The organism is Mesorhizobium sp. C089B (genome assembly GCF_030323125.1).
Taxonomy (GTDB): domain Bacteria; phylum Pseudomonadota; class Alphaproteobacteria; order Rhizobiales; family Rhizobiaceae; genus Mesorhizobium.
The window spans coordinates 4404700-4631039 of the sequence record NZ_CP100469.1 but is presented as its reverse complement, the minus strand read 5'-3'; the positions used below and the strand labels follow the sequence as shown (position 1 = coordinate 4631039).

At 62.5% G+C, this 226340-nt stretch carries 210 protein-coding genes, 2 tRNA genes and 11 pseudogenes (2 of these 223 only partly in view); 125 read left to right on the top strand and 98 right to left on the bottom strand.

Annotated elements, in window-relative coordinates:
• A protein-coding gene (locus NLY44_RS22900; RefSeq protein WP_023805832.1) for a cytochrome ubiquinol oxidase subunit I crosses the window boundary here: on the top strand, positions 1-661 show its 3' portion. The gene continues 701 nt to the left of window position 1, outside the view; only the last 661 of its 1362 coding nucleotides appear in the window; the start codon falls outside the window, past its left edge; its stop codon occupies positions 659-661.
• Between the two features lie 108 nt (positions 662-769).
• The gene (locus NLY44_RS22895) at positions 770-1774 is read left to right on the top strand and encodes a cytochrome d ubiquinol oxidase subunit II (protein ID WP_023701932.1); all 1005 of its coding nucleotides are present in this window, start codon (positions 770-772) and stop codon (positions 1772-1774) included.
• Positions 1775-2019: 245 nt separating this feature from the next.
• On the opposite strand, the gene msrA is transcribed toward NLY44_RS22895, so the two are convergent.
• The 3 genes from msrA to NLY44_RS22880 form a co-directional block, all read right to left on the bottom strand.
• Positions 2020-2745: a peptide-methionine (S)-S-oxide reductase MsrA gene (gene msrA, locus NLY44_RS22890; protein ID WP_023673263.1), complete on the bottom strand. Its 726-nt coding sequence runs from the start codon at positions 2743-2745 to the stop codon at positions 2020-2022.
• A gap of 111 nt (positions 2746-2856) precedes the next feature.
• Positions 2857-3141, bottom strand: coding sequence for a hypothetical protein (locus NLY44_RS22885; protein WP_023805833.1), 285 nt, complete (start codon positions 3139-3141; stop codon positions 2857-2859).
• Positions 3142-3220: 79 nt separating this feature from the next.
• Entirely contained in the window at positions 3221-3922 is a 702-nt protein-coding gene (locus NLY44_RS22880) for a DUF1223 domain-containing protein (RefSeq protein ID WP_023732794.1), read from the bottom strand.
• Between the two features lie 194 nt (positions 3923-4116).
• On the opposite strand from NLY44_RS22880, the gene NLY44_RS22875 reads away from it, so the two are divergent.
• The gene (locus NLY44_RS22875) at positions 4117-4488 is read left to right on the top strand and encodes an endonuclease domain-containing protein (protein ID WP_023681256.1); all 372 of its coding nucleotides are present in this window, start codon (positions 4117-4119) and stop codon (positions 4486-4488) included.
• Between the two features lie 141 nt (positions 4489-4629).
• Positions 4630-6435, top strand: coding sequence for a translation elongation factor 4 (lepA, locus tag NLY44_RS22870; protein WP_023673259.1), 1806 nt, complete (start codon positions 4630-4632; stop codon positions 6433-6435).
• A 452-nt stretch (positions 6436-6887) separates the two neighbouring features.
• On the opposite strand, the gene NLY44_RS22865 is transcribed toward lepA, so the two are convergent.
• The gene (locus tag NLY44_RS22865; protein ID WP_023805835.1) at positions 6888-7799 is read right to left on the bottom strand and encodes a DNA adenine methylase; all 912 of its coding nucleotides are present in this window, start codon (positions 7797-7799) and stop codon (positions 6888-6890) included.
• Positions 7796-9148 (bottom strand): hypothetical protein, encoded by a 1353-nt coding sequence (locus NLY44_RS22860; RefSeq protein ID WP_023805836.1) that lies wholly within the window; start codon positions 9146-9148, stop codon positions 7796-7798. The genes NLY44_RS22865 and NLY44_RS22860 overlap by 4 nt, the downstream gene beginning before the upstream one ends.
• Before the next feature lie 307 nt (positions 9149-9455).
• Between NLY44_RS22860 and NLY44_RS22855 the strand changes: the two genes are divergently transcribed.
• From NLY44_RS22855 to NLY44_RS22845, 3 genes and pseudogenes are all read left to right on the top strand, one after another.
• Entirely contained in the window at positions 9456-9803 is a 348-nt protein-coding gene (locus tag NLY44_RS22855; protein ID WP_031356101.1) for a hypothetical protein, read from the top strand.
• Positions 9804-10120: 317 nt separating this feature from the next.
• A complete protein-coding gene (locus NLY44_RS22850) occupies positions 10121-10492 on the top strand; it encodes a hypothetical protein (protein ID WP_023681251.1) in 372 nt (123 codons plus the stop codon).
• A gap of 95 nt (positions 10493-10587) precedes the next feature.
• Positions 10588-10958 (top strand): annotated as a pseudogene (locus NLY44_RS22845) (endonuclease domain-containing protein).
• A gap of 110 nt (positions 10959-11068) precedes the next feature.
• Here NLY44_RS22845 and NLY44_RS22840 read toward each other — a convergent pair.
• Positions 11069-11389, bottom strand: coding sequence for a hypothetical protein (locus tag NLY44_RS22840; protein WP_023681249.1), 321 nt, complete (start codon positions 11387-11389; stop codon positions 11069-11071).
• A gap of 163 nt (positions 11390-11552) precedes the next feature.
• On the opposite strand from NLY44_RS22840, the gene mbfA reads away from it, so the two are divergent.
• The gene (mbfA, locus tag NLY44_RS22835) at positions 11553-12536 is read left to right on the top strand and encodes an iron exporter MbfA (RefSeq protein WP_023681248.1); all 984 of its coding nucleotides are present in this window, start codon (positions 11553-11555) and stop codon (positions 12534-12536) included.
• A 159-nt stretch (positions 12537-12695) separates the two neighbouring features.
• On the opposite strand, the gene NLY44_RS22830 is transcribed toward mbfA, so the two are convergent.
• The 3 genes from NLY44_RS22830 to NLY44_RS22820 all read right to left on the bottom strand — a co-directional run bounded on the left by NLY44_RS22830 (position 12696) and on the right by NLY44_RS22820 (position 13681).
• Positions 12696-13040 carry an antibiotic biosynthesis monooxygenase family protein gene (locus NLY44_RS22830; RefSeq protein WP_023805839.1) on the bottom strand — a complete coding sequence of 115 codons (345 nt, stop codon included), beginning with the start codon at positions 13038-13040 and terminating at the stop codon, positions 12696-12698.
• Entirely contained in the window at positions 13037-13393 is a 357-nt protein-coding gene (locus NLY44_RS22825; protein ID WP_023805840.1) for an NIPSNAP family protein, read from the bottom strand. The genes NLY44_RS22830 and NLY44_RS22825 overlap by 4 nt, the downstream gene beginning before the upstream one ends.
• An 84-nt stretch (positions 13394-13477) precedes the next feature.
• Positions 13478-13681 carry a DUF1127 domain-containing protein gene (locus tag NLY44_RS22820; protein WP_023752376.1) on the bottom strand — a complete coding sequence of 68 codons (204 nt, stop codon included), beginning with the start codon at positions 13679-13681 and terminating at the stop codon, positions 13478-13480.
• A 69-nt stretch (positions 13682-13750) separates the two neighbouring features.
• Between NLY44_RS22820 and NLY44_RS22815 the strand changes: the two genes are divergently transcribed.
• Entirely contained in the window at positions 13751-14470 is a 720-nt protein-coding gene (locus NLY44_RS22815) for an ArsR/SmtB family transcription factor (RefSeq protein ID WP_023752377.1), read from the top strand.
• 108 nt (positions 14471-14578) lie between these two features.
• On the opposite strand, the pseudogene ligD reads toward NLY44_RS22815, so the two are convergent.
• Both ligD and ku read right to left on the bottom strand, forming a co-directional pair.
• Positions 14579-17088, bottom strand: a pseudogene (gene ligD, locus NLY44_RS22810) (DNA ligase D).
• Positions 17089-17099: 11 nt separating this feature from the next.
• Positions 17100-17965: pseudogene (ku, locus tag NLY44_RS22805) on the bottom strand (non-homologous end joining protein Ku).
• A gap of 345 nt (positions 17966-18310) precedes the next feature.
• On the opposite strand from ku, the gene NLY44_RS22800 reads away from it, so the two are divergent.
• The 3 genes from NLY44_RS22800 (at position 18311) to NLY44_RS22790 (ending at position 19383) form a co-directional block, all read left to right on the top strand.
• On the top strand, positions 18311-18460 hold the full coding sequence (locus NLY44_RS22800; protein ID WP_196813601.1) for a hypothetical protein: 150 nt from the start codon (positions 18311-18313) through the stop codon (positions 18458-18460).
• A 179-nt stretch (positions 18461-18639) separates the two neighbouring features.
• The gene (locus NLY44_RS22795; RefSeq protein ID WP_031199395.1) at positions 18640-19065 is read left to right on the top strand and encodes a thiol-disulfide oxidoreductase DCC family protein; all 426 of its coding nucleotides are present in this window, start codon (positions 18640-18642) and stop codon (positions 19063-19065) included.
• A gap of 63 nt (positions 19066-19128) precedes the next feature.
• A complete protein-coding gene (locus NLY44_RS22790; protein WP_023744857.1) occupies positions 19129-19383 on the top strand; it encodes a hypothetical protein in 255 nt (84 codons plus the stop codon).
• Here NLY44_RS22790 and NLY44_RS22785 read toward each other — a convergent pair.
• Positions 19346-19807: a RidA family protein gene (locus NLY44_RS22785; RefSeq protein WP_023687546.1), complete on the bottom strand. Its 462-nt coding sequence runs from the start codon at positions 19805-19807 to the stop codon at positions 19346-19348. The genes NLY44_RS22790 and NLY44_RS22785 overlap by 38 nt on opposite strands.
• A 221-nt stretch (positions 19808-20028) precedes the next feature.
• On the opposite strand from NLY44_RS22785, the gene NLY44_RS22780 reads away from it, so the two are divergent.
• Positions 20029-20397 (top strand): YciI family protein, encoded by a 369-nt coding sequence (locus NLY44_RS22780; protein WP_023805841.1) that lies wholly within the window; start codon positions 20029-20031, stop codon positions 20395-20397.
• Between the two features lie 7 nt (positions 20398-20404).
• Positions 20405-21649, top strand: a complete 1245-nt coding sequence (locus NLY44_RS22775) for an RNA polymerase sigma factor (protein WP_023805842.1) — start codon at positions 20405-20407, stop codon at positions 21647-21649.
• Positions 21650-21658: 9 nt separating this feature from the next.
• On the opposite strand, the gene NLY44_RS22770 is transcribed toward NLY44_RS22775, so the two are convergent.
• The 3 genes from NLY44_RS22770 to NLY44_RS22760 all read right to left on the bottom strand — a co-directional run bounded on the left by NLY44_RS22770 (position 21659) and on the right by NLY44_RS22760 (position 24254).
• Complete coding sequence (locus tag NLY44_RS22770) at positions 21659-22285, bottom strand: glutathione S-transferase family protein (RefSeq protein ID WP_023805843.1); 627 nt, start codon at positions 22283-22285, stop codon at positions 21659-21661.
• Positions 22286-22484: 199 nt separating this feature from the next.
• Entirely contained in the window at positions 22485-23459 is a 975-nt protein-coding gene (cysK, locus tag NLY44_RS22765) for a cysteine synthase A (RefSeq protein ID WP_023805844.1), read from the bottom strand.
• Positions 23460-23636: 177 nt separating this feature from the next.
• The gene (locus NLY44_RS22760) at positions 23637-24254 is read right to left on the bottom strand and encodes a LysE family translocator (protein ID WP_023698059.1); all 618 of its coding nucleotides are present in this window, start codon (positions 24252-24254) and stop codon (positions 23637-23639) included.
• 178 nt (positions 24255-24432) lie between these two features.
• Between NLY44_RS22760 and NLY44_RS22755 the strand changes: the two genes are divergently transcribed.
• Positions 24433-25338, top strand: coding sequence for a hypothetical protein (locus NLY44_RS22755; RefSeq protein ID WP_023805845.1), 906 nt, complete (start codon positions 24433-24435; stop codon positions 25336-25338).
• 24 nt (positions 25339-25362) lie between these two features.
• Here the strand turns inward: NLY44_RS22755 and NLY44_RS22750 are convergent, their stop codons facing one another.
• The 3 genes from NLY44_RS22750 to hrcA form a co-directional block, all read right to left on the bottom strand.
• On the bottom strand, positions 25363-26712 hold the full coding sequence (locus NLY44_RS22750) for a PQQ-dependent sugar dehydrogenase (protein ID WP_023692949.1): 1350 nt from the start codon (positions 26710-26712) through the stop codon (positions 25363-25365).
• 106 nt (positions 26713-26818) lie between these two features.
• Positions 26819-27019, bottom strand: a complete 201-nt coding sequence (locus NLY44_RS22745) for a hypothetical protein (RefSeq protein WP_023672050.1) — start codon at positions 27017-27019, stop codon at positions 26819-26821.
• Positions 27020-27055: 36 nt separating this feature from the next.
• Entirely contained in the window at positions 27056-28141 is a 1086-nt protein-coding gene (gene hrcA / locus NLY44_RS22740) for a heat-inducible transcriptional repressor HrcA (RefSeq protein ID WP_023805846.1), read from the bottom strand.
• 148 nt (positions 28142-28289) lie between these two features.
• Between hrcA and rph the strand changes: the two genes are divergently transcribed.
• From rph to NLY44_RS22710, 6 genes and pseudogenes are all read left to right on the top strand, one after another.
• Entirely contained in the window at positions 28290-29006 is a 717-nt protein-coding gene (gene rph / locus NLY44_RS22735; protein ID WP_023672052.1) for a ribonuclease PH, read from the top strand.
• Positions 29007-29196: 190 nt separating this feature from the next.
• Positions 29197-29607 carry a VOC family protein gene (locus NLY44_RS22730; RefSeq protein WP_023692947.1) on the top strand — a complete coding sequence of 137 codons (411 nt, stop codon included), beginning with the start codon at positions 29197-29199 and terminating at the stop codon, positions 29605-29607.
• Positions 29607-30254, top strand: a complete 648-nt coding sequence (gene rdgB / locus NLY44_RS22725; RefSeq protein ID WP_023692946.1) for an RdgB/HAM1 family non-canonical purine NTP pyrophosphatase — start codon at positions 29607-29609, stop codon at positions 30252-30254. The genes NLY44_RS22730 and rdgB overlap by 1 nt, the downstream gene beginning before the upstream one ends.
• Entirely contained in the window at positions 30254-31411 is a 1158-nt protein-coding gene (hemW, locus tag NLY44_RS22720; protein ID WP_023681230.1) for a radical SAM family heme chaperone HemW, read from the top strand. Before rdgB ends, hemW begins: the two co-directional genes overlap by 1 nt.
• Positions 31412-31482: 71 nt before the next feature.
• A complete protein-coding gene (locus NLY44_RS22715; RefSeq protein WP_155923877.1) occupies positions 31483-31851 on the top strand; it encodes a hypothetical protein in 369 nt (122 codons plus the stop codon).
• Between the two features lie 3 nt (positions 31852-31854).
• Positions 31855-32177 (top strand): annotated as a pseudogene (locus NLY44_RS22710) (low molecular weight protein tyrosine phosphatase family protein).
• A gap of 113 nt (positions 32178-32290) precedes the next feature.
• Here NLY44_RS22710 and NLY44_RS22705 read toward each other — a convergent pair.
• Together NLY44_RS22705 and NLY44_RS22700 are read right to left on the bottom strand one after the other, a co-directional pair.
• The gene (locus tag NLY44_RS22705) at positions 32291-32479 is read right to left on the bottom strand and encodes a hypothetical protein (protein ID WP_023672058.1); all 189 of its coding nucleotides are present in this window, start codon (positions 32477-32479) and stop codon (positions 32291-32293) included.
• A gap of 7 nt (positions 32480-32486) precedes the next feature.
• Entirely contained in the window at positions 32487-32672 is a 186-nt protein-coding gene (locus NLY44_RS22700; RefSeq protein ID WP_023672059.1) for a hypothetical protein, read from the bottom strand.
• Between the two features lie 172 nt (positions 32673-32844).
• Between NLY44_RS22700 and rsmI the strand changes: the two genes are divergently transcribed.
• Positions 32845-33753 carry a 16S rRNA (cytidine(1402)-2'-O)-methyltransferase gene (rsmI, locus tag NLY44_RS22695; protein WP_023672060.1) on the top strand — a complete coding sequence of 303 codons (909 nt, stop codon included), beginning with the start codon at positions 32845-32847 and terminating at the stop codon, positions 33751-33753.
• Positions 33746-34123, top strand: a complete 378-nt coding sequence (locus NLY44_RS22690; RefSeq protein WP_023692944.1) for a YraN family protein — start codon at positions 33746-33748, stop codon at positions 34121-34123. Before rsmI ends, NLY44_RS22690 begins: the two co-directional genes overlap by 8 nt.
• 143 nt (positions 34124-34266) lie before the next feature.
• Here NLY44_RS22690 and NLY44_RS22685 read toward each other — a convergent pair whose 3' ends face one another.
• Positions 34267-35073, bottom strand: coding sequence for an undecaprenyl-diphosphate phosphatase (locus NLY44_RS22685; RefSeq protein WP_023692943.1), 807 nt, complete (start codon positions 35071-35073; stop codon positions 34267-34269).
• Positions 35074-35242: 169 nt separating this feature from the next.
• Here NLY44_RS22685 and NLY44_RS22680 point away from each other — a divergent pair, with 169 nt between their 5' ends.
• From NLY44_RS22680 to NLY44_RS22640, 9 genes are all read left to right on the top strand, one after another.
• Positions 35243-35935, top strand: a complete 693-nt coding sequence (locus NLY44_RS22680) for a glutathione S-transferase family protein (RefSeq protein ID WP_023681225.1) — start codon at positions 35243-35245, stop codon at positions 35933-35935.
• Positions 35916-37070 carry a tRNA epoxyqueuosine(34) reductase QueG gene (gene queG, locus NLY44_RS22675; RefSeq protein WP_023805847.1) on the top strand — a complete coding sequence of 385 codons (1155 nt, stop codon included), beginning with the start codon at positions 35916-35918 and terminating at the stop codon, positions 37068-37070. Before NLY44_RS22680 ends, queG begins: the two co-directional genes overlap by 20 nt.
• Positions 37067-37996 (top strand): SDR family oxidoreductase, encoded by a 930-nt coding sequence (locus tag NLY44_RS22670; protein ID WP_023687563.1) that lies wholly within the window; start codon positions 37067-37069, stop codon positions 37994-37996. Before queG ends, NLY44_RS22670 begins: the two co-directional genes overlap by 4 nt.
• 46 nt (positions 37997-38042) lie before the next feature.
• Positions 38043-39125 (top strand): penicillin-insensitive murein endopeptidase, encoded by a 1083-nt coding sequence (gene mepA / locus NLY44_RS22665; RefSeq protein ID WP_373420153.1) that lies wholly within the window; start codon positions 38043-38045, stop codon positions 39123-39125.
• A gap of 137 nt (positions 39126-39262) precedes the next feature.
• The gene (locus NLY44_RS22660) at positions 39263-40282 is read left to right on the top strand and encodes a glucokinase (protein WP_023687565.1); all 1020 of its coding nucleotides are present in this window, start codon (positions 39263-39265) and stop codon (positions 40280-40282) included.
• 278 nt (positions 40283-40560) lie between these two features.
• Complete coding sequence (locus NLY44_RS22655; RefSeq protein WP_023687566.1) at positions 40561-42420, top strand: ABC transporter ATP-binding protein; 1860 nt, start codon at positions 40561-40563, stop codon at positions 42418-42420.
• Entirely contained in the window at positions 42417-43238 is an 822-nt protein-coding gene (gene dapB / locus NLY44_RS22650; RefSeq protein WP_023687567.1) for a 4-hydroxy-tetrahydrodipicolinate reductase, read from the top strand. Before NLY44_RS22655 ends, dapB begins: the two co-directional genes overlap by 4 nt.
• Before the next feature lie 27 nt (positions 43239-43265).
• Entirely contained in the window at positions 43266-43886 is a 621-nt protein-coding gene (locus tag NLY44_RS22645) for a 2,3-bisphosphoglycerate-dependent phosphoglycerate mutase (protein WP_023672068.1), read from the top strand.
• A gap of 300 nt (positions 43887-44186) precedes the next feature.
• Positions 44187-44271, top strand: a tRNA-Leu gene (locus NLY44_RS22640).
• 101 nt (positions 44272-44372) lie between these two features.
• On the opposite strand, the gene NLY44_RS22635 is transcribed toward NLY44_RS22640, so the two are convergent.
• The 3 genes from NLY44_RS22635 to NLY44_RS22625 all read right to left on the bottom strand — a co-directional run bounded on the left by NLY44_RS22635 (position 44373) and on the right by NLY44_RS22625 (position 45535).
• Positions 44373-44717, bottom strand: coding sequence for a low affinity iron permease family protein (locus NLY44_RS22635; RefSeq protein WP_023672069.1), 345 nt, complete (start codon positions 44715-44717; stop codon positions 44373-44375).
• Between the two features lie 200 nt (positions 44718-44917).
• Complete coding sequence (locus NLY44_RS22630; protein WP_023672071.1) at positions 44918-45226, bottom strand: DUF1236 domain-containing protein; 309 nt, start codon at positions 45224-45226, stop codon at positions 44918-44920.
• 48 nt (positions 45227-45274) lie between these two features.
• Positions 45275-45535, bottom strand: coding sequence for a hypothetical protein (locus NLY44_RS22625; RefSeq protein ID WP_245262541.1), 261 nt, complete (start codon positions 45533-45535; stop codon positions 45275-45277).
• Positions 45536-45711: 176 nt separating this feature from the next.
• Between NLY44_RS22625 and NLY44_RS22620 the strand changes: the two genes are divergently transcribed.
• From NLY44_RS22620 to NLY44_RS22600, 5 genes are all read left to right on the top strand, one after another.
• A complete protein-coding gene (locus NLY44_RS22620; RefSeq protein ID WP_023687568.1) occupies positions 45712-46011 on the top strand; it encodes a DUF1236 domain-containing protein in 300 nt (99 codons plus the stop codon).
• A 74-nt stretch (positions 46012-46085) separates the two neighbouring features.
• Positions 46086-46292: a hypothetical protein gene (locus NLY44_RS22615; protein WP_023681214.1), complete on the top strand. Its 207-nt coding sequence runs from the start codon at positions 46086-46088 to the stop codon at positions 46290-46292.
• Positions 46293-47221: 929 nt separating this feature from the next.
• On the top strand, positions 47222-50368 hold the full coding sequence (locus NLY44_RS22610) for an amino acid permease (RefSeq protein WP_286455092.1): 3147 nt from the start codon (positions 47222-47224) through the stop codon (positions 50366-50368).
• A 235-nt stretch (positions 50369-50603) separates the two neighbouring features.
• Positions 50604-52271 carry an FAD-dependent oxidoreductase gene (locus NLY44_RS22605; protein ID WP_023805848.1) on the top strand — a complete coding sequence of 556 codons (1668 nt, stop codon included), beginning with the start codon at positions 50604-50606 and terminating at the stop codon, positions 52269-52271.
• Positions 52271-52576 carry a UBP-type zinc finger domain-containing protein gene (locus NLY44_RS22600; protein WP_023672079.1) on the top strand — a complete coding sequence of 102 codons (306 nt, stop codon included), beginning with the start codon at positions 52271-52273 and terminating at the stop codon, positions 52574-52576. Before NLY44_RS22605 ends, NLY44_RS22600 begins: the two co-directional genes overlap by 1 nt.
• A gap of 39 nt (positions 52577-52615) precedes the next feature.
• Here the strand turns inward: NLY44_RS22600 and NLY44_RS22595 are convergent, their stop codons facing one another.
• The 5 genes from NLY44_RS22595 to NLY44_RS22575 all read right to left on the bottom strand — a co-directional run bounded on the left by NLY44_RS22595 (position 52616) and on the right by NLY44_RS22575 (position 57639).
• Positions 52616-52807, bottom strand: coding sequence for a hypothetical protein (locus tag NLY44_RS22595; protein ID WP_196814852.1), 192 nt, complete (start codon positions 52805-52807; stop codon positions 52616-52618).
• A 132-nt stretch (positions 52808-52939) separates the two neighbouring features.
• Entirely contained in the window at positions 52940-54121 is a 1182-nt protein-coding gene (locus NLY44_RS22590; protein ID WP_023687573.1) for a trans-sulfuration enzyme family protein, read from the bottom strand.
• Entirely contained in the window at positions 54118-55551 is a 1434-nt protein-coding gene (locus tag NLY44_RS22585) for a pyridoxal-phosphate dependent enzyme (RefSeq protein WP_023687574.1), read from the bottom strand. Before NLY44_RS22585 ends, NLY44_RS22590 begins: the two co-directional genes overlap by 4 nt.
• A 227-nt stretch (positions 55552-55778) precedes the next feature.
• Positions 55779-57146 (bottom strand): FAD/NAD(P)-binding protein, encoded by a 1368-nt coding sequence (locus tag NLY44_RS22580; RefSeq protein WP_023687575.1) that lies wholly within the window; start codon positions 57144-57146, stop codon positions 55779-55781.
• 16 nt (positions 57147-57162) lie between these two features.
• A complete protein-coding gene (locus tag NLY44_RS22575) occupies positions 57163-57639 on the bottom strand; it encodes an RrF2 family transcriptional regulator (RefSeq protein ID WP_023805849.1) in 477 nt (158 codons plus the stop codon).
• Positions 57640-58448: 809 nt separating this feature from the next.
• Here NLY44_RS22575 and tauA point away from each other — a divergent pair.
• The 4 genes from tauA to NLY44_RS22555 all read left to right on the top strand — a co-directional run bounded on the left by tauA (position 58449) and on the right by NLY44_RS22555 (position 61535).
• Complete coding sequence (gene tauA, locus NLY44_RS22570) at positions 58449-59462, top strand: taurine ABC transporter substrate-binding protein (protein WP_023687577.1); 1014 nt, start codon at positions 58449-58451, stop codon at positions 59460-59462.
• Positions 59463-59623: 161 nt separating this feature from the next.
• Positions 59624-60415, top strand: a complete 792-nt coding sequence (locus NLY44_RS22565; protein WP_023805850.1) for a taurine ABC transporter ATP-binding protein — start codon at positions 59624-59626, stop codon at positions 60413-60415.
• Positions 60412-61272 carry an ABC transporter permease subunit gene (locus NLY44_RS22560; RefSeq protein ID WP_023805851.1) on the top strand — a complete coding sequence of 287 codons (861 nt, stop codon included), beginning with the start codon at positions 60412-60414 and terminating at the stop codon, positions 61270-61272. The genes NLY44_RS22565 and NLY44_RS22560 overlap by 4 nt, the downstream gene beginning before the upstream one ends.
• An 80-nt stretch (positions 61273-61352) precedes the next feature.
• Entirely contained in the window at positions 61353-61535 is a 183-nt protein-coding gene (locus NLY44_RS22555) for a hypothetical protein (RefSeq protein ID WP_023672089.1), read from the top strand.
• Positions 61536-61671: 136 nt separating this feature from the next.
• Here NLY44_RS22555 and NLY44_RS22550 read toward each other — a convergent pair whose 3' ends face one another.
• Positions 61672-61941, bottom strand: coding sequence for a GIY-YIG nuclease family protein (locus NLY44_RS22550; protein WP_023805852.1), 270 nt, complete (start codon positions 61939-61941; stop codon positions 61672-61674).
• Positions 61942-62224: 283 nt separating this feature from the next.
• Between NLY44_RS22550 and NLY44_RS22545 the strand changes: the two genes are divergently transcribed.
• The 4 genes from NLY44_RS22545 (at position 62225) to NLY44_RS22530 (ending at position 66001) form a co-directional block, all read left to right on the top strand.
• Positions 62225-63178: a sulfonate ABC transporter substrate-binding protein gene (locus tag NLY44_RS22545; RefSeq protein WP_023672091.1), complete on the top strand. Its 954-nt coding sequence runs from the start codon at positions 62225-62227 to the stop codon at positions 63176-63178.
• Between the two features lie 69 nt (positions 63179-63247).
• On the top strand, positions 63248-64417 hold the full coding sequence (ssuD, locus tag NLY44_RS22540; RefSeq protein WP_023672092.1) for an FMNH2-dependent alkanesulfonate monooxygenase: 1170 nt from the start codon (positions 63248-63250) through the stop codon (positions 64415-64417).
• Positions 64414-65190: an ABC transporter permease subunit gene (locus tag NLY44_RS22535; RefSeq protein ID WP_023672093.1), complete on the top strand. Its 777-nt coding sequence runs from the start codon at positions 64414-64416 to the stop codon at positions 65188-65190. Before ssuD ends, NLY44_RS22535 begins: the two co-directional genes overlap by 4 nt.
• A gap of 7 nt (positions 65191-65197) precedes the next feature.
• Entirely contained in the window at positions 65198-66001 is an 804-nt protein-coding gene (locus NLY44_RS22530) for an ATP-binding cassette domain-containing protein (RefSeq protein WP_023672094.1), read from the top strand.
• A gap of 321 nt (positions 66002-66322) precedes the next feature.
• Here NLY44_RS22530 and NLY44_RS22525 read toward each other — a convergent pair whose 3' ends face one another.
• Entirely contained in the window at positions 66323-66508 is a 186-nt protein-coding gene (locus NLY44_RS22525) for a hypothetical protein (protein WP_023672095.1), read from the bottom strand.
• A gap of 309 nt (positions 66509-66817) precedes the next feature.
• Between NLY44_RS22525 and NLY44_RS22520 the strand changes: the two genes are divergently transcribed.
• From NLY44_RS22520 to NLY44_RS22505, 4 genes are all read left to right on the top strand, one after another.
• Positions 66818-67177, top strand: a complete 360-nt coding sequence (locus tag NLY44_RS22520; RefSeq protein WP_023672096.1) for a septal ring lytic transglycosylase RlpA family protein — start codon at positions 66818-66820, stop codon at positions 67175-67177.
• A gap of 252 nt (positions 67178-67429) precedes the next feature.
• A complete protein-coding gene (locus NLY44_RS22515; protein WP_023805853.1) occupies positions 67430-68707 on the top strand; it encodes a polyhydroxyalkanoate depolymerase in 1278 nt (425 codons plus the stop codon).
• A gap of 192 nt (positions 68708-68899) precedes the next feature.
• Positions 68900-69517, top strand: coding sequence for a transglutaminase-like cysteine peptidase (locus tag NLY44_RS22510; RefSeq protein ID WP_023805854.1), 618 nt, complete (start codon positions 68900-68902; stop codon positions 69515-69517).
• A gap of 335 nt (positions 69518-69852) precedes the next feature.
• Positions 69853-70059, top strand: a complete 207-nt coding sequence (locus tag NLY44_RS22505; RefSeq protein ID WP_023672099.1) for a hypothetical protein — start codon at positions 69853-69855, stop codon at positions 70057-70059.
• A 95-nt stretch (positions 70060-70154) separates the two neighbouring features.
• Here NLY44_RS22505 and NLY44_RS22500 read toward each other — a convergent pair whose 3' ends face one another.
• The 4 genes from NLY44_RS22500 to NLY44_RS22485 form a co-directional block, all read right to left on the bottom strand.
• Entirely contained in the window at positions 70155-70523 is a 369-nt protein-coding gene (locus tag NLY44_RS22500; protein ID WP_023672100.1) for a helix-turn-helix domain-containing protein, read from the bottom strand.
• Positions 70523-71041, bottom strand: a complete 519-nt coding sequence (locus NLY44_RS22495) for a Smr/MutS family protein (RefSeq protein WP_023692923.1) — start codon at positions 71039-71041, stop codon at positions 70523-70525. Before NLY44_RS22495 ends, NLY44_RS22500 begins: the two co-directional genes overlap by 1 nt.
• Positions 71038-72138 carry a murein transglycosylase A gene (gene mltA / locus NLY44_RS22490; RefSeq protein WP_023805856.1) on the bottom strand — a complete coding sequence of 367 codons (1101 nt, stop codon included), beginning with the start codon at positions 72136-72138 and terminating at the stop codon, positions 71038-71040. The genes NLY44_RS22495 and mltA overlap by 4 nt, the downstream gene beginning before the upstream one ends.
• Before the next feature lie 79 nt (positions 72139-72217).
• Entirely contained in the window at positions 72218-72922 is a 705-nt protein-coding gene (locus NLY44_RS22485) for a Tim44/TimA family putative adaptor protein (RefSeq protein WP_023672103.1), read from the bottom strand.
• A 196-nt stretch (positions 72923-73118) separates the two neighbouring features.
• Between NLY44_RS22485 and NLY44_RS22480 the strand changes: the two genes are divergently transcribed.
• On the top strand, positions 73119-73619 hold the full coding sequence (locus NLY44_RS22480; RefSeq protein ID WP_023805857.1) for an FxsA family protein: 501 nt from the start codon (positions 73119-73121) through the stop codon (positions 73617-73619).
• Positions 73620-73783: 164 nt separating this feature from the next.
• Positions 73784-74284 (top strand): protein-export chaperone SecB, encoded by a 501-nt coding sequence (secB, locus tag NLY44_RS22475; RefSeq protein WP_023805858.1) that lies wholly within the window; start codon positions 73784-73786, stop codon positions 74282-74284.
• A gap of 261 nt (positions 74285-74545) precedes the next feature.
• Here the strand turns inward: secB and dnaQ are convergent, their stop codons facing one another.
• From dnaQ to NLY44_RS22450, 5 genes are all read right to left on the bottom strand, one after another.
• A complete protein-coding gene (dnaQ, locus tag NLY44_RS22470) occupies positions 74546-75250 on the bottom strand; it encodes a DNA polymerase III subunit epsilon (protein WP_023672106.1) in 705 nt (234 codons plus the stop codon).
• Between the two features lie 125 nt (positions 75251-75375).
• Positions 75376-75960, bottom strand: a complete 585-nt coding sequence (gene coaE, locus NLY44_RS22465) for a dephospho-CoA kinase (RefSeq protein WP_023687592.1) — start codon at positions 75958-75960, stop codon at positions 75376-75378.
• Positions 75961-75987: 27 nt separating this feature from the next.
• A complete protein-coding gene (locus tag NLY44_RS22460; protein ID WP_023805859.1) occupies positions 75988-76815 on the bottom strand; it encodes a shikimate dehydrogenase in 828 nt (275 codons plus the stop codon).
• Positions 76808-77407 carry a Maf-like protein gene (locus NLY44_RS22455; RefSeq protein WP_023805860.1) on the bottom strand — a complete coding sequence of 200 codons (600 nt, stop codon included), beginning with the start codon at positions 77405-77407 and terminating at the stop codon, positions 76808-76810. Before NLY44_RS22455 ends, NLY44_RS22460 begins: the two co-directional genes overlap by 8 nt.
• Positions 77408-77465: 58 nt before the next feature.
• Positions 77466-78287 carry a pyruvate, water dikinase regulatory protein gene (locus NLY44_RS22450; protein ID WP_023805861.1) on the bottom strand — a complete coding sequence of 274 codons (822 nt, stop codon included), beginning with the start codon at positions 78285-78287 and terminating at the stop codon, positions 77466-77468.
• A 400-nt stretch (positions 78288-78687) separates the two neighbouring features.
• Here NLY44_RS22450 and hemE point away from each other — a divergent pair, with 400 nt between their 5' ends.
• The 9 genes from hemE to NLY44_RS22400 all read left to right on the top strand — a co-directional run bounded on the left by hemE (position 78688) and on the right by NLY44_RS22400 (position 89214).
• Positions 78688-79719, top strand: coding sequence for a uroporphyrinogen decarboxylase (hemE, locus tag NLY44_RS22445; RefSeq protein ID WP_023685041.1), 1032 nt, complete (start codon positions 78688-78690; stop codon positions 79717-79719).
• A complete protein-coding gene (gene hemJ, locus NLY44_RS22440; protein ID WP_023685042.1) occupies positions 79719-80261 on the top strand; it encodes a protoporphyrinogen oxidase HemJ in 543 nt (180 codons plus the stop codon). Before hemE ends, hemJ begins: the two co-directional genes overlap by 1 nt.
• A 163-nt stretch (positions 80262-80424) precedes the next feature.
• Positions 80425-81690, top strand: coding sequence for a transcription termination factor Rho (gene rho / locus NLY44_RS22435; RefSeq protein ID WP_023672113.1), 1266 nt, complete (start codon positions 80425-80427; stop codon positions 81688-81690).
• A gap of 170 nt (positions 81691-81860) precedes the next feature.
• Positions 81861-82784 (top strand): aromatic amino acid exporter YddG, encoded by a 924-nt coding sequence (yddG, locus tag NLY44_RS22430; RefSeq protein WP_023805862.1) that lies wholly within the window; start codon positions 81861-81863, stop codon positions 82782-82784.
• A 463-nt stretch (positions 82785-83247) separates the two neighbouring features.
• On the top strand, positions 83248-84570 hold the full coding sequence (gene mnmE / locus NLY44_RS22420; protein WP_023672115.1) for a tRNA uridine-5-carboxymethylaminomethyl(34) synthesis GTPase MnmE: 1323 nt from the start codon (positions 83248-83250) through the stop codon (positions 84568-84570).
• A 328-nt stretch (positions 84571-84898) separates the two neighbouring features.
• The gene (gene mnmG / locus NLY44_RS22415) at positions 84899-86773 is read left to right on the top strand and encodes a tRNA uridine-5-carboxymethylaminomethyl(34) synthesis enzyme MnmG (RefSeq protein ID WP_023805863.1); all 1875 of its coding nucleotides are present in this window, start codon (positions 84899-84901) and stop codon (positions 86771-86773) included.
• Positions 86770-87402 (top strand): 16S rRNA (guanine(527)-N(7))-methyltransferase RsmG, encoded by a 633-nt coding sequence (gene rsmG / locus NLY44_RS22410; RefSeq protein ID WP_023708807.1) that lies wholly within the window; start codon positions 86770-86772, stop codon positions 87400-87402. The genes mnmG and rsmG overlap by 4 nt, the downstream gene beginning before the upstream one ends.
• A gap of 65 nt (positions 87403-87467) precedes the next feature.
• On the top strand, positions 87468-88265 hold the full coding sequence (locus NLY44_RS22405) for a ParA family protein (protein ID WP_023805864.1): 798 nt from the start codon (positions 87468-87470) through the stop codon (positions 88263-88265).
• A gap of 61 nt (positions 88266-88326) precedes the next feature.
• Entirely contained in the window at positions 88327-89214 is an 888-nt protein-coding gene (locus NLY44_RS22400; RefSeq protein WP_023805865.1) for a ParB/RepB/Spo0J family partition protein, read from the top strand.
• 265 nt (positions 89215-89479) lie between these two features.
• Here the strand turns inward: NLY44_RS22400 and holA are convergent, their stop codons facing one another.
• Positions 89480-90523: a DNA polymerase III subunit delta gene (holA, locus tag NLY44_RS22395; protein WP_023805866.1), complete on the bottom strand. Its 1044-nt coding sequence runs from the start codon at positions 90521-90523 to the stop codon at positions 89480-89482.
• 508 nt (positions 90524-91031) lie between these two features.
• On the opposite strand from holA, the gene NLY44_RS22390 reads away from it, so the two are divergent.
• The 5 genes and pseudogenes from NLY44_RS22390 (at position 91032) to NLY44_RS22370 (ending at position 97375) form a co-directional block, all read left to right on the top strand.
• On the top strand, positions 91032-92264 hold the full coding sequence (locus tag NLY44_RS22390; protein WP_023706775.1) for a 3-methyl-2-oxobutanoate dehydrogenase (2-methylpropanoyl-transferring) subunit alpha: 1233 nt from the start codon (positions 91032-91034) through the stop codon (positions 92262-92264).
• A 2-nt stretch (positions 92265-92266) separates the two neighbouring features.
• The gene (locus tag NLY44_RS22385; protein WP_023687603.1) at positions 92267-93280 is read left to right on the top strand and encodes an alpha-ketoacid dehydrogenase subunit beta; all 1014 of its coding nucleotides are present in this window, start codon (positions 92267-92269) and stop codon (positions 93278-93280) included.
• A gap of 2 nt (positions 93281-93282) precedes the next feature.
• Positions 93283-94685, top strand: a pseudogene (locus tag NLY44_RS22380) (dihydrolipoamide acetyltransferase family protein).
• A 235-nt stretch (positions 94686-94920) separates the two neighbouring features.
• Positions 94921-96309 carry a dihydrolipoyl dehydrogenase gene (lpdA, locus tag NLY44_RS22375; RefSeq protein ID WP_286455041.1) on the top strand — a complete coding sequence of 463 codons (1389 nt, stop codon included), beginning with the start codon at positions 94921-94923 and terminating at the stop codon, positions 96307-96309.
• A gap of 199 nt (positions 96310-96508) precedes the next feature.
• The gene (locus tag NLY44_RS22370; protein WP_286455040.1) at positions 96509-97375 is read left to right on the top strand and encodes a glycosyltransferase; all 867 of its coding nucleotides are present in this window, start codon (positions 96509-96511) and stop codon (positions 97373-97375) included.
• Between the two features lies 1 nt (position 97376).
• Here NLY44_RS22370 and NLY44_RS22365 read toward each other — a convergent pair whose 3' ends face one another.
• Positions 97377-98480 (bottom strand): saccharopine dehydrogenase family protein, encoded by a 1104-nt coding sequence (locus tag NLY44_RS22365; RefSeq protein WP_023715718.1) that lies wholly within the window; start codon positions 98478-98480, stop codon positions 97377-97379.
• Positions 98481-98630: 150 nt separating this feature from the next.
• On the opposite strand from NLY44_RS22365, the gene NLY44_RS22360 reads away from it, so the two are divergent.
• The gene (locus tag NLY44_RS22360; protein ID WP_023805869.1) at positions 98631-99059 is read left to right on the top strand and encodes an Lrp/AsnC family transcriptional regulator; all 429 of its coding nucleotides are present in this window, start codon (positions 98631-98633) and stop codon (positions 99057-99059) included.
• 179 nt (positions 99060-99238) lie between these two features.
• On the opposite strand, the gene NLY44_RS22355 is transcribed toward NLY44_RS22360, so the two are convergent.
• The 5 genes from NLY44_RS22355 to NLY44_RS22335 form a co-directional block, all read right to left on the bottom strand.
• Positions 99239-101272, bottom strand: a complete 2034-nt coding sequence (locus NLY44_RS22355) for an aldo/keto reductase (RefSeq protein ID WP_023805870.1) — start codon at positions 101270-101272, stop codon at positions 99239-99241.
• A gap of 27 nt (positions 101273-101299) precedes the next feature.
• Entirely contained in the window at positions 101300-102379 is a 1080-nt protein-coding gene (locus tag NLY44_RS22350; protein WP_023726711.1) for an ABC transporter ATP-binding protein, read from the bottom strand.
• Positions 102380-102392: 13 nt separating this feature from the next.
• Complete coding sequence (locus NLY44_RS22345; protein ID WP_023672164.1) at positions 102393-103229, bottom strand: carbohydrate ABC transporter permease; 837 nt, start codon at positions 103227-103229, stop codon at positions 102393-102395.
• A 13-nt stretch (positions 103230-103242) separates the two neighbouring features.
• Positions 103243-104103, bottom strand: coding sequence for a carbohydrate ABC transporter permease (locus NLY44_RS22340; protein WP_023672163.1), 861 nt, complete (start codon positions 104101-104103; stop codon positions 103243-103245).
• Between the two features lie 203 nt (positions 104104-104306).
• Complete coding sequence (locus NLY44_RS22335) at positions 104307-105575, bottom strand: ABC transporter substrate-binding protein (protein WP_023685055.1); 1269 nt, start codon at positions 105573-105575, stop codon at positions 104307-104309.
• A gap of 106 nt (positions 105576-105681) precedes the next feature.
• On the opposite strand from NLY44_RS22335, the gene NLY44_RS22330 reads away from it, so the two are divergent.
• A complete protein-coding gene (locus NLY44_RS22330; protein ID WP_023706782.1) occupies positions 105682-106551 on the top strand; it encodes a helix-turn-helix domain-containing protein in 870 nt (289 codons plus the stop codon).
• 189 nt (positions 106552-106740) lie between these two features.
• Here the strand turns inward: NLY44_RS22330 and NLY44_RS22325 are convergent, their stop codons facing one another.
• The 4 genes and pseudogenes from NLY44_RS22325 to NLY44_RS22310 all read right to left on the bottom strand — a co-directional run.
• Positions 106741-108129, bottom strand: a complete 1389-nt coding sequence (locus NLY44_RS22325; protein WP_023736720.1) for a HAMP domain-containing sensor histidine kinase — start codon at positions 108127-108129, stop codon at positions 106741-106743.
• A gap of 56 nt (positions 108130-108185) precedes the next feature.
• The gene (locus tag NLY44_RS22320; protein ID WP_023672160.1) at positions 108186-108857 is read right to left on the bottom strand and encodes a winged helix-turn-helix domain-containing protein; all 672 of its coding nucleotides are present in this window, start codon (positions 108855-108857) and stop codon (positions 108186-108188) included.
• A gap of 120 nt (positions 108858-108977) precedes the next feature.
• A complete protein-coding gene (locus NLY44_RS22315; RefSeq protein WP_245260308.1) occupies positions 108978-109598 on the bottom strand; it encodes a cytochrome b in 621 nt (206 codons plus the stop codon).
• Positions 109599-110108 (bottom strand): annotated as a pseudogene (locus NLY44_RS22310) (COG4705 family protein); the annotation flags it as partial.
• A 20-nt stretch (positions 110109-110128) separates the two neighbouring features.
• Between NLY44_RS22310 and NLY44_RS22305 the strand changes: the two are divergent.
• Positions 110129-110527, top strand: a pseudogene (locus tag NLY44_RS22305) (methyltransferase family protein); the annotation flags it as partial.
• Here NLY44_RS22305 and NLY44_RS22300 read toward each other — a convergent pair.
• Positions 110521-110736: a hypothetical protein gene (locus NLY44_RS22300; RefSeq protein WP_023672157.1), complete on the bottom strand. Its 216-nt coding sequence runs from the start codon at positions 110734-110736 to the stop codon at positions 110521-110523. The pseudogene NLY44_RS22305 and the gene NLY44_RS22300 sit on opposite strands and share 7 nt — an antisense overlap.
• Entirely contained in the window at positions 110733-111488 is a 756-nt protein-coding gene (locus NLY44_RS22295) for a COG4280 domain-containing protein (RefSeq protein WP_023805873.1), read from the bottom strand. Before NLY44_RS22295 ends, NLY44_RS22300 begins: the two co-directional genes overlap by 4 nt.
• 58 nt (positions 111489-111546) lie before the next feature.
• On the opposite strand from NLY44_RS22295, the pseudogene NLY44_RS33235 reads away from it, so the two are divergent.
• Together NLY44_RS33235 and NLY44_RS22285 are read left to right on the top strand one after the other, a co-directional pair.
• Positions 111547-111732, top strand: a pseudogene (locus NLY44_RS33235) (ABC transporter permease); the annotation flags it as partial.
• Positions 111733-111822: 90 nt separating this feature from the next.
• A complete protein-coding gene (locus NLY44_RS22285; protein ID WP_023692902.1) occupies positions 111823-112824 on the top strand; it encodes a LacI family DNA-binding transcriptional regulator in 1002 nt (333 codons plus the stop codon).
• Between the two features lie 6 nt (positions 112825-112830).
• Here NLY44_RS22285 and ocd read toward each other — a convergent pair whose 3' ends face one another.
• Both ocd and rocF read right to left on the bottom strand, forming a co-directional pair.
• Positions 112831-113892 (bottom strand): ornithine cyclodeaminase, encoded by a 1062-nt coding sequence (ocd, locus tag NLY44_RS22280; protein WP_023692901.1) that lies wholly within the window; start codon positions 113890-113892, stop codon positions 112831-112833.
• On the bottom strand, positions 113889-114824 hold the full coding sequence (gene rocF, locus NLY44_RS22275) for an arginase (RefSeq protein WP_023706789.1): 936 nt from the start codon (positions 114822-114824) through the stop codon (positions 113889-113891). Before rocF ends, ocd begins: the two co-directional genes overlap by 4 nt.
• 146 nt (positions 114825-114970) lie before the next feature.
• Between rocF and NLY44_RS22270 the strand changes: the two genes are divergently transcribed.
• The 4 genes from NLY44_RS22270 to NLY44_RS22255 all read left to right on the top strand — a co-directional run bounded on the left by NLY44_RS22270 (position 114971) and on the right by NLY44_RS22255 (position 119607).
• Entirely contained in the window at positions 114971-115411 is a 441-nt protein-coding gene (locus tag NLY44_RS22270; protein WP_023685065.1) for an Lrp/AsnC family transcriptional regulator, read from the top strand.
• 590 nt (positions 115412-116001) lie between these two features.
• On the top strand, positions 116002-117216 hold the full coding sequence (locus tag NLY44_RS22265) for a glycosyltransferase family protein (RefSeq protein WP_023754931.1): 1215 nt from the start codon (positions 116002-116004) through the stop codon (positions 117214-117216).
• A gap of 1 nt (position 117217) precedes the next feature.
• Positions 117218-118462, top strand: a complete 1245-nt coding sequence (locus NLY44_RS22260; RefSeq protein WP_023805874.1) for a glycosyltransferase — start codon at positions 117218-117220, stop codon at positions 118460-118462.
• Positions 118459-119607, top strand: a complete 1149-nt coding sequence (locus NLY44_RS22255; protein ID WP_023740144.1) for a glycosyltransferase family protein — start codon at positions 118459-118461, stop codon at positions 119605-119607. The genes NLY44_RS22260 and NLY44_RS22255 overlap by 4 nt, the downstream gene beginning before the upstream one ends.
• Here NLY44_RS22255 and NLY44_RS22250 read toward each other — a convergent pair.
• The gene (locus NLY44_RS22250) at positions 119585-120256 is read right to left on the bottom strand and encodes a class I SAM-dependent methyltransferase (protein ID WP_081726163.1); all 672 of its coding nucleotides are present in this window, start codon (positions 120254-120256) and stop codon (positions 119585-119587) included. The two genes, NLY44_RS22255 and NLY44_RS22250, sit on opposite strands and share 23 nt — an antisense overlap.
• A 266-nt stretch (positions 120257-120522) precedes the next feature.
• On the opposite strand from NLY44_RS22250, the gene NLY44_RS22245 reads away from it, so the two are divergent.
• The 3 genes from NLY44_RS22245 (at position 120523) to NLY44_RS22235 (ending at position 124702) form a co-directional block, all read left to right on the top strand.
• Positions 120523-123237, top strand: coding sequence for an ABC transporter transmembrane domain-containing protein (locus NLY44_RS22245; RefSeq protein WP_023805875.1), 2715 nt, complete (start codon positions 120523-120525; stop codon positions 123235-123237).
• Positions 123238-123271: 34 nt separating this feature from the next.
• Positions 123272-123739 (top strand): cyclic nucleotide-binding domain-containing protein, encoded by a 468-nt coding sequence (locus NLY44_RS22240; RefSeq protein ID WP_023672144.1) that lies wholly within the window; start codon positions 123272-123274, stop codon positions 123737-123739.
• Positions 123740-123850: 111 nt separating this feature from the next.
• Positions 123851-124702, top strand: a complete 852-nt coding sequence (locus tag NLY44_RS22235; RefSeq protein ID WP_023805876.1) for an MBL fold metallo-hydrolase — start codon at positions 123851-123853, stop codon at positions 124700-124702.
• A gap of 1 nt (position 124703) precedes the next feature.
• Here the strand turns inward: NLY44_RS22235 and NLY44_RS22230 are convergent, their stop codons facing one another.
• The gene (locus NLY44_RS22230) at positions 124704-125462 is read right to left on the bottom strand and encodes a polysaccharide deacetylase family protein (protein WP_023805877.1); all 759 of its coding nucleotides are present in this window, start codon (positions 125460-125462) and stop codon (positions 124704-124706) included.
• Positions 125459-126547: a glycosyltransferase family 4 protein gene (locus NLY44_RS22225; RefSeq protein ID WP_023672141.1), complete on the bottom strand. Its 1089-nt coding sequence runs from the start codon at positions 126545-126547 to the stop codon at positions 125459-125461. Before NLY44_RS22225 ends, NLY44_RS22230 begins: the two co-directional genes overlap by 4 nt.
• A gap of 74 nt (positions 126548-126621) precedes the next feature.
• On the opposite strand from NLY44_RS22225, the gene NLY44_RS22220 reads away from it, so the two are divergent.
• The 7 genes and pseudogenes from NLY44_RS22220 (at position 126622) to NLY44_RS22190 (ending at position 136189) form a co-directional block, all read left to right on the top strand.
• Positions 126622-127800, top strand: a complete 1179-nt coding sequence (locus tag NLY44_RS22220; RefSeq protein ID WP_031196755.1) for a DUF3095 domain-containing protein — start codon at positions 126622-126624, stop codon at positions 127798-127800.
• A gap of 302 nt (positions 127801-128102) precedes the next feature.
• Positions 128103-129442, top strand: a pseudogene (locus NLY44_RS22215) (adenylate/guanylate cyclase domain-containing protein).
• Positions 129443-129592: 150 nt separating this feature from the next.
• Positions 129593-131488 (top strand): ABC transporter ATP-binding protein, encoded by a 1896-nt coding sequence (locus NLY44_RS22210; protein ID WP_023672138.1) that lies wholly within the window; start codon positions 129593-129595, stop codon positions 131486-131488.
• On the top strand, positions 131485-133383 hold the full coding sequence (locus tag NLY44_RS22205; protein WP_023692891.1) for an ABC transporter substrate-binding protein: 1899 nt from the start codon (positions 131485-131487) through the stop codon (positions 133381-133383). Before NLY44_RS22210 ends, NLY44_RS22205 begins: the two co-directional genes overlap by 4 nt.
• Before the next feature lie 2 nt (positions 133384-133385).
• On the top strand, positions 133386-134384 hold the full coding sequence (locus NLY44_RS22200; RefSeq protein ID WP_023672136.1) for an ABC transporter permease: 999 nt from the start codon (positions 133386-133388) through the stop codon (positions 134382-134384).
• Positions 134381-135562, top strand: coding sequence for an ABC transporter permease (locus NLY44_RS22195; protein WP_023702557.1), 1182 nt, complete (start codon positions 134381-134383; stop codon positions 135560-135562). Before NLY44_RS22200 ends, NLY44_RS22195 begins: the two co-directional genes overlap by 4 nt.
• A 147-nt stretch (positions 135563-135709) precedes the next feature.
• On the top strand, positions 135710-136189 hold the full coding sequence (locus tag NLY44_RS22190) for a class I SAM-dependent methyltransferase (RefSeq protein WP_023672134.1): 480 nt from the start codon (positions 135710-135712) through the stop codon (positions 136187-136189).
• A gap of 15 nt (positions 136190-136204) precedes the next feature.
• Here the strand turns inward: NLY44_RS22190 and NLY44_RS22185 are convergent, their stop codons facing one another.
• Positions 136205-137620, bottom strand: a complete 1416-nt coding sequence (locus NLY44_RS22185) for an adenylate/guanylate cyclase domain-containing protein (RefSeq protein WP_023685078.1) — start codon at positions 137618-137620, stop codon at positions 136205-136207.
• Between the two features lie 301 nt (positions 137621-137921).
• On the opposite strand from NLY44_RS22185, the gene NLY44_RS22180 reads away from it, so the two are divergent.
• The 3 genes from NLY44_RS22180 to NLY44_RS22170 all read left to right on the top strand — a co-directional run bounded on the left by NLY44_RS22180 (position 137922) and on the right by NLY44_RS22170 (position 140771).
• Positions 137922-138743: a hypothetical protein gene (locus tag NLY44_RS22180; protein WP_023805879.1), complete on the top strand. Its 822-nt coding sequence runs from the start codon at positions 137922-137924 to the stop codon at positions 138741-138743.
• A 136-nt stretch (positions 138744-138879) separates the two neighbouring features.
• Positions 138880-139398 (top strand): GNAT family N-acetyltransferase, encoded by a 519-nt coding sequence (locus NLY44_RS22175; RefSeq protein ID WP_023805880.1) that lies wholly within the window; start codon positions 138880-138882, stop codon positions 139396-139398.
• Positions 139398-140771 carry a hypothetical protein gene (locus NLY44_RS22170; protein ID WP_031356107.1) on the top strand — a complete coding sequence of 458 codons (1374 nt, stop codon included), beginning with the start codon at positions 139398-139400 and terminating at the stop codon, positions 140769-140771. Before NLY44_RS22175 ends, NLY44_RS22170 begins: the two co-directional genes overlap by 1 nt.
• A gap of 20 nt (positions 140772-140791) precedes the next feature.
• On the opposite strand, the gene NLY44_RS22165 is transcribed toward NLY44_RS22170, so the two are convergent.
• On the bottom strand, positions 140792-142555 hold the full coding sequence (locus NLY44_RS22165) for an adenylate/guanylate cyclase domain-containing protein (protein WP_023805882.1): 1764 nt from the start codon (positions 142553-142555) through the stop codon (positions 140792-140794).
• Between the two features lie 290 nt (positions 142556-142845).
• On the opposite strand from NLY44_RS22165, the gene NLY44_RS22160 reads away from it, so the two are divergent.
• Both NLY44_RS22160 and NLY44_RS22155 read left to right on the top strand, forming a co-directional pair.
• Positions 142846-146130, top strand: a complete 3285-nt coding sequence (locus NLY44_RS22160) for an adenylate/guanylate cyclase domain-containing protein (protein ID WP_023805883.1) — start codon at positions 142846-142848, stop codon at positions 146128-146130.
• A 19-nt stretch (positions 146131-146149) separates the two neighbouring features.
• The gene (locus NLY44_RS22155) at positions 146150-146830 is read left to right on the top strand and encodes a redoxin domain-containing protein (protein WP_023672127.1); all 681 of its coding nucleotides are present in this window, start codon (positions 146150-146152) and stop codon (positions 146828-146830) included.
• 20 nt (positions 146831-146850) lie between these two features.
• Here the strand turns inward: NLY44_RS22155 and NLY44_RS22150 are convergent, their stop codons facing one another.
• Positions 146851-149073 (bottom strand): SAM-dependent methyltransferase, encoded by a 2223-nt coding sequence (locus NLY44_RS22150; protein ID WP_023805884.1) that lies wholly within the window; start codon positions 149071-149073, stop codon positions 146851-146853.
• 315 nt (positions 149074-149388) lie between these two features.
• On the opposite strand from NLY44_RS22150, the gene NLY44_RS22145 reads away from it, so the two are divergent.
• The 4 genes from NLY44_RS22145 (at position 149389) to NLY44_RS22130 (ending at position 154629) form a co-directional block, all read left to right on the top strand.
• Positions 149389-150717: a site-specific integrase gene (locus NLY44_RS22145; protein ID WP_023805885.1), complete on the top strand. Its 1329-nt coding sequence runs from the start codon at positions 149389-149391 to the stop codon at positions 150715-150717.
• Between the two features lie 209 nt (positions 150718-150926).
• A complete protein-coding gene (locus NLY44_RS22140) occupies positions 150927-151718 on the top strand; it encodes a hypothetical protein (protein WP_156941027.1) in 792 nt (263 codons plus the stop codon).
• Positions 151719-151804: 86 nt separating this feature from the next.
• Positions 151805-152050 carry a helix-turn-helix transcriptional regulator gene (locus NLY44_RS22135; protein ID WP_023805887.1) on the top strand — a complete coding sequence of 82 codons (246 nt, stop codon included), beginning with the start codon at positions 151805-151807 and terminating at the stop codon, positions 152048-152050.
• A complete protein-coding gene (locus NLY44_RS22130) occupies positions 152047-154629 on the top strand; it encodes a phage/plasmid primase, P4 family (RefSeq protein ID WP_023805888.1) in 2583 nt (860 codons plus the stop codon). Before NLY44_RS22135 ends, NLY44_RS22130 begins: the two co-directional genes overlap by 4 nt.
• Before the next feature lie 871 nt (positions 154630-155500).
• Here NLY44_RS22130 and NLY44_RS22125 read toward each other — a convergent pair.
• From NLY44_RS22125 to NLY44_RS22115, 3 genes are read right to left on the bottom strand one after another with little or no spacing between them, the layout of a single operon-like run.
• A complete protein-coding gene (locus tag NLY44_RS22125; protein WP_023805889.1) occupies positions 155501-155935 on the bottom strand; it encodes a ubiquitination-like system serine protease family protein in 435 nt (144 codons plus the stop codon).
• Complete coding sequence (locus NLY44_RS22120) at positions 155922-157103, bottom strand: ThiF family adenylyltransferase (protein ID WP_023805890.1); 1182 nt, start codon at positions 157101-157103, stop codon at positions 155922-155924. Before NLY44_RS22120 ends, NLY44_RS22125 begins: the two co-directional genes overlap by 14 nt.
• The gene (locus NLY44_RS22115) at positions 157078-157362 is read right to left on the bottom strand and encodes a multiubiquitin domain-containing protein (protein WP_023805891.1); all 285 of its coding nucleotides are present in this window, start codon (positions 157360-157362) and stop codon (positions 157078-157080) included. Before NLY44_RS22115 ends, NLY44_RS22120 begins: the two co-directional genes overlap by 26 nt.
• 123 nt (positions 157363-157485) lie before the next feature.
• Between NLY44_RS22115 and NLY44_RS22110 the strand changes: the two genes are divergently transcribed.
• Both NLY44_RS22110 and NLY44_RS22105 read left to right on the top strand, forming a co-directional pair.
• Positions 157486-157830: a helix-turn-helix transcriptional regulator gene (locus NLY44_RS22110; RefSeq protein ID WP_023805893.1), complete on the top strand. Its 345-nt coding sequence runs from the start codon at positions 157486-157488 to the stop codon at positions 157828-157830.
• A 1-nt stretch (position 157831) separates the two neighbouring features.
• A complete protein-coding gene (locus NLY44_RS22105; protein ID WP_023805894.1) occupies positions 157832-158407 on the top strand; it encodes an ImmA/IrrE family metallo-endopeptidase in 576 nt (191 codons plus the stop codon).
• A 351-nt stretch (positions 158408-158758) separates the two neighbouring features.
• Here NLY44_RS22105 and NLY44_RS22100 read toward each other — a convergent pair whose 3' ends face one another.
• A complete protein-coding gene (locus tag NLY44_RS22100) occupies positions 158759-158995 on the bottom strand; it encodes a hypothetical protein (RefSeq protein WP_023805896.1) in 237 nt (78 codons plus the stop codon).
• A 330-nt stretch (positions 158996-159325) separates the two neighbouring features.
• Positions 159326-160306: a YcaO-like family protein gene (locus NLY44_RS22095; RefSeq protein ID WP_286455005.1), complete on the bottom strand. Its 981-nt coding sequence runs from the start codon at positions 160304-160306 to the stop codon at positions 159326-159328.
• 346 nt (positions 160307-160652) lie between these two features.
• Here NLY44_RS22095 and NLY44_RS22090 point away from each other — a divergent pair, with 346 nt between their 5' ends.
• From NLY44_RS22090 to NLY44_RS22075, 4 genes are all read left to right on the top strand, one after another.
• Positions 160653-163139: an adenylate/guanylate cyclase domain-containing protein gene (locus tag NLY44_RS22090; protein WP_023805898.1), complete on the top strand. Its 2487-nt coding sequence runs from the start codon at positions 160653-160655 to the stop codon at positions 163137-163139.
• 336 nt (positions 163140-163475) lie between these two features.
• On the top strand, positions 163476-165317 hold the full coding sequence (locus NLY44_RS22085) for a choice-of-anchor X domain-containing protein (protein WP_198028992.1): 1842 nt from the start codon (positions 163476-163478) through the stop codon (positions 165315-165317).
• A 270-nt stretch (positions 165318-165587) separates the two neighbouring features.
• Positions 165588-166049, top strand: coding sequence for a hypothetical protein (locus NLY44_RS22080; RefSeq protein ID WP_023805900.1), 462 nt, complete (start codon positions 165588-165590; stop codon positions 166047-166049).
• A gap of 591 nt (positions 166050-166640) precedes the next feature.
• Entirely contained in the window at positions 166641-166967 is a 327-nt protein-coding gene (locus tag NLY44_RS22075; RefSeq protein ID WP_156941028.1) for a hypothetical protein, read from the top strand.
• A 134-nt stretch (positions 166968-167101) separates the two neighbouring features.
• Here the strand turns inward: NLY44_RS22075 and NLY44_RS22070 are convergent, their stop codons facing one another.
• The 4 genes from NLY44_RS22070 to NLY44_RS22055 all read right to left on the bottom strand — a co-directional run bounded on the left by NLY44_RS22070 (position 167102) and on the right by NLY44_RS22055 (position 170263).
• Positions 167102-167500, bottom strand: a complete 399-nt coding sequence (locus NLY44_RS22070; protein ID WP_023805902.1) for a hypothetical protein — start codon at positions 167498-167500, stop codon at positions 167102-167104.
• A 131-nt stretch (positions 167501-167631) separates the two neighbouring features.
• Complete coding sequence (locus tag NLY44_RS22065) at positions 167632-168624, bottom strand: hypothetical protein (RefSeq protein WP_156941029.1); 993 nt, start codon at positions 168622-168624, stop codon at positions 167632-167634.
• On the bottom strand, positions 168624-169328 hold the full coding sequence (locus tag NLY44_RS22060; RefSeq protein ID WP_286455002.1) for a hypothetical protein: 705 nt from the start codon (positions 169326-169328) through the stop codon (positions 168624-168626). Before NLY44_RS22060 ends, NLY44_RS22065 begins: the two co-directional genes overlap by 1 nt.
• Entirely contained in the window at positions 169292-170263 is a 972-nt protein-coding gene (locus tag NLY44_RS22055) for a hypothetical protein (RefSeq protein WP_286455001.1), read from the bottom strand. The genes NLY44_RS22060 and NLY44_RS22055 overlap by 37 nt, the downstream gene beginning before the upstream one ends.
• A 526-nt stretch (positions 170264-170789) precedes the next feature.
• Here NLY44_RS22055 and NLY44_RS22050 point away from each other — a divergent pair.
• The 5 genes from NLY44_RS22050 (at position 170790) to NLY44_RS22035 (ending at position 181593) form a co-directional block, all read left to right on the top strand.
• Positions 170790-173393 (top strand): DEAD/DEAH box helicase, encoded by a 2604-nt coding sequence (locus tag NLY44_RS22050; protein ID WP_353654443.1) that lies wholly within the window; start codon positions 170790-170792, stop codon positions 173391-173393.
• Between the two features lie 548 nt (positions 173394-173941).
• Positions 173942-174295 carry a protein NO VEIN domain-containing protein gene (locus tag NLY44_RS33005; protein WP_353654465.1) on the top strand — a complete coding sequence of 118 codons (354 nt, stop codon included), beginning with the start codon at positions 173942-173944 and terminating at the stop codon, positions 174293-174295.
• A gap of 77 nt (positions 174296-174372) precedes the next feature.
• Positions 174373-177255, top strand: a complete 2883-nt coding sequence (locus NLY44_RS22045; protein ID WP_023805906.1) for a DUF1156 domain-containing protein — start codon at positions 174373-174375, stop codon at positions 177253-177255.
• Between the two features lie 52 nt (positions 177256-177307).
• The gene (locus NLY44_RS22040; RefSeq protein ID WP_023805907.1) at positions 177308-180640 is read left to right on the top strand and encodes a DUF499 family protein; all 3333 of its coding nucleotides are present in this window, start codon (positions 177308-177310) and stop codon (positions 180638-180640) included.
• Positions 180641-180831: 191 nt separating this feature from the next.
• Positions 180832-181593 (top strand): hypothetical protein, encoded by a 762-nt coding sequence (locus NLY44_RS22035; RefSeq protein WP_023805908.1) that lies wholly within the window; start codon positions 180832-180834, stop codon positions 181591-181593.
• 163 nt (positions 181594-181756) lie between these two features.
• Here the strand turns inward: NLY44_RS22035 and NLY44_RS22030 are convergent.
• A tRNA-Gly gene (locus NLY44_RS22030) sits at positions 181757-181831 on the bottom strand.
• Between the two features lie 216 nt (positions 181832-182047).
• Between NLY44_RS22030 and NLY44_RS22025 the strand changes: the two genes are divergently transcribed.
• The 4 genes from NLY44_RS22025 to NLY44_RS22010 all read left to right on the top strand — a co-directional run bounded on the left by NLY44_RS22025 (position 182048) and on the right by NLY44_RS22010 (position 184690).
• On the top strand, positions 182048-182545 hold the full coding sequence (locus tag NLY44_RS22025; RefSeq protein ID WP_023672125.1) for a prolyl-tRNA synthetase associated domain-containing protein: 498 nt from the start codon (positions 182048-182050) through the stop codon (positions 182543-182545).
• An 80-nt stretch (positions 182546-182625) separates the two neighbouring features.
• Entirely contained in the window at positions 182626-183633 is a 1008-nt protein-coding gene (gene trxA, locus NLY44_RS22020; RefSeq protein ID WP_023736734.1) for a thioredoxin, read from the top strand.
• A 112-nt stretch (positions 183634-183745) separates the two neighbouring features.
• Positions 183746-184417 carry an LON peptidase substrate-binding domain-containing protein gene (locus tag NLY44_RS22015; protein ID WP_023703197.1) on the top strand — a complete coding sequence of 224 codons (672 nt, stop codon included), beginning with the start codon at positions 183746-183748 and terminating at the stop codon, positions 184415-184417.
• 30 nt (positions 184418-184447) lie between these two features.
• On the top strand, positions 184448-184690 hold the full coding sequence (locus NLY44_RS22010) for a Trm112 family protein (protein ID WP_023672122.1): 243 nt from the start codon (positions 184448-184450) through the stop codon (positions 184688-184690).
• Positions 184691-184810: 120 nt separating this feature from the next.
• On the opposite strand, the gene NLY44_RS22005 is transcribed toward NLY44_RS22010, so the two are convergent.
• From NLY44_RS22005 to NLY44_RS21995, 3 genes are read right to left on the bottom strand one after another with little or no spacing between them, the layout of a single operon-like run.
• Positions 184811-188083: an error-prone DNA polymerase gene (locus NLY44_RS22005; RefSeq protein ID WP_023672121.1), complete on the bottom strand. Its 3273-nt coding sequence runs from the start codon at positions 188081-188083 to the stop codon at positions 184811-184813.
• Positions 188080-189558 carry a DUF6504 family protein gene (locus tag NLY44_RS22000; RefSeq protein WP_023726695.1) on the bottom strand — a complete coding sequence of 493 codons (1479 nt, stop codon included), beginning with the start codon at positions 189556-189558 and terminating at the stop codon, positions 188080-188082. The genes NLY44_RS22005 and NLY44_RS22000 overlap by 4 nt, the downstream gene beginning before the upstream one ends.
• The gene (locus NLY44_RS21995; protein ID WP_023805909.1) at positions 189500-190552 is read right to left on the bottom strand and encodes an ImuA family protein; all 1053 of its coding nucleotides are present in this window, start codon (positions 190550-190552) and stop codon (positions 189500-189502) included. The genes NLY44_RS22000 and NLY44_RS21995 overlap by 59 nt, the downstream gene beginning before the upstream one ends.
• Before the next feature lie 178 nt (positions 190553-190730).
• On the opposite strand from NLY44_RS21995, the gene NLY44_RS21990 reads away from it, so the two are divergent.
• A complete protein-coding gene (locus NLY44_RS21990; RefSeq protein WP_023702572.1) occupies positions 190731-191153 on the top strand; it encodes a metallopeptidase family protein in 423 nt (140 codons plus the stop codon).
• A gap of 163 nt (positions 191154-191316) precedes the next feature.
• Here NLY44_RS21990 and NLY44_RS21985 read toward each other — a convergent pair whose 3' ends face one another.
• On the bottom strand, positions 191317-191523 hold the full coding sequence (locus tag NLY44_RS21985) for a DUF1737 domain-containing protein (RefSeq protein WP_023673921.1): 207 nt from the start codon (positions 191521-191523) through the stop codon (positions 191317-191319).
• 39 nt (positions 191524-191562) lie between these two features.
• On the bottom strand, positions 191563-192444 hold the full coding sequence (locus NLY44_RS21980) for an HpcH/HpaI aldolase/citrate lyase family protein (protein WP_023805910.1): 882 nt from the start codon (positions 192442-192444) through the stop codon (positions 191563-191565).
• A gap of 650 nt (positions 192445-193094) precedes the next feature.
• Between NLY44_RS21980 and NLY44_RS21975 the strand changes: the two are divergent.
• From NLY44_RS21975 to NLY44_RS21960, 4 genes and pseudogenes are all read left to right on the top strand, one after another.
• A pseudogene (locus tag NLY44_RS21975) lies at positions 193095-194620 on the top strand (DUF4153 domain-containing protein).
• Positions 194621-194624: 4 nt separating this feature from the next.
• Entirely contained in the window at positions 194625-195320 is a 696-nt protein-coding gene (locus NLY44_RS21970) for a response regulator transcription factor (RefSeq protein WP_023805912.1), read from the top strand.
• On the top strand, positions 195308-196903 hold the full coding sequence (locus NLY44_RS21965; protein WP_023694560.1) for a sensor histidine kinase: 1596 nt from the start codon (positions 195308-195310) through the stop codon (positions 196901-196903). Before NLY44_RS21970 ends, NLY44_RS21965 begins: the two co-directional genes overlap by 13 nt.
• 29 nt (positions 196904-196932) lie before the next feature.
• On the top strand, positions 196933-198099 hold the full coding sequence (locus tag NLY44_RS21960; RefSeq protein ID WP_023805913.1) for an NAD(P)/FAD-dependent oxidoreductase: 1167 nt from the start codon (positions 196933-196935) through the stop codon (positions 198097-198099).
• A gap of 209 nt (positions 198100-198308) precedes the next feature.
• Here NLY44_RS21960 and NLY44_RS21955 read toward each other — a convergent pair whose 3' ends face one another.
• Positions 198309-199040, bottom strand: coding sequence for a DUF72 domain-containing protein (locus NLY44_RS21955; RefSeq protein ID WP_023687646.1), 732 nt, complete (start codon positions 199038-199040; stop codon positions 198309-198311).
• 144 nt (positions 199041-199184) lie between these two features.
• Positions 199185-199610 (bottom strand): GNAT family N-acetyltransferase, encoded by a 426-nt coding sequence (locus NLY44_RS21950; RefSeq protein ID WP_023687647.1) that lies wholly within the window; start codon positions 199608-199610, stop codon positions 199185-199187.
• Between the two features lie 167 nt (positions 199611-199777).
• Between NLY44_RS21950 and leuD the strand changes: the two genes are divergently transcribed.
• The 5 genes from leuD to leuB all read left to right on the top strand — a co-directional run bounded on the left by leuD (position 199778) and on the right by leuB (position 203677).
• Positions 199778-200383 carry a 3-isopropylmalate dehydratase small subunit gene (leuD, locus tag NLY44_RS21945; protein WP_023694556.1) on the top strand — a complete coding sequence of 202 codons (606 nt, stop codon included), beginning with the start codon at positions 199778-199780 and terminating at the stop codon, positions 200381-200383.
• A gap of 64 nt (positions 200384-200447) precedes the next feature.
• Positions 200448-201371, top strand: coding sequence for an Ivy family c-type lysozyme inhibitor (locus tag NLY44_RS21940; RefSeq protein ID WP_023805915.1), 924 nt, complete (start codon positions 200448-200450; stop codon positions 201369-201371).
• 306 nt (positions 201372-201677) lie between these two features.
• Positions 201678-202061 carry a RidA family protein gene (locus tag NLY44_RS21935; protein ID WP_023683820.1) on the top strand — a complete coding sequence of 128 codons (384 nt, stop codon included), beginning with the start codon at positions 201678-201680 and terminating at the stop codon, positions 202059-202061.
• A 13-nt stretch (positions 202062-202074) separates the two neighbouring features.
• Positions 202075-202425: a VOC family protein gene (locus tag NLY44_RS21930; RefSeq protein ID WP_023740123.1), complete on the top strand. Its 351-nt coding sequence runs from the start codon at positions 202075-202077 to the stop codon at positions 202423-202425.
• 148 nt (positions 202426-202573) lie between these two features.
• Positions 202574-203677, top strand: a complete 1104-nt coding sequence (gene leuB, locus NLY44_RS21925; RefSeq protein ID WP_023706813.1) for a 3-isopropylmalate dehydrogenase — start codon at positions 202574-202576, stop codon at positions 203675-203677.
• A gap of 8 nt (positions 203678-203685) precedes the next feature.
• On the opposite strand, the gene NLY44_RS21920 is transcribed toward leuB, so the two are convergent.
• The 4 genes from NLY44_RS21920 to NLY44_RS21905 form a co-directional block, all read right to left on the bottom strand.
• Positions 203686-204063, bottom strand: coding sequence for a MarR family winged helix-turn-helix transcriptional regulator (locus NLY44_RS21920; RefSeq protein WP_023671693.1), 378 nt, complete (start codon positions 204061-204063; stop codon positions 203686-203688).
• A 70-nt stretch (positions 204064-204133) separates the two neighbouring features.
• The gene (locus NLY44_RS21915; RefSeq protein ID WP_023805916.1) at positions 204134-204562 is read right to left on the bottom strand and encodes an SRPBCC family protein; all 429 of its coding nucleotides are present in this window, start codon (positions 204560-204562) and stop codon (positions 204134-204136) included.
• 191 nt (positions 204563-204753) lie between these two features.
• Positions 204754-205476, bottom strand: coding sequence for a DUF805 domain-containing protein (locus tag NLY44_RS21910; RefSeq protein ID WP_023687653.1), 723 nt, complete (start codon positions 205474-205476; stop codon positions 204754-204756).
• Positions 205477-205856: 380 nt separating this feature from the next.
• A complete protein-coding gene (locus NLY44_RS21905; protein ID WP_023805917.1) occupies positions 205857-207698 on the bottom strand; it encodes a DEAD/DEAH box helicase in 1842 nt (613 codons plus the stop codon).
• A 423-nt stretch (positions 207699-208121) separates the two neighbouring features.
• Between NLY44_RS21905 and NLY44_RS21900 the strand changes: the two genes are divergently transcribed.
• Positions 208122-209156 (top strand): aspartate-semialdehyde dehydrogenase, encoded by a 1035-nt coding sequence (locus NLY44_RS21900; protein WP_023671698.1) that lies wholly within the window; start codon positions 208122-208124, stop codon positions 209154-209156.
• Between the two features lie 225 nt (positions 209157-209381).
• A complete protein-coding gene (locus tag NLY44_RS21895; protein ID WP_023671699.1) occupies positions 209382-209834 on the top strand; it encodes a GNAT family N-acetyltransferase in 453 nt (150 codons plus the stop codon).
• A gap of 3 nt (positions 209835-209837) precedes the next feature.
• Here NLY44_RS21895 and NLY44_RS21890 read toward each other — a convergent pair whose 3' ends face one another.
• Positions 209838-210245 carry an ACT domain-containing protein gene (locus NLY44_RS21890; RefSeq protein WP_023805918.1) on the bottom strand — a complete coding sequence of 136 codons (408 nt, stop codon included), beginning with the start codon at positions 210243-210245 and terminating at the stop codon, positions 209838-209840.
• A gap of 356 nt (positions 210246-210601) precedes the next feature.
• Between NLY44_RS21890 and NLY44_RS21885 the strand changes: the two genes are divergently transcribed.
• The 3 genes from NLY44_RS21885 to NLY44_RS21875 all read left to right on the top strand — a co-directional run bounded on the left by NLY44_RS21885 (position 210602) and on the right by NLY44_RS21875 (position 211970).
• On the top strand, positions 210602-211012 hold the full coding sequence (locus tag NLY44_RS21885) for a DoxX family protein (protein WP_023687655.1): 411 nt from the start codon (positions 210602-210604) through the stop codon (positions 211010-211012).
• Between the two features lie 14 nt (positions 211013-211026).
• A complete protein-coding gene (locus tag NLY44_RS21880) occupies positions 211027-211554 on the top strand; it encodes an SRPBCC family protein (protein WP_023805919.1) in 528 nt (175 codons plus the stop codon).
• 152 nt (positions 211555-211706) lie between these two features.
• Positions 211707-211970, top strand: coding sequence for a YMGG-like glycine zipper-containing protein (locus NLY44_RS21875; RefSeq protein WP_023683830.1), 264 nt, complete (start codon positions 211707-211709; stop codon positions 211968-211970).
• A gap of 87 nt (positions 211971-212057) precedes the next feature.
• On the opposite strand, the pseudogene NLY44_RS21870 reads toward NLY44_RS21875, so the two are convergent.
• From NLY44_RS21870 to NLY44_RS21840, 7 genes and pseudogenes are all read right to left on the bottom strand, one after another.
• Positions 212058-212902, bottom strand: a pseudogene (locus NLY44_RS21870) (acyl-CoA thioester hydrolase/BAAT C-terminal domain-containing protein).
• An 87-nt stretch (positions 212903-212989) separates the two neighbouring features.
• Positions 212990-213391, bottom strand: coding sequence for a 30S ribosomal protein S16 (rpsP, locus tag NLY44_RS21865; protein ID WP_023671705.1), 402 nt, complete (start codon positions 213389-213391; stop codon positions 212990-212992).
• Positions 213392-213495: 104 nt separating this feature from the next.
• The gene (locus tag NLY44_RS21860; RefSeq protein ID WP_023671706.1) at positions 213496-213822 is read right to left on the bottom strand and encodes a chorismate mutase; all 327 of its coding nucleotides are present in this window, start codon (positions 213820-213822) and stop codon (positions 213496-213498) included.
• A 7-nt stretch (positions 213823-213829) separates the two neighbouring features.
• On the bottom strand, positions 213830-215416 hold the full coding sequence (gene ffh, locus NLY44_RS21855) for a signal recognition particle protein (RefSeq protein ID WP_023671707.1): 1587 nt from the start codon (positions 215414-215416) through the stop codon (positions 213830-213832).
• 383 nt (positions 215417-215799) lie between these two features.
• Complete coding sequence (locus NLY44_RS21850; RefSeq protein WP_023687661.1) at positions 215800-216750, bottom strand: CPBP family intramembrane glutamic endopeptidase; 951 nt, start codon at positions 216748-216750, stop codon at positions 215800-215802.
• Positions 216751-216897: 147 nt separating this feature from the next.
• Positions 216898-217497, bottom strand: coding sequence for a DUF1236 domain-containing protein (locus NLY44_RS21845; RefSeq protein ID WP_023671709.1), 600 nt, complete (start codon positions 217495-217497; stop codon positions 216898-216900).
• A 62-nt stretch (positions 217498-217559) separates the two neighbouring features.
• Positions 217560-218657, bottom strand: coding sequence for a zinc-binding metallopeptidase family protein (locus tag NLY44_RS21840; protein WP_023671710.1), 1098 nt, complete (start codon positions 218655-218657; stop codon positions 217560-217562).
• A gap of 293 nt (positions 218658-218950) precedes the next feature.
• On the opposite strand from NLY44_RS21840, the gene NLY44_RS21835 reads away from it, so the two are divergent.
• Entirely contained in the window at positions 218951-219748 is a 798-nt protein-coding gene (locus tag NLY44_RS21835) for a lytic murein transglycosylase (protein WP_023671711.1), read from the top strand.
• A gap of 100 nt (positions 219749-219848) precedes the next feature.
• On the opposite strand, the gene NLY44_RS21830 is transcribed toward NLY44_RS21835, so the two are convergent.
• The 3 genes from NLY44_RS21830 to NLY44_RS21820 all read right to left on the bottom strand — a co-directional run bounded on the left by NLY44_RS21830 (position 219849) and on the right by NLY44_RS21820 (position 222138).
• Complete coding sequence (locus NLY44_RS21830) at positions 219849-220127, bottom strand: hypothetical protein (RefSeq protein ID WP_023824376.1); 279 nt, start codon at positions 220125-220127, stop codon at positions 219849-219851.
• Between the two features lie 215 nt (positions 220128-220342).
• On the bottom strand, positions 220343-220765 hold the full coding sequence (locus NLY44_RS21825; protein WP_023755652.1) for a hypothetical protein: 423 nt from the start codon (positions 220763-220765) through the stop codon (positions 220343-220345).
• 140 nt (positions 220766-220905) lie between these two features.
• Positions 220906-222138: an argininosuccinate synthase gene (locus tag NLY44_RS21820; protein ID WP_023683837.1), complete on the bottom strand. Its 1233-nt coding sequence runs from the start codon at positions 222136-222138 to the stop codon at positions 220906-220908.
• A 188-nt stretch (positions 222139-222326) separates the two neighbouring features.
• Between NLY44_RS21820 and NLY44_RS21815 the strand changes: the two genes are divergently transcribed.
• Positions 222327-222968, top strand: a complete 642-nt coding sequence (locus NLY44_RS21815; RefSeq protein ID WP_023805920.1) for a LysE family translocator — start codon at positions 222327-222329, stop codon at positions 222966-222968.
• Here NLY44_RS21815 and NLY44_RS21810 read toward each other — a convergent pair.
• The 5 genes from NLY44_RS21810 to NLY44_RS21790 all read right to left on the bottom strand — a co-directional run.
• Entirely contained in the window at positions 222940-223407 is a 468-nt protein-coding gene (locus NLY44_RS21810) for a hypothetical protein (protein WP_023805921.1), read from the bottom strand. The genes NLY44_RS21815 and NLY44_RS21810 overlap by 29 nt on opposite strands.
• A complete protein-coding gene (gene rlmN, locus NLY44_RS21805) occupies positions 223404-224636 on the bottom strand; it encodes a dual-specificity RNA methyltransferase RlmN (protein WP_023702598.1) in 1233 nt (410 codons plus the stop codon). The genes NLY44_RS21810 and rlmN overlap by 4 nt, the downstream gene beginning before the upstream one ends.
• A gap of 109 nt (positions 224637-224745) precedes the next feature.
• Positions 224746-225249, bottom strand: a complete 504-nt coding sequence (locus NLY44_RS21800; protein ID WP_023671718.1) for an invasion associated locus B family protein — start codon at positions 225247-225249, stop codon at positions 224746-224748.
• A 314-nt stretch (positions 225250-225563) separates the two neighbouring features.
• Positions 225564-225926 (bottom strand): YkvA family protein, encoded by a 363-nt coding sequence (locus NLY44_RS21795; RefSeq protein WP_023805922.1) that lies wholly within the window; start codon positions 225924-225926, stop codon positions 225564-225566.
• Positions 225927-226045: 119 nt separating this feature from the next.
• Positions 226046-226340 carry the 3' portion of a 4a-hydroxytetrahydrobiopterin dehydratase gene (locus NLY44_RS21790; protein ID WP_023698863.1) on the bottom strand. It continues 2 nt past the right edge of the window, so the window shows 295 of its 297 coding nt (coding positions 3-297); only part of the start codon is in view: it crosses the right edge, with 1 base visible at position 226340; the stop codon is at positions 226046-226048.

Here is a 226340-nt window from a genome sequence, read left to right as displayed (position 1 = left end):
CGGCGACCAGCACGGGCTGAATACGCTGGAGCACCAGCCGCAGAAGATCGCCGCCATGGAGGCGAACTGGAATACCGGCCCCAACGTGCCGCTGGTGCTGTTTGCGCTGCCCGACGAGGCGGCGAAGGAAAACAAATTCGAGATCGCCATTCCCGACGGCGCCAGCCTGGTGCTGCGCCATTCCACCAGCGGTATGGTGCCGGGGCTCAACGACTATCCCGGCCTGCATCCGCCGGTCTTCCCGGTGTTCTGGGGCTTCCGCATCATGGTCGGCACCGGCATTTTGATGCTCATCGTCTCGTGGTCGGCGACCTTCTTCCTCAAGCGCCGCCACAGCCTGCCCAAGCCGCTGGCCATGCTGATGGTGCCGATGGCGCTCTCCGGCTGGCTGGCGACGCTGGCCGGCTGGTACACCACCGAAATCGGCCGCCAGCCCTGGCTGGTCACCGGCGTGCTGAAAACCGCCGACGCTATCGGCCCGGTCGCCGGCAGCCATGTCGCGCTGACGCTCTCCATCTATCTTATCCTCTATGTGCTTTTGCTGATCGCCTATCTCGGCGTGCTGGTGCACCTGGCGCTGAAGGCCGCCAAGGACGGCGATACCTCGCCGCTCCCGGGCGTCATGAAGACGGCGATGTCGCAACCGGCCGCGGGAGAGTGAGGAATGGTCCGCGTAGCGGACGAAAAGCCAACGATTTGGCTTTTCGAATGACGAACGCCCGGAGCCATAGCGAAGGGCAGAACCGTTGATGAGAGGGATGACAGACCGATGACCTTCGACTGGCCAACCGCGCTGCCCCTGATCTTCGCCGGCCTGATGGGCCTCGCCATCCTGATCTACGTCATTCTCGACGGTTTCGATCTCGGCATCGGCATCCTGTTCTCGGTCGCGGAAGATGCCGAGCAGGACACCATGATCGCGGCAATAGGCCCTTTCTGGGATGCCAACGAGACCTGGCTAGTGCTGGCCGTCGGCCTGCTCCTGGTCGCCTTTCCGCTGGCGCATGGCGTCATCCTCACCGCGCTCTACATTCCCGTCTTCGTGCTTTTGGTTGGCCTCATCCTGCGCGGCGTCGCCTTCGATTTCCGCGCCAAGGTGCCCGCCGGCAAGAAGCATCGCTGGAACCGCATTTTCTTCCTCGGTTCCGTCATCGCCTCGCTGGCGCAAGGCTATATGCTCGGCGTCTATGTGCTTGGCCTCGATGTCGGCTTTGGCGGCATCGCTTTCGGGGCGCTGGTGGCGCTCTGCCTGTCGGCGGCCTATGCAGCGATGGGCGCGGCCTGGGTCATCTACAAGACCGAGGGCGAATTGCAGAGGAAGGCGGTGGCCTGGCTGCGCACGGCCCTGGTGCTGACCGCGCTCGGCATGGCGGCGGTGTCGCTGGCGACCCCATTCGCCAGTCCGCGTATCTTCGCCAAATGGTTCGTCTGGCCCGAAATGCTCTATCTGTCGCCGCTGCCGATCCTGTCGGCGCTGCTGTTCCTGTGGCTGTGGCGGCAGACCTTCCATCTGCCCAAGCCCGATGATCGCCACGCGCTGCGGCCGTTCCTGACGCTCGCCGCCATCTTCGCGCTCGGCTTTGCCGGGCTTGCCTGGTCGTTCTACCCCTTCGTGGTGCCCGACAGGCTGACCATCTGGCAGGCGGCGTCGGCGACGGAAAGCCTGGCCATCATCCTCGCCGGCACGGTGGTCGTGCTGCCGGTGATCATCTTCTATTCGTTCTATGCGTATCGGGTGTTCGGCGGGAAGGCGACGGATCTGACGTATGATTGAAGGGCTCTCTAATCGCGGTTTACGCGAGGCACCCCCCTCTGGCCTGCCGGCCATCTCCCCCTCAAGGGGGGAGATCAGCTCTCACTGCGGCCTTCGCCAACCTTGCAAGATGAGCACCGTCAGCGACGCTGCCAATCTCCCCGCATGAGGGGGAGATGCCCGGAAGGGCAGAGGGGGGTGCTGTCCCGCTGGCGTCTCAGGTAGGGCGTCGCCGCTCTCTGCGTCCGGCCAAGTCCTATCGCCCCTCAGCTCTTCCCCGCCAGCACCAGCACCGGCTTCTCGCTGTACAACCCCGGGAACAGCGCCTTCAAATTCGCCACCTTGGGCAGGTCGTTGTAGACGATGTAGGGGTAGGTCGGGTTCAGCGTCAGAAAGTCCTGGTGATATTCCTCGGCCGGATAGAAGGTTTTGCCCGTCTCCAGCGTGGTGACGATGGGCTTGGCAAACACTTTCGCCTGGTCGAGCTGGGCGATGTAGCTCTGGGCGATCTTCTGCTGCTCGCCATTCTCGGCAAAGATGGTCGAGCGGTACTGGGTGCCCGAGTCCGGGCCCTGGAAGTTCAACTGCGTCGGGTTGTGGGCGACCGAGAAATAGACCTGCAGCAGCTGGCCGTAGGTCACCTTGGACGGATCGTAGGTGATCTCGACCGATTCGGCGTGGCCGGTGCGGCCGCTGCCCACCGTTTCGTAGACGGCGTCATCCTTGGCGCCGCCGGTGTAGCCGGAGACGGCCTTGGTCACGCCCTTGACGTGCTGGAACACGCCCTGCACGCCCCAGAAGCAGCCGCCGGCGAAGATCGCCTTCTCGCTGCCGCTGGCGGCCTTTTCGTCCATTGCCGGCGGCGGGATGACCACCGCGTCCTCGGCCGAACGCGCCGGGCTCTGCCAGAAGGCGGCCGCGGCGGCGGCGACGATGAGCGCGGCAAGCGCGCTCTTGAAGATCGGCGTTCTCGTCCTTGCAATGCCGGTCATGTCTGATCTCCTTGATGGTGGCGAAGACTATACGACAGAACGTCCCGCCAGGTTTCTCAAATTGCCGTGCGCCGGCCCGGCCACTGTGCGGCCGGGCCATGGGTGCAAGCCTTATTGCGCGGGCGCCATGGCGTCCGCCGGCTTCATCGCATCCGTTGCGGGTTTCATGGCATCGGCCGGCTTCATGGCGTCGGTGGCGGGTTTCATCGGATTCGTCGCCATCGGATCGGCTGGCTTCATGGCACCGGTCGCCGGCGCCATGGCATCGGTCGCGGGCTTCATCGCATCAGTTGCCATCGCCGGCTTCATGGCGTCGGTCGCTTCGTCCCCGCGGGCGCCGGAGGCGAAGGCGGTCATCGAAAGCGCAAAAGCGAGCGCGGTCAGGGTCTTGGTCATGATGGTATTTCCTCCTTGAAGAGGGCGCGCGGATGCGAGCCCGGTTATGCCGCGCTAGCGGCGTTGCGTAGAAAAAGAATCAGTCGGCGGCTGCAGCCAGGATCGGCCCACCACCCGGCGACTGCACCAGCACCGCGGTGCTCAGCCCGCCGCTTGCCGCCGGCAGCGGCAGTGTGGTGGCGTCGCCGCTCCAGCTGCCGAGTTTCTCCAGCGAGTGCACGACATTGGCATGCGGCAGCGTGCGCCCGGTATTCTCGCCGCGCGCCACCGGCACTTCGACGACGCCCTTGTTGTAGCGGACCAGCCAGACATCAGCGCGGCCGGCCGGCGCGGAACCGACGCCGATGCTGATCTTGCCGCCGTCGAGCGACAGCGTCGGCCCGTTCGTGTGACCGCTCGCGGAAATCAGCTGCTCGATCTCGCCTGATGCCGCGCCCACCGCATCGGCACCGCCATTGACCACCACCTGCGGCGTGAACGGGCCGGAACGGCCGAGCGACGGCTCATAGCGCACCTGGCGCTGGGTGAATTCCTCGCGGCCGAAAATGTCCTTCCAGCCGAGATAGTCCCAGTAGGTGACGTTGAACGACAGCGCCAGAACACCCGGCTCGTCCTTGACCTTGATCAGGTTGGCATTGGCCGGCGGGCAAGACGAACAGCCCTGGCTGGTGAACAATTCGACCACGGTGAGCGGCTGGGCGAAGGCGGTGCCGCCAAGCATCATCAGCGCGGCGCCTACGGCAGCCAGCATGCCGGCGCGTTTTGGGTTGGATCCAGTCATTGGGGGTCTCCGTTGCGGCGGGTTCTTCCCACACTTCGCCGCTGCCAGAGGCTTCGTTACATGGTTCACCGCTTCGTGATTGGGGGCGGACGCGTCGTTGCCTTCTCCTCTTGTGGGAGAAGGTGGATCGGCGCGAAGCGCCGAGACGGATGAGGGGTGTTCCAGCGGAGTGAGACGTTGGTTAATCTAACGTCATGCCACATCAGCCCGTCGCTCCTGCCAAACGAAACTTTGCCCGTTCGCTCCGACGTGAAATGACGGAGGCGGAAGACAAACTGTGGCACGAACTACGTGACCGCAGGCTCGATCGGATCAAATTTCGGCGCCAAGTTCCTGTTGGAAAATACGTCGCCGATTTCGCTTGTCTTGAATCACTCCTCATCATCGAGATCGATGGGAGTCAGCATGCGGACTCAGAGTCAGACCAGGCCCGTAGAACGGAACTGGAGGCGAGAGGCTTTCGTGTGTTGCGCTTTTGGAACGACGATGTCCTGAAAGACATGGACAGCGTCTGCACCACGATAATCGCTTATGTAAGGGATGTCAGTTTGCAGCCATGGCGGTGAAAGAACGCCGGCGTCAAGCTGGAACACCCCTCATCCGTCTCGGCGCTGCGCGCCGATCCACCTTCTCCCACAAGGGGAGAAGGCAAGGGCACCGCCACCCCGCTTGCCCCTGCAACCCGCCCCTGCTAAAGCCGCCCCATCATGAGCACGCCTCTCGACCACATCCGCAATTTCTCCATCGTCGCCCATATCGACCATGGCAAATCCACGCTTGCCGACCGGCTGATCCAGTCGACCGGTGGGCTGGAGCTGCGCGACATGAAGGAGCAGGTGCTGGACTCGATGGACATCGAGCGCGAGCGCGGCATCACCATCAAGGCGCAGACCGTGCGGCTGAAATACCGCGCCAACAATGGCGAGGACTATATCCTCAACCTCATAGACACGCCCGGCCATGTCGACTTCGCCTATGAAGTGTCGCGGTCGCTCGCCGCCTGCGAAGGTTCGCTGCTGGTCGTCGACGCCTCGCAAGGCGTCGAGGCGCAGACGCTGGCCAATGTCTACCAGGCCATCGACAACAACCACGAGATCGTCGTGGTGCTGAACAAGGTCGACCTGCCGGCCGCCGAGCCCGAGCGCATCCGCGAGCAGGTCGAGGAGGTCATCGGCATCGACGCCTCCAACGCCGTGCTGATCTCGGCCAAGACCGGTCTCGGCATTCCCGATGTGCTCGAAGCCATCGTCCACCAATTGCCGCCGCCGCGCGAGGGCGATGCCTCAGCACCGCTCAAAGCCATGCTGGTCGACTCCTGGTACGACGCCTATCTCGGCGTCATCGTGCTGGTGCGCATCATCGATGGGGTGCTGAAAAAGGGCGCGACCATCCGCATGATGGGCACTGGCGCCAAGCATCTGGTCGAGCGCACCGGCGTGTTCACGCCCGCCCGCATCAATGTCGACGAGCTCGGCCCCGGCGAGTTCGGCTTCTTCACCGGCTCGATCAAGGAAGTGGCCGACACTCGCGTCGGCGACACCATCACCGAGGACAAGCGCCAGACCGCGCATGCTTTGCCCGGCTTCAAGCCGGCGCAGCCGGTGGTGTTTTGCGGCCTGTTCCCGGTCGACGCCGCCGATTTCGAGGATCTGCGCGCCGCCGTCGGCAAATTGCGCCTCAACGACGCCAGCTTCTCCTATGAAATGGAAACCAGTGCCGCGCTCGGCTTCGGCTACCGCTGCGGCTTCCTTGGCCTGCTGCATCTGGAAATCATCCAGGAGCGGCTGGAGCGCGAGTTCAACCTCGACCTGATCGCCACGGCACCATCAGTCGTCTACCGGCTGCTGCTCAATGACGGCTCGGTCAAGGAACTGCACAACCCCGCCGACATGCCCGACGTGGTGAAAATCTCGGCCATCGAGGAGCCGTGGATCCGCGCCACCATCCTGACCCCCGACGACTATCTCGGCGGCATATTGAAGCTCTGCCAGGACCGGCGCGGCATCCAGGCCGACCTGTCCTATGTCGGCAAGCGCGCCATGCTGATCTACGATCTGCCGCTCAACGAAGTCGTCTTCGACTTCTACGACCGGCTGAAGTCGATCTCCAAGGGCTACGCCTCGTTCGACTACCACCTGACCGACTACAAGGAAGGCGATTTGGTGAAGATGTCGATCCTGGTCAATGAGGAGCCGGTCGACGCGCTGTCCATGCTGGTCCACCGCACGGCGGCGGAAAAGCGCGGCCGCCAGATGTGCGAAAAGCTGAAGGAGTTGATCCCGAACCATCTGTTCAAGATCCCGATCCAGGCCGCGATCGGCGGCAAGGTCATCGCCCGCGAAACCATCTCGGCCCTGCGCAAGGACGTGACCGCGAAGTGCTATGGCGGCGACGTAAGCCGCAAGCGCAAGCTCCTGGACAAGCAAAAAGAGGGCAAGAAGCGGATGCGGCAGTTCGGCAAGGTGGATATTCCGCAGGAGGCGTTTATCCAGGCGCTGAAGATGGGGGATTAAGCGGTCCGGCTTTTGGCCGGACGCACCGACCCGGTGGGTCGATGCGAGCGCAAGTCCGGGTGGGAGCTGCCGAAGGCAGCGGGGCCCACCCCGGGGGGTGCGGCAGTGCACTACCTGTCCACGCGCAGAGAGTGCAAAGTCATCGATCTGATGAACCGATGATTTGCTCCAAAGACTTAACGGCTGCTGCGCCCTGTTGAGATTTTTTCATTCTGCCATCCGAACGTACCCACCTAACCGATGGATACCCCCCGGCACGTTTGTTTGCTGGGCAACGTTTACATTTGGCGCGTTTTCATAATCGGACCTGCTTGAAAAGAGAACGTATCCATTCGGATCGCACAGCGCTCCGGGGAACTTTTCGAGGACATTGAACCACGTTCCGCCACGATGATAGAGTGCGTGAGCCGCACCAATGTTCCATTGTCCCGCTGGTTTTTTCACTCTGGCCATTAAGCCGCCTCTTCGATTGTCCCGACTTGCTGAATCGGGCCGGCTACCTCTGGGATTGTCATGGCCGGCGCAAAGAACATGACCTCTTTGCCTATGCGCACTTCGCGCGCCGAATACCCGATATTATAGACGATGCTGCGGAAGCCTGAGTAGAGGCTTTTGATAGGTGCTACGTTGTCGTAGCTCACTATCCAGGCACGATCCTGCATGTTCGCGCTGATGAACGATGCCAGCGCGGCGTGATCGTCCGGCTTGTAGTAGTCGTAGTAGAGCTGGCGTCCTTGTTCGAAATAGGGGGGATCTAGGTAAACCAACGTTTTCACGTCCCATTTCGGCAGCCCGTGGCGCAACAGCGCTAGGGCGTCAGTCTGCGTCAGCTTAATCCGCTTCCGCATTTTCGCGATAGACTCGATCCTGAAAACGAGTTCATCCGCATTGTAGCGCGCGTCTATTTTCCAAGGTCCGGTCTGGTCGCGCCCGCCGATAATTCCAGCGTTCAAAATGCCAGACCTGTTGGTCCGGTTTAGGAAGAACATTGCGAATCCAACTTCAACGTAGCTGTATTCATCAGGGTTGGAGAAGATGCGCTTTTGCCGATCCCACGACGCGACCGAGACTTGGGTGTTCTTGATCAGACGACAAAGATCCTCAGTATCGTTCAGAACGCTTTTCCAGAAAGAATAGACTGGACGGCTCAGGTCGTTGATATGGATACGCGCAACGTACTCTTGAAAGAGTAGTTCAAGGGCGATGGCAGCGCCGCCGGCATAGGGTTCGACGTACTCACCGTCGAAAAGCTTGTTGGCTCTTATAATCTCCTTGACGTAGGCGGCGAGTTTTCCCTTTCCGCCGGGATAGCGCAACGGCGTAAAATGGGTGAGCCGACGCGGAGCGATATCGGATGAGATCACGGCCAAATCTTTTCGAACAGTGGTTGGGCGTTGTTCCATGCAGCGGCTAGGTCGGTCGTGACGGGCGTCTGGAACCTGTCGTGGACATATCGATGAAAAAGGTCCATGTGCATGGGGCTGCTCTTGTCACTGACGCTGCGGGTCACTGCGGCAAAGTGCGCCTTAGGCACCCCTACCTTTATTAGGAGGTCCACCGTCTCCGCCAGCTTTTTGTCGAGGCTCTTCCACGGTTTCTTTCCACTCTTCGGGTCCGCTGAGTGGTGAAGGTCGATACCGTTGTCCTCAAGGAAATGATCTACAGATAGCTCCAGAAAAACCCTTAACAGCACGGCAATGGCGTTCCGCGCATCGGATAGTTTCAACGTCTGAAGTTCTTTATAGATTTCGCCGATGCGGTTGTCGGTGACGGTTAGCGAGCACCCCTTCGGAACAACGTATGGCCAGTCCACGGCAGGCTTCGGGCGGGGTTTTGCTGGTTTTGGCGTCTTAGCTGTGAACTCTGCCTTTGAAATACCTTCAACAGGGCGTTCTGCGATTTTCTTGGTGGCATCGGCACTGTCCGATTTCCCGAAACCCCGGACGTATTTGACGATATCCTCGCTCTTATTGAACGTGCGCGAATTGACCGCCTTCGCAGCAATATCTCGGACGACCTTCCTGAGCGGCTTCATCAGTTCCGCGCCTGGGATGTTCGTGCGCAGCTGATTGTCCTTAACGGTCAATCCCAAGAGCGCGAGCGCGGTCTTATCTTCCACGACGCGCCGCAGGGTCGTCAGGCTAAACTTCGAGCGGATCGCCTCTGTCTCTTCTTCATTGAAGCCACCATGCTCTAGAACCAGATCCAAAGCTTGTATGGCTGGCTCTCGCTTCCGAAACCTCGCGGCGACGATCGGTTTCCACCCGACTACACCACGACCTTCGTCTTCGCCATTGTGGCGCAGTTCGATCCAGTACTTGCCCTCTTCGCGGGCTCCCACCTCGTATGCCGAAATTGGCTCAATTTTGCTCACGTCAAAAATCGCCGCCAAACGCTCCATTGAGCGTTGCATGCTGTCCGGCATATCCAGGCCTGTCATCGCCGCCGGATTTGCCAAGAGCTTCAATGTTGCAACGCGGCGATTACCTTCTAACGCAATATAGCGCTTGGGCTTCGCGCTCACCTCAAGGACCATAAGCCTTTCAATGGGGCTGAGGCCGTGTTCGACAATGCTCTCTGCCAGTCGGACCAGCTTCATCTTCTGGTCTTTTACAACTTTCTGAAAAGCCTCTTGCTGTCCTGCCGCATGAGTAATCCGCGGGTTATCGCTATCGAGCACAAGCTGCTCGATCTTCAAATCGACTGTTGGCATATTTTCTCTCCCCAGCCCTGAGAGAGACGATACGAAGGTCGGTCGAGTTCGTAAAGAGCGGCGAGAACCTTATGTACAACCCAGTACTGTTATTACGTATAGTTGTGATTATATTGGTACAATTGGCTAGGCATTTCCAACGTTCTGTCCGCTAGCGGACAAGCCGTCACCCATTGAAAACACCCTGCCGTGGCGTACTGGCCTGCCGGCTATCTCCCCCTCGAGGAGGGAGATTACCCGCTCGACCGCCTCGCGTCGCTTCTCCGCTCATGCTCTAGTTCCCGTCTCCGATTCGGATACCCCCATCATGCTCCGCCTCACCCTTGCCGCTCTCCTCCTCGCCACCCCGGCCCACGCCGCCGACATGGCGTTCTTCGTCAAGAACCTGCGCAAGCAGGCTGTGGCGGTGGAGCTGTTCAGCCGTGACCGCAAGATGTCGTGGCCGGGCGGCGACCAGGTGTTTCTGATCGAGCCCAGCTCGCAAAAATCGGTACCGATCTCGTGCATGTCAGGCGAAAACATCTGCTACGGCGCCTGGGTGAATGGCAACGATGCGATTTCGGCGGGGGTCGGGCCGGACAATGACCAGCCTTGCGATACGTGCTGCTTCATCTGCGTGGAGAAAACGACCGAGACGATCGATCTGGTGGAGTGAGGGGCGGGGCGCCGAAGCTGCTGATCTCCCCCCTCGTGGGGGAGATGTCCGGCAGGACAGAGGGGGGCGCGAAGGATCGCCAGCGTATGGATCAGCAAGCCTAAAATTGAAATGACGCGGCTGCAGGAATGAGAGGTCGGCGGGACAGCGCCCCCCTCTGCCTTGCCAGGCATCTCCCCACGAGGGGGAGATCAGCAGCTCCACCAACCTCTCCCAATCCCCCCAAAATCAGTCACGCCCCGCCCTTCAATGTCAGCCGCCATCGTGCGATGCTGATTCCCTCGGCCGGGGGGCCGATTTGCCTCGGGGGAAACACCATGTCTTTCACTTGTCTGCGCCGCGTCGTCGTCGCGCTCTCGCTTGCCGCGCTGTTTGCGCCGGCCGCGCACGCAGCCGACATCACCTTCGCCGTCAAGAACAGCCATCCCAACGCCATGCGCCTCGAGCTCTACAGCCAGGACCGCGACTATGTCTGGCCGGGCAATGACAAGGACTTTTATCTCGACGATGGCGAGACCAAGCAGATCCCGGTCTCGTGCGACGAGGGCGAGTCCATCTGCTACGGCGCCTGGGTCGACGGCGACGAGGGAACCTATTGGGGCGTCGGCCCCAACAACAAGGAAAGATGCGAGGATTGCTGCTACACCTGCAATGGCGGCGAGACGGAGGAAATTGAACTGACGCCGTAGGAAGTACAACCAATCTCCCCCCAAGTGGGGGAGATGTCCGGCAGGACAGAGGGGGGCGCCATAGAGCGCAAGCCTCCGCACCACCGAGCATCGTAATGCCGCACACGCCTCTGCCGCCTCGACGTCGCGCAAACGCCAGATCGATGCGCAAAGTCCTGACGCCAGCCGAACTCAAGCTCTGGAACGAACTTCGTGCCCACCGGCTGATGGGCTTGGCTTCCGGCGACAATTTCCGATTGCCGCCTACATCGTCGATTTCGCTTGCCCGGAGAAGAAGCTGGTCATCGAAGTCGATGGCTCCCCGCATGCGGACGCCGGCGCGGCTGCCGGTGATGAAACGCGGACATCGCACCTCGAACAAGATGGCTGGACCGTCCTGCGGTTCTGGAATGACGACGTCATCCGCGACATCGACAATGTCTGCCAGCATATTGTGATTGCGGCTGGGCTTGGCGGCGCATCCTGAACGGTGCTGGGCTTTAGGCAGGGAAAGGTCGGCGGGACAGCGCCCCCTCTGGCCTGCCGGCCATCTCCCCCACGAGGGGGGAGATCGGGTTTCCCCGCGGCATTCGCCAATTATCCCAGTAACGCCCTCTGCCGCTTCGGCCCGCCCGCCTTGCGCCAGGAATTGAACCGGTGCGTTGCGGCGGCAAACGAGATCTTCATCTGCTGGGCGACCGAATAGCGCGACTTGCCTTCGTCGAACAGGCGGTAGCAGCATTCGACGCCCTCCTCGGTCAGCTTGCCGTCGGGCGCCTTGTTGTGCGGATTGGCGGGATCGAATTTTTCGACCTGCTGTTCGACCAGGCCTTTCAGCCGTTGCAAATCGGCCTCGATGCTGGCGATCAGATCGAGGACGGGTTTCGGATCGAAGTGGTCGTGCGGCTTTGCCGTCATCTTGCTCATGCCTTTCGCTTGCGTGTCGCGACAATATAGGTGAACATTTGCCGATAATGAAGGGCGCGTTGCAATCCGGCGCTTCAACATTTCTTGACTGGTGATTGACCGCAGAGATTGCAGCGCCTAGTTTAGAATTGTTCTAAACTGGGGTGAATTTCTCATGCTTTCCCGTGTCTTCGGTTTCGGCCGCCGTCCTTTCGAAACGCTGTCGGAACAGGAGATCCTGGCGCTGGCAATTTCCTCCGAAGAGGATGACGGGCGCATCTACCGCGCCTATGCCGACGGGCTGGCGGACAGTTTTCCGCAATCGGCGAAAGTGTTCGAGGCGATGGCGGAGGAGGAGGACGGGCATCGTGATTCCCTGATCGAGCTCTACCGCAAGCGTTTCGGCGAGCGCATTCCGCTGCTGCGCCGCGAGCATGTGAAAGGCTATTACGAGCGCAAGCCCGACTGGCTGGTGCGGCCGCTCGGCATCGAGCATGTGCGGCGCCAAGCCGAAGAGATGGAGCGGCAGGCCTACCGGTTCTATGTCGAGGCGGCCAAGCGCACCGGCGATGCTTCGACGCGGAAACTGCTCGGCGACCTGGCCGCGGCCGAGCAAAGCCACGAAAATTCGGCGCATCGGCTGGAACAGAAACTTGTGCCGGGCGAGGTGAAGGACGAGGAAGCCAGCGCCGAGCAGCGCCAATTCATCCTGACCTATGTGCAGCCGGGACTGGCCGGGCTGATGGATGGCTCGGTGTCGACGCTGGCGCCGATCTTTGCCGCGGCGTTTGCCACGCACGACACCTGGCAGACGCTGCTGGTCGGCCTCGCCGCCTCGATCGGCGCCGGCATCTCGATGGGCTTTACCGAAGTCGCTTCCGACGATGGCAAATTGTCAGGGCGTGGCTCGCCGATCAAGCGCGGACTGACGGTCGGCATCATGACGACGCTAGGTGGACTGGGCCACGCGCTGCCTTACATCATCCCGCATTTCTGGACGGCGACGGCGGTGGCGGCCGTGGTGGTGTTCTTCGAATTGTGGGCGATCGCCTTCGTGCAGAACCGCTACATGCAAACCCCGTTCCTGCGCGCGGCGTTTCAGGTGGTGCTCGGCGGGGCGCTGGTGTTTGCGGCCGGGGTGCTGATCGGGAATGCTTGAGCGCCAAGCGCCCCTCACCCAGCCTCCGCTTCGCTCGGCTGACCTCTCCCCGAGGGGAGAGGAGATTTTCGACGCCTGCGCCAGTCTCTTCTCCCCAGCGGCGAGAAGGTGGCCGCGAAGCGGCCGGATGAGGGGGCCTGGCGCGACGCCGATACCTAGTCACCCATTCACCGCCCGGCTGTCGGCCGGCGCTTCATCCCTCTCCGTCAGCCCATAGTCCCGCAGCACATGCGCAATGCGCAGCCGGTAGCCGGCAAAGATTCCGCCACGGCCGGCCTTTTGCGCCTGCCGGTGCTCTTCCGTGTTGCGCCAGGCTTTCACCGCTTCCTCGTCGCGCCAGAAGGACAGCGACAGCACGCGGTTCCGGTCGCCCAGGCTCTGAAACCGCTCGATCGAGATGAAACCGTCTATGCCGTCGAGCAGCGGCCGCAACTCGGCAGCGATACCGAGATAGGCATCGCGCTTTCCCTCAGCCGGTTGCACCTCGAAGATGACAGCGATCATATCTCCTCCTTGACGGCGGTCTGGAACAGCTGCCGCGGTCCATGCGGCCCCGACACCAGCTTCAGGAAGATGCGACCTTCTTTCAAGATGAACTTTTCCCGGCGGGCGAATTCGTAATTGGCCTTGCCGGCGGGATCGGCTGCGAGACGGGCGCGGTAGGCCTCATAGGCAGCGAGGCTGTCAATGTTGTAGGCGGCGTAGGCGGTGGTGGCCGAGCCCTCATGCGGGGCGTAGTAGCCGATCAGATCGGCGCCGCAGCGCGGGATCGCCTGGCCCCAGGCCTTGGCATATTGCTCGAAGGCCGGCTTGCCGAACGGGTCGATCTCATAGCGGATGAAGCAGGTGATGGTCATCGTGATCTCCTTGGGTTCGCGTGGATAGTTCGAGCGGCGTCGAAACGTTGTGCCGCAGGGTCTGCTAAGCGAAAGCGCTGGCGGTCAGGCCTGCCAGAAGGATTTCGCGCATTCGCGGCGCACATCCTCACGGGTCAGGCCGAGATCGCGCAGCAGATGGTCGTCGACCGCCGCGAGGTCGAGCCGCTGCACATGGCGGTCGTACCAGCGGGCGAGCAGCCGCCGTTGCAGCCAGGTGACGAATGGAAACCGCCGGCGGCTGGCGAGTGGGGCGGAAGCGGTTGGCATCGGCGTTCTCCTTGATCCCGCCCGACAATAATGCTTATCTGACGAGAATGCTTCGATGGAGACCTAACTATGCGTGAAGGACCCGACATTGCCCGCATCGCCAGCCTGGTCGGCGATCCGGCGCGGGCAAACATGCTGAACGCGCTGATGGGCGGCACGGCTTTGACGGCTAGCGAACTGGCGCTGGAGGCCGGCGTGTCGCTGCCGACGGCGTCCTCGCATCTGTCGAAACTGATGGAGGGCGGGCTTTTAACTTTGGCCAGCCAGGGCCGGCATCGCTATTACGGCCTCGCAGGGCCGCAGGTGGCCGGCATGATCGAGGCGATCACCGGGGTGGCCGAAGCGGTCGGCCCCAAGCGGGTGCGGCCCGGCCCGCGCGACGGCGCCATGCGCGTCGCCCGTGTCTGCTACGACCACCTCGCCGGCGAACATGCGGTGGCGATGCTCGACCGCCTCGTCGCGCGCGGCATCCTGTTGCGCGACGACAATGAGATCAGGCTCGGGGAGATCCGGCCGGGGCAGATCCGGCCGGGGGAGATCAGGCTCGGGCCGTCGGCAGCATCGCATTTTTCCGCCATCGGCATCGATGTCGGCGCCAAGCCGCGCCGGCCGGTCTGCCGAGCCTGTCTCGACTGGAGCGTGCGCCGCTCGCACCTCGCGGGAACGCTCGGCGCGGCTATTCTGGACAAGATCCTGTCGGAGAAATGGGCAAGGCGGGAGAAGGACAGCCGCGCGGTGGTGTTTTCACCGCCGGGGAAGCAGGCGTTCGAGCGGGTGTTTTTGGGTTAGTTTGCAGGCACTAATTGGGCGACGCTGGCGGTACAGCACCCCCCTCTGTCCTGCCGGACAGAGGGGGGTGTGACGGAACGCTTGCGTAGCAGGTGAGGCGCGCGACGCTCACCCCCGCTTCAACACCTTCCCCTGCTTGAAGAAATCCGCCCACGGATCGGCCTGCGCTAGTTCCTTCAGCGTCGTCTTGCCCCCGATCGGGAAGGAATTCGGCGCCAACCCTTTTTCAACCTCCGCCCAGGTCACCGGGATCGACACCGTCGCGCCCTTCTTGGCGCGGGAAGAGTAGGGCGCGACCGTGGTCGAGCCCCTGCCGTTGCGCAGATAGTCGACGAAGATTTTTCCGGTGCGCGCCTTTTTCGACAGCGTCGCCGTGTAGCGGTCGGGCGCGGCCTGCTCCAGCGCCTTGGCGAAATCATGGGAGAAGGTTTTGACTTCCTCCCAATCCGCCGAGGGTTTCAGCGGCACCAGCACGTGATAGCCCTTGCCGCCTGACGGCTTGACGAAGTTCGGCAGCGACAGATCGTCGAGCTTGCCTCTGATGTCGAGTGCGGCCTCGCGCACCGCCTTGACGTCGACGCCTTCATCGGGATCGAGATCGAAGATGATCTGATCCGGCTTTTCCAGCTCCTCGATCTTGCAGCCCCAGATGTGGACCTCGACCACGCCATACTGGACCAGAGCGGCAAGGCCGTCGAAATCGCGGATGAACAGGATTTCCTCGCCATCGGTCGGGTCCTTCATCCGGGCAATTTGTCGCTCATGCCGGCCGAAGCATGTTTCTGGAAGAAGCGCGGGCCGCCGATGCCATCCGGCGCCCTGACCAGGCTGAGCGGCCGGTTGACGATGAACTGCTCCATGCGCGGCCAGACCAGCGCGTAGTGTTCGAGCAAAGCCTGTTTGGATATTTTTTCCTCGGGCCACAGCAGCTTGTCGGGATGGGATAGTTTTACGCTGGTCGTGATCGTCGCGGGCGCCTTAGCCCCGGCGGCCTTGCCGGCGCTGCTTGCCGCCGGCTTTGCCTTGTTCGCCGCCTTCGATGGCTTTTCCTGCACGACTTCCTCCGCCGGCTTGTCCTCGCGCAGTCCCTGGAACGACGCGTGGCGTATTATACGGTCCGACGTCCAGCTGCGGAACTCCACTTCGCCGACAAGTTCGGGCCTGACCCAGACCAGGCCCTTGCCCTTCGGCACGGCGGCGGCAAAGGGCGAGGCGACTGCCTTCAGCGCATCGAGTTTTTTCTTCAGATCGGTGGCGCTCCTGGCTGTGAAGCCCGTGCCGACGCGGCCGGCATAGTGGAGCTTGCCGCCCTCGTGGTAGCCGACCAGCAGCGAGCGCAGGCCGCGGCCGGTCTTGTCCGAGGGCAGATACCCGCCGATGACGAATTCCTGGCGGGCCGTGCATTTGGACTTCACCCAGCTTGGGCCACGGCCGCTGCGGTAGGGCGCATCGGCGCGCTTGGAGACGATGCCTTCAAGGCCCATGCGGCAGGCGTGCTGCAGCATGATCTTGCCCGGTTCCGCGAAATGGTCGCTGAAGCGAACAGCGGCATTTTCGGCCGTCTCGCCGAGCAGCTCCTGCAGCGCCTGCTTGCGCTCGACCAGCGGCTCGCGGCGCAAATCCTTGCCGTCAAGCCGCATCAGGTCGAACACATAGTAGGTGAAGCGGTCGGTTCGATTGGCGGAGAGATCCTGCTGCAGCAGCGAGAAAGACGAAACGCCGCTGTCGGCGAGCACGACGATTTCGCCATCGATGATGGCGTCGCTGCATTTCAGCTGGGCGAGTTCCGCGACGATCTCGAGGCCGAATTTCTCCGTCCAGTCGAGGCCGGTGCGGGTCAGCAGCCGCACCTCCGTGCCGGCGATCTGCGCCTGCATGCGGTAACCGTCGAACTTGACCTCATGCAGCCAGTCCTCGCCGGGCGGCGCCTCGCGCTCCAGCGTCGCCAGTTGCGGCTCGACGAAGTCGAGGCGCTTGCCGGCTTTCGCCTTGCTGGATGCCGCGGGCTTGTTGGAGTGCCAGACCTTCGGCTTCTTGCCGTCGGCGGTCTTGCCTTCCGCGACCTCTTCGATGGTCAGGCCGGACTTCACCGATTTCGGTGCGTCCTTCAGGATATCCTCGCCGGGGCGGGCGGCGGCATCGTCGGATTTGATCAGCAGCCAGTTGTCGCGCTTTTCGCCCGGGCGGGGCCTTAATCTGACCAGATGCCACCGCCCATTCAGCTTCTGGCCGTTGAGTTCGAAGTCGATATGGCCCTTCTTCATCGCCTTGGCCGGGTCGATCTCTGGCGTCCATGTGCCTTCGTCCCAGACGATGACGGTGCCGCCGCCATATTCGCCCTTGGGAATGGTGCCCTCGAAGCCGGCATAGTCGATCGGGTGGTCCTCGACATGCACGGCCAGCCGCTTTTCGTGCGGGTCGAGGCTCGGGCCTCGCGTCACCGCCCAGCTCCACAACACGCCCTCATGCTCGAGGCGGAAATCATAGTGCAGCCTGGTCGCGTCGTGCTTCTGGACGACGAAGATGCCGCCGGGCTGCTTGCCGCGCGCGACCTTGCCCGCCGGCTCGGCCGTCTTCTTGAAATCGCGCTTGGACTGATATTGTTCGAGGCTGGCCACGGCGCCGACCCTCAAGCCGACTTGCGCTTGGGCGCAGAAGCTTTCGCCTTGCCGCTTTTTGCCGCCGGCTTGGCCTTCTTCGCCGGGCCTTCCGCCTGGCCGCCATCGGACAGGCTCTTCTTCAGCGCGTCGAACAGATTGACGACATTGGACGGCTTGGGCGCGGCCTGCGCTTTCGGAGCCTTCTTGCCGGCCTTCTTGGCGCGGATCAGTTCGAGCAGCGCGTCCTCATACTTGTCCTCGAATGTCGACGGATCGAACTTCCCCTTCTTCTTGTCGATGATGCGTTCGGCCATATCGGTCATCTCCTGGTCGGTCTTCACCGCCTTGATGTCGCCGAAGATGCTCTCCGGCTCCCGCACCGTGTTGCCGTACCGCAAGGTGGTCAGCACCATGCCTTTGCCGCGCGGCTCGATCACCACGGGCCGCTCGCGGCTATAGAGCACGACGCGCGCCAGCCCGGCCATCTTCTTGTCCGCCATGGCATCGCGGATGACGGCAAAGGCCTCCTCCGACACCTTGTCGGCGGGCGTGACATAATAGGGCGTGTCGAGATAGATCTGCTCTATCGAGGCTTTGTCGACGAAGCCATCCAGCGCCATCGTGTGCGAGGACTCGATCTGCACCGCTTCGATCTCTTCGTCCTCGATATGGACGAACTCACCGGGGCTCACCTCATAGCCCTGATCTCGTCGCCATCGCCCAGCGGCTTGCCGGTTTCAGAATCGACATAGATGCGCTTGACCGTGTTGCCGGTCTTGCGGTTGAGCACCCGGAACGAAACTTTTTCGGCGTGGGTGACGACGTTGGTCAGTTCGACAGCGCAGGTGACCAGCGACAGTTTCAGATAGCCCTTCCAGGCGGGGCGAGGTGCCATGGCGAACTCCTGCGCGATGCGGTTCAAGCGAGAACGGGCAAGGCCCGTTCCGGTTCCGGGCGCGCAACCAGGGGCATTTCGGCAGCGAGCATGGAAATTTCGAGAGGCTCGCCAAATCTGAAACAGAACCGCGCCCAAGCGACATCCAGACGAAACATATGTGATGCAAAAGTCACAATGCCGGAAATGGCGACGAACCACACCGAAAGACCCCCAAACAGCCGCATTCCGGCCACGAAGCATGGGGTTTTCGACCAAAGATTAACATCGTGTTCACCGACTATTCACGCCTCGACGCTATGATCCCCGCAATCGGACGGGACATCCGAAAATCGGGACAGGGACTTGAGTAAAATGAAATTCTGGGGCCACATCGCCGGCTATGCCGCCGCCATCCGTGAGTTCATCGCGCCGACCTATCGGCCGGAGCGCTACTACATGCGCGGCCCGGGTCCGGCCTGCGCCCGTCGCGGCAGCTCGCTCGGCGCGCATTGATCATGACATTCGAAACGCGTCACGACAGCCGGATCTGCAGACCGGAGGCCGATCCCCGCGCAACCACCTATCGCGCCGAGCGCCCCGCGCTGGCCGCGAGAAGCCGTGCGACAACGCCGCGGCTTTGATCCCGCTGCCGGCGGGCTTAGTGTCTGAAGACACAAGCTGCCGGACGTCCCGTGACTTCTTCTCCTGAACCCTTCGATGCCAGCCAGCCATTGATCGTTTTCGACGGCGTCTGCGTGCTGTGCTCGGGCTTCGTACGCACGGTGGTCGGGCTCGACCGCAAAAACCGCTTCCGCTTCGCCACGGCGCAGTCGCCCTTCGGCGAGGCGCTGTTCCAGAGATACGGGCTGCGCACCGACAGCTACGAGACCAATCTGGTCCTTGTCGGCGGCGCTCCCTTCATGCGGCTGGACAGTTTCATCGCGGTGATGGCCGAACTCGGCTGGCCGTGGCGGGCGGCGAAGGCCCTGCTGCTCATCCCGCGCCCCTTGCGTGACTGGCTCTACGAACGCATCGCCAAAAACCGCTACGCCATGTTCGGCCGCAAGGACAGTTGCGAGATCCTGTCCGCCGCGATACGTGCGCGCGTGATCGGCTAATCGCCTGTCACCCAAAAGTGACCTCGGTTCCGGGAAAACGACATACGCAAAAAGAGCGGCGCCATGAGGCTTCTGGTCGTTGGCGGCTATGGCATTTTCGGCGGCCGCATCGTGCAATTGCTGGAGAGCGAGCCACGCCTGATCCTGCTCGTCGCCGGGCGCTCACTGGCCAAAGCCGAGGCCTGGTGCAAAACCCGCACCGGCGCGGCGCCGCCGCTCGTGCCGACGCGCTTCGATCGCAACGGCGACGTCGCGCAAGGCCGGCCTGTTCGTTCGCGCCTCAGTCCGGCAGCGCCGCGACGGCGACGATCTCGATGACGATGTCTGCCTGGGCAAGCGCTGCGACGCCGATTACCTCCGAAGGCGGCGGATTGTTGTCGCTGCAATGCTTCGGACAATGCTCGGCGAAAAACGCGTCCAGCACGTCGAGACGAAAATTAGGCGAGCTGAGGACGCCGCCGTCGGGAAATGGCCCTTTGACGAAAAAGGTCAGCCTGATGAGATGGTCGAGCCCGCTGCCAAGTTCTTCCAGATCCGATTTGATGTTGCCGAGAACTTCCCGCCACTGCGCCGCGGCATCGCCGGCGAAGCCGCCACCCTTCTTGCCGGCCGGATCGTAGTCAGCCGATGTCGCGGTGTTGCCGCAGAGATAGACGGTGCCTTTCGCACCGCTGACGACCGTGCCTTTGCCCCATGGCATCAACCGGCCGTTCTTGAATTTCTTGTGGGTCACGAGTTCCATTCTCTTCTCCCATGCCTCGTGTGACGTGCCCGCCAACGACAGAGGAGCCACGGCCAGTCCGCTGCCGGTCATCCGCCAGCAGACGGAGGAACATCTGGTCCTTGCGAAATCTCCTGGCGGAGGCGAAAGTTTTTTCTGAAGCCTGTCGAAATCGGCCGCCGCCGCGCGACATACGTCTGGCCCCGCTAGGACGCGGCCTTCGAAACCACGGGAGAAGACCCATGCGATACATGCTTTTGATCAACAGCGACGAAGCCGCGCAGGCGAACACGCCAATCGAGAAGGCTCAGCAGATGAGCGCAGCATATGCCGCCTATACCGAAGCGTTGAAGAAATCCGGCGCATGGCTCGCCGGCGAACGGTTGCGCCCGACCCAGGCGACCACCTCGGTGCGGATCACAGACGGCAAGACCAACGTGATCGACGGCCCCTATGCCGACACCAAGGAACAGCTCGCCGGTTTCTATATGATCGAGGCCGAGGACGCCGACGCGGCAATCGCGTGGGCGGCGCGTTGTCCGGGCGCCAGCGCCGGTACGATTGAGGTGCGGCCGATCTGGGAATTGACCGAGTACCCCGCAGCGAAATGAAACCGTGATGGACAATCGCCCGGAGATCGCGCGGGCGGCGGCCGAAGCGGCCGCCCGGCAGAGTTACGGCAAGCTGGTCGCCTGGCTAGCGGCGCGCACCCGCGACGTGGCCGGCGCCGAGGACGCGCTGGCCGAGGCCTTTGCCGCGGCGCTTGAGCGCTGGCCACAGACCGGCGTGCCTCAGAAGCCTGAGGCATGGCTGCTGGCCGTCGCGCGCCGCCGTGGCGTCGATGCGGTGCGCCGTCGGCTGACCAGCGAGGCGAGCCGCGACCATCTCAAGCTGATGGCCGAGGAGATGGAGGCGAGCATGGAAGACGAAGACCTGCCCGACGAACGTCTCAGGCTGATGTTTGCCTGTGCGCATCCGGCAATCGAAGCCAGCGTGCGGCCGCCGCTGATCCTGCAAACGGTTCTGGGTTTCGACGCGGCGACGATCGCCTCGGCCTTCCTGGTTTCGCCGGCGACGATGGGCCAGCGTCTGGTGCGCGCCAAGAGCCGCATCCGCGAGATCGGCATTCCGTTCCGCGTGCCGGATCGCGCCGAACTCGGCGAGCGGCTGGGAACGGTGCTGGAAGCGATCTACGCGGCTTTCGCCGAAGGCTGGACCGACCCGGCAGGGACCGAGACGAGAGCGCGCAATCTGGCGACCGAAGGCATCTGGCTCGGGCGGCTGGTGGCGTCACTGATGCCGGACGAACCGGAAGCGCTCGGCCTGCTGGCGCTGATGCTGTTTGCCGAGGCGCGGCGCCCGGCGCGGCGCGATGCGGCTGGAGATTATGTGCCGCTCGCCGACCAGGATTGCCGTCTTTGGGATCACGCGCTGATCGACGAAGCCGAGGCGCTGCTGGGCCGCGCCGCCACCATGGGCGTCATCGGCCGCTATCAGCTCGAAGCGGCGGTACAATCGGTGCATGCGACGCGGCGACGGACCGGCCAAACCGATTGGGCGGCGATCCGTAACTTCTACGATGCGCTGTCGGCGATATCAGGCTCGCCGGTGATTTCGATCAACCGCGCCGTGGCGATTGCCGAGGCCGAAGGGGCGGCGGCAGGACTGGCGGCGCTCTACGTGCTGGGTGACGACAAGCGGCTCAACGACTACCAGCCCTACTGGGCCGCCCGCGCCGGCCTGCTGGCCAGGCTCGGCAATGCGGCGCAAGCGGTCGAGGCCTATGACCGGGCGATCGGCCTTGAACGCGACCCGGCCGTGCGCCGCTTCCTGCAAGCGAAACGGGCGATCCTGCGAAATTGAAGCGTCCGTTCAGGCCGGCCACATCTCATGTGTGGTGTTGAGCCGTTTCATCAGCGGATGCGCGCGCAGCGCCGACCATAAGCGTTCGATGTTCGGCCAGTCGGCCCGCGCCTTGTCCATGTCGGGGTGCCAGGCCACCAGCATGACGAGGTAGATGTCGGCCAGCGACATCGCGTCGCCGACCAGCCAGCCGCGCCCCTCGAGGGCTGCATCGACAATGGCGAAGCCGCGGTCCATCTCGGCAATGGCTGCCTGCTTGACGGCTTTCTTGCCGTCGGCATCGGTGGTGTAGCGATGGGCATAGTAGAGGCGCAGGATGGCGGGGTAGAGCGCCGACGACATGAACGCCATCCAGCGCAGGAAACCGGCGCGATCCGGCGATCCGGCGGCCGGCGCCAGACCCGCCTCCGGATGGCGCTCGGCAAGCAGGATGCAGATCGCCGCCGATTCGGTTATCGATTGACCGTTGGGCAAGGTCAGCACCGGAACCTGGTTCAACGGGCTGATGTCGAGGAAAGCCGGGTCCGGCGGATCCTTCTTCGGCACATCGATCTGGTCGAATTGCGCGTTTGCCAGCGCCAATGCGGCCTCGACGACAAAACCGCCGCTGCCTGGGCGCGTGTAAAGCTTGTACATGTGATTCTCCCCCTGCCCGCGCGAAGCAGGCCGGGGCGATTTGACCCTGAAGCCGCCTCCCGCTCAAGCCGGTGGCGGACGCCACGGCCGGGTTTTCTGCGGTCCAGCCATGAGACTTCCGATGTCGGAGGGACAGCACCCCCGATGCCCGGCAGGGCAGAGGGGGGTGCGAAGGATCGCCGCCTATCCAGTTAAGACGTTAAGCCCCCAGCCCGTCGAACAGGATCGTCGACAGATAGCGCTCGGCGAAGGACGGGATGATCACCACCAGGTTCTTGCCCTTGTTCTCCGGCCGCGACCCGACGACGATGGCGGCCTGCAGGGCAGCGCCCGACGAGATGCCGACCGGCACGCCTTCAAGGCGGGCGACGAGGCGGGCGTTGGCGACCGAATCCTCGTTGGAGACCTTGACGATCTCGTCATAGATCGAGGTGTCGAGGATCTTGGGCGCAAAGCCGGCGCCGATGCCCTGGATCTTGTGCGGGCCGGGCTGGCCGCCCGACAGCACCGGCGAGGCCTCCGGCTCGACGGCGACGACATGCACCGAGGGCTTGCGTTGCTTCAGCACCTGGCCGACGCCGGTGATCGTGCCGCCGGTACCGATGCCGGCGACGAAGATGTCGACCCCGCCATCGGTGTCGTTCCAGATCTCCTCGGCGGTGGTGCGGCGGTGGATCTCCGGGTTGGCCGGGTGTTCGAACTGCTGCGGGATGACGGCGTCAGGCAAGGTGGCGGCCAGTTCGTCAGCCTTGGCGATGGCGCCCTTCATGCCTTTCGGCCCTTCCGTCAGCACCAGTTCGGCGCCGAGCAGCGCCAGCATCTTGCGGCGCTCCACCGACATGGTTTCGGGCATGGTCAGGATCAGCTTGTAGCCCTTGGCGGCGGCGGCGAAGGCGAGCGCGATGCCGGTATTCCCCGAGGTCGGCTCGATCAGCGTCGTCTTGCCGGGTTTGATCCGGCCCGACGCTTCCAGCGCCTCGATCATGGAAACGCCGATGCGGTCCTTGACCGAGGCGATCGGATTGAAGAATTCGAGCTTGGCAAGAAGGTTGGCAACGACGCCCTTCTCCTTGGCGAACTTGTCGAGCCGCACCAGCGGCGTGTCGCCGATCGTCTCGGTGATCGAGTTGTAGACACGGCCGCGGCCGGGCACGCGCGCGGAAGGCTTGTTCATTGGTTTCGCTCCCAAATCAGATCAGGCAATTGGCGTCGGCGGACAGAATAGGGCTTTCGCCCGCGCAAGATAGGCTGCCGGCCGAAAATATCGAGTGGGCCGCTTGCTGAAAACGCTTGCCTTCCGAAGGCGCATTTCCGGATGGACCGATCGGCGGAATGAATTGCCTGAACCGATCTACTGACGTGCGGCAATGGCTGCGGCCGCGCCCACCATGAAGCCAGCGGCGGTGCGGTTCAGCGCCTTCAGCGCGCGCGGCGATTTCAGGAACCAGCGCGCCTTGGCGGCCAGCGCCAGATAGGGCACAAGCACCACAAAGAGCACGATAACGGTGAGCGCGACCAGGATGCCGTAGTCGGCGAGCGTGATGGTCTTCAGGTCGACGATGGTCGGCGTGATGGCGAGGTAGAAGATCATCGTCTTCGGGTTGCCCAGCGTGACGGTGAGGCCGGCAAGGAAGCTCGATACCAGGCCGCCCTTGCCTTTCCTGGCCTCGACAGTCTCTGGCGTGATCCCGGCCGTCCAGAAACGCCAGCCGAGGAAGGCGAGATAGGCGACGCCCAACCATTTGATGGCGAGAAACACCATGCCGAAGCTTTGCGCGACAAAGGCAAGGCCGAGCACCACCGCGGTGAGATAAATAAGGTCGCCGAGCATCAGGCCGAACGACATCGCCAGCGACGAGCGGAAGCCGGATCCGAGCGCCCGCGCCACAAGCGCGGTGACGCCGGGACCGGGAATGGCGGCGGCGATGCCCAGCGCAGCACTGTAGGCAAGGAAGCCGGTGAGGGTCATGACGGTCGCACCTCGTGAAACGACTCTGATGCCATGAAAGCCTGCAACGGCAAAAAGGATTCGATTGCGCCAAGCAGGACATGAAAGCCGGTCGTCATCACCTGAAAGCGAGAGATGGTTCACTTACGCCCCGAAGGCGGTCGGCTATCTCGCATGGCTCCGAACGGCAGGAGCACCCATGTTAGCCAAAAGACTTCACATCCAGCTCATGAAGTGGATGCCCAACAACTATTCCGAAGCACACGGTCACGTCCACGAGCTGGAATGGTATCTGTGGTTCGAGGGGCGTCAGGCTTTCAGCCTGTTCGACAAGGGCGATAGCGATGTCGTTCCGCAGACTGGATATTTTACCGACAGCCGGGACCCTGGCGCTCACCCCATTCGTCCGATGATCTATCCGCTGGTCGTCAACAACCGGTTCAAGGTGCGGCTGGTGGCGATCGAGCGTGACGGACCGCAAAAGATAGACCCCGACGACACGGCCAAAGGCGAATTCTACATCGACCTCGACATCAAATATCCGCCGGTCTCCGACTGGCGCATCATCGCTGCCGATCCGCGCAACACCGACCTCAACGTGGAAGCGTCGTTCCAGCTGCAATGGCTGGATTATGTCGATACCGCCGAGATTGCCGAGGATGGCCCGCCACGCATCATCGACAAGTCCAATTATCCCTATCCCTGGGGCGCCAATGTGATGGTGTTCGAGCACTGGCTCGGGCTTGGCCGCAAGGCGCCGCTCAAACTCATCGACCCGAACCGCGCATCGCGCCGCGAATACTGGATGATCAATGGCAATGCGGCTCGGCGCATGGTGCAGGACCTCTATCGCTTCCACATCAACCAACTGGGCGTCGCCAACGACACCATCAGCAGTGTTTACGTGCCGAAGCTCAATGCCGGCCACGTCACGGTGAGCCTTTACGAGCACGATTTCAGCGACAGCCGCTTCGCGCAAGGGGCGAAGAAGTCCTTCGGCTCGGTCGGGCTCTTCAATCTCAGGGATACCGGTTTTGATGACCGCGTCTCATCGGCCGAGGTGATCCATACCTATCCCAAGGTGATCCATCGGGACGTGCATTAGGGCCGGATTGCGCTGTTCGCCGGCTCAGGATGGGCCATCGACATGGGTGATGCGCCAGATGGTGCCGTTGCCATCCTCGGTGACGATAAGCGCGCCGTCCTTGGCCACCGCGACGCCGACCGGCCGGCCCCAGACGGCGTCGTCGGAGAGGACGAAGCCGGTGATGAAATCCTGGTACTCGCCGGTCGGCTTGCCGTCGCTGAATCTCAGCCGCACCACCTTGTAGCCGGTCCTCATACCACGGTTCCAGGAGCCGTGCAGGGCGACGAAGGCGTCACCCTTGTACTCTGCCGGGAAATTGCCGCCGTCATAGAAGGCGATGTTGAGCGGCGCCGAATGCGCCTGCATCAGCACGTCGGGCACGGTGACCGAGCCGGCGAGGTCTGGGCGCGCGCCCTCGTGACGCGGGTCCTCGTTGGCGCCGATATAATACCAGGGCCAGCCATAGAAGGCGCCGTCCTTGACTGAGGTGGCATATTCGAACGGCACATCGTCGCCGAGACCGTCGCGCTCGTTGACGACACACCACAGCGCGCCGGTGGCCGGCTGCACGGTCATGCCCGAGCAATTGCGCAGGCCGGTAGCGAGGATGCGGCCATTCTTGCCGTCGGGGCCGAAGGCCAGCACGTCGGCACGGCCATCCTCGGAACCCCAGGTGGCGCCGAGTGGCTGTGATTTTGCCCAGGCGTCAAGGCCGCCCTTCGGTGCCTTCTGCATGCCCTCCGCGACGTTCGATCCGGAGCCGACCGAGAGATACAGCGTCTTCCCGTCCGGCGAGAAGGCGATATCGCGGGTCCAGTGGCCGCCGGTAGGGATGTCGGAGACAATCGTCTCCGGTTCGCCGGAGGCTTTAAGGTCGCCGTCGCGATAGGCGTAGCGGACCACGCTGTCGTTGTTGGCGACGTAGACCCATTGCGGCTTGTCGCCAGGCGGGTAGAAGGCGATGCCATAGGGCTGGTTTAGATTGTCGGCAAAAATGCCCTCTTCGGCCGGCTTCGCGCTACCCTTGGCCAGCCGATAGACGCGGATCTGGTTGGCGTCACTGTCGGCGACGAACAGGTCGCCGTTCGGCGCCACGCGCACGACCCGCGGATTGGAAATGCCGGAAGCAACCAGTTCGGCCGAAAACCCAGGCGGCAGGACGGGCTTCGCGCCCTCGGGCCGATCGCCGAGGCCGGCGCTGTTGGAGGCGGATCCGGTGATGTTGGGTCTTTTCAGATCATCCGGCCTAATCAGCCGGCGCACACCTGGCTTGTCGGCCTTCCAGTCGCCGAAAGCGTCCTTGCCGGTCAGCAGCAGTTGATCAGCCTGCTGGGCGAAGGCGCTGGTGGCCAGAAGCAGGGCAAGGCCTGCGAAGCCGGCAATCCGGATCATGCTGTTCTCCTCGAACTCGCGCCGGTCGGCGCGTCACGACAAGGGAGATATTGTGCGGCCGCCGCAAAAGAGAAGCGTGCGCGCGCAGATTCGACGAGAGAACCGCTCAACTTTCCTCTTCGACGTCCAGATCGTCGTCGAGACGCTTTTCCAATGCGACGAGATCTTCCGGCAGCGGCAAGCCCATGGCGCGCATTTCGCGCAGTTTTTCGCGCAGCTGCTCCTGGATTTCGTGCTCGTCCTCCGGCTGGTTGACCATTTCTTCGAGCAGCATGCTGATCTGGGCCTTGAACGATTCAAGCGCCATTCTGCGCCCTCCTTTACGGTGATCCCGGCTTCGGAATTATCTTAACATCCGGGTAATCAATTGGGCCGTGTAGTCGACCATCGGCACGATGCGGGCATAATTCAGCCTGGTCGGGCCGATGACGCCGAGCGCGCCGACGACGCGGGCGTCCTTGTCGCGGTAAGGTGCCACGACCAGCGACGAGCCGGAGAGCGAGAACAGCTTGTTTTCCGAGCCGATGAAGATCCGCACGCCGGGGCCGTCCTCGGCGAGGTCGAGCAGCTGGATCAGCCCGTCCTGCGTCTCCAGATCCTCGAACAGGTGGCGCAGCAATTCGATATCGGCCTGGGCGGTGACGTTTTCGAGCAAATTGGCGCGGCCGCGCACGATAAGGCGCGCCGGCAGGCCGCTGTCGGCGCCGGCCCACACCGCCAGGCCTTTCTCGACCAGGTCCTGCGACAACGTGTCCAGCGCTGCCCGGGTCTCGTCCTTGATACGGGCGATCTCGATGCGCGCCTCGGCGAGCGTGCGGCCCCTGATATTGGCGTTGAGGAAGTTGGAGGCCTCGTGCAGCTGCGAGACGGTGATGCCGGCCGGCAGGTCGACGACGCGGTTCTCGACATCGCCATTCTGCGACACCATCACCGCCAGCGCCTTGGTCGGCTCGAGCTGGATGAACTCGATGTGCTTCAGCGCCACCTCGTTCTTGGTGGCGAGCACCAGGCCGGCGCCGCGCGACATGCCCGACAGCATCTGGCTGGCCTCGGTCAGCATGTGTTCCAGCGTCGCGCCCGAGCCGGAGGCGCGCACCTGCGCCTCGATGACCCGGCGTTCCTCGTCGGAGAGATCGCCAAGCTCCATGAAGGCATCGACGAAGAATCGCAGGCCGGTCTGAGTCGGCAGGCGCCCGGCCGAGATGTGCGGGGCATAGATCAGGCCGAGATGCTCGAGGTCGCTCATCACGTTGCGGATGGTGGCCGGCGACAGCGACGACGGCAGGATGCGCGACAGGCTGCGCGATCCCACAGGCTCACCGTCCTTCAAATAGGATTCGACGATGCGCCTAAAAATGTCGCGCGAACGCATGTCGAGCGATTGCAGCGCGGGCGCCAGCAGACTGGGTTCGGTGACTGCCTTGGTCATTCGAGCCAAAAACCTCCGGCCCAAGGATATAGACTTCCATCGCTCCCGCGCAACCCGGCGTCTATATGGGGCCTTTTCCTTTGCGCCATGGGCTGCATGCGTCTACAAGCCGCCGACGCAACCGTAAAAAGAACAGAAAGAGGCCTCGATGCGCCCTTCCAAACGCCAAGCCGACGAAATGCGCGCCATCTCCTTCGAGCGCGGCGTCTCCAAACACGCCGAGGGCTCGTGCCTGGTGAAATTCGGCGACACGCATGTGTTGTGCACGGCGAGCCTGGAGGAAAAGGTGCCGGGCTGGATGCGCAATTCCGGCAAGGGCTGGGTGACGGCGGAATACGGCATGCTGCCGCGTTCGACCGGCGAGCGCATGCGCCGTGAAGCCTCGGCCGGCAAGCAAGGCGGCCGCACGCTGGAAATCCAGCGGCTGATCGGCCGCTCCTTGCGCGCCGTTGTCGACCTGCAGGCACTGGGCGAACAGCAGATCACCGTCGACTGCGACGTCATCCAGGCCGATGGCGGCACCCGCACGGCCTCGATCACCGGCGGCTGGGTGGCGCTCTACGATTGCCTGCGCTGGATGGAAGCGCGGCAGATGGCCAGTGTTGCCAAGGTGCTGAAGGACCATGTCGCGGCAATTTCCTGCGGCATCCATGACGGCCAGCCGGTCATCGACCTCGACTACATCGAGGATTCATCTGCCGGCACCGACGCCAATTTCGTCATGACCGGCAAGGGCGGCATCGTCGAGATCCAGGGCACCGCCGAGGGCGAGCCTTTCTCGGAAGGGCAGTTCGCGGAGCTGATGGGCCTTGCCAAGAAGGGCATTCAGCGGCTGGTGAGCTTGCAGCAGATGGCTGTGGCTTGATTGAATTTAACGTGATGACGTCGGCGATCCTTCACACCCCCCTCTGGCCTGCCGGCCATCTCCCCCGCAAGGGGGGAGATCAGAGGTCGCTACCGTTTTCGCCAACCATCAACGTTGAGACGCCGCCAGCGGAACTGCCAATCTCCCCCCTTGCGGGGGGGATGCCCGGCAGGGCAGAGGGGGGTGCCTGATGCAACCCTCCGCTATTCTTGAGTCAGCGCTTTACGTCACGGATCTCGCCGCTGCCGAAGCCTTCTACTCCAACGTCCTCGGCCTCCCTCTCCTCGGCAAGGTCGACGGCCGCCATCTCTTCTTCCGCTGCGGCCCGGGCGTGCTGCTCATCTTCAACGCCGAAGCCACCAAAATCCCGCCGGCGCCCGATGCGCGGCTGAAAGTGCCGCCGCATGGCACGGTCGGCGAGGGCCATCTCTGCTTTGCCGCAAGTGAGGATGAACTCGCACAGTGGAAGGCGCAACTTGAGGCGAAAAACATCGCCATCGAAAGCGAATTCGAATGGCCGCAGGGCGGGCGCTCGATCTACATACGCGACCCCTCGGGCAATTCGATCGAATTCGCCGAGCCAAGGATCTGGGGCCTTTGATGCATTCTCTCGATGGAAAGAAGATCGTCGTTGCCAGCCACAATGAAGGCAAGCTGCGCGAATTCGCCGATTTGATGGGTCCGTTCGGCTTCGAGGCGAAGTCGGCCAAGGACTACGGCCTGCCGGAACCGGAGGAGACCGGCACCACCTTCGAGGAAAACGCCTACATCAAGGCCTTCGCCGCGGCTAAGGCGACCGGCCTGCCGGCGCTGTCGGACGATTCGGGCCTGTGCGTCGACGCGCTCGACGGCGCCCCCGGCGTCTACACCGCCAATTGGGCCGAAGCTCCCGATGGCAGCCGCGACTTCGGGATGGCCATGCAGCGCACCGAAGTGGCCTTGCAGGAGGTCGGCGCCGCCAAGCCAGCGCAGCGCAAGGGGCGGTTCGTCGCCGTCATCTGCCTGGCCTTCCCCAATGGCGAGGCTGAATATTATCGCGGCGAAGCTGAGGGAACGCTGGTGTGGCCGCCGCGCGGCGAACTGGGCTTCGGCTACGACCCGGTGTTTTTGCCCGACGGTTTCGACAAGACGTTCGGCGAGATGAGCGCTGAGGAAAAACACGGCTGGAAGCCCGGTCAGCCGACGGCGCTGTCGCACCGCGCCCGCGCCTTCCAGAAATTCGCCCGCGCCAGGTTAGGCTCAGCTTAATGTCGCTGGACCGCAGCCCGGGCTTCGGGGTCTACATCCATTGGCCGTTCTGCGCCGCCAAATGCCCGTATTGCGACTTCAACAGCCATGTCCGTCACCAGCCGGTCGACCAGGAGCGCTTTGCCCGCGCCTTCGAGAACGAGCTGAAGACCATGAGCGAGCGGACCGGGCCGCGCGAAGTGACCAGTATCTTTCTCGGCGGCGGCACACCGTCGCTGATGCAGCCGCAGACGGTGGCGGCGGTGCTGGACGCCGTGGCGAAGAACTGGACGGTGCCCGACGGCATCGAGGTGACGCTGGAAGCCAATCCGTCCTCGGTCGAGGCCGAGCGATTTCGCGGCTACCGCGCCGCCGGCGTCAACCGTGTGTCGCTCGGCGTGCAGGCGCTGAACGACAAGGATCTGCGCTTCCTCGGCCGGCTGCACAATGTCGACGAGGCGCTGCATGCAATTGGCCTGGCACGGGACATATTCCCAAGACTTTCCTTCGACCTGATCTACGCCCGCCCCGGCCAGACGCTGGATGACTGGCAGGCGGAGCTCGAACAGGCGATCGGCCATGCCGCCGACCATCTGTCGCTCTACCAGCTGACCATCGAGGAAGGCACGCCGTTCCATGCCCTTCATGCGGCGAACAAATTCATCATCCCCGATAATGACCGGGCCGCCGATCTCTATGCGCTGACGCAGGAGATCACCGCAGCGCATGGCCTGCCGGCCTATGAGATTTCCAACCACGCCAGGCCGGGCGCCGAGAGCCGGCACAATCTGACCTATTGGCGCTATGGCGAATATGTCGGCGTCGGACCGGGCGCGCATGGCCGCTTTATCGAGAACGGCCACCGCACCGTGACGATCGCCGAGCGGATGCCGGAGACCTGGGCCAATCTGGTGGAGGCCAGGGGCCATGGCGTCACCGGCGGCGAGATCCTGACGCGCTCCGAAGAGGCCGACGAGTTCCTGCTGATGGGGCTGAGGTTGGCCGAAGGCATCGACCTTTCCCGCTACGAGGCGTTTTCCGGGCGCGGCCTGTCGAGCGCCCGGCTGACCGTGCTGCAGGATGAGGGGCTGGTGGCGCCGATCGGCAATGCCAGGCTACGCGCCACGCCAGCCGGCATGATCGTGCTCGATGCCGTGGTGGCGGATTTGGCGCGGTGAGCCCACAGGGCAAATGGCCGGGCTGTTGGACGATTTATCGGCTTGAGCAAGGATGTTAGAAAGTCGACTTGTTGAACCGCTGGCGTGCCAGCGCCGCATCCGAGGTGACTCCTGCGATGACGTTCCTGATCCACGAGACCTTGATGACATTGAACACGGATGATGTGTTCGAGTTTGGATTGACCGAAATCTTGAGATCTCCAGAGCAAGACGACCTCTTTGAGGCTCAGGCGATTTTCATCAGGAACGCAACGGTCACATCGAAACTAAAATTGACCCACTTGAGCGAATTCAGCGTTGTCCTCAGTTTCATAACATATATTGGAAATAAGCTTCGCGGAATCGCCAAGGATGAGTTGCTCGAGTTTGATCTGAATGGACTCACATTTGATCAGTACATCCCTCTCAGCAAAAATCTGCGTAAGATCTGGGATGAGTAGTCGGTGAAGAACGTCCTGTTCGTCTGCAGCCAGAACCGCTTGCGCAGCCCGACCGCCGAGCAGGTGTTCTCCAAACGTAGGGATATCGAGGTCGAGTCGGCCGGCACCAATCACGATGCAGACACGCCGCTGACGCATGAACTGGTCGCCTGGGCCGACATCGTCTTCGTGATGGAAAAAGCGCACCGCACCAAGCTGCAGAAGAATTCAAGGAGAGCCTGAAGAAGGCCCGCGTCATCTGCCTCGACATCCCGGATGACTACGGATCCATGGATCCGGAGTTGATCGACCTTCTGAAGGCACGGGCTTCGCGATATCTCGATTGAACTATGGGGGCTTCGCAACCACGCGTTCGTCATCCTCGAGTCTGCGCCGCGTCGCTTCGCTCCTTGCTCGCCCGTGATGACGAAGTGAGGGTGGTCCTCGCCAATCGCGAAGGTCAAGCGTCGTGCTTGAAGCGGCGCTTGCCGCGGTGTTTCTCGGCATGCGCCTCTCCGGTCCGGGCCGGCTTGGCGTCGCTCTTGTCCCGGCGGACGCTGTTCTGGTCGTTCATCGGATGCGGCGGCGCGCCTTCGCGGGCGCTCTTCGTTTCAAGACGGGTGATGAAGATATCGAAACGATTGGGCATCGTACGGTCAGTGCTCCGTCGTGCTGTCCGGTTTGTTGTCCGAAAGCCTGACATTCGTCGGCAAGGCGGTGGCCGTCCGACTGGCCAGGCCGGTGTCGCTTTCGGCGAGCGCACGCTTGCCCTTTCGCGCAGTGAAGCGCTTGCGCTCGGCATAATAGGGCTCGAAAACGTCCTGCAATTCCAGGCTGTCCATCCTGTCCTCCTCCTCAAGAGACTCAGGTATTCAATCCGCCAGCCACGCTTTCGTTCCCCACTGAGGCAAAGACATGGCCGCCGGGTTACATCGGCGTCAGGTTTGGCCCGACGTTCGGGAGTTTTGCAACCCGGCGCGCGCCATGCCAAACAGGGCGAAATGGAGAGACCCGGTGACCGGCGAGAAACGCAGCTATGTGATCGGGCAGACCGAGATCGCAGTCCGGCCGCTGGCGCCGGCGCTGTATCTGGTGGCGACGCCGATCGGCAATCTCTCCGACATCACGCTGCGCGCGCTGGAAACGCTGGCGGCCGCCGACGTCGTCGCCTGCGAGGACACCCGCGTCTCGCGCGTGCTGCTCGACCGCTACGGCATCCGCCGCCGCACCACGGCCTATCATGAACACAATGCCGGCGAGGCCGGACCGAAGCTGATCGCGGCACTCGAGGCCGGGCAGAGCGTGGCGCTGATTTCGGATGCCGGCACGCCGCTGATCTCCGACCCAGGCTACCGGCTGGTCGGCGAAGCGCTGGAGCGCGGCCTGCGCGTGGTGCCGATCCCCGGCCCATCGGCGCCGCTGGCGGCGCTGACGGCGTCGGGCCTGCCGTCCGACGCCTTCCTGTTTGCCGGGTTTCTGCCGGTGAAATCTGGGCAGCGGCTGACAAAGCTCGAAACGTTCAGGGCGGTGCCGGCAACGCTGATCTTCTTCGAGTCGCCGCGTCGGCTGGCCGAAACGCTGGTCGCCATGGTCGAGGCGTTGGGCGGCGCGCGCAAGGCCGCCATCGGCCGCGAGCTGACCAAGACTTTTGAAGAGATGCGGACGGGAACGCTGCAGGCGCTGGCCGACCACTATGCGGCGGCTGACACGCCGAAGGGCGAGATCGTCATCTGCGTCGGGCCCGCCGAGATCAAGCCCGACCAACCCGCCGACATCGACAGGCTGCTGCTGTCGCTGGCCGCCGAAATGCCGGCGTCCAAGGCGGCGGCGGAGGCGGCGAAGATGACTGGCGGGCAGAAGCAGGCGCTTTACCGGCGGCTGCTGGAACTCAGGGATGCGGTTGGAGAAGGCGAAGGTGGCTGAGCGCCCGGCCGCCAGCCGCCAAAAAGCCTATCGGCGCGGCCATCGCGGCGAGTGGCTGGCGGCAGCGGCGCTGATGCTGAAAGGTTATCGCATCCTCGCCCGCCGGCATCGCACCCGCTTCGGCGAGATCGACCTGATCGCCAGGCGCGGCGACCTGGTGCTGTTCGTCGAAGTCAAGGCGCGGCGCACGCTGATGGAAGCGATGGAGGCGATCGGCCACCAATCGGAGCGCCGCATCGAAGGCGCCGCCGACATCTGGCTGTCGCGGCAGCCGGACTACGGCAGATTGTCAATGCGCTTCGACATGATCGCGGTGCTGCCCTGGCGCTGGCCGGTGCATGTCGAGAACGCGTTTTATGGGAGGAGTTAGCGGCCTTTACCCTCCCCCTTGTGGGGAGGGTCGGTGAGCAAGCAACGCGACTCGTCGATGGCGAAACGGGGCGGGGGTGTGGCGCCCCCACCCCGATCCGCTTTGCGGATCGACCCTCCCCACCACAAGGGGGAGGGTAAAGCTCACCCCCAAATGAAAAGCGCCACCAACCCAACCGCTCCCACCACCAGGCGCCACCAGCCGAACAGCGAATAGCCGTTGCGCGAGACGTAATCGAGCAGGAAGCGCACGACGATCAGCGCGGTAACAAAGGCGGCGATGAAGCCGATGGCGATGATCGGCAGGTCGGCGCTGCTCAGCACGTTGCGGTTCTTGAACAGATCGAAGGCGAAGGCGCCGACCATGGTCGGGATGGCGAGGAAGAAGGAGAATTCCGCCGCCGCGCGCTTGTCGACGCCCAGCAGCAGCGCGCCGACGATGGTCGAACCGGAGCGCGACGTCCCGGGGATCAGCGACAGGCACTGGAACAGGCCGATTTGCAGGTAAAGCCTTGTCGGGAAGCGCTCGACATCGCGGTAGACCGGCTGCAGCTTCATGCGGTCGACGACCAAGAGCACGACGCCGCCGACGATCAGCATGATGCAGATCAGCCTTGGCGATTCGAACAGCACCGTCTTGATGAAATCATGCGCCAGCGCGCCGATGATGGCCGCCGGCAGGAAGGCGATCAGGATGCCGATGACGAAATGCCGCGTCAGCCGGTCATGCGGCAGGTCGAGCAGCATCTGCCACAGGCGGCGGAAATAGACGCTGAGGATCGCCAGGATGGCGCCGAGCTGTATCAGGATCTCGAAGGCCTTGCCGGTGGAATGGAAGCCGAGGAAATGGCCGGCGAGCAGGATATGGCCGGTCGAGGAGACCGGGATGAACTCGGTCAGCCCCTCCAGCAGGCCGAGCAGCAGGGCTTCGACGATGGTGTGGCTATCCATGGCAACCTCGGCATTCAAGGGACGGAAGGAAACGGCTGGCAAAAGGGCTTGCTTGTCACGGCGCGGAAGTCCCCCTATAGGTCGCAGCACCGTGACGGCCGCATGACGGGCCGCCAAGACTTACCGGTGCGGACGGCGATTCGCCAGTGCGCCTTAATATCGCGGAATCATGCTGACGCTTTTCCATCACCCGATGTTCGCCACCTGCCGCTTCGTGCGCCTCGCCTTCGGCGAATATGGCGAGGAGCTGGCGCTGATCGAGGAAAAACCGTGGACGCGGCGCAAGGAGTTTTTGGCGCTGAACCCGGCCGGCACCTTGCCTATCCTGCTGGCCGAAGGCGACGTGCCGATCGTCGGCGCCATGGTGATCGCTGAATATCTCGACGAAACACGTGGTGTCCTGAAGCGCGACAAGCGCCTGTTTGCGGAAGACCCGATGCAGCGCGCCGAAATCCGCCGCCTGACCGACTGGTATCTCAACAAGGCCGAGAGCGAAGTGACCCGGCATCTGGTGCGCGAGCGCGTGCTGAAGCCGGTGATGCCGGAAACGGCGGGCGGCGGTTCCCCCGATTCGGCGGCGATCCGCGCGGCGCGCGCCAACATTCGCCAGCACATGAAGTACACCAACTGGCTGGCCGGCACCCGTCATTGGCTGGCCGGCAGCAAGGTCACCTATGCCGACCTGGCGGCGGCCGCGACGCTGTCGGTGCTGGATTATCTCGGCGAGATCGATTGGCGCGAGCATGCCGCGGCGCGCGAATGGTACACGCGGGTGAAATCGCGGCCGTCGTTCCGGCCGCTGCTCACCGACCGAGTGCGCGGCCTGTCGCCGGTGTCGCATTATGCGGACCTCGACTTCTAGAAGCCAAACCCTGCGCGCGCTGATCGACGCCGAGGCGCGGCGCGCCGGCTTCGATGCGGTTGCCGTCACCACGCCCGATGCGATCCCGCTGGCGCCGGCCAGATTGGCCGAATTCATCGCCGATGGTTTTCACGGTTCGATGGCGTGGATTGCGGAGACGCTCCAACGCCGCAGCGAGCCTTCGACGCTGTGGCCCGAGGTGCGCTCGATCATCGTGCTGGCAATGAATTATGGCCCCGACCACGATCCGCGTGCGCTGCAGGCAAGGCGCGACCGCGGCGCGATCTCGGTCTATGCGCAAAACCGCGACTATCACGAGGTGATGAAGGGCCGGCTGAAGGAGATCGCCGGCAAGATCGTCGCGCGGGCCGGCGGCGACGTAAAGGTTTTCGTCGATACGGCGCCGGTTATGGAAAAGCCGCTGGCTGAGGCCGCCGGGCTCGGCTGGCAAGGCAAGCACACCAATCTGGTCAGCCGCGAGCACGGCTCCTGGCTGTTTCTCGGCACCATCTTCACCACGGCGGAGCTCACGCCAGATTCGACCGAGGTAGACCATTGCGGTTCCTGCCGCGCCTGTCTCGACGCCTGCCCGACCGATGCCTTTCCGGCGCCCTATCGGCTCGATGCCAGGCGCTGCATCTCCTACCTGACCATCGAGAACAAGGGGCCGATCCCGCAAGAATTCCGCGAAAAGATCGGCAACCGCATCTATGGCTGCGACGATTGTCTCGCCGCCTGCCCGTGGAACAAGTTCGCCCGCGCCGCCTCGGAGGCCAAGCTCGCCGCGCGCGATGAACTGCGCGAACCGCCGCTGGCGGAACTGTTGCAGCTGGACGACACGGCGTTCCGGACCTTTTTCTCCGGCTCGCCGATCAAGCGCATCGGCCGCGACCGCTTTGTCCGCAATGTGCTGACCGCCGCCGGCAATTCCGGCGATGTTTCGCTGGCCGGCCCGGTGCGCGATCTGCTTGGCGATGCCTCGCCGCTGGTGCGCGGCGCGGCGATCTGGGCGCTGGCGCGGCTGGTGACGGCCGCCGAATTCAACGGGCAGGCGGCGGTCTACTTGAAAACCGAAACCGACACTACAGTGCAGGACGAATGGCTGTCCGCATTGCCAATCGAGGCGCATGCATGAGCGAAAAACAGGTTTTTATCTTCGGCGCCGGCTATTCGGGCAAAGCCTTTGCACGGGCCAATGCGGAGGCGATTACGATCTTCGGCACCACGCGCTCATCGGAAAAATTCGACGCGCTGCGGCAGGTCGGCATCGCGCCGCTGCTGTTCGACGGCGCCCTGACCCCTGAAATCGGCGATGCGCTGGAAAAGACCACCCATCTCGTCGTCTCGGTGGCACCGGAGGAGGCCGGCGACCCTGTGCTTCTCGCCGCGCGCAAGGCGATCGAGGCGATGCCGGCGCTTCGCTGGATCGGCTATCTCTCGACCGTCGGCGTCTATGGCAATTATGACGGTGCCTGGGTCGATGAAACGGCCGAATGCCGGCCGGTGTCGAAACGCTCGTCGATGCGAGTGGCGGCCGAGCGGGGCTGGCTGCAGCTTGGACTCGAGACCGGCAAGCCGGTGGCCATCCTGCGGCTTTCCGGCATTTACGGGCCGGGTCGCAACGCGCTGGTCAATCTGGAAAACGGCACGGCCAGGCGGCTGGTCAAGCCCGACCAGGTGTTCAACCGCATCCATTGCGACGACATCGCCGGCGCGCTCTGGCACCTCATCGGTGGCAATAGAGGCGGCATTTTCAACATCACCGATGACGAGCCGGCGCCGCCGCAGGATGTCGTCACCTATGCCGCTTCGCTGATGGGCGTCGAGCCGCCGCCGGAGATTCCTTTCGAGACCGCCCAACTTTCGCCCATGGCGCGGTCCTTCTATGGCGAGAACAAGCGCGTCGCCAACGCCGCGATCAAGGCAGCGGGCTACCGGTTCCGCTATCCGGACTACCGCCAGGCGTTCGATCGGATGTGGGCCGACGGCAGCTGGCGCGACGGCGAGCCGCGCAGCCCGATGAAGGTAGATAATCGAAACGCGAGCCCGAGGGTGATATGATTCGATTGTGTTGCGGACTTTTGCAGTGGGGTTCATGACGATTTCGATGCGATCCTTGACCGGCAGACGGCCGTTCCTGACGGCGGCGCTGGCGATCGTGGCGCTGGCCGGGCTGGTGGCGGGCGCAATCACGGCCGAGCCACGGGCAAAAGACCTGTTCGGCGCCAAGAAGCTGCCGGCGGTGGCTGCGGCGCAATCCTTCGGCTTCTATTCAAAGGGCTGCTTCACCGGCGGCGTCGCCATTCCGATGGACGGCCAGAACTGGGAGGTGATGCGTCCCTCGCGCAACCGGCGCTGGGGTCATCCAACGATGATTGCGCTGATCGAGAAGCTGTCGCGCGATGCCGCCGCCGACGGCTGGCCGGGGCTTCTGATCGGCGACATTTCGCAGCCGCGCGGCGGCCCGATGCTGACCGGGCACGCCTCGCACCAGATCGGCCTCGACGCCGACATCTGGCTGACGCCGATGCCCGACCGCAAGCTTACGACCCAGGAGCGCGAAAACATCAGCGCCACGCTGATGGTCGACGACAAGACGCATCTGGTGAAGGACAGGCTGTGGAAGCCGATACATACCAAGCTGTTGAAGCGCGCCGCGAGCTATCCGGAAGTCGAGCGCATCCTGGTCAATCCAGGCATCAAGAAGAAGCTGTGCGACACCGTCACCGGCGACCGTACCTGGCTGAGAAAAATCCGGCCGTTCTGGGGCCATGACTATCATTTCCACATCCGCATCGGCTGCCAGCCGGGTTCGCCCAACTGCAAGGGACAGGAAGCGACGCCCGACGATGACGGCTGCGGCAAGCCGCTGGCCTGGTGGTTTACCGAGGAGCCGTGGCGCCCCAACAAGAACCCGGACGCGCCCAAGGCGCGCGACCTGATGACGATGGCGAACCTGCCGAAACAATGCCAGTTCGTGCTCGACCAGCCCGACGCGGACTCGGCGGAAGCCGTCACCTATCGCGGCGGCGGCGTGCCGATCGCCGCCAGGGCGCCGGAACCCGACGCGCCTCCGCCTATTGCGGGCAATGCGGGCGGCTTGCCAAACGCAGCCAACGCCTTCACCGCCACGCCGGAGATCGGCATTCCCCTGCCAAGGCGACGGCCGCCGGCAAACGTCGGACAGTGATGGCGAACTGACGCTTTCCCTTTCCGGGGCCATGCGCTAGTCAATCGATTGAACACCGGGCGATTGAACACCGGGCGATTGAAAAACCGGGCGATTGAAACGGTCGCAACGGCGCCGCAAAGGGGACGAGCAAGAGCATGTCAGGCGACGACGACACCGCGTTGCGGTTTCCAGTGCTGATCGGCGACATCGGCGGCACCAATGCGCGCTTTTCGATCGTGCTCGACGCAAATTCGGAAGCCGGTGAGCCGCATATCGTGCAAACCGCCAATTTCGCCACCATAGACGAGGCGATCCAGGCGGCGGTGCTCGACCGATCGTCCATCCGGCCGAATTCGGCAGTGCTGGCGATCGCCGGACCAGTCGATGGCGACGAGATCCCGCTTACCAACTGTCCCTGGGTGGTGAAGCCGAAGCAGATGTTTGCCAATCTGGGCTTGGGCGACATCGTCGTGCTCAACGATTTCGAGGCGCAGGCGCTGGCCGTCGTGGCGCTCGGCGAAGAGCATATGGAAAAGATCGGCGGCGGCACGCCGGAGGAGAATGCCGGACGCGTCGTGCTCGGCCCCGGCACCGGCCTCGGCGTCGCCGGGTTGGTTCATGCCCTCCACCACTGGATCCCGGTGCCTGGCGAAGGCGGCCATATGGATATCGGTCCGCGGACGCCGCGCGATTTCGAGGTGTTCCCGCATATCGAAAAGCTGGACGGCCGCATTTCGGGCGAGCAGATCCTGTGCGGGCGCGGTCTGGTCAATGTCTACCGGGCGGTCGCCAAGGCCGACGGCAAGCCGGCGCCGTTCACCACGCCGGCCGAAATCACCGGGGCGGCGCTGGCCAAGACCGACCCGGTTGCCGAGGAAGCGCTGGCGCTGTTCGTCACCTGCCTCGGCCGCACCGCCGGCGACCTCGCGCTGGTGTTCATGAGCCGCGGCGGCGTGTTTTTGACCGGCGGCATCGCGCAAAAGATCGTTCCGGCACTGAAGGAAGGCAGTTTCCGTGCCGCCTTCGAGGACAAAGCGCCGCACAGCGCGCTGATGGCCTCGATGCCGGTCTATGTCATCATCCACCCGCTGGCAGCGCTTCTGGGCCTTGCCGCCTATGCCCGCAACCCGTCGCTGTTCGGCGTCCAGACCGCGGGGCGGCGCTGGCGCACGTAATCCATTTCGTCCCGAACATGGGTCTGTTCCTGGAAATGGCTGCCGCTTTCGTGACCCTGACCTCGAGCCGCGACGAAGTTTCGCCATAGGCAAGCCGTAGCCGGGGCGCTAAGAGGGGGCCGAATTCCAGCCTGGCATCCCTAGATGCCGGTTGATTTCAGATCGAATCGACCTGAAATCATCCGGCTCTAAATCAAAGAGATAGAGCATGATGTCGTCCGAAAACCGCTTCACACTTTTCGGCATCATGCTCTAGCAAACCACGAAGCGCCCGCGATTTGACCGCTCAAAGTCCACTCAAACTGAAAGTCCAGCCAGCTGAGGTCACTGCGGTGCTGCGCCGCATCCTGGCCGAAAACGGTAGTGAATATCGCTGGACCTATGTCGTTGCCATCGGCTGCCTGCTGATTGTTTCCGCCACCACCGCCTTCACGGCGTGGATCATGGCCCCGATGATCAACGAGATCTTCTACGAACGACGCGGCGACATGATCGTCTGGATCTGCGCCGGGTTCATGGCCGCCTCCGTGCTGCGCGGCTTCGCCGGTTACGGCCAGGCGGTCGCGTTGGCCAAGATCGGCAACAATCTGGTCGCCCGCTACCAGAAGCGCAGCTTCGACCATCTGATGAAGCTCGGCGTCGACTTCTTCAACGATACGCGTTCCGGTCGGCTGGCGGCACAGGTCAACGAGAATGTCGGCGGCGTTCGCGATCTGCTGTCGCTGACGCTGACCTCCATCAGCCGCGACGCGGTCTCGCTGATCGCCCTCGTTGGCGTCATGATCTACCAGGATCCGGTGTTGTCGCTCAGCTCGCTGCTGATCGGGCCGCCGCTGATCTGGGCCGTCGTCTACATCACCCGCCGATTGCGGCGCATCAACCGTGAATCGGTGCTGATCAACTCGCGGCTGAACGGGTCCGTACAGGAGGCCACGCAAGGCATCGCCATCGTCAAGGCCTTCACCCTGGAAGCCGAGCTGGCGCGCCGGATCGGCATCATGGCCGATACGGCCGAGCAGCGTAACAACAAGATCGCCCGGGTCGCGGAGCGGCTGTCGCCGATTTCCGAGATTTTGGGCGGTCTCGCCATTACCTCCGTCCTTGCCTATTCCGGCTACCGGGCGCTGGTGCTCGGACAACCACCAGGCGCTGTGTTTTCCTTCATCACCGCGCTGATCATGGCCTACGATCCGGCACGGCGCCTGGCTCGTACGCAGGTCGGTATGGAACGTGCCCTGGTCAACGCCCGGATGATTTACGAGCTGCTCGACCTGGAGCCTAAACAGGGCGATGCGCCCGACGCGGTCGAAGCCAGGATCACCACCGGCGAGGTTCGCTTCGACAATGTGACGTTCGGCTACAGCGCCGACATGCCGGTGATCAGGAACCTGAGTTTCACCGCCGCGGCCGGCAAGGTTACGGCGGTGGTCGGGGCCTCGGGTGCCGGCAAGACGACGCTCGTGGCGCTGCTGCAGCGCTTCTACGATGTCGACAAGGGTTCGATCGAGATCGATGGCCAGGACATTTCCAAAGTCACCAAGCACTCGCTGCGCGGCTCGATCGCCTATGTCTCGCAGGCGCCCTATCTGTTCGAAGGCAGCATACGCGACAACATCCGTTTTGGCCGACTTTCGGCGACCGACGCCGAGATCGAGCGGGCGGCGGTGCTGGCGGCGGCCGACGAGTTCATCCGTCAGCAGCCGCAGGGCTACGACACGCCCGTCGGCGAGGGCGGCTCGACACTTTCCGGCGGCCAGCGCCAGCGCGTCTCGATTGCGCGGGCGATCGTGCGCAACGCGCCGATCCTTTTGCTCGACGAAGCGACCTCGGCGCTCGACAACGAGGCCGAGGCGCGCGTCCAGGAGGCGCTGACCCATGTGATGGAAGGGCGTACCACCATCGTGATAGCGCATCGCCTGTCGACGGTCGTCAACGCCGACCACATTATCGTGCTTGAAGAGGGGCGCCTGGTCGAGGAAGGCACCCATGCCGCACTGATGGCCGATCCAAACAGTGTCTACGCCCGCTTCCACCGCATTCAAGGCAAGAACGGACTGGGGCTTGTCGACGACTCGAAGCCCGTCCAAACTCCGGTCCTGCGCAGCCGCGCCAAGAAGGCGGTGGGGAGAACAGCATGAGCGAATCCGGCGAAATGGGCCTGGTGGTGGTGGGGGCGGCCGGCCGCATGGGCCAGACGCTGATCCGCGCCATCCATTCGATCCCCGGCGCCCGCGTCGTCGGCGCGGTCGAACGAACCGGATCGCCCTATCTCGGCAGGGATGCGGGCGAGCTTGCCGGCATCGGCATCATCAATGTGACGATCGGCGACGATCCGCTGCCGGTGTTCGCCAAGGCCGACGGCGTGCTCGATTTCACCATGCCGGCAGCCACCGTCGAATTCGCAGGCTATGCCGCGCAGGCACGCATTGCCCATGTCATCGGCACCACCGGCTGCTCGGCGGAAGACGACGCCAGGATCGAGGCCGCGGCGCGCCACGCGACGATCGTCAAATCCGGCAATATGAGCCTCGGCGTCAATCTTCTGGCGGTGCTGGTCGAGCAGGCCGCGCGCGCGCTCGGTCCAGAGGATTTCGACATCGAGATCCTCGAAATGCATCACAAGCACAAGGTCGACGCGCCGTCGGGCACCGCCTTGCTGCTCGGCGAAGCGGCGGCGGCGGGACGCGGCATTTCCCTTGCCGGCAACGATGTGCGGTCACGCGACGGCCATACCGGCGTGCGCAAGCCAGGAACGATCGGCTTTGCCAGCTTGCGCGGCGGCTCGGTGGTCGGCGACCACAGCGTCATCCTGGCCGGAACCGGCGAGCGCATCACGCTATCGCACCATGCCGAGGACCGCGCCATCTTTGCCCGCGGCGCGGTCAAGGCCGCGCTCTGGGCGCGCGGCAAGAAGCCCGGACTTTATTCCATGCGGGACGTGCTCGGCTTGAGCTAAACCATCCATAATTTTGAAGGAGCAAACATGTCGGGAACTCTCGTGCTCGTGCGCCACGGCCAGAGCGAATGGAACCTGAAGAACCTGTTCACCGGCTGGCGCGATGTCGACCTGACTGAGCAGGGCCACAAGGAGGCCAAGGAAGCCGGCCAGAAGCTCAAGGCGCGCGGCTTGAAGTTCGACATCGCCTTCACCTCGGCGCTGATCCGGGCGCAGAAGACCTGCCAGCACATTCTAGACGCCGTCGGCCAGAGCGATTTGAAGACGATCCGCGATCAGGCGCTGAACGAGCGCGACTATGGCGACCTCTCCGGCCTCAACAAGGACGACGCGCGCCAGAAGTGGGGCGAGGAGCAGGTGCATATCTGGCGCCGCTCCTACGACGTGCCGCCGCCCGGCGGCGAAAGCCTGAAGGACACCGGCGCCCGCGTCTGGCCCTATTACCTGCACGACATGCAGTCGCATGTTCTGAAAGGCGGCACCGTGCTGGTCGCCGCGCATGGCAATTCGCTGCGCGCACTGATCATGGCGCTGGACGGCAAGAGCGGCGAGGAGATCGTCAAGCTTGAGCTCGGCACCGGCGTGCCGGTGATCTACAAGCTCAACGCCGATTCCACTGTGGCGTCGAAGGACGTGCTGGAGGGGTGAGGTTTTTCGGCCAACGCATTCGCCAAGTCGGCGCTGCCCCTCATTGCCCTGCCGGGCATTTCTCCCCGTATAGTGACGGGGAGAAAGGGCTGGCCGCAGCCTCGGCGCTCTTCTTGTGACGCAGGTGACCGGCGAAAATCATCGATGAGAGCGCCCCTCTCCCCGTCACTGTACGGGGAGAGGATGCCGGCAGGCAGGTGAGGGGCGGCGCTGACCCCCGGGAAACTAAGCCGGCAGGCAGCGGCCCTCGAAAAAGCGCGTTGACACATATCGTTTGCCCGCTTACATGAGCCCGCACCAGCCCAGATGGCGGAATTGGTAGACGCGCACGGTTCAGGTCCGTGTTCCGCAAGGAGTGGAGGTTCGAGTCCTCTTCTGGGCACCAAATTCCCGTTTCGGATAAGTCCGAAATGATTTAGACGCGAAGCAAAAAAGCCCGGTTCCCGGGCTTTTTTGCTGATGGATGACAGATTGTCCAGCGGAGGGTCAATGCGGCGGGCGAACCGCTTTCATTGCTTCTTCTTCGAGTGTCTGGAGCTTCTCCCGAATCTCCTCCGGCTCGGCATGCTCCAAGCCGACGACATCGTTTCTGGTCTCATTCAGCGAAACGATAATCTCATCAAGCTTGGCGTGAATGGCGGCCGTGTCGCGGTAACCCTGGATCAGCACAACGCCGGTGATCACGATGGCCGCTACCGACAATGCGTAGGTGACCACATTCGTCAGGCCGAATGGCACCAACGCAGTACAGAGCAGCATGGCTACAAGAAGGACATAGAAGCCCGGTGGCCGGGATAGAAAGTCGCCCATCACAAAGAGGAAGCGGTTCATATCCAGGCCGCGGTCAAAAATGCCACGAGTGCGGTGACGGCTACGCAAATTGGAATTGCTGCGAGTAAGGCAGCTTCCAGGACCCAAGTTTCCTTGTCGCTAAACATCAGACATCCTCCCGTTCAGAAAACGGCTGCCCGTAGAGCCTTCACAGCGCAGCCAAAGCCCGCCGCTCCTGATCGGAGCGGCGGGCTCGCGCGTTACTCGATGATCTGCACGACCTTGCGCGTGTCGGGATCGACGAGAACCGCATGATCTCCGACAACCGTATACTTGTAGCGGACATCCGGAACGTCGATTGCGTGGAGCTCGACAGTGTCGGGAAGTGCCGTGCCGACGTTGAGTTCGACGCCGAGCAAACTGACTGAGGCCAGCTTCTGCTTATGGATATATTCGCGAACGACCGTCTGTTGTTCGGGCTTGAGAACAATAACATCCTCGGCAAACGAGGTGCCGATGCCCGCCATAAGGACGAGGGCGCCGGCGGCGCTGACGAAATACCTGGTCATGGGAATTTCCTTTTCATAGGTCAGTTTGAAGGCGTGGATACGAGCAGATCAGCCGCCACTCGCAGGGGCTGGGGCAGGTGCCGCAGGCTTTGCAGGTGCAGCCGGAGCTTCCACCTTTGGCGCTTCAACCTTGACGTTGATATCCTTGCCGCCGTCGCCGCGGATATTGATCACGCCGGTAAAAATAAGCAACACTACGACCGCAATAAGTGCAAGAACAACAGCAATCGCAGTGCCGCCGCCACCCCCAGAATTAACAACAGTTGGGCCGTCGGCCATGTGTTCCTCTCCTGTTTTATTTAGTTGCATTTGGGAAACGCCTGCCCCGCTTGAACGTTCCGCCTCGGGACTTGGGTCTTAGCTGATATCCGACTTTGGTCTGGTTCGCCGCGGACTGAAGTCACAGGAACAATCTGGCTGATCTCAAGTTCGGTCCCTCGGCGAACAGGCGTGGTGCCGTCGCCGGATTACGCGAGGAGAAAACCATGAAAATCCACTTTGCAAGTGCCGCTGCAGGCTTGTTGCTTTTGGCTGGCGTCGGCAGCGCCGCAGCTCAGGATGTCGTCATCACACCGGAGCAGGATACGGTCGTCCGCGAATACGTGAAAAAGCAGCCGCTGGCTTCGGTGAAGATCCCGGGCGTGGAGCTGAACGTCGGCAGTGCCTTGCCTGATACGGTCGAGCTGCACGAAGTTCCCAACGTCAAATACCGCTATGTCGTGGTCGACAACCGCACCGTCCTGGTCGACCCCGGCACCCGGAAAATTGTGAAGGTCTACGACTGATCGAATAGCTGCCGCCCGCCGCCGGCCATGGCGGCGGGCAGCGGATTTCACATTGCGCTCCAGGATGATCGAAGATGATCGATGACGTCGAGACATCGCCAGCCCTTGATACCCGCCTGGGTTCTCTCAGGGCGAGAATGCGCGATGCGCGCATAACAGAGGCCGACATGAAGACCTTTCAGAAAGTCGCATCCATCATGGTTGGCGGCAGTGGCCGCATCAGCGGCGATGACCTGATTGCAGCGTCGTTCGTCCTCGAGGACCAGCCGGAAGGCTTGTGAGGCGGAGTACTCACGTGTGCAGGCGCCCGCAACGCTGATCCCAAGTGTTCTGGTGCTGAACACATTCCTGCTACGGGCCGGCGTCGAAGGCGTGCCCGCTGGCGAGGTCGCGTCGCGCTCAAGCATCGTCCAGAACACCATGTCGCCGCATGTGACGATACTCGGCCATGCTAGCCGATGCGGGCGCCATAGAAAATCACCGCGGTCGGCAGAACCGGGCAGGCCGGTCCAGAGCGTCGCCACGCCTGTGGTCAGAAATGTCACCGAGGCCAGTTTGGTGCAGATCGGATGATGGTAGCGAGCGATCGCCATATCGACCGTACGGGCGCCGGCCTGGGAAGGACCCACCAGCGCGCCAAGGCCGACCGCCGCGCCCAGCGTGGTCGGCGCGCTGTTTGCCCTGCAACGCGGGGCTATGCTGCATGCTCGCACAAGTTAGCTCCAACTTGAGGCACGGCGTGAAGTCTCGGTGCTTGCCCCCATGATGGCGAGGTACGAAGTCAAAAGCGGTCAATGTGCTTAGCGATCTACAGTCGACTTCAGCCGCCGTTTCGAATGATGGCGCCCCGCAATCACGAGATTTGTCGATAATAATCGATATTAGGCTGTATCCGCGACTATCCCTCATAGTGGGCGATTAGATAAAATTGATATGATATCCCAGATCGGAGGAGATCGATCCATTCGGGCCGGCATCAGCATGATTGAACCGCAGCTACCGCAAGTTGACAGCGATCATCGGGCGGATCTGGTTTGGTACGAAGTCTTAATACGTCTCACCTAAGGTCCAACTTTGACTTCGGGAGCGCGACGTTCGACAGACATATCTCCGCAGGTTACATTCGCCAGTCAGACAGCGCTCCGCACTCGAATGGATGTCTCTGAATGCCGGGCCTCACGCCTTCACGACCGCACCCGAGAACCTTGGGATGGATGGGCACGACAGCGCTCGCCATGGGTGGCAGCAATCAAAGCCTGTTTCTGATTGCCGCCCTTTTGTCGGTCAGGGGAATATTCCCGGTCAAGGAAGCGCTGCGGTTCCTTTGCTCGTTGTTGGTCTGCTTCTAGGCTGGGCCGCCGCGCCTGCGTGGACCGAATTGGTTCTCATGTGGCCAAACCGCGTCGGCGGTATCTCTGCAGCGTGCGCCGAAGCCTTCCGACCTTACAGTCCCGTTCTCTCGGCTCTGACGGGCACCTGCTATTGGTGGGGTTGGGTGCCGACCTGCGGACTGACAGCGGTTCTTTCAGCGTCTGCAATCCAGCAATGGTACCTGCCGGGCCTCCCCGTGGAGGCGGTCGCCTGCGGGCTCATCGCATTCTTTACGGCGGTCAACCTGTGTGGAATCAAGTGGGTGGTCCAACTGGCGATCCCGATCGCCACTGCCTCCGCGACGCTTGCGTTTCTCTCATCCCTCGTCCCGGTCATCAGTGGCTCGGTCGACTGGCGGCAGGCGACGGATTTTGCCCTGACCAGCCCGTTTACCGGCCTGTTCGGCGACATCACGTCGGTGATGGCGGGACTGTACCTGATCGGGTTTGCCGCACCGGCATTTGAGGCTGCAGCCTGCCATGTTGGCGAAACCATCGATCCCAACCGCAACATTCCTCTGGCGATGTGGGCCAGCGCCGCAATGGCCGGCGTCTATTTCCTGGTCCTGCCGGTTGTCTGGCTGGGTGTGCTCGGGCCGGAGCCGCTCGGCACCGACCTCGCCATAGCTCTCGGGCCCACCTTTGCGCCCTTGTTGGGGAGTTTCGGCAAGGCGGCCGCCATCTGGCTCATCATGCTGAACATGTTCCATGGAACGTTGCAGCCATTGGCAGGCGCCGCGCGGACCCTTGCGCAGCTGAGCGAAGACGGCCTGCTGCCGAGCTTCCTGGCCAGGCGCACCTCAACAGATTGTCCCTGGGCGGCAACGCTGCTCACAGCTGCCGCGGCAATCGGCTTCATGCTGTGCGGGTATCCGCTCTGGATGATCGCCGCGGCCAATTTTACGTACCTGATCAGCATCTGCATGCCAAACATCGCAGTCTGGCTCTTGCGCCGTGACAGTCCCGAAGCCGAGCGACCCTTCCGGGCTCCCAGGGGAACGATCATCCTTGGCGTAGGCGCGGCTGCAATATGGCTGTTGACCGCCATACTGGGATTTCAGCAATTTGGCCTTCCTACCGTCCTGTTCGGTCTGGCTTTGGCATATTCGGGTGCTGCGCTATACGCCTGGCGCACGATGGAGGATCGATACGCACTCGGTCTACCCTTGCTGCCACATACGCTTCACCTGAAGCTTACCGGAGCCATGCTTTTTGTGCTCGTGCTTGACGGTGCCGGCTATTTCCTGGCGATCGGCAGCGTTCCCCAAGGCGACACTTCATTGGTCGCCGCGCTGGAGGACATTTTTGTCGTTGTCGCGCTGCTGACCATCAGCGTTGGCCTGATCTTGCCGGGAATGATCACCCATTCGGCGACAGAGGTGAGCAACGCGGCAAAGCGTCTGACATCCGGAACGCTGAAAGACTTCTCTCTCGCCATGGTCGCCCTGGGGCGGGGAGACCTCGCGGCGGCGCATGCCTCCGTGAATATCATGCCGGTTACGGTAAACTCTCGTGACGAACTTGGAGAGATGGCCGAAAGCTTCAACCTGCTCCAGGACAAGGTGAGGGAAGCCGCCCACGGCCTGGACGACGCGCGCGAGAACATGAACGTAGCGCGCACCGAACTGATGGCACGGCACGAGGAAATCGCGCATCTCGCGCACCACGATCCGCTTACCGGCCTGGCGAACCGGGCCGCGCTTGCAGCACACCTGGCCACGACGCTCGAGCGCGCAAAAGCAACGCACGCCAGCTTTGCCGTCTTCAGCATCGACCTTGACCATTTTAAAGAGGCGAACGACGTTTTCGGGCACGCCGCCGGCGACGATCTGCTTTGCACCATTTCCCGGCGTCTCCAAACCGCGGCGCCTGAGGCCTTTATCGCGCGCATGGGCGGCGACGAATTCACGGTTGTCCTGGCCATGGATGACCGGTCCGCGAGTGCCAAGGACGTTGCGGACCGTCTGTTCGAATCGGCGGCAGGCAAATTCGAAATCCGGGGCCAGCACATTTCGATCGGGGTGAGCATCGGGGCGGCGATCTATCCGAAAGACGGAGAGAATGCAGCGGCGCTGATGGCAAATGCCGACGCAGCGCTCTACCGGGCCAAGGCGGACGGTCGTCGAATGGTGCAATTCTTCGATCCTGAGATGGATAAGCGGCTAAGAGAGCGCTACGCCTTGCAGCGAGATTTGCGCTCTGCGGTCGCCCATGGCGAACTTGTGCTTCATTATCAGCCGCAAGCCAGGATGGACGGCGAAATTTTCGGCTTCGAGGCACTCGCCCGATGGCACCATCCAAAGCATGGGCTCATCTCCCCAAACGCGTTTGTCTCGCTTGCCGAACAGGATGGCACGATCGTTGAGATAGGTGAATGGACGCTCAGGCAGGCGTGCAGAGACGCGGCCTCCTGGCCCTCACCGCTGCAGATCGCCGTCAACCTCTCTCCCGTGCAATTCCGTTTCGGCGACCTGGTAGGCCTCGTTCATTCTATTCTCTACGAGACCGGCCTTGCTCCGGGGCGGCTGGAACTGGAAATCACGGAAGGGGTTCTCATCCGCGACCGGGCAACTGCCTTGTCGGTTTTGCGGAGGTTGAAGGCGTTGGGCGTCAGGGTCTCGATGGATGATTTTGGCACGGGGTATGCCTCGTTGTCCTCGTTGCAGGCGTTTCCATTCGACAAGATCAAGATCGATCGCAGTTTTGTTTCGGGTGTCGGTTCGAATGCCCAATCGGCGGCCATCGTTCGCACGATACTCAGCCTGGGGAATGCGCTGGCCTTGCCTGTCATCGCGGAGGGTGTCGAAACAGAGGACGAGCGTGCCTTCCTGATGAAGGAAGGATGTCCCGAAATCCAAGGATATCTGGTGGGGCGCCCGCATCCGATAGCGCTCTACAAAGATGTGACGAATGGGCTTTCGCCGGGATCTGCCTTCGGGGAGCCCGAGGATACCACCGCACCCCAGGCGCTTGGCGTAACGCGATAGCCGCGGCGCCGTTCGTCGGCGCGCTGCTCCTGCAACACACCGGTGATCGAGGACTGCCGACGGTACTGCTCGGGCTCGCCCTTATAAAGGTCGCACTGGTCAGCGCGCTGTTTGCCTTGCAGCGCGGGGCCATGCGAAGCATCCGAACCAGCTGGCGCGGGAGCCACCTCCCCTTCCGGCCAGTCCTCCAACAAACCACTTCAAACCCGGCCGTCTCGGCGCTACGTTCGCACCTATGGCCCCACCCACCCAGCCGATCACCGTCACCCGCCGCGACCAGATGTTTCCCATCCTGGGCGACGCCGATATCGAGCGCATGCGCCGGTTCGGCGAGGCGAGTTCCTATGCCGCCGGCGAGCACATCGTCACCGCCGGCACCGTGGCGCCGGGGCTGATCGTCATCCTGTCGGGCACGGTCGATATCACCCAGGATGTCAGGCCCGGCCGGCGCGAGACCATCGTCACTCATGGTCCGGGCAATTTCATCGGCGAGCTGGCGCAGCTTTCCAGCCGGCCGTCGCTGGTCAATGCGGAGGCGGCCGAGCCGGTCGAGGCCTTCGTCATCCCCTCGCAGCGGCTGCGCGACCTGATGGTGCAGGAGGCAAGCCTTGGCGAGCGGATCATGCGGGCGCTGATCCTGCGCCGCGTCGGGCTCCTGGAAAGCGGCAGCAGCGGACCGATCGTCGTAGGTCCGACCGGCAATGGCGACACGCTGCGGCTGCAGGGATTTCTGCGCCGCAGCGGCCAGCCGCACCGCGCGCTCGATTCCGACAGCGACCCGTGCGCCAAGACGCTGATTGAGCATTTTCATGTCGACCCGCACCATCTGCCGATCGTGCTCTGCCCCAACGGCAAGCTGATGCACAATCCCGGCGAAACCGAACTTGCCCGCTGCATCGGCCTGCTGCGGCCGATCGATCCCGACATGGTCTATGACGTCGCCATTGTCGGCGCCGGGCCGGCGGGGCTGGCGGCCGCGGTCTATGCGGCATCCGAAGGGCTGTCGACCATCGTGCTCGATTGCCGCGCCTTCGGCGGCCAGGCCGGCGCCTCCGCGCGCATCGAGAACTATCTGGGTTTCCCCACCGGCATTTCCGGCATGGCGCTGATGGCGCGCGCCTACAACCAGGCGCAGAAATTCGGCGTCGAAATAGTCATCCCGGACGAGGCCAAGCTGCTCGGTGCAGCAGGCGAGGGCTACACGCTTACCGTCGGCGACGGTGAAAGCCTGCGCGCACGCACGGTGGTAATCGCCAGCGGCGCCCGCTACCGCCGCCTCGACATCGCCAAGCTGGCCGAGTTCGAGGGCACGTCGGTGCATTACTGGGCCTCGCCGATCGAAGCGCGGCTATGCACAGGGCAAGAAGTGGCGCTGGTCGGCGCCGGCAATTCGGCGGGGCAGGCGGCCGTCTATCTCGCCAGCCAGGTGCGCAAGGTGACGATGCTGGCGCGCCGCGGCGGCCTCAGGGAAACCATGTCGCGCTATCTGGTCGAGCGTATCGAGGCGCAACCCAACATCGAGGTGCTTGGCGAGACCGAGATCGAGGCGCTGGAAGGCGAAGGCGGCAATCTCACCCAGTTGCGTTGGCGCAACCCCGGCGGCGTCGAGACGCGGCCGATCCAGCATCTCTTCCTGTTCATCGGCGCCGACCCCAACACCGATTGGCTGGCTGGGTGCGATATCGCGCTCGACGCCAGGGGCTTCGTGCGCACCGGCGCCGACATAGGGGCGGGCCAGATGGAGACCAGCCGCAGCGGCGTGTTCGCCATCGGCGACGTGCGCTCCGGCTCGGTCAAGCGGGTCGCCGCCGCCGTCGGCGAAGGCGCCCAGGTGGTGGCTGCCTTGCACGCCTATCTCGCGCGACCCGACGCAGCAGCGCCCGAACTGGCCAGGAGAGCATAATGGATGAATGCAAACACACGCGCGACATCAAGACGGTGACGCCGAGCGCGCTCGGCTGCGAGGAATGCCTGAAGAGCGGCTCGATGTGGGTGCATCTCAGGCTCTGCCGCACCTGCGGCCATGTCGGCTGCTGCGACGACTCGCCCAACCGCCACGCCACCAAGCATTTCCACGCCACCAAGCACCCGATCATCGAAGGCTACGACCCGCCGGAAGGCTGGGCCTGGTGCTTTGTCGACGAGGCGTTCATCGACCTGGAAGGCGACGTGACGCCGCAGAACGGCCCGATCCCGAAGTTTTTCTGAGGCGGCCGTTCCCGGGCAGGCAAGCCGACGGCCGTGCCGCTATTTCACCGAGCCCGTAACCGTGCGGTCGAGGGCGTCGGAACTGTGGTCGTTGCCGGCAAGAGCGGCAATGATCAGAAGGCTGGCGACGACCGGGACAAACAGGATGGCCACGCGGGCCTGCACATAAAAAATGGCGCGCCATTCGCTGCGCTTTTCCGGGTTGTTGTCCATCACACTCACTCTCGCCATGCCTCCCCGGGGCGGGACATAGCGGCGAAGAGTTAAGCAAAAGCTGCTGAATGTGTTAACGCGCGGCGGATTGGGATTTAATCTCGACGGTCAGCGCCGCCCCTCATTGTCATCGGTACGCATCCGGTACGCCTACCCCCGCAGCGCCTGGTCCAGGTCGGCGATCAGATCATCGCCATCCTCTATCCCCGCCGACAACCGCACCAGCGAATCCGAAATGCCGATTTCCGCGCGCTTTTCCGCCGGGATCGAGCCGTGCGTCATCAGCGCCGGGTGTTCGATCAGGCTTTCGACGCCGCCGAGGCTTTCAGCCAGCGTGAACAGTTGCGTCCGTTCCAGGAAGCGTTTGGTGCCGGCGAGGTCGCGGTCGAGGTCGACCGAGATCATGCCGCCGAAGGCATGCATCTGTTGGACGGCGATGGCGTGCTGCGGATGGCTGGCCAGGCCGGGATAGACGACGCGGCGCACATCTTTTCGCGCCTCCAGCCACTGCGCAATCTTCAGGCCGTTCGTGGAATGCCGCTCCATCCTGAGCGCCAGTGTCTTGATGCCGCGCAGCGCGAGAAAACTGTCGAAGGGACCGGAGATGGCGCCGGTGGCGTTCTGCAGGAATTTCAGCTGGGCGGCGAGATTCTTGTTGTCGCCGACGATGGCGACGCCGCCGACCATGTCGGAATGGCCGTTGAGATATTTTGTCGTCGAATGGACGACAATGTCGATGCCGAGTTCCAGCGGCCGCTGGATGTAGGGGCTGCAGAACGTGTTGTCGGCGACCGTCAAAACCCCTTTGCGCCTGGCGAGTGCCGCAACGCCTTCGAGGTCGACGATACGCAGCAGCGGATTGGTCGGAGTTTCGACCCAGAGCAGTTTTGTCTCCGGGCGAATCGCTGCTTCCACCGCCGCCAGATCGGTGAAGTCCACAAAACTCACCTGCAGATTGGCCGAGCGCTTGCGCACCCGCTCCATCAGCCGGAACGAGCCGCCATAGATGTCGTCGGTTGCAACGATATGGGCGCCGCTGTCGAGCAGCTCGAGCACGGTCGAGATCGCCGCCAGGCCGGAAGCAAAGGCAAAGGCCGCCGAGCCGCTCTCGAGATCGGCCACCGCGCGCTCGAAGGCAAAGCGGGTCGGGTTTTGGCTGCGGGCGTACTCAAACCCCTTGTGCACGCCGGGCGACTGCTGGCCATAGGTCGAGGTCGCGTAGATCGGCACCATCACCGCGCCGGTCAGCGGGTCATGGCTCTGGCCGCCATGGATGGTGCGCGTGGAAAAAGCCAGGCGGTTCTTGCCCGATGGGGATGTTTCAGCAGTCATCGTGCGCGCCTCAAATGGTTGATCAGGTCGATACGGGTTATCAGGCCGACGAACTCGTCGCCATCGAAGATGATGGCGACCTCGTTGCGGTCGAACACCGGCAGCAGCGCATCCAGCGTCTGGCTGGCCTGCAGCGTGTGCAGATTGGAGGTCATGGCGGTGCGCACCGGGGCGTTGAAACGGTCCCAGCGGCCGTCATAGGGGCCGTCGACCTTGGCCAATATATCGCCCTCATCGATAATGCCGACCAGCTTGCCGTTGTCCAGCACCGGCAGCTGCGAGACATCGGAGCGGCGCATGCGGCCATAGGCGTTGAGCAGGCTTTCGTCGGGGCCGACATAAACGGTGTCGCCGGTGCGGTGCGAGCGCATGACGAGGTCGCGCAGATCGCCATGCTGTTCCTGTTCGGCCAGCCCCTGCTCGGCCAGCCAGAAATCGTCGAACACCTTGGACAGATATTTGTTGCCGCTGTCGCAGACGAAGGTGACGACGCGTTTTGCTGTCGTCTGCTCGCGGCAATAGCGAAGCGCGGCCGACAGCAGCGTGCCGGAAGACGAGCCGGCGAGAATGCCTTCCTTCGAAAGCAGGTCCCGCACCGCCAGCATGCTCTGCTTGTCTGGGATGGAATAGGCTTTCCTGACCAGCGACAGATCGGCATTGGGCGGCACAAAATCCTCGCCGATGCCTTCGACGGTCCAACTGCCGGCCTCTTCCATCTTGCCGGTCTTGATCAGCGGCGCCAGCACCGATCCGACGGGATCGGCCAGCACCATTTCGGTTTTCGGCGATGTTCTGGCGAAATAGCGGCCAAGCCCGGTCAGCGTGCCGCCGGAGCCGACGCCGACGACCACGGCGTCGAGGTCGCCGTCGAGCTGGGCAAGGATTTCCGGTCCGGTGGTGGTCTCATGCGCCTCAGGGTTGGCCGGGTTGGCGAACTGGTTGGCGTAGAAGGCGCCGGGCGTTTCCGATGCGATCTTCTCGGCCATGTCCTGGTAATATTCGGCATGGCCCTTGCCGACATCGGAGCGGGTCATGCGCACTTCGGCGCCGAGCGCGCGCAGATGCTGGATCTTTTCGCGCGACATCTTGTCGGGCACGACGAGGATGATGCGGTAGCCCTTGGGGATGCCGACCTGGGCGAGGCCGAGACCGGTATTCCCGGCGGTCGCCTCGACGATGGTGCCGCCGCGCTTCAGCTTGCCTTCCTTCTCGGCCGCGGCAATCATCGACAGCGCAATGCGGTCCTTGATCGAGCCACCGGGATTCTGGCTTTCGAGCTTGATGAACAGCCGGCACTTGCCGGTGTCGAATTTGGTCAATTCGACCACCGGCGTCTGGCCGATGAGGTCGAGCACCGAGGCGTATGGCGGACGCAGGCGCGATAACGTGCCGTCCGAACTGCCTGGCGCAGCTTTTCCGTGCTCGCTCATGTCGATGTGCTCCCTTGAACAAGCGACCGCCTCGGGGGCAGAGCGGCAGCGTAGCTTCTTTTCCGGCCGTTTGCAGTCGGAAAGAAGGTAGATCGTGCCAATCAACCGGCGAGAGGGGGAATGGAATTCCAGTTTGAGGCGGGCTTTGGACTCAAGCCCAACACCCTCCGTAGCGATCCTTCCCACTCCCCTCTGAGGGGAGTGCTATCCCGCCGACGTCAACAGCTTTACCCCAGCAGCTGCTTGCTCAGCCTAGCGCATTGCACGCGGATGTCGGGGATGGCGTCGATCTCGAAGAAGGTGCCGCGGGTCAGCGGCCCGACGGCGAGGATCTTGGCCGATGCGGTGCCGTCGCCGGCGATGATTTCGCACTTGGCCGTTACATCGAGGCCAAGCCGCAGCGGGTCGGGCCGCGCCAGGCCGCGGTCGACCAGCGAGCGCACGACGCTGTTTGACGTCGTCGAGATGTCGCGGGCGATGCCGGTGCAATCATAGATGCGCGCGACCTGCAGCGTTTCCAGCGCCTTTGTGTGGCGGGACTGGATGCCGACGGTGAATCCATCGCCGGCCTCGATGCCGAGGACACGGCCGGCGACCGGGCGGATGCGGCCGGTGCGCACCGCCTCGGTGACGCGGGTATGTACCTCGGGCGCCAGCCGATGGCGATGGATGTCCCACCAGGCCTTGGTGTGCTCGACGAAGCGGCGCTTGGCCGAGGACGGCCAGTTCTGCCAGATCTTCTGGTTGAAGGGTCGCAGCCCATCGACGACGTCGCGCCAGTCGATGCCGGCCTTCTGGTTTTCTCGGATCAGGTCGCGGAACCAGCCGACGAAATAGGAGAGCTGCGTGCCGAGCGGAATGTCGGCGACGTCGAGCTTGATCGGGTTGCCCTTGCGGTGCGGCGACGGCAGCAGGCCGCGCCGCGACACGGCGACGATCTCGCCGCGATGGCCGCGCTGCTCGAGCGACAGGAAGGCATCGACCATGCTGAGCCCGGTGCCCAGCACCAGCACGCGGGCTTCAGGATCGAGCGCGGTGTCGGCCTCGGCGCCCATGCGGATGGCGTGGCCCTGGCCGGCGCCGGGCTGCTCGTCATGGCCGGTGGCAAGCACCGCCAGATGCGCGACGACGCTGGTGCCGTTGGCCAGCACCACTTCGACGCCGGACGATGTCGGCGAGATCGACAGGCTTTCCTCGCGAATCAGCCTGAGACGGCCGGTTTCCTTTTCGCGCGCTTCGAGCTCGTCGAGCACTTCCTTGAGGTAGCGGGCATAGACGCTGCGCGGTGCATAGAAGGGTGTCTGCGGCGTCTGTTCCTGGCTTATCAGGCCGCGCCCCTGCAACCAGCGCCAGAAATTCAGGGGATCGTCGGCATAGGCGCTCATCCCCGCAGCGCTGACATTCAGCACGTGCGCCGACAAAAGCGTCGAATAGGCGATGCCCTGGCCGAAATGCGGACGCTTTTCGATCAGCGTGACGCGAAGGTCCGGGTTGGGCGACTTCAGCAGATGAGCGGCCAACACGACGCCGCTGGCGCCGCCGCCGACGATGATGATCGAGCTGGGGATGATCGAATTGGCGCGCGCGACGCTCATGCGAGCACGCTCAGGATCAGGCGGGGACCTTTTGCGCCGGCGCAAGCTCGTCGATGTCCCTCGCGACCGGAAGGTCGTCGAGGACGATGTCGCGCATCTCGGCCAGCGTGCGCTGGTCGAGCACCTCGGCGATCGCCTGCCGGACCTCGAGCATCAGATGTCGGACTTGGCATGTCGCCTCATTGCAGTCTTCACAGCGCTGATACTGGGTGCGGCTGGCGCAGGGGATGGGCGCCAGCGGTCCGTCGAGCACGCGCACGACATGGCCGACCTTGATCTCGTCGGCCGGGCGCGCCAAGCGATAGCCGCCATCCTTGCCCTTGCGGCTCTGGACGAAACCGGCTTTGCGCAATTCGCCCAGAATGGCGTCGAGGAATTTCTTCGGAATGTTGTTGCCGCTGGCGATGTCGCCGACAAAGGCGAGCTGTCCCACCGGCAGTTGCGCCAGATGGACCAGCGCCTTGAGGCCGTACTTGCCTTTTTTGGTGAGCATAGACCGAATGTTTCTCTGTCAGGCGATGGCCCAAAACCATCGGTTTCGAAACGCCTGACGTGCCTCCCCGCCGCGTGCAAGCTGCTTCGACACATAAATTCTACTGACATGATATACAAGCCGAGAAACCTTGATTTTGCTTCGTTTTCACGCCGCAGGGGCCACTTTAGCAAGGCTTTGTGCCGTTAAGGTCACAGCCAGCCGCGAGCGATTGCGGCGATGAGCGGCGGCTCCTGCTCCCAATGTCGATAAGATTACTATACTTACCCTCGAACACGCGGAACGTGTTTTCAAATCAACCGTCTTTTACAGCATGGATTTGCGCCATTTGGGGCTTTGCCGGGAATTTTGGGTCGCAGCCCGCGGATCGGCGAAACATGACTCCCGACAACTCGGGCGCCGCCCTGCGCCCGATATCAGGACGCCGCCTTGCCGCTCTGAGGCCGGGCGGCCTTGGCGGCCACCGGCACGCCGCTTGACCGCAGCATCCAGCGGTGGCCGTCGCTGCGGAAGTCGGTGAGGCTCAACGGCTCGACATCGATCCTGCGGCAGGCCGCAAGCGGCGCGCCGAGCACAAATCAGGCCTCTTCCGTAGGGAGGGTTGGCAGGACCACCAACTCTTCAGCACCTTGGGGGCGCCGTTTGCGTTTGCGCACGGTTCGGCACGGGCCGGTCACCGCGCCCGCATCAGCCGGTGGTTTTTTTCTAACAAGTGCTTCTTGCTTGGAAGGATTTAACTCTACAAGAATGATAGAATTAGCTGACTATGAACAGGCATCCGGTTTTTCTCATTTTTCATGGAGCCTTTCATGTCCAGCATTTCGCGACGCATTGTCCTCCTGTCGTCGGCAGCTTTGGCGGGTGCGGCCTTCCTCGGCCCGGCCCAGGCGCAGGACCTCAACATCACCATCGGCTACCAGACGGTGGTCGAACCTTCCAAAGTAGCGCAGGCCGACGGCGCCTATGAAAAGGCGACCAAGGCCACGATCGACTGGCGCAAATTCGATTCCGGCGCCGATGTCATCGCCGCCGTCGCATCCGGTTCGGTCGATATCGGCTATGTCGGCTCGAGTCCGCTGGCCGCGGCCGCCAGCCGCGAACTGCCGATCCAGACCATCTTTGTCGTCGGCCTGATCGGCCAGTCCGAGGCGCTGGTCGCCCGCAATGGATCCGGCATCGAGAAGATCGCCGACCTCGCCGGCAAGAAGGTGGCGGTGCCGTTCGTGTCGACCACGCATTACAGCCTGCTTGCCGCGCTGAAGCACGAAAACGTCGACCCGAAGTCGGTCGAAATCCTTAATCTCAGGCCACCGGAAATAGCCGCCGCGTTCGCTCGCGGCGACATAGACGCGGCCTATGTCTGGGATCCGGCGCTCGGCCAGATCAAGACGACAGGCAAGGTGGAGCTGGATTCCTCGCAGGTTGCCGCCTGGGGCGCGCCGACCTTCGACGCCTGGATCGTGCGCACCGACTTCGCCGAAAAGAACCCGGACGCCGTGCGCGATTTCGTCAAGGTGACCGGCGAATCCTATGCCCAGTTCCTGGCCAAGCCCGAGGCATGGTCGGTTTCGTCGCCGGAAGCGGCCAAGATCGCCAAGATCACCGGCGCCAAACTGGAAGAGGTGCCGCAGCTCCTCAAGGGTTACGTCTTCCCGACATTGGAAGAGCAGGCTTCCGACAAATTCCTCGGCGGCGGCACGGTCAAGGCGATCGAGGCAGCTTCGGCCTTCCTCAAGGAGCAGGGCAAGATCGACGCCGTGCTGCCCGACTATTCGAAATACGTGTCGTCGAAATACGTGACCGAGGCTCTGGCCTCGAACTGATCTTCAGTTTTACGCAATTCCGGACGGAAAACCGCTTCACACTTTTCCTGGAATTGCTCTGAACACGCGCGGTTTCCTCTTCCCTGACGCCGCGTGCTGCCTGTCCCGGATCCGCTCAACGAGGGCCGGGGCAGGCTGATTTTCTTCCGGAGCCCCTTTTCATGCCGCATCTCGTACTCGACCCGCATCTCGTACTCGACAAGGTCTCGGTTCACTATGACGGCCAGGCAGCGCCGGCGGTCGACCGAGTTTCCATCGATGTCGCCAAGGGCGATTTCGTCGTGCTGGTCGGCCGCTCCGGCTGCGGCAAGACCTCGCTGCTCAATGTCGCCGCCGGCCTGGTCGAGCCTGGGCGCGGGGTCGCCACGATCGGCGGCCGGCCGATCACCGGCCCAGGCTCCGACCGGGCGGTCGTGTTCCAGAACGATGCGCTGTTTCCCTGGCTGACGGCCCGTGAAAACGTCGCCTTTGCGCTCAGGCTGCGCGGCGTGCCGCAAGCCGAGCGGGCGCGCCGCGCCGACCAGTTGCTGGCGCTGGTCAAGCTTGACGGCGTCGGCGACAAACGCATCTGGGAATTGTCCGGCGGCATGCGCCAGCGCGTCGGACTCGCCCGTGCACTCGCCGCCGAACCGGAATTCCTGCTGCTCGACGAACCGCTCGGCGCACTCGATGCGCTGACGCGCGAGCGCATGCAGACGACGCTGCTCGACCTGTGGACCGCAAGCCGGGTTGGCGTGCTGATGGTCACGCACGGCATCGAGGAGGCGCTGGTGCTGGCCACAAGCATCGTCGTGCTGGCGCCGGGACCTGGCCATGTGGTGCGGACATTCGAGACCGGTTTCAGCCGGCGCTATGCCGCAGGCGAGCCGATCCGCGCCATCAAGGCCGATCCGGCCTTTGCCGCGGCGCGCGGCGAACTGACCGACGCGATCTTCGAAGGAGAGGTGGCATGAGCGTCACCTCCTACAGCGAGCGGCCGGCCGCCGCGACCGGCGAGGCCGATGCCCTTTCGGTGCCGTGGTCGCGGCCGGTGCGGAAGCGGCGCGGGGTTTCCTCGCGGGCGATCAGCGCCGTCACCATCCTGGTCGTGCTGGCGGCATGGGCGCTGTCTGCGCGCCTGCAACTGGTGTCGCCGGTGTTCCTGCCGTCGCCCGCCGCCGTGTGGACCAAGTTCATCGTGGTGATCAAGGACGGCTTCGTCGACGCGACTTTGCTGCAGCATATCGTCGCCAGCCTCGGCCGCGTGTTCGCGGCGCTGCTCGCGGCCATCGTCATCGGCGTTCCGGTTGGGCTGGCTATCGGCATTTCGACGGTCGGGCGCGGCATCTTCGATCCCTTGCTCGAATTTTTGCGGCCGATCCCGCCGCTCGCCTATCTGCCGCTGGTCATCATCTGGTTCGGCATCGGCGAGCCGTCAAAGATCCTGGTGATCGCCATTGCCATGCTGGCGCCGGTGGCGCTGTCGACGGCCTCGGGCGTGCGCGGTGTCTCAAAGGAGCGCATCGATGCGGCGCGTTCGCTTGGTGCGACGCAGCGCCAAGTGGTGCGCCATGTCATCCTGCCCAGCGCGCTGCCGTCGATCCTCACCGGCCTGCGCATCGCGCTCGGCGCCGGCTGGTCGACGCTGGTTGCAGCCGAGCTGGTGGCGGCAACGCGCGGCCTCGGCTTCATGATCCAGTCGGCCGCCCAGTTCCTGGTCACCGATGTCGTGGTGATGGGAATAGTGGTGATCGCGACAATAGCCTTCGTGCTGGAATTCATTATCCGCCGGATCGAGCGTCAGCTGGTTCCGTGGGCGGGAAAGGAATGACAACAAGTTCTGCCGGTTTGACCGGCTGCTTCCCTTCGCAGCACGGCGACCGCCGACCCCGGAACAGAAGGAGTGATGTCATGACCCAGTCCACCGCGGTGCTGTTCGCCCATCTCGGCAACTGGCTGCTCGCCTGGCGGGAGAACTCGTCGTCGCAGCCGCAGCCGAAATCGCCGGCCCCCGTGCAACTCGACGCCGAACGCGACCGCCTGCCGCCACGCGACGAGGGATTTTACTGGGCCTGGCAGTATTGGTCGCAGTGAGGTGATGGTGATTAGCGCCAGCCTTCGCGATTTCGTCATCCTAGGGCGAAGCAAGGAGCGAAGCGACGCGGCGCAGACCCTAGGATCCATGCCGAGACGCTGATGCTACGCTCCAGGGGAGCAACAAACCGGGCGCCTACCACCCGGTTCCGCGAAACAGCTCAAACCACTCCGGATTGGCCTTCTCTATCAGTTCGATCTTCCACTGTCTCGGCCATCGCTTCAGCGACTCGGTGATGTCGAAGAATTCCTCATACCAGACCAGCCGTTGAACACCGTAGCGGCTGGTGAAGCCTGCGCCCTGGCCGGATTTGTGTTCAGGCATGCGGCGGGCGAGATCGTTGGTGACGCCGATGTAGATCGTGCCGCGTTTGTGGCTTGCAGTCATGTAGACGTAGCCGGTCATGGTTTCAGGGTATCGAGCCTCGGTTCGCGCACAAGCGACATTCTGATCCGTTCCACTCTACGGCAAACGTCGCGGCATGGATCCTAGGGTCTGCGCCGCGTCGCTTCGCTCCTTGCTTCGCCCTAGGATGACGAGTGCTGGGTTCTGAAGAAAATATTTCCACGTCAAGCAGCCAACTCGCAAAATCGTTTCTCTACTAAATTTATAGACCTACCTAGCCTTGTCTCTCATCCACGGCAGGGAGCCCTTCCCGGCGCCGGTTCGCAGCGAAGGAAGAGGGATCATGTTCAGCCTGACCAGACGCGTTTTCGGCCTTGGCCTTTTGGCGGCGGGCATTGCTGCCTCGCTCAGTGCCTCGGCGCAAGAGTTGAAGCAGCTCAACATCGGCTATCAGAAGACCGGCCTGCCGGTCATCGCCCGGCAGCAGCAGGTGATCGAGAAGGCGCTGAGCGACAAGGGTGTCGCGGTGAAATGGGTCGAATTCACCGCCGGCCCGCCGTTGGTCGAGGCGCTCAATGTCGGCGCCATCGATGTCGGCTGGACCGGCGACGCACCGCCAATCTTCGGCCAGTCGGCCGGCGCCAACATCGTCTATGCGGCGGCACTGCCGGCCAATGGCGACGGCGAAGCGATCTTCGTCAAGCCGGCATCGCCGATCCAGTCGCTCGCCGGCCTCAAGGGAAAGCGCATCGGCGTCGGCAAAGGCACCAGCGCGCACAATCTGCTGGTCGCGGCACTCGAAAAAGCAAACATCCCCTTCGACCAGATCACCCCGGTCTATCTCAGCCCGGCCGATGCCGCGGCGGCTTTCGCCAGCGACCAGATCGATGCCTGGGCGGTCTGGGATCCGTTCTACGCCATCGCCGAGACACGCTACCAGCCGCGCGTGCTGGCGCGCTCCAGCGAGGTGCTCAAGGTGAACACCTATTTCCTCGCCAACAAGGATTTCGCCAAGGCGCATCCGGAGACGATCACCACGACGATAGCGGCGCTCGGCGTGGCGGCGAAATGGGCGGACGCGAACCGCGACAAGGTTGCCGCGGCGCTGCATGAGGTGACCGGCGTGCCGCTCGATGCACAGACGATCGCGGCCAATCGCACCAAATTCGGCATCTTCCCGATCACCGACGAGATCATCGCCGGCCAGCAGGCGACAGCCGATCGCTTCTACAAGCTCAAGCTGATCCCGAACGCGGTGCGCATCTCCGACGCCGTGTGGACCGCACCGGGCAATTGAACTTTCTTGTGTGGCGCCGGGCGGAAAACGCCCGGCGCCTTTGCCGTTTCAAGCCTCAGGGATTTCGCCATGACCGCTTCATCAAGCCCGCAAGCCGGCCCGCTCGATTTCTTCTGGTTCATCCCGACGCATGGCGACGGCTCCTATCTCGGCTCCGAACAGCAGCAGCGGCCGCCGGAGTTCGCTTACTTCAAGGAGATCGCACAGGCCGTCGACCGGCTCGGCTTTCCCGGCGTGCTTTTGCCGACCGGGCAGAATTGCGAGGATTCGTGGATCACCGCCTCCGGCCTTGCAGCGCTGACGGAAAAGCTCAAATTCCTGGTGGCGCTACGGCCCGGCGTGACGTTGCCCACCTTCGCGGCGCGCCAGACGGCGGCGCTCGACCGGCTGAGCAATGGCCGCCTGCTGCTCAATGTCGTGGTCGGCGGCAACCCGACCGAGCTTGCCGGCGATGGCGTGTTCCTGCCGCATGACGAGCGCTATGCGCAGGCGCAAGAGTTTCTGACCATCTGGCGCGCGCTGGTGTCGGGCGAGAGCGTCAACTTCAACGGCAAATATTACCGCGTCGACAATGGCCGTCTTGATCTTCTGCCGCAACAGGAGCGGCCGCCGCTCTATTTCGGCGGCTCGTCCGATGCCGGCCAGGAGCTCGCCGCCGATCTCGTCGACATGTACCTGACCTGGGGCGAGCCGCCGGCGCAGGTGGCGGAAAAACTCAGCGCGGCGCGCAACAAGGCTGAACGGCGCGGCCGCAAACTGCGTTTCGGCATCAGGCTGCATTTCATCGTGCGCGAGACCGAGGAAGAGGCCTGGCGCGCCGCCGACCGGCTGATCAGCCACGTCACCGATGCCCAGATCGAAAATGCCCAGGCCCGCTTCACCAAGGAGATGGACTCTGTGGGACAGCGGCGCATGGCCGAACTGCATGGCGGCCGCCGCGACCGGCTGGTGGTGTCACCCAATCTGTGGGCCGGCGTCGGCCTGGTGCGCGGCGGCGCCGGCACCGCGCTGGTCGGCTCGCCGGAGCAGATCGTCGAGCGCATCCGCGAGTATCAGGCGATCGGCATCGACACCATCATCGGCTCTGGGTACCCGCATCTCGAGGAAGCCTACCGTGTCGCCGAGCTTCTGTTCCCGCGTCTCGGCCTGGGCACCAGGCGGGCACGGGCGCATGAGAACATCGCCAATGAATTCGCCGTCGGCTTCCACGGCGCCAACCGCCTGCAGGCCTCGTCGTGAGTTTTGCCCGGCGCGTCAAACAGAACGGCATCGGCTGGCTGCTGCCGGCGCTGGTCATAATTGGCTGGGAAGCCGCCAGCCGCGCCGGCGTGATGCCGGCCAATGTGCTGCCGGCGCCGAGCGCGGTGGCCGAGGCCTTCTGGCGGCTGACGCTGTCGGGCGAGCTGATCGAAAACATCGGCGTCAGCACGCTGCGTGCGCTGGCCGGCTTTGCCATCGGCGGCTCGATCGGCTTTGCACTCGGCCTTGCCAACGGGCTGTCGGCGCTCAGCCGCGGCCTGACCGACACGACGCTGCAGATGATCCGCAACATCCCGCATCTGGCGCTGATCCCGCTGGTCATCCTGTGGTTCGGCATCGACGAGGAAGCAAAACTGTTCCTGGTGGCGCTCGGCGTGTTCTTCCCGATCTACGTCAACACGCTGCTCGGCATCCAGAGCGTCGACCCGCAGCTGGTCGAGATGGGCCGGGTCTACGGCATGGACCGCCGCGCGTTGTTTTTTCAGGTGATCCTGCCCGGCGCGCTGCCGGCGATCTTCGTCGGCCTGCGCTATGCGCTGGGCATCATGTGGCTGACGCTGATCGTTGCCGAAACCATCTCGGCCAGTTCCGGCCTCGGCTACATGGCCATGCAGGCACGCGAATTCCTGCTGATCGATGTGGTCGTGCTGTCGATCCTGATCTATGCGCTGCTCGGCAAGCTTGCCGACAGCTTCGCCCGCCTGCTCGAGCGGCTGTCGCTCGGCTGGCATCCCGCCTTCCAGAACGCCTGAGGGTTCGATGCCAACCGCCAGCCTGACCGCCATCCGTTCCTTCGTCGCCGCGCCGGAACCGTCACGGCCGGAGGAGGCCGTCGAAAGGCAGCGCGCCTTTGCCTTCAAGGGCATGGAAAAGCGCTTTGGCGACAAGGTCGTGCTCGACTGCATCGATCTCGACGTGCCGGTCGGGCAGTTCGTTGCCGTCATCGGCAAGAGCGGCTGCGGCAAGAGCACGCTTTTGCGGCTGCTGGCCGGGCTCGACCGGCCGACGGCAGGATCGCTGACATTCGGGCCGGAAGCCAAGGCCGGCGCTGGCGAAGAGAGCCGCTTCATGTTCCAGGAGCCGCGGCTGTTGCCCTGGGCCAGCGTGGTGAAAAACGTCGAGGTCGGGCTGACCGGGCTTGCCACCGGTGCGGAAGCCAGGCGGCGCGCGCTCGCCATCCTGGGTGAAGTCGGCCTCGCCGACCGCGCCGACGAATGGCCCTCGGTGCTGTCGGGCGGCCAGAAGCAGCGCGTGGCGCTGGCGCGTGCACTGATCGGACAGCCTCGGATCCTGGCGCTCGACGAGCCGCTCGGCGCGCTCGATGCGCTGACCCGCATCGAAATGCAGCAGCTTCTGGAACGTATCTGGCTGGAGCAAAAATTCACCGCCGTGCTGGTGACGCATGACGTCGCCGAGGCGGTTGCGCTCGCCGACCGGGTGGTGGTGATCGACGAGGGCCGCATCGCGCTCGATCTCGACGTGTCGGTGGCGCGGCCGCGCCGGCGTGGTTCGGTCGAGCTTGCCAGGCTGGAGGGCAGGATTCTGGATCAGCTGTTCGGGTAGAGCCTATCGCGGGCAGGGCATTCTATCCGAACCGGATAGATAGGTAACAGAATGGACCGGCAATATGGGGTGGCTGTTTTCTTGCTCGCCGGGTTGGCCCTGTTTGCGACTGCGGGTTTGACCAGCGCCTTCCCCCACTCCGTCACCGCTTCGCGGCGCCACCTCTCCCCCCTCCGGAGGGAGGGGAAGGGAGCCAGGCCGCATAAGTTCGCGCCCCTGCAAGGCTCGCGCCTTTCCTCTCCCCCGTCGATCGGGGGAGAGGTGTCGAGCGAAGCTCGACGGAGTGGGGGTCGATCTGTGGCGGTCGACTTTCGTCGCAACTCACCCCGGCGAACGGCTCGCCCATACCAGCCCGGCGAAACCGACCAGCATGGTCACGATGCCGATATAGAGCCATTGCGACTGGCCGGTCATGAAGCTGCCGCCGACCACGCCAATGCCTTGCAGCGACCACAGCGCGCCGATGGCCAGTACGATCAGAGCCAGCAGATATTTGAGCAGTCTCATCGTTGGAATCCCTTTTCAAAGTCGATGGTCAACTGCGCCATGACCGTGATGACAGAGCGGAAGGACGGCGCCCAATCGCGCTCTCTTCTACTTGTAATATAACGTCCTGCCTTGCTCACGGAATCTGTGAAACAGCTCGCAATATCGCCGGCGATACGGCCGCGCCACACGAAAGATGCCTGACAAACTGTTTCCCAGCGACTCCAAACGTGTGCCGGTGCCACGGAACTGCCCGATGCTTGCCGCATTTCCTGCCTTATTCGACACTTAACGGCTGGGGTCTGTCGAAAACGGAGCCAATCCCCCAACATGAAGAAAACAAACCAGACCGCGCTTGTCGCGGTAACGATCGCGGCTGGCCTGATGGTCGGTGCATCCGCCTCCTCCGCCGCTGGCCAGTGCGGCCGCGCCTCCTGGTACGCACTGCATTCCAGGACCGCCAATGGCGAACGCATGAACCCGTCGGCGCTGACCGCCGCGCACCGCAGCCTGCCTTTCGGCACCAAGTTGAAAGTGACCAACCAGAATAATGGCCGCAGCGTCATCGTGCGCATCAACGACCGCGGCCCGTTCATCAAAGGGCGCGTGCTCGATCTGTCCAAGGGCGCCGCCGGCCAACTCGGCTTCATCGGCTCCGGCCATACCTCGGTGTGCATGGCGCGCGTCTAGATCTGTCCAAGTCCGGCCCGATCGGGCCGGACACATCCTGCCCCGTCGTCCAACAGCCTTGCATTTTGCAGTGCACATTGGGCCGGCTGCACCCGCCCAACGCGGTTTCTCAAGGCCTTGGACGAAAGATTGGCATATGTCACGCCACGTGACGTATTGCATCGCAGCAATATCTTGTTAACCTCCGCGCGAGACATTCAAGGCTCGGCGCTGTCCGTCGTCCCTTCGGTCACGGCAGCTGCGGAGTACCTGATGTTCTACCAGCTCTATGAAATGAACCATGCCGCCCTGCAGCCCGCGCGGCTTTATGCCGATGCAGTGCGGCTGTTCTACACCAACCCGCTCAATCCGTTTTCGCATACGCCGTGGGGCCGCTCGGTCGCCGCCACCGCCGAACTGTTCGAGCGCACGACGCGCCGCTACAGCAAGCCGCATTTCGGCCTGAGCAAGACCGTGGTCGACTGGAAGAGCGTCGAGGTCAGCGAAAAGACGGTGTGGTCGAAGCCGTTCTGCAATCTTACCCGCTTCGAGCGGTCGGTGCCCGCCGGGCGAAAGGCCGACCCCAAGCTTCTCATTGTGGCGCCGATGTCGGGCCATTATGCGACGCTGCTGCGCGGCACGGTCGAGGCGATGCTGCCCTATGCCGACGTGCACATCACCGACTGGGTCGATGCCCGCATGGTACCGGTGATTGACGGCCATTTCGACCTCGACGATTATATCGACTACATCATCGACATGCTGCATGCGCTGGGGCCGGACACCCATGTGATGGCGGTGTGCCAGCCTTCGGTGCCGGTGCTGGCAGCGGTGGCGCTGATGGAAAAGCGCGGCGATCCCTTCGTGCCCTCGACCATGACCTTGATGGGCGGGCCGATCGACACCCGCCGCAATCCGACCGCGGTCAATCTTCTGGCCAAGGAAAAGGGCATCGACTGGTTCCGCGACAACGTCATCATGCACGCGCCCTGGCCGGTGCCGGGCTTCGGCCGCGAAGTCTATCCGGGCTTCCTGCAGCTGTCGGGCTTCATGAGCATGAACCTCGACCGGCACATCACCGCCCACAAGGACTTCTTCATGCACCTGGTCAAGCATGACGGCGACAGTGCCGAGAAGCACCGCGATTTCTACGACGAATATCTGGCGGTGATGGACCTGACGGCGGAATTCTATCTGCAGACCGTCGACACGGTGTTCGTGCGCCATGCGCTGCCCAAGGGCGAGATGACGCATCGCGGCGAGGTGGTCGACACCAAGGCGATCCGCAATGTCGCGCTGTTCACGGTCGAAGGCGAGAACGACGACATTTCCGGTCTCGGCCAGACCCAGGCCGCGCATGATCTCTGCCCCAACATCCCGGCTGACCGGCATGCGCATTACATGCAGCCGGCCGTCGGCCATTACGGCGTTTTCAACGGGTCGCGATTCCGCTCGGAAATCGTGCCGCGCATCGTCGATTTCATCACCAGCTACGGCCGCCAGAACCGGGTTGCGGTGAAACCAAGGCTGGTCCGCTCCGCCAAAAGCTGAGGCTCGATCCAGCTGCAGAGTGCATTGCCCGCAGCAGCGGGGCGATTTTGCGCGCCACAGGCGTTCTGTTGCACAATAGACGCTATTGGGCGGGCGCGGGTAACCATGCCGAAGAATCTGGCTCCCCCCATAATTGACACGGAGTGTAAATCCCCTTTAACCTTTCGTTAACAACAAGGGCGAACGGGGACAATGACTTCCTCACCGATAGCACGGACGCTGCGCTTGTGGGCGGCAGCAGGGCTGGCGATCTCTGCGTGCGGGGCAGTGCCGGCACTTGCAGGCGGCGCCATGGCGACGGGCGGCATGACCTCGCAGCCGATCGGCCACTATGATTTCTGTAAAACCCAGCCCGGCGAATGCTCGATCCGGCCGAGCAACCTCAACCCCGCCGCGATGACCGACGCCTTCATGCGCAAGCTGATCAACGTGACGTCAAGGGTCAACGCCGCCGTAAAGCCGATGAGCGACTACGACATCTATGGCAAGGACGAGGTCTGGGCCTATCCCGACAAGGGCGTCGGCGATTGCGAAGACTATGTGCTGGAAAAGCGCCGCCAGCTCTCGCGCTCTGGCGTGTCGCTGGCCGATCTCTTGATCACCGTCGTGCGCAAGCCGGACGGCGAAGGCCATGCCGTGCTGACCGTGCGCACCGACAAGGGCGACTACGTCCTCGACAATCTGACCGACAAGGTGAAGATCTGGGACGCCACCGGCTATCGCTTCCTCAAGCGGCAGGCCATCGACAACACCGGCCGCTGGGTCTCGATCCGCGGCGGCCAGCAGGTACTGGTCGGCGCGGTTCAGTAAATAAGGACGATGCATGTGAGCGCGTCGCTGCGAACAGCTTCGTCGGAAGCCCGCGGCTAATAACTTTCACGAGATAACCGCAAGTCGGCGCTGCCCCTCATTGCCCTGCCGGGCATTTCTCCCCGTATATGACGGGGAGAAAGATGCTGCCATCGGTGATTTCGCCAATCGTCAACGTTGCAAAATAGTCGCCGGCAGGCGGATGAGGGCAGCGCTGCCCTCGAAATCTTATCTCTCGAAACGCCTCCTCAAAAAATTTCGCTACCTGCGTGAACCAAACCGTCTCCAGCGGCGACACACAGCCGTAAACAGAAACCCAACCATGGAGACTTCAAATGACTGCTTTCCTGCGTAATGCTTTCCTCGCCGCCATCGCGGTATCGTCCCTGGCCGGATCCGCTATGGCCGACCAGACCGGCTGCGCCAAGAACAACCAGTGGGGCAATCGCTGTTGCGATCTCACCTCGGACTGCCTGGGTGGCGGTCGCGGCGGCGATCATGACAGCACTGGCGGCCGTGGCGGCCAGGCCGGCGCGAAGTAATCTCGCTATATGCCCGCTGGCTAACGGCCGGCGGGCATCGCCTTCAGGATGAAATGCCGGCGCTATTGATGAGCATTCGTGGCCTTGGCGCCGCCCTACTTACGCCGCTCCAGTGCCGCCCGGATCGAGCCGGTGATGCGGGCAAGCTCGGCTTCGTCCAGCTTCTCGATGTTTTCGGCCAACAGATTGGCCAACTCGGTGGCAGCAGGACTGAGGCCGGACGTATCGAGTCTCACCCGCGGATGTGAGGCCTCGGCCAGACGCGCCAGCTCTTCGGCATCGTCCCAGATGACGTTGAAATAGCCGATGATCTTCTGGATCAGCGTCCAGGTCGGCGCGCCGCGGCGGCCATGTTCCAGCGCCGACAGATAGGCGGCGCTGACTCCGATCGCCTGCGCCATGTCCTTCTGGCGCAAGCCGCGCTCGGCTCGAAGCGCCCGCAGTTTTTCGCCGAACGGCGTCATCAGCGGGTTCGCCTGAGCCGAACGTAGAGCGCGCCCGAACCGCCGTGGTTGCGGGCGGCGTGATCGTGGCTGGAGACCAGCGGCCGGAAGGCAGGCGTCGACAACCAGGCAGGCACGGCGCGCCGCAAGACGCCGTCGCCGCCCGACGATGACCCTTTTCCCGTAATGACGAGGACATAGCGGACCCCGCCGGCATGGGCCCGGTGCAGGAACGAAAACAGCAGCGAATAGGCCTCGTCCTGGGTCATGCCATGCAGATCGACGCGGCCTTCGATCGGCAGCCGGCCCTTCTTCAGCTTGTCCAATGTCGGCTCGTCCAGCGCGTGCGATACATGCTGCGCCTTCGGCTTGGCGGCGAGGACCGGACCGACAGCGACCGGCGTCTGTGCCGGCTTGGGGTCGACGACAATGTCGGGAATCTCGACCGCAGTCCGGCCCTTCAACGGTCGGGCGGTGCGCGCCACCAGGTTCCACAGCACCCGGTCGTCTTCATTGAGTTTATCGGGGCGCTTGTTCATCGATTCGATTCCGAAACGAGAGCGCGTGGAACCAAGGCATAGAAATCGGCCGCATTGCGAACCACGCCGGCGATCTCGCCGGCCGCATCGCCGGAGCCGGCGAACAGATCGCCCCGCGCCGGTCCGGTGATGGCCGAACCGGTGTCCTGCGCAATCATCAGCCGCCGGAACGGTTTTCCATCGAAGGCGGTCAGCGACGGAGCGTCGATGTAGAAGGGGGTACCGAATGTGTGCAGCAGCCGGTCGACCGCGAGCGAACGGCCGGGCGTCAACGGCACCTTGGCGGCGGCGATAGGACCGAGTGCGGCATCGTCGACATCGGCTTCGCGAAAGAAGATGTAGGAGCCGTTCTGCCAGAGGATCTCGTCGACGCGATCCGGATGCGCCCTGAACCAGGCGCGGATAGACTGCATCGTCACTTTTTCCAGTGGGATTTCGCCGAGTTCGGCGAGAATCTTCCCCGGACCGCTGAAACGTTGGCCGGATTTGGCGGCGTAGGTGACGCGGCAAAGCCGGCCGTCGGTCATCTTCAGCCTGGCCGCACCTTGCACATGGATGAAGAAGACGTCGACCTTGTCGGCAAGCCAGGCGATTTCCAGGCCTTGGCCGGCCAGCGCGCCTCTCTCGATCTCACTGCGGTCGAAATACTCCACCAGGCCCTGCGGCGTATCGCGGGCGAAGGCGAGATAGTCGTCCATGCCCTTGGGGCGGTTGGCGTCATCGATGTCGACGAGGTCGGCCGGTCGCGCCAGAAGCGGCACGGTGAATTCATCCGTGCGCACTGGTGAGGCCTCGGCCTCCGGCTCGTAGAAGCCGGTGACCAGGCCGAGGTTTTCGGATCGAATCTGGACTGGGGCGAAATGGCGCTCGAAAAAAGCCTTGGCCGCCGACCGATTCGCCGGCGAAACGGTGCGCGCCTCGTCATAAGCGCCGGCAAACGCGTCGAACCGGACGCCCAACGAACCGGTGCGGTAGGGCTTGTTCAGGACATGAAAGGCCGAACGGCGGAAGGCTTCGAAAGCGGGCAGATGGTCATCGGAATTCCAACCGGGAAGATCATCGAAGGACTTTTCCACGAAAAGCGGCGAGAGCGACACCTCAGCCTCGCCACTGCCCATGTTTGCCTGCATGTCGCTATCCCAAAAAAGCTGCCCGCACCGGGCGACATGCATAGGCTCAGTCTTCTTCCTCGGTGGCGACCAGCTTCCAGTTCGGATCGCGCGAGCGTGTGTCGCGGGCGAAGGTCCAGACATCCTTGACCTCGGCCACCGTCTCGGGATCGCCATCGATGACGGCACCCGCCTTGTCGCGGGTCGCCGAAATCAGTTCGCTCACGATGCGCAGCGTGATGTGGGCCTCGCCGCCCTTCATCTCGGCCGAGACGATGTCGGCCTTGTCGATGCCGACGAAGGAGGACTGGATCTTTTCGGCTTTCGCCTCGCGGTCGCCAATCGCGGCAACGAAGCCGTCAAAAACCTCGCGCGACAACAGGTTCTTCAGCGTTTTTCGGTCGCCATCGGCATAGGCCATGACGATCATCTCATAAGCCATCTTGGCGCCGTCGACGAAGACTTTGGGGTCGAAGGAGGGATCATTATCCTTGATCGCGCGCAGGCCCTTGTTGAGGTCGGTGTCGGGCTTTGCGAAGGCATCGATGGCCGCATAGGTCTCGGCAGCCGTCTCGCCCGGCATGCGCTTGCGTGGCAGCGAAACCACATTTTCGGGCTTCTGGGTCGCGTCCTTCTCGGTGCGGCTGGCCGTGTACGGATCGAAGGGCGGGCGCTCGCTGCCCGTGCGGCGGCCAAGCACGTTGCGCAGCTGGAAAAAGATCACCACCGCCGCAATCAGAAAGAAAATGGTGCCGAAGTCGAAGAATCCCATATCTTTCGCCAATCAATCCTTGACCTGGCCGGGACCGCCAGCCAATCGGGCGGCGGTCGCATGGCGTTAAACATGCAAAGCATATAGAACGCATGGCGCAATCATTCAAATCAAAGGCAGGCATACCTATCTAACGGCCTCAGTGCCAGCGGCGATTATGCGCCGCCCGGCAAACATGGAAACGATCGGTCAAGACTTGCGCATTTCCTTCCTTCCTCTGTTCCTGCTTGCGCTGCCGCTGCTGGAAATCGCCGGTTTCGTCATTGTCGGCCGCGAGGTCGGGGCGCTCGCCACGGTCGGCCTGGTGCTGGCTTCAAGCATTGCCGGCGTGCTTCTGCTCCGGCACCAGGGTTTTGGTGTCATGGCGCGGGTCCGCGCCGAGATGGCCGGCGGCGGCGACCCCAGCCGCCAGCTCGCGCATGGCGCCATGATCGTGGTCGCCGCCATCCTGTTGATCATCCCCGGCTTCATTACCGATATTATCGGCCTGCTGCTGTTCCTGCCGCCGGTTCGCGACCTTGCCTGGCGCAGGCTCAAGGGCCGCATCGTCGTCGCGACCGATTTCACCGCCGGCGGTTTTCGCGGTAGGTCGCGCGACAAGGTCATCGACCTCGACGACGGCGACTATTCGCGCGAGGGCGATTTCAAGCGCGGTCCCGACCATAACTCGCCGTGGCGCCGCCTGAAGGACGACTGACCGTCGCCTTGAGGACGACTGACCGTCGCCTTGAGGACGACTGAGGCTACATCGACCCCTTCGGCCTGAAGGCGGCAAACCTTGTCTTGTCATGCCGACCATGCTAGCCAACGCCCGATTTCAATTCGGTCAGCGCTGCTGTCCAGGCAAAAGGAACAAGGCTCATGGCCAGCAAAGATGACGCGCCGGTCGGCGCCGCCAACGGCAACGGCGAAACGGCGCAGCCGTCGCTCAACGTGCTTGCCCAGTATGTGAAGGACCTGTCCTTCGAAAGCCCCGGCGCGCCGAACTCGCTGCGCGGCCGCGACAAGGCCCCCAGCATCGCGATCAACGTCAATGTCAATGCCAACCCGCTCTCCGACAAGCAGTTCGACGTCAATCTGACCTTGAACGCCAAGGCGTCCTTCGACCAGGAAGTGCTGTTCAATGTCGAACTGGTCTATGGCGGCGTCTTTGCCATCGCCGGCTTCCCGCAGGAGCACATGCTGCCCATCCTGTTCATCGAATGCCCGCGGCTTTTGTTCCCGTTCGCCCGCCAGATCATCGCCGAAGCCACCCGCAATGGCGGCTTCCCGCCCCTGATGCTCGACCCGATCGATTTCGCCCAGATGTTCCAGCAGAAGCTGGCCGAGGACCAGGCGGCATCCAAGGTCAAGGTGAGCTGAAGGCTCGCGTCGAGCGCATGAATTGAAAGTCCGGCTTCGTGCCGGGTTTTGTATACTGAGATGCTGGCGGGACAGCACCCCCCTCTGCCTTGCCAGGCATCTCCCCCTCAAGGGGGAGATGCCCGTCATCGCGACCTTCGCCAACTTTAGACGTTGCAGGAATGGGCTGGAGCGGCGAAGCTGCTGATCTCCCCCCTTGATTGAGGGGGAGATGGCCGGCAGGCCAGAGAGGGTGAACGGAACGCTACCTCCGCGATCCGTTCACCCCGCCGCCACCTTCAGCCACAGCGCCTTTTCACCGAGCGTCGCCACCAGCCCCGCATGCGCCGCTCGCTCGCCTTCAGTCAGGCGCGGCGGCAGGGCGATTGGCCTGGCGGCGATCGAGATGTCGATGTCGGCAACGTCGCCATTGCTGTTGAGCTGCACCACGACCGCGTCGAGGACAAGTGCGGCCTGCTTTCCGCCGATGAGTTCGATGTAGACTTCGGCCAGGAGCTCGGAATCGAGCAGCGCGCCGTGCTTGGTGCGGTGGCCGTTGTCGATGCCGTAGCGGCGGCAGAGCGCGTCGAGCGAATTGGGTCCCATAGGGTGCTTGCGCCGCGCCAGCGCCAGCGTGTCAACGACGCGCCCGGTGTCTATGGCCGGCTGGCCGAGCCGCCCGAATTCCGTGTTGAGGAAGCCGATGTCGAAATTGGCGTTGTGGGCGACGAGCTTGGCGCCGTCGGTGAAGGCGAGCCATTCCTCGGCGATTTCGGCAAAGGTCGGCTTGCCGACGAGGTCGGCGGCGCTGATGCCGTGCACGGCTTGCGCCTCGACATGGACGGCGCGCCCCTGCGGATTGATGAATTTGTGGAAGGTGCGGCCGGTCGGGAAGCGGTTGACCAGCTCGACGCCGCCAAGCTCGATGATGCGGTCGTCGCGCATGTCGAGTCCGGTGGTTTCGGTATCGAAAATGATCTCACGCATAGAATCAACCCACTCCTGGAGGAGTAGAATCATGGAGCGCAACAAAATGGCAATGGGCAATGCCGACAGCCTGCCGTCAGGAGCCTTATGGGCGCGACTTATCCCCCAGGAGTTAGCAGGCGAGCTCAGCGCCCTGAGAGCTCGGCAATGATCGCGCCGACCGCGCTGCGGGCGGCGTCCATGCCTTCACCGGTGTCGATGACGAAATCGGCCTGCCGGCGTTTTTCGGCATCGGGCACCTGCTTGGCCAGGATGGCCGCCAGCTTTTCCTCGCTCATATCAGGACGCGCCAGCACGCGGGCGCGCTGGATATTGGCCGGCGCGGTGACGACGACGACCTTGTCGACACGGTTGCGGCCGCCGGTTTCGAACAGCAGCGGAATGTCGAGCACGACGAGCGGCGCGGCGGCGGCGCGGTGCCTTGCCAGAAAGGCATCGGCATCGGCCCGCACCAGCGGATGGACGATCGCCTCCAATGTCTTCAGCGCAGCAGCGTTGCCGAGCACGCGGCGCGCCAACTCGGTGCGGTCGACCGAACCGGCAATCACGGTGCCGGGAAAGGCCGCCTCGACGAGAGGTGCTGCCTTGCCGGCATAGAGGCGATGCACGGTCTCGTCGGAGTCATGCACCGGCACGCCGGCGTCGACGAACATTTTCGCCGTCGTCGACTTGCCCATGCCGATCGACCCGGTGAGGCCAAGCACGATCATCATTTTGCGCCCATCATTTGCGACCCATCATTTGGCGACGATGTCGGCGACGATCATCTGTCGCAACTCAGGCGTGACCTGCGGCTTCTTGCCGAACCAGCGTTCGAAACCGGGCACAGCCTGGTGCAACAGCATGCCGAGCCCGTCGACCGTCTTCAAGTTTCTCGCGCGGGCAGCGGCAAGCAGCGGTGTTTCCAGCGGCACATAGACGATGTCTGCGACAATGGCGTGAGCTGGCAGGCCGGCCGGATCGGCGGCCAGCGTCGCATCGCCATGCATGCCAAGTGCCGTCGTGTTGATCAGCAAGCCGGCATCGCCAAGCAAGTCGCCGACCTCGCCATGCGCCGAGACGCCGGCCCCGAAGCGGTCGGCGAGTTCCTGCGCCCGCGCCAATGTGCGGTTGACGATGCGGATATCTTTGATGCCGCGCGATTTAAGCGCGTGGATGACCGCGCGCGACGCGCCACCGGCGCCGAGCACCACGGCCGGAGCGTTTCTCTCCCAGCCCCGGGCATGCTCGTCGAGATTGCCGGCAAAGCCGATCCAGTCCGAATTGCCGCCCCACAGCACGCCGTCGTCCAGCCACAGCATGTTGACCGCGCCGATCATCTCCGCCGCCTCGTCGCGGCGCTCGACCCGGGCGAAGGCGACTTCCTTGTGTGGAATGGTGACGTTGCCGCCCTGATAGCCATTGGCCTGGAGGGAAGAGAGGAACTCGGGAAAATCGGCCGGCGCGACATCGATCGCATGATAGCTGCCGTCGATGCCGTATGTGTTCAGCCAATAGCCGTGGATCTTCGGCGAGCGCGAATGCGCGATCGGATGGCCGGTGACGAAAGCTTTTTTCTCAACCATCGATGGCTCCGAGCGCACGCAATTCCGCCAGCACCGGCAACAGCGGCAGGCCGACAATGGTGAAATAATCGCCTTCGATCTTTTCGAACAGCTGGATGCCTTCGCCCTCGATCTGGTAGGCGCCGACGCTCGACAACGCCTTGGCGCCGACGCGGGCCAGGTGCCGGCCGACGAAGGCCGGATCGAGCTTGCGCATGGTAAGGCTGGCGATGCCGACATGGCGCCACAGCACCTTGCCGTTGCGGCAGAGCACGGCGGCGCTGTTCAGCTGATGCGTCTTGCCTGACAGCGCCAACAGATGGCGGCGGGCGCCTTCCATGTCGGCCGGCTTGTGGAACACTTCATCTCCCAGTGACAAAGTCTGGTCGCAGCCGAGCACCAGGGCGCCCGGTCTGCGTTCGCTGACCTCGGTCGCCTTGGCTTCGGCGAGTATCAGGGCGACATCTTCCGGCGACACACCGCTGTCCTGCAACGGCGCCTCGAGCGCACGCTCGTTGACATCGGCAGGCACCGCTTCGATGCCGAGCCCGGCATTGATGAGCATTGCTTTGCGGAACGGGCTGCCGGAGGCAAGGATGATTTTTTCGGTCATGGGTTCTGGGCCTGGTCGATAGTGGTTGATTGGGGCAGGAGGTCGCGTTGCCATCCCATCATCTATTCTTCCCCCGCAGGGCAACAATGGCTGCCGCGGTCTCTTCGATCGAACGGCGGCTGACGTCTATCATCGGCCAATTGTGGCGGGTGCAGATCTGGCGGGCATAGGCGAGCTCTTCGGCGATCGAGGCACGGTCGACATAATCGGTCGCTTCGTAGGTGCTGCTGTTGCCGAGCACGCGGTTCTGCCGGACATGCGAGATGCGTTCGGCGGTGGCGATCAGCCCGACGATCAGCGGCTTGGTGGCAGCGACCAGGCTTTCGGGCACCGGCACGCCGAGCACGATCGGGATGTTGGCGGTCTTGATGCCGCGGTTGGCGAGATAGATGCTGGTCGGCGTCTTCGATGTCCTGGAAATGCCGATCAGCACGACATCGGCTTCGTCCATGTTGAGCGGCAGCTGGCCGTCATCATGCTCCATCGTAAAATTGAGTGCGTCGATACGGTGGAAATAATCGGCATCGAGCACATGCTGGGCGCCGACGCGGCGGCCGGCCGGCGTGCCGAGATAGGACTGGAACACGGTGAGGACCGGCTCCAGCACCGAAACGCAGGGCAGCCCCATGGCGGCGCAGCGCTCGTCAATACCGCGCGCCAGCTTCTGGTCGACGACGGTGTAGAGGATGATGCCCGGTTCCTCTTCTATGTCCTCGAAGACTTTCGCCACCTGCTTTTCGGTGCGGATGAGCGGATAGATATGCTCGATGGCGCGCGCATCCTTGTATTGCGCCGAGGCGGCTCGGCCGGCCGCCAGCAGCGTCTCGCCGGTGGCGTCGGAAATCAGGTGCAGGTGAAAGAAGCTCTGGGGTTTGTTCACAGGGGGCGCCTCAGGCTGTGGGCTTGTGTGGATAAACCGGGGCCGCAAAGGCGACCGGCTGGAGGCGACTGTATCAGAAGGCCAGTTGTCCACAATTCGATGCGCTGTCAGCTTCACTGTGCGGTTGGGGACAAATCTGGGGACGGGCGTTTTTGCCAGCGCTTCATCCACAGAGGCGGTTTTTCAGCGGCTACGTCAAACCATTGACTCCAGTGATGGAATCCTGGTCATCCACACTCTTTGACAATCCCGCGGAAGAAACACGCGACAAAATGCTGGCTGGCCTTTTCCAGGGCAAAGCGGGACAGGTGACAACCACCGATACCAACAGACTCTTAGAATCAGAAAATTCTAGAAATAGACTATTTAATTATAGAGAAGGCAGGGAAGAGAGCGCTCAATGCCCGAGAACCGCATCGTGCTGGACGTGCTGAGAGGCGAGGCAGTGTTTCCGCCGCCGCTCTGGATGATGCGCCAGGCCGGGCGCTATCTGCCGGAGTACCGCGAGACCAGAAAGCGCGCCGGGTCCTTTCTCGATCTTTGCTACAATCCTGATCTGGCCGTCGAGGTGACGCTGCAGCCGATCGAGCGCTTCGGCTTCGATGCCTCGATCCTGTTCTCGGACATTCTGGTCGTGCCGCATGCGCTTGGGCGCGATGTCCGCTTCGAGGAGGGCCGCGGGCCGCTGCTGACGCCAATCACTGCAGCTCAGATTTCGGCTCTCAACGGCGAAACGTTTCACGTGAATCTCGAACCCGTCTACGAGACGGTTCGCCGGCTGCGGGCAAGATTGCCTGACGAGACCACGCTGATCGGCTTCTGCGGCGCGCCGTGGACGGTGGCGACCTACATGATCGCTGGCCACGGCACACCCGACCAAGCGCCGGCGCGGCTGTTTGCCTATCGCGAACCGACGGCCTTCAAGCATCTCCTGAAAGTGCTCGCCGACCACTCCGCGGCCTATTTGATCCGCCAGATCGAAGCCGGTGCCGACGTGGTGCAGATTTTCGATTCGTGGTCCGGCGTGCTTGATGATGCGTCTTTCGATCAGTTCTGCGTGCAGCCGGTGGCGGAGATCGTCAGGCAGGTTCGTGCGGTTCATCCCGATGTTCCGATCATAGGCTTTCCCAAGGGCGCCGGCGCCCGCTACGAGACCTATCGTGAGAAGACCGGTGTCACGGGGCTGGGGATCGACTGGACCGTACCCCTGGCGGCGGCGAACGAACTGCAGCGCTCGGGTGCGGTCCAGGGCAACCTCGATCCCTTGCGGCTCGTGGCCGGCGGCAAAGCCCTGTCGGACGGCGTCGATGCGATCCTCAAGGCGCTGGGCGACGGACCGCTGATCTTCAATCTCGGCCATGGCATCACGCCGGAGACGCCGGTGGCACATGTCGAGGCGATGGTGAAGCAGGTGCGGAGCGCGACACGCTGATGGCTCAATCGGATAATACGCGCGGCAACAGCACTCGTGGGGCGATGATGCGGATGACCATCGGCATCGGAGTGCTGGTTGTTCTCACCGCACTTTTGTTTTTCTTTGCGCCTGAGGGTTTCTATCCCTGGGCGAAGGCAATCCATATCCTGGCCGTCATCTCCTGGATGGCCGGCATGCTCTATCTGCCGCGATTGCTGGTCTACCACGCCGACGCAGAGAAGGGGTCCGTCCAATCGGAGACCTTCAAGGTGATGGAGCGGCGTCTGCTGCGCGGCATCATCAATCCGGCGATGATCGTCACCTGGGTGTTCGGGCTTTGGCTTGCCTGGAAAGTGTTTGGCTTTCACGGCGGCTGGCTGCACGCCAAGATAGGCTTGGTGCTGTTGCTGTCGGGCGTGCATGGCTATCTGGCCGGTGCTGTCAGGAAATTCGCCGAGGACCGCAATGAAAAACCGGCGCGGCACTGGCGAATCGTCAACGAGATCCCCACATTGCTGATGATCGCCATCGTCATCCTGGTTGTCGTCAAGCCGTTCTAGGCCCATTTCGGTCGACAAAACGCAGCTTGCTCTTTCCCCCGACCGACGATAAAAGACGGGTCTTCCTTCCCGTCATGCGCCGCCCTTGATTGCTTTCGGCCGCGCCCGGCATTTATCGCATCCAGCCGATATATTTTCCCCAAAGCAGATTCAGAGTCCGTCTATGCAAGAAATGAAACTCGCAGAGTTCAAGAACAAGAAGCCGCCAGAGCTGATCGCCTATGCCGAATCGCTCGAAGTGGAAAACGCCAGCGTCATGCGCAAGCAGGAACTGATGTTTGCCATCCTGAAGAAACTGGCCGCCCAGGACGTCGAGATCATCGGCGATGGTGTGGTCGAGTTGTTGCAGGACGGTTTCGGCTTCCTGCGCTCAGCCAACGCCAATTATCTGCCGGGTCCCGACGATATCTACATCTCGCCCTCGCAGATCCGCCGCTTCTCCTTGAAGACCGGCGATACCGTCGAAGGGCCGATCCGCAGCCCAAAAGAGGGCGAGCGCTATTTCGCCCTTCTCAAGGTCAACACGATCAATTTCGACGATCCCGAAAAGATCCGTCACAAGATCCATTTCGACAATCTGACGCCGCTCTATCCGACCAAGCGGCTGAAGATGGAGATCGACAATCCGACCGGCAAGGACATCTCGTCGCGGGTGATCGACCTGGTGGCGCCGATCGGCAAGGGACAGCGCGCGCTCATCAACGCGCAGCCGCGTACCGGTAAAACGGTGCTGATGCAGAATATCGCCCACTCGATCACGGCCAATCATCCGGAATGCTATCTGATCGTACTTCTGATCGACGAACGGCCAGAAGAAGTGACCGACATGCAGCGTTCGGTGAAGGGCGAGGTCGTGTCCTCGACCTTTGACGAACCGGCGGTGCGCCACGTCCAGGTCGCCGAAATGGTCATCGAAAAGGCCAAGCGCCTGGTCGAGCATGGCCGCGACGTCGTTATTCTGCTCGATTCGATCACCCGCCTCGGCCGTGCCTACAACACCGTCGTGCCGTCCTCCGGCAAGGTGCTGACCGGCGGTGTCGACGCCAACGCGCTGCAGCGGCCGAAGCGCTTCTTCGGCGCGGCCCGCAACATCGAGGAAGGCGGCTCGCTGACCATCATCGCCACCGCGCTGATCGACACCGGCAGCCGCATGGACGAAGTCATCTTCGAAGAGTTCAAGGGCACCGGCAACTGCGAAATCCAGCTCGACCGCAAGGTCGCCGACAAGCGCATCTACCCGGCCATGGACATTTTGAAGTCAGGCACCCGCAAGGAGGACCTGCTGGTCTCCAAGCAGGATCTGCAGAAGATCTTCGTCCTGCGCCGCATCCTGGCGCCGATGGGAACCACCGACGCGATCGAGTTCCTGATCGACAAGCTGAAGCAGACCAAGACCAACGCCGATTTCTTCGATTCAATGAACACGTAAGCAGTTTCACCGGATCATCGGTCATGCATGAAACCCCGTTCCGGGAAACCGGGACGGGGTTTTTCATTGCGGGGGCAAACAGGTCGCATTTCCGACAGGGCGTGGCCTTGGGCGGCAATTTCCATCGCTGTCGTCATGCGAGTAATCCCGTCTCGAAGATCGGAGGCCGCATGAAAACAATCCCGACCCTGATCGGCTTCTCGGCCATCCTGACATGGTCGTTCCTGGCGCTGCTTTCGACGGCGGCGGGACCGATTCCGCCCTTTCAGCTGGCGGCGATGACATTTCTGCTTGGCGGGTTGGTCGGCGCGTCGAGCTGGCTTGTCCGTCCGGCGGCGATCAAGTCGCTGCGCCAGCCGTGGCAGGTCTGGGCGCTCGGCACAGCGGGGCTGTGCATCTACCACTGCGCCTATTTCTTCGCCATCCAGTCGGCGCCGCCGGTCGAGGTCAGCCTGATCGCCTATCTCTGGCCGTTGCTGATCGTCGTCTTTGCCGCCTTCCTGCCTGGAGAAAAGCTTAGGGCCCATCACATCGCGGGCGTCGTGCTCGGCCTTGCCGGCGCCATTGTGGTGATCACCAAGGGCGGCACGATCGGACTGGCCAATGGTGTGATGAAGGGGCATGTCATCGCGCTGTTCTGCGCTTTCATCTGGGCCGGCTATTCGGTTTTATCGCGCCGCTTTGGCAAGGTGCCGACCGATGTGGTCGTCGGTTACTGCTTCATCACGGCTGCGGTCGCCTTGGTGCTGCACCTCACCCTTGAGACCACCGTCTGGGCACAGACGGCGACGGAGTGGAGCGCCATCGTCATCTTGGGCGTAATACCGCTAGGCGCCGGCTTTTACGCCTGGGACTATGGCTGCAAGCACGGGGACATCATGATCCTCGGCGCCCTCTCCTATGCCGCGCCCCTCTTCTCGGTCATCGTGCTTCTGCTGGCAGGCTTTGGTGTGTTTCACTGGTCGGTGGCTGTTGCTTGCATCCTGATCACGGTCGGAGCGGTGGTCGCGGCCAAGGATTTGCTGTTCGGGCCGCGGTCGCCATCCATTGATGCGACGCCGCTTCCTTCGGCGTTGGACGGAAACACCGGTTGACCTGCCGTCGCAACAGCGGCTCGGTTCCTACGGATCCGGCGCCACGGGCAGGATAGCCGGTGCATAGCTCCGGTCTGCCGGTTGGCGGCCGGATGCCACTGGCCAATGTTCGATCGATTCGCATGCGTTCCGATCGGGGCGACAATATCGGCGTGACGCGGGTCGGGATTCTGATTCGCAGCCGGAACGAAGCTTGCCTGTCGGGGGCGAAGGTCCAGCTTCACGGCTCGGGGCCAGGCACAAGCGTTAATGATGCGGCCTGCGTAGGGCTTGCTGGCCCGCCCAGAACTGCTTGGCGTCGGAATTAGGACCCGCCTGCTCGCACATGGATGACAAGGCGGCTATACAGATTTGGTAATGCCCGGCCGCTCCTCGCGATCGACCTTGATATTGACGAACAGCCGGTTCATGACGGCCGTGGGATTGTCGACCGGACAGCTAGGCGACCGGTGAGAACGGGCAAATGATTTCAGGCGATTCGATTGTTGCGCTGTCCAGCGGCCGCCTGCCTGCCGGCATCGCTGTCATCCGCATCTCCGGACCAAGAACTCGATTCGCTGTCGAAACGGTTGCCGACGGCATGATCAAGGACCGGGTTGCGACCCTGCGCAAGCTCCGAACAGTGGACGGGTCGCTTATCGACAACGGCCTGGTGCTGTTTTTTCCGGGGCCGAACAGTTTTACCGGCGAGGATGTCGCCGAGTTCCACGTCCATGGCGGCCGCGCCGTCGCCAGCAAGATGCTGGAGATCATTGCCGGGTTTGACGGCGTGCGTCATGCGGAACCTGGTGAATTTACGCGCCGGGCTCTTCTCAACGGCAAGCTGGATCTGGTCGAGACGGAGGCGTTGGCCGATCTGGTCAACGCCGAAACCGAAGCGCAGCGGCGCTTTGCCGTGCAGAATGCCGAAGGAGTGCAAAGCGAACTCTATCTTGGCTGGCGCCGTCGGCTGATCCATGCACGGGCGATGATCGAGGCGGAAATCGACTTCGCCGACGAAGACGACGTGCCCGGTTCGGTTTCGGACACGGTTTGGTCCGATGTGCGCGCAATGGTGGGCGAGATCGGCCGGCATGTCGATGGCTTCCATGCCGCCGAGATCATCCGTGACGGGTTTGAGGTTGTCATCCTCGGTGCACCGAACGCCGGCAAATCCAGCCTGTTCAACGCGCTGGCCAGGCGTGAGGCGGCGATTGTTACCGACGAGCCCGGCACGACGCGGGACTTGCTCGAAGTGGTGCTGGATCTCCACGGAGTGCGGGTCAGGGTAACCGACACCGCGGGCCTGCGCGAGTCGCCCGGCAAGATCGAAGCGATCGGTATCGAAAAGGCGCGGGCCAAGGCGCATACGGCTGACCTGGTGCTGTTGCTGGAAGATCTGGCGGACCCTACTGCGATCGGCAACATGCCTGTTGACGCCCCGGCTTTGAGAATCGGCACCAAGGTCGATCTCTTGAAAGGTTCGCCGCGATCAGAGGCGTATGATGCGTTGATATCGACGGTGGACGGCACTGGTTTGGCTGAACTGCTGGCTGAGATCGGCAGGCGCGCCGCGGCTGCTATCGGCGATGCCGGTGACATCCTGCCGTCTCGGTTGCGGCATGTGGAGCTGCTCAATGAGACCAGGCGCTTTCTGATCTCGGCTTTGTCGGGGCAAGAGTGCGGCCAGGAGCTACGGGCGGAGGAGCTGCGTCTTGCGGCGGACCGACTTGGCCGGATTGTCGGCGCGGTGGATGTCGAGGACCTGCTGGACGTGATCTTTTCGCAGTTTTGCATTGGAAAGTGACTCACGTGAAACATGACGGGGCGCTGGTATGAGTGACTCACGTGAAACATAGGGGCCGCCCAAGTGCGTTTCACGTGAAACGAGACGGTTGGCAAAAGGGCAAGTGGCCGAAAGCCTGCACCGCCCCTCATTGTCCCCGTTCATGGGAGAAGATGCCGGAAGATAGATAAGGGGCAGCGCCAAACGAGGCTTCGCCGCTTCCATGACTCACGTGAAACACCTCTGCGGCTTTCAGCACTCCGGTCCACGTGAACGAATCAACCTGCAATCCTTGACAGCGTCCTCTCGTGGGACATGTGTCGGGAAATCTCTGAATCTGGAAGGGACAATGATCGATCACTATGACGTGGTTGTGGTAGGCGGTGGCCATGCCGGGTGCGAGGCTGCGAGCGCTGCCGCGCGCGCCGGCGCCAGGACCGCGCTGGTGACGCTGCGCTTCGACACGATCGGTGTCATGTCCTGCAATCCAGCGATCGGCGGCCTCGGGAAGGGCCATCTGGTGCGTGAGATCGACGCCATGGACGGGCTGATGGGCCGCATCGCCGATGCTGCCGGCATCCAATTCCGCCTGCTCAATCGCCGCAAAGGCCCTGCCGTGCGCGGGCCGCGCACGCAGGCCGACCGCAAGCTGTATCGGCTGGCCATGCAGGAAGCGATTCGGCAGCAGAACGGTCTCGACGTCGTCGAAGGCGAGGTTCTGGACTTCGACATCGTGGATGGACGGGTCGCCGCTGTGCGCCTGGCCGGCGGGCGCCGGTTGGCGTGCGGCGCCGTGGTGCTGACCACCGGCACCTTTCTTCGCGGCCTCATCCACATTGGCGACAGGAAGATTGTCGCCGGGCGGATGAACGAGCAGGCGAGCCTTGGCCTGTCGGCGACGATGAGCCGCGCCGGTTTCGCGCTTGGACGGCTGAAGACCGGCACGCCGCCGCGGCTCGATGGCCGCACCATCGACTGGGCGTCGCTGGAAAGCCAGGCGGCCGACGAACATCCAGTGCCGTTCTCGCTGCTCACCGACACAATCAAGAATCCGCAAATCCATTGCGGTATTACGCGTACGACGCCGGCGACGCACGCGCTGATCCGCGCCAATCTCGGCCGCTCGGCCATGTATTCCGGCTCGATCGAAGGCGTAGGTCCACGTTACTGCCCGTCGATCGAAGACAAGATCGTCAAGTTCGGCGATCGAGAAGGTCATCAGATATTCCTGGAGCCGGAAGGGCTGGACGATGACACCGTCTACCCCAATGGCATCTCGACCTCCCTGCCCGAAGACGTCCAGCTCGACATTCTGAAGACGATCCCGGGCCTGGAACGCGCGACCATGCTGCAGCCCGGCTACGCCATCGAATACGACCATGTCGATCCGCGCGAGTTGGAGCCGACGCTTGAGACCAAACGTATTGCGGGGCTTTTCCTCGCCGGTCAGATCAACGGCACCACCGGTTATGAAGAAGCCGGAGCGCAGGGCCTGCTCGCCGGGCTCAACGCCGCGCGCAAGGCGGCGGCCGACGACCAAATCGTGCTCAGCCGCACCGAAGCCTATATCGGTGTGATGGTCGACGACCTCACCAGCCGCGGCATTGCCGAGCCCTACCGCATGTTCACTTCGCGGGCGGAGTTTCGCCTATCGCTGCGCGCCGACAATGCCGATGAAAGGCTTACGCCTCTGGCAAATCGGCTGGGTATCGTGTCGCCGGAGCGAACGCGGCGGTTCAATCAAGTCACACAGGATCTTGATAGGGCGCGCGAACTCGCAGCTGCGACAACGATGACGCCCAACGAAGCAGCGCGGCATGGGCTGGAGATCAACAGGGACGGCGTGCGCCGCTCCGCCTACGAATTGCTCGCTCATCCCGGCGTCGATATCGCCTGGCTGGCCCGTGTTGCGCCGGCCTTTGGCGCAATCGACCTCAAAACCGCCGAGCGGCTCGAAACGGAAGCGAAATATTCGGTTTACCTTGATCGCCAGCAGGCAGATGTCGCACAGATCCGCCACGAGGAAAGCCGGTTGATCCCGGCGTCGGTGGATTTCGCCGATGTTCCCGGCCTGTCCAATGAGCTGAAGCAGAAGATGCTAACGCGTCAGCCCCGGTCGATTGCTGACGCGCAGCGTATGGAAGGCATGACGCCGGCGGCGCTGGCAATCATCGTCGCGCACGTCCGCAACGCTGAAACGGCCGCGCAAAGGGCCGTTGCGTGAGCGCTGCCTCATGGGCGAGCCTGCAAGAGGCCGCGGGACCGGTTTCACGTGAAACATTCGATCGGTTGGTGACGTTCGAACAGTTGTTCCTGAAATGGAACCGCAGCATCAATCTGGCCGCGCCGTCGACGCTGGACGATGTCTGGGGCCGCCATATTCTGGACAGCGCGCAGCTGGCGCGAATCGCCCCCCAGGCCAAACGCTGGGCCGATCTTGGTTCGGGCGGCGGTTTTCCGGGCCTGGTAATGGCCTTCCTGCTGGGCGAGCGCGACGGCGCGTCGATCGATCTGGTCGAGAGCAACCGCAAGAAAGCATCGTTTTTGCAGGCGGTCATTGGCCAGTTCGGTTTGCCGGCACGGGTCGTCGCCCGGCGCATCGACGACAGCTATGCGCTTGTTTCCGCACCGGAAATCATCACGGCGCGGGCGCTGGCCGCGCTGCCGGCGCTGCTCGATCTGTCGGCGCCGTGGCTGACCAAGGGATCGCGGGCGCTGTTCCACAAAGGCCGGGATTACCGCTCCGAGGTGGAAGAAAGCACTCACCGCTGGGCTTTCGATCTGGTAGAACATCCGAGCATGACCGACGCCCATGGCGTCATCCTCGAAGTGACCGATCTGCGGACGGCGTAAGCTCTCCTTCGCAACCTTGGCGACGCAATGAATACCTGGCCCACATGAATACCTGGCACAGACCCATGAAAACCGGACCTCGCACCATCACCGTCGCCAACCAGAAGGGCGGCGTCGGCAAGACCACGACCGCCATCAATCTGGCCACGGCGCTGGCCGCCATCGGCGAAAAGGTGCTGATCGTCGATCTCGACCCGCAAGGCAATGCCTCGACGGGTCTCGGTATCGACCGCAAGGACCGCACCGTCTCCTCCTACGATGTGCTGACCGGCGAACTGGGCCTGGAAGAGGCCGCCATTCCAACGGCGGTGCCCGGCCTGTCGATCGTGCCGTCGACGCTCGATCTGCTCGGCATCGAGATGGAAATCGCCTCGGCGCCGGATCGCGTGCTTAAGCTGCGCAACGCGCTGCGCGCCGCCACCGAGCGCGGTGCGCCGTTCGGCTATGTGCTGATCGACTGCCCGCCCTCGCTCAACCTTTTGACTTTGAATTCAATGGCAGCAGCCGATTCTGTTCTTGTGCCGCTGCAGTGCGAGTTCTTCGCGCTGGAAGGGCTAAGCCAACTCCTGGAAACGGTGGAGCAGGTGCGTCGTTCGATCAATCCAGACCTGATCATCCAAGGCATCGTGCTGACCATGTATGACGGCCGCAACAACCTCGCCAACCAGGTGGTGCAGGACGTGCGGGCACATATGGGCGACAAAGTCTACCAGACGATCATTCCTAGGAATGTGCGGGTGTCCGAGGCGCCGTCCTACGGCAAGCCGGCAATCCTCTACGATCTCAAGTGCTCAGGCAGCCAGGCCTATCTGCAGCTGGCGTCCGAAGTGATCCGCCGCGAGCGCAAATTGCGCGCCGCTTGATTAGGCAGGGTCGATAAACAAGCCGATCCGTCACCGAAACCATCAAGAATCTGGAATTGAGATGAGCGAAGACCTTTCGAGAAAGAGACTGGGGCGTGGACTGGCGGCGCTGATCGGCGAGATCGACCGCCCGGTGGCAGCCGAAAAGCCGGGCTTGAATGCGGACGGCAAGGTGCCGATAGAGTTCCTGAGCCCGAACCCGAAAAACCCGCGCCGGCACTTTGGCGACGCCGACCTGACCGATCTCGCCCAGTCGATCCGCGAACATGGCGTGGTGCAGCCGGTGGTGGCGCGGCCTTCGCCGACGCAGGCCGGGCGCTATGAGATCATCGCCGGCGAGCGACGCTGGCGCGCCGCGCAGCGCGCCGGGCTGACCGAGATTCCGATCATCGTGCGCGACGTCAACGACCGCACGGCGCTCGAACTGGCGATCATCGAGAACGTCCAGCGCACCGACCTCAATCCGGTCGAGGAGGCGCTCGGCTACCAGCAGTTGATCGACGATCACGGCTACACCCAGGCCGATCTCGGCAATGTCATCGGCAAGAGCCGCAGCCACGTCGCCAACACGCTCAGGCTGTTGAAGCTGCCCGACGTCATCCGAGACATGCTGGTCGACGGCGCGCTGTCAGCCGGTCACGCCCGGACGCTGGTCACGGCGCAGGATCCCGCCGGGCTAGCCAAGCAGATCGTCGAAGAAGGGCTTTCGGTGCGCCAGGCTGAGGCGCTGGCGCAGATGCCGGCGGGCGGCACGCCGCCCAAGGCAAAACCATCACACGGCGTATCGGGCAAGGATGCCGACACGCTGGCGCTGGAAAAGCTGATGACCAACACGATCGGCATGATCGTGACCATCGAGCACAAGGGCAAGGGCGGCGCGATCCGCGTGGACTACCGCAGTCTGGAGCAGCTCGACGAGCTATGCCGGCGGTTGAAGGACGAGCGGTAGAAGGTTGAGGTTGCGCCATATTTAGCCGGCGAATGAAGTTCTGGCTTAGGATGAAGGGCTGGCGGTGCCGGCCCTTCTTTTTATTGGCGATTGCCGAAGGGATCGAACTGCTGATCTCCCCCTTGAGGGGGAGATGGCCGGCAGGCCAGAAGGGGTCGTCTCGCATCAAGTGCCGACCTCGTTTGTCGTTGCGAAAGGCGCCAGCGCTCCACGCGCGGCGACTCCCTCTGTCGCCTTTGGCGACATCTCCCCCTCAAGGGGGAGATCACCGCTGCGCCAGCCTCGCGCTCTCCACCGCAATGCCGAGCAGCGCCTGCCGTGCCAGCGCTTCCGACAAATCCGGCCTGCGCCTGGTCTGCAGCACGGCCGATTGCAGCCGGTTCAGCGCGCGGCTGAGCGCCTCGACGTTCCAGCGCTCCAGCGCCTTCTCCACCAGCTTGCGCCGCGAGAAAAACACCGGCGGACGGGCGCCGGCCATGGCCGAGGCGGCGTTGCGGCCGGCGGTGTCCATCTGGCCGCGCATGACCTGAAGCTGCTGCAGCTGCCGCATCGCCGAGGACAGCACCAGGAAAGGATGGCCGCCGGACAGGCAGTGGCGGGTGAAGGCGGTGTCGAAGTCACCGATCTTGCCTTCCAGCACAGCATCGACCGCGTCGTCGAAGGAGGCGCCGGAGACGTCGCCGGACATCGCCCTGACGTCATCGAGGCCAATGTCCTTCTGGCCGTGGGCGTAAAGCACCAGCTTTTCGATTTCACCGCGTGAGGCCAACCGGTCGCCGCCGAGATTGCGGCGCAGCGCCTGGCGTGCGTCGAGCGCCATCGACATGCCGGCCTTGCGCAACTCGTCGTCGATGACGCTGTCGATGTCGCGGGCTTCATCGGCGTAGCAAGGCAGCGCCATGGCGGTGTCGGCGGCCTCGACGATCGCGCGCAGTCCGACGCCCTTTTTTAGGTCGCCGGCCTCGATGAGAATGATGGCGTCGCGCGCGGGCTCCGCGGTCAGCGCCTTGACGTCCTCAGCCAGGGCCTTCTGACCGCTGGCATTTCGCACCCACAGAAGCCGCCGGTCGGAGAACATCGGCACGGTGCGGGCTTCGTCGAGCAGCCGGCCCTGGTCGCGATCGACCTCCGCGCCATCGAGCCGGACGACTGAGAACGGATCGTCGAGCGACAGGCCGGTTTTCGCGGCAAAGGCTTTGGCCCGCTCGGCGACCAAGCCGCGGTCGGGACCGTAAAGCAGGACGATCGATATGCGCGCGTCAGGCTTCGCCAGCCACGAATCGACCTCGTATCCTTTTTTCTGCGCCATGGAGGGTGGTTAGCATGATGCGGTCGCTGAGTGAACGTTCTCCAAAGCGTTCGAGACCTTGGCACCCTTCCTCTCCCTCCGGAGGGGGGAGAGGTGGCTCGGCGAAGCCGAGACGGAGTGGGGGAGCCACGTGACAATCGCCGCGAACGGACAAAGGAAGGGCACTATCTCAAGCATTGCCTAGCGCCCAAGGGTCGACCCCCACTCCGTCGAGCTTCGCTCGACACCTCTCCCCCGATCACGGGGAGAGGAAAGCGCGAGTTCGCGGACCTTGGTGCTTCATCTCTCCCGGAGGCCGTGAAGTGACTATCTGCTGGAAATCCTGCAAAACTTTGCGCCTAATTGCGCGCCGCTCCCCAACATCGACAAGAAATTTCGCCGACATATCTGCATCTTGCGGTCGCCCGCCGGCCGTGACGCCGGATGGGTTGCGGCGCCCCATGAATTGGCGCTGTGCCGGGCGCGCGGATGTGCAAATATCACCGCAGCAAATGGGAGGACCATGGTCATGACCGATGCTGGGATGTTGCGGTTTCATGTGCCGGAGCCGGAAGTGCGGCCGGGCGGAACGCCCGACTTCTCCAACGTGCCTATCCCCAAGGCGGGCTCGGTGCCGCGACCGGACATCGATGTCGATCCGCGCACCATCCGCGACATGGCGTTTTCGATCATCCGCGTGCTCAACCGCACCGGTGAGGCGGTCGGGCCGTGGGCCGGGCTGCTCACCGACGAGGAGCTGCTCGAGGGGTTGCGCCACATGATGACGCTGCGCAGCTTCGATGCGCGCATGCAGATGGCGCAGCGCCAGGGCAAGACCTCGTTCTACATGCAGCATCTGGGCGAAGAGGCGGTGAGCTGCGCTTTCCGCAAGGCGCTGATGCCGGGCGACATGAATTTCCCGACCTATCGGCAAGCCGGCCTGCTTATAGCCGACGGCTATCCGATGGTCACGATGATGAACCAGATCTATTCCAACGAGGCCGATCCGCTCAAAGGGCGGCAATTGCCGATCATGTATTCGTCGAAGGAGCACGGCTTCTTCTCGATCTCCGGCAATTTGGCGACGCAATACATCCAGGCGGTCGGCTGGGCGATGGCTTCCGCTATCAGCAACGATTCGAAAATCGCGGCGGCGTGGATCGGCGACGGCTCGACGGCCGAATCCGATTTCCATTCCGCACTGGTGTTCGCCTCGACGTACAAGGCGCCGGTCATCCTCAATGTCGTCAACAACCAGTGGGCGATCTCGACGTTTCAAGGCATTGCGCGTGGCGGCTCCGGCACCTTTGCCGCGCGCGGCCTCGGCTTCGGCATTCCGGCGCTGCGCGTCGACGGCAATGATTATCTCGCCGTGCATGCCGTGGCCAAATGGGCGGCGGAGCGGGCGCGGCAGAATCTCGGGCCGACGCTGATCGAATATGTCACCTACCGTGCCGGCGCGCATTCGAGCTCGGACGATCCGTCGGCCTATCGGCCGAAGACGGAATCCGACGCCTGGCCGCTCGGCGATCCGGTGATGCGGCTGAAGAACCATCTGATTCAACGCGGCGTCTGGTCGGACGAGCGTCACGCCCAGGCCGAAGCGGAAATCCTCGAGACGGTGATCGCGGCGCAGAAGGAAGCTGAAGGCCACGGCACGCTGCATGCCGGCGGCAAGCCGTCGACGCGCGAGATGTTCGAGGGCGTGTTTGCCGAGATGCCGCCGCATCTCAGGCGCCAGCGCCAGCAGGCGGGAGTCTGACCATGCCGAGACGGACCATGATCGAGGCGATCCGCGACGCCATGGACGTGTCGATGGCGCGCGACGAACGCGTCATCGTCTATGGCGAGGATGTCGGCTTCTTCGGGGGTGTCTTCCGCTGCACGGCAGGCCTGCAAGCGAAGTACGGCAAGAGCCGCTGCTTCGATGCGCCGATCAACGAATCCGGCATTGTCGGCTCCGCCATCGGCATGGCCGCCTATGGGCTGAAGCCATGCGTGGAAATTCAGTTTGCCGACTACATGTACCCGGCTTACGACCAGCTGACGCAGGAAGCAGCACGCCTGCGCTACCGCTCGAACGGCGATTTCACCTGCCCGATCGTTGTCCGCATGCCGACCGGCGGCGGCATTTTTGGCGGCCAGACGCACAGCCAGAGCCCGGAAGCGCTGTTCACCCATGTGTCGGGGCTGAAGACGGTGGTGCCGTCCAATCCTCATGATGCCAAGGGGCTGCTGATCGCCGCGATCGAGGATCCCGATCCGGTGATTTTTCTGGAGCCGAAGCGGCTCTATAACGGACCGTTCGATGGCCATCACGACCGACCGGTGACGCCATGGTCGAAGCATGAACTGGGCGAGGTCGCCGACGGCCATTACACGGTGCCGCTCGGCAAGGCGGCGATCCGCCGGGCGGGCTCGGCCGTCACCGTGCTCGCCTACGGCACCATGGTCTATGTCGCGCAGGCGGCCGTGGAAGAAACCGGCATCGATGCCGAGATCATCGATTTGCGGACCCTGCTGCCGCTCGATCTCGACGCGATAGTCGCTTCGGTGAAGAAGACCGGACGCTGCGTCGTCGTGCACGAGGCGACACTGACCTCCGGCTTCGGCGCCGAGCTGTCGGCGCTGGTGCAGGAAAATTGTTTTTACCATCTGGAAGCGCCGGTGGCGCGCGTCACCGGTTGGGACACGCCCTACCCGCATGCGCAGGAATGGGATTATTTCCCGGGGCCGGCCCGTGTCGGCCGCGCGCTTCTCGAAACCATGGGAGCCTAGGGATGGGCGAACACATCATCAAGCTGCCCGATGTCGGCGAAGGCGTTGCCGAGGCGGAGCTGGTGGAATGGCACGTCAAGGTCGGCGACCTCGTGCGCGAGGACGCTTTGCTCGCCGCCGTGATGACCGACAAGGCGACGGTGGAAATACCTTCGCCGGTCGATGGCGAGATCCTGTGGCTGGGCGCCGAGATCGGCGACACGGTGGCGATCGGCTCGCCCATCGTGCGGCTGAAAGTGGCGGGGAGGGCAATGTCGCCGAAGGCTCGAAATCGTCAGAGGTCACGGCGGCACCGACCCCCACCCCTGCCGGGGCGAGCCACGGGTCTCGCCCGTCCTCCGGACCCCCACAAGAGGGAGGCGTTTCGGCGACGAAATCCGACGCCAAGTCGCCACCACCTGCACCAGCAGCCAAAAGCGCACGGGCAGCTGAGACTGAATCCCCCTCCCCCTTGTGGGGAGGGGCTAAGGGTGGGGGTGCTGCGCCGACATCTAAAGGTGCGGCACCCTCCGGCGCGCCGCGCCCGGAGGGCGAAAAGCCCCTGGCGTCGCCCGCCATCCGGCTCAGGGCGAAGGAGGCGGGGATCGATCTGCGCCAGGTGTCGGGTACCGGCCCTGCCGGCCGCATCAGCCACGAAGATATCGAGGCATTCCTGGCACGCGGACCGCAGGTAGCGAAGGCGTCGGGTCTGGCGCGCAATGACAGCGTCGAGGATATCAAGGTCATCGGACTGCGGCGCAAGATCGCCGAAAAAATGTCGCTGGCGAAGTCACGCATCCCGCACATCACCTATGTCGAGGAGATCGACGTCACAGCACTTGAGGAGTTGCGCGCGGCGCTCAACAAGGAAAAGCGCAAGGGTGTGGAGAGGCCGAAGCTGACGCTGCTGCCGTTCCTGATGCGGGCGATGGTCAAGGCGATTGCCGACCAGCCCAACATTAACGCGCTGTTCGACGACGAGGCCGGCATCATCCATCAGCATGGCGGCGTCCATATCGGCATTGCCGCGCAGACGCCGTCGGGCCTGGTGGTGCCGGTGGTCAAGCACGCCGAGGCGCGCGACCTCTGGGATTGCGCGGCCGAGCTCAACCGCCTGGCCGAAGCGGCGAAGTCCGGCACGGCCAGCCGCGACGAGCTGTCGGGATCGACCATCACCATCACCTCGCTCGGCGCCATGGGCGGCGTGGCGACGACGCCGGTCATCAATCATCCTGAGGTGGCGATCGTCGGCGTCAACAAGATGATGGTGCGGCCGGTCTGGGACGGCACCCAGTTCATCCCGCGCAAGATGATGAACCTGTCATCGAGCTTCGATCACCGGGTGGTCGACGGCTGGGATGCGGCGGTGTTTGTGCAGCGGATCAAGGCGCTGATTGAGACGCCAGCGCTGATATTCGTGGATTGAGGGGCGGAACGACCGAGATGACGGCGGGACAGCGCCCCCCTCTGCCTTACCAGGCATTTCCCCCACAAGGGGGGAGATTGGACGTCACGCAGGGTTTCGCCAATCTCCATCGTTGCAGGAATGAGCGAAGCGAAGAAGCTGCTGATCTCCCCCCTCGTGGGGGAGATGTCCGGCAGGACAGAGGGGGGCGCGAAGGATCGCGACGGAACATTCCCTCGCATCAAAGGGTCACGCCATGAAAGAAATCTCCTGCAAGCTGCTGGTCATCGGCGCCGGGCCCGGCGGCTACGTCTGCGCTATCCGTGCCGGCCAGCTCGGCATCGATACGGTGATCGTTGAAGCCGGCAAACCGGGCGGCACCTGTCTCAATGTCGGCTGCATCCCGTCCAAGGCGATGATCCATGCGGCGGAAGAGTTCGAGAAGGTCGCGCATATGGCCGGCGGCAGCAGTCCGCTCGGCATCTCGGTAGCAGCGCCCGTGCTCGATCTCGGCAAGACGGTTGCGTGGAAGGACGGCATTGTTAGCCGGCTGACCGGGGGCGTTGCCGGGCTACTGAAGAAGGCCAAGGTCAAGACCGTCTATGGCTGGGCGACGTTCCGCGACGGCAAGACCGTCGCGGTCGAGACCGAGACCGGCACCCAGATCATCCGCGCCGAAACGGTTGTGATCGCCACCGGCTCGGCCACGGTGGAACTGCCGTTCCTGCCGTTCGGCGGCCCGGTGATTTCATCCACAGAAGCGCTGGCTCTCGGCGAGGTGCCGAAAAAGCTCGCCGTGGTCGGCGGCGGCTATATCGGGCTGGAACTCGGCATGGCGTTCGCCAAAATGGGCGCCGCGGTGACCGTGGTCGAGGCGCTGCCGCGCGTGCTGGCGCAGTATGATGCGGAACTGACCCGGCCGGTGGTGAAACGGCTGGCCCAGCTCGGCGTCGAGGTGATGCTTGGCGCCAAGGCCAAGGGGGTCAAGGGCGACGCGCTGCTGGTCGAGACCGCGGACGGCAAGAGCACCAAAATCGCGGCAGACAAGATCCTGGTCACGGTCGGCCGCAAGCCGGTGACGGAGGGCTGGGGCCTCGATCAGATCGATCTCGACATGGCCGGCAAGTTCATCAATATCGACGACCAGTGCCGCAGCTCGATGCGCGGCATCTATGCCATCGGCGACGTCACCGGCGAGCCGATGCTGGCGCACCGGGCGATGGCGCAAGGCGAAATGGTGGCCGAGATCGTCGCCGGCCACAAGCGCAGCTGGGACAAGCGCTCGATCCCGGCCGTCTGCTTCACCGATCCGGAGCTGGTGACGGCAGGGCTAACGCCGGAGGAGGCGAAGGCTTCAGGCGAAATCAAGATCGGCCAGTTCCCCTTCGCCGCCAACGGCCGGGCGATGACGAAACTCGGCGAGGACGGGTTTGTTCGTGTTGTCGCCCGCGCGGACAACCATCTGGTGCTGGGCATCCAGGCGGTCGGGCAAGGCGTGTCGGAACTGGCGGCGGCGTTCGGCCTGGCGCTGGAAATGGGCGCGCGGCTGGAGGATATCGCCGGGACCATCCATGCGCATCCGACGCAGGGCGAGGGGTTCCAGGAAGCCGCGCTGAAGGCGCTGGGCCACGCGCTGCATGTTTGAAGGGGTTTTTACCCTCCCCCTTGTGGGGAGGGTCGATCCGCGAAGCGGAGTGGGGTGGGGGTCCTCGTAGGGCGCACCCCCACCCCGTCTCGCCATCTCCGCTTCGCTCCGACCGCGAGCCGACCCTCTCCACAAGGGGGAGGGTGGCCGCTCAGCCGTTGGTTGTCGCAGATCAGCGGAATGTACTAAGTGTCGGTCCATGGACACCGGCCTGAAGAAATACATCGCCATACGCTACAACATCGCCGCTGGCTTCAAGCCAAGCCAGTGGGACGGAAAGGGCCGCGCCAATCTCGACCCGGTCTGGCTGGTCGAGCGCCTGGCGTTGTTCGACACCTATTGCGCGTCGTCGCTCGAAGGCCAGTCGCTGAAGGATTTTACCGTCCTTATGGCGTTCGATGCCGATACGCACGAGAACTATATTCGCACCGTGTGCAGCTGCGTGGCCGGTGTCGACGTCAGGCCGATCCTTGTCGAGGCGGGCGAGGATTACAATGATCGCTTCAATGCCTTCGTCCAGGCCGATACCGATGCCGACTATGTTTCGCTCACGCGGCTCGACAGCGACGACGCGCTGGCGCCGACCTTCATGGAGCGCGTCGAGCACTACGCGCGCCGGGAGATCGAAAAGCGTGTGGTGGACCTGCAGCCGCTCTACATTGCCTTTCCGGACGGCCAGAATTTCGACACGGCAAGCGGACGCTACACGCACCACGACTATGTCACGTCGGCGTTCGGCACGCTGGTCGAAAGGAGATCGCCGGCGATGAGCGGCGTCTACAGCGAGCACCACGCAAAAATGGCGACGCGCTTCAACACCGTCGTGGGGGCATCGAAGGGCGCGCAATGGTGCATCGTCATCCATGACAACAACGCCGCCAACGTGTTGAGGGGGAAGCCGGTCTCGGGGCCCTCCTTCACGGTGGGCCGACCGGGTGTCGAACCCAAGGTGCCAGCGCGAAGGCAAAGCGCGCCACGACAGGCGACGCAGCCCCGCATGGCGCCGCGGACCGCAGGCAACTTCATCCGGTTTCTGCTCGGACGACCGATGGCTCTGCGGAAGTAGCTCAGCTTGCCAGCCGGCTTACCATCTCGTGCTGCGCATAAGCGCGCCCAAAACGATTGGCGAGAAACGCATCCAGCGCGATGTTTTCCTGCTTGACGAAGCCGGTCGCCGGCAAGGTGCCGTCGGCCAGCATGTCGAGCACGGCGCAGATGCCGGAGGCGGTGGTGATCTGGATTGCGCTGCGCACCTGGTTGCCGATGCGCTGCGAATAGATCTTGTTGGCGTAGGTTTCCTGCAGCAGGCGGCCATTGCGGCGGCCCGAGACGGTGACGAAGACGATGACCACATCCTGCAGCGTTGCCGGCAGGGCGCTCTCGAAGATATCCTTCAGCACGTCGCGGCGGTGGCGCAGGCCGAGATCGTTGAGCAGCGCCTTCATGATCGCCGCGTGGCCGGGATAGCGGATGGTGCGGTAGTTCAGCGTGCGCACCTTGCCCTTCAGCGTCTCGGCCAGCGTGCCGAGACCGCCAGAGGTGTTGAAGGCCTCATAGGTGACGCCGTCGAGCGAGAACTCTTCGCGCTCCTCCAGCGGCGGCACCTCGATCAGCTCGCCCTCGACGATCGCCTCGCAGGGTTCGCAATATTCGTTGATGACGCCGTCGGTGCTCCAGGTCAGATTGTAGTTCAGCGCATTGGACGGGTATTGCGGCAGCGCGCCGACGCGCATGCGAACGCTTTCCAGCGTGTCGAAGCGGCTGGCGAGATCATTGGCGACGATCGAGATGAAGCCCGGCGCCAGGCCGCATTGCGGAATGAAGGCGCTGTTGCCCGACTTGGCCAGCTCCTTGACGCGGCGGGTCGAGACGACATCCTCGGTCAAATCGAGATAGTGCACGCCGGTGGCGGCGGCCGCTTCGGCGATGCGCGTGGTCAAATGGAAGGGGGCGGCGCTCAGCACGGCGAAGGCGCCGGCAAGGGCGGCCTCGAGTGCGCCCGGCGCTGCGATATCGAGCTCCAGCCCCTCGACGCCGGCGGGAAGTTCGGCCGCGGCAAGCTGCGCCGCCGCGCGGTCGATAACGGTGACGTGGTAGTCGCCGCTGTCGGCGAGCATGCCTGCAATGGTGGAGCCGATCTTGCCGGCGCCGACGACGATGATTTTCTTCATGACCTTGCCCCTCGTGAAAACTCTTTGGCCCAGACCGCCGCGCGGTGGACGCGATGCCTTCAAGAATCGCAGCTTGCCTGTCGAAAGGAAGCGTGGGATCGTTCGAAATGAACCCTGCAATTGAACGATACGCCGACGAGGTTCGTCGAAATGCTCAGTGACGCCGAACAAAAACTGCTTTCCCTGCTGCGCGCCAATGCCCGCGCGTCGACCGCGGAACTGGCGCGCCAGCTCGGCGTTTCGCGCACGACGGTGCAGAGCCGGATCGAGCGGCTGGAACAGCGCGGCATCATCACCGGCTATGGCGTGCGGATGGCGCCGGACTACGAGCAGGGGCTGGTGCGGGCGCATGTGCTGCTCACCGTCACGCCCAAGCTCGCCGACAAGGTGGTGCGGGCGCTGCAGGCGCTGCCGCCGGTACGGACGCTGCACTCGGTGAGCGGCAATTTCGACATGATCGTCATCGTCGACGCGCCGTCGATCAGGGATCTGGATGCGTTGCTGGACGAGATCGGCGCGATGGACGGGGTCGAGCGGACGTCGTCGTCTATTATTTTGTCGACACGGATCGATCGGTAGGTGGGACGCATGAGCTGCTAATCTCCCCCCTTGAGGGGGAGATGGCCGGCAGGCCAGAGGGGGTCGGTTCGACTGGGCTCGGCCTACCTGCCGCTGCAGAAGGAGGTTAGCGCTCCACGCGAGGCGACCCCCTCTGTCGCCTTCGGCGACATCTCCCCCTCAAGGGGGGAGATTAGCTGCTAAGCCCGCCGCCTTTCCGGCCCGCTATCCAGCCACGCCACATCCTCCGCCGACAGCCTGATATCCAGCGCCTTCAAGCTGTCCTCCAACTCGTCCAGCGTGCGTGGGCCGATCAATGGCACCGACGGAAAGGGCTGCGCCAGCACATAGGCGAGCGCGATGTGGATCGGACTTTTGCCCAGGCGCTGCGCCAGCTCGATGGCACGGTCGCGGCGGCCGAAATTTTTCTCCGAGTACCAGACCCGCACCAGCTCCTCATTGTCCTGCTTGTCGCGGCCGGCGCGGTCGGTGAAGAAGCCGCGGCCCTGGCTCGACCAGGCGAAGTTGGGCATCTGCCTTTTCGTCAGCCAGGATTTCCAGTCGTCGGTGGACGAGGTGATGCAGCCGGCCCAGATCGGTTCCAGCATCTCGGCCAGCGAGAAATTGTTGGAGAGCACGCCGGGCTTCTGCTTGCCGGTGCGCTCGGCATAGGCAATCGCCTCGTCCATGCGCGCCATCGTCCAGTTCGAGCCGCCGAACGGGCCACGGATGCGGCCGGCCTTGACCTCGGCGTCCATCGCATCGACGAATTCGCCGACCGGCACATCCGGGTTGTCGCGGTGCATGAAATAGAGGTCGACATGGTCGGTCTGCAGCCGGTCCAACGACTGGGCGAGCTGCTTGCCGATGACATCGGGATAGCAGAGCGGCGAGTGGGCGCCCTTGGCGATGATCACCGACTGCTCGCGCACGCCGCGATTCCTGAGCCACTGGCCAAGCAGCGTTTCGGTGTAGCCGGCGCCGTAGACATAGCCGGTATCGAACAGATTGCCGCCGGTCTCGAAGAAGGCGTCGAGCAGGATTGCGCCCGACGAGAAGGTGCGGAAATCCTCGAAGCCGAGCGCCACCACGGAGGCCGGCTTCGACAGGCCCGGAATCTTGCGCTTGCCAATGGCCGTGCCGCCGGTGCGCAGCGGCCGGCCCGAAATGGTGTTGGTTCGCTTAGCCGGCTTTTCGATCTCATATTCGAGCCCGACGGCGGCGCGCCATCTGTCGAGGACGCGCAGCGTGCCGAGGCTGTCGGCCCAGCTCATGCCCGGCCAGGCGAACTCCTGTTTGCCGGCCAGGATCGCCTCGCCGGCGGCGTCGACCTCGAAGGAATAGAGATGGCGGGTTTCGTTGACGCTGATGGTATCGCGCGTGTCGTCGGCGAGGATTACATCGATCCGGCCAGGGCCGCCATCGCGGTTGCCGCCGCCGGCGAACCAGAAATCCGGCACTTCGATGCGGCCCTTGGTGCCGAGGATGCGCAGCACATTGTCCTGTTTCAGCGAGATGCTGCAGGACACCTCGGCGACGATGCCACCGGGGAAATGCAGCAGCGCCGAGGCCCATTCGTCGACGCCGGACTTGCCGAGATGGGCGGTGCCGACAACCTTGTCCGGCTCGGCGAAGGGTTTTCCAGTCGCAGCCCCGGCAATCAGCCGCACCATCGAGACGGGATAGCCGCCGACATCGAGGATGCCGCCGCCGGCGAGATAGTTGGCGTAGAGCCGGTGCTCGGGCATGAAGCCCGGCATGGCGAAGCCGAAGCTCGACTTCATCAGCCTGACATCGCCGATGACGCCCGACTTGATGAGTTCCACCAGCTTCGCCGTCTGCGGGTGCAGCCGGTACATGAACGCTTCGCCGAGGAAGGTGCCGGCCTTGCGCGCAGCATGGATCATGGCGTCGGCCTCGAAGGCGGTCAGCGCCAGCGGCTTTTCGCACAGCACATGCTTGCCGGCTTCCGCCGCCTTGATTGCCCATTCGGCATGGCCGGGATGCGGGATGGCGATATAGACGGCGTCGACCTCGGGGTCAGCGAGCAGCGCGTCGTAACCGTCGAGGATGCGGGCGCCGGGAAACGTCTCGGCCAGGCCTGCCTTGCCGGGATTGCGGGCGCCGAGCGCCACGATCGTGCCGGTGCGCGAGCCTGCCACGCCGCGGGCGAACGCTTTGGCGATGTCGCCGGGCCCGAGTACCCCCCAGCGGATGGGCGCGGTTGCAGTCATGATCATTCTCCTTGCATAGCTGGAAGGTCAGCGCAGCCGCTGGCCGTTTTCATCGAACAGATAGGATTTGCGGATGGACACGGTGATCTCCTGGGTGTCGGGGACCTTTGCCGCGTCGCGCTGGATCACCAGGTCTTCGCCATGGGCGGTCCTGGCATAGATGAAGCTGGTGCCGCCGAGATGCTCGACCACGTCGATGCCGACGGTGAGGTCGGCGTCGCCTTCGCCGCCATTGCCGAAATGTTCGGGCCGCACGCCGACAATGACCTTGGCTCCTGTTTGCGGCACGGCGCCGGTCAACGGTTGCATGATGCGGGTCTTTTCCTCGCCCACCAGCTCGACGGTGACGCTGCTCGTGTTGCGCCCGACGACGCGGCCCTTGATGAAATTCATCTTCGGCGAGCCGACGAAGCCGGCGACGAACTGGTTGTCGGGATTGTCGTAGAGATCGAGCGGCCTGCCGATCTGCTCGACATGGCCGCCGCGCAGCACGACGATCCGGTCGGCCAGCGTCATCGCTTCGGTCTGGTCGTGGGTGACATAGATCATCGTCGTGCCGAGCTCCTTGTGCAGGCGCGAGATCTCGACCCGCATCTGGACGCGCAGCTCGGCGTCGAGATTGCTCAACGGCTCGTCGAACAGGAAGACTTGCGGTTCGCGCACGATGGCGCGGCCGATGGCAACGCGCTGGCGCTGGCCGCCGGACAATTGCCTCGGCCGCCGCGCCATCAACTCTGTGATGCGCAGGATTTCGGAGGCCCGCTTCACCCGCCGCTCGGTGTCCTCCTTGGGGTTGCCGGTCATCCTGAGGCCAAAGCTCAGATTCTGCTCCACGCTCATGTGCGGGTAGAGCGCGTAGGACTGGAACACCATGGCGATGCCGCGCTCGGCCGGCTCGACATCGTTCATCACCTTGCCGCCAATGGCGATCTCGCCGCCGCTGATATCCTCCAGCCCGGCGATCATCCTGAGCAGCGTCGATTTTCCACAACCCGACGGGCCGACAAAGACGACGAACTCGCCATCGGCGATATCGATGTTGGCGCCATGGATGATCTCATAGACGCCGAAGCGTTTTACGACATTGGTGAGGGTGACTGCCGCCATATCGCTGTTGTCCCTACTTGACGGCACCGGCGGCGATGCCGGCGATGAAATGGCGCTGCAGCAGCACGAAGACGACCAGCATCGGTACGGTCAGCATGACGGCGCCGGCCATGATGCCGCCCCATGAGACCTTGGTCAGGCCGATCAGCGTGCCGAGCGCCACAGGGGCCGTCATCGCGCCGGGCTGGCTGTTGATCAAAAGCGGCCAGAGATAATTGTTCCACGAGGCGAGGAACAGGATGATGGCGAGCGCCGCCAGCATCGGCCGCGCCAGCGGCAAAGCGACGAACAGGAAGATACGCCATTCCTTGACGCCCTCGACACGTGCCGCGTCGAAAAGGTCGGCCGGCATCATCGAGAAAGCCTGGCGCATGAACAGCACGCCCAGCGAATTGAACAAGGGTGGCACGATCAGCGCAATCCAGGTGTTGGCGAGCTGGAAGTCGCGCGCCACCATGATGAATTGCGGGATCAGCACCACCGCATAGGGCAGCGTGATGGTGCCGAGGATGATCGCCACCACCGCGCCCTTGCCGAAGAACTGATAGCGGGCGAGCGCCCAGCCGGCCATCGAGGTCAGCAGCACCGAGAAGAAGGTGTAGGTCACCGCCACCGCCACCGAAATGCCGATAGCGCCGACGAAATTGGTGTCGCGCTGCAGGTTGTTGAAATTGTCGACGAAATTGCCGTGCGGCAGAAGCTCGATGCCGGGGCTGAAAATGCCGTTGTCGGGCATGGTCGAAAACACCACCATCATCCACAGCGGAAACAGCCAGATCACCGCCAGCGGTGTCAGGACCAGATGCAGCAGGACGCTGCGGCCGAGCCGGCGTTGCGACAGCGAACTCATTTCGGCTCCCCTCTCATTTCGGCTCTCGTGTCAGCCACAGCTGCACCAGCGTGATGGCGATTGCCAGCCCCGCCATGGTGTAGGCGACGGCCGAGGCGTAGCCGAAATTGAGCGAGCGAAAACCCTGGCGGTAGAGCAGCAGGCCAAGCGTCTCGGTGCCGCCGCCGGGGCCGCCGCGCTCCGTGATCAGGAACGGCTCGGTGAACAGCTGCATCGTGCCGATGATCGACAGCACGGCGCAAAACACGATGACCGGCTTGAGCAGCGGCAGCGTTATGTAGAAGAACTGCTTGAGCTTGCTGACGCGGTCGAGCGTCGCTGCTTCATAGACGTCCTCGGGGATCGACTGCAGGCCGGCGAGCAGGATGATGGCGTTGTAGCCGGCCCAGCGCCAGGTTACCGCGATCATGATCAGCGCCATGGCCGGTGTGACGTTGGAGAACCAGTCGATCTTGGCCAGGCCGACGCCGGCGAGGAGCTTGTTGATGATGCCGAAATCCAGGTTGAACATCAGCCGGAACACGGCGGAATAGGCGACCTCGCCGACCACCACCGGAGCGAAGAAGGCAAAGCGGTAGAGGCCACGTGCTTTCAGCAGCGGCGAGTTCAGCAGCACCGCCATGATGATCGCCAGCGAGATCATCACCGGCACCTGGATGACGAGGATGAGCAGCGTGTTCTTCAGCGCGTTGAAGAAAGCGGGGTCGCCGATCAGGCGGCCCCAGTTGAACGTCGGCGCAAAGCGCCAGGGCACCGTGCGCGTCGCCTGGAAGGAAATCATGAACGAGGAGATGATCGGCCACACCCAGAAGATGGCAAAGATCAGAAGGTAGGGCGTAAGGAAGCGATAGGCCGTGGCGTTCTGGTAGCGCATGGTTTCCTCCTCCTTCCTCTTTCCCGGTTGATATCCGGCGTGTTGTTAGCCGGCGGACGCCGCCGGCAATTGGCGAACTGTTGGGCGAGAGCGTCCCTTTCCCCGCCACTATACGGGGAGAGGATGCCGGCAGGCAGGTGAGGGGCAGCGCCAACAGTCCGGCAAATTGCCCTATATCTGGCCCGCCAGCATCACCGCCTTGGTCACTTGATCGGCAGTCCCGTCGCCGAAGCGATCTGGCTGGCGGCGTCGTCGAGGGCGGCCTTGGCATCGGGATAGCCGCCGCCGAGATATTTGGTCTGCACGGCGCGCATGATGATTTCGGCGTCGCTCTGGAACGGCGTGCCGCGGCTCGGCACCACCTTGGGCAGCGTGGCGAGAATGTCCTTCCACACTGCCTGGCCGCCCCAATAGGGCAGGCCCTGCGAGACGTAGGGGTCGTCGAGGGCCGAGATCAGTGACGGCACCAGGCCGAAATCCCTGAGCATGGTGATCTGGCCTTCATTGGTCTCGAGCGTGTATTTCAGATAGGCGTAGGCGGCCTCCTTGTTCTTCGAGGCTGAGGTGATGGCGAGCGACGAGCCTCCGAGATTGGCGGCGCGCGGGCCGTCGGCGGTCAGGCTCGGCATCAGATAGACACCCCATTTGCCGTTTTCGCCGGCGGATTCGGTGCGGATGGTGCCCTCATACCAGCCGCCATAGACCTGGGTGGCGACGGTGCCGGCGGTGTTGTTGGTGATCTTGGTGCCCCAGTCGGCCGACGAGATGATGCCGGCGTCCTTCATGTCCTTGATCTTGGCCAGCGTGTCGACGCATTTCGGCTGGTTGACGGTGATCGACTGCCCATCGGCGGCGAAATAGCCGCAACCCTGTTCGTTGGAAATCATGCGGAAGAATTCGGTGTCGCCGTTGAAATCGGCATTGGTCATGGTGACGCCGGGATTGGCGGCCTGGACCTTCTTGCCGGCGGCGATGAAATCGTCCCAGGTCTTGATCGAGGCCGGATCGACGCCGGCCTTCTCGTAGAAGTCGCGGCGGTAGAAGGCGGCTACCGGGCCGGAATCCCACGGCATGGCATAGGCCTTGTCGCCGACCTCCAGTTCGGTGCGCTTGAAGTCCGGGAATTTCTTCTGGTCGTCGGCGGTGTAGCCCAGCGTGTGCAAATCGACGAAGCAATCGGGGAACTGGCTCCAGTAATTCTCGGCCTCGCCGTTTTCGATCGAGACGATATCGGGCAGGCCGACGCCGCCGGCCGCGCAGCCGGCGATCGACTTGTCATAGGTCGGCTGGTTGCCGAGATCCTGAACGGTGACCTTGACGTCGGGATGCTGTTTGTTGAAGCCGGCCACCGTCGCCTTCAGCGACGAAGCGGCGATATTCCAGCTCCAGATCGTGATTTCGCCGGACTGCGCCAAAGCCGGGGTTGAGCCCAGGCCAAGCGCCAGCGCGGCACAGATCAGTGTCGTGCGCATTGAAATCCTCCCATTTCATTTGCTCTCTCTTCGCGAGCATGGCTAGACTAGGCGGCGCGGAAGGCTTGTCCCTGACAACGGGAATAAAAGATGGGCGGAAAGTAAGATGCCGGAACGGCCGTTTTACCAGCCTGGCGCCAGCAGCGTCGAAGGCCTGCCGATGGCTTTGCAGATGTTTCACAACCATCCGCTGGTGATGCTGAAGCCGCATTGGCATGCCCAGGTCGAGGTCAATTTCATCGTCCGCGGCAGCGTGCACTACCGCATGAACGAGCACGAGATCGCGCTCACGGCGGGCGACATGTGCCTGTTCTGGGGCGGGCTGCCGCACCAGATGGACGATCTCTCCGACGACGCCATCTATGCCGGCGCGCATCTGCCGCTGGTGCATTTCTTCCGCCTGCACCTGCCGACGGATGTCCGCCACCGGCTGATGACCGGCGCCACGCTGGTGACATCGGCGACCGACCAGGCCGACCATCACAATTTCGAACGCTGGAACCGCTATTTCCGCTCGGGCGATCCGGCGATAACCGAGCACGCCGTGAACGAGCTGCTGCTGCGGTTGGAGCGGGTGCGCTTCGAGCCCTACCGGCTGGTGCCGGAAACCGCCATCGGCCAGGAACCCGGCGGCCCGTTCGACCAGCAATCGCTGCGCAATGTCGGGCGCATGTGCGACTTCATCGCCGAGAATTTCCTCTACGACATAGACTGCGTCGACATTGCCGCTGCCGCCGACATCCACCCCAAATACGCCATGAGCATTTTCAAGAAATCGACAGGCATGACGCTCAACGAATATATGAATCTGCTGCGGCTGAGCTATGCGCAGGCGCTTTTGATGCATGAAGACGCCAATGTGCTGCGCGTCGCCATGGATTCAGGCTTCGGCTCGCTCAGCGCCTTCAACAAATCCTTCCGCAAGCTGGCGGGGATGTCGCCCTCGGATTTTCGCCGGGGTGCGGTGGGCCGGTAGGTTCAACGGTCGTCTTGATCAACCCGCAGCCGTTCGGGTGGAAACATGTGCAAGGCTAATCGCGACCACCTTTGTCGACTGCGATCATCAACTTGGAGAATTGTCAGCGACTTCGCGTTTCATGAGCGCCTTCCCCCACTCCGTCGCTGCTTCGCTCGACGGAGTGGGGTCGACCTGGCTCTGGCGTTGTCATTTCAAGCCGGGACCGGTGCCCTCCGCCCGAGGAAACCCGACAATTACCGCCAGCCCAGGCCGGCGATCCTCCAGCGCAATCGTTGCACCATGCAGGTCGGCGATTGCCCGCACCAGGCTGAGGCCAAGGCCGCTGCCGGGCGTGGTGCGGCTGGAGTCGAGCCGGTAGAGCCGCTGGAACACTTTTTCGCGCTCCTGCGCCGGGATGCCGGGGCCATTGTCGGCGACCTCAGCCAGAATGCGGTCGCCTTGCCGCCGCACCGATAGAAGGATTGCCGTGCCATCGGGGCAATGCCGCAGCGCGTTCTCAACCAGATTGGCAAACAATTGCGTCAGCAGGTCGCGGTCGCCGTGGACCAGGCATGGGGTGCCGTGGACGATCGTGGCCGACAGCGACTTGCCGTCATCCTCGGCGACACCGGCGTAGATTTCGGCAATGGCATCGATGACGCCGGTGAGGTCGAGATCGACAAAGCGCGCCTTGCGAGCGCCGGCCTCGATCTGGGCAATACGCAACAGCGCATCGAAAGTATCGTTGATCTGCAGGCTTTCCCCACGTGCCTCCGCCAGCTCATCGGCAACGGCCTCACCCCGCGCGGTCCTGTCGGCCGCAGCTTCCAAAATCATCTGCAGCCGGTTGAGCGGCGTCTTCAGATCATGCGCGATGTCGGCGCTGACCTGGCGCATGCCGTCCACCAGCGCCGCCAGCCGCTCCAGCGCGGCGTTGACCTGGCGCGAGACGCCGTCAATGTCGTCGCCATTGCCGAGCAGTGGAATGCGGGCGTCGAGCCGGCCGTTGGAGACATCGTCCATGGTGGTGGCAATGCCGTCGAGGCGACGCTGCACACGCGACGCCAGCAAGGCGCCGCCAGCCACCGCCAGCCCTGAAATGATCAGGGTGGCCCAGCCGAAGCTCATCAAAACGATGCGTTCCAGCTCCTCGGTTTCGGAGAGCGAGAAGGCGATTGTCAGGCTGTTGGGCCCGACCGAACCGGTCCAGGCGCGGTACATAGTGTCCGGCGCAACGCCTGGCAGGGAAGCGGCAAAATCCGAAAAGCCATCGGGAAGGTCGGCGGCGGTGAAATTCCCGGCCAGGCGATTGCCGGCGGGATCGGTGAGCGAGAACAGCTGTTCCTTGCTCGGGCTGAGCGCGGCGTGGCTGTCGACTGCCGAAACCAGATCCTCCCGGTCGTTTCCGGCATAGGTCACCGCCACGACCGAATAGGTCTCCTTGACCGACTGGTCGAGCTGCTCGGCAAGATCCGCGCTCATCAGCTGGTAGACGATGGCGCCTGACAGGATGAAGGCGAGCACGAACAGCAAGGCGAAGGTCAGGGCCAGCCGAAACGGCGTGCTGCGCAGCAGGCGAGAGCCTGTCTCAGTCATAGTGCGTTTCAGTCATGGCAAGCTTCAGTCATGGCAAGTTTCTGTCATGCCGCGCCTCAGTCGTGAACACTGTAGCCAGTGTTGCGCACGGTGTGGATCAACGCGGTTTCGAACGGCCTGTCGATCTTGGCGCGCAGCCGGCTGATATGGGTTTCGACGACGCTGGTCTTGGGGTCGAAGTGAAAATCCCAGACCCGTTCCAGAAGCATGGTGCGGGTGATGACGCGGCCCTCGCCGCGCATCAGCACTTCGAGCAGGCTGAATTCGCGCGGCTGCAGGTCGATCGCCTGGCCCTGCCTGGTGACGCGGCGCTGGATCAGGTCCATTTCGAGGTCTGCGATGCGCAGCGTCGTCTTCAGCTCCTGCACCGCAGGGCGACGGCCGAGCGCGTTGATGCGGGCGAGCAGTTCGGAAAAGGCGAATGGCTTGACGAGATAGTCGTCGCCGCCGGCCTCGAGCCCTTCAACCCTGTCGTCGACGCCGCCGACCGAGGTCAGAAAGATCGCCGGCGTGCGCACGCCCGCCGCCCGCACCGCCTTGATCATCGACAGGCCGTCGAGGCCGGGCAGCATGCGGTCGACGACGATCACGTCATAGGCGTCGCGTGTCGCGGCAAACAGCGCGTCATGCCCGTCGCGCAGCAGATCGCAGACATGCCCGGCTTCGCTCAGGCCCTTGACGACATAGTCTGCGGTCCTGGGGTCATCCTCAACAAGGAGAAGTCGCATCTCTGTTCCGGTCTGTTGCCGAGGCTTTGCCAGAGCGGCATGCTAGCACCGGCGGCGGTCCGTTCCTAGAATATCCGCCGGCGCCTGGTCGCTCGTGGTCGTTGCACATGTCCATAAGTGTCATCCGACCGGATCGCGCGCAGGGACAAGCATCCTGCGCAGCACGGCGTCTTTCAGAATAAAATGATGGAAGAGTGCCGCACCGGCATGAATGCAGATCAGAACGATGAATACCGGCTTTGCCCAAGTATGGACATCGCCCATCCAGCTCCAAACATAAAAGGCCAGAAGCCCGGAAACAGGAGCGGCAACGAGAAGGCCATAGAACAGCGCATGCGTTGTGCGTGAGGCGAAAGCCATCCATTTCGGCATTGTGGATTGCGGCTTGGGCGCACCGATGAAGAGGCGGACGGCCAGTCGCACGAACACCAGCAACAGGATCGCCAGGCCGACCCAGTAATGGGCGGACCCCATGGTCTGCCCGTAGGACGACAGTTGGCGTCTGTCCGCTGCCGCATCGACATAGATTGTCATGTTTTCGCCGAACAGGAGCTGGAACAGGACAAGCGCCGCTATCATCCAATGCAGGCTAATTTGGAGGCCGCTATAACCGGATTTCCTGGAGTTCATTCTTCCGTCCATGAGGTGAGCGCGATAGCTGCCCAGGGCGACCCACGGCAGGGATCCATTGACGTTTTGGCGCGTTCTCGTCGCGTCAGGCGGGCGTGCAGGTGCTTGCATCTACTCCGATTCAAGCAGGATTTTGTCGGCCTCGCCGGTGCCCTTCTTCAGACTCATATAGAGAACGAGGGCGACGATGCAGCCCAGGAAGATCATGCTGGTGAAGGTGGTGCCGAAGCCGAGGCCGCCATATTCGATCGGCTGCGACAGCAGGTCGCCGAACGAGGCGCCAAGCGGCCGCGTCAGGATGTAGGCCAGCCAGAAGGCGAGGATGGCGTCGAGGCCGAAGGCGAAATAGCCGAGGGCGATGAAGACGATGACCGCGCCGAACAAGAAGCCAGTCGTGAGATAGCCAATGTCGAACGTCTCGGCGACAAGGTCGCCGGCCGCGGTGCCGAGCGAAAAGGTGAACAGGATCGCCAGCCAGTAGAAGATCTCGCGCCTGGTGGTGACGATCGTATGGATGGAGAGCGTTCTTTCGCTGGCGTACCAGACCGCGAATGTCGCGGCGAGCAAGACCGTGAAGGCAATCGTGGTGGTTTGCAGACGGACGCCCAAATTGTCGACCAGACGGCGGCAGGAAGAACGACGAGCTGGTCACCGCCGGCCCGTTCTCGATGAGCCGGAACCCGCTATACTTCTTTTCCACGGTCGGCGCGGCGGGCGTCGGGTTGATGTACGGCTCGGTGCTGGTGGCGGCGGCGCTGGCTCTGGTGAGCTACCTGGTGTTCCGGGTGACGGCGCGCAAGGAAGCCGAGTTCCTGTTTGGAAAGTTCGGCCCCGCCTACAGCGTCTATGCCGAACGCACGCCCCCTTTCTGGCCGAACCCGCTGCTGTTTCACGATCAAGCCGAACGCCGGTTCTCGACAAAGGCGTTGCGGCGGACATTCACGGACGGGCTCTATTTCCTGGCGCTGTTCCCGGCCATCGAGACGATTGAGCAGTTGCGGATCAGCGGCATGCTGCCGGTGTTTTTCACCCTCTACTGACCGGAGCGCCGTGCCGCGCGGCGCACGCTGTAGAGCAGGATGACGAGGCAGCCGGGCAGAAGCAGGACGCCGCCGGCAAGCGGCGGCAACGCCAGCAGCTTCACTGCCGCGGCAATCGCCACGATCAGCAGCAGCGCCAGCGTCGCAAGGCTGCCGTCGTCGATGAACATGCCGACGAGCTCCTTTAGAATGAGGCGGACGACGTTCATCGAGCAACTCCTTGTGCAGCCTTGGGGTAGCTGGCGCGCAACCAGCGCACCATGGCGAAGCACGCGACGGCGATGATTGCGAAGATGGCCAGCAGCGCCAGATCGGCGCCCGGCCAGTCGGTGCCCAGGCCTTCGCCGGTCCAGAAAATGCCGAAGCTTGTCAACATCAGGCCGACGGCGAATTTGAGCGCGTTTTCCGGCACCCGCGCCAGCGGCCTGTGCACCGCAAGGCCGATGATCGTTACCAGGATGAAGGCCGCCAACGCGCCAAGGCTGGCATAGAAGGTCTGTGCATGCGCGGCGCCGACGGCAATGACGATGAACACCACCTCGACACCTTCGAGCAGCACCGCCTTGAAGGCCGCGAGCCCGGCCAGATAATCGGCGCGGCGGTCATTGGCCTGCTGCTGCAAAGCGGCGGTTTCCTTTGAAAAGGCCGCGTCCTCGTCATGCAGGGCGATGACGCCGACACTGCGCAAAATGGCCTTTCTCAACCAGCGCATGCCAAACAGGACCAGGAGCACGCCGACGACGAACTGCAGCACCGCAATGGGAATCAGCGCCAGCAGCGGTCCGAAGGCCAGCACCAGAGCCGCCAGCACCGCCAGCGCCAGCGCCGCGCCTGTCAGCGCTGGCCGCCAGCTGCGGGTGACGCCGACCGCCAGCACGATGGTGAAGGCCTCGACCACTTCGACGAAGGAGGCAAGGAACGAGGCGGTCACGGTGGAAAGTATGGGCGTCAGGCCGTTCATGAAGGTTTCCTGTCTCGGGAATCACTAGCCTGAGAAGGATACAGCGCTCCGGCGGAAGGGAGAACGCGCCGGCATCGTCGCCATGGTCTATCTGTTGCGTCAACATCGGTGGCCCGGTCGCCGGCGTCGCTACGAGCTGCTCGGCGTCGGCGACAATTTCAAGCCGATCGTGCTAGGCCTTGTCATTGTGCTCGCCGTCATTCTGGATGCCTATCGGGAAAAGCTGTTGAGGGTGATCCGATAAAGCGCGTCGCGCTTTTTGGTTTTTGTTTTATGGATGTCATTTTCCCAGATCCGCCGGACACTCCGGGCGACATGCACTAGGGGACAAGAAATGACGACGATTGCCGATGTCGCGCGCCATGCCGGAGTGTCGGTCGCAACCGTCTCGCATGTGATGAACCGCACGCGCCATGTCGAGCCGGAGACGGCCGAGCGCGTGCATTCGGCCATCGCCGCCTTGCGCTACAGTCCGAACACGCTGGCGCGCAGCCTGAGGCGCGGCGAGACCAAGACCATCGGCCTGCTGCTGCCGGACAATTCCAATCCGTTCTTCGCCGGCGTGGCACGCCAGATCGAGGATGCCGGCTTCCTTGCCGGCTATACGGTGATCCTGTGCAACTCCGACGGCAGCGCCGAGAAGGAGGAGCGCTACCTCCAGGTGCTGATGGCCAAGCAGATCGACGGGCTGATCTTTGCCGGCTCGTCCGATCATGCGCGGGTGTTCTCCAGCCTTCTGCCCGGCGTCCCGGCGGTGCTGATCGACCGCGAGATCCATTCGGTCAATGTCGATTCCGTGCTGGTCGATCACGATTATGGCGGCTATCTCGCCGGCCGCTATCTGGCCGGGCTCGGTCACGAGAAGATCGGCGTCATCGGCGGCCCGCGCGATTCCAGCTCCAGCCCCGCCCGCCTGCGCGGCTTCGCCAGGGCGCTGCAGGAAGCCGGCCTCGACCTGCCGCCGGCCTCGGTGGTGGATTCCGACTACCACTTCGCCGGCGGCCGCATGGCGATGGAGCGGCTGATGGCGCAGGCGCCGGGGATCACGGCGCTTTTTGCCTGTAACGATCTGATGGCCATGGGCGCGCTGACAGTGCTGCGCGGGCGCGGATTGCGGGTCCCCGGCGACATGTCGATGATCGGCTTCGACGACATACCCTATGCCGTCACCACCTGGCCGCCACTGACGACGATCGCACAGCCGGTCGAGAAGATCGGCACGCGGGCGGTCAGCCTGCTGCTCGAGCGGGTTGCCGAGCCGGCGGCGCATTCGCGCCGCGAAGTGCTCACCCCGGTGCTCGTCGAACGGGAGAGCTGCGCGCCGTTGCGCGGCTGAAGCCCCTCAGGCGGCTGCCGGCTGCAGCGCTGCCCTGAGCAGCATGCCGAAGAGGTCGCGCGGCTCGTCGGGATCGGCGAGCAGGTCGAGCTCCTCGTAGAGGCCGGTGGCCTGAAGCTGGTCTCTGATATAGCGCAGTGCGGAAAAATCCTCGGTGGCGAAGCCGACGGAATCGAACAAGGTGATCTGTTCCGCCGTCTTGCGGCCTTCCGCCTTGCCGGTCATCACCTGCCACAACTCGGTCACCGGATGGTCGGCGTGGAGCTGCTGGATTTCGCCCTCGATGCGCGTCTGCGGCGAGAACTCGACGAAGATGTCGGAGCGCAAAAGGATGTCGCGGTGCAGTTCCGTCTTGCCGGGGCAGTCGCCGCCGACCGCGTTGATGTGCACGCCGGAACCGACCATGTTGTCGGTCAGAATGGTGGCGGACAGCTTGTCGGCGGTCACCGTGGTGATGATGTCGACTCCTTCCACAGCATCCTGGCCGGTGGCGCAGATGGTGATGTCAAAGCCTTTGCCGGCGAGGTTGCGGGCGCATTTTTCCGAAGCCGAGCGGTCGATGTCGTAGAGCCGCAGCCGGTCGATGCCGAGCAGCGCTTTGAAGGCGACAGCCTGGAATTCGGACTGGGCGCCATTGCCGATGATGGCCATCGAGCGCGCGCCTTTCGGCGCCAGATATTTGGCCGCGACAGCGGAGGTCGCCGCGGTGCGCAGCGCCGTCAGGATCGTCATTTCGGTGAGCAGCATCGGATAGCCGGAGCCGACATCGGCGAGCACGCCGAAGGCGGTGACGGTCTGGCGCCCCTCGCGCATGTTCTTGGGATGGCCGTTGACATATTTGAAGCCGTATAGCCGGCCGTCGCTGGTCGGCATCAGTTCGATGACGCCGTCATGGCTGTGCGAGGCGATGCGCGGCGTCTTGTCGAACAGCTCCCAGCGGCGAAAATCCTCCTCGATATAGGCGGCGAGTTCGGTGAGGAACCGCTCGACGCCGATGGTCAGCACCAGCTTCATCATGCGGTCGACGCTGACGAAGGGGACGATGGCAAGGCGGGAAGGCTGGGTCATGCAATGCTTCCGGAATGGCTGCGGGTCGGGCGGTCCATGATGCGGCGGCCCATCAGGCTGGCGGCGAGGTCGACCATCAGCGTGGCGGTGCGGCCGCGCTCGTCGAGGAACGGGTTGAGCTCGACCAGATCGAGGCTGGAGACCAGGCCGCTGTCGGACAGCATCTCCATCACCAGATGCGCCTCGCGGAAGGTGGCGCCGCCGGGCACGGTGGTGCCGACGGCCGGCGCGATGGAGGGGTCGAGGAAGTCGACGTCGAGGCTGACATGCAGCAGGCCGTTTTCCTTTTCGACGATGGCCAGGAAGGCGCGCAGCAAAGGTGCAACGCCGTGCTCGTCAATGGTGCGCATGTCGTGCACGGTAACCCCCGCTTCGCTCAGCGCCCGGCGCTCCGCCGGATCGACGCTGCGCAGGCCCATGACGCAGATGTGGGCAGGGTCGACGGCGACAGGCAGGTCCGGGAAATAACCGTTGAAGCCCGGCCGGCCGCTGGCATAGGCGAGCGGCACGCCGTGCAGATTGCCGCTGACGGTGGTATCGAGCGTGTGGAAATCGGGATGTGCGTCGAGCCACAGCACGAAGAGCGGCCGGCCGCGTTCGGCGGCGCGGCGGGCTATGCCCGACACCGTGCCGGCCGATATCGCGTGGTCGCCGCCAAGGAAGATCGGCATGGCGTCTCGCGAAGCCGCATAGGCGGTCTCGGCAATTGCCGCCGTCCAGGCGGAAATCTCCGGCAGGGCCTTCAGCGCGAGATTGCCGTGGACGATTGCGCGCACGGCGGCCGGTTGCACCGCGCCCCAGTCCTCGACCTCGTGGCCGAGTTCCGACAGCACCGAGGCAAGCCCGGCCGTGCGCAGCGCGCTCGGCCCCATCTCGCATCCCATCCTGCCGGCGCCGTCCTGCACCGGCGCGCCAACGATCCTGCAGCGCATGGTTCTTGTTGTCCTTGTAAATTGATTGGGCGGTTGATGCGTGGAATGAACCATCCCGGCCCGGCAGAATGAACAGGCGAAATTGGCATTTCGAGAAGAATGATTTATCAATCCGATAAGTCAGCTTGGTCAAAGTGGATAGAATCATGGACTTGCTCGACGAAAGGCTGGTCACGCTGCTCAGGCATGATGCCCGGCGCAGCATCTCCGATCTCGCGGTCGATCTCGGGGTGTCGCGCGCCACGGTCAGGGCGCGCATGGAGCGGCTGGAAAAAACGGGCGAGATCATCGGCTACACGGTGGTGCTGCGCGCCGACGCGGTCGACCAGCGGATACGCGGCGTGATGATGATCGAGATCGAGGGCCATGCCGCCGACCGCGTGGTCCGGGCGCTCGGCGGCCTCGCCGAGGTTTCGACCATTCACACCACCAATGGCCGCTGGGACCTGGTGGTCGAACTCGGAACGGCGTCGCTCACCGATTTCGACGCGGTGCTTAGGCGGATACGGCTCATCCCGGGGATAACCGGCAGCGAGACAAGTCTGCTGCTGGCAACGCCGAGGACGACAAGGGCAAGGTTGGCGTAGCCGTCCTTCCGGCCGGCGTGTTCACGCAAAGCTTTGTGACGGATCTGGCGAATGGGTCGCCTGGCTGACGAATCTCATTGGGGCCGCAGCTATCCTCCACATGACGGAGGAAGCCGGCATGACGCGAGATTGCACCAGCTTCAACGGTGCAAGGACCGGACGCTTGCCACAGGCCAAGGCTGATGGCAGGATAAAAGGCCGCAACGTGCGGCCTCTGGCGGCCGTTGTGTTTCGATGGATTATGAAGCATTTTCCCAAGGTGCGGGTTCTCCTCACAATGTGCGGCAGCCTCGTTTCGCCTTGGTCGCCCTTGATTTTTCGCAATGTGCGCTTTGCCTGCCTCAGGCCGCAGGGCATTTAATTCCACGGGGTCAAGCCTCATGACAGAGATTTGTGCTCGGGCCGTCTATCGTCGGCGAAGACAAGGCATGGCGCCACAATCAGCGCCCCTGGCATTCGTGACCTGGTGAAGAATGCCGTTGCGTACCTCTCGCCCCCATGTTTCAAAACAGGTCGATAGACCCGCGAGAATGGTTTCGAAGCCTGCGGGGTTGCCCACGGTCCGGCGAGAATTCTAAAAGACGTTCACAATGACACAGCACGCAAAAGACGCACGAATTCTCATGTACAGCCACGACACGTTCGGGCTCGGCCATTTGCAGCGTTGCCGAACGATCGCGCATTCGCTGGTCGGGGATTTCCGCGGACTTCAGGTGCTAATCATTTCGGGCGCCACCATCGCCGGCGCCTTCGACTACCGCGCCCGCGTCGACTTCGTGAAGATCCCCAGCGTCATCAAGCTGCGAAACGGCGAATACACCTCGCTGGAAAAGGACATCGATCTGCACGAGACGCTAAGGATGCGGCAGTCGATTATCCGCCACACGGCCGAGAGCTTCCGGCCGGATATCTTCATCGTCGACAAGGAACCGCTGGGGCTGCGCGGAGAGATTGAGGATACGCTGTCCTACCTCAAGACGCGGGGCACCACGCTCGTGCTTGGCCTGCGCGAGGTGATGGACGCGCCGCATTTGCTCGAAGCGGAGTGGGCACGCAGGGATGTGATGCGCAAGATCGGCCTGTTCTACGACAAGGTCTGGGTCTATGGCCCGCCGGATTTCTACGATCCGCTGACCGGCCTGGAGGTGCCGCCGGCGGTCAGGGCAAAGATGAAGTTCGTCGGTTTCCTGCAACGGAGCCTGCAGCAGAACCAGTTGCCCGGCCACCGGCCCGAGGGCGACTATATCCTGGTTACCACCGGTGGCGGCGGTGACGGCGCCGACCTGATCCACAACGTCATCGAGGCCTATCAGCAGGATCCGCTATTGCAGCACCGGGCGCTGATCGTCCTTGGGCCCTACATGCCGGCGCGCAAGCGCAACAAGCTGGTCAGGAAAGGGGCCAAGATCCCCTACGTCAAGATCATCGAATTCGACAACCGCATGGAAGAGCTGATTGCCGGCGCCAAGGCGGTGGTGGCGATGGGCGGCTACAACACCTATTGCGAGATACTGTCTTTCGACAAGCCGGCGCTGATCGTGCCGCGCGTCACGCCGCGCGAGGAACAGCTGATCCGGGCACGGCGCGCAGCCGAACTCGGCCTCATCGAGATGCTTTTGCCTGAGGAAGCCGAGGATGCCCAGCGGTTTGCCGATGCGCTGCAGGTTTTGCCGGGCCGGCCCCGCCCATCGCAGAGCAATGCGCATCTGACGCTGGAAGGGCTGCCTCATATTTCCGAAATCGTCGCGGAACTGCTCGACCGGCGGGCCGGCCATCACCTTTCGGTCATTGAAGGCATGAACTGAGTTGCAACACCGCAAGATCGTCGTGGTTCTGAAGGGCTACCCGCGGCTGTCGGAAACCTTCATCGCGCAGGAATTGCTCGGTCTGGAGCGTGCGGGGTTCGACCTGATACTTTTCGCGCTCAGGCGGCCGACCGACGCAAAACGTCATCCCGTGCATGACGAGATCAAGGCCCCCGTCCATTATCTGCCGGAATATCTGCACAGAGAGCCGCTGCGCGTGGTTCGATCGCTGTTTGCCTGTCTGCCGCGGCCTGGCTTCTGGCGCGCGCTCAAATCGCTCGCTGCCGATATCCGCCGCGACTTTACGCGCAATCGCGCGCGCCGCTTCGGGCAAGCGCTGGTGCTGGCGGCCGAATGGCCGCAAGATGCCGGATGGCTGCATGCCCATTTCGCGCACACGCCGGCATCGGTGACGCGCTATGCCAGCCAGCTTCGTGGCTTGCCCTGGAGCTGCTCAGCCCATGCCAAGGACATCTGGACGTCGGCGGACTGGGATCTGGCCGGCAAGCTTTCCTCGGCGCGCTGGACGGTCACGTGCACGAAAACCGGCTTCGACCATCTGAAAAAACTCGCCAACGGCAGTTCGTCCGTGCATCTGAGCTATCATGGGCTCGACCTTGACCGCTTCGGCAGTTTCGGCGAGGCGCGAAAACAGCGTGACGGCTCGGCGCCGGCCGAACCGGTCATGATCTTGAGTGTCGGACGCGCCGTTGAAAAGAAAGGCTATGATACGTTGCTGGAGGCTCTTGCCCTCTTGCCTGGCGATCTGGCGTGGTGTTTCGAGCATATCGGTGGCGGCGAGGAACTGAACCGGCTGAAGGCGCTGGCGCAAAGGCTCGGGCTGGAGGGGCGCGTCTCCTGGAAAGGCGCGCTGGCGCAGGAGGAGGTGCTTGAGCACTACCGCAGCGCCGACATCTTCGCTTTGGCCTGCAGGATCACCGCGGACGGCGACCGGGACGGCCTGCCGAATGTTCTGGTGGAGGCGGCCAGCCAGCGGCTTGCCTGCGTGTCGACCGATATTTCCGGCGTGCCGGAGCTTTTATCGTCGGATGAAACCGGGCTGCTGATTCCCTCGGAAAACCCGACTGCCCTGGCACAGGCGCTGGAGCGCCTGATCCGCGATCCCGTCCTGCGCGCCCGCCTCGGCGACGCCGCGGAGCGGCGCGTGCGAAGCAATTTCGACCATGTGGCAGGCATTGGACAGCTCAAGGAACTGTTCGAGCGGGAGTGGCGGGTCGCCGAATGAAGCGGCTGCGCGCTTTCTTCTATGTTCAGCACCTGCTCGGCATCGGCCATCTCGCGCGCGCCAGCCGCATTGCGGCGGCTCTGGTCGATGACGGGTTCGACGTCACCGTCGTGACCGGCGGAGCGCCGATCGCGGGATTTCCGGGATCGGGTGTAAAATCCGTGACCCTGCCGCCTGTCACCTCCGGTGACGAAGGGTTTTCCGGACTTGTCGACCTGCAGGGCAAAGCCATCGACGATGATTTCAAGACGCGGCGCTCAGAGATGCTGCTGCAGGCTTTCCGGAATTACAGGCCCGACATCGTCATTATCGAGGCGTTTCCCTTTGGACGCCGGCAGATGCGTTTCGAACTCTTGCCACTGATCGAGGCCATCGAAGCGACATCGCCCAGACCGCTGCTGGCGGCGTCCGTCCGCGACATCCTTCAGGAGCGCGTGAAGCCGAGCCGAAACGAAGAAACGGTCGATCTCGTCAATAGGCATTTCGATCTTGTCATGGTCCATGGCGATCCGGCTTTCGCAACCATCGACAAGACATTTCCGCTGGCTGGGGCGATCAGGGCCGAGGTCGCCTACACCGGGCTCGTTGCCGCGCCGCCGGCGCAAGCGGCCTCAGAGCGCTTCGACGTTCTGGTGTCGGTTGGCGGCGGGGCGGCCGGAAAGAGCCTTGTCAGATCCACCGTCGCGGCGGCGCGAAATGCCGATAACGCCTGGACATGGTGTTTGATCACCGGCCCAAACCTGCCGAAGGACGAGTTTGACGCGATTTCACGCGATGCCTCCCCACGCCTGTCCATCTTCCGGTTCCGCGAGGATTTCGCCAGCCTGCTGACCGGCGCCCGCCTGTCGGTCTCGCAGGCGGGTTACAACACGGTCTGCGATGTCATGCGCGCGGGGTGTCGCTCGCTGCTCGTTCCATTTGCAGCCGGCGGGGAAACCGAGCAGACGCGTCGCGCTCTGATGCTCGAAGAGCTCGGTCTTGCAACGGTGCTGACGGAACAGGACCTGACGCCTGAAGGTCTGGCGCATGCGATCGAGCAGGCGCTTGCCGGACCGCCGCCAGCCGCGCATCGTCTCGATCTGGAAGGGGCGCGGCGCTCGGCGCAAATCCTGTGCGAGCGCTTCAAACAGCTCCGATCAGCATGAAGCGTGTATAATTTTTTGTCGGCAATTCGCCGGAGAACCTGATCTGCCGCAGCGCCGCCATGGCTTCGAAGGCTGCAAGTGACGCCACGCAGTTGATGTGCGTCGGCTCGCTGAAATAATCGTTCGACTGCAGCAGCACGTTCGTACCCCGCGGAAGCAGGGCAAGCCAGGCGCTGAGATCGGCTATGTGTTCGCAGCTCGTATTGACCACCAGGTCAGGCCCGCCGGCGGCATAGTCGAGTGTGTACATATCTGCCGTCAGCGCTTGAAACCGCTCGCCGGCTTGCCGGTTGAGTGTCCGGGCGACCGCGCCGACTTCGGGATCGATGTCGATGCTGTCGATCGCCCCGATGTCGAAGCGGGCGTCATTGAAAAGCATCGCCGGCAATACGCCGTACCATCCACCCAGAACCCATATGCGCTCGAACCGGCCGCCGCAGCTTTCGAACAGCCTGTCGAGCGCCCACATCTTGCAGGCGACCTGCTTGTGGTTGAAGGCATTGGCGATATCGGCCTGCGGATGCTTGGCGATGACGCGCGCCAGCCCGGCCACGAGAGGGTGGTCGACATAGGCGGCAATTCCCCGCGTGAGGTCCAGGGCTTGCTCATGCCCACCCATGCCGGCATTGCGTGGTTGCGTGACATCCATCATATTCGTCTTCTATGTTGGGATTTCGGGCGACACAACGCAATCTTGCCTCTTGCAAGCCTGTTCGACTTGCGGACGCGACTGTGGCGCAAGCCGTTTCGCCATTGACCGGAGGAGGCCGATTGCATTTGTCCGGACCATCGGCGCCCATCCGTCTGGCGCGCAGCTGCCGCTTCGAACTGGTCGATGGCAGCGAAGACATGGCCGATACACCATTCGCCAGCAGGTGCCTTTACATTCTGCATCCTTCAAACTGACAATCGCATATGGAAACCAGCCTAGCCCGCTATATCTGGACGCACACCAGGAAGCAGCAGCTCTGGATATTGATGATCGTCGTGCTTTCGATGGTCCCGTATTTCATGTCGTTCGACCTGCCGAAGCTGATCGTCAACGGCCCGATCCAGGGCAAGGGGTTCGAGCAACCGGGCGCGACCCTGCCATTCATGAGGTTGCACTATAACCTGCCGTTCATCGGCGAGGTGCAGTTCTTCTCCGGTTTTCAGCTCGACCGCACGTCGACGCTGCTTGCGCTCAGCCTTGTTTTCCTCTTGCTGGTCGTCATCAACGGCTTGTTCAAGCTCTACATCAACACTTACAAGGGCCGGCTCGGCGAACGCATGCTGCGGCGTATTCGTTTCGATCTGGTCGATCGTGTGCTGCGGTTTCCGCCGGTTTACTTCAAGCGGGTGAAATCCGCCGAAGTGGCGACCATGGTGAAGGACGAGGTGGAGCCGCTGGGCGGCTTCATTGGCGATGCCTTCCTGCAGCCGGTGCTGCTCGGCGGCCAGGCGCTGACGGCCATGCTGTTCATCATGGTCCAGAACGTCTGGCTCGGAATGATAGCGGTCGTGATCGTGGCGATCCAGATCGTGCTTATCCCGCGAATGCGGCGGCGGCTGCTCGTGCTCGGGCGCCAGCGGCAGTTGACGGCGCGCGCGCTTTCAGGCCGGGTTGGCGAAATCGTCGACGGCATCGGCGCGGTTCACGTCCACGATACGTCGAACTACGAGCGCGCCGACATAGCAGCCCGGCTCGGGCTCATCTTCAAAATCCGCTTCGATCTTTACCAATGGAAATTCATGGTAAAGTTCCTCAACAATTTTCTCGCGCAGCTCACGCCCTTTCTGTTTTACATGATCGGTGGCTATCTGGTCATCCAGGGGAGGTTGGATGTCGGCCAGCTCGTGGCCGTGATCGGCGCTTACAAGGACTTGCCCGGACCGATGAAGGAACTGATCGACTGGGATCAGGACCGGCAGGATGTCCAGGTCAAATATCAGCAGGTCGTCGAACAGTTCACCGTCGAGAATATCATCGCGCCGGAAATCGGAGCACTGACGGTCGACGATCCCGCTCCGATGACCAAGCCGCTGTCGGCGGTCAGCCTGTCGATAGCAGACGATGGCGGCGCAATGCTCCTCAATCGCATCTCGCTCGAGGTCAAGCCGGGTGAGACGGTGGCGCTGGTCAGCACCGCAACAGGGGGAGCGGAGGCGCTTGCGGAAGCCTTTGCGCGGCTGACCTGGCCGGACAGCGGAAGGATCGTTTCGGGCTCCGATGACTTGCTCGATCTCCCCGAAGCCGTGACCGGCCGGCGCATGTCCTACGCTTCGTCGGATGTTTTCCTGTTCCAGGCAAGCCTGCGCGACAATTTGCTCTACGGGTTGAAGCATGCGCCGCTGACATCGGTGACATATGACGGCGCCGCGGCGGACCAGCACCGTTGGAATATCGACGAGGCGCGCCGGTCGGGCAATCCGGATCTCGATATCCGCAGCGACTGGATCAACTATGCCTCCGCCGGCGCCACCGGCCCGCACGACCTCTTTGAAGCCGTGCGCCGGGTGCTCGACGCGGTTCTTCTGTCGCGCGACATTCTGGATCTAGGCTTGCGCTCTTCGGCCGACCTCAAGCGCCACACGAAGCTTGCCGGGCGGATCGTCGAATTGCGTGCGGCGCTGCGAACCCGGTTGGAGGAAGAAGGCCTGAGCGCGCTGGTGGTTCCTTTTGAACCGGGCGCCTACAACAAGGAAGCGACGATCGGCCAGAACCTGCTCTTCGGCGCTGCGGCCGGCCCCGAACTGGCTCACAAGGCACTGGCGTCCAATCCCTATTTTGCTTCCGTGCTGAAGCAAGCCGGCCTCGACCGCACGCTCTACGAAATGGGCATGGAGATCGCCGAACAGGCGATCGAGCTGTTTGCCGACCTGCCGCCCGAACACCAGTTCTTCCAGCAGCTCGCCTTCATGAGCGCCGAGGAGATACCCGCCTACGAAACCTTGCTGCAACGGCTCAAGAATCGCCCCTACGATGCGGTTTCGGAGAACGACCGCGCCATGATGGTCACCTTAAGCTTTGCCTATATCGAGCCCCGGCATCGCTTCGGCCTGTTGACCGACGAGCTGATGAGCAAGATCATCGCTGCACGCAACCAGTTCTATGAAAACCTGCCGGCCGAGCTGGAGAAAGCTGTCGAACGGTTTGACCCTGCCAAATACATCGCCGCGGCCACCGTCATGGACAACGTCCTGTTCGGGCGTGTCGGCAACAACCATCCCGACGCGCCGGACCGCATTCGCTCCATCGTCTATGATATTCTTGACGAACTGGGGCTTTATGCCGAGCTTCTGGATGTCGGCCTGGACTTCAACGTCGGCGCCGCCGGCAGGCGGCTGACCGGCGGACAGCGACAGAAGCTCGATGTTGCCCGCGCCTTGCTCAAGCGTCCCGATTTCCTCATTCTCAATCGGCCGCTGTCGGCGCTCGACCAGCGCGTGCAGGACAAGGTGTTGCGGAATGTGCTCGACGAAGCCAGACGCGACGGCCATTCGCCGGCAATTGTGTGGGTGGTGACGAATCCGGCAATGGCGGCGATGTTCGATCGGGTTGTGGTCTTTGACTCAGGCCAATTGGTGGAAGACGGAACACACGAGACACTCTTGGCGGGAAACGGTATCTTCAAGGAACTTGTGTCATAGTCTGGCAAACGCGAATTCAGGAAGGTTTGCGACAATGCTGCTCAAGGATGAAGTTGGAATGCTGCAACGCGTTCCCTTGTTCTCTGGCATCGAGCCGACAAAGCTCAAGCTGCTCGCGTTCACGTCCGATCGCGTGAACTACAGTGCCGGCCAGATTCTTTTCCGGCAGGGCGACGAGGCAGACGCCGCCTATGTCATCCTTTCGGGCAGCGCGGATATTCTGGTCGATTCCGACAATGGGCCGATCAAAGTTGCCGAATTGCTGCCAAATTCGATCGTTGGCGAGATTGCCATATTGTGCAACAGCTCCCGTACTGCCACCGTCAAAGCGGCAAGTGAGCTGGAGGCCTTGAGAATCCGCAAGGACCATTTCCTGAGGCTTATGAAGGAGTTTCCCGAAATGACCATCGAGATATTGCGGGTTCTTGCCGATAGGCTAAGCAGTACGACCGCGGACCTGATCGACGCACGAACGGCCGAGAGCGATTCACAGTTGCACTGAAGCGGCGAGCCGCTCTGTTTCTTTGTTTTGATGCAGTTTCCGGAACCGTGTCACACCTTTCCTGGAACGACTCTGGCAGCAGTTGGTTGGCTACGATGGGCGAAAGGGTGCATGGACGACGATTTCTTCCTTGTCAGGTTTTGGGGCGTGCGCGGCAGCATTGCGGTGTCGGGGCCAGAATTTGCTCGCTATGGCGGCAACACGATCTGCATCGAGATGCAATGCGGCAAGCATACGCTTCTGTTCGACGCGGGCTCCGGCTTGCGGCCTGCCGGCAGGACGCTTCGGGCGGCGGGCGTCACCGATTTCGACCTGTTTTTCACCCATTGCCACTACGACCACGTCATCGGGCTGCCGGCTTTCAAGCCTATTTATGAACGAGGCATCAAAGTTACGCTTTGGTCCGGGCATCTGGCTGGACACATGACGACGCGGCAGATGGTCGATGAATTCATTCGGCCGCCATGGTTTCCGGTGACACTCGGTGTCTGCAAGGCGAGCCTCGACTGCCGCGATTTCGCATCCGGAGACGTGCTTCGGCCGCGCGAAGGAGTTGTTGTGCGGACCGGTAGTCTTACCCATCCGGGCGGCTGCATCGGCTACCGGGTCGAATGGGGGGGCCGCGTCGTGGCGGTCATCACAGACACCGAGCACGAGCCGGGCAAACTCGATCCGGCGGTGCTCGGCCTGATCGAGAATGCCGACCTCGTCATTTACGATTGCACCTACACCGAGGAGGAAATGGAGCGCTACCGCGGCAACGGGCACTCGACATGGCAACAGGGCGTCAAGCTCTGCGAGGCGGCCGGCGCGCGCGGGCTTGCGCTGTTTCACCACGATCCGGCACGCACCGACGATGAGCTGGACGAGATGGAGAAACTGGCCAAAGACAGATTTGCCGGCGCTTTTGCGGCGCGGGATGGCCAGACGCTCACATTTCCAGTCTTGCACAAAAAGCGCTGAGCTATTTTCCGGCGCTGCGTTCTGTCAGTGTGCTGATCGGAAGCCATGCGCAGCCTTCTGCCCGCGCGGTGATCGTGAACAGCCGTTCGAGGAAAAGCCAGGCCGATTCATCATGGACGAGATGGTGGGTGAGCAGGCCGACCGGTTCGCCGCCGCCGAATGCACGCTGCAATTGCGCGACGATGGCCTGAACCAACAGACCATGATCGCGGCAGCCGCGCGTGCCATGCCAATCCATGATGTCGACATTGCTGTTGATGACCGCCAGGGAAGCCTGCCTTGGCGGCCCGAACACCGACAATGCCGCAAATCCTATCGATCGGAGGTCGGGTACCAGGCCGGCGTCGATCCGGTTCCAGGGCGGCACCAGCATCGGAACCGCACGTGCGCCGTGCAGGCCGCTTACACGCGACAGCCCGCCGGCCAGCTCATCCAGCACCACCTCGCGTGGCCGATGCGCGCCAAGCTCCTGCTTTTTTTGACCCTCGGGCGCATGATTTCGGTGCGCCCAGCCATGAATGGCGACCGTGGCATGCGGCGCCGCGTCAAGCCGGACGACAAGCGTCCCGTCGGTCCGGGCCGGAATGACGGCCAGAGTGACCGGCACCGCGAAGTCACCGGTGAGGTCGAGCAACCGATCGAGCGCCGGCGTCGGATCCACGGCGTCATCGTCGCGCAGCCAGAACTCTGCCTTGCGGCCCGCCCGTTGCCGGTGCGCCAGCTCGTCCACCAGGGGCTGCCAAATCGGGTCGGATGTCATGACAACGGGATCATCTTGAGAAGTTCCGCCAGACGGGCCTTTGCAGCACCGAGAGAGCGTTCTTCGAGAACGAAACGTCTGGCCTCTGCAGCCATGATGGTTCTTTCGTCATTGTTGGCCAGAAGCCTTGCAATTGCGGAAGCGAACGCCGCTACATCGCCTGGCGGGGTGAGAAACCCGGTCTGGCCATGCCGCACGACCTCCGGCACGCCGGCAATGTCCTGAGCCACCACCGGAAGGCCGGCGGCCTGTGCTTCAAGATAGGCAATGCCATAGGCCTCGCCGTAACCCGGCCAGACGTAGATTCCCCCGCGATAGAGGACATCCGGCACGGCGACCGGCTCAATCGCGCCAAGCCATTCGATACGGTCGGCGGGCAAGCCGGCGAATTGCGCCTTTACCTCGTCACGGGCAGGTCCGTCCCCGACGACCGACAGCGTCCAGGGGAGATGGCCGATCAACCCGAGCGCCTGCGCCAGCATGCGATAGCTCAAGACCTTGTCGCCCGGGCGCATCATGGCGACGGTCACGAGGCGCGTCGGATAATCCAGTACCGGCATTTCGTGGAATGCCGATGTGTCGATGAAGGGTGAAAGCATACCGAGAGCGGCGTGGGGAACAGCATCCGCCAGCCCCTGGCGATCCCTTTGCGTGAAGCAGATGTTCAGCGCCGCCTGCTCGATGGCTCGCGCCACCAATGCCTGGCTATCGGCCCACGAACCGGCGTTGCGCCGTTCGGAATAGGAGGCTTCGGCCGTCACATAGGGGATGGCAAAGGCCAACGCCAGCTCGGGCCCGATCAGGTCGGGCGCCTTGTAGTAGGGATGATAGGAGAACCAGAGATCGGGCTTGCCGTCACGGTCCCAAAGCCTTGTCAGTCGCGCGGCTTCGTCCCGGGCCTCAATCATGAGCGCATCGAAACTTTTCGGTTCCGGCTGGCGTAGATAGAAGCGCAACTCCGATGCCAGTTCGACGCTATGCCCGCCATGCTGCAGCGCCTGGACCAGCATCCGTGCCATCTGGCGGTCGCCGGAGACAACGGGATGATTGGGCGACTTCAGCGGGGCGTAGAAGGCAATTCGCATCGCGCGATCCTATCATCGCAAAGCCTGCCCAAGTCAATTTCGAGGCATGATCGACTTCACCTTCAAGCGCTGGAATGTGCTATCTGATGCTTATGGAAACAGCTGTCGCGTCCGACCCGTTCGTCGCTTCTTTGCCGGTCTTCGCAAAGTTCGAAAGCGTTGCCGATATCGACAACTATCGGCCTCTCCCCGATGGCTGGGCGCTGGCCACCGCCGACATCGTCGGCTCGACCAAGGCGATCGAAGCCGGGCGCTACAAAACCGTCAATATGGCCGGCGCCAGCGTCATTTCGGCGCTGCTCAATGCACTGGGCCGGCAAGATCTTCCCTTCGTCTTCGGCGGCGACGGCGCGCTCGTGGCGTTTCCCGGCTCGGCGCTGGAGATCGCCCGTAACGCGCTGGCTTCTGTCCAGAGATGGGTGGCGGACGAACTGGACCTGACCTTGCGTGCCGCAATCGTGCCGATAAAGGACATAAGAGCGCAAGGCCTCGACGTTCGCGTGGCGAGGTTCCAGGCCTCCGAAGCAGCCTTCTATGCCATGTTCGCCGGCGGCGGCGGCAGTTGGGCGGAAGCCGAAATGAAAGCCGGGCGCTACCGCGTCGACCCCGCCCCGGCCGGCGCGCGGCCGGATCTGACCGGCCTCTCCTGCCGCTGGAACCCGATCGAAGCCCGGCATGGCGAAATTGTCTCGATCATAGCCGTGCCCGGGGCATCGCGCGACTTGCGTGGTTTCCAGTTTCTGGCTTCCGACATCATCGCCCTTGCCGGCAGGCAGGAGCGCGATGGCCACCCGGTGCCGGTGGACGGTCCGGCCTATAGTCTCTTGCCCGCCGGTCTCGATGTCGAGGCACGGGCCACGGCGCCGCCGGGGCGGCGGTGGCTGGCCAAGCTGTGGGTGATCTTCCTGATGACGCTTACGGCCGTCACCGACAAATTGGGCTGGACGATCGGCGGTTTCGACCCGAAGGTCTACAAACGCGAGGTGGCCAGCAATTCGGATTTCCGCAAGTTCGACGACGGCTTGAAGATGACCATCGACGTCGACGCGGATGTGTTGCAGCGGATCGAGAACCGGCTGAAACAAGCGGAAGAGGCCGGCATCTGCAACTATGGCCTGCACCGCCAGAAGTCGGCCTTGATGACATGCCTCGTCATCTCGCCGCTGCAGCGCGATCATGTTCACTTCATCGATGGCGCCGCCGGCGGCTATGCAATGGCTGCCGCAAGCCTGAAGGCGAAGGCGCCGGTCTGATGACGGCTTGGGGAATCGATTTTCCGCAATGCGCCGCGGCCATGGTTCTTGGGACCCGGCGAGCCCGACGGTGCCTGAGCCGACCAATTATTTGCGCGATGTCAGGATCGGGATTGCACTTCGCCGGCAGCCTCGCCACATAGTGTTGCAGGTGATTTGTGCGGTCGACGTCTGCTTGCTTCATGCAAGGACAGTCATTCGGGATATTCTTCGCCGGCTTCTGCCCCCGAAGCCGGCTTCATTGACTTCGAGAATTTTACGGATCAAGGAGATGGCTCGTCTTCGACGGGTTTCGAGATAGCATGAGCACAGCGCAAGCAGAAATTTCCAACATTCTCATGGATAAGGTTGCCGATTGGCTGACCCAATCGGCGCTGGCGGGCGACGACCTGGAAACATTGGTCAAGGGTTTTTGTGAACGGCTGGCTGCTGCCGGCCTGCCGCTGAAGCGGGTGCATTTGAGCTTTTCGATGCTGCATCCGCTTTATGACGCGCTCGGTTTCACCTGGATTCGCGGCCAAGGCCTGGAAGTGGAAGGCTTCCGGAGTGAGAACGGCGTCCATTCCGACAGATTCCTGACCAGCCCATACTACCATCTGCTCAGCAACAAGCTCGACCATCTGCGGCGCCGGCTCGACCCGTCGGTGCGGTCGGAGTTTCCTGTTTTCGATGAGCTCAGGCTTATGGGCGTCACCGATTACATGGCTTTCGTCCATCCCTTCAACGGCGATACAAGTCAGGGCATGTTGGGGTCCTGGTCCACCGACAGTGCTTCAGGCTTCAGCGACAGCATGATTTCGGCGCTGCTGCGGATCCAGAACCATCTCGCTATAGCAAGCAAGATGGCGGTGCTCACCAAGCTCGCCGACAACATGATGACCACGTATCTCGGCGGTGACGCCGGCAGGCGCGTGCTGGACGGCCAGATCAAGCGCGGCGAGGGCGACACAATCCGGGCCGCGCTGGTGATGGGCGATATGCGCGGGTCGACAAGGCTCGCCGAAACCTCCGGCCGCGAAGTCTATATCGATACGCTGAACCAGTTTTTCGATGCCATCGCAGCACCTTTCAATCGCAAAGGCGGGCAGATCATGAGTTTCCTGGGGATGGATTCATTGCCGTCTACCCCTGCGAAAGGCACCGGGCGCAGTCAGAGATCGCCTGCCAGGCTGCTCTTGCGGCTGCGCACAAGGCCAGCATGCGCATGATGGAGCTCAATCTGCGCAGAAAAGAGCAAGGACTGGGCGACATAAAATTTGGTATCGGCCTGCATGTCGGCAATGTGATGTTCGGCAATGTCGGGCTTACCGACCGACTCACATTCTCCGTCTTCGGCTCGGCTGTAAACGAGGTCCAGCGTCTCCAGACCCTGACTAAGAAATATCCGCACAGCGTTCTCGCCAGCAAGGACTTCGCCGGCTATTGCGGGGCCGCCAGCTGGCTGACGCTCGGCGAGGAGGAACTGGCGGGCAGCAAGCAGAAGCTGACGGTGCTTTCACCCGATCTGTCGGGTGCTCTCGCACTCGATGAAGACGCTGCGCTGCAGCCGTTTCACGATCGGATATCGGACGCCGAGCAGGTCATGCTGCTTCATCGCGATGCCGCGCGACTGTCGGCGGGCGACCGGAGGAAGCTCCAGTAGTCACCACCATCCGATCTGGACGCCTGGTATGCTGTCCGGCCGCCGGTCGCCGGGGAATTCGTTTCGAATCCAAGTTGCTCTGCGCTGACAATGCGCTAGTCTTGCTTTTTGGGGCCGGTCGGGAGGCGCCAGATTGGGGCTGGTGTGGGAATGGATGCAGGCGTTGATCTGCTGCGGATCGAGGATGTTGGCATCTCTTTTGCCATTGTCGGGGGACCGTTGCATGCCGTCAGGCGGGCAAATCTTCGCGTCCTGCCCGGCAAGGTCACCGCACTTGTCGGTGAGTCCGGTTCCGGAAAATCGGTTCTCAGCCAGGCCGTGATGGGCATCTTGCCGAACACGGCCCATGTTCGCGGCCGTATCCTGTTTTCCGATCCCAAAAAGCCCGGCACGACGCAGGATATCCTGCAGATGCCGCGAGACGGACCCGAAATCCGGGCGTTGAGAGGCAGCCGCATCGGCAAGATCTTTCAGGAGCCGATGACATCGCTGTCGCCGCTGCACACGATCGGCAACCAGGTCAGCGAATCCCTGCAGATTCATACGCACATGGATCGGACGGAGCGCAAGGCACGGACCGAGGAAATGCTCGGCCTCGTCGGGTTTCCCAATCCCAAGCGCGCCTACGACATGTATCCATTTGAACTTTCGGGAGGATTGCGGCAACGCGCTATGATCGCCATGGCGCTTATCTGCCGGCCCGCTCTGTTGATCGCCGATGAGCCGACGACGGCGTTGGACGTCACCATCCAGGCGCAAATCCTGCAATTGCTTCGTGGGCTCCAGACCAAGCTCAACATGGCAATGCTGCTGATCACGCACGACCTCGGCGTGGTCGCCAATGTCGCCGACGAGGTGGTCGTCATGTACCATGGCGAGATCATGGAAGCAGGCCCTGTGGAGGCAATATTCCGCCGGCCAGGCCACCCTTACCTGAAGGGCCTCATGGCAGCCGTTCCGCATTTCGACCTGAAGCCTGGCGAAAGACTGAAGGCGCTCCGCGAGGTGCCGGTGAATGTCGGGACCCTGCTGGGCAAGCAGACGGCGCCGGAAGCGAAGGGGCCGGACGACATTCTGCTGTCGGTCAGGGATCTGAAAAAGGTCTACACCATCCGCAACTCCGGATGGTTCAGCGGGAGCCATCAGACCTCTGTTCGCGCCGTGGACGGCGTCAGCTTCGACATCAGGCGAGGTGAGTGCCTGGGCCTGGTTGGCGAAAGCGGTTGCGGCAAAACCACCGTCAGCAAGATCCTGATGCGGGCCGTCACCCCTACCGGCGGCTCCGTGATCTTCAACGGCCGCGACGGACCGATCGACGTCCTGGAAGCCGAGGGAGACGCCCTGCGCTTGCTGCGGGCGAAACTCCAGATGGTTTTCCAGGATCCGGTCTCGTCGCTTTCGCCTCGCATGACCGTGGAAAACATCTTGAGCGAGCCGCTGGAAATCCATCAACGTGGCAATGCCGCGTCCCGGCTAGCCACGGTCAAGAGCCTGATGCAGGCAATCGGGCTCGATCCGCGCTTCATCCAGCGCTATCCCCACAGCTTCTCCGGCGGGCAGCGTCAGCGTATCGGCATTGCGCGCGCCTTGGCGCTGGGGCCTGAACTGCTGATCTGCGACGAGCCGGTTTCGGCGCTCGATGTCTCCGTGCAGGCGCAGATCCTGAACCTTCTGAAGGACCTGCAGAAGGAACTGGGCCTGACCTACCTGTTCATATCCCACAATCTGGCGGTGGTGGACTACATGGCGGACCGCATCGCGGTGATGTGCGGCGGGCGTATCGTCGAGCTTGCACCGCGCGAAATTCTGCTCAGGAAACCGATCCACCCCTACACGCGCTCGCTGCTCGCCGCAGTCCCCTTCCCCGATCTCGACCGGCCGATGGATTTCAAGACGCTGAAGCTCGGCGGCGCTTCCGACACCAGCGCATGGGGCCCGCAATTCCGCGACGAGGGCGAAGAGGATATGCTGTCGCCGCTCGATCTCGGCGGCGGCCATCTCGTGCTGGCCCGACGTTCGGCCGATGTCAGCGAGTTACGCCATTGATCAGCCGCCGCACTGTCCTTGGTCTCATGGCTTCGGCATTTCTGCCGGGCACGGCGCGCGCCGGCGATCTGGAGCCGGATTTTCTTCAGCCGCAGCTGAAAGCCAGGGCTCTGCCGCCACTCGCGGAGCGCCTGCCCAAAAGCCCGCGCGCGTTGAACCTCGCGGCGATGGGCCGGCAGCCCGGCCAGTATGGCGGCACGCTGCGTACGATCATCGGTAGCCAGAAAGATATCCGAATGATGACGATCTACGGGTATTCCCGGCTGGTCGGCTATGACGAAAAGCTTAACTTTCAGGCCGACATTCTCGAAAGTTTCGACGTAAAGGATGATCGCGTCTTCACGTTCAAGATTCGTGAAGGCCATAAATGGTCAGACGGCAGCCTGCTGACGCCGGAGGATTTTCGTTATTGCTGGGAAGATGTCTGGCTGAACGATGAGCTTTCGCAAGGGGGGCTCGCCCCTGCCCTGCTGGCGGACGGCAAGCCGCCACGTTTCGAGATCGTCGATCCGTTGACGGTCCGCTACAGTTGGGACGCGCCCAATCCCGACTTCCTGCCCAAACTTGCCGCTGCTTCGCCGACACCGCTTGTTTTGCCAGCCGCCTATCTCAAGCAGTTCCACAAGAAATATCAGGATCCATTCCGGCTCGCCGGCCTGATGAAGGAGAACCGGACCGCAAAATGGACGCTGCTGCACATCCGCATGTCGCGGCAGTATCGCCCGGAGAACCCGGATCTGCCGACACTCGACCCCTGGCAGAACCGGACCAAGCCGCCGGCCGAGCAGTTCATCTTCGAGCGCAACCCGTTCTTTCATCGAACAGATGAGAACGGCCGGCAACTGCCCTATGTCGACCGGATCATCATGAATGTCAGCTCGTCGGCGATCATCTCCGCCAAGACCGGTGCGGGCGAGAGCGACCTGCAATGCATGGGAATCGACTTCAGCGATTACTCCTTCCTGAAGGACGCGGAGAAGCGCTACCCGGTGAAGATGCATCTGTGGAAACGCACACAGGGTTCGCGGCTGGCGCTCATGCCCAATCTGAATTGTGCCGACCCGGTGTGGCGTGGCCTTTTGCGTGACGTGCGCGTGCGCCGCGCCCTTTCGCTCGCTGTGGACCGGCGCGAGATCAACATGGCCGTCTTCTACGGATTGGCGCAGGAAAGCGCCGATACGGTCTTGCCGGAGAGCCCGCTCTACCGGCCGGAATTCGCGAAAGCCTGGGTCGCCCACGATCCCGACCAGGCCAATGCACTGCTTGACGAGGTCGGGCTTCAGGCCCGTGACGATGACGGCCTGCGGCTACTTCCCGATGGACGCCCGGCGCAGATCATCGTGGAAACGGCCGGCGAAAGCACGCTGGAAACCGATGCGCTCGAACTCATCACCGATCACTGGCGCAAGATCGGCATCGCTTTGTTCATCCGGACTTCGCAGCGCGACATCTTCCGCAGCCGTGCGCTTGGCGGCCAGATCCTGATGTCGATGTCGTCGGGCATCGACAATGGCGTGCCGACCGCCGACATGAATCCATACCAGCTGGCCCCCACCATCGACGACCAGCTGCAATGGCCGCTCTGGGGCGCTTACTATCTGTCGCATGGCAAGATGGGTGAGGCGCCCGATGTTCCTGAAGTGGTCGAGTTGATGGCTTTGCTCAAGCGCTGGAACGGATCGACCCAATCCAGCGAGCGCGCCGAAATCTGGAACTCGATGCTGTCGATCTACACCGATCAGGTGTTCTCTATCGGTACGGTGAACGAAACACTTCAGCCGATTCTGGTATCCTCGCGGCTGCGCAACCTGCCTGACAAAGCACTCTACGGCTACGACCCGACCTCCTATTTCGGTGTCTACATGCCGGACACATTCTGGCTTGGAGGCTCCTGAGCGTGCTTCGATATCTTGTCTGGCGCATCGCCGTGATGGTTCCAACGCTGCTGGTCATATCGGCGCTGGTGTTCACCATCATCGAACTTCCACCGGGCGACTATTTCGACAGCTATGTCGCCGAGCTTCGGGCCCAGGGCGAAGCGGTAGATTCCGACCGCATCCAGATGATGCGCAAGGAATATGGTTTCGACCAGCCGCCGGTCATTCGCTACTTCTACTGGGTGGGCGGGATGCTGCACGGCGATTTCGGCTATTCCTTCGAATATGAGCTGCCGGTTCGCGACGTCGTCGGCGACCGAATGTGGCTGACCGTGCTGGTTTCCTTCGTCACGATCATCTTCACCTGGCTCATCGCCTTTCCGATAGGCATGTACTCCGCCACGCATCAATACAGCTGGGGCGACTACGGCCTGACTTTCTTCGGCCTTCTCGGCCTTGCCATTCCGAATTTCATGCTGGCGCTGATCCTGATGTATTTCGCCAACATCTGGTTCGGCACGTCCATCGGCCACCTCATGGACCAGCAATATCTCGGCGAGCCGATGAGCTGGGCCAAGGCGAAGTCGATCCTCGCCCATCTCTGGATCCCGGTCCTGATCATCGGCACCGGCGGCACGGCGAGCATGATCCGGCGGCTGCGCGCCAATCTGCTCGACGAACTGCACAAGCAATATGTCGTTACGGCGCGCGCCAAGGGCCTGCATCCGTTCAAGGCGCTGGTCAAATATCCGCTGCGCATGGCGCTCAATTTCTTCATTTCCGACATCGGCTCGATCCTGCCTGCCATCATTTCCGGCGCCGAAATCACGGCTATCGTTCTGTCATTGGAAACGACCGGGCCGATGCTGATCAAGGCGCTGCAAAGCCAGGATATGTATCTGGCTGGGTCATTCCTGATGTTCCTCGCCTTCCTTACGGTCATCGGCGTGCTGATTTCCGACCTGGCGCTGGCGCTGCTTGATCCACGAATTCGTTTGCAGGGTGGCAGCACCAAATGAAGCAGGACTCGCCGCTGCCCGCTCCGGGTGCTCCACTGCAACACTACATTTCCGGCGCGCCCTTCGACCTGCAGTCGGTCGAGGCGATGACGCCGGAGCAATCGAAGGTCTTTCAGGCATCGCAGTTGCGGCTGATGTGGTGGAAATTCCGCAAACACCGGCTTGCGCTTATATCCGGCATATTCCTGGCAGTGCTGTATTCCGGGATACTGATCTGCGAGTTCCTGGCGCCCTACAATCTGCACTCGCGCAACATGGACTACATCTATGCGCCGCCGCAGCACGTGCACCTGTTCCACAATGGCGAGTTCGTCGGGCCGTTCGTCTATGGCCGCCAGATGACGCTGGATATGGACACGCTCAAGCGGAACTACATCGAGAACCACGACGACGTTCAGCGGCTCCGTTTCTTCTGCCAGGGCGACACTTATCGGTTCTGGGGCCTGATCGAAGGTGACAGGCATTTTGTCTGTCCTGCCGAAAACGGGCAGCTGTTTCTGGCCGGCACCGACAGGCTGGGGCGCGACGTGCTCTCGCGCATGATCTATGGCGCACGCATTTCACTGACTATCGGCCTCGTCGGCATCAGTTTCAGCTTCCTGCTCGGCATCGTCATCGGCGGACTGGCCGGCTATCACGGCGGTATCTTCGACTTGATCGTCCAACGGATAATCGAAGTCCTGCAATCGATTCCCAGCATTCCGCTATGGCTGGCCCTGGCGGCGATCATGCCGATAACGTGGAGTCCGATCCTGATCTATTTCGGCATCACCGTCATCCTCGGGCTGCTCGACTGGACCGGACTGGCGCGCGCCGTGCGTTCAAAGCTTCTGGCCTTGCGCGAGGAGGATTACGTTCTGGCGGCGCAATTGATGGGCGCCGGAAGCAGCCGCATCATCAGGCGGCATCTCATTCCCGGCTTCATGTCGCATCTGATCGCGACGGCGACGCTCTCCATCCCTGGCATGATCCTGGGCGAAACGGCGCTGAGCTTCCTCGGGCTCGGCCTGAGGGCGCCGATAACCAGCTGGGGCATCCTGCTCACCGAGGCGCGCAGCGTCAGCGTGATCGCGTTCTATCCATGGCTGCTTTTGCCGATGCTGCCGGTCATCCTCGTTATCATGGCGTTCAACTTCCTCGGCGACGGCTTGCGGGACGCCGCAGACCCCTACAAGTGATATCGCTGTTCCACCGCGAGGCCTGCCGAACACTCCACCCGGTATGACGCTTGTCGGCGGCCGGTTGCGTTATTGCAGGGTTCGTCGTTCGCCTTTATATGCAGCAAGCCTCGATCGGGGCTGCTGGTTCAGGACACACAATCGCATATGAGTCGCCTCGATAATTTCATCAGCAGGATGACCGCGCAGCGCGACATTCTCAATCGAATCTGCCCCGAGGTGGCGAAGATGGAGGGGCTTGTGCTTGAGCTCGGCCTCGGCAATGGCCGGACATTCCACCATCTGCGCGAGCTTCTGCCCGGGCGCCGGATCGTGGTGTTCGACCGCGAAGTTGGCGCGCACACTAGCTCAATTCCCGAAGCTGAAAACCTCGTGCTCGGCGAAATACGCGAGACGGGCCGCAAGTTCATTGGCATCGAAGCCGCCCTTGTTCATGCCGACATTGGCACCGGCTATGACGATCGCGATGCAGTGACCGCTACCTGGCTTCCCGATCTGATTGCGAGCCTGCTTCGCGTCGGCGGCTTCGCGGTCAGTGGCACGCCGCTCGATCACCCGCTGCTGCAACACCTCCCGGCGCCCACTTCGGAGCCCGCCGACCGTTATTTCCTCTGCAAGCGCGTGTGAGCGGTAGAGAACTCTTCAGGGGATCGTATAAACCGCAATCTCCCGCTCGATGCCGCGCAGCGAGACCTCGTGCGGCACGGGCGTCAGCGCGTTCCTGTGCAACAGATCGGCGGTGAGATTATCGTCGACCACCGCACGCGTGGCGAAGATCGCCTGTGCGTTGGCGAGGTTCTGGACCCGCGAAGCAATGTTGACCGTCTGGCCGAAATAATCCTGCCGCTCGTTCATGGACACGGCTATGCAGGGGCCGGCATGAACACCGATCTTGAGCAGAAGGTCCTCGCGCCCGCTTTTGTCATTGAGCGCCCGCATGGCGTCGCGCATCCGCAGCGCCGCGGCAATCGCACGGTCAGGCGTCGCGAAGGTCGCCATCACCGCATCGCCGATCGTCTTCACAACCGCGCCTGCCTCCGCCGCGACGATCTCGTGCAGAACCTGGAAATGCTCGCGCACGAGATCGAAGGCTGAAAGATCGCCCACCCGCTCGTAAAGCTCGGTCGATCCGCGCAGATCGGTGAACAGGAAGGTCAGGCTGGTGATCTTCAGGCGCTGGTTGATGTCGAGCGTATCCGTGCGATAGAGATCCCGGAACGTCTGGTTGGTGAGCAGGCGCTTGGCGGTCACGAAGGGCCGGCGCTTGCCCAGGAAATCATGCAATACCGGGCAGGCGATGAAGACCGTCGGCAGCACGCGCGTGTCGGTCCTGTTTTCCAGCGAAATGCGCAATGGGCCGGGCTGCATCTCCAGCGTCTGGCTCTGGACATGGTCGCGGTCGAAGGCCAGAGAGAGGTTTCGCCGCTCTTTTGCCGGTTCGCCCTTCGCGTCGATGAACTGGGCCGAATGCGTGACCGGCTCGAAGACGATGATAAATTGGGGCGGAAGCTGGATGTGCAGAACCGCCTTTTCACCGGGCGCAAGCTCGATATCTTCCAGCGAGAACGCTTCCATCTTTTCCGCCAGATCCTCGTCCGGCAGATCGGCCCCGGACGCCCAGTAGATCTGGCGGTAATATTCCACCAACGGCAGTTCGTGTGGATTGTGGGCGGCAATCCTGCGCACACGGGGACTGACGGTGAATGTCACCTCGACCATCTCGTCGAGTGTCGGCGAATAGCCCTGGGAGCACAGCGCGCAGGTGTATTCGTCCTTCTGCATGGTTTTCAGCGTGGCGTTGGTGTCGAGCACGCCGCCACAGCCGGGGCACAGAACATTCCAGGAAATGTCGAAGATGCCCACCCGCGCCGCATGGAGAAAGGCGCTTATGGTGCGTTCCTCGTCGAGGCCATGCTTGCTGGCGAAGGCCAGCGCATTGATGCGGCAAAGTTCGCGGTCCTTGCCCTCGGCGATGGTTTGCCGGATTGCGTCGATTGCCTGCGGATCGACATCGGTCGATTGCCGCAGAAGCGAGAACAGATCCTGAGCTTCGGTCATCGTGCAGGCTCCGGAAATTGCGCCGTTAGGGCATGATGCCGAAAAGTGTGAAGCGGTTTTCGGACGACATCATGCTCTATTTCCTGATTTAGAGGCGGATTCAGATTTCAGGTCGGACAGACCTGAAATCATCCGGCTCTAGGCGTGTTGGCCGGACCGATCTTCGACCCGAACGCTCCATCATACTGCGAAATGGACCGTACGGCCATTCGAATGGACAAGCCTGGTGACAGGTCAATTTCCATTTGTTGAATTCCAAACTATGATAGCCCATGGGGCATTCATCTCTGGGGTTTTCTCCATGCCGACACGCGACAACCCGCCGTTTCCGGCGGCCCTGCGCCTTTTCTCGGCGGGGGTCATCATCGTCCTGATCGTCGGGGCCGGCCTGTTTTTCGCGCCCGCGCTGGTCAAGCCGCGCTGGCCCTGGGCCGTCACGCCGTTCAATGCCCGCTTCCTCGGCGGCTTCTACACCGCCGAAATGGCAGTGATGGCGGCGCTGCTGGTCTGGAATCGCTGGTCGCCCGGCAGGCTCGTGCTGGTCATGGCCTTCATCTTCACCGTCATCGTGTCGGCGGCTTCGTTCATCAACCTTGGCTATTTCAACTTCGAGCGCAAAGCCCCCTGGCTCTGGTTTCTGGTCTATCTTGCGTCAGCCGCGGTATCCGGGCTGTTCCTGTGGCTGGCAAGGGCTCGCCCTTCTGCAAAAGGCGTGATCTTGAACTCCGCATGGCGCGCCTACCTACCGGCGGAAATGGCAGTCCTGGGGCTCTACGGCGTCGGCCTGTTGCTGTTTCCCCTGACATTCGGTGGCTTCTGGCCATGGCCGATCGATGCTTTTCACGCCCAGGTCTACAGCGCCATCTTCCTCGCCGGCGCCGGCGGCACCTATCTCGTCTGGAGAAGTGCACCGCGTGAGGAATTGCTGGTGCTCGGCCTGGCGCAGTTTCTGGTTGGCCTGCTTGCCGTCCTTGGCCTCGTCATCACCGACGCCGCCGTGCACCGGATCGACTGGACGGCGGCCGGGACATTGTGCTGGCTCGCCCTTTTCGGCTGGATCGGCATCAGCGGTATCCTCAAACTCTGCGCCGCCCGCCGGCATTTTGCCGCGCAATCGGCATAGGTCGCAGAGACGGCTGGATTTTCAGGTGACGTCCGGTGCATCGTGCCGGGCATATTGCCTCTGTCCTTTGTTCTGACGCAATTCCGGACGGAAAACCGCTCACACTTTTCCTGGAATTGCTGTAGCCGGAAAAGCCATGACCAGCACGCCACCCCTAGAGAAAATCCAGCCGCAGCTCCGGGCCGTCCGGCCAAGCGATGCCGAGGCGCTTTGCGCTATCTTCAATATGCCGGGCTTCCGCTGGGGCACGCTCAGGATGCCGTTCGAGATGGTGGAGCAGGTGGAGCGGCGCATCGCCAAGTCCGGCCCGGAAACCACCTGGATCGTTGCCGAGTTGGACGGCAAGGTTGTCGGCCACGGCAGCCTGGTCGCGCAGGGTTCGCCGCGCCGCTCGCATATCGGCGAGGTCAATATCGGCCTTGACGATGGTTTTGTCGGCAGAGGCATCGGCTCTGCCATCCTAGGCGCGCTGCTTGACGTGGCCGACAACTGGCGCGCCCTGAAGCGGGTCGAGTTGACTGTCTATGCCGACAACGAACCGGCCGTCCGTCTCTACACAAGCCACGGCTTCGAGGTCGAGGGACGGCATGTGAAGGCCGGTTTTACCGACGGGCAGTACCACGACCTCCTGAGCATGGCCCGGCTGCGGTTCTGATGACCGCCGTCCCTGCCCTTGCCCCTCCGGTGGACATTTTGGCCGTGCTGTCGCTGCTCTGCCCGGAGGTCGTGCGTGACATCGAGCAGAACTGGAATGCACCGGTTTCCGATTACGCCCGCCATCTGTGGCGGCCGGTGGCAAGGCCTGGATCGGCCCCGTCGATCGCTGCCCGCTCGATCCTGCGCGACGTCCTGCAGCAGCGCCTCGGTGCGATCATGCAGCCTGAAGCGATCGGCAAGGCCCTCGACGAATTCGACCACAGACCGGTTATCCAGTCCGGCCTGCACTGCCTGCTTCTGATGGATCGCATCACCTTCGATGCCCTGCTGCTTGCCTGGCTCGGCGCGGTCGAAAACGGGCTGTCGGCTTTTTTCGGCTTCATGGGAACGACCATGACCATGGAGACAACCGGCCGGGAGGGGCCGGGATGGCTCGATGTCGGCGACGACAAGGTCAATTTGTTTGGCATGGGGCGCCACAAACTGTGCCGCAAAAGCGCCTGCGCGGCCGGTCCCGTCACCCTCAACGGGCGCGCGCTCGAAACGGTGGGCAATGAGACGGATGCCAGAAGCTGGCTGGGCACGCTGCTTGCCAGCCAGGCCAAGGTGTTTGCAACAGCCGCCGATGCGCTGACAGAACTCAACGAGCATCTGGTCGCCGATTGGGATCGTTCCGGCATGGCCCGGCCGGTTTTCATCGATGATAGGCTGGCCGCGACTGTCGTGGCGCGGCATCTGGAAGATGAAGGCAGTCTTCTTTCCAGGCTGCTCCTCGAGCCCGCAAGGCGCCGGCGTCTCGACCATGCCTTGCAAGAAGCCGCATCGGGCCCATTTGGCAGGTTCCTGCCCAATGCCACGGCCTATTTCTGGGGCATCCGCGAGCAGCGCGTGCGCAAGCTCGTCCTCGAGAACGGGCGGCTGATCGAGCCTGACAGGCCGCATGGTCTTTCCATCCCGTTCGAGCGGCCGCATCTCCAGCAGGCACTGCTGGACGGCATGCTTTTGCCGGACTTGTTCCTGATGTTCCTTGCCCTTGCCATATTGCCGCGCGTGCGGGTTGTGGGCGGCCTGAGACAGATTGGCTATGTCGCGCTTTTTCACTCGATCCTGCTGGCTGCGCTTGATGAAAACGCGCCAGAAGAGCGCGATCTGGCCGCCGAGCTGCAGGTTCGGGAAAATGCCTGGGGCATGCGGGTCATCGATGAACAAATCTCGGTCCGCGAGCAGCTTGCCGGACTGCCGGAAGGGGCGCTGTTCCCGGACCTGCTGCGGCAATACCGGTTGCGGACATTTGCCGAGACGACCGATGACCTGAAACCGGTTCGCGAAAACGCCCGATGGCGCAAGATCGGCCGGGCCTCAGGCCTCTGATCCGGCCGGGCTTTAGCCCGTCATTGCACCACGCCGGCCTTGCGGAGCCCCTCGACCATGAGTTCGAAATCGGCAGGGTTCTTGTAAGGCAAGACCTTGCGACGGTGTTCCAGCGAATAGGCGGGATTGACGCGAAGCAGGTCCTGCCATGCCGTATGGGCCTCCTCCAAACGGCCCAGATGGCCGTAGCATGCGGCCAGAAGCGCACGCGAGACGTCGGTGACAGCGTTGCGAGCCAGCCGTTGCAGCAAGAGGTCGACGGCCTCTTCGTACCTTCCCAGTTGAAACGATGCCAAAGCCTGGAAGTGCAGAAGCACATCCGGGAAGTATGGATTCAAGGTCTTTCCCCGGGCGAAACTCTCTAGCGCCTCCGCGGGCCTACCCGAATAATACAGCGCCTCGCCGCGGGCGACGTGCGCTTCGGCGAAGTTCGGATTGAGGGCTATCGCGCGCTCGACCTCGCCGATGGCTTCATCGTGCCGTCGTGTGTAAAGCTTGGCCGATGCCAGCGCCCAGTGCGCCCAGGGATCGCTGTCATCCAGCGTTACCGCTCGCGTTGCTGCCTCTTCCGCTTGCGCCATCGAGTCCAACGCACCCCACCTGTTGAGGTAATCGAGCCCGTGCGTGAGGGCTAGGAAAGCGTGGGCAGAGGCAAATTTCGGGTCCAGTTCGATGGCCCGCTGCAAGAGCTCGCGGGCCGCGACGTTCGTGTCCTTCGTCAGCCGGTGCCACAGCTCTCGGCCCCGCAGGAAACAGTCATACGCCTCCGGGTTGCGCTGGTGTTCGGGCGCCAGCCGCAGACGGTCATCCTCGGTCAGATTGAGCGCCAGCGCACCGACGATGTGCTGCGACACGTCATCCTGCACGGCGAATATGTCGGTCAGATCGCGATCGAACCGCTCCGCCCAAAGATGGCCGCCTGAAATTGCATCGATGAGCTGCGCGGTGATGCGTACCTTGTTCCCCGACTTGCGTACGCTGCCTTCAAGGACATAGCGCACGCCGAGCTTCGTGCCGACATCCTGCACATGGACGTTCTGGCCCTTGAAGATGAACGACGAATTGCGAGCGATGACGAAGAGCTGTGACAGTTTGGACAGCGCCGTGATGATGTCTTCGGAGATGCCGTCGGCGAAGTAGTCCTGTTCGGCATCACCGCTCATATTGGCGAACGGCAGCACGGCGATCGACAGTTTCGGCGGCGCTGCCGCAGCCGGAGGGCTCGTCGGGGTTTGCGAGGTCACGGCCACCTTGGCCCCGGCGCCGACCTGCAGCGAATACACCCGGATCGGCTCGGCGATGTTCTTGAGCTGTGTGCTGCCGAGATCGCTGACCGAGAGGTCAAGCCTGGCCTTGACCTGGCGATAGGCATCCTCGGACAGGCAGATGGCGCCGGGCGCCGCAACGCCCTCCAGACGCGAGGCGATGTTGACGCCGTCACCCATCAGGTCGCCATCGCTCTCTTCGACCACGTCGCCCAGATGGATGCCGATCCTGAACTCGATGCGGCGCTCCTGCGGTACGCCGGCATTGCGCTCAACCATACCGTTTTGAATCTCAACGGCGCAGCGCACGGCATCCACCACACTGCGAAACTCAACCAGCGCCCCATCTCCGGTACGCTTGATAACCCGCCCGTGGTGCACTGCAATGATCGGATCGATCAGGTCGCTGCGCAGTGCCCGCAACCGCGCCAAGGTACGATCTTCGTCCGCGCTCGCGAGCCGGCTGTACCCGACCACATCTGCAGCCAGGATTGCGGCCAGCTTACGGTTCTCGCTCATGGGTCGCCTCCTCATCTCCATCATAGCAGGAAGACGGCGGGACGAGGAAATTTTCGCAAATCACGGCCACGCAGCCGCCCGTATCGGCAGTGCTCCACCGCCGAACCCAGACCGATGCCCATTTGCGCTGCCGCTTGCCGGTTGACGACTATCGGTTCATCCTTGTGAATACCCCGGCCGTGACGAGCGTGGCGAGATCACGCGTCATGGCCCAAGGTCAAAGAGATAGAGCATGATGTCGTCCGAAAACCGCTTCACACTCTTCGGCATCATGCTCTGGTGAGGTGTCCATGAACTGCTCGGGCTGCGGTTTCGAGATCGAGGGCGGTTACGCCTTCTGTCCGAAGTGTGGCCGCCGCCAGCCCGTGCCATGCGCCAGTTGCGGCTACGCCTGCGCACCTGATTTCGAGTTCTGTCCTAAATGTGGGGCAAGCGTCGGTGCGTCCGCAAAAGCTGCCGAACGGCCTGCTCCGACACCAAGCCGCACCATTGCGCAGCCCTCTCGAGCTCCATCGCCGAACATCGAAAGCGAAGAGGGGCCGCATTCCGTCTCCGACGCCGATCGACGAACGGTAACGGTGCTGTTCGCCGATCTCTGCGGCTTCACGACACTCAGCGAGCAGCTCGACCCCGAGGTCATGCAGGCGCTGCAGAACGAACTGTTCAAGGAATTGGCGGCGGCCGTGCAAGGCTTTGGTGGTTTCGTCGACAAATTCATCGGCGACGCTCTGCTCGCCTTATTCGGTGCGCCGGTCGCGCATGAGGACGATCCGGAACGTGCGCTTCGAGCCGCTCTCGACATGATCGCCCGGACGGCGCGGCTCGGTGAAAGCACCCGCCACTCCGGCTCGCCGCTGCTGCTCCACATAGGCATAAACACGGGTCCGGTCGTTACTGGCGGATTGGGCATCGGCACCGCCAAATCCTATTCGGTGACCGGCGACACGGTGAATACGGCGCAACGCCTGCAATCGCTGGCTGCACCGGGTGAGGTGCTGGTGGGCGAACTCACGCACAGGCTGACCCGGCATGCCTTCTCGTACGAGTCGCTGGGCGATGTCGTCTTTCGCGGCAAGGCTGGCAGTGTGCTCGTCCACCGACTGGATGCACCGCTTGCGGCGCCGCGTGCAGCGCGCGGGCTCGAGGCGCTCGGCCTCAGTGCGCCCATAATAGGTCGTGATGCGGAGCTCAACAGAATGCTGGCGAGCCTTGACTTGGCGTGCGGCGGCTCGGCCCAGCTTGTCCGCCTCGTCGGCGAAGCCGGTATCGGGAAGTCGCGGTTGGTGAAGGAGTTCGTCGCCCGCGTCGGCGACGAGGATCGTTTTCGCAACGTCGCCGTGCGGCAGGCCACGTGCTCACCGCTGGGTGAACAATCATTTGGCGCCCTGGGTGCAGTGGTGCGCAGCGCTGCCGGGATGATGCAAAACGACAATGGGGACGAAATGCGGGGCAAGCTCGCAGCCTTGCTTGCCGATCTCGGCCTGCAGGGCGAGGAGGCGAAGCGGCTGATGCCTTTGCTCTACCATGTGCTTGGCCTCGGCGACCCCGATGCCACCTTGCAGCATGTCGAGCCCGAGCAGCTGCGGCGGCAAATTCTCTACGCGGTCCGCACAATCATGGAACGGCGGCTTGCGTTGTCGCCGCTGTTGATTGTCGTCGAAGACCTGCACTGGGCCGACTCCGTCTCGCTCGAGGCACTGCGTTTCGTGATGGACAGACTGGAACGCACGCGGCTGATGTTGCTGGTCACGCATCGTCCGGCGTCGGACAACGACCAACTCGACTCAAGTCGGGTCAGCCACACAGCGCTCAGGCTTTCGCCGCTCGACAGCGATGACGGACGCCGCCTGGTGGCGGCGCTTTTCGGCGAGAGCTGGGTAAACGCCGCAGGAGGGCTTCTCGACCAGATCCTCGAGCGCGCGGGCGGCAACCCGCTTTTCTTGGAGGAGATCGTTCGCGGCCTTATCGATCGCGGTGTATTGGTGCGCGAGGGCCAGCAATGGCGGACCGTGGCAGGCGAAGTCGCAACCGGCATCCCCGCCACGATCCAGGCAATGTTGCTTGCTCGCGTCGACCGGCTGCCGCAAGAGGTGCGCCGGTTGGCCCAGGAAGCCGCGGTAATCGGCCCGCGCTTCGATGCCACGCTTCTGAAAGCCGTGGCAGCCGACCCCGGCCGACTGGAAGCGGGCTGCGAACTGCTTTGCGATGCGGAAATCATCGAGGAAGTTGCCGGATCAGGCTCGGTCTCGTCGCAAAGCTACCGCTTTACGCAAACATTGCTGCAGGACGTGATCTACCAGAATCTGCTCCTGCAACGCCGGACCGACATCCACCGCCGGGTAGGTGCCGCCCTGGAGCAACTGTGCGGCGACAAGCCGGAACGGTTCGAGGATCTGGCCGTGCTCGGTCATCATTTCGCTCAGAGCGCCGAGCGGGAGAGGGGCGCGCATTACCTGCAGGCGGCGGGAGATCGCGCTCGCATGATATACGCCAATGATGACGCCCTTCGTTTCTACGAGCGAGCACTGACTGCGTTGGGCGCGATCGGGCAAACACCGCTCAAACTGGCAATTGCAGAGCGCATTGCCGATTTGAGCGGCCCGGCAGGCCGCCGCGAGATTGCACACCGCCACTACGAGGCGGTGCTGCAGGCCTATCGCGAGTCAGCCGATCGTGTCGCGGCGGCGCGCGTTTTGCGCAAGATCGGTCGGCTGTTTTGGGACGTGGGCAAGCGGGACGACGCGGAATCGCGCTACGCTGAAGCGGCAGCGCTCCTCGATGGAGCGGATGCCCCGATCGAGCAGGCGCATCTCTGGCAAGAACGTGGCCGACAGGCGTTCCGCAGCGGAGATCACACTCTCGCGGCAAAATGGGCAGACGCGGCGCTGGATTGCGTACGCTCTCTGACAACGGAACATGTCTCCGATGATGCCACCCTCGTGACCGCCGAGGCACTTAATACCAAGGCTGTTGCGCTGGCTCGCCTTGGGCGAAACCATGAAGCCGTGCGTGAGGTTGAGCGCAGCATTGAATTGGCCGAAGCCGCCGGTCTGCTGGGCGCGGCCTGCCGCGGCTACACCAATCTCGGGGTGCTCTACACGACCATCGATCCGGCGAAGGCGATGGAGGTCTGTCGGCGCGGTCTTGAAGTGGCGCGCCGTATTGGCGATTTGGGTTTCCAGGCGCGCCTCCTCGCCAATCTGGCGGTAGCTTGTTGTACTTTCACGGATCGCTGTCCAACCGAGGGCGTGCCTGCTGCCGAGAAGGCCATCGAGATTGACCGGGCGCTCGACCAGCGCGAGCACCTGCCAGTGCCGTTGATCGTGCTTGGGCAGATCCACCAGTGCAACGGCCATCCGGAACTGGCGATCGGCTTGTTCCACGAAGCACTGGAGGTAGCCCGCGAAACGGGCGAGCCCCAACTGCTGTTTCCGTGCTATGATGGACTCGCAACGCTTAATCTCGACCTCGACAATCTGGCCGAGGCCGAACGCTACTTTTCCCTGGCGCAGGGTATATGCGCCCAGCACGGGCTCGACCCGGAAGCGCTTGTGGTGCTGCCTTTTCTCGACTAGCCGGGATAGGGGGTTGGACATGTCCGCGCCTAGTGGATTGATACCGCTTCAACCGGGCGACCGGGCGCCGAACCTGATACTCGACGCCATTACCCAGGAAGGCAAGATTGCGCTTGACGACTTTCGCGGGCAAAAACCGGTGCTGGTCGGCCTGTTTCGAGGTCTGCATTGTGCGTTTTGCCGGCGCCACATCGCCGCTCAGGCGCGTCTCGATCCGGAGCTGCGCGAAAAGGGCGTGGAGAGCCTGACGGTGGTCAACACGCCGATCGAACGGGCGCGGCTCTATTTCCGCTACCATCCAATGCCGAACCTGCTTGCGGCGTCGGACCCGGAACGCGCTTCACATCGTGCTTTTGGACTGCCCAATCTCGAATTCACCGAGAACGAGACGAACTGGCCGTACAAGGTCGCGATGGCAGCGGCACAGGACATGCGGGTCGACATACCTGGCGAATTGCCCGGTCCCATGGATCCGATGACAGCCGCCGCAATCCTCGACAAGAAGGACCACTACGAACTGACCGAAGCCGACGAGCAGATGATGGCCACGGGACACGGACAACTGGTTGGTCAGTTCCTGCTGGACCGGCAGGGGATCGTCCGCTGGAGCTTCACGGAGGTCCCGGAGGGTGGGCGATACATGTTTGGCGCCCCAAACCCGAAGGAGCTGATGTCAGCCGTGTCGCAAGTCGCCCAATAATGAGCTGACAAGTTCACCGTTTATCCGAGCACGGCCTCGACAGTGGCGACAAAGTCATCGAGCGAGCGGTCGCCGCGAATCTCGATGCGCGGAAGGTCGATGAGATCGCTATGGAGGTCCGCCGGCCCGTGCCTGCGGCCGAAGCCTACTCGATAGCCGCACTCCCTAGCCAGCCGGCCAAGCCGTCGGTCGGTGACGGAGAAGGGGGCCGCGAACGCCCTGGTTGGCCGGCCGGTCCAGCGTTCGATGAACAGACGAGAGCGCAGGAGCTCGGCGGCCAGGTCAGCGCTCGACAGACCATCTATGGCGCGATGCGTCGCCATGTGGCTGCCGAAGAAGGCGCCTTCGGCAGCGAGGCGTCGCACCGTCCCGGCGCCCATAAGCGGCGTCGGCGGACCGATGTCGGTGTCCCACTTTGCACTTTCGCCCACCAGGTCCGTCACCAGGAACACTTCCGCGTTCAGGTCGTTGGCGCGCAAGATCGGCCAGGCATGGTCGGCGAAGTTCTGGAAGCCGTCATCGAAAGTGATGAGCACCGGGCGGCCGACGAAAGGCTGACGGTTGGCGATGGATGCTTCCAGCTGCTCGGAGCCAATGGCGTGAAAGCCATTGGCGCGCAGCCATCCCATCTGGCTGGCGAATGCGGCGGGCGTGAGCCGAAAGCGAGCGAGCGCGGCCGGACCTTCATCGGCAACGCCGTGATACATGAGGACAGGGATATGCTGGCGCTGCTCGTTACGTGCGACGTCGCGGCGCAAGGCTCGCGCCCCACCCCAGACGATATTTCGCGCGACGCCGATTTCGATGGGCGCGCGGATCGGCACATGATCGATCACCGGGTCCGTCGCCACATCGCCCGGCGATAGGCGGCGGAAGCGGTCTATGCGGTAGAGCTCGGTCTGGATCGATTGCTCGAGCACCAGGCCTTCGGTCGCTGCCAGCGTCTCGGAGATCGCCTGGGCACCGAATGTGTTCCAGTCGAAGCCCGTCTTTTCGACATTGTCACGCAGCACGAATGCGTGTGCGCTGATGAAACTACCGCCAGGCGCCAACGCCTCGGCAAATTTCTTGGCGATGCGCCGCAACTCGGCGAGATCGTCCAGATAGTAGAGCACCTCCGAACAGAAGATCAGATCCATCTCACCCGGCAGCGTGTCGGCAGCGAAATCGAGTACGCCGAACTCGACATTCGCCTGATTGTTGCATCGGGCGCGGGCTCGCTCGATGGCTATGGCGGAGATGTCGGTTGCGGTCAGATGGCCCACGCGCGGCGCCAGCTGCCGCGTGAAATGGCCCTCCGCACAGGCCAGCTCAAGCGCCCGGCCGATGGGACCGGCAGGCAGGATCTCGATCTGCCGCTCATATTTTTCCTGCTCATAGAGCGAGCTGTAGTTCCAGGGATCCTCGGTCGCGAAATAGCTGTTCCAGAACGCCGTGCGATCCTTGTCGTGCTTGTCCGCGACCCGTGCGCGGCGCGGCGTAACAGGCTCTGACGGTTCAGCGCTCGACCGAACCAGGTCATGCGCCTGTGCGGCCAATTGCGCGAGTTTGCCGAAGTGGCTGTCCTGATCGGGCTCGCTTCCCGCCATGGCAAACGATACCTCGGCTGCAGGCGTGTTTGACGTGGTCGCGCCGGCGCCCTTTTGCGGTGCAGGCGATCCTCCCGCAAGCCGCTCAGCAGGCACTACATCCAGGATCAATTCAATCCAATGATCGCTCGTCACCGTCCCGAGTGCACCGAACTGCACGACAGCCTCGATCCGGCCATCCAGCATCAGATGGGCATAGATCTGATCGATGCCTTCCGGCAGTTCGGTCGCGGTCGGATTGCGAGCGTCGACGCGAATTCCGAGCGTTCGCGCCAGCCTGCGCGGCGTGGCAAGATCGTCGGGTTCGAGAAGCATTTGCTCAAGCTGGTACTGGACGCGGCGAGCCGCTGCGGGATTGTCCCAGATCTTGCCGAGTTCGATGATCAACGCGGTGGTTGCGCTGCCGAACCTCGCCCATCCGGCAGCCAATTGCGCCGGCACCGACAGGCTTCCTGCCATGAGGCCATCGAAGATTACCTTGGCAATCTCATGCGCCCACTTGCGTCCCGCCGGGAGTGCGCGCAGGGGCTGCGGGTCGATCAAGCGCGAGCCTGAGCCGCATTCGGACGCGGCGTTCCGCAACGCCAGCCAAGCAAGCGCTTCAGATGCGGTGCCGCCTTTCGCCGAAATTGAACCCGAGGGATTGTGCGCCACGCCGTCTTACCTGCGCCTGGTTCTGAGGGAGAACAAGTGTCCCGCAACGCGCTTACATCGCCGGTCTGGAAAAAGCAAAAGGCGCCCCGAAAGGCGCCTCTTCATCGCTTGATTCCCCTAGAGGAAACTGGAGCGGGTGAAGCGATTCGAACGCTCGACCCCAACCTTGGCAACCCATTGATTCTACGACACTTCTCGTCACAACCCGTAACCTATTCAGCCAGAAAATGATTGTCCAGCGCCCTGGGGAGCGGAACACTCTGTCCCACGGAGTTCCGTCGAAAACCGCGCCTTGCGGCTCCCCTCGGAAACCCGGTGGACGATCAACTCATTAAACCCGAAAGCGCGGGGGAGCAAATGGCTACGACGAGCAAGAAGCGACTGACGAACCAGGTACTTGAACGCATGACGCCGCCCAAAACAGGGCGACTGGAGATCGGTGACGATCTATGCCCCGGCTTGATCCTGCGTGTCTCTGAACAAGGGGCGAAATCTTTCTCCGTGATCTACAGGGTTCTGGGCGAGGGCGGTGTCACCGACACGGGTCGCCCCCTCGCAGGTAAGCAACACCGGATTACGCTTGGTCGATGGCCGGTGGTCAGCCTGGGCGAGGTGCGAGAGCGGGCCCGGGCGATTCTGGCGAAGTCCGGTGCCGGCGCCGACCCGCGAGCCGAGCTGGCGTCCAGCGTTCGAGAGCGTCGGGCGAATACATTCTCGGCGGTGTTGGAGCGACACATCAGGCAGGACGCGGCGAGGACGATATCGAGCTGGCCGAACGTCGAGCGGGTGTTGCGCTTGCACGTTGTGCCGCATTTGGGCGACACACCGATTGCAGATATCCGGCGATCCGACGTGCACGAAATCATCGACAACATAGTTGCAAGCGGTCGGATTGGAACGGCGCGCGAGGTCCGCAAGCAGATGTCTCGGATCTTCAACTGGGCGGCCGACCGCGAGCTTATCGCCAACAACCCACTTAGCGGCATGAAGCGAAACGATCTGGCGCGAAACACGGAAGCTGGACGCGCGCTTACCGACATCGAAATCCGCTCGATCTGGATGGCCGCTGACGATCTACGTTATCCGTTCGGCTCGCTCTATCAGACACTCATGCTTACAGGCCAGCGCCGGGCGGAGTGGGCCTTCTGCAAGCGCTCCGAGATTGATACAGACAATCGATGGCTGGACCTTGGCAAGGAGCGCTTCAAGAGCCGTCGCGAACACATCGTGCCGATATCGGAACCGCTCTGGGCTTTGTTGGAGCGGCTGCCAGTTTGGACTGGCGCCAACGACTACTTTGTTTTCTCGTCGCGGCATGGTCGCGTTCCAGTTGCCGGCTTCTCCCAGGGTAAGCGAGCACTGGACGACCTGGCCCAGGAATATCTGCGGAAGCAGCTGAGCAAGCCTGATGCCGTGCTCCAGCATTACCGTATCCACGATTTCCGGGTGACCTGCGAAACGCGGCTGGCGCACTTGGGTTTCAACCAGGAAATTCGCGATGCGGTGCTCGGCCACGCAAAGCCGGGGCTTCAGAAGACCTATAACAAGCACGATTACCTGGAGGAGAAGCGCCGGGCGCTGCAGGCATATGCGGAACACCTGATGACCGTGTTATCGGTAGCAGCGGCAGCGAAGGGCGTTTAGCGACTGCGGCCTAGAGCGGAAAAGCCGGCGACGTAACGGTGATGGCTGGAGCGGAGGCGGGCAGGTCGATGGACTTCAACACGCGAACTGCCGAAGCATCACGGGTCTTGCATGTCCGTGAAAGCTTATTAGTTGGGATTCACAGCCAGCATCGATCGTCCGACAGAAGGGCCGGCCGAACGTCCACCCCTGGCGGCCGGAGGATCGTCTTGACAGAAAAAATTGTTGAAGTTGGGGAGAATTCATGTCGTGCAACATCTGATGGAGAGACCGCGACCATTTCATCTCAGGACGCGATGCAGGTTGCACGCCGCGTTCGGCGCGTTAATCCGACAGGCGACCCGAGGATAGATACACCCTTAGTCGGCAAAGAGAGCAGCCTATTCGAAGCCATGAAGCGAGCTGAGCAGGCGCACAGAGATGCCCTGGCGGTGAAGGCTGCGGCTCCACTCCAGAGGACGGCAAATAGAAAGGTGCGAAAAGCGCTCGAAGCGGCTCTCAGTGCCGTGGAGAATTCGTCGGTCAACTTGGCCATGATGGACCTCGATCTCGATAGGTCATATGAGGAACCGGACAATAATCGTGACCTGCCGGGCTTGCTTAGGAGAGCCGTCGCCGGCCTGAAAGCGAACGAGCACCTCATCGCTACGACCACTGACAGGTCGCTTCGTGCACCGTTGAAGGATGACGAGGGCAGAGACGTTCGCGTCAAGACCAGCGGTCTGAAGGCACTAGCTGGCGTTTTGTTCGACTACGTCCGAACCGAGACTGATCTACCCTGGAGCGATCAATGGGAAGAAGACGAGTCGGTAGCCAACAATGGAATGAAGCTGGCAAAGAAGTTAAGGAAAAAACAAAATGCATTACGGAAGGAAAAGCCGACCCAGGCTAGTAAGAAAAAGCCTTCTGCACTTTCTTCTATGCTGGTGTACGAGGTGGCTCGGCTCATCGACCCTGGATACACACACGACCAATGCTCGCAAGCGATGCGGCCGCGTTAAACCTTGCTCTCCTCACCGGGTTAACGCTTTTGCCCCGAGCGCGCTCCTCACGCATTCCTCCAGTCACTGGTTACTGGAGGTGAAAAGTGGCAGATCGCTTTATCAGCATGGACGAGGTCATTGACCGGATCTCGTTCTCCAAAACGCACATTTATCGCAAAATCGCGGCAGGCTCGTTTCCGAGGCCAGTACCCCTTGGGCCACATAAAATTGCTTTCCTTGAACGGGAAATCGAGCAGTGGATGGCCTTGCGATTGGACGCCCGCGACGCTTTTGAGGGGGTACATGAGCGCAAGCTGCGCGCGGCTCGTGCCGCCAAAGGCACTCAATGAATCTCGGGTCGAAGGTTGTGCACCTCGAGGTGCCGTCTGGAGCGGCCGAAGGGGTAGATGGGCAGCAAGCCATCACGCCCGAGATGACGCCGGAAAATGGCGACGGCATGGACGACAACAGGTTGCATGCGTTCCTGACAAGTCGACTGCCTCTGGCCGTGGTAAGAATTGACAAACGCGCCGGCCCAAATCAGCGGTCGACATACTGCCGCGTCTTCAGAGACATTGACCAGGCCGTAGCATGGGCTCAGGCGAGCAACCTGGAAGGCGATCATATCTACGTCATCAACAATGCGCCGCCCGAAGGGTGGGCACCCCGGAATGGAAACCCACCAAAGGAAGCTGAGATCGCGCTGCGTACCCGGCTTCAGGTTGATCTTGACCCTGCAGGCGAGGATCATGATACCGCCCGCAAGCATGCGCTGGAAGTAATAGCGAGCATGCCATTGCAGCCCACGATGATTGTGGACAGCGGTCGCGGCATTCAGGCGCACTGGGACTTGGTCGAACCCACGGCCGACATGCAGAAAGCGAAATCCGCAAATGAGGCCCTGATCGGGTGGCTGCGCAATGCGACCTTGCCAACGTTGGTAAAGGTTGACGGTGTTGCAAACGCGAATCGGATGATGCGCCTTCCGGGCTGCATCAACCACAAGACCGGCCGGACTGCGGCTATCATTTCAGCTAGTTCGGACCGCACTTATTCGCTCGAGCACTTCGCTGCCTTTTCGGTTGTAACAGTCCTCCCGGTGTCGTCACCGGCACGAGCCGACGAGCCGTTCCATCCGAACTTCGCAGATAAGGTCATCGGGGCGGACCCAAGCCCGATGCAGCGTGATCTGCTGCACGAGTTGTCTCACCTGACACCTGGAGATTTGGATTCGGTGCCTGACTTGGCGAATCTGCCGACAGATTTGGCCCGGATGCAGGCGCGGCTGGGTGTACGAGGACCCAAGGACATTAGGCTTAGCGCCGACGGTCAGGCGATCAGGGTTCCGCTTGACGAGGCGGGATATACTGAGAGCGAGGCCTCTCTTGCCTTTGCGGGAGAGTGTGTCCGAAGCGGCGCCCCGCTGGAGCTCGCACTCTCCTTTCTGGTGAACGCCCACTGGGCGATCGGAGGTCATGCCAGCCGTCAGAACGACAAGTTTCGTGCGGCGCAGCGCGCGCTCGCAGAGGCGATCCTGAATAACGAGCCGGCGCCTCGCGTTGCCGGTGTCGACGGCGCGCCGGCATTCAGCCAAGAACACCTCGCGCTGATTTTTGCCGAATCGCACCGCAGCTCCATTCGCTACGTTCCGGAATGGGATCAGTGGCTCGTCTGGGATGGCCATCGGTGGGCAAAAGATAAAACGCTTGACGTTCACGACCGGGTTCGCCGCCTGGCGCGCGACGCTGCCCGACGAGTTGAGAGACCTTCTGACGCTTACAGGCTCTGCTTGGCAAGTACCAGCGCTGCCGTAGAGCGCCTTGCGCGCTCCGACCGGCGCCTGGCGGTGCCGGCAGAGATCTGGGACGCAGACCTGAGGGTGTTGAACACGCCGGACGGTATGGTCGACCTCGATACGGGAAAAGTGCTTCCGCACGATCCCAGTGCGCATTGCACGAAGATGGCCCGCGTTGGCCCCGCAGGTGAAGGGATTGCGCCCGAACGGTTTCTCCGCTTTCTGTCGGAAGTGACTGACGGCGATCAGGAGTACGTCGACTATCTTCAGCGGATGTGCGGCTATTTCCTCTCCGGCGAAACGTCTGAGCATGCATTGTTCTTTGCCTGGGGCACAGGTCGCAATGGCAAGTCTGTGTTCGTCAATACGGTCCGATACATCCTGGGTGACTACGGTACATCCACGGCGACGGACACGTTGACCGCGAACAGCCAGCCACAGCACCCGACCGAATTGGCTGATCTTCGCGGAGCGAGGCTAGTCACGGTGCAGGAGACGGAGGACGGTCGGCGATGGGCAGAGGCCAGGATCAAACAGATGACCGGCGGCGATCCGATCAAGGCTCGCTTTATGCGCCAGGACTTCTTCGAGTATGTCCCGCAGTTCAAGCTGTTCATTGCCGGAAATCACCGGCCCGGTTTTACCACGGTAGACGAGGCGATCCGGCGACGTATCCATCTGCTGCCGTTTACGGTGACCATTTCCGAAAAGAATGTCGACCGGAATCTGGAAGGAAAGCTGCGCGACGAGGCGCCGGCCATCCTCCGCTGGATGATTGATGGGTACAGCAAGTGGCGCGCACAAGGACTGGAGCGACCTGCCCGGGTCAAGGCCGCCACACAGGAATATCTGCAGGATGAAGATCTATTGGGCCGATGGATCAGCGAGTGCTGCGATCGTGACTTGACTCACAAGGAACCCGTTGCGGACCTCTTCGACAGTTACATGATCTGGTGTCGGGCAGCCAATGAACGCGCCATTTCTAAGAAGAAGTTCAGCTCAAGCTTGAAGGATCGCGGCGAGCGACATGACGACACCGGCGGAAAACGCGGGTTTATCGGGCTGAGGCTAACCGCCGACGCCCGCGCCGCAGTGCGGAGTGCTCGTTCGGTCGTTGACGCCCCACCGTTCTGAGAGGCGTCATGCGGATTATGCACATGTCCTGCTTTCCCCAAGAGTAAGGGGGCTGGCCGTGCCTTTCACTTACAAAGCAGGGCGTCCGCATAAAGCGCATAATCTTGCCCCCTCCTTTGGGCTCTCCGTCTCGCTGACTGCCGGTTGCGCTAACGTTGTCGAGGCATCGCACCTTGGCGCATGTGCCAGTTCGACGAGCCTATGTCACAACCGCGTCCAGCCCCGGCGGATAGTCGTCAGGGCACTGCAAGGAGCAAATATGAACGCAAAACTTTCTCGAAACACAGACCTTCGTCTAGCGCTCGGCCAAAATCAGTCCCGCGAACAGTGGGAGCAATTCCATAATCGCAACCCTACTTGGCGCGTCGGATCCGTCTCATGGGCGGTCCGGCAGCATACCCCTCTCCGATCGCGACATCAGTTCGGAGCGGATGGTTTCTCAGGGTTCCAACTGACGGCAGACGAACGGAGCTACACAGTGGTCGTCCTTGCGGATGACCCAGTGGAGTGGACACTACTGGGCATTCATTCGTTTCGAACTTTTACCCAGTCGATGCTTGACCCTATGGCGGTCCGCCATCTCATCGACCTCGCGGACAGGGCCGCGATGAAAACACGTGTCGGTAGTTTCGACCCATTGATCTAAAATAGCTCGGTGGTGGGTTGCCTATCAAACGGTGCCAAGGCCGGTCTACCGTCGGGGGTGCCGGCCTTGTCTTTCTAAACATGCGGAAGGTCGCAGCGCTCGGTCAGGTAGTCATTGGCATCATAACGAAACACAATGGCCGCCCGAAGCTCTCGGCCAATCCCGCCTTACCCCCCTCGCCCACGCGCGTGTCGATGACAGATCGGTCTGACCGCGAAAACCGGACTAATCCCGCCACCATCGTTTGACCGCGGAAGCCGCCGACGTCCAGATCGTCGCAACGCCTGCCAGCAGCCGACGGCGCCAACCAAGCCTGGAAGGCGCAAGGCGGATAGCGTCTTGAACATCTCGCCTTTGCACAGCGGCGATGACATCAGCCGACATCTCACCCGCCCACAGAACGCGGTTGTCCGAGACGATGTAGTGAGACCGGCAAGGAAAACTCCAGTTGCCGACGGAAGGGTGCAGCGAGACCCTGCCACCTCGTTCGGCCATGCTCCATTTGGCGGGATTCAGCGGCGTCACCACTTCATGACCGCAGCCGCAGCAGCAGAGATGGGTTGCTGTCGAAAAACGCCGCGAGACGTACAGGACGCCCGCCTCGACATCGTCGGGAATATATTCGACGAACTTTGGCTGAAGACGATCAACCGGCGCCATTAGGCCCCTCGGTGATGATTTCGCCGCTCGCGATGGAATATCCGAGGTAGACCGAGTGCCGGCTATCCCGATAGATCGTCGCCACTTTCTTCCATCGAATGACCGCCAAGGCCGCGTTCAGCGCGTTTAGCTCCGCGATCTGGATGTTGCTGGTATAATCGTTGGCCTGGCCGGCGTCGTCCGCATAGGAAATATGCGGTGCGGCAAGGTCGCGTGTTTCGGGCGTGCTGACGGTGACACGTACAATGCCCCCAAGGCGCCCATCGTCGACTGTCACGCCCATGCCGGCGTCGACGAACGAGATACCATTGGCCACGAGATAATCAATGACTGCGCGCTTGGCGGGGCCGACATCCATGCAGACAAACACAAAATCGAGGCCGGCAAACTCTCCGACGTTCGTCTCATCGAGAAAAAAGGCGTGCGGTTTGATTCCGCGGTGCAAAAGCGAATAAATACCAGCAAACCGGTCGACTTTCAGCATGCCAGCCTTCAGTTCATCCAGACTGGCAGCTCCTGGTGCGCGGAATGCGTTGTGCTGCGAAAACACATCTCCATCGAAGAGATGGATTTCTGCGACCGAACTCTTCGCGACGAGATCAAGAATATAGCTGCCGGTGCCGCCGAGGCCCGCAATGGCGATCTTTTGTCCAGCAACCTTCGAGTTGATCGCGCCGATACCCGAGCGGCTCGTTGCCGTGTCGACATACTGGAACACTGACTCCTCGGCCTCGGTTGCGATGGCTGGAAAAATCCGGGCTGTCACGGTCGGATCGAGCTTTGCGGCCTCGCCGGCGATGCGCCCTATGTAGGTGGTCATCTTGTGGTGGTAGTTGCGGTAGTCCGCCTTGGCGGAGAAGGTAAAGGCGGCATGCAGACCAGGGGCCAGGTCGTTAGGTTCGGCTCCATTTTCGATAGACCTGATTTTGGAGCCGTCTGCATGGCAGGGGTGTGCTCCTGTCCAGTAACAAACGTGCGTCCCGGGCTTAACGGTGACATCCCCTGATAGGGATAGCGGGGAGACCAGCGTCGCGCGTTCGATCGTGCACACAGAGGTGACGAAGGGGACGTTCCTGACAAGCAGGAAACCGTCCCGAATGTCGATGTCATAGCCCTCATTGCGCAGGCGGAGCAGATCTGGACTAAGAGCGATTGGTCGACGTGACATCGAACTCCATCCCGTCCTTGATTTTCACCGATTGGCCTTCGACCAACGTGCCCGCCGGCTTGTTTCCTTGTCCGCGGGTGTACTGGACTGTGTACTGAATACCATCGCCCGTTGGATGGCCGGGAAAGGCGATCTCCACCACTTCGTCGAAGGTGATTTCCTCCTTCTGGGGCAAAGTTTTCACACGTCCGTTCACGATGATCGTGACCGTGTTCGCTTTCCCGTCTGGGGCATTTTGCGCGGCGTCGGCGACGTCCATGGCTTTCTCCTTGATGCCGGTTCGAGCAATCAATTGCGAAATCGCAATCGATTTGATACCAGTAAGGGAGATTCAGAGGAATTGCAAGATCGCAATCGATCCCTTTTTCGCAACGGAGACGACGTGACAGACAACTTTGATACAGAATCATTCTTCGCAGCACTGAACGCGACTCGCCTGAGCAAGCAAATGACTTGGAAAGATGTATCGGAGGCGACCGGAGTTGCCGCTTCCACATTATCTCGCATGGGCCAGGGCGCTAAACCCGATGTGAACGGACTGGCTGCCCTACTGAAATGGTCGAAGCTCAAGGCTGAATCGTTTATACCTGGAACGACGGCAGGCGAGGCACCGGCACTAGCCAAAATCACCGCGCTCTTACGCGCCGACCCCAACCTCACGCCGACAAACGCCAAGCTGATGGAGGAGATTGTTCTCAGCACCTACAACAGGTTAAAGGAGAGCTGACTTGGCATTTCGGCATGGCTTCAAGGCGGACGCCAACCGCATCGCGCTTAAAGTGCGCGAGCAGATGGGCCTTGGGCCGATCGATCCGATCGATCCCGTCGCGATTTGCTCCGAGTTTGACATTGTCTTGCTAAAGCTCAGCGAACTCGGCTGCGACGCCAGAGCATTTCTTGGCAGGGATCAGTCGGCATTTTCTGCCGTGACCGTGCCGCGCGGTGCGACCACTGCGATCGTCCACAACGATTCGCACCATCCGTTTCGACAGCGCAGTAACATCTGCCACGAACTGGCGCATTGCTTCCTTGGACATAAATGTACGCCGCCGCTGACGGCAAAGGGCGAGCGCTCCCGAGATGGTGGAATCGAGGCAGAAGCCAACTTCCTTGGCGGCTGTCTACTCATCTCAAATGAAGCAGCGCTCAATATCGTCGGCCAAGGGCTGATATCGGTTGCCAAGCAGCTTTATGGCGTCAGCCAACCAATGCTGGACTATCGATTGCGCGTCAGCGGCGCGCATACCATCCATGCGCGCAAGATCAGCTCGGGTAGCCGCAATCGTGCCGGCGCCCCTTCCTAGGCTGGCGATAAGTCGCCGCTTGTTGAGCTTAGCTGGCGGACTGGCCTCCATCGCCTCGCGGTTGCCGCGAGAGGGGACCCGGAAAAAACCGGTGCCAGCGTTTTTTTGACCGGGGAGGGGGTCCCTCAACGTCTGACGGTGGCGCCGGCGTCGCAACATTCAGGCCGGCGGCGGAGCTCGAGCGCTACAGCAACCAGAGAAATCGTGCGCGTCAGGTTAACTGACGCAAGCCGCCTTCCAAAATCTTCCGCGCTGGGTGCATCGATGGGTACGCCTTCGCGAGCTTTGCCATCGAATGGCGCATCTGCTCAACGAGCCAGCTACTTTCCACAGCCTTGTCTATCATAGCGTTCATTCGCTTCTTACGATTCGTCGAAATCGATCGATGCTTGCAAGCATCGACGGGCGGATTGCATTCTCGAAATCCTGCCACATCGAGGCGATTTCGAATCGAAGCCGTGGCGAGCGAGCGCCCGGTCCATCAGGAAAATGCTTGATCGAAGCCATCCTGTTTCGCGCAACCGTCACATTGATTGCGTCGTCGGTTAGTCGGTCGCTTATATCCTCAAAGAGCGAGACATTGCCCATTTGCCGATCCTCAGGAGGGGCCCAAGGAGCCATCATCTCCGCGGGCACTCCCCGTAGGCTCCCCGAAGCAATTTTCGAGACAGCGAATTCCAACGTGTTCCGGCGTTTTGCACGCCGACACCCTAACCTTTGATAGAGTATGCTGCTGCCTGGTCCGCTGCCCAGAAACTTCTACGTCAAATCGGTCCACCCTCTTCAGTCAGGAACCGCTCTTCGCGGGCGACTTGGGCGGATTGGAACTTACCATCGCCATGATGGGCGGCGCCCTCTCGCCAACACGCGTGTCGATCCAGATCTGTGGGAATGGGACGATCAGCTGAGGCCGCTAAACTAAATCAAAAGCAACGGCTGGTCCGCTGGCGAACCGGCGTCGTAGCTTAAATCGCGGCCATCGGGAGCAAGGAGACGGGCTCTTGCGAACCGTGGTTTGTAGTGACAAAGGCGGGTCGATAAAGCGCGAAACACGGGAATGCCTAATTCCGCTCGTGTCATTTCGGCAAACCACAAATCAATTCCTCTGTGCGCCAAGGCGTTAAGTACGTCGGACAGGTCTCGCTCAACCGCAGGAGGAGATCGATTTGGCGCGACCTGTTGGATCGAGGCCAGTTTCAGAGGCCGGGTCATCATTGAGACTTTCTCTCGCCATCGCTCCCAACCTCCAACGTTGTTACCAAGCGCACGTGCAGCTCCGAGCGAAATCTCCATCTGAAGCATTTCCGTCAAGGCGGCTGTGGCTGCTGATTGGAGGCTTTGGCCAGCAGAAAAGCCTAGCGAGACATCCTTGCCGTCCGGTTCTGCTGAAGCAGCAGCCACCACCGGGATATCGATATCTGAGGTAATATCGAAGAGCCAAGTTCGACGTCCGCGATCCAACAGCCAGTCGACAAGCGTTTCGATGCCAAAGAGAGACGACAAATCAATCGTTTGGCGATGCCTTCTGCCATACCACCACCGACCTGTCGCATCCCTCTCGACTAGTTCCAAGATAGCCGCAAGCTTTGCAGCGTCTGCGGTAGTCCCTGCCGCGCAACCATTGCTATCGCCGACGGCTATCGCGTCCTCATCGCCAGCCTCTCGACGTCCTATAAAGGCGAAGTCTGCCGGTATGAACGCCTCATCGCCGCCAAATGCATCCTCAACCCTAAGCCAATCCAGCACCGCAGATTGATGCCTGATCGGCGGCCGCCAGTCGAAGCCAGTGTTTTCTTTATTCCACGCAACGCGGGCTATGATCTGATCTGGACTGAAGCCGTTCAGGCTTTCAGGTGCGATTGCCGCCGGTCCGATCTCGTCTACCTTAGCGGTGATCACCGGCTCGTCCCCCACGAGCAGCAACTGAAGAGTTCTGCTGCCTCGCCAAGGCAACTCGCTCGGCAGCCGTCTATGCTCAACCCTCGACCACTGGCCAGTCTCCCCGTTTGTGGCATTGCTGCGCGCGGCATCGTTGGCAATTGCAACAAGGCACTATTAGGAACCGCGATCGCAAAGCGAACCGGAACGTCTGTCACAGGTAAGTTAATCACGTTGAACAGTTCGCCGACCCTGGCGAGTTCGCTAAAGCCGTCTGTGAAACCATTTGCCATCAGTTCGTTGTACCGTCGACTAAGCCCGCATTGGGGAGCAGAATAACACATTCGACAGGGCATCGGCGGCGACTATGGAAGCGAGATCGGAGCGAGCGACCCTTAAATCAATCCTGTTTGCGGACCTGGCTCAGTATAGCCGGCTAACCGCAGCCGACGAACTTGGAACACTGGATCTCGTTTCGCAGTGTTTCCAACTCTTCCAAACCCATTGCGAGGAATTCGGCGCCGAGTTCATCAAGACGACAGGCGACGGGGTCCTGATACTGTTCGACGGCGTATCGAACGCCATTGACTACGCCATGTTCATGCAGGGTTGCCTGGCTGACCTCCTGGACAGGAGAGCGCACTACAGTCGATTCCGGATCGGATTGCATATTGGAGAGGTTCATCGCCGTGACGGCGACGTGTTCGGCCATGCGATAAACGTGGCTGCCCGGGTGCAGGCTATGGCCGAGCCAGGCGGTGTATGTGTGACCCAGGACGTCTATTGGGCGGCCCGCAACACCGGGCGGTGGCGTTTTCGGTTCGCCGGTAGGCCCGCCTTGAAGAACATGCCTGAGCCGCTGACGCTCTACAGCGTGGTTGCCTCCAACCTTGCCGATGTCCCGGTCAACGGCGATCAGCGACTGATTTCGGTCATCGATGGGCTTGGCCTTTACAGGGAAGATGGCGAAGCAATCGCATTGCGTTCCCCGAAAGCGCAGGCACTGATCGGATATCTCGCTCTATCCAGCAATTTCCAGGAGGTGCATGACCGGTTGGCCACCTTGATCTGGCCAGAACGAAGCCCGGTAGCCGCTCGGCGTGCTATGGCGAACTGCCTGCAGAGCGCCGAAAGATCAATTGCGGGCGACTCGGCGGCAGGAATTCTCAGGCGCGGAAATATTATCGGGTTGAGCCCCTCGCGCATAACCGTCGATGTCGTTCGCATGTTGAAGGACCTTGGAGAGGGCAAGATCGACGAGCTGCTGCTCAGACGATCGGATTGGTCCGATGCGATCCTGTTTGGCCTGGAAGACACCAGCGACCTGTTCAGCGCGTGGCTGAGCGTCACCAGGCACAACTGGCGTGACCACGCATTGGAGGCCTTGGAGGCCATGCTGGAACGCTTCGAGATTTCCGAACCTGCAATGCGCAGGGCAGCAAATGCCCTCTTGGTGCTTGAGCCCAGCCATGAGCGCGCTGCGCGCTGTCTCATCCGCCACCATGCGGAACTGCAGAATGTCGCCGCTGCAATGCGCGTCTACGAAAATCTGCGCGACGTTCTGCGCGAACGATATCAGTTGCTGCCGAGCACGGAAACGACGGCTTTGGCCGAGGCCCTCAAGGGTCCGGAGCCGCTATTGTTGAACCGAAAGAAACCACCTCGGCCGAGCGGACCCGCGCCAACGCTTGCGGTCGCAAAATTTGAAGCTCGAACAAAGAAAATCTCTCTTTTGGTCTGGGGATTCCGCTCCGAACTCATCGCCAATCTGTCCAAATTTCGTGAGTTCACAGTCATCGAGTTGAAAGATGCCGCAATCGAAAGCCCCAGAACGGACTATCTGCTGGCGGCGCAATGCGTGAACAACCAGGACGACATGCAGTTGATCGTCTCGGTAAGCGATGCCAACACGAACCAGGTTATTTGGAGCGATTCGTTTCGATTTTCACTTGGAAACTGGCTAGCCTTGCAGAAGCAGCTGGTCGGAAGGATTGCTTCCACTTTGGAAGTTTACCTGTCGCATGACAGGCTGTCGCGTCAGGTCAGGGGTCTCCCGCAAAATCTCAATGTCTATGATGCGTGGTTGCGCGGCGAGGACTTGCTGACTCGCTGGACACCAGATGCCGAAGACGAGGCCCAACGGCTGTTCGAAGGCGCTATCGTTGCTGACCCGAACTTCGCCCCTGCCTACGCCAGCCTGGCCAGCATTCACAACGCGCGACAATTCATCCGACCGGGAATTGCTGGCGATCCTTCCATAACGGAGAGGGCTGCCGAGCTCGCCCATCGCGCTGTGGCCCTAGATCCCCTGGATGCACGCAATCATTTGGTCGTCGCCTGGTCGACAGCTATGACCCGACACTTCGAACAGTCGGAAGTGCACTACGAACTGGCCGCAGAACTCAACCCCAACAGTCCCAAGACACTGGTGTCGGCTGCTTTGGGTATGGCGTTCATGGGCCGCGTCGATTCTGCGTCGCGTCTGCTGGCGCGTGCGATAGATTTGACATCCATGTTTTTGGACTATCAGTGGTCGCACATCGCGGTAATCCGCTATTTTGCCGGCGATTTCGAAGGCGCAATCGCGGCGGCCGATCGGTCCAAGAACGCGATCGTCGACACCGCCGGGTGGAAAACTGCCGCCCTGCGCAAGTTAGGCAGAACGGATGAAGCTCGCTCGGCGCTGATGCAGTTGCACACGTCCATTGCTGCAGCCTGGGCAGGACCTGCACCCGCGACGCCGAAAGACATCCTGGACTGGTTTCTAGGCGCCTTCCCAATCAAGCGGGACGAGGATCGGCGCGACCTGGCACGGCTATGCCAAGTAGATGTGCATGCGCATAAGCTACCTTGATCCATCCGTCAGCACTACGCCGTTATCGATGCCGTTCCAATACTCGCAGGCTTTCAACCCCGATGAGACAAAGCGAAACTGCTGACTTGTGCCGAGCGTTTGATAAGTTCATACTAAAATACGTCCAGGGGAAATACTATGGCCCGCCCAGTGTAACAGCATTCACGATATTCTGGTGCCCGGCGAAGCCCGGCTAGCGCATCTCGGCTTCAACCAGGAAGTTCGCGGCGTGCTTGGCCGGAATAGAGCGCATTTGCAGTTGCTTGGAAGTAGAGAAAAACTATGTTTCAGGTGCCAACGCTACACCGTACTTTATCCCTAGCGCCACTATTGTTGTTGGCGACGGCAATCGCCGGCCGCGCCCAGGAGAACACCCTCGGCTCGACCGCGATACTGGCGGATAACATCATCGAGCTACGTATATTCCTAACGCCGGAGCCCGGGGTGGTGCTGGGCGAGATCGCCACTGTCGGCCCGTCGACGCTTACAGAGTTCTCCGTGGCGATGGAGGACGGGACCGTCACGTTTCGTGACGATGGCGCCGCTCCGGATCGAGAAGGAGGCGACGGCGTATTCACCGCGCCGTTCAAGTTTGACGCTACCAGCGCGTTTGAAGCGCGGCGCGCCGATCTGGAGGCGACAATCGAGGTTCTGCGCGGTCAGGGCTCAACAAGGCTGATACGGCGGGGTCCCCGCGACATCGTCTCAGCGACCGACGCGGTCAGCGACGCCGAGCGCATCATTCCCGCAACACTTGCCGGAGCGCGCGAGCAGGCAGCGCAAGCATTAGGTCTACTGGCCACGCGAGACCCGCTGATTGCTGCGCGGGAGCTCAACATAGATCCCGCAAAGACCCCCTTCCTTCGCTTGCCGGGACCACGGTTCGACGCGTTGCAGGACCACCGGTTCAAGGTCGAATATCTTTTCGACTTCCCCGTCTTTGCGACGTTTCCACCTCTCTCACCGCCCATCGCCATCGACCACAACCGCTCGCTGATGATCACGGCAAAGGAGGTGGTCGAAGATGGCGGGCGTAGCTTCGATGCCTGCAGCGGCCTGGGTTGGCCCGGGGGCGCGTGGAGCTTTGGCCACTTGGTACGCGAGATGGCCTACGGCAGTGGCGTCACACCCGAGGAGTTTGCTCTTAGCTGGCTGTCAACTTGGGGGGCTCCACAGCAGGGCACCGGGTGGATCGTCCCCAAGCGCGACCTGCACCTGCAGAACGTGATCGACACCTGGCAGCGATTGTCGGGCGGGGCGCTCAACATCGACTACTTCCCAGCACGGCTTATGGCCATCGTCAATCGCCCCGATCTTGCGCATAGTGTCGGTGGCGCCGAAAGCGCCGGCGAGGGGCGTTTGGTGTTCGGTTTGGTCGACCAGGAGCCGACGACACCGCCCTCGTGCACCCCGATCAGTTTTACCGTTATCTTTGAGTACGGCATCGCTGCCGACTCCTGCACGGAGATCAAGGCGTGGCAGCAGCGCTGGAAGGATCTCGACAGCGCTGCTGACTACAATCAAGCGCTCGAGTCCATCACCCGCGCCTTCACAGATCACGGATCGAACCCGAGCCAGATCCCCAACATGAGTTCGCTCAATCAATTGAGGACCAACGAGACCATGTTCGGTCTCGGGTGGCAGTGGCGCGAGTTCCGCCTTGGGGATACCGGCGTGTTGAGTCTCGTCACGGTGAAACAAACGCCGGACGATACGTTCAACGAGAGCACTATTTTGCAGAGCTATCTCGGCACTAAGGAAGGCGACATTCTCAACGACCGCCTTGCTGTTCCGGAGCACTTTCCGGGCGCCCTCGACCTGTTCCTAGGAGCCACGTCCAGTACCCAGTTAAGCGGCTTCTTCTGGTTTGCTCAAGGTCTCGGCGGTCCCGCCAACCCAGACGAAACGCGCCGCAAGTTTTCACTCGCCACCTGCAACGGATGCCACACCGGTGAGACTGGAACACGCTTCACCCACATCGGCAGCGAAGGCAAACGCGAGACAAACGAGGTCGCGCAGCTCTCGAAGTTCCTGGTAGGCGAGGACGTTACCGTCCCGGCAGGCGGCGGCGCGCATCACTATGAAGATCTGACCGAGCGCGAGATCGCCATGTCCCACCTGCTCGGCCGCTCCTGCTTTGAGCTGCTGGCATTTCAGCGGCTGCCGTTTGTCCACTGATGTCAGATCAGCCGCGCCGCAGAGAATCACTTGCTAGTATTGTGTTTGTAATGATAGCTTATCCCAGCCAGATTTGCTGCCGTGGTGCTCAAGAGTGGGCAGACTTTGTCGCCGAGGCGTCGGACACGCTAGTAATTAATGTCATCCGATGGCAGCTGGCACGCTGGGGAATACTCTCGTCATCCGAATTCTTGGAGGAAGGGTGACCTCGGACGACGCAGCCCGATCTCCAGCTTGCTACAAACGAACGTTCATTCAGGGGAAAAAGCGATGGCAAAGCTCAAGATCTTTGAGGGAAACGATCCGACCGCAGCGATTCCAAGCAAGGACGGGTACAGAAATGTTACAAAATATTTGCTAGCTGATCTAGCCACTTTTCTGAATGCCTCCGATAAGGAGCGATCTGATTTGCTTCAGCAATACTCGAGCTATGGAGGGTCAAACCACATTATCTATCAATTGACGAAGAATCCTGAAGCTAATCAGGCGATCGATTGCTCTAATTGCAAAGTAAATGTACAAGAGGATGAACGCAAAAAGCCGTCAGCCAACTTTGGCAAGCACAACATGGTGCTGCCGGACCAGCATGTAGGCGACCCTCCGATAAACCCTGGCTACTTGGAGGAATACATAAAGGCTATCGTTTCGCTGTATGGCGATGGCACGCCGACTAAAACATTAAGTGCGTGCGAATTCCTGTTCGGGATCATGTTGCTCACGCGCTGCCGCTGACGAGAGGCCCTATACATGACCGGTATCTGGTCCTCCGGGTGGGGAGGCGGGTCTGTCGCTGGAAGACGCGAGCGGGCAAATCGCGGCTTGGCATGGCAAAGGTCGGGGGGAGATCGCCCTGAATGCCGGCCGACGCCCACGCTCCGAGCGGTTCAATTAACATAGGAAATGAGCGGACTGGCCCCCCATCGCCTTGCGGTTGCCGCGAGAAGGGACCCCGAAGAAACCGGTGCCAGCGTTTTTTGACCCGGGGGGGAGGTCACTACCGGAATGAGAAGCCTATGCTCTGAGTTTTCGACAAGAGCGCACAGAGTTTCCGCGCGCTTCAGGGTCTAAACGGTCATCGGGCGATCGCACCAGTACCGAAACTTGGCCGGCGCTCCCCCTTCGCTCCCCGGGGCTGCTTTCGCCCAACGGCACCCCAGCCTGCCGCGCCGCTTGCGGCCCGACACCTTAACCTTGGTTGGAGTATGCTGCATCCCTAGCCCAGATAGTCGGCTTGCTGACGGTTGGTCGTTCGCACCAACCGCTATTTGAACGAGTACCGGTCTTGTGCGAGTGTCCGTGAAGACCCAGGAGAGTGGGTGGGGGGTGAACAGCATGATCCTATACCTTGAACTCAAGGATGCGATCGTCAGGATTCTGCGCGATCGCGCGAAGCAGCGCCGAACAATCTACTATAGCGAGTTGGGTGCAGCGCTCGCCATTCCGGCCCAAGGCCCATGGAAACCAATTCTCGACGAGATCTCTCGGGAAGAAACATCAGCTGGTCGGCCGGACATCACATATCTTGTGGTTTCAAAGACTACGAACTTGCCAGGCCAAATAGGCTTTACGGCTGCGAAACCGCCCTCGACCCAACAAACGAAGAGAGCACTCGAGACGATTGAAGCCGTGTTTGATCACTACAACAAGTAATTCGGTACTACCCACCTCGCCAGATCAAACGCCAGCTAGACCGCACGATGTTTGTCGTCTCGACGCACGCGGTGGATGAAATATTTGTCTGGCTGCCGAACGTGCAACTGTTGTGATCGCGCGCTTCGCGTCGATCACGCTTGCTTACCTTCAAGCCTGAAAGCTCCTGTGCCTTCGTCCAGCGCGGTTACCCTCATAACCATCTTGCTGGGGAAGCATTCCTTGATCGTCTTCGGCTGCGCCATCTTATCTTTGGCGATGGCGATGATCACCTGGACTTCGCCGTTGGCATGATCAATCGCCCATCGCAAGTTCGTCATCAGCTCATTGTGCCCTGGCCTGACCTTTTGTTCGAGATCTAGCGACGGTCGCTCAAAGCTTGGTTGCTTACCCTTCCAAACGAACTCATGTTGCCAGAGCGTCACAGCCACGGTTTTGGTATTCTCGTTGCGCGCCGACCAGCTCCAATAGGTGTTCCTTGGAGCCGTGCCGAAATGTTCGAAGCATTCAGTGTGGGTATACTTCTTGGCCATACACCGATTATATCTGACTTGGATTTCAAGGTACACACCCCTAACCTTGCAAGAGCGCCGGAACCGCAGGATCGAGTATTGCCGAGCCCTACTGGGAAGCGACGCCGTCTTTGGAAGGACTTCTAGGTGCGTCAGATGGAGCGGTAAGCGTTCTCAATTTTCGCGCGGTGCATCTGAAACACCGTCAAAAGGCGCATAGCCACAGCCAGAGCTACCTCGACTTTCTGGCGGTCCCGTTCAAAATCGTCGAAGGACGAGATTGCTGGTACTCGCACCTGAACGCTCGTATGCTGCTTGTATTTCCCGCTAGGAATTATCTTCAGATCGTCGTCCAATAGCTCGGCGACCGCTTCCATCTTGGAGAAGGGAGCATCCCGCATATCCAGGCTGACAAGGCCTGTTCGAGCCAAATGCCGGATCTGTGCCCACGATGGCAGCTCAGCCACCTTCATTTGGAACCAACTGTCATCCCACCAAGTGTCCTTAGGCACAGGCAGGATGAACGCCGTTCCGCAGCGTTTATTCCAATCTTGCAGAAATCGATAATATTGCTTCCGGAATGACGTCATGTCGGTATCGACCACTTTGACCCCGGTCGCGTTTTTCTTGGCAATTGCCTCGTCCAGCCGCGCCAGCTTGAAATTCCGCCGATTGGCATCTGCGGTGGTGATCCACGACTTGAGGCTTTCGATACTGACCGCCGCCATAAATCCGGCGTCAGGCCGGGCGTCGATGTAGGCTTTTGGCGCCACCAGCACGGTGGTGTAATGGCTCCAGAGCTTGTTCTCGACACCCCACTCGCCCCGTTTTCGGTAGCGGCCGGCCTGATCGGGCTGCAGTCCGGCGTTAATCTTATTCTCGATTAGGAGCGCCAGCTTCTGGCGTTCCCCCTGAGGACCGGCAGCGTCCAGAACCACAACCAGATCGGCTTCCCCAAACTTGTCTGACAGGGAATGCACGGTCCGCTCGACCGACACACGAACATCGGCGAGCCCGCAAGCTTGGCAGAATAGCGTTGTGAACGCTGAATCGACGTTGAATTCCTCTTCGAGGAAAAAGTCGAGCCGAAATTCTTGAATCGACCGCGATGACTTCATTGTCTGGCCAGATGTTGTCGGTGACATCAGATGTCCTGCTCCCCGGGTTCACTCGGCTCTTCGCTTGGCAGCTGCCATCTAGCCATCATCGCTTGGTCTGCCTGGCGGATTGCGGCGCGACGTTCTTCTAGTCGTTGCCTAAGCAATGCATGCAGGCGCGCGCAGGCCTCTGAGAGGCCTTCCTCAATCGCTCCGGTGGAAAGCGCCTGGTCTAGAAGTCGGGCGCCTTTCTCCACGAAGCGATGATCGCTGGGAATCCGATCTTCATACGGTCCCATTTGCTTAACAAGTAACCGAGTCTTACCGTTGTTCGTCCTTAGAACCATTGTTGATGAATGAGGGTTGGGTACTTCATTACCAGACGGCAAAGGGCGGTCTTCCCTCCCGGACAACAGACTTACTATCTGCGCGACGGTTTCCCCATTTACTCGATCCCAATGTGTACAGAACTCCGGCTGATTTTTCGACCAACTGTCAAAAGTTCGACCTGTTGCGACCAACGTATCGACATAAAGGCCGTAATCGTACCAGTGACCCAATTGAGCATCCAATTCCGGGGTGCCGTGCCAACCGGGCGATCCCAGTCCAGTTACCCGATGCCAGCCGTCGTCAAGGAGAAGAGCTGCGGTGCCGGCATATTCGGCGAGCTCTTCCCCAGGTATCGCCGCGAGCGGCACAAGTGACCGGTCGCATGTCAATTCACACTGTCGATCACCAACATGAATTTCCACGCGAGATCGCGTTTCCCACAGGGGCCAATGTCTTCCGATCGGCCGAGGGGGCCAATTGCAAGGCCGATTTGCGTGTATAAATTCACCTCTGCTTTAATGGCACGCCACTGTGTAATCGTTGGAAGCGAGTTGCGCCACGAAACGATTGCGGCCGCCTCGTTGCGGGTCGCCCGCTTGTCCGCAACAGGCCTGCTTTCGATACGCAGTTTTCCGTGCCATTTGCCTTGCCGAACTTCGAGAATCGGAATGGACGGGAGTGGCGAAAAATCGTGCCACATGAAGAACCCGTCCTCACGGCATTCTGTCAATGCGGGCCTTTCACCAGGGACGAACTCCTCAATGGTCGCGTCAAACCAGCCTGCGTAGGCTGACAAATCCGCAAAGTAGGCCGAGAAGGGCTCTTTGCGCGCCAGCCATGAGCCCATCTCCTGGACGAGGTCTGCGAACTCAACGGCGGGGTCGTCTGCGGCAAGACCAGCCTTCTGTAGGAAGGTGGTATCCCTGAACGCTTCATATAGGGCGTCTTCGGTGGATCGCCCCAAAAGGGTGGCCAGCGTCCCGATTGCTATGACGTAAGGGCGAACTTTTCGGGAGACTGGTCCCCAGTTCTTTTTCTTTGCATCAGCTCGTAGAAGCGTGTGATCGATGCGAAGGCGCTCCATGTGCCTGATGGAAACAGAGCCATCGTTTGGTAGCGCCGCGCGTATCTGGTCTTGGGATATCTTCGCACGCTTAGCTTCTGCAATCAGCCGGTCTACGTACTGAGCAGGGTAAAGGGGGTCGTTCGCTGAAGGAAGCTTGAGTTTTGGATCTCTCGCCGCATCACGGACAGCGCGGACTAACTTAGACTTTAGACTCTCAGGGGTGCCGTCGGACGAGACATTGATGTAGCGCGAAAAAGTCGAGCTCGGAAACGTAAGGACCTTACCTGACATCACAAAGCTCCCTTCACAGCATATCTGTATCGCCGGGCGGCTCTACCGCGTCCGAGATGAAAAATCGTAAGGATCTTTCCGGTGCCGTCCTGGATTACCGCGAGGGTTCGAAGGCGCTCTCCATTTCGGGCATGCCTTGAAGCCCTCTGGCTTACCGTCAGCAGACTACACCCGTTCCCGACCGGCATTTCACGATCGGCGCATTCCATAAAACTAGTAATACGGTCTTGCGGTATCCCCCGCTGGCCGCATCGTATTCGCGCATGGGAAGTGAGCAGTGTCATTTTGGTCCCTGATCTCCACACCCGTTCTGTGTGAAAGGAATAGAGCCCGTCACGAAAAGTGTCATTGCCTAAATGTGGGAAATGCGATCGTTTTCTGGGATATTTTGGATGCGCAATTGGGAGATTGTTTGGGAAACAAATCTACTTGTTGGTCACCACCCAGAGATCTCAGGTGAACGGTTTTCGATCGTCGGATGACGCACGCCTTGCAAGCCATTCGCTATCCTGTAAAGGCTGGTCGTATGAGCACGTTCGAAGAAATCAAGCCCGGTGCGCGAATCAAAGGCCTTGATGTCGCAGGTATTGCGGAGGTCGTTTCTGTTTCTAAATTCGGAACCGACGCACTTAATCTGGTTTTCCGAGTTGGCGGAAAAGTCGCTGAGCGGCTTGTCTATCGTGGCGAAGAGACCGGGTTTGAGTTCATAACCGCTGGCCGTGCCTACGCCTTCGACGCGGACGGCAGTTTATTGCGATTGGCGTCCGAAGCATATCGCATTCGGCTTGCCCACCTTTTCGATCCCTACCTCGCGGTCAGCGCCTCACAGATCGAGGCCCTTCCTCACCAGATCACCGCCGTCTACGGGGAAATGCTTCCACGACAGCCGCTTCGCTTTCTGCTCGCAGATGACCCAGGCGCCGGCAAGACGATCATGGCCGGGCTCCTGATTAAGGAGCTTTTGATTCGAGGCGACCTTGAACGTTGCCTGATTGTCGCGCCTGGAAGCCTTGTCGAACAATGGCAGGAGGAAATGGCCGAAAAGTTCAGTCTCCATTTCGATCTTCTGACGCGCGATCAAATCGAAGCCTCCGTCACTGGCAATCCGTTCGTCGAAAAGAATCGCCTCATCGTTCGGCTGGACATGGCGGCTCGTTCTGACGAACTGAAGGCCAAGCTCGAAGCGGCAGGCAATTGGGATCTGATCATCTGCGACGAGGCACATCGCATGGCTGCGTCGTACTTCGGCGGTGAAGTGAAGGAAACCCGGCGCCACAAGTTAGGCAAGCTGCTAGGGACCCGCACACGGAACTTCCTTTTGATGTCCGCAACGCCGCACAACGGCAAGGAAGCCGACTTTCAGCTGTTTATGGGATTGCTTGACGCAGACCGGTTCGAGGGTCGGTTCCGCGAAGGCGTTCACAAGGCCGACGTGTCGGACATGATGCGGCGGTTGACTAAAGAAGAACTCTATCGCTTCGATGGAACGCCGCTCTTTCCCGAGCGCAAGGCCTATACCGCTAGCTTCGCATTGTCGCCAGTCGAAGCCGATCTCTACCAGGCGGTGACGACCTATGTGCGCGAGGAAATGAACCGCGCGGATCGGACTGGCGACGACAAGCGCCGGTCGAATGTCGGCTTCGCGTTGCAAATCCTTCAGCGCCGACTGGCATCCTCGCCGGCGGCGATCCATCGCTCGCTGGAACGCCGCCGCAAGCGCCTGGAAGACCGATTGCATGAAGAAAGACTGATGCGCCAGACGAGTTCGGCGCCTCTAACCCACGCGCCCGTTCTGCCCAGCTATGACCCTGACGACATTGATGAGGTGCCGGGCGCGGAAGCGGAAGCCGCCGAGGAACAGATCGTCGATCATGCGACAGCAGCCGCCACGCTTGCTGAGCTTGAAGCTGAAATCCTTATTCTGAAGGATCTCGAAGAGCGCGCGCTGCGGCTCAAGCTTTCCGGCCAGGACACAAAATGGCGCGAGCTTGAATCCATTCTCGACGAGCCGCTGATGCTCGACGCCGCAACTGGCCTACGTCGCAAGGTGCTGATCTTCACCGAGCCGAAAGACACACTCGAATATCTGCAACAGAAAATCGCGGCACTTGTCGGCGATCCTTCGGCTGTAGTCGTGATCCACGGCGGCATCGCGCGCGAAGCACGACGCGGTGCCATCGCCGCCTTCAATTCCGATCCGCGCGTGCGCGTGATGATCGCGAACGACGCTGCGGGCGAAGGCGTGAACCTTCAGCGCGGCGCGCATCTAATGGTCAACTATGATCTGCCATGGAACCCCAACCGTCTCGAACAGCGCTTCGGCCGCATCCATCGCATCGGCCAGACCGAGGTTTGCCACCTTTGGAATCTCTGCGCGGCGAATACGCGCGAAGGCGAGGTCTATCGCCGCCTGCTCGAGAAGCTTGAAGAGGCTCGCGCCGCGCTTGGTGGCAAAGTCTACGACGTGCTCGGCGAATTGTTCGAAGGCCATGCGCTGCGCGATCTCCTAGTCGAGGCAATTCGCTACGGTGACCGCCCAGAAAAGAAGGCCGAGCTTTTCCGAAAGGTCGATGGCGCAGTCGATGTGGATGCCATTGAGAAGCTGGTAGCTGAGCGCAAACTGACCTCTGAGGGCATGAACCCGAGTTCTGTTGCCGCAATCCGCGAGCAGATGGAACGCGCGGCGGCGCGACGCCTGCAACCTCATTTCATAGGATCTTTCTTCCGCGAAGCCTTCACGATGCTAGGCGGGCGGATTGCCGAACGCGAAAAAGGCCGGTTCGAGATCCTGCGTGTACCGTCGATCCTGAAAGAACGCGACCGGCTGATCGGGCGTTCCGATCCGGTGCTCGATCGTTACGCGCGCATCACCTTTGAAAAATCCTTGATCATCGGCCAGCCACAGGCCGAACTCGTGGCGCCGGGCATCCGCTGCTCGAATCGCTGGTCGACGTCATCCTCGAACGTTTCCAGCCGCTTCTCAACCAAGGCGGCGTGCTGGTGGACGATGCAGACGAAAGCGTCGAGCCAAAGCTCCTCATCTATCTCGAACATGCAATCCGTGACGGACGGGTTGGCCGCTCGGGCGAGCCTCGCGCAATTTCCCAGCGGCTTCAGTTTCTGTTCTTGAAGGAAGACGGATCGGCGACCGACGGAGGACCCGCTCCCTACCTCGATTATCGCCCGATTACGCCCGAGGAGCGTGTATCTGTAGCCGATGCCATCATCGCACCCTGGCTGTCGGGCAATGTCGAGGCGCAAGCACTGGGCTATGCCGTGCGATCGCTAGTTCCCGACCATCTCAACGAGGTACGGACGCGCCGGATCGTCGAGATCGACAAGGTCGAGCGGGAGGTGCGCGCACGCCTTAATCGCGAGATAAACTATTGGGATGCTCGTGCTGCCCGGCTTCGCGAAGAAGAGCGCGCGGGCAAGGAACAGCGCATCAACGCCCAGAATGCGGAAGCGACAGCCGCCCGCCTCGCGGAGCGGCTCCATCGCCGCCAATCGGAGCTAGACCGCGAGCGCCAGATTTCGGCCCTGCCGCCTGTTCTGAAAGGCGCCGCCCTCGTGATCCCCGGCGGGCTGCTGAAAGCCAAGGTGCCGTCCGCCCAGGCAACTAAGCCGAACGTGTTCGAAGAAGACCCTATCGCGCGCGCCGAAACCGAGCGCCTAGCCATGGAAGCTGTGTTCGCGGCCGAGCGCGCGCTTGGCCATGAACCCAGGGACGTGTCGGCCGAGAAGAAGGGCTGGGATATCGAAAGCCGTGACGTGAAGGCGAGCCATCTTCGCTTTATCGAGGTCAAGGGACGCCATGCCGAAGGCCGCGATGTCATTCTGACCAAGAACGAAATACTGGCGTCCCTGAATGTCGCCGAGGCCTTTATTCTTGCGATTGTTCAGATCGATGCCGGTTTCGTCCGCGAACCCGTCTACGTTCGCCGATTCTTCAATAGAGAACTGGGGTTTGCGGAAACGGCGGTGGTGTTCAATGTGGCTGATCTGCTATCGCTAGGTTCGGGGCCTGCTTGAGGCCTGGTTCCCTCGTAGGCCTTCCGTGATTCGTGCGAGCCGAACCGGCCCTTGTGGGGAAGAAATTGAGGTTTGGGATGACGGTATCGGTTCCACGCAAGAAACTCATCGAGGTGTCGATCCCTCTCGAAGCGATCAACGTTGCCTCGGCCCGCGAAAAATCGATCCGGCACGGGCACCCTTCGACTCTGCATCTCTGGTGGTCGCGAAAGCCCTTGGCGACATGCCGGGCGGTGCTATTCGCGCAGATGGTAGATGACCCTTCCAGCTGGCCCGATCGCTTTCCCACCAAGGAAGCCCAGGACGTTGAGCGTCGGCGGCTCCATCGTATCATCGAGGACATGGTGCCATGGGAAGCCTCAAACAACGAGACGATCCTGAACGCCGCCCGGTGGGAAATCGCGCGCACCGTTGCCTGGGGCTTCGGCGAAGAGCCGCCCGCGAAGGACGACGGCAAGGCGATCCTGGACTACCTGCAAACCAAGGCTCCGGCGGTTTACGATCCATTTGCGGGTGGAGGCTCAATCCCACTGGAAGCGCAGCGATTGGGGCTCAAGGCCTACGGGTCAGACCTAAACCCAGTTGCGGTTCTGATCGGCAAGGCTTTGGTAGAAATACCACCGCTGTTCGCAGGTAAGCCTCCGGTTAACCCAAGTGCTCGCGCAGAGGCCAAGAACGGCGAAGTTCGCGGCTGGAAACGCGCGCAAGGTCTTGCAGATGATGTTCGCTACTACGGCGAATGGATGCGCGACGAAGCAAAAAAACAGATAGGACTTCACTACCCGAAAGCTACGTTAGCTGACGGCGCCGAGGAAACGGTAATTGCCTGGCTATGGGCGCGAACAGTGCGATCGCCGGACCCCGCTGCCAAGGGTGCCATGGTTCCTCTTGTGTCTTCGTTCATGCTTTCAACAAAGGAAGGCAAAAAGGCTTGGGCCGAACCCATCATCGATCCAGATGCTCCCGACGGATATCGGTTCGAAGTTCGGAGTGGGAGGATAACGAAGGCTCAGGAGGAGCAGCTAAAGAAAGGTACAATGTCGCGGTCAGGTGGAACATGCCTTCTGACCGGAACCTTCATGCCTTTTGACTATATTCGGAACATGGGTTTCAGTTCAGGGCTGGGCGAACGGCTCTTAGCTATTGTTTCCGAGGGCAATCGCGGCCGGTCTTACTCAACACCTTCGCCAATACATGAGACAGCAGGAGATATATCAAAAGCCGAAGATCAGGTTATATCCGTCGATATTGCTCCGAATACGCGTGACTTTCGGACTCAGCTCTATGGGCTTCCGACCTTCCGTGACCTTTTTACAGCGAGGCAGTTCTTAGCGCTGAGCACATTCTCTGATCTGATACGGGATGTACGTTCCAAGGTTTTGTCTGACCTAGAACCAGTCACCGTTCCTTCAGATAGTGTTCCCCTAAGTTTGGACGGACGAGGTAAACAAGCTTACGCGGATGCCGTTGCGACATATCTGGCTCTTGTGGTCGGGCGCTGCACAGACGCTTGGAGCTCTGTAACGTCTTGGGCTGAAGCTGGAGAGTTCATCAGGAATACGTTTGCCCGACAAGCTATTCCAATGGTTTGGACATTTCCGGAATGCAATCCGTTTAGTGATTCAACCGGAAATTTCATGAACTCGGTTGCTTGGACTTCGGCTGCGTTGGAGGGAGTTAACGCGACGGGTATTGGATCAATAAGCCAGGTCACTGCGCAAAAAAACAGCTACCCAGTTAGGCCGGTGGTCATCTCAACCGATCCCCCATACTACGACAACATTGGGTATGCGGACCTATCAGATTTTTTCTATGTTTGGCACCGTAGGTCACTGAGCAATGTGTGGCCTGATTTGTATAGAAGGCTATCCGTTCCAAAAGAAGACGAGCTAGTCGCAACACCTTATCGTCACGGCGGTCGCGATCAGGCCGAAGCGTTTTTCATGAACGGAATGGGTGGGGCACTCGCGGCGATAAAGGCGGCGGCGACCGATCAAGAGCCAGTTGCGATCTACTACGCTTTCAAGCAAACCGAGATTGCTCAAGAAGGGCTTACATCCGCAGGATGGGCGTCTTTTCTACAGTCCGTGATCGACAACGGTTTTGTTCTCGATGGGACTTGGCCCATGCGAACCGAACGTGGCGTTCGTACAAATAGTATCGGAGCAAATACACTCGCGTCATCTATCGTACTGGTTTGCCGAAAACGTGATCCCGCCTCATCAATCATCACTCGCACGGACTTCATTCGCGTGCTGAAACGCGAAATGCCGGCAGCAATCGACGCAATACGAAGGGCGGGTGTCGGCCCGGTCGATATGCAGCAGTCTGTGATTGGCCCGGGCATGGGAATTTTCTCCAGACACGCCAAAGTCCTAGAGGACGACGATAGCGCCATGCCTGTGAAAACTGCGCTTTCTCTAATCAACCGTGTTTGGGGTGAAATTGAAAACGAGCTTGATGCAAATTTTGACGCTGAAACCCAAGTCGCTCTCGCATGGTATTCGGACTACGGCTTCGACGCTCGTGCGTCTGGCGATTTGATTACTATAGCGAACGCAAAGAATATTTCCTCGGATACTTTGTTTTCCTCGGAAGTTTTTACAAACCTCCGAGGCAAGGCTATGCTAACACCACGAGACGAACTGCCGAAAGGCTGGACGCCAGCTAAGGACAAATCCCTCACAGTCTGGGAATGCGTCCAGCACACCGCGCGCGTCCTTAACGCGGAGGATGGTGGTGGCGCAGCGGCTGGGCGGCTTGTCGCCGAAATGGGGCCGAAGGCAGCGGAAGCCCGCGCTCTGGCATATCGCCTTTTCGAAATCGCCACGCAGAAGGGCTGGGCAGCCGAGGCCCTGGTTTACAACGAACTCGCCCAGGAGTGGCCGAAGCTCGAAGATCTGGCCTCGACCGCCGCTGGCCGGGTTTCGACTGCTGCCGCGCAAGCGGAATTATTCTAAATGTTAGCTGGTCGCAGTTTCGGATGGGAAACCGGTCCGGCGGGAGGATCGCATGTCAGCTGAAAAGGAAACGCTGCAACGGGTTCAAGGAGGGCTTTTTCATCTGCAGAAAGGACTCGCGCCTTTCGTAGAAGCCCGGATGAAAACGGTCCATGGCTCAACCTGGCTCCACTATGCCAGCCGCGCCGCCGGAGGAGCACCAAACGCGCCGCTTGACGCGTATGGCCTCGTTAAGACCATGATCGATCGCTGGCGCGAGGTGTTTGACGATGCTTTCGCGCGGCCCGACAAGCATAAGGCGCGCAATTTCGCTTCTATGGCTCTCGAAGCTCGGAATGCCATTTCGCATCTCGCACTCGGGCTTCAGGACGACGAGGCGCTGCGCTATCTTGACGCAATGCACCAGCTTTTGAAGTTGGTGAAGGCTTCAGAGAGCGAAGTCGCAGAGTTGAGGAAGCTATATGACAGCCAGCGTCAGTCCGGACTGGCGCGTGCGCCAGAACAGCAGACCGTACCCGCACCCGCACCGACCCAAACAACGTTGACGCTGCCTCGAAGTGCTGATGAGGATGGACAACCCGGCAAGGCCCTGAAGCCTTGGATCGAAGTGGCGTTGCCACACCCCGATGTGATTGCAAACCGCTTCAAGGAAGCCGAGTTCGCCGCTGATCTGTTCGCGGTCGACGCTGGCTATGCGGGCGAGGGCTATGCGACACCGAGCGCTTTCTACGGCATCACCTTTCTCACTGAAGGCTTGAAGCGTGTCCTGACCACGGCGACGCAAAGGCTTGGCGGCACCGGCGGCGATCCGGTGATTGGCCTGCAAACCGCCTTTGGCGGCGGCAAGACGCACACCATGTTAGCGATCTTCCATCTCGTAAAACACCTGGGGGAAGGCGGCGATCCGCGGGGCCTTCCCGGCCTGGCAGAGGTTCTTGACCGGGCAGGCGTGAAGTCGCTGGCGAAGCCGAAGATGGCGGTGTTTGTTGGCTCGTCGAAGGGCGCCGACGTGTCGCTGAACCTCAAGGACGGGCCGCGCGTCAACACGCTCTGGGGCTATATCGCGTGGCGCATCGCAGGTGAGGCAGGGCTTAAGCTTATCGCCGAGGCCGAAGCTGCGCGAACAAGCCCTGGCTCCGAACTCATGGTCGAAGTGTTCAAGCTCGCTGGGCCGAGCGTGATCCTTCTCGACGAACTAACGATGTTCGCCCGCCAACTTGACGATGACCGCTTCGAGGCCTTTCTGTCCTTCATCCAGTCGCTCACCGAAGCGGCCAAAATGGTACCCGGCATCCTGATCGTCGGATCACTCCCAGAGAGCAATGCCGAGGCCGGTGGACCGCGCGGCGAGGCGGCGCTACTTCGGCTTGAAAAAATCTTCGGACGCGTACAATCGGCTTGGCTGCCTGCTTCAGGCGACGAAACCTATGAGATCATCAGGCGGCGTCTATTCCAGCCCCTTGATGCGGAAGGCGAGAAGGCGCGAGACGATACCGTTAAAGCCTTTCATGATCTCTATAAGAAAAACCCTGCCGAATTTCCGCCCGAGACCAAGGAAGCGCGCTATCTCGAACTGCTGCGCCTGTCCTACCCGATCCACCCCGAACTCTTCGATCGGCTGTCAAAGGATTGGGCCAGCCTGGAAAAATTTCAGCGTACGCGCGGCGTGCTGCGCTTCATGGCCAACGTTATCGGCGTTCTCTGGCACGGACAGATGCGTGATCCGCTGATCACGCCGGCGCGGGTGCCTGTTGCGCACGAGCGCGTCCGAGTGAGCGTCCTCTATCCGCTCGATCCCGCGTTCGGCTCGGTCGTCGATAAGGAGGTCGACGGGGACGGTTCTCTGCCGAACCGGATGGAAGCAAATCCTTCGCGACGGATTTCGCAGCTGCGCGCCGCCACCCGGGCTGCGCGGTCTGTATTCATTTGCTCGGCCCCGTTGGTCGGCCAACCGAATGCCGGTCTCACAGGTCAGGGTCTACGTCTCGCCTGCGCTGAGCCGGGCGATCAATTGGCGATCTTCGGTGAAGCGCTTCGGGAACTAACGGAACGAGCCACCTACCTCTATGAAGAAGCCGGCCGCTATTGGTTTTCGACTCAGCCGACGCTGAATCGGTTGGCCGATGATCGCGCAAAAGCGCTGCCCGATCACGAAGTCGACGCGGCAATCACCGACGTATTGCGCGAAGACGCGGGCAGCAAGGGTGGCTTCCATCGCATCTTTGCTGCACCGGACGATCCCGTGACGATCGATGAGGCGCAGTCGCTTTCGCTGGTAATCCTGAGCCCGGCTCTGGCTCATGCCGGGAGAGGCGCCGTAAAGTCGCCGGCGACAGACGCCGTGGCTGACGCACTGATGCGGTGCCGTGCTTCCCAGCGACGCCTGCGAAATACGCTTATTTTCGTCGCTCCTGATGAAGCGAACCTAGAAACTGCGCGCGAAGTGATGCGTAAGTCGATCGCCTGGGCCTCCATTGACAAGGACGATCGTCTTCAGCAGCAAATGACGCAGGCGCAAGCCGCTGATGCGAAGGACAAAGCTAAGACGAACCGCGAGTCGGCGTTGAAAGCGATCCGCGCTGCCTGGAGCCACATTCTCTATCCGGTGAAGAGCGCTACAGCGGGAAAACCCTTTGATCTCGAACACAGCCTAATCTCGTCTCGCGACAGGGCAGCGATCCCACACGTCGTCTACGACAAGGCAAAGGCCGATGGGATTGTCCTTGAGAAGCTGGGCACTGAGCGCCTCTGGCTTGCGCTCAGTCCGATCTGGCCAGAAGATCGCCCGCACCTATCGATCGCCGAAATCGCCGATTGGTTTGCGGCGTATGTCTATCTGCCAAAGGTGCGCGATAGGGTCGTCCTGGAGGGCGCGATTCGCGATGCTGTCGCGAAATTCGATCCACAGTTCGGTTATGCCGACGGCTTCGACGAGGCGACGGGAAAGTACCATAAGCTCATCTGGGCAAAAAACCCTCCTGAATTCCTCCCTCCGACGGCGATGATCGTCCGAGAAGCCGAGGCGCAGAAGCAACTAGAGGACGAAGGCGCGGCGGCGCCGCAGCCAAAGTCAGGGTCATCGCCTGGTTCTACGCCCCAGCCGGGCACTTCCGACCCTGGCGTGACGCCATCGACCGCGCCGGGCAAGCCTCGACGTTTCTATGGTTCCGTCGAGCTCGACATGGTCCGTCCTGTCAAATCGTTCGACGCAATCCTCAACGCTGTCGTGATGGAGCTTCAGCGCACACAGGGTGCGAAGGTGAAGCTGACGCTCGAAATCGAAGCCGAAGCCAACGATGGCTTTGCCGACAGCGAAGTTAGCGTCGTTCGCGACAACGCCCGGCAGCTCAAGTTCAAGTCCGAATCAACCGCCTTTGAAGATTGACCTTTGAAGGGTCTGAATTCCACAGAGATCGCTCTTAGCATCGACAATGCGATCTCGCCGAAACCGGGACAGACCAACGCGACGTCAAGAAGCTTACACGGGAAGTCGTTCACAATTTCGAATTACTAGCTTAGTCTGACCACCCATCCAGATAGTAACTAACATCGAAACAGTTGTAGCGAGGGCGCAGGATGCAAGATAGTTACAGCCTATACGATGATGTACGCGCTCTTGAGCGGTATCTTAATTTGCCCGAAGGCGGACTCAGCAACATCCCCATATACGCACGAGTCCATGCCGTCGATGCGATTCGCAAGGTTCGCGAGATGGAGGCAAAAACCCAGTTTCGTCCTGGATTGTACTATATTGTTCTTGTGGATTTGCGGGGTAACACGAATTTCAACGCAAAATATGGGAATGCCGAAGGCGATGTACGGGTTGAATGGTTTCAAACAGCAGTTGTTCAGACGATAGGTGAACTGGATATTCAGAACTATGTTGCCTTTAGCAAGACGATAGGAGACGCGTCACTCCTGATATTTTCATCCTTCGCCGATGTTTTTTCTTGGTCCCAGAGATTAACAGGAAATCTTTCCGCTTTAGTTGCAGAATACCCGGAAAATTTAGAGATTCGTGGTATTGATGTCGACTCCAGCGTTCTTGATGAGCAGCTGAAGGATTTTGATCTCAAAGCGCGAAGGTTAGTACATATTGGTGAAGTGTCATACAAGGAGAGTATCGATCCTCTTAGTCTCGCGGTCAGTCAGACTTTCAAGATAGAAAAGGCATTCGACAGCGATGAACTTGGCTGTACGCAGGCAGTTCATGATGCGGCTGCGCCCCTCCGGAGTGAGCTGGGATTCGAATTTATTGCTAACTCGGCGGTAACGTTGGCTGGGCAGTCAGAGCCCACTTCAACCTACTACGCCGTGGCAAAACGCGGCGCGAGATAAATTCTCTTCATGGCGTGCTGTAGTTCCTCACTGCGCACGATTCCGGTCACTGCGACATAATTTCGCTTGATGTTGTTTTGCTCCCCCGCCTGCTCCCCGGCGCCAGACAGCAAAAAGGCCCGGTTACCCGGGCCCTTTAAGCTTTTCAAATCTAAAGAAGATTTGGAGCGGGTGAAGCGATTCGAACGCTCGACCCCAACCTTGGCAAGGTTGTGCTCTACCCCTGAGCTACACCCGCTCACACGGCCCTTTGGCCGCAAGCCGGGCCTATATGGCTGAAGAGCGCGGCGATTGCAACAGGGAAATGACGGGCTTTTTGGTCGCGCCAAATCGCTTGGCGGAACCTTGTCGGCCACGCGGGTGGTTCATCGACTTCCCGCATGACGGTCTTGTCTCGGCGGCATCATTGGCCGTAAACGGCTTTGCCGCGCGCCGATACAGGGGAAGACCACCAATGCCGAAGACCGAAGCCGAGCTTTTCGCCTTTCTTGCCGATCTCGGCATATCAGTGTCGACCGTGCGCCATCCGCCGCTCTATACGGTGGCCGATTCGCAGTCGCTGCGCGGCGAGATACCGGGCGGGCACACGAAAAATCTGTTTCTCAAGGACAAGAAGGACAATTTCTTCCTGGTCAGCGTCGGCGAGGAGGCGGTCGTCGACCTGAAGCAGATCCACACGATGATCGGCGCCGCCGGCCGGGTGTCGTTCGGCAAGCCGGAGATGCTGATGGAGCTGCTCGGTGTCATTCCGGGCGCGGTCACCGTGTTCGGGCTGATCAACGACACCGAAAGACGGGTCAAAGTGGTGCTCGACCAGGATTTGATAGCACATGCGACAGTCAACGCGCATCCGCTGACCAATGAGGCGACGACGTCGATCGCGTCCGCCGACCTCATCAGATTCGTCGAGGCAACCGGACATGATGCTGCTATCTTGAAAGTCTCGGCTTGATCGCCACATGGATGGCGAAAACTGACCTCTAGTTAAGGACGTCGCGCTGCTCCGCTGGGCGCGATCGGAAGGGCGACGACATGAGCGACAACAACAATCCGTTTGGCGGCCAATTCGGCGGCAATTCTGGCCAGTACACCACGTCCGTGCAATATGGCGGCGCCGAGCCGGCCAAGTCGGCACTTGGCCCGACACCCGGCGCAGCACCTGCCGCTGGCGAGCTGATCAAGGACACCACGACCGCCACTTTCGCCGCCGACGTCATCCAGGAATCGCGCAAACAGCCGGTACTGGTCGATTTCTGGGCGCCGTGGTGCGGGCCCTGCAAGCAGCTCACGCCGCTTCTGGAAAAGGCGGTCAAGGCCGCCGGCGGCAAGGTCAAGCTGGTCAAAATGAACATTGACGATCATCCCTCGATCGCCGGCCAGCTCGGCATCCAATCGATCCCGGCGGTCATCGCCTTCAAGGACGGCCAGCCTGTCGACGGCTTCATGGGCGCCATCCCCGAGAGCCAGATCGCCGAGTTCATCACCAAGGTCGGCGGCAAGGGCAATGGTGCGCCGCCGGTGGCCGAAGCACTGGCCGCGGCGGCGGAAGCGCATGCGGCGGGCGATGCGCAGACCGCAGCCGACATTTACGACGCCATCCTGGCGCAAGCGCCGGAGACGATCGAGGCGATTGCCGGGCTGGGCGAGCTTCTGTTCGAGGCCGGCGACAGCGACGGCGCCGAGGCGCTGCTGGCAACGGCGCCGGAGGCCAAGAAAAATGCGCCGGCACTTGCCGCGCTGCGTGCCAAGATGACGCTGGCTGCGGAAGCGGCAGCACTTGGCAATCCAGCTGAATTCGAGCAGCGACTGGCCGCCAATCCCGGCGACCACCAGGCGCGTTTCGACCTCGCCATGATCCAGAACGCCAGGGGCGAGCGCCATGCGGCGGCCGACAATCTTCTGGCGATTATAAAAGCCGACCGGACGTGGAACGAGGACGGCGCCAGGGCGCAGCTGCTGAAACTGTTCGAGGCCTGGGGCATGACCGACGAGGCGACGCTGGCGGCACGGCGCAAATTGTCGTCGCTGCTGTTTTCCTGAGCCGTTTGCCGGCCAAATTGCCGGGGCCGTGGCTGTCGGGCCTTGCGGTCGGCGGCCGCCGCGCCAGATTAGGCCGATAACATCGCACCCGAAGCGGGTCGGAGGAGTGAAGGTGCAGGTCGGAAACGCATTTTACCGGGTCGGCAAGGATCTGCCGGCAACCATTCCGGTGTTTCCGCTTGCCGGCGCGCTGCTGCTGCCGGGCGGGCGCATGCCGCTCAACATTTTCGAGCCGCGCTATCTGCAGATGGTGGATGAGGCGATCGCCGGCGCGCGGCTGATCGGCATCGTCCAGCCCAGCCTCAATGGCGCGTTGCGCGCCGACGGCGAGCCGGAACTGTGCAATGTCGGCTGCGCCGGGCGCATCATCTCGATGGCCGAGAGCGGCGACGGCCGCTATCTGATTTCGCTGCAGGGCGTCTGCCGTTTCCGCATCACCAGCGAATTGCCGGTGAAGACGCCGTTCCGGCAATGCAAGCTGGCGCCGTTCCTCACCGATCTCGCCGAAGACCAGGCGGCAAGCGAGATCGACCGGCCGGCGCTGTTGAAAGCGTTTCGCGCCTATCTGCAGGCCAACGATCTCGAAGCCGATTGGGAAAGCGTCAGCCGCGCCGAGAACACCATGCTGGTCAATGCGCTGTCGATGATGGCGCCCTACGGACCGGCCGAGAAACAGGCGCTGCTGGAGGCGCCCGACCTGAAAGCCCGCGCGGAGACGCTGATCGCCATCACCGAAATGGCGCTGGCGCGCGAGAATGAGGACTTTGGTTCCAGCCTGCAATAAGGGCTGAGCCGATGGCTGAAGGGGGATCCAATGGCTGCGGATGGGCGTGACGGCAAGTCGGTCAATGTCGATCCAAAATTGCTGGAGCTGCTGGCCTGCCCGCTGACCAAGGGGCCGCTGGCCTGGGACCCGGTGCGCGGCGAGTTGATCTCGCGGCTTGCCAAGCTCGCTTATCCCGTGCGCGACGGCATCCCGATCATGCTGCCCTCGGAGGCGCGGACTATTTCGGCGGAAGACGTGCTGTCGCCGCCGCGATTGGGTGGGCCGGGCTGAAGGGCCAGGGGTGGTTCAAACGGACCTCAGCCTAAGAAGCCATTCTGTTGGCGATCCTTCGCGCCCCCCTCTGCCCTTGCCGGCATTAATGTCATGGGCTCCCGACCGCCCTGCACTTGCCTACTGAAAATTCCGCCCCTTGGGCATGACCCTTTCAGCTTTGTCCGAGAGGGTGGCAATGTCGGGCCGGGCAGCCGGCGTCATCTCTTCCAGCAGCACCGTCAGCCACGGCGTCAAATCCTCGATCTTCTCGGCGACGATGTGGATGACGTCGGATTCCGACTGCAGCTTGCCGGTGACCTTGACGAAGCGCGCGCCCATGACGATGGGCCGGAAACGGGTAAAGGTCCGCTCCCAGAAAATGACGTTGGCGACGGCCTTGTCGTCTTCCAGCGTCAGGAAGATCGCATTGCCCTTGCCGGGCCGCTGCCGCACCAGCACCAGGCCGGCGACCGAGACCCGCCTGCCGTCGCGCACCGAGCCGAGATTGGCATTGGGAATGACGCCGGCGCGGTCGAGCCGCTCGCGCAGGAAGGCGACCGGATGCGCCTTCAGCGACAGGCCGAGCGCGCGGTAGTCGTGGATGACGTGCTCGCCGAGCGGCATTGTCGGCAGTTTTGTCTCGGGCTCGAGTTCGCGCAGCCGGATCGCCGGCTGGTCGAACAGCGGCAGCCGTTCGGCGGCGCTCTTGCCATCCAGCGCGCGCACCGCCCACAAGGCTTCACGACGATCGAGGCCGAGCGAGCGGAAGGCGTCAGCCTGCGCCAGTCTTTCGATTTCGCCGACATCGAGGCCCGAGCGCAGCCAGACATCCCTGACGCTTGTATAGCCGGCGCCGCGCCGCGCGGTGAAAGCTTCCATACGCTTCTCGGCCAAGCCCTTGATCTGACGGAAGCCAAGCCGGACGGCGTACCGGGTCTTGATGACACCGCGCATTTCGGCATGGCGCCCCAGGATGCGGCCCGGATCGAATTGGGCTTTCTCCAGGGTGCAGTCCCAGTCGGAAAAATTGACGTCGACGTCGCGGATATCGACGCCATGGTCGCGCGCGTCGCGCACCAGCTGGGCCGGCTGGTAAAACCCCATCGGCTGCGAATTCAGGATCGCGGCGCAGAACACGTCGGGATAAAAGGTCTTGAACCAGCAGGAGGCATAGACGAGCAAAGCGAAGGAGGCGGCGTGGCTTTCGGGAAAGCCGTATTCGCCGAAGCCTTCGATCTGCTTGAAGCAGCGCTCGGCGAAGTCTTTGGTGTATCCCTTGCCGACCATGCCGTCGATCATGCGCTGGCGGTAATTGCCGATGGTGCCGGTGCGCTTGAAGGTGGCCATGGCGCGGCGTAGTTCGTCGGCTTCGCCGGGTTTGAAACCACCGGCGACGATTGCAATATTCATCGCCTGTTCCTGAAACAGCGGCACGCCGAGTGTCTTCTTGAGAATAGCCTCCAGCTCTGGCTTTTGATATTCAGCCGCTTCCTTGCCCTGCCGACGGCGCAGATAGGGGTGCACCATGTCGCCCTGGATCGGGCCGGGCCGCACGATCGCCACCTCGATGACCAGGTCGTAGAATTCGCGCGGGCGTAGACGCGGCAGCATCGACATCTGCGCGCGCGATTCGATCTGGAAGACGCCGAGCGTGTCGGCGCGGCAGATCATGTCGTACACGTCGTTCTCTTCCGGCGGCAGGGTGGCCAGCACATAGGGTCGGCCGTAATCATCCCGGGCCTTCGGATAATGGTCGGTGAGCAAGGTGAAGGCGCGCTTCAGGCAGGTCAGCATGCCAAGCGCCAGAATATCCACCTTCAGGATCTTCACCGCGTCGAGATCGTCCTTATCCCACTCGACCATCTTGCGCGCCTCCATCGCCGTCTTGACGATGGGGACGATCTCGTCGAGCCGGTCGCGGGTAATGACGAAGCCGCCGACATGCTGCGACAGATGCCGGGGAAAGCCCATGATCTCGTTGGCGTGGGCGATCACGTGACGGGTCGAGGTCTCGTTGCGGTCGAGGCCGCCGGCATGCGCCTCCTTCTCGCCGAGCTCCGAGGTCGACCAGCCCCAGATCGAACTGGAGAGCGCAATGCGGACATCGTCCGATAGGCCCATGGCCTTGGCCACCTCGCGCAGCGCCGAGCGGCCGCGATAGCTGATGACGGCGGCAGCCAGCGCGGTGCGCTTGGCGCTGTATTTGGAGTAGATGTACTGGATCACCTCCTCACGCCGCTCATGCTCGAAATCGACGTCGATGTCGGGCGGCTCGTTGCGCTCCTCGGAAATGAAGCGCTCGAACAACGTGTCGATGCGCTCGGGGCCGACCTCGGTGATGCCGATGCAGTAGCAGACGATCGAGTTGGCGGCCGAGCCTCTGCCCTGGCACAGAATGCCCTCATTGCGGGCGAACTGGACGATGTCGTAAACGGTCAGGAAATAGCGCGCATAATTCAGACGCTCGATCAGAGCGAGCTCCTCACTGATGCGCTGCAAGACGGAAGCGGGGACGCCCGCCGGATAGCGCGTGGCGGCCCCCTCCCTGGCCAGACGCTCTAGCTCGGCCTGCGGCCCAAGCCCTGATTGCGTCGGCTCGTCGGGATAATTGTACTGGAGGTCGCTGAGCGAGAAGGTCAGTTCGCCGGCAAAGCGCAGCGTCTCGGCCAGCGCCGGTGGATGGCGGCGGAAGAGACGGGCCATTTCCAGCGGCGGCTTCAGATGGCGCTCGGCGTTGGCCGTCAGCTCCAGCCCGACCTCGGCGACCGGCAAATTGAGGCGGATGGCGGTGAGCACATCTTGCAGCGAGCGGCGCTCGGCGCTGTGATAAAGCACGTCGTTGGTCGCCATCAGCGGCACGCCGGCGATGTCCGCCATGCCCGCCGCCTGCTCGATGCGGAAACGGTCATTGCCGCGATAATCCGGCGCCATGCCTAGCCGCAAATTAGCGCCGAAACGGTCTTTCAGTTGACGGACCAATGCCAGGGGATCGTCGGCATTCGCCGAGAGATCCGGCAGCACCGCCAGCGACAGCAGGTCGCCCCATTCGAGCAGGTCGCTGCGCTGGAGAAGGGTCGCGCCCTTCTCGTTTTCATCGCGCAAATTGGCTTGCGTCAGCATGCGGCAGAGATGGCCCCAGCCCTTGCGGTTCTGCGGATAGGCGAGAATGTCCGGCGTGCCGTCGCCGAACACCAGGCGGCAACCGGGGTGATAGGCGAGCTTCTCGACCTTGGCCTGCTGCCAGGCGCGCACGACGCCGGCCACCGTGTTGCGGTCTGCCAGTCCGATCGAGGAAAAGCCGAGGAATTTGGCCGCCACCACCAGCTCCTCCGGCTTGGAGGCGCCGCGCAGGAAGGAGAAGTTCGACTGGATGCCGAATTCCGCATAGGGGATGACGGTCAGCGCGTTCATGCGAAGACCCCATGCATGAACCAGCGCGGCGGCACCTGCGGGTTGCCATAGAGGCCTTGCCGGTAGAGCCAGTAGCGGCGGCCGTCGGCATCCTCGATCCGGAAATAGTCACGCGTCGATGTGAGCGGATCGCTTGACGTTTCACGCCACCATTCCGGCGCGATGCGTTCCGGCCCCTCGGCGCGCGCGACCCGGTAGAGCGCGCGGCGCCAGCGGAAATTCATCGGCGGACCCTCAGGCATTTCGGTGGCCGGCACCTCGATCGGCTCGGGCGAACGGAACAGCCGGATCGGCCGTTCCGGCGGGAAGATGGTTGCGCGCGGCGCGTCTTTCGAGCCCGGCTTCCTGAGCGGTGTTTTGCGTTGTGGCGCTTCCGAGAACGGGATGGTGGCAATGGCGCGCTCCGGCAGATGGCTCTCGAGGGCGACCGGTTTCAGCACCGCACTGTCGCCGAGCCTGGCGCGGATGCGGTCGGCAAAGAGTGCCATGTCGGCGCCGTAATCCTCGGTCTCGCCGGTCAAATCGGCCTGCTGCATGTCGAAGCCGGCGGCCGCCAGCACCGAAAGCCGCACCAGGTCGAAGCCGTAGCCGGCATCGATGTCCTGTTCGAGCGCGGCCAGCCGCTCATGGAACAGGCGCTGGATAAGCTTGGGTTCGCGCAACGGTCGCGAGGTACCGACAGCGATGCGGCTGACGGCGCCGTCGACGCGAAACAAAAGCAGCGCCAGCATCCTTGCGCCCTCGCCGCGGCGTTCGAGATCGGCCTTCAGCGTCACCGCCAGCAAGAGCACCAGCCGTTCGATCTCGGCGGTCAGCACGACCGGTTCGGCCAGGTGGCGTTCGACCGAAAGCGGGGCCACGGGCAGGCGCGGCGATACCGCCTCGTCGAGGCGGCCGAGCGCCTGGTCAAGACGCAACAGCAAGGTCGCGCCGAAGCGACGGGCGAGCGGCGCGCGCGGCGCTGCCATGACCGCGCCGGCGGTCCGCAGGCCGACGCTTTCCAAGCTGGCGCGGATATCGGCCTCGATGCGCAGTGCCGCCAGCGGCAAGGGGGCGAGCAGCGCTTCCTCCTCGCCGGAGACAACGATGCGGTTGCCGCAGAAGCGCGCCGCCGCCCAGGCTGCACCCGGCGTCGCGGCCAACCCGGCGCGGACATCGAAACCCTGCTGGAAAAACCGCGCAAGGATGTCGTCCAGCATGGCGCGCTCGCCGCCGAACAGATGCGTGCAGCCGGTGACGTCGAGATAAAGGCCATCAGTACCGTCGAGCGCCACCAGCGGCGTATAGCGATCGCACCAGTCGGCGAGGCCTTCGAGCAGCCGGCGATCGGCGTCCGGATCGGCCTCGACAATGTCGATCGAGGGATGCATGGCGCGCGCATCGGCAATGCCCATGCCAGGCTTCAGATGCAGCGCCTCAGCCCGCTCGTCGAGGGCCGATATGCGCTGGGCGTTGCGGTCGCGATGGCTGATCACGAGCGGTGGGTGAGATGGGGGCAGATGATCCGAAGGCCGGGAACGCCACGACCGTCCCAGGCGCTGGCGCAGGATCCGTTCTGCCGCCAGATGCGGGAACCACAGCGACAGAATTCTCTGCCCGTTTTTCGCGGGGCTTTCTTTCTTCGAATGCGTGTTCATCGGGGTTCCACTCCAGTGTGAATTGTCCAGGCAGAGCGGTGCGGCTCTTGCCGATGCTGACGGTGAAGGCAGGCCGGCCGATCGAGCCGGCGAGCGACCCGGCGATCGTCCGGCGGCTCGCCGCTGGTGCAGCCGACACGATGAGGCGCACCGGGGCGGCGGTCGGCTCGGCTTCGCCGGCCTGGCGCAGCAGGAACACCGGCCGGCCGGCGTTTTGGGCGCGCGCGTGCAGCCGGCGCGTCGCGGTGAGGTCGAGCCGCTGCGGGCTGCCACGGATCTCGAGGATGATTGCGGCGAGCGCCGTCATCTTCGCGGCCTCCTCGGCTACCCACAGCGCATCGGTGAGTTTCGGCGCCTCGGAAAACAGCAATTGCTCCGGTGCGATACCGAACATGCTCTGCAATCCCCTGGCATAGGGAAAGCCGGCCTCGCGAAAAATCTCCGATGTGCCTATCCACAGCACGGGCAAGGGCTGGCCCTTGAGGATCAGGCTGACCAGCGACAGCACAAAGCCGGCGACGGCCCCGGCATTGCGGGTCTCAAGGCCATGGATTTCGCTCAAGGCGGCTTTCGGCAGGCCGCCGCTGAGGGCCGCATCGAGGCGTTCGACGCCGGTGGCCAGGAAAGCATCCGGCGAAGCCACGGCAAGCTCGCGCCGGATGATGGTGACATCGGCATCGGGTTCAGGCGCGGCGTCGAGACCGCCGCCAGGACCCGCGCGCAGCCCCTCGCCAGCCGGCGCGGCCAGGCGCTCGGGCAGCGTTCCCTCGATCTTCGCGATCTGGCGGCGCAGGGCAAAAACAGTCTCCCGCGCCACGGCTGATGTCGCCATGACGGTCAATTTCTCTCACAACTGTTCCTGTTATGTTCCCATAGATTCCAGAGGGTGCCGGAAGAGTCAAGCGGAGTCAGAAGGAATTTATTCCTCTATAGCCATTGACGTCATGGAATTACCGCTTCATTGCCGAGTCCGGAGGGAAAGCCTATATGCCGGGATCAAAGGACAAAGCATGGCCCGCATCTACAAGACCCGCACCTGGCATGACGAACTCTCGCCCTCGATCGAGGAGATGGAGTTTCTGGCGCTGGAGGCGTACGCGCATCTGCCGGACGATTTTCGCAAGCTGACCGGCGAGATCGTCATCATGATCGCCGAATTCCCGACCGACGAGATCATGGACGATCTGTCGCTGGAGACGCCGTTCGACCTGCTTGGCCTGTTCGAGGGCCGCGGCATCGCCGAGCGCTGGAACCCGCAGACCGGCGAAGGCCCGAACCGCATCACCCTCTACCGCCGCGCCATCCTCGACTACTGGGCCGAGAACGAAGAGACGCTGGGCGACATCGTCACCCACGTGCTGATCCACGAGATCGGCCACCATTTCGGCCTGTCGGATGATGATATGGAGAAAATCGAAGAGGCGGCGGAGTGAGGCTGCGCCGATATTCAGGTGAAGCCGGCCTGCGAACGGCAGCTTCCTGCGCTTCCGGTGCTCGCGTACTTTAAGTACGCTCCGCTCCGGTTCTCGGAAACCACTGTTCTCGGCTCGGCCTGACCTGAATCTCGACACAGCCTGCGTCCGTGCCTGGCAAAGCCTACCAGTCGCTCAGCTTGGTATCCGGCCCGTATTCCTGGCCGTCGATATCCTTCACCACCGCCTGGCCGCAGCGCATCGATTTGGTCTTCTTGTCGTAGGCGTAGGTCGGCGAGCCGTACAGGTGCCAGCCCTTGTTCAGCGCCGCGGTCACCTTGTGGCAGAAGGTTGAATCGTCGGGGGCGGACAAAAAGCGGTAAAGTCTCATGGGTCAGATCCTGTCGTGAGTTCGTCTTTTCGGGGCGGATCATGCGCCGATGGCGGCGGCCTTCGCCAGCAATTTCTCGGCTTGAGCCAGATGCAGCCGCTCGACCATCCTGCCGTCCAGCGCAATCACGCCCTTGCCGGCATTTTTGGGCAAGGCGAAGGCATCCTTGACCGCGCGCGCCTGGGCCAAGGCTTCGGGCGAGGGCGCAAAGGCGCGGTTGGCGGCGTCGATCTGGGCCGGATGGATCAGCGTCTTGCCGTCGAAGCCCATGGCGGCCCCTTCCGTGCATTCGCGCGCAAACGCGTCGAGGTCGCGAAAATCGTTGGAGACGCCGTCGAGCATGTCGATGCCGCCGGCCCGCGCCGCCAGCACCATCTGCATCAGCCAAGGCACGAGGTAGCACCGATCGGGCGTCGCCAGAATTCCGGTTTCCTTGACCAGATCGTTCGTTCCGGCAACGAAACAAGCTAGGCGCGAGGCCGGGTCGCGGCCGAGTTCGGCAATGGCGCCGATGTTGAGCATGGCCTTGGGCGTCTCGATCATCGCCCAGAGCTTGACGCTGTCGGGGGCAAAATTGTCGTCGAGCACGTCGCCGACTTCGAGGATATCGCGCGGCGTGGCGACCTTGGACAACAGGATGCCGTCGGGCTCGAATTTTGCCGCGGCGAGCAGGTCTTCAGTGCCCCATTCGCTGGACAGCGCGTTGACGCGCACGATCATCTCGCAGCGGCGTTTCGGTCGGCTGGCGAAAATGCCGGCCAATTTGTCCCGCGCGGCGACCTTGTCGGCGGGCGCAACGGCGTCCTCGAGGTCGATGATCACGGCATCGCAGGCCAGCGTCGCGATCTTGGCCAGCGCCTTGTCGTTGGAGGCGGGGACGTAAAGCACCGAGCGGCGCGGGCGGTAAGGTTCGCTTGTCATGGCCGATCTATGCCGCGTGTGGGCGGGGGAGGCAAGCGTCCGACCGGTACCTGATGACGAGCCAACCGCGAAAGCTTGCGCTGCCCCGCCCGTCCCGCAGCAGTTGCGGAAGGGGGCCTTTCCTCTCCCCCGTCGATCGGGGGAGAGGTGTCGAGCGAAGCTCGACGGAGTGGGGGTCGACGGAGTGGATGTCGACCCTTGGGGCGCAAGGCGAGGCGATGTTTGCACCGAATGCCCTTCCTGTGTCCGTTCGCGGCGATTGCCAGGTGGTTCCCCCATTCCGTCTCGGCTTCGCCGAGCCACCTCTCCCCCTCCTGAGGGAGAGGAAAGGAGCCTGGCTGGGACAGCGCCAACGTCCGGAAAGATGGCGGGCAGCGCCCCGGCCGTAAGCGCAGGTCCTGCACGAAAACTGCACATCCCTGCGGAAAACCTCCTCCGCTCCGCCCCGCCGTTTCCATGCGAGCCCGCGACAACAGCGGCATGCAACAGCGAAACGCTCACCTTTGGTCCTTGCCCTATCGCCTGCGCAGCGAAAGCTGGTGGTTGGTCGATCCGCCCCGGACGCAGGCCCGCCCGTACCTGGAAGCGAGCCTGCTCCCTTTTATCCGCCCACCGGCCGAGCGGACCCAGCCCATCAGGAAAATCCGCGCATGACATCGTTTGCAAGCTTTTCCAGCCGCTTCGGCATCGCCGTCCTGCTCGTGGCGCTGGCGGATTTTTTCTTTTACGGCCAGCCCGCCGGGATCACGGTGCTGCTGTTTGCCATCCTGATCGCCGGCGCGGTGGTCGCTGTGCATCCTGCCGCGCTGAAATCCACCCGACCCTGGCTCAAGCCGGCCGCTTTGTTCGTCGCGCTGCTGCCGCTGGCCGAGAACGTCAGCCCGCTGTCGGTGGCGATAGCTGTCGTGGCGCTGGTGGTGTTTGCGCTGTCCCTGTCCGGGCGGCTACGGCACGGCATCGCCCGCATTGCCGGCCAGGTGGCGCTGTTCCTGCTGGCGGCGCCGCTGCGCCTTATCCGTGACTTTTTCCAATGGCGCCGCACGGTGCGCCGGCTTGGCGGCCGCCGCATCCGCCTGGCGTCCATCATCGTCTGGGTCATGCCGGTGACGCTGGGCGCGGTGTTCCTGTTCTTGTTCGGCGCCGCCAATCCGGTCATCGAATATTGGCTGTCGCTGATCGACCTGATGAAGCTGCTCGATCTCATCCAACTGGCGCGGATCGTCTTCTGGCTGTTCGTGATCGCCGGCGTCTGGGCTTTCCTGCGGCCTCGCCTGCCGCGTTTCCCGCGCCGCCTTCCACCTTTGACGCCGCCTGCAGCCGTGGCCGCACCGGCCGCGACTAAACCAGCGACAACGATCGAGGCCGTCGTCTTCGGCAAGGCCGCGATCCTGCGCGCGCTGATCGTCTTCAACGCCTTGTTTGCGCTGCAGACCGGGCTCGACGCAGCCTATCTCTGGGTGGGGTCGCCCTGCCGGACGGGTTGAGCTATGCCGCCTATGCGCATCGCGGCGCCTATCCACTGATCGCCACCGCGCTGCTGGCCGCCGGCTTCGTGCTGGCGGCGCTGCGGCCGGGCAGCGAAACCTCAGGCGATCCGCTGATCCGCCGGCTGGTCTATGCCTGGGTGGCGCAGAACATCGTGCTGGTCATCTCGTCGATTCTCAGGCTCGATCTCTATATCGGCGTCTATGCACTGACCTACTGGCGCATCGCCGCCTTCGTCTGGATGGGGTTGGTGGCGTCAGGGCTTGCACTGATCATTGCCCGCATCGCGGTTGGAAAATCCAACGAATGGCTGCTCTCCGCCAATCTTGCGACGCTATCGGCGACGCTTTATGCCTGCTGCTTCATCAACTTCGCCGCAACGATCGCCAATTTCAATGTCGACCATTCCCTTGAAATGACCGGCGACGGCACGCCTATCGATACCGAATATCTGCGCTCGCTCGGCGCTGCCGCCATGCCGGCGCTGGACCGCCTCTACATGCACCAATTCGGAAACCAAACCACCTATCTGGCCGACCAAATGATGATCGACGACACTATCGCCGAGCAGAAGCAGTGGCGCGCCTGGAGCTTTCGCGGCTGGAGGCTCGTGCAGGTTCTCGACAAGAGAGGTCCGCTCGTGCTTCCTCCACCTACCCAGCCCTCGCAACCTTTAGTGCCGGACCGTTAGATCCATGCCGCATCAGATCCTGGTCGCCGACGACGATCCGCACATACGCGAGATCATCTGCTTTGCGCTGGAGAGGGCCGGGATGAAGACGCAGGCCGTGTCCGACGGCGCCGCGGCCCTGCAGGCGATCGAGCGCCGCGTGCCCGATCTCGTCGTGCTCGACATCGGCATGCCGGAGATGGACGGGCTGGAAGTCTGCCGGCGGCTGAGGCAGCGCTCCGACGTGCCGGTTCTGTTCCTGTCCGCGCGCGACGAGGAAATCGACCGCATCCTCGGGCTCGAAATGGGCGGCGACGACTACGTGACGAAACCGTTCAGCCCGCGCGAACTGGTGGCGCGGGTCAACGTCATCCTGCGCCGCGCCCGCCCGGTGGCGCCCGACCCCGCCGACGACAAGAACTTCGCGCATGGCAAGCTCAGCCTGGCGCCGGCCAGCCACGGCGCCAGTTTCGACGGCAAGGCGCTGGCGCTGACGGCGATCGAATTCTCGATCCTCAGGGGATTTCTGGCGCGGCCGGCGCATGTGCTGGGCCGCGACCTGGTGGTCGCCAGCGCCTATGCCGCCAACATCCATGTCGCCGACCGTACCGTCGATAGCCACATCCGCAACATCCGCGCCAAGCTGGCGGCGGCGGGCTGTCTCGACGCCATCGAAACCGTGCATGGCGTTGGTTTCCGGCTCGGCCGATGCGGCGCCTGAGCGACGCCAAATGGATCGGCACCAAATGGCGGCCAAGGCTGGCCACGGTGGTTCTCGCCATCCTCATCATGGTGCTGGCGCTGCCGCTGGTCGGCCTGTTCTTCTTCCGGCTTTATGAAAACCAGCTGATCCGCCAGACCGAGGGCGAGTTGATCGCGCAAGGCGCCGTCATCGCCGCCATCTATGCACAGAATATCAGTGACGCCGCCATTGCCCCGGAGAAGCTAGGGGTGCCGATGCAGGCTGACAGCGGCGATGCCAGCCGCGGCGACGACTCGCCTTACCAGCCGATCGAGCCGAGCCTCGATCTCGCTTCCGACTATCTGCTGCCGACCCGGCCCGCCGGCATTGCCGCCGCCACCGATCCAGCCTTCACGGCCATCGGCGCGCGACTGTCCGGCATTCTCGACACGACGCAAAAAACCACGCTGGCCGGCTTCCGGCTGCTCGATCCCAAGGGCGTCGTCATTGCCGGGCGCGACGAGGTCGGACTATCCCTGGCCAATGTCGAGGAGGTGCGCGAGGCCCTTGCCGGCCGCTATGCCAGCGCATTGAGGCAACGAATCCCCGATCAGCCGCCGCCGCCGCTCTATTCGGTCAGCCGCGGCACGAAAGTTCGTGTCTTCGTCGCCATGCCGATTGCGGTCGCTGGCCACGTCGCCGGCGTGATCTATCTCTCCCGGACGCCGAACAACATCGTCAAACATCTCTATGGCGAACGCGGCAAGGTGACGCTGGCGGCCATTGCCATGCTGTTCGGCACGCTGCTGATCGCGCTGGTCTTCCTGCGCACCGTCAGCCGGCCGATCTACGCGCTGATGGAGCGCACCAGGCGCATCGCCGCCGGCGACCGCGACGCGATCCGGCCGCTCGACCATCACGGCACGCGCGAAATGGCGGAGCTGTCCGCCGCCTTTCTCGACATGGCCGAAAAGCTGCAAGCGCGCTCCGACAGCATCCAGACTTTTGCCACCCATGTCTCGCACGAGCTCAAATCGCCGCTGACGGCGATCCAGGGCGCGGCCGAGCTGCTGCGCGATTCCGGCGAGGCGATGGATGCCGCCGAGCGCAAGCGGTTCTCCGGCAACATCGTCAATGACGCTGGCCGGCTCAATCTGCTGGTGCGTCGCCTGCTCGACCTGGCGCGCGCCGAAAATCTGGCGCCGAGCGGCGAAAGCACATCGCTCGATGCAGCGCTGGCGCTGCTTCCGGTCGATGGCCGGCTGGCGGTCAACATTGAGGCGGGTGGCGAAATCGGCCTGCGGATATCAGCCGAGAATGCGGCGATCGTGCTTGCCAATCTGATCGACAATTCGGCCAGGCACGGAGCCACCCAGGTTCTTCTCTCTGCGGCCACCGCCGACGGCAAGGCGACCGTTGCGGTCAGCGATGACGGCGCCGGTATTTCGCCGAGCAACAGGGCCCGCATTTTCGAGCCGTTCTTCACCACGCGCCGTGAGTCCGGCGGCACCGGCATGGGCCTCGGCATCGTGCTGGCCCTCCTGAAAGCGCATGATGGCACGATCGCGCTGGTTGACTCCGGACGCGGCACGCGCTTCGAGATCATTGTGCCGGCGGCGTGAAGCATACCGGCGGCCGGATCGGAGAAAACGTGCGCTACGACATTGTCATCATCGGCGGGGCCATCGTCGGCTCCTCTGTCGCCTATTATCTGCGCGAGGAAGGCTTTACCGGCTCGATTGCGCTGATCGAACGCGATCCGCAATTCGCCCATGCGGCAACGACGCTGTCCATGGCCTCGATCCGTCAGCAATTCTCGATCCCGGAAAACATCCGGCTGTCGCAGTTCACGCTAAACCTGTTCCGGCGGCTGAAGGAGACCTTCGGCGCCGATGCCGATATCGGCTTTCGCGAGGGCGGCTATCTCATCCTGGCCGGCGAGGCCGGGCTGCCGATCCTGAAAGCCAATCACGAAGCGCAGGTCGCAGAGGGCGCCAACATTCTGCTCGAGGATGCCGACCAGCTGGCAAAGCGTTTTTCCTGGCTGTCGACGGAAGGCATCAGCGCCGGCGCCTTCGGCCGCACCGGCGAGGGCTGGTTCGACGCGCATGCCATGCTGACGCTGTTTCGCAAGGCGCTGCGCGACAGACAAATCGATTTCATCGCCGCCGACGTCACCGGCATCGAGAGGCAGGGCAACCGCGTCACCGGCGTGGACCTCGACAATGGCGAAAGACTGCAAGCCGGCATCGTCGTCAATGCCGCCGGGCCGAATGCCGGCAGGGTGGCCGGCATGGCGGGACTCGCGCTGCCGGTCGAGCCGCGCAAGCGCAATGTCTTCGTCTTCGAGGCGCGGGAAAAATACGCCGACATGCCGCTGCTGGTCGATCCCTCCGGCATCTATGTCAGGCCGGAAGGCTCGGTCTATCTCACCGGCGGCGCCGAACCGGAGGAGGGCGATGGCCCCGCCGACCCCAGGGATTTCGACGTCGACTGGCCGCTGTTCGAAGAGGTGATCTGGCCCGTGCTGGCAACCCGCATCCCCGCCTTCGAGGCGATCAAGCCGACCCGCGCCTGGGCAGGCCATTACGACTACAACACGCTCGACCAGAACGCCGTGATCGGGCCGCATCCAGAGGTCGGCAATTTCATCTTCGCCAACGGATTTTCCGGCCACGGCCTGCAACAGGCGCCGGCGGTCGGCAAGGCGCTGGCGGAGTTGTTGGTGCATGGCGGGTATCGGACGGTGGATTGCTCGGCGTTTGGGTACGAACGGGTGGCCGAAGGTCGGGCGTTTCGGGAATTGAACGTGATTTGAGGCGGGCGGAATAGGATCGCTCTGTCGAGTTCCCGCCCACCCCCCTCTGCCCTGCCGGGCATCTCCCCCGCAAGGGGGGAGATGGCAGCTTCGGCGAAGGCGCCATTCTTGCAACGTCGGAGATTGGCGAAAACGGTCGCGGCATCTGATCTCCCCCCTTGCGGGGGAGATGGCCGGCAGGCCAGAGGGGGGTGCTGTCCCGCGAGAGTCTAAGCAACCATCGCACTGACAGCCATCGCGTTGCCCAGCGCATGCCCGTTGGCCGTATTGTCAAAAATCCCCCACACCTCGGCGCCGGAATCTGCTGCTGCTTCCACTTGCCGCGCAAACCGGTCGAGCGTTTCGGCATCGTAACCCGAATAGTAGATCCGCGGCGCGCCGTGCCAGCGGAAATAGGCAAGGCCGGGCCAGCCACCTGGCCCTGCTGCCTCCGGAACCGAAGCCGGGTCGGCGGCGACCCGTGCGACCTGGTGACCGGCCAGCAGTGCGTCCGCCTCGGCACTGAACCAGGTGGGATGGCGCGGCTCGCATGCCAGCCTTGCCCGGATACGCCTGCCCAACATGTCGAAGAAGCCGCCGGCGACCTCCGGCTCGAAGGGCAAGCTCGGCGGCAGCTGCACCAGAAGCACGCTCAGCTTTTCGCCGAGACCTTCGACCTGCCCGAGAAAGTCCTCCGTCAGCCCCTCGCAATCGGCGAGGCGATGATCATGGGTCATGTTCTTCGGTGCCTTGACCGCGAAGCGGAAGTGCTCCGGCACGGCGTGCGCCCAGCGCTCATAGGTCTCGCGGCGGTGCGGCTTGTAGAACGTGGTGTCGATCTCGACGGCCGGAAAGCGTTTTCCGTAACGTTCGAGATGCGAACCGGATTGCGGAAAGTCAGCCTTGTATCGAGACGGAATTCCCCAGCCGGCGGTGCCTATCAGAGATCGGCGATTTCCCATCCTGCGGATTTGGACCGGATGAAGCGCGGGTCAAGGGCGACAAAGGAGGCGTTGCTCCGCGGTGTCCTGAACACCGTTCCGCATTGCCGAGAACCTTGCCCGCCTTGACTGCCCAACCCGATCGGCAATTGCGCTCGACGCTCGTCAGCCCTCGCGGGAGAACCAGAACGCGTCGGCCATTCGCGTCATGCCGATACGCTCATAGAAGCCGACGGCGTCGGGCATCGAGATCAGGCTGATGGCGACCGAAGGCCCAAGCTGCCGGCGGGCCGCGTCCATCAGGCCCTTGCCGATGCCGAGGCCTTGCGCAGATTGGGATACGGCGAGCTCTGAGACATAGCACACCCAGGAAAAGTCGGTGATGGCCCTGATAACGCCTATCAGCGGCCTGCCTTCGATGTCGAGCCGCGCCGTCAGCACCAGGTTCGCGGCCGAAAGCATCGCCTGCAGCCGGGCGTCGTCATCGACGGGGCGTGTTTCGCCGAGCGTGGATTCGACCAGCACGCGGCGGAATTCGGCGACGTCGAGCTCAGGCTCCCGGGCATAGATAATCTTCGATTGTGCGGTCATGGGCGTAAGGTGCACCAACGGCAGCTGGTTTTAAAGACAGTGCCGCGCCGATCTTTCGATCGGGGCCGCGCACCAACAGTTGCCTTTTATTTGCCGGCGGCTTTGTGTAAACCGGGCGCCAGCAAACCCTGACGCAACGAATTATCGATCAAGAACGGGCAAAAGCCATGGAAAAATTCACCAAGCTCACCGGCGTCGCCGCACCGATGCCGATCGTCAATGTCGACACCGACATGATCATCCCCAAGGATTATCTCAAGACGATCAAGCGCACCGGGCTCGGCAGCGGCCTGTTCGCCGAAATGCGCTACAAGGACGATGGCTCGGAAAACCCCGACTTCGTGCTCAACAAGCCAGCCTACCGCAAGGCGCAGATCCTGGTCGCCGGCGACAATTTCGGCTGCGGTTCGAGCCGCGAACACGCGCCGTGGGCGCTGCTCGATTTCGGCATTCGCTGCGTCATCTCGACGTCGTTCGCCGACATTTTCTACAACAACTGCTTCAAGAACGGCATCCTGCCGATCACCGTCAGCCCCGAAGACCTGGAGAAGCTGATGGACGACGCCTCGCGCGGCTCCAATGCGACGGTGTCGGTCGACCTCGAGGCCAAGGAAATCCGCGGCCCCGACGGCGGCGTGGTCACCTTCGACCTCGACGACTTCAAGCGCCACTGCCTGCTGAACGGTCTCGACGATATCGGCCTGACCATGGAGAAGGCCGGCGCCATCGCCTCGTTCGAGAAGAAGAACGCTGCCGAGCGTCCTTGGGCCTGAGTGGTACGAGATGGCCCGGCCGCCACAAAGCCGGGTTCGTGGCGGCTGAACGGAGGGGACAGTCATGACACGTTTTCTTCTTGCCGGCGCCTGCGCGCTGGCGTGGATGCTGATGCCGGTGGCCGGCGCGCAAGCACAGACCGACACGGTCCTCGTGCCGGCAGAAGATCCGTCCGCCGCCGATCCGGGCGCGTCGAGCAATGCGGCCCTGGCGGACGATGACAGCCAGGGGCCGGTCCCGTTCGAGGGCGGGCAGCTGACCATCACCCAGCCGGAGCAGGATGGCGAAAAGGTGCTGGCCTATGACGGCAAGCAGCTGGCCAGCAATTACGACGTGTTCTTCGACAGAACAGTCAAGGTCGGCGGCGTCGACGTGGCGCTGGTCGATGTCGGCGACGGCGGCAACCAGTGCGGCCCGGCCAAGGTCATCGTCTGGAAGCCGGAAGGCGGCGAGATACAAAGCCTCAAGGTCGAACAGGACGAATGCGGCGCGCCGCCGGCGGCGGTGGCCGACAACGCCATCTTTTTCGTGCCGTATCTGTTGCCGGGCGATACGAAGCAAGCGCTGCAATGGTCGCCCAGCGACGGGCTGACGATCTCGGGCGACCTGACCTACGCGCCGGAGCCGGGTACGGACTGGAAGGACGTCGATCCGGCCAAATACCAGAACATCATCGACGCCTTCCACAATGAGGCCGTCTACAAGGCGGCGCAGACGCTACTCGGCGACACCATGCCCGACATGGCGACCAGCCTGCTGGTCGGCGGCGGCACCGAAAAGACGGCGTCGGGCGCCTTCTACGCCACCGGCTGCGTGCCGCACGCATGCGGCAGCAATGACGGTTTCATGGCGGTCGACCCGGCCAAGCACACGCTCTACTTCGCCCGGCGCGGCGACAATGGCGAGCCGCAGGCGTGGCCTGACGTGAAGGCCTGGCCTGCGGATGTGAAGGAAGCAATGGACAAGGCGCAGGAGTCGGGGAACTAGAGTTCGCGGCAGCGCGGCGAACAATCGGTGTTCATGCTTGTTCCGTCGCGATCCGTCACACCCCCCTCTGCCCTGCCGGGCATCTCCCGCTCAAGGGGGGAGATCAGACGTCACTCTGGCTTTCGCCAATCGCAAATGTGGAAAGCGAGAAAGGCGTCCGAACTGCTAATCTCCCCCCTTGAGGGGGAGATGGCCGGCAGGCCAGAGGGGGGTGCTGTCCCGCCGACGACCAAGATTTGCACCTGACTTGGCCCATGGCCTGGCCGGTCCTTTCCTGCAAAGTGTCCGAAACCACAGCGAGGCTCCATGCGCACACTCATCTCCACCGGTTCGCCCTTCGAAAAAACCGCCGGCTATTCGCGCGCGGTGGTGCAGGGCGACTGGTGCTTCGTGTCGGGAACGACCGGCTACGACTATGCGACGATGACCATGCCGGAAACGGTGGAGGCGCAGACGCGCAATTGCCTGGCGACCATCGCGGAGGCGCTGAGGGATGGCGGCTTCGACATGGCCGATGTGGTGCGGGCGCATTACTACATCACAGACCGGGCCATCGTGGACGTCGTCTTCCCCATCCTCGGCGAGGCTTTCGGCGAGATCAGGCCGGCGGCGACGATGATCGTGTGCCAGCTCAACAAGCCGGAAATGAAGATCGAGATCGAAGTCACGGCGCTGCGGCGCACGGCTTGAGGAGGCCAAAGCCATGACGGTCCGGCGCATCGTAGCCAATATCGGGACGCAGGACGCGGCGGCGGCGAAACGCTTCTATCAGGACGTGCTTGGCCTCGATGTGCTGATGGATCAGGGCTGGATCGTCACCTACGGGTCCGACGAACGGATGCAGGTGCAGATCAGCTTCATGGCCCAGGGCGGCTCCGGCACGCCGGTGCCGGACCTCTCCATCGAGGTCGACGATGTCGATGCGGCGCTGCAAGGCATGAGGGCCGCCGGCTTTGCCGTCGAATACGGTCCGGCCGACGAGCCGTGGGGCGTACGGCGGTTTTATGTGCGCGATCCGTTCGGCCGGTTGGTGAATATTTTGTCGCACAAGTGATTTGTTCCTCTCCCCCGCCTCTGGCCACGGCGAGGAACCCAGGTCTTGAGACGCGGGCGCCGTCGTAGCGGTCTTCATCCCCTTGCGCCGCAAGCTCTTGGCGTTTAGCAAGGCCGCGGTTTCTCCAAACAGCATCGGACGGTTCTCCATGGCTTCGAAAAATCTTCTCCTGCTCGCCGGCGACGGCATCGGCCCCGAGGCGATGGCCGAGGTGAAGAAGCTGATCGCGGCCATGAACGCAAAGCTCGGCAGCGGTTTTGCCACTGATGAAGGCTTGGTCGGCGGCTGTGCCTACGACGCGCATGGCGCGGCGATTTCGGATGGCGACATGGCAAAGGCGATGGCTGCGGACGCCGTGCTGTTCGGCGCCGTCGGCGGGCCGAAATGGGACAAGGTGCCTTACGAGGTGCGTCCCGAGGCCGGGTTGCTACGGCTGCGCAAGGATATGGAGCTGTTCGCCAATCTCCGGCCCGCCATCTGCTATCCGGCGCTGGCCGCGTCGTCCTCGCTGAAGCAGGAAGTCGTCGAGGGCCTCGACATATTGATCGTGCGCGAGCTTACCGGCGGAGTCTATTTCGGCGAGCCGAAGCAGATCATCGATCTCGGCAACGGCCAGAAGCGCGGCATCGACACGCAGGTCTACGACACGTTCGAGATCGAGCGCATTTCCGGCGTCGCTTTTGAGCTGGCGCGCACGCGCAAGAACCACGTGACATCGATGGAAAAGCGCAACGTCATGAAATCCGGGGTGCTGTGGAACGAGGTCGTCACCCAGACCCACGCAGCCAGATATGCTGACGTCAAGCTCGACCACATGCTGGCCGATGCCGGCGGCATGCAGCTGGTGCGCTGGCCAAAGCAGTTCGACGTCATCGTCACCGACAATCTGTTCGGCGACATGCTGTCCGACATCGCCGCCATGCTGACCGGATCGATCGGCATGCTGCCGTCGGCCTCGCTCGGCGCGCCCGATGTGAAGACCAGGAAGCGCAAGGCGCTGTACGAGCCGGTGCATGGCTCGGCGCCCGACATTGCCGGACAGGGCATCGCCAACCCGATCGCCATGATCGCGTCGTTTGCCATGTGCCTGCGCTACTCCTTCGGCATGGTCGATGAGGCCGACAAGCTCGAAGGCGCCATAGCCGCCGTGCTCGACGACGGGCTGCGGACGAAGGATATTATGTCCGAGGGCATGACCGAAGTCGGCACTGTCGCAATGGGCGATGCCATCATCGCCAAGTTCCTGGCTTAGCGGCCGACTCAGCGGATCTCGCCGGCCAGCCGTTTCAGCAGGCCGACGAGTTGCGCCTCATCCACGGCTGAGAAAAAAGCAGCGTCGGCGGCTTCGACGGCGACGATAGCGCGCTGGACTGCGGCCGTCCCCGTCGTGGAGACGCGGATCACCTTGGCGCGGGAATCCCGCGGGTTGGTGTCCCGCACAATCAGTCCCTTTGCCTCGAGCCGGGCGACGACGTCCGATGTCATCTTCACCTCGGTGCCGGCCTGGGCGGCGAGCTGCACCTGGTTAGGCGGCTCGCCATAGCGGCCGAGCCACATCGCCGAAGCCAGCAGCACGAACTGGACATGCGTAAGGTCAAGCGGGGCCAGCGCCGCCGTCATGACGCGCTGCCAGCGCATGGTGGTTCGCCAGAGCAACAAGCCGGGGCTCTCGGATGGTCCGCTGAAGCGCGTTTGCAGATCCCCCCGATCAGCCACCGTTCGCCAACTCCCTTGCCTGCTCGAACAGTTTGGCCATCGAAGTGTCGAAATCGCCGCTGATCTGCGGCCCGAGCTCTGGTCCGACTTCGGCGGCCGATGGGCCGGAAATCTCGAGGCGATGCGTCACTTGAGTCCCACCCTCGACCGGCGTCAGCGTATGCCTGAACAGCAGTTTCGTGTCGCCGAACGAGGTCTCGTCGGCATAGGTTACAGCGTCGACAAGATCGACGATCGTCGATTCGAAGGTGTCCTGCCCGACGGGCGTTACAGAGAGGCGGGTGCCCTTGGCGAACGGGCCGTGCAGCACGAACATATCGGACCCTTCGTAGGTGAGGCGGCCTTCGTGCAGCGCCTTGAGCGCGTTCCAGATGGCCTGCGCCGAAAGGGGGGAAATTGCGGTGTACTCGTTGGTCCACATTTGTCTTGGCTCCATCATCCGTTTTCGATCGTCGAATTGATGAGTGCACAGATTATCTGTGCGCAGACTAAACGGCAAGAGAAATATTTTGTTCGTCCGGTCAAAACAGCAGCTGCCTTCCTGGCTGCGACCTAAGCCATTGTTAAATCACGGCTGTCCGCAAACAGCCGGCAGTTCATTTCTGGTGCGGTCTAGGCTCCGCCTCCTCCAGGCACCGGCCCCCACTGGTTTTCGTGGGCCTGGGTCGGGATCAATCCGAGTATCAGCGCGAGGATCAGCGTAGCCGGAGCGAACATGAAGGTGATTGCGAAGTAAGGTATTGCCAGCCAGCCGGTCAGGCCGATGTCGTGCAAGCGGCGCACGACGAGCCCGACCCAGGGCAGGAACGTCGCTAGCCAAAACAGCCCCCAGACGCCGATCATCACAATCGGCCAGTTGCCGGCATCGAAATTGCCGACGGCCTGGTCGGCGAGGCCGCCGGCAATTCCGACCAGGATGAAGCTGACGGTCCAGAACAGGCAGTAGCCCCAGAATTCCTTGCGGCGGGCGCGTTCGGCGAAGTTGATGTAGTTGCGCGTCACGCCTCGCCAGAAATAACCCGGCAGTCCGCTATCGCGAACCGCGCCGTCTTCCGCCAGGCGGCCGAAATGCTGTGGCGCGGCTGAAGCGGCAGCCGCCTTGGGCGGCGCGGCGCTTGCCGCTGGCGCAGCGGTGGCGGGACTGGCGGGCTGGGCGCGGATTGAAAAAACGTCGCGCGCTTGACCGCTTGCCGGCAGAAACTCGACCACTGCGCCGTTCGCGATCACGGTATCACGGCGCAGATCCTCGCGCGCGAAGGTGTAGCGGTTGCCGTCCGCCCCGGTGATGAAGCCGAAACCCTGGGCCTCGTCATAGTGAAGAACTTCGCCGCGCATTTAGCCTCGCCCCCGTGTAGGCACAGACTGTTCAAAGTTGCGGCGGACTGCAAGGGGGTGGACGAAATGGAGGGCAAACGGTTCAGGCATGAGTTGCTTCATTTTCCCGTCCGTTGGCGCTGCCCCTCACCTGCCTGCCGGCATCCCCTCCCCGTATAGTGACGGGGAGAGGGGTCGCTGTTATCGACGATTCCGCCAATCACCAACGCTGCAAGAAGAGCGCCAAGGCTGCGGTCCGCCCTTTCTCCCGTCACTATACGGGGAGTTGAGGAATGGTCCGCGAAGCGGACGAAAAGCCAACTGCTTGGCTTTTCGAATAACGAACGTCCGGCAGGGCAATGAGGGGCAGCGCCTGCATCTGTAATTGGCCGATAAGAGCCTCAAACCGGCCGCTTCTTCGGTTTCTTGTTCTTCGGCGGTCCAGCCTTGTCGAATTTCGGTTTCCCGGCCCAAGGCTTTGCATCGCCGGGGGGCCGTTCCCGCTTCTCGAATTTCGGCTTGTGTGCGCTTTGCGGCGCCTCGAACGGGCGCTTGCCGCGATGCGGCTTCTTGTCGGGCTTCGGCGCCTGGTAGCCGGCGCGCGACAGGTCGGGCGTGCCGTCCAGCCGCTTCACCACGATGTTGCCCTGCAGCTTCTTGTCGGGGCCGATGGCGGCGAGGAAGCGATCGGCCCAGTCGGCCGCGATCTGCACGTAGGTCTCATCCTGTTGCATCTTGATGGAGCCGATCTCGCGCTTGGAGATGTTGCCGGTGCGGCACAGCATCGGGATCAGCCAGCGCGGCTCGGCATTTTGCTTGCGCCCGATCGACAGCGAGAACCAGACACTGTCGCCGAAATCGTCGCGCCGGCTTGGCGCTTCATCGCGGCGCTCGAATTTTTCGCCCGCCGGTTTGTCACGCGAAGGCGTGAACGGTGCGACATCCGTAAGCTCCTCGGGCGCCGAGCGGCTGGCGCGGCATTGGCGCACGAAGGCGGCGGCCACCTGTTCGGCGCCATGCCTGGCCAGAAGCGCGTCGATGAAGCCGCGCTCGTCCTCGGCAATCGGCTCTTCGAAGGCTGGATCGGCAAGGATGCGCTCGTCGTCGCGCTTGATCACGTCGTCGGCGGAGGGCGGGCTCGCCCATGTCGCCTTCAGCCCGGCATTCTGCAGCAGCCGTTCGGTGCGCTTGCGGGCGCCGTTGGGCACGATCAGCGCGCTGACGCCCTTGCGTCCGGCTCGGCCGGTTCGGCCGCTGCGGTGCAGCAGCGTTTCGGGATTGGTCGGCAGATCGGCGTGGATGACCAGTTCGAGATTGGGCAGGTCGATGCCGCGCGCTGCAACGTCCGTGGCAATGCAGACCTTGGCGCGGCCGTCCCGCATCGCCTGCAGCGCGTGGGTGCGTTCGTTCTGGCTGAGCTCGCCCGACAGTGCCACGACGGAAAAATTGCGGTTGTTGAAGCGCGCCGTCAGGTGATTCACGGCGGCGCGGGTGTTGCAGAACACCAGCGCGTTCTTCGCTTCGTAAAACCGCAGCACATTGATGATGGCGTTCTCGCGGTCGGGATAGGCGACATTCAGCGCCCGGTACTCGATATCGAGATGCTGCTTTTCCTCGCCGCCGGCCGAGATGCGTACGGCGTCGCGCTGATAGCCTTGCGCCAGCGTGGCGATCGAGCGCGGCACGGTGGCCGAAAACATCAGCGTGCGGCGCTGAGCCGGTGCGGCATCGAGGATGAATTCGAGGTCCTCGCGAAAGCCGAGGTCGAGCATCTCGTCGGCCTCGTCCAGCACCACGGCTTTCAGCGCCGACATGTCGAGGGAGTTGCGGGTGATGTGGTCGCGCAGGCGGCCGGGCGTGCCGACGACGATGTGGGCGCCGCGCTCCAGCACGCGCCGTTCGGAGCGCATGTCCATGCCGCCGACGCAGGACGCGACGGTGGCGCCGGTCGGCGCGTAGAGCCATTGCAATTCGCGCATCACCTGCAGAGCGAGCTCGCGCGTCGGCGCCACGGCCAGCGCCAGCGGTGCGCCAGCCTGGTCAAAACGCTCGGCGCTTCCAAGAAGGGTCGGCGCCAAAGCGAGGCCGAAGGCGACGGTCTTGCCTGAGCCGGTCTGCGCCGACACCAGAGCGTCGGACTCGCCGAGCTCCAGCACGGCCTTCTGCACTGGCGTCAGCTCGGTATAGCCGCGTTTTTCCAGCGCTTCTGCCAGCGCAGGAACAATAGCTTCGAAATTGGACATCTCACTCTTTCGGAATTCAGGGTCTGGGCTCATCATGGAGCACATGCCGGGGCTGACGCACGCCAGCCAAACACTATTTGGGCGTTCGTACTTCTTGCGGCCGCTATTGTACAGGGCAGGCGTGTGCCTGGCCGCAATTGACTCCTGACGCAAACCGCGTAAAAGCCGGCATCGAACGGGATCATTTTCGATGCGCGGCCTTCTGATGGCTCTTCTTGCCTTCGACTTCCCCGGCCACAATCATGGGGCCGGGCGCGTTGGCGCGTCTTACCGTTCCAGCAAAACTATGGCCAAAACCACCACCAAAACGGTGTGATTCCCTTGGCCTAACCACCCTCTCCCGGGTCCGGCCCGGGGGACGAAACCCGCATTGGCCGGCGGGTTTTCTCCAAAAACCAAGCGGAGAGGGACAGGAGATTTCTGATGAGTTTCAAAGTTGCGGTAGTCGGCGCCACGGGCAATGTGGGTCGCGAAATGCTCAACATACTGGAAGAGCGCGGCTTTCCGGTAAGCGAAGTCGTGGCGCTGGCCTCGCGGCGCAGCCAGGGCACCGAAGTGTCGTTCGGCGACCGTTCGCTGAAGGTCAAGACGCTCGACCAGTATGATTTTTCCGACACCGACATCTGCATCATGTCGGCCGGCGGCAACGTCTCGAAGGAGTGGTCGCCGAAGATCGGCAAGCAGGGCTGCGTCGTCATCGATAACTCGTCGGCCTTCCGCTACGACCAGGACGTGCCGCTGATCGTGCCGGAAGTGAACCCGGATGCGATCTCGCTGTTCACCCGCAAGAACATCATCGCCAATCCGAACTGCTCGACGGCGCAGCTGGTCGTGGCGCTGAAGCCGCTGCACGATGTCGCCACCATCAAGCGCGTCGTCGTCGCCACCTATCAATCGGTATCCGGCGCCGGCAAGGAAGGCATGGACGAACTCTTTACACAGACCCGCGCGGTGTTCGTCGCCGATGGCGTCGAGGTCAAGAAGTTCACCAAGCGCATCGCCTTCAACGTCATTCCGCATATCGACGTCTTCCTCGACGACGGCTCGACCAAGGAAGAGTGGAAGATGGTCGCCGAGACCAAGAAGATGCTCGACCCCAAGATCAAGCTGACGGCGACCTGTGTGCGCGTGCCGGTGTTCATCGGCCATTCCGAAGCCGTCAACATCGAGTTCGAAAAGCCGATCACCGCCGACGAGGCGCGCGATATCCTGCGCGAAGCGCCGGGCTGCCAGGTCTTGGACAAGCGCGAGGATGGCGGCTACATCACGCCGCTGGAATCGGCCGGCGAGGACGCCACCTTCATCTCGCGCATCCGCGAGGATTCGACCATCGACAACGGCCTGTCGATGTGGATCGTCTCCGACAATCTGCGCAAGGGCGCGGCGCTCAACGCGGTGCAGATCGCCGAGCTTCTGGTCGAGCGCGGCCTGATCCAGCCGAAGAAGAAGGCGGCCTGACGGCTGGTTTGTTTTCGCTCACGGGGTTCGGCCTTCGGCCGATTCCGTTTATCGCTCACGGGCCGTATCGCCGCTGCCGCGGCTGGCCCTCCGCGGGGCGCCGGAAAGCCGGCGGCCCGTAGTCGCGGGCTCGGCCTTCGGCCGAAGCCTTCCTTCTCCCCGTTCACGGGGAGAAGGTCCCGGCAGGGGGATGAGGGCAGCGCTGACCTCTGTTGAGAAACGCCTTTGAACGATCCCACCAAAATCGTGCTGCGCCCCGCCACGGCTTTGGATGCCGCGACCATCGCCATTGTCATGCGGGCCGCACTTGGCTCGTTCTCCTGGATGCCGGTCATCCACACGCCGGATGAGGATCTTGCCTTCATCCGCGAGATCGTGCTGTCCCGGCAGCAGGTGACGGTCGCCGAGGCCGGCACCGGCATTGTCGGCTTCATTGCCCTGAGCGGCGATTGGGTGGAACAGCTCTATCTCGACCCCGCCTGGACGGGGCAAGGCATCGGCAGCCGGCTGCTGGTGCAAGCGACCGCCGCGCTACGGATCGTTAAACTGCATTGCTTCCAGGCCAACACCGGCGCGCGTCGCTTCTACGAGCGCCATGGCTTTCGCCCCGAGGCGTTCGGCGCGGGCACCACCAACGAAGAAGGCCTGCCGGATATTCTCTACGTGCGTCGAGCTTGATATTCAGCCGGCGTTATCCTTGGCCAGTTGGCGCAATAACTCCATCGCTTCCTCGACCCGCTCAGCGGGCACGAACAGATGGTCATGATAGAAAGCAGAGACCGGATTGACGCCCATGCCGGCGGCGGCCAGCCGGGCGGTGATGGCGGCGAGGAAGCCGACGGCTTCCAGCGAGGAGTGGACGTTCAGGGTGATCATGCGGCAGCGGAACGAAGCGGTCAGCCCGGCCGCCCGTGCCGCGTCCTCGGTCACGATCAGTGTCACACCCTCGCGCTCGCGAAAGACCATCACGGGATCGAGGCCTGCCTGCCGGCTGATTCCAGGTGTGAGCGTAGCGAACACGTAGACGTCCGGCAGCAGTTCCGGCGTCATCGCCGCCAGCAGCTTTTTCAGATCAGTCTCGCCGGCCATTCGCTCGTCTCTCGCCCAGCCCTATCAATAGCCGTGACTGGTGGATGTCGATAGTCCGTCAAGGTGGAGGGACAGCACCCCCCTCTGCCCTGCCGGGCATCTCCCCCGCAAGGAGGGAGATCGGCGGTTTCGATGCTCCGCTCATTCATGGAACATTGCCGAAGCGGTCGAGCGTGTAATCTCCCCCCTTGCGGGGGAGATGGCCGGCGGGCCAGAGGGGGGTGTGAAGGATCGCCACGCAGCGGCTTTTGCTTGCTGCTACCCAAAAAGAATCCGCACCCTGTAGGATCGCCGCCCCATCGCTCGTCCTTGGTCCGAAGCCAGCAAACGGCTCGAACCGCTTAGGAGGGAACACCGTGAGTATTTCTCAAACCATGCCCGTCTCGTCGGGCGCCCTGTGGACCGGCCGCGTGCTCAGCGGCCTCATCATCCTGTTCATGATCTTCGACGGCGTCATCAAGCTGCCGCCGCTCGATGTCGTCACCCAGACCATGGTGCCGCTCGGCTGGCCGGCCGATGTCAATGTCGCGCGCACGCTCGGCATTATCGGGCTGATCTCGACCGCGCTCTATGCGCTGCCCCGCACCTCGGTGCTCGGCGCCATCCTGCTCACCGGCTATCTCGGCGGCGCCATCGCCACAAACATGCGCGTCGGCAGCCCGTTGTTTTCGCACACGCTGTTTAGCGTCTATCTCGGCATCATCCTGTGGGGCGGTCTCTATCTGCGCGACCCAAGCGTGCGCGCCCTGATCCCGTTCAGCCGTTAAGCGAGGAGAAAAACATGCTCAGCACCATTCTCATCATCCTGGTCGTCATCATCGTCGCCGTGCTCATCTATGCGGCGACGAGGTCGAATGATTTCGTCACCGCCCGCACCGCCAGCATCAAGGCCGCGCCGGAAGCGATCTTTCCGCTGATCAACAATTTCAAGCACTGGCCGGAGTGGTCACCCTACGAAAAGCTCGACCCCGAGATGAAGCGCACGCTGTCGGGCGCTGATGCCGGCAAGGGCGCCGCCTACGCCTGGGAAGGCAATGCCAAGGCCGGCAAGGGACGCATGGAGATCGTCAATTCCGTGCCATCCTCGCTGGTGTCGCTGAAGCTCGACTTCGAGAAGCCGTTCCGGGCCAACAACAGCGTCGACTTCACCCTGAAGCCCTCGGGCGACACCACCGCAGTCACCTGGGCAATGCGCGGCAGCCGGCCCTTCATTGCCAAGCTTTTGGGCCTCTTCATGAATTTCGATACGCTGATCGGCAAGGATTTCGAGGCTGGCCTCGCCAATCTGAAGAAGGCCACTGAAAGGTAAAACGTCCTGCATTTCAACAAGCTCGGCGGCGGTCGTTACGAATGTGACAGGCACGCGCACCGGGATCTCTCACGTCTTCGGGATCAAATCAGCTGTCTGGGAGTTAGAGCCGTGGCGGCGAGGACGGCGATCCGCGTGAGAGAGGAACGACAATGAAAAAAGCGATGATCATTCTGGTACTGGCGACCGCACTGGGTGCGTGCTCGCAAACCGAAAAGGGTGCCGCGGTCGGCGGCCTCGGCGGCGCGGCGGTTGGCGCAGCTGTGGCAAATGATCCGGTTCAGGGCGCCGTCGTCGGCGGCGCCGTCGGCGCCGTGGCCGGCGCGCTGATCGGCCGTGCCAGCGAAAGCGGTCAATGTCGCTACCGCGGCCGCAACGGGCGCACCTACATCGCCAGCTGCCCCGACGGTTATTGAACACAGCCAGGTCCAACATCGGAAACCGGCGGCTATAGATCGCCGGTTTCGCTGTTGCCCAAGGCAGCTGGACCATGGCTGCCTGCGCTACAGCAATCCCCGGATATGCTCCCAAGCCAGGCGGCCCAGGCGCGTGTCGGCGTCGTCATTGCCGCCATGGGCATGCAGCCTCGAGCGCGGCGTGATTTCGCCCGGCAGCAGAATGCGGTGGCCGGCGTCGGGCACTGAGACGAGGCAGGTGGTCATTGCGGTGTCCTGGCGACGCTGAATGATCGACTGGGCAAAATCCAGCGATGGCCATAGCGCGTCGTCGCCGCCCGCAACCAGAACAATGTCGGCTGAAATAGCTTGGCGGGAATGGCAGCCTCGGCCGCAGCGTCCTTGAAGGTTTGCAAGGCACGCTGGAAGAGGCCTCGGTAGGACACCAGACCGTCGACATACTCCGCGTTCCAAGCGGGATTGCTTGGGACGAACGGCAAAGGAATCCCCTCGAGCGTCCACGACGATCGTTCCGGCCAGCTGACGCCGTCGCGGCCCGGCCCGATATTCCCCCAGACCACCGATGTCGGGCTGATCGCAACCACGACGTCAATGCGTGGATCATGAGCCGTCGCAAGCAGGGAGGCCTCGGCGCCTTTCGAGGTCCCGACATAGACGATGCGCCGGCATCCCATCTGGACAAGATAGCCGGTCGCCGCGAAAAACGTTTCGAGCGGGATCTCGCAAATGCCGGGCACCTGACCTTCGCCGCCAAACCATTGCAGCGCGAGAGCGGATGCTCCTTCCTTGGCAAAGAGCCGGGCGCGGGTGACGTCGATGCGGCCGCTCGATCCGCTGAGCACGACGACGCCTGTCGTGGCGCCGGCGCATCGCAACAGCGTTCCGGCTACGCCGCCGAAAAGGGTCTCTTCCGTGACGGTCCGCTCAGTCATCTTTCGTTCGAACGCATATGACATCGCCGCACATTAGCAAAACGGCGGGCACAGGCCCGCCGTTTTGTCGATGCGATGACGCGATGCTTATTCGGCGGTGGCGGCTTCCGCTTCGGCCGGGGCTGCAGCAGCGGCGGCAACGGCGGCGGCAGCGTCTTCCTGGGCCTTCTTCAGCAGAGAGGCGCGTTCCTGCGCCTTCTTGCCGGGCTCGGCCTTCTTCGGGTTGGAGCGGGCTTCGCGCTTGAGGAGGCCGGCCTCATCGAGGAAGCGCAGCACGCGGTCGGTCGGCTGAGCGCCGTGCGACAGCCAATGCTTGACGCGGTCGGCGTCGACCTTGACGCGCTCGCCGTCCTTGGGCAGCAGCGGGTTCCACGAGCCGATCGACTCGATGAACCGGCCGTCGCGCGGCGAACGGGCGTCAGCAATGACGACGTGGTAGTAAGGGCGCTTCTTCGAGCCCGCACGGGCCAGTCTGATCTTCAAGGGCATTTCATTTCTCCTAAATTTCTGATTTCAGTGTTGGGTTAATGGCTTTGTCTGGTGCAGGTCGTTGTCCCAAAACCGCTGCGCACTTTTGGGCGACATGCACTTTGTTAGCCGGTTTTGCTTGCGCCGTTGGACGCGGCGATCTGCTCGTGATGGCGGATCACTTCGCGGACGACGAAGTTGAGGAATTTTTCCGCGAAATCGGGGTCGAGATGAGCGTCCTTCGCCAGCTGGCGAAGGCGGGTGATCTGCTCCTGCTCGCGCGCCGGGTCGGCGGGCGGCAGGCCATGCTCGGCCTTGAGCACGCCGACCGCCTTGGTGCAGCGGAAGCGCTCGGCCAGCATATGAATGAGGGCGGCGTCGATGTTGTCGATCGAGGCGCGATAGCCGGCCAGGATGGTGCGTGCGTCGGCCATGTCTTTTTCTTCGTTCATAGCGTCCTCACTTCTTCTTTCCGAGGCCGGGCAGACCACCGCCGCCAAGGCCGGGAAGCTTCATGCCGCCGGGCAGACCGGGCAGGCCACCGCCGCTCGGGGTGGGCGGGCCCTTCATGCCGCCAAGGCCGGGCATCTGCTTCTGCAAGGCTTCGAGCTGCTTGGGATCCATCTTGGAGAGGTCGGGCATGCCGCCACCCATCATGCCGCCGGGGCCACCCGGCATCATGCCGCCGAGGCCCATCTTGGAGGCAAGGCCGCCCATCATGCCGCGCATCAGGCCGCCGCCTTTGCCCTTGCCGCCCATCGCCTTCATCATGTCGGCCATGCCGCGATGCATTTTCAAGAGCTTGTTGATCTCGGCCGCATCCGTGCCTGAGCCGGCGGCGATGCGCTTCTTGCGCGAATGTTTCAGCATGTCCGGATTGGCGCGCTCGGCCTTGGTCATCGACGAGATGATGGCGAGTTGGCGGCCGAACATCTTGTCGTCGAGGCCGGCGGCCGCCATCTGGTCCTTCATTTTGCCCATGCCGGGCATCATGCCCATGATGCCGCCCATGCCGCCCATTTTCGACATCTGCTGAAGCTGGCCGGCAAGGTCGTTCAGGTCGAACTTGCCCGACTGCATCTTCTTGGCCATCGCCGCCGCCTGCTCGGCGTCGATGTTTTCGGCGGCCTTTTCGACCAGCGAGACGATGTCGCCCATGCCGAGGATGCGGTCTGCAATACGCTTGGGGTGGAATTCCTCCAGCCCGTCCATCTTTTCGCCGGTGCCGATCAGCTTGATCGGCTTGCCGGTGACGGCGCGCATCGAAAGCGCGGCACCGCCACGGCCATCGCCGTCCATGCGGGTCAGCACCAGGCCGGTGATGCCGACGCGCTCGTCGAAGCTTTTGGCAAGGTTGACGGCGTCCTGGCCGGTCAGCGAATCCGCGACCAGCAGGATTTCGTGCGGGCTCGACATCTTCTTGATGTCGGCCATCTCCACCATCAGCGGCTCATCGATATGGGTGCGGCCGGCGGTGTCTAGGATGACGACGTCATGACCGCCGAGCTTGGCTGCCTGGACGGCGCGCCTGGCGATGTCGACCGGGTTCTGGCCCGCAATGACAGGCAGGGTCGCGACTTTGACCTGCTCGCCGAGCTGGCGCAGCTGCTCTTGCGCCGCGGGCCGCCGCGTGTCGAGCGAGGCCATCAGAACCTTCTTGTTCTGGCGCTCGGTCAGGCGCTTGGCGATCTTGGCGGAGGTCGTCGTCTTGCCGGAGCCCTGCAGGCCGACCATCATGATGACGACCGGCGCCGGCGCATTGAGGTCGATGGCGACGCCCTCGGCGCCGAGCATGTCGACCAACTCGTCATGGACGATCTTGACGACCATCTGTCCAGGCTTGATCGACTTGACGACGGCGGCGCCGACGGCCTTCTCGCGCACCTTGTCGGTGAAGGAACGCACCACTTCCAGCGCAACGTCGGCTTCGAGCAGCGCACGGCGCACCTCGCGCAACGCCGCCGAGACATCAGCCTCCGATAGCGCGCCGCGGCCTGTCAGGCCGTTCAGGATGGAGCCAAGGCGCTCCTGAAGTGATTCAAACATTGGTCAACCCGCCGCGCGAGAGCGCCTTGGATTCATGGTGATCCCTGTCGGGCCGATGGCCCTCCACGCCTCTTGTGCGCTCCTGCAGCGATTCAAACATTCCGTTTCCTTTTTCTCAGGCACCCCGATGGTGCCCGAGAGGTAGTGCGTTCGCGCCGCTCATCCAAGCAAAGCTCAAAACCAAAAAGCACCCGGGGGCGCTCAGCGCTGCCGGGTGTTGGCCTCCAGGATCTGTTTACAGCACCCACCTCAAAAGGTTTTGGCGTCCTGGTCGGCTTGCTCGGAGGGATACTCGTCGCGGATTTCGGGGCTGTAGACAGGAAATCGGCCGAAGAGTCAAGACAAGGGCGGCTTCCCGGTCTCTGGATCGGTCCCTGTTTAGTTCACCCTGCATCCCGAGGGTCGGCCGTAACCTTCAGCGGCGAGCGCGGGTGCAGAAGCAGCAGGATCGTCAGCAAGGTGCAGACGATACCGATGGCGGCGATGATGACGGCATCCGTCGTCGTCCAGTCCGGACCTTCCAGCGGCTTGGCGTTGAACAGGGCGAAGGAATTGTAGTTCTCCTGATGCGAGATCAGCAGGAAGCCGGTGAGATTGTTGCCGAGATGGGCGCCGAAGGCGGCGCCGAGATTGCCGGTGACATAAACCACCAGCGTCAACAGCAAGGCGAAGGCGGCGATCGAGGCCAGCACGCAGGCGTTGATGGCGGGGGTCGAGCCCGGGCTCCAATGCAAGAAGGTGAACAGCAAAGCGGGCAATAGCGCCCACACGTAAGGGCTCTCGAAGCGCCTGGCCAGGCCGCGCAGCAGATAGCCGCGAAACAGCATCTCCTCGGACGAGGTCTGCAGCAGGGTCAGCGCCACGATCGGGAGCAGGAACAGCAGCCAGGTCGACAGGTTGATCGTGCCGCGGGCGATTTCGGGCTGTAGCCAGTAGAGCAGGATTTCGGAAAGCGCCGATGTGATCAGCACCGCGACCAGGCCCTTGAGGAAGCCCGACAAGGACACGCGGCGACTGGCGCCGAAAAGCGCCGAGAGCGGCTCGCCATGGACGAAACGCATGGCAAGCCAGAGGCCGAGCCAGATGCCGGTAAACGAGGTGAGTGCGGTGAGTATGCCGATGGGCGAGGCCAGAAAGCCCTGAAGCGGCCCGCGCGGGTCGTCCGGCAATACATGCCAGACGATCGCGACATAGGTGCCGCCAAGCACCACAACCAGGGTGATCGCCACCCAGAACAGGACGACGACTGCAGTTCCAATTATCAGCCGCGGCAGGTTCGTCTTTTCGGTGGCCGTGTTGCTATAGCGCTCGAAGGCGGCTGGATCTGATATCACGCGAGTTCCTCTGCCGAACGCATCGGGTCGCATGATCTAGGGGATCGTCGGCTCTCGCGCAATTGCTGCTGTTCAGCGACCCTTTTGCCGCCCTCAGCCTCGGCAGGAGGGCGGCACGAGTTCACTTGTCATTCTTTCCAGGCAAAATCAGCGCACGACGTACATGATGCGCCGTGTCTGCGGGTCGACCAGCGCCTGCTGGCCATTCACATAGACGTAGCGGTAGCGGTAGTCGGGGATTTCGCGCAGTTCGACCGTGTCGGGCAAGGTGGCACCGGTCACCACCTCGCCCTCGAGATAGACAGGATCGAGCCGGTGCGTGCTGACATAGGTGCCGACTTCCGCCGGTGGCCTGTCGATGGCGTCGACGGGGCCGTCGTCGGACAGAATCGCACCGGTATAGGTATCGGGATAATCATCCTGCGGCGGTGTAACCACGGTGATGGCGGCGTTGGCGGGGCGGCGTGTCAGAACGACCCGGTTGCCGCCGAAATCGGCCGTGACATAGTCGGAATAGACCCAGCCCTGGCCTCCGGCTTCGGCAATGGTGCACCATTTGCTGTTTTCGATGCAGCCATTGAGCGTCGCCGACTGGCCGGCGGCGAGCACGCCGATCACAGGATATTGCGGGCCGGGGCCGGCGCGCACATTAAGATCGGTGACGGCCGAGACGGCGGTATCGGCGAGTGCCGCACCCGACATCGCGACAAGCGCCCCGGCGACGGCCGGAAACAATATGCGTCTCATGGTTTCTCTCCCTTTCATGGTCCCTCGCGACACCAAACGAAACCAGAACGCATGCGTTCCGGCTAAAATACCGACGCCAGCTCACGATTTGTTCCGGTTTCTTTCGGCAAACCGGTCAAAAGCTCATGCACGAAGCTGAGTTTCTGCGCCGTCACGTCCGAAATGACGAAGGGATAAAGGTCGGGCAGGCCCATGCAGCGGTTGATCGAGTTGGAGGCTTCCGAGAGTACCAGCCAGCGGGCGAGAATCTTTTCGAACGGCTCGGGCACGGCGTCAGGTTCCGCGGGCGCCGCCTGCAACCGGCCGCCGGTGTCGCCTTGCGGCAGCACATTGGTCTCCATCGTCTCAAGCTGGCCGAGTGGAAAATTCAGCGCGTGCACCATCTCCAGCGTGTCGGTGATGTGGAGATGGTGCGCCCAGGTCTCGGCCCAGTCTTCCCATGGATGCGACGTCGCATAGGCGGAGATGTGGTTCTGCTGCCAGTCGGGCGCAGCGCCATTGGCGTAATAGGCCTTCAGCGCCTGCTCGTAGTCGGGGCGTTCGTCGCCGAACAGCGCCCGGAAGGCATCGAGCCGTTGCGGCTCGTCGCGGATCAGCCGGTCCCAGTAGTAATGGCCAAGCTCATGACGGAAATGACCGAGCAGCGTGCGGTAATTTTCGCCCATCTCGACGCGACGCCGCTCGCGCTCGGCCGAGTCCGCCTCGGCGACGTTGAGCGTGATCAGGCCGTTGTCGTGGCCGGTAAGGATGCGTTCGCCGCCGGGACCGCCGCCGATCGGATCGGCAATGAAGTCGAAGGCGAGGCCGATTTCGTCGCCGTGCTTGTGCTTGGGCACGACCGGAAGGCCGAAGGCGAGCAGCGAATAGACGGCGCGCTTCTTGGCCGCCTCGACGCGAATCCAGCGGCGGCGGTTGCCGTCGACGGAGAGGTCGGGGATCAGCTGGTTCAGCACGCAGGCGCGGCAGTAGGTATGACCCGGTTCGGCCATCCAGTTGCAGGCGCATTCATCCGCATTGGTGCAGTGGAAGATGCCGTCGACGTCAGACAAGGCAAAGCGCGCATGCTCGGGATCGTAAAGCACGAGACTCCCGCAATTCAGGCACTGCGCATTCTCGAAGTAGAGGCGGTGGCCGCAATGCGGGCAGTCGAACAGTTTCATGTCGATCTCGATGCGTCAGGCGTTGGCGTATGGCGTCAGAGGAGGAATATGGTGCGGAGCGGCGCCTCGCCCAAACGCCCGCCACGGGCCGCCGTTCCATGCCCCCGTCACCTCTTTTTACCCGAGCAGCGAATTCGCCTGCCCGGCACCGGGCGTTTCGGCCACAATAAGCACTTGATCGTAAGCAAATTCCGCTGCATTGGCCAGGGTAGCGCCGGGGGTACGGTGACAATGGCGCGTTTCGCTGGCAAGTTCGCAACCGGGACGTGATTCAGGCAATCAGGAGAAAAAGCATGGCATTGCTTGCCAAGGGAAAGATTATTGCTGCCGCGGTGGTCGCGGTACTTGCGCTGGCGACGGGCGCGCAGGCGGCGGCCAGCTGCGGCAAGACCGGCGCGGGCTTCGAGGCGTGGAAGCAGGACTTTGCCGCGCAGGCCAGGTCCGAAGGTGTCGGCGGGAAGGGTCTGGCTGCTCTGGCCGGTGCCAGCTACGCGACAAAGACAATCTCCGTCGACCGCGCCATCCACAAGGCGTTCAGCGGTTCGGTGGACGCCTTCATGAAGCGTCGTGGCGGAGCTGCGATCATTTCCAGGGGCCGTGCGCTGAAGAAGTCGAATGCAGCGATGTTCGACAGGATCGAGAGCAATTACGGGGTGTCGCCGGGCGTGTTGCTGGCCATCTGGGGCATGGAAACCGGCTTCGGAGCCTCCCTGGGCAACCAGAACACGGTCTCCGCCATTCTGACGCTTGCCTATGATTGCCGTCGCCCGGGCTTCTTTTACCCGCATGCCATTGCGGCGCTGAAGCTGGTCGATCGCGGCGCGCTGAGCGCCTCGTCGGTCGGCGCTGCGCATGGCGAGATCGGCCATACGCAGTTCCTGCCCGGCAATGTCCTGAAGTATGGCGTCGGCAACGGAAATCTGCGCGACAAGGCGACGGCCTTGGCTTCGACGGCCAACTTTCTCAAGGCTCATGGCTGGCGGGCGGGTGCGAGCGCAAGTGCGAATATGGGGGCCATCGCCGGCTGGAATTCCGCCAGCGTCTACCAGCAGGCCATCGCCCAGATCGCCGACGCGATCGACGGCGGCTGATAGAAATATCCAGATCGAAGAACGGAAAGCCCGGCCATGCGCCGGGCTTTTCTGCAAGGACTGGAGCTTTTGGCGTTCAAACCGTTCAGCAGCCGAGCGGCTACCCGCCTTTTATGACCTTCCAGATGTCCGTGGACTGGTCGAACTGGAGGCGGTTTATGTCGGAGAAGGTCAGCCGGCCGCTCTTCATGGCATCGGCAAGGCGGCGGCACAGCAGTGGCGGCATGCGCTCCAGGGAAACGCCCATAAAAGCGGCGATCTCGTGTTTGGCCGATATATTCGATATGGCCACCTTGGTGATGCAGCGATCGAATGCCGCCTCGGGATCCTGTTTCACTTGCTCCTGCCCAGTCTGGCAACCGGCCAGCATGACGACCATTGCAGGCAGCGCCACAAACCACGGCTTCATTGTCAGCTGCCCCCATCGATTGTGAGGAGGCTAGATAAGGGCCCGAAAAGATCAAGCAGGAAAAGCACTGAGTTCTTTGCCGGCGCTCTATTTCTTTGTTTTTACGCAGTTACGGACGAAGTCGGGCATGCTCTTTCTCGAATTGCTCGATCGTTGGCGCAAATGCCGGCTGAGCGACTGGGCTCTCAATAATGTGCGTAGCCGCTCAACGGGCACTTCTCGGAAATAGGAACCTCGAAGGCGCCTTCAGTACCTTTGCAGCTCCGGAATTTGGAGTTGCGCAGCACCGGCGCGGCCCTGGCAGCCGCCTTTGACTTGCCCTTGATGACCAGCCATATCTCGGTCGGCAGGTCTAGCTGCACTCTGTTCAAATCGGAGTAGCTGATCCGCCCGCTGCGTACTCCTTCGGTGATGCGCTGGCAGAACAGGGCCGGCATGCGCTCCTGCGAGACGCCCATGAAAGAGGCGATTTCGTGCTTGAACGTGATGCTCCATAGATGGACGGCGGAGATGCACCCGTCCTGCTCGCGTTTTGCGGCCGCCTGCGAGGACTGGCATCCGGTAAAGACGATGGCCGCCGCAAGCATGAGAAAAATGGCGTTTTTCACGATCAGAATCCCTCCGTCCCGCGAAGGAATTTAGATGAGGCTTTTAAAAGGTCAAACGGAAACCATGTCAGCCAGCTTGGCCTCTTATATTAGAGGTACCAAATAAAAACCCTGCGTGACCGCCGGGTTTTCCTGGAACACTAGTTTGGTTCACCCTTGCGGCTCCTTGCCGCCAGCGTCCTCAGCCGCAGCGCATTGAGGCGGATGAAGCCGGCGGCGTCCTTCTGGTCGTAGGCGCCGCGGTCATCCTCGAAGGTGACCAGCGCGTCGGAATAGAGCGTCTTCTTGGATTTGCGGCCGGTGACCATGACATTGCCCTTGTAGAGTTTCAGGCGCACCGTGCCTTCGACGTCTTCCTGGCTCTTGTCGATCATCGCCTGGAGCATCAGCCGCTCGGGCGAGAACCAGAAGCCGTTGTAGATCAGCTCGGCGTAGCGCGGCATGAACTCGTCCTTGAGGTGGCCGGCGCCGCGGTCGAGCGTGATCGATTCGATGGCGCGGTGGGCGACGATCAGGATGGTGCCGCCGGGGGTCTCGTAGACGCCGCGCGATTTCATGCCGACGAAGCGGTTCTCGACCAGATCGAGCCGGCCGATGCCATTGTCGCGGCCAAGATCGTTAAGCGCCGTCAGCATGGTGGCCGGCGACAGCTTCTTGCCGTTCAGTGCAATCGGATCGCCCTTCAAAAATTCGATCTCGATCTCGGTGACCTTGTCCGGCGCCTCCATCGGCGAGACGGTGCGCTGATGGACGAATTCCGGCGGCTCGCTCCACGGGTCTTCCAGCACCTTGCCCTCGGAAGAGGAGTGCAGAAGGTTGGCGTCGACCGAGAACGGCGCCTCCCCCCGCTTGTCCTTGGCCACCGGGATCTGGTGCTGCTCGGCGAAGTTGATCAGGTCGGTGCGCGACTTGAACGACCAGTCGCGCCACGGCGCGATGACCTTGATGTCGGGATTCAGCGCATAGGCCGACAGCTCGAAACGCACCTGGTCGTTGCCCTTGCCGGTGGCGCCATGCGCAATAGCATCGGCGCCGACCTCCTGGGCGATCTCGACCAGGTGTTTGGAGATCAGCGGCCGGGCGATCGAGGTGCCGAGCAGGTAGGTGCCTTCATAGACGGCATTGGCGCGAAACATCGGGAAGACGAAGTCGGCGACGAATTCCTCGCGGACATCGACGACGCGGATATCCTTGATGCCCATCATCTCGGCCTTCTTGCGCGCCGGCTCCAACTCGCCACCCTGGCCGAGATCGGCGGTGAAGGTGACGACTTCGGCGCCGAGCTCGGTCTGCAGCCATTTCAGGATAATGGAGGTGTCGAGACCGCCGGAATAGGCGAGCACGACCTTCTTGACGTCTTTTGTCTTGGGCATTGCTGGGGACATTTTGGCGGTTCCGCGCGTGAGTTTCGCGGGCGAGGTATCACGGCATTTCCGGCCAGCGCAAGGGATGAACGGGCTCCGGCCGCCGCAGCCGCTCGACCAGATGCCACGCCAGTCAGTTGCTGGCGTGAGCGGGGAGGCTGCGTTATAGACCGACGATCATTCGCTAGGGGCCACCGATGTCCTTCATTCCCGATACCACGACGCTGATCCAGTTCGCCATCGCCACCATGGTCCTGGCGATCACGCCGGGGCCGGATATGACGCTGTTCGTCTCGCGCACACTGAGCCAGGGCCGCGCCGCCGGCTTTGCCTCGCTGGCGGGTGCTCTGTTCGGAACGCTGATCCACACAACTTTGGTGGCGGTCGGCATCTCGGCGCTGATCGTCGCCTCGCCAATGGCCTTCCTGGTGCTGAAAATCTTCGGCGCCGTCTATCTGGTGTTCCTGGCCTGGCAGGCGATGACCAAGGGCTCGGCGTTTTCACCGCAGAAGAAGAATGGCCCGCAGATTTCGCTGTTCCGCAGCTGGGCCGCCGGACTCGGCGTCAACCTGCTCAACCCGAAGATCATCCTGTTCTTCATGACGTTTCTGCCGCAGTTCGTCTCGGCTCACGATCCGAACGCGCCGGGAAAACTGTTCTCCCTCGGCCTCATGTTCATCGTGCTGTCGATCCCTGTGACGGCGCCGATGGTGTTTGCCGCGGAAAGGTTTTCGGCGGCGATGAAGGCCAGCCCGCGGGTGACGCGGGTGGTAGACTATCTCTTTGCCGGTGTGTTTTCGGCCTTCGCGCTCAAGGTCCTGACCGCTCAGGCGAAGTAGCGGCCTGCCACCAGCTTCCGGCCCAGCGGCCGGCGCTTAGCCAGTAGAAGATGCCGCCGACCATGCCGCAGCCGATCACCGCGGCGATGGCGCGCGGTTCGGTGACGTCGAAATCCACGTTCTGGTGGACGAAGCCGAGGAAGGCCGCGGCCACCAAGCCGCCCGCGAGTGCATAGAACAGCCAGTCGCGGCGGCTGAGGACCTCGGAGATCAGGATTGCGACCACCGCCGGTATGAAAGCGAAATAGGCGACAAACAGCGCCACGAACGGGATCGAAAAATACAGCGCCGCGGCCGCCGCTGGGTGCGCATCGTCCGGCATATAACCGACGGAAGCCAGGAACAGCACGTTGAGAAAGGCGCTCGCCGCCAATGAGGCGACGACATAGCCGAACAGGATGACAGCGAAACGGAGGATATAGGCGAAGAGGCGGCTCACGCCTCGCCATGCCCCGCAATCATCATGGCTTCCAGCGCCAGGCGGTCGACCTTGCGCATGCGTTCGGAGTCCGATTTGAGCTGCCCGCAGGCGGCCAGGATGTCGCGGCCGCGCGGCGTGCGGATCGGCGAGGCATAGCCGGCATTGTTGATGTAGTCGGCAAACTTCTCGATCGTCTCCCAGTCCGAGCACTGATAGTTGGTGCCCGGCCACGGGTTGAACGGGATCAGATTGATCTTGGCTGGAATGCCTTTGAGCAGCTTGATCAGCCCCTTGGCGTCCTCGATGGAATCGTTGACGTCCTTCAGCATCACATATTCGAAGGTGATGCGCTTGGCGTTGGACAGGCCGGGATAGGCGCGGCAGGCCTCGATCAGTTCCTTCAGCGGATACTTCTTGTTGATCGGCACAAGCAGGTCGCGCAGATCGTCATTGGTGGCGTGCAGCGAGATCGCCAGCATGACCCCTATCTCCTCGCCGGCGCGGAAGATCTCGGGCACGACGCCGGAGGTCGACAGCGTGATGCGGCGCTTCGACAGCGAAAGCCCATCACCGTCGGAGGCGATCAGCAGCGCCTTCTTCACGGCTTCAAAATTGTAGAGCGGCTCGCCCATGCCCATCATGACGACGTTGGAAACTTTGCGGCCCTCGGCCGGGACGATGGCGCCGTCGGGTGTGTCGCGGTCGGGGAAGTCACCCAGCCGGTCGCGGGCGGTGAGCAATTGCGCCAGGATCTCTTCCGCCGTCAAATTGCGCACCAGCTTCTGCGTGCCGGTGTGGCAGAACGAGCAGGTCAGCGTGCAGCCGACCTGCGATGAGATGCATAGCGTGCCGCGGCCTTCCTCGGGGATGTAGACGGTCTCGATCTCGACGGGACGGCCGGCGCCGCGCGGCGGAAAGCGGAACAGCCATTTGCGCGTGCCGTCGGAGGAAATCTGCTCCTCGACGATTTCGGGCCGGGCGACGGTAAAATGCTTGTCGAGTTCGGCGCGCAGATCCTTGGAGATGTTGAACATGCCGGCAAAATCGGAGACGCCGCGCACATACATCCAGTGCCAGAGCTGTTGGGCGCGCATTTTCGCCTGGCGCTCGGGCACGATGCCGGCACTGATGAGGGCCTCGCCGAGCTCGGTCCGGGTCAGGCCGATCAGCGACGGCTTCTCAGGCGTGGCGCGAGTGCGCAACGCGTCGCGTGCGCCCTCATTGGTGAGATCGAAGGAAAGGGTCATATCAGCGCCAATATAAGCGAATTGCGGCCGATTTCATCCATCGTGCCGAAAGAAGCGCGGCGCATAGCACAGGTTGCGGCGAGAGTCATGCGGCGGGAACCGCGCTAGCCTACTTGCACTTGGCGATCGACGTCAGCGCGGCCGAGATGCCTTTCAGCGAAAACACATAGGTCGTCGGATTGCCGCGGCCAGACTTCGCCGAGACCTTCATGTCGGTGCCGGTCTTCATGGCGGCGATCAGCACAGGCTCTTCGGCGGCGTTCTCGACCCAGGCCGACTTGCCGCGGGTGAACATCGAGAACGTCTTCTTGTCGATGGTGACGGTGGCCTTGGAGCCTTCCTGGAATGTGTAGCCGGCGATGAATTGCGGCTCGTAGGACACTTGCTGGCCCGGGCGCTGGCTGACGAAGAAGAACATGTCGCCGTGATCGAGCGTCGGCGGCTGCTTGTCGGTCGGTACGGTGAGCACATAGCAGACCTTGCCGCCCTGCGCCTGGTAGCTGTAGGTGCCCCAGGCATTGTGCTGGCCGATCTTGGTCGCCTGCTGCGCCAGCGCCGGCGCGGCAAAGGCCACCAGGACCAGGCTCGAGACTAGTGCAATCAATCCGCGCATCGCTTTTCCCGTATTCCAAATGGTGCGGGGCAGGCCGGCTTGGCGTCCTGCCCGTCGCTTCATTTTGATTTAATCTGGGTTACCAAACGGTGAATTTCCCTTGGAAAAGGACATTCACCCATGGAACCACCGCCATTTCCGCGCCGCTTCTTGAAAAAACGGCTTTCGCAATGTCCCTGCGGCGACTTGGAGGCCACGAAAGCGGCAAGAGTTTGACTTTTTGAACGGCCGCAGCGGAACCCGAAGCCAAGCCGCTATCGTCCTGTTTGAGCGGAGGATTTCTTCTGAACCCAGTTGTTAACGCGACCGCCGATTCAGCTCTTGTCGGCGATCGCCTCCTTGGCGGCCTTGCGGTGCGCAGGGGTGATATGGGCGCTTACGGCGGTGATCGCGGCGGTCAGCACGGCGATGTCGTCGGTGAAGCCGAGGCCGAAGACGAAATCGGGGATGACATCGACCGGCAGCACGAAATAGCCAAGCGCTGCCATCAATATGCCCTTGGCACGCAAAGGCGTCTTCCTGTCGAGCGCGCAGTAATAGCCGGCCACGACCTCTTCCATGAACGGAATCTGTCGGGCGGCCTTCTTGGCCGTGCGCCAGAATTTGGCGCGCACTTCACTTTCGTCGCCGAGCTTGCTGCCGAAGCCGAAGAAATCAAAACCGGGCTGCTGCGCCATCAATCCTCTCCTTGCCGGCCGTCGCGCTACGCGTTGCGCGCGGCCGCCACAGAAAATGTGGTGAAAGTCCCGGTCCACTGCAAGAGGATGGCGCCGATTTGGCGTTGCCGCCCCAGCGTTCAGCCGCCTGCATACCCATTCATCTTCTTGGCGAGCGCGATGTCGAGCGCGGTGACACCGCCAGCATCATGGGTGTTGAGCGTCACGTCGACAGTCTTGTAGACGTTCGACCAGTCGGGATGATGGTCCATCTTCTCGGCGGCCAGCGCGACGCGGGTCATGAAGGTAAAGGCTTCGGAAAAATTCTTGAAGACAAAGCTGCGCTTGATAGAGGCGCCATCGGCTGCCTGCGACCAGCCAGGCAGTTCGGCCAGTGCGGCGGCGATGGCGTCCTTGCTGAGTTTCTCTCTCTTC

Excerpts from the sequence above, each read along its gene's own strand:
- NLY44_RS22895 (WP_023701932.1), top strand. The coding sequence starts at position 770 with ATGACCTTCGACTGGCCAACCGCGCTGCCCCTGATCTTCGCCGGCCTG.
- msrA (WP_023673263.1), bottom strand. The coding sequence starts at position 2,745 with ATGACCGGCATTGCAAGGACGAGAACGCCGATCTTCAAGAGCGCGCTT.
- NLY44_RS22885 (WP_023805833.1), bottom strand. The coding sequence starts at position 3,141 with ATGACCAAGACCCTGACCGCGCTCGCTTTTGCGCTTTCGATGACCGCC.
- NLY44_RS22880 (WP_023732794.1), bottom strand. The coding sequence starts at position 3,922 with ATGACTGGATCCAACCCAAAACGCGCCGGCATGCTGGCTGCCGTAGGC.
- NLY44_RS22875 (WP_023681256.1), top strand. The coding sequence starts at position 4,117 with ATGCCACATCAGCCCGTCGCTCCTGCCAAACGAAACTTTGCCCGTTCG.
- lepA (WP_023673259.1), top strand. The coding sequence starts at position 4,630 with ATGAGCACGCCTCTCGACCACATCCGCAATTTCTCCATCGTCGCCCAT.
- NLY44_RS22860 (WP_023805836.1), bottom strand. The coding sequence starts at position 9,148 with ATGCCAACAGTCGATTTGAAGATCGAGCAGCTTGTGCTCGATAGCGAT.
- NLY44_RS22855 (WP_031356101.1), top strand. The coding sequence starts at position 9,456 with ATGCTCCGCCTCACCCTTGCCGCTCTCCTCCTCGCCACCCCGGCCCAC.
- NLY44_RS22850 (WP_023681251.1), top strand. The coding sequence starts at position 10,121 with ATGTCTTTCACTTGTCTGCGCCGCGTCGTCGTCGCGCTCTCGCTTGCC.
- NLY44_RS22840 (WP_023681249.1), bottom strand. The coding sequence starts at position 11,389 with ATGACGGCAAAGCCGCACGACCACTTCGATCCGAAACCCGTCCTCGAT.
- mbfA (WP_023681248.1), top strand. The coding sequence starts at position 11,553 with ATGCTTTCCCGTGTCTTCGGTTTCGGCCGCCGTCCTTTCGAAACGCTG.
- NLY44_RS22830 (WP_023805839.1), bottom strand. The coding sequence starts at position 13,040 with ATGATCGCTGTCATCTTCGAGGTGCAACCGGCTGAGGGAAAGCGCGAT.
- NLY44_RS22825 (WP_023805840.1), bottom strand. The coding sequence starts at position 13,393 with ATGACCATCACCTGCTTCATCCGCTATGAGATCGACCCGTTCGGCAAG.
- NLY44_RS22820 (WP_023752376.1), bottom strand. The coding sequence starts at position 13,681 with ATGCCAACCGCTTCCGCCCCACTCGCCAGCCGCCGGCGGTTTCCATTC.
- NLY44_RS22815 (WP_023752377.1), top strand. The coding sequence starts at position 13,751 with ATGCGTGAAGGACCCGACATTGCCCGCATCGCCAGCCTGGTCGGCGAT.
- NLY44_RS22790 (WP_023744857.1), top strand. The coding sequence starts at position 19,129 with ATGAGGCTTCTGGTCGTTGGCGGCTATGGCATTTTCGGCGGCCGCATC.
- NLY44_RS22785 (WP_023687546.1), bottom strand. The coding sequence starts at position 19,807 with ATGGAACTCGTGACCCACAAGAAATTCAAGAACGGCCGGTTGATGCCA.
- NLY44_RS22780 (WP_023805841.1), top strand. The coding sequence starts at position 20,029 with ATGCGATACATGCTTTTGATCAACAGCGACGAAGCCGCGCAGGCGAAC.
- NLY44_RS22775 (WP_023805842.1), top strand. The coding sequence starts at position 20,405 with ATGGACAATCGCCCGGAGATCGCGCGGGCGGCGGCCGAAGCGGCCGCC.
- NLY44_RS22770 (WP_023805843.1), bottom strand. The coding sequence starts at position 22,285 with ATGTACAAGCTTTACACGCGCCCAGGCAGCGGCGGTTTTGTCGTCGAG.
- cysK (WP_023805844.1), bottom strand. The coding sequence starts at position 23,459 with ATGAACAAGCCTTCCGCGCGCGTGCCCGGCCGCGGCCGTGTCTACAAC.
- NLY44_RS22760 (WP_023698059.1), bottom strand. The coding sequence starts at position 24,254 with ATGACCCTCACCGGCTTCCTTGCCTACAGTGCTGCGCTGGGCATCGCC.
- NLY44_RS22755 (WP_023805845.1), top strand. The coding sequence starts at position 24,433 with ATGTTAGCCAAAAGACTTCACATCCAGCTCATGAAGTGGATGCCCAAC.
- NLY44_RS22750 (WP_023692949.1), bottom strand. The coding sequence starts at position 26,712 with ATGATCCGGATTGCCGGCTTCGCAGGCCTTGCCCTGCTTCTGGCCACC.
- NLY44_RS22745 (WP_023672050.1), bottom strand. The coding sequence starts at position 27,019 with ATGGCGCTTGAATCGTTCAAGGCCCAGATCAGCATGCTGCTCGAAGAA.
- hrcA (WP_023805846.1), bottom strand. The coding sequence starts at position 28,141 with ATGACCAAGGCAGTCACCGAACCCAGTCTGCTGGCGCCCGCGCTGCAA.
- rph (WP_023672052.1), top strand. The coding sequence starts at position 28,290 with ATGCGCCCTTCCAAACGCCAAGCCGACGAAATGCGCGCCATCTCCTTC.
- NLY44_RS22730 (WP_023692947.1), top strand. The coding sequence starts at position 29,197 with ATGCAACCCTCCGCTATTCTTGAGTCAGCGCTTTACGTCACGGATCTC.
- rdgB (WP_023692946.1), top strand. The coding sequence starts at position 29,607 with ATGCATTCTCTCGATGGAAAGAAGATCGTCGTTGCCAGCCACAATGAA.
- hemW (WP_023681230.1), top strand. The coding sequence starts at position 30,254 with ATGTCGCTGGACCGCAGCCCGGGCTTCGGGGTCTACATCCATTGGCCG.
- NLY44_RS22705 (WP_023672058.1), bottom strand. The coding sequence starts at position 32,479 with ATGCCCAATCGTTTCGATATCTTCATCACCCGTCTTGAAACGAAGAGC.
- NLY44_RS22700 (WP_023672059.1), bottom strand. The coding sequence starts at position 32,672 with ATGGACAGCCTGGAATTGCAGGACGTTTTCGAGCCCTATTATGCCGAG.
- NLY44_RS22685 (WP_023692943.1), bottom strand. The coding sequence starts at position 35,073 with ATGGATAGCCACACCATCGTCGAAGCCCTGCTGCTCGGCCTGCTGGAG.
- NLY44_RS22680 (WP_023681225.1), top strand. The coding sequence starts at position 35,243 with ATGCTGACGCTTTTCCATCACCCGATGTTCGCCACCTGCCGCTTCGTG.
- queG (WP_023805847.1), top strand. The coding sequence starts at position 35,916 with ATGCGGACCTCGACTTCTAGAAGCCAAACCCTGCGCGCGCTGATCGAC.
- NLY44_RS22670 (WP_023687563.1), top strand. The coding sequence starts at position 37,067 with ATGAGCGAAAAACAGGTTTTTATCTTCGGCGCCGGCTATTCGGGCAAA.
- mepA (WP_373420153.1), top strand. The coding sequence starts at position 38,043 with ATGCGATCCTTGACCGGCAGACGGCCGTTCCTGACGGCGGCGCTGGCG.
- NLY44_RS22660 (WP_023687565.1), top strand. The coding sequence starts at position 39,263 with ATGTCAGGCGACGACGACACCGCGTTGCGGTTTCCAGTGCTGATCGGC.
- dapB (WP_023687567.1), top strand. The coding sequence starts at position 42,417 with ATGAGCGAATCCGGCGAAATGGGCCTGGTGGTGGTGGGGGCGGCCGGC.
- NLY44_RS22645 (WP_023672068.1), top strand. The coding sequence starts at position 43,266 with ATGTCGGGAACTCTCGTGCTCGTGCGCCACGGCCAGAGCGAATGGAAC.
- NLY44_RS22635 (WP_023672069.1), bottom strand. The coding sequence starts at position 44,717 with ATGAACCGCTTCCTCTTTGTGATGGGCGACTTTCTATCCCGGCCACCG.
- NLY44_RS22630 (WP_023672071.1), bottom strand. The coding sequence starts at position 45,226 with ATGACCAGGTATTTCGTCAGCGCCGCCGGCGCCCTCGTCCTTATGGCG.
- NLY44_RS22625 (WP_245262541.1), bottom strand. The coding sequence starts at position 45,535 with ATGCAACTAAATAAAACAGGAGAGGAACACATGGCCGACGGCCCAACT.
- NLY44_RS22620 (WP_023687568.1), top strand. The coding sequence starts at position 45,712 with ATGAAAATCCACTTTGCAAGTGCCGCTGCAGGCTTGTTGCTTTTGGCT.
- NLY44_RS22615 (WP_023681214.1), top strand. The coding sequence starts at position 46,086 with ATGATCGATGACGTCGAGACATCGCCAGCCCTTGATACCCGCCTGGGT.
- NLY44_RS22610 (WP_286455092.1), top strand. The coding sequence starts at position 47,222 with ATGGATGGGCACGACAGCGCTCGCCATGGGTGGCAGCAATCAAAGCCT.
- NLY44_RS22605 (WP_023805848.1), top strand. The coding sequence starts at position 50,604 with ATGGCCCCACCCACCCAGCCGATCACCGTCACCCGCCGCGACCAGATG.
- NLY44_RS22600 (WP_023672079.1), top strand. The coding sequence starts at position 52,271 with ATGGATGAATGCAAACACACGCGCGACATCAAGACGGTGACGCCGAGC.
- NLY44_RS22595 (WP_196814852.1), bottom strand. The coding sequence starts at position 52,807 with ATGGCGAGAGTGAGTGTGATGGACAACAACCCGGAAAAGCGCAGCGAA.
- NLY44_RS22590 (WP_023687573.1), bottom strand. The coding sequence starts at position 54,121 with ATGACTGCTGAAACATCCCCATCGGGCAAGAACCGCCTGGCTTTTTCC.
- NLY44_RS22585 (WP_023687574.1), bottom strand. The coding sequence starts at position 55,551 with ATGAGCGAGCACGGAAAAGCTGCGCCAGGCAGTTCGGACGGCACGTTA.
- NLY44_RS22580 (WP_023687575.1), bottom strand. The coding sequence starts at position 57,146 with ATGAGCGTCGCGCGCGCCAATTCGATCATCCCCAGCTCGATCATCATC.
- NLY44_RS22575 (WP_023805849.1), bottom strand. The coding sequence starts at position 57,639 with ATGCTCACCAAAAAAGGCAAGTACGGCCTCAAGGCGCTGGTCCATCTG.
- tauA (WP_023687577.1), top strand. The coding sequence starts at position 58,449 with ATGTCCAGCATTTCGCGACGCATTGTCCTCCTGTCGTCGGCAGCTTTG.
- NLY44_RS22565 (WP_023805850.1), top strand. The coding sequence starts at position 59,624 with ATGCCGCATCTCGTACTCGACCCGCATCTCGTACTCGACAAGGTCTCG.
- NLY44_RS22560 (WP_023805851.1), top strand. The coding sequence starts at position 60,412 with ATGAGCGTCACCTCCTACAGCGAGCGGCCGGCCGCCGCGACCGGCGAG.
- NLY44_RS22555 (WP_023672089.1), top strand. The coding sequence starts at position 61,353 with ATGACCCAGTCCACCGCGGTGCTGTTCGCCCATCTCGGCAACTGGCTG.
- NLY44_RS22550 (WP_023805852.1), bottom strand. The coding sequence starts at position 61,941 with ATGACCGGCTACGTCTACATGACTGCAAGCCACAAACGCGGCACGATC.
- NLY44_RS22545 (WP_023672091.1), top strand. The coding sequence starts at position 62,225 with ATGTTCAGCCTGACCAGACGCGTTTTCGGCCTTGGCCTTTTGGCGGCG.
- ssuD (WP_023672092.1), top strand. The coding sequence starts at position 63,248 with ATGACCGCTTCATCAAGCCCGCAAGCCGGCCCGCTCGATTTCTTCTGG.
- NLY44_RS22530 (WP_023672094.1), top strand. The coding sequence starts at position 65,198 with ATGCCAACCGCCAGCCTGACCGCCATCCGTTCCTTCGTCGCCGCGCCG.
- NLY44_RS22525 (WP_023672095.1), bottom strand. The coding sequence starts at position 66,508 with ATGAGACTGCTCAAATATCTGCTGGCTCTGATCGTACTGGCCATCGGC.
- NLY44_RS22520 (WP_023672096.1), top strand. The coding sequence starts at position 66,818 with ATGAAGAAAACAAACCAGACCGCGCTTGTCGCGGTAACGATCGCGGCT.
- NLY44_RS22515 (WP_023805853.1), top strand. The coding sequence starts at position 67,430 with ATGTTCTACCAGCTCTATGAAATGAACCATGCCGCCCTGCAGCCCGCG.
- NLY44_RS22510 (WP_023805854.1), top strand. The coding sequence starts at position 68,900 with ATGACTTCCTCACCGATAGCACGGACGCTGCGCTTGTGGGCGGCAGCA.
- NLY44_RS22505 (WP_023672099.1), top strand. The coding sequence starts at position 69,853 with ATGACTGCTTTCCTGCGTAATGCTTTCCTCGCCGCCATCGCGGTATCG.
- NLY44_RS22500 (WP_023672100.1), bottom strand. The coding sequence starts at position 70,523 with ATGACGCCGTTCGGCGAAAAACTGCGGGCGCTTCGAGCCGAGCGCGGC.
- NLY44_RS22495 (WP_023692923.1), bottom strand. The coding sequence starts at position 71,041 with ATGAACAAGCGCCCCGATAAACTCAATGAAGACGACCGGGTGCTGTGG.
- NLY44_RS22485 (WP_023672103.1), bottom strand. The coding sequence starts at position 72,922 with ATGGGATTCTTCGACTTCGGCACCATTTTCTTTCTGATTGCGGCGGTG.
- secB (WP_023805858.1), top strand. The coding sequence starts at position 73,784 with ATGGCCAGCAAAGATGACGCGCCGGTCGGCGCCGCCAACGGCAACGGC.
- dnaQ (WP_023672106.1), bottom strand. The coding sequence starts at position 75,250 with ATGCGTGAGATCATTTTCGATACCGAAACCACCGGACTCGACATGCGC.
- coaE (WP_023687592.1), bottom strand. The coding sequence starts at position 75,960 with ATGATCGTGCTTGGCCTCACCGGGTCGATCGGCATGGGCAAGTCGACG.
- NLY44_RS22460 (WP_023805859.1), bottom strand. The coding sequence starts at position 76,815 with ATGGTTGAGAAAAAAGCTTTCGTCACCGGCCATCCGATCGCGCATTCG.
- NLY44_RS22455 (WP_023805860.1), bottom strand. The coding sequence starts at position 77,407 with ATGACCGAAAAAATCATCCTTGCCTCCGGCAGCCCGTTCCGCAAAGCA.
- hemE (WP_023685041.1), top strand. The coding sequence starts at position 78,688 with ATGCCCGAGAACCGCATCGTGCTGGACGTGCTGAGAGGCGAGGCAGTG.
- hemJ (WP_023685042.1), top strand. The coding sequence starts at position 79,719 with ATGGCTCAATCGGATAATACGCGCGGCAACAGCACTCGTGGGGCGATG.
- rho (WP_023672113.1), top strand. The coding sequence starts at position 80,425 with ATGCAAGAAATGAAACTCGCAGAGTTCAAGAACAAGAAGCCGCCAGAG.
- yddG (WP_023805862.1), top strand. The coding sequence starts at position 81,861 with ATGAAAACAATCCCGACCCTGATCGGCTTCTCGGCCATCCTGACATGG.
- mnmE (WP_023672115.1), top strand. The coding sequence starts at position 83,248 with ATGATTTCAGGCGATTCGATTGTTGCGCTGTCCAGCGGCCGCCTGCCT.
- mnmG (WP_023805863.1), top strand. The coding sequence starts at position 84,899 with ATGATCGATCACTATGACGTGGTTGTGGTAGGCGGTGGCCATGCCGGG.
- NLY44_RS22405 (WP_023805864.1), top strand. The coding sequence starts at position 87,468 with ATGAAAACCGGACCTCGCACCATCACCGTCGCCAACCAGAAGGGCGGC.
- NLY44_RS22400 (WP_023805865.1), top strand. The coding sequence starts at position 88,327 with ATGAGCGAAGACCTTTCGAGAAAGAGACTGGGGCGTGGACTGGCGGCG.
- holA (WP_023805866.1), bottom strand. The coding sequence starts at position 90,523 with ATGGCGCAGAAAAAAGGATACGAGGTCGATTCGTGGCTGGCGAAGCCT.
- NLY44_RS22390 (WP_023706775.1), top strand. The coding sequence starts at position 91,032 with ATGACCGATGCTGGGATGTTGCGGTTTCATGTGCCGGAGCCGGAAGTG.
- NLY44_RS22385 (WP_023687603.1), top strand. The coding sequence starts at position 92,267 with ATGCCGAGACGGACCATGATCGAGGCGATCCGCGACGCCATGGACGTG.
- lpdA (WP_286455041.1), top strand. The coding sequence starts at position 94,921 with ATGAAAGAAATCTCCTGCAAGCTGCTGGTCATCGGCGCCGGGCCCGGC.
- NLY44_RS22370 (WP_286455040.1), top strand. The coding sequence starts at position 96,509 with ATGGACACCGGCCTGAAGAAATACATCGCCATACGCTACAACATCGCC.
- NLY44_RS22365 (WP_023715718.1), bottom strand. The coding sequence starts at position 98,480 with ATGAAGAAAATCATCGTCGTCGGCGCCGGCAAGATCGGCTCCACCATT.
- NLY44_RS22360 (WP_023805869.1), top strand. The coding sequence starts at position 98,631 with ATGCTCAGTGACGCCGAACAAAAACTGCTTTCCCTGCTGCGCGCCAAT.
- NLY44_RS22355 (WP_023805870.1), bottom strand. The coding sequence starts at position 101,272 with ATGACTGCAACCGCGCCCATCCGCTGGGGGGTACTCGGGCCCGGCGAC.
- NLY44_RS22350 (WP_023726711.1), bottom strand. The coding sequence starts at position 102,379 with ATGGCGGCAGTCACCCTCACCAATGTCGTAAAACGCTTCGGCGTCTAT.
- NLY44_RS22345 (WP_023672164.1), bottom strand. The coding sequence starts at position 103,229 with ATGAGTTCGCTGTCGCAACGCCGGCTCGGCCGCAGCGTCCTGCTGCAT.
- NLY44_RS22340 (WP_023672163.1), bottom strand. The coding sequence starts at position 104,103 with ATGCGCTACCAGAACGCCACGGCCTATCGCTTCCTTACGCCCTACCTT.
- NLY44_RS22335 (WP_023685055.1), bottom strand. The coding sequence starts at position 105,575 with ATGCGCACGACACTGATCTGTGCCGCGCTGGCGCTTGGCCTGGGCTCA.
- NLY44_RS22330 (WP_023706782.1), top strand. The coding sequence starts at position 105,682 with ATGCCGGAACGGCCGTTTTACCAGCCTGGCGCCAGCAGCGTCGAAGGC.
- NLY44_RS22325 (WP_023736720.1), bottom strand. The coding sequence starts at position 108,129 with ATGACTGAGACAGGCTCTCGCCTGCTGCGCAGCACGCCGTTTCGGCTG.
- NLY44_RS22320 (WP_023672160.1), bottom strand. The coding sequence starts at position 108,857 with ATGCGACTTCTCCTTGTTGAGGATGACCCCAGGACCGCAGACTATGTC.
- NLY44_RS22315 (WP_245260308.1), bottom strand. The coding sequence starts at position 109,598 with ATGCAAGCACCTGCACGCCCGCCTGACGCGACGAGAACGCGCCAAAAC.
- NLY44_RS22300 (WP_023672157.1), bottom strand. The coding sequence starts at position 110,736 with ATGAACGTCGTCCGCCTCATTCTAAAGGAGCTCGTCGGCATGTTCATC.
- NLY44_RS22295 (WP_023805873.1), bottom strand. The coding sequence starts at position 111,488 with ATGAACGGCCTGACGCCCATACTTTCCACCGTGACCGCCTCGTTCCTT.
- NLY44_RS22285 (WP_023692902.1), top strand. The coding sequence starts at position 111,823 with ATGACGACGATTGCCGATGTCGCGCGCCATGCCGGAGTGTCGGTCGCA.
- ocd (WP_023692901.1), bottom strand. The coding sequence starts at position 113,892 with ATGACCCAGCCTTCCCGCCTTGCCATCGTCCCCTTCGTCAGCGTCGAC.
- rocF (WP_023706789.1), bottom strand. The coding sequence starts at position 114,824 with ATGCGCTGCAGGATCGTTGGCGCGCCGGTGCAGGACGGCGCCGGCAGG.
- NLY44_RS22270 (WP_023685065.1), top strand. The coding sequence starts at position 114,971 with ATGGACTTGCTCGACGAAAGGCTGGTCACGCTGCTCAGGCATGATGCC.
- NLY44_RS22265 (WP_023754931.1), top strand. The coding sequence starts at position 116,002 with ATGACACAGCACGCAAAAGACGCACGAATTCTCATGTACAGCCACGAC.
- NLY44_RS22255 (WP_023740144.1), top strand. The coding sequence starts at position 118,459 with ATGAAGCGGCTGCGCGCTTTCTTCTATGTTCAGCACCTGCTCGGCATC.
- NLY44_RS22250 (WP_081726163.1), bottom strand. The coding sequence starts at position 120,256 with ATGGATGTCACGCAACCACGCAATGCCGGCATGGGTGGGCATGAGCAA.
- NLY44_RS22245 (WP_023805875.1), top strand. The coding sequence starts at position 120,523 with ATGGAAACCAGCCTAGCCCGCTATATCTGGACGCACACCAGGAAGCAG.
- NLY44_RS22240 (WP_023672144.1), top strand. The coding sequence starts at position 123,272 with ATGCTGCTCAAGGATGAAGTTGGAATGCTGCAACGCGTTCCCTTGTTC.
- NLY44_RS22235 (WP_023805876.1), top strand. The coding sequence starts at position 123,851 with ATGGACGACGATTTCTTCCTTGTCAGGTTTTGGGGCGTGCGCGGCAGC.
- NLY44_RS22230 (WP_023805877.1), bottom strand. The coding sequence starts at position 125,462 with ATGACATCCGACCCGATTTGGCAGCCCCTGGTGGACGAGCTGGCGCAC.
- NLY44_RS22225 (WP_023672141.1), bottom strand. The coding sequence starts at position 126,547 with ATGCGAATTGCCTTCTACGCCCCGCTGAAGTCGCCCAATCATCCCGTT.
- NLY44_RS22220 (WP_031196755.1), top strand. The coding sequence starts at position 126,622 with ATGTGCTATCTGATGCTTATGGAAACAGCTGTCGCGTCCGACCCGTTC.
- NLY44_RS22210 (WP_023672138.1), top strand. The coding sequence starts at position 129,593 with ATGGATGCAGGCGTTGATCTGCTGCGGATCGAGGATGTTGGCATCTCT.
- NLY44_RS22195 (WP_023702557.1), top strand. The coding sequence starts at position 134,381 with ATGAAGCAGGACTCGCCGCTGCCCGCTCCGGGTGCTCCACTGCAACAC.
- NLY44_RS22190 (WP_023672134.1), top strand. The coding sequence starts at position 135,710 with ATGAGTCGCCTCGATAATTTCATCAGCAGGATGACCGCGCAGCGCGAC.
- NLY44_RS22185 (WP_023685078.1), bottom strand. The coding sequence starts at position 137,620 with ATGACCGAAGCTCAGGATCTGTTCTCGCTTCTGCGGCAATCGACCGAT.
- NLY44_RS22180 (WP_023805879.1), top strand. The coding sequence starts at position 137,922 with ATGCCGACACGCGACAACCCGCCGTTTCCGGCGGCCCTGCGCCTTTTC.
- NLY44_RS22175 (WP_023805880.1), top strand. The coding sequence starts at position 138,880 with ATGACCAGCACGCCACCCCTAGAGAAAATCCAGCCGCAGCTCCGGGCC.
- NLY44_RS22170 (WP_031356107.1), top strand. The coding sequence starts at position 139,398 with ATGACCGCCGTCCCTGCCCTTGCCCCTCCGGTGGACATTTTGGCCGTG.
- NLY44_RS22165 (WP_023805882.1), bottom strand. The coding sequence starts at position 142,555 with ATGAGCGAGAACCGTAAGCTGGCCGCAATCCTGGCTGCAGATGTGGTC.
- NLY44_RS22160 (WP_023805883.1), top strand. The coding sequence starts at position 142,846 with ATGAACTGCTCGGGCTGCGGTTTCGAGATCGAGGGCGGTTACGCCTTC.
- NLY44_RS22155 (WP_023672127.1), top strand. The coding sequence starts at position 146,150 with ATGTCCGCGCCTAGTGGATTGATACCGCTTCAACCGGGCGACCGGGCG.
- NLY44_RS22130 (WP_023805888.1), top strand. The coding sequence starts at position 152,047 with ATGAATCTCGGGTCGAAGGTTGTGCACCTCGAGGTGCCGTCTGGAGCG.
- NLY44_RS22125 (WP_023805889.1), bottom strand. The coding sequence starts at position 155,935 with ATGGCGCCGGTTGATCGTCTTCAGCCAAAGTTCGTCGAATATATTCCC.
- NLY44_RS22120 (WP_023805890.1), bottom strand. The coding sequence starts at position 157,103 with ATGTCACGTCGACCAATCGCTCTTAGTCCAGATCTGCTCCGCCTGCGC.
- NLY44_RS22115 (WP_023805891.1), bottom strand. The coding sequence starts at position 157,362 with ATGGACGTCGCCGACGCCGCGCAAAATGCCCCAGACGGGAAAGCGAAC.
- NLY44_RS22100 (WP_023805896.1), bottom strand. The coding sequence starts at position 158,995 with ATGGGCAATGTCTCGCTCTTTGAGGATATAAGCGACCGACTAACCGAC.
- NLY44_RS22090 (WP_023805898.1), top strand. The coding sequence starts at position 160,653 with ATGGAAGCGAGATCGGAGCGAGCGACCCTTAAATCAATCCTGTTTGCG.
- NLY44_RS22080 (WP_023805900.1), top strand. The coding sequence starts at position 165,588 with ATGGCAAAGCTCAAGATCTTTGAGGGAAACGATCCGACCGCAGCGATT.
- NLY44_RS22070 (WP_023805902.1), bottom strand. The coding sequence starts at position 167,500 with ATGGCCAAGAAGTATACCCACACTGAATGCTTCGAACATTTCGGCACG.
- NLY44_RS22065 (WP_156941029.1), bottom strand. The coding sequence starts at position 168,624 with ATGTCACCGACAACATCTGGCCAGACAATGAAGTCATCGCGGTCGATT.
- NLY44_RS22055 (WP_286455001.1), bottom strand. The coding sequence starts at position 170,263 with ATGTCAGGTAAGGTCCTTACGTTTCCGAGCTCGACTTTTTCGCGCTAC.
- NLY44_RS22050 (WP_353654443.1), top strand. The coding sequence starts at position 170,790 with ATGAGCACGTTCGAAGAAATCAAGCCCGGTGCGCGAATCAAAGGCCTT.
- NLY44_RS33005 (WP_353654465.1), top strand. The coding sequence starts at position 173,942 with ATGGAAGCTGTGTTCGCGGCCGAGCGCGCGCTTGGCCATGAACCCAGG.
- NLY44_RS22045 (WP_023805906.1), top strand. The coding sequence starts at position 174,373 with ATGACGGTATCGGTTCCACGCAAGAAACTCATCGAGGTGTCGATCCCT.
- NLY44_RS22040 (WP_023805907.1), top strand. The coding sequence starts at position 177,308 with ATGTCAGCTGAAAAGGAAACGCTGCAACGGGTTCAAGGAGGGCTTTTT.
- NLY44_RS22035 (WP_023805908.1), top strand. The coding sequence starts at position 180,832 with ATGCAAGATAGTTACAGCCTATACGATGATGTACGCGCTCTTGAGCGG.
- NLY44_RS22025 (WP_023672125.1), top strand. The coding sequence starts at position 182,048 with ATGCCGAAGACCGAAGCCGAGCTTTTCGCCTTTCTTGCCGATCTCGGC.
- trxA (WP_023736734.1), top strand. The coding sequence starts at position 182,626 with ATGAGCGACAACAACAATCCGTTTGGCGGCCAATTCGGCGGCAATTCT.
- NLY44_RS22010 (WP_023672122.1), top strand. The coding sequence starts at position 184,448 with ATGGCTGCGGATGGGCGTGACGGCAAGTCGGTCAATGTCGATCCAAAA.
- NLY44_RS22005 (WP_023672121.1), bottom strand. The coding sequence starts at position 188,083 with ATGAACGCGCTGACCGTCATCCCCTATGCGGAATTCGGCATCCAGTCG.
- NLY44_RS21995 (WP_023805909.1), bottom strand. The coding sequence starts at position 190,552 with ATGGCGACATCAGCCGTGGCGCGGGAGACTGTTTTTGCCCTGCGCCGC.
- NLY44_RS21990 (WP_023702572.1), top strand. The coding sequence starts at position 190,731 with ATGGCCCGCATCTACAAGACCCGCACCTGGCATGACGAACTCTCGCCC.
- NLY44_RS21985 (WP_023673921.1), bottom strand. The coding sequence starts at position 191,523 with ATGAGACTTTACCGCTTTTTGTCCGCCCCCGACGATTCAACCTTCTGC.
- NLY44_RS21980 (WP_023805910.1), bottom strand. The coding sequence starts at position 192,444 with ATGACAAGCGAACCTTACCGCCCGCGCCGCTCGGTGCTTTACGTCCCC.
- NLY44_RS21970 (WP_023805912.1), top strand. The coding sequence starts at position 194,625 with ATGCCGCATCAGATCCTGGTCGCCGACGACGATCCGCACATACGCGAG.
- NLY44_RS21965 (WP_023694560.1), top strand. The coding sequence starts at position 195,308 with ATGCGGCGCCTGAGCGACGCCAAATGGATCGGCACCAAATGGCGGCCA.
- NLY44_RS21955 (WP_023687646.1), bottom strand. The coding sequence starts at position 199,040 with ATGGGAAATCGCCGATCTCTGATAGGCACCGCCGGCTGGGGAATTCCG.
- NLY44_RS21950 (WP_023687647.1), bottom strand. The coding sequence starts at position 199,610 with ATGACCGCACAATCGAAGATTATCTATGCCCGGGAGCCTGAGCTCGAC.
- leuD (WP_023694556.1), top strand. The coding sequence starts at position 199,778 with ATGGAAAAATTCACCAAGCTCACCGGCGTCGCCGCACCGATGCCGATC.
- NLY44_RS21940 (WP_023805915.1), top strand. The coding sequence starts at position 200,448 with ATGACACGTTTTCTTCTTGCCGGCGCCTGCGCGCTGGCGTGGATGCTG.
- NLY44_RS21935 (WP_023683820.1), top strand. The coding sequence starts at position 201,678 with ATGCGCACACTCATCTCCACCGGTTCGCCCTTCGAAAAAACCGCCGGC.
- NLY44_RS21930 (WP_023740123.1), top strand. The coding sequence starts at position 202,075 with ATGACGGTCCGGCGCATCGTAGCCAATATCGGGACGCAGGACGCGGCG.
- leuB (WP_023706813.1), top strand. The coding sequence starts at position 202,574 with ATGGCTTCGAAAAATCTTCTCCTGCTCGCCGGCGACGGCATCGGCCCC.
- NLY44_RS21920 (WP_023671693.1), bottom strand. The coding sequence starts at position 204,063 with ATGCGCTGGCAGCGCGTCATGACGGCGGCGCTGGCCCCGCTTGACCTT.
- NLY44_RS21915 (WP_023805916.1), bottom strand. The coding sequence starts at position 204,562 with ATGTGGACCAACGAGTACACCGCAATTTCCCCCCTTTCGGCGCAGGCC.
- NLY44_RS21910 (WP_023687653.1), bottom strand. The coding sequence starts at position 205,476 with ATGCGCGGCGAAGTTCTTCACTATGACGAGGCCCAGGGTTTCGGCTTC.
- NLY44_RS21905 (WP_023805917.1), bottom strand. The coding sequence starts at position 207,698 with ATGTCCAATTTCGAAGCTATTGTTCCTGCGCTGGCAGAAGCGCTGGAA.
- NLY44_RS21900 (WP_023671698.1), top strand. The coding sequence starts at position 208,122 with ATGAGTTTCAAAGTTGCGGTAGTCGGCGCCACGGGCAATGTGGGTCGC.
- NLY44_RS21890 (WP_023805918.1), bottom strand. The coding sequence starts at position 210,245 with ATGGCCGGCGAGACTGATCTGAAAAAGCTGCTGGCGGCGATGACGCCG.
- NLY44_RS21880 (WP_023805919.1), top strand. The coding sequence starts at position 211,027 with ATGCTCAGCACCATTCTCATCATCCTGGTCGTCATCATCGTCGCCGTG.
- NLY44_RS21875 (WP_023683830.1), top strand. The coding sequence starts at position 211,707 with ATGAAAAAAGCGATGATCATTCTGGTACTGGCGACCGCACTGGGTGCG.
- rpsP (WP_023671705.1), bottom strand. The coding sequence starts at position 213,391 with ATGCCCTTGAAGATCAGACTGGCCCGTGCGGGCTCGAAGAAGCGCCCT.
- NLY44_RS21860 (WP_023671706.1), bottom strand. The coding sequence starts at position 213,822 with ATGAACGAAGAAAAAGACATGGCCGACGCACGCACCATCCTGGCCGGC.
- ffh (WP_023671707.1), bottom strand. The coding sequence starts at position 215,416 with ATGTTTGAATCACTTCAGGAGCGCCTTGGCTCCATCCTGAACGGCCTG.
- NLY44_RS21845 (WP_023671709.1), bottom strand. The coding sequence starts at position 217,497 with ATGAGACGCATATTGTTTCCGGCCGTCGCCGGGGCGCTTGTCGCGATG.
- NLY44_RS21840 (WP_023671710.1), bottom strand. The coding sequence starts at position 218,657 with ATGAAACTGTTCGACTGCCCGCATTGCGGCCACCGCCTCTACTTCGAG.
- NLY44_RS21835 (WP_023671711.1), top strand. The coding sequence starts at position 218,951 with ATGGCATTGCTTGCCAAGGGAAAGATTATTGCTGCCGCGGTGGTCGCG.
- NLY44_RS21830 (WP_023824376.1), bottom strand. The coding sequence starts at position 220,127 with ATGGTCGTCATGCTGGCCGGTTGCCAGACTGGGCAGGAGCAAGTGAAA.
- NLY44_RS21820 (WP_023683837.1), bottom strand. The coding sequence starts at position 222,138 with ATGCCCAAGACAAAAGACGTCAAGAAGGTCGTGCTCGCCTATTCCGGC.
- NLY44_RS21815 (WP_023805920.1), top strand. The coding sequence starts at position 222,327 with ATGTCCTTCATTCCCGATACCACGACGCTGATCCAGTTCGCCATCGCC.
- rlmN (WP_023702598.1), bottom strand. The coding sequence starts at position 224,636 with ATGACCCTTTCCTTCGATCTCACCAATGAGGGCGCACGCGACGCGTTG.
- NLY44_RS21800 (WP_023671718.1), bottom strand. The coding sequence starts at position 225,249 with ATGCGCGGATTGATTGCACTAGTCTCGAGCCTGGTCCTGGTGGCCTTT.
- NLY44_RS21795 (WP_023805922.1), bottom strand. The coding sequence starts at position 225,926 with ATGGCGCAGCAGCCCGGTTTTGATTTCTTCGGCTTCGGCAGCAAGCTC.